The sequence below is a fragment of the Streptomyces sp. NPDC051776 genome (assembly GCF_040681345.1).
Classification (GTDB): Bacteria; Actinomycetota; Actinomycetes; order Streptomycetales; family Streptomycetaceae; genus Streptomyces.
In genome coordinates, this window is record NZ_JBFAYQ010000002.1 from 107,809 (window position 1) to 333,685 (window position 225,877).

The 225,877-nt window shown below is 69.3% G+C and carries 190 protein-coding genes, 4 tRNA genes, 6 pseudogenes and 1 riboswitch; of the genes and pseudogenes, 88 read left to right on the plus strand and 112 right to left on the minus strand.

The genetic code is table 11. The features are described 5' to 3' along the window. The 5 genes and pseudogenes from AB0M26_RS02500 to pdhA form a co-directional block, all read right to left on the minus strand. A pseudogene (locus AB0M26_RS02500) lies at window positions 1-1,204 on the minus strand (hypothetical protein); the annotation flags it as partial. Further along, window positions 1,201-2,274: a DUF6457 domain-containing protein gene (locus AB0M26_RS02505; protein WP_365253276.1), complete on the minus strand. Its 1,074-nt coding sequence runs from the start codon at window positions 2,272-2,274 to the stop codon at window positions 1,201-1,203. The pseudogene AB0M26_RS02500 and the gene AB0M26_RS02505, both read right to left, overlap by 4 nt. Before the next feature lie 110 nt (window positions 2,275-2,384). Then, window positions 2,385-3,926 carry a dihydrolipoamide acetyltransferase family protein gene (locus AB0M26_RS02510; protein ID WP_365253279.1) on the minus strand — a complete coding sequence of 514 codons (1,542 nt, stop codon included), beginning with the start codon at window positions 3,924-3,926 and terminating at the stop codon, window positions 2,385-2,387. After that, entirely contained in the window at window positions 3,926-4,921 is a 996-nt protein-coding gene (locus AB0M26_RS02515; protein ID WP_365253781.1) for an alpha-ketoacid dehydrogenase subunit beta, read from the minus strand. The genes AB0M26_RS02510 and AB0M26_RS02515 overlap by 1 nt, the downstream gene beginning before the upstream one ends. A gap of 53 nt (window positions 4,922-4,974) precedes the next feature. Beyond that, window positions 4,975-6,141, minus strand: coding sequence for a pyruvate dehydrogenase (acetyl-transferring) E1 component subunit alpha (pdhA, locus tag AB0M26_RS02520; RefSeq protein WP_365253282.1), 1,167 nt, complete (start codon window positions 6,139-6,141; stop codon window positions 4,975-4,977). 198 nt (window positions 6,142-6,339) lie between these two features. Between pdhA and AB0M26_RS02525 the strand changes: the two genes are divergently transcribed. Beyond that, window positions 6,340-6,828, plus strand: a complete 489-nt coding sequence (locus AB0M26_RS02525) for an Lrp/AsnC family transcriptional regulator (RefSeq protein ID WP_365253285.1) — start codon at window positions 6,340-6,342, stop codon at window positions 6,826-6,828. Between the two features lie 216 nt (window positions 6,829-7,044). Here AB0M26_RS02525 and AB0M26_RS02530 read toward each other — a convergent pair whose 3' ends face one another. Beyond that, window positions 7,045-7,641, minus strand: coding sequence for a TetR/AcrR family transcriptional regulator (locus AB0M26_RS02530; protein ID WP_365253288.1), 597 nt, complete (start codon window positions 7,639-7,641; stop codon window positions 7,045-7,047). Further along, window positions 7,638-9,173, minus strand: a complete 1,536-nt coding sequence (locus AB0M26_RS02535; protein ID WP_365253291.1) for a 3-hydroxyacyl-CoA dehydrogenase — start codon at window positions 9,171-9,173, stop codon at window positions 7,638-7,640. The genes AB0M26_RS02530 and AB0M26_RS02535 overlap by 4 nt, the downstream gene beginning before the upstream one ends. 123 nt (window positions 9,174-9,296) lie before the next feature. Between AB0M26_RS02535 and paaN the strand changes: the two genes are divergently transcribed. After that, a complete protein-coding gene (gene paaN / locus AB0M26_RS02540) occupies window positions 9,297-10,979 on the plus strand; it encodes a phenylacetic acid degradation protein PaaN (RefSeq protein WP_365253294.1) in 1,683 nt (560 codons plus the stop codon). Window positions 10,980-11,030: 51 nt separating this feature from the next. On the opposite strand, the gene AB0M26_RS02545 is transcribed toward paaN, so the two are convergent. The 3 genes from AB0M26_RS02545 to AB0M26_RS02555 are packed head-to-tail and all read right to left on the minus strand — an operon-like array spanning window position 11,031 to window position 13,815. Beyond that, window positions 11,031-11,912 carry a TrmH family RNA methyltransferase gene (locus AB0M26_RS02545; RefSeq protein WP_365253297.1) on the minus strand — a complete coding sequence of 294 codons (882 nt, stop codon included), beginning with the start codon at window positions 11,910-11,912 and terminating at the stop codon, window positions 11,031-11,033. Next, window positions 11,909-13,144 carry an HTTM domain-containing protein gene (locus tag AB0M26_RS02550; RefSeq protein ID WP_365253300.1) on the minus strand — a complete coding sequence of 412 codons (1,236 nt, stop codon included), beginning with the start codon at window positions 13,142-13,144 and terminating at the stop codon, window positions 11,909-11,911. Before AB0M26_RS02550 ends, AB0M26_RS02545 begins: the two co-directional genes overlap by 4 nt. Continuing rightward, window positions 13,144-13,815 (minus strand): DUF5819 family protein, encoded by a 672-nt coding sequence (locus AB0M26_RS02555; RefSeq protein WP_365253303.1) that lies wholly within the window; start codon window positions 13,813-13,815, stop codon window positions 13,144-13,146. Before AB0M26_RS02555 ends, AB0M26_RS02550 begins: the two co-directional genes overlap by 1 nt. A 191-nt stretch (window positions 13,816-14,006) precedes the next feature. Between AB0M26_RS02555 and paaA the strand changes: the two genes are divergently transcribed. The 6 genes from paaA to AB0M26_RS02585 all read left to right on the plus strand — a co-directional run bounded on the left by paaA (window position 14,007) and on the right by AB0M26_RS02585 (window position 19,001). Next, window positions 14,007-14,963 (plus strand): 1,2-phenylacetyl-CoA epoxidase subunit PaaA, encoded by a 957-nt coding sequence (paaA, locus tag AB0M26_RS02560; protein ID WP_365253306.1) that lies wholly within the window; start codon window positions 14,007-14,009, stop codon window positions 14,961-14,963. Beyond that, complete coding sequence (gene paaB / locus AB0M26_RS02565) at window positions 14,960-15,259, plus strand: 1,2-phenylacetyl-CoA epoxidase subunit PaaB (RefSeq protein WP_365253309.1); 300 nt, start codon at window positions 14,960-14,962, stop codon at window positions 15,257-15,259. The genes paaA and paaB overlap by 4 nt, the downstream gene beginning before the upstream one ends. After that, window positions 15,256-15,957 (plus strand): 1,2-phenylacetyl-CoA epoxidase subunit PaaC, encoded by a 702-nt coding sequence (gene paaC / locus AB0M26_RS02570; protein ID WP_365253312.1) that lies wholly within the window; start codon window positions 15,256-15,258, stop codon window positions 15,955-15,957. The genes paaB and paaC overlap by 4 nt, the downstream gene beginning before the upstream one ends. A 107-nt stretch (window positions 15,958-16,064) precedes the next feature. Beyond that, window positions 16,065-16,550 (plus strand): 1,2-phenylacetyl-CoA epoxidase subunit PaaD, encoded by a 486-nt coding sequence (paaD, locus tag AB0M26_RS02575; protein WP_365253784.1) that lies wholly within the window; start codon window positions 16,065-16,067, stop codon window positions 16,548-16,550. After that, window positions 16,551-17,660, plus strand: a complete 1,110-nt coding sequence (paaE, locus tag AB0M26_RS02580; RefSeq protein WP_365253315.1) for a 1,2-phenylacetyl-CoA epoxidase subunit PaaE — start codon at window positions 16,551-16,553, stop codon at window positions 17,658-17,660. A 165-nt stretch (window positions 17,661-17,825) separates the two neighbouring features. After that, entirely contained in the window at window positions 17,826-19,001 is a 1,176-nt protein-coding gene (locus AB0M26_RS02585) for an acyl-CoA dehydrogenase family protein (protein ID WP_365253318.1), read from the plus strand. A 362-nt stretch (window positions 19,002-19,363) separates the two neighbouring features. Here AB0M26_RS02585 and AB0M26_RS02590 read toward each other — a convergent pair whose 3' ends face one another. The 4 genes from AB0M26_RS02590 to AB0M26_RS02605 form a co-directional block, all read right to left on the minus strand. Then, entirely contained in the window at window positions 19,364-19,708 is a 345-nt protein-coding gene (locus tag AB0M26_RS02590; protein WP_365253321.1) for a rhodanese-like domain-containing protein, read from the minus strand. An 85-nt stretch (window positions 19,709-19,793) separates the two neighbouring features. Further along, entirely contained in the window at window positions 19,794-20,657 is an 864-nt protein-coding gene (locus AB0M26_RS02595) for a hypothetical protein (RefSeq protein ID WP_365253324.1), read from the minus strand. A 527-nt stretch (window positions 20,658-21,184) separates the two neighbouring features. Further along, a complete protein-coding gene (locus tag AB0M26_RS02600; RefSeq protein ID WP_365253327.1) occupies window positions 21,185-22,642 on the minus strand; it encodes a DUF2252 domain-containing protein in 1,458 nt (485 codons plus the stop codon). 283 nt (window positions 22,643-22,925) lie between these two features. Further along, window positions 22,926-23,309, minus strand: a complete 384-nt coding sequence (locus AB0M26_RS02605; protein ID WP_365253330.1) for a helix-turn-helix domain-containing protein — start codon at window positions 23,307-23,309, stop codon at window positions 22,926-22,928. Between the two features lie 110 nt (window positions 23,310-23,419). On the opposite strand from AB0M26_RS02605, the gene AB0M26_RS02610 reads away from it, so the two are divergent. Continuing rightward, window positions 23,420-24,070: an NAD(P)H-dependent oxidoreductase gene (locus AB0M26_RS02610; RefSeq protein WP_365253333.1), complete on the plus strand. Its 651-nt coding sequence runs from the start codon at window positions 23,420-23,422 to the stop codon at window positions 24,068-24,070. Between the two features lie 138 nt (window positions 24,071-24,208). Here AB0M26_RS02610 and AB0M26_RS02615 read toward each other — a convergent pair whose 3' ends face one another. Beyond that, window positions 24,209-24,862 (minus strand): response regulator transcription factor, encoded by a 654-nt coding sequence (locus AB0M26_RS02615; protein WP_365253336.1) that lies wholly within the window; start codon window positions 24,860-24,862, stop codon window positions 24,209-24,211. Window positions 24,863-24,948: 86 nt separating this feature from the next. Then, entirely contained in the window at window positions 24,949-26,763 is a 1,815-nt protein-coding gene (locus AB0M26_RS02620) for a histidine kinase (protein ID WP_365253339.1), read from the minus strand. A gap of 324 nt (window positions 26,764-27,087) precedes the next feature. Between AB0M26_RS02620 and AB0M26_RS02625 the strand changes: the two genes are divergently transcribed. Further along, window positions 27,088-27,468 (plus strand): STAS domain-containing protein, encoded by a 381-nt coding sequence (locus tag AB0M26_RS02625; RefSeq protein ID WP_365253342.1) that lies wholly within the window; start codon window positions 27,088-27,090, stop codon window positions 27,466-27,468. Window positions 27,469-27,698: 230 nt separating this feature from the next. Here AB0M26_RS02625 and AB0M26_RS02630 read toward each other — a convergent pair whose 3' ends face one another. Beyond that, a complete protein-coding gene (locus AB0M26_RS02630; RefSeq protein ID WP_365253345.1) occupies window positions 27,699-28,109 on the minus strand; it encodes an arsenate reductase ArsC in 411 nt (136 codons plus the stop codon). A gap of 87 nt (window positions 28,110-28,196) precedes the next feature. Here AB0M26_RS02630 and AB0M26_RS02635 point away from each other — a divergent pair, with 87 nt between their 5' ends. Then, window positions 28,197-28,508 (plus strand): metalloregulator ArsR/SmtB family transcription factor, encoded by a 312-nt coding sequence (locus AB0M26_RS02635; protein WP_365253348.1) that lies wholly within the window; start codon window positions 28,197-28,199, stop codon window positions 28,506-28,508. Further along, the gene (arsB, locus tag AB0M26_RS02640) at window positions 28,502-29,623 is read left to right on the plus strand and encodes an ACR3 family arsenite efflux transporter (protein ID WP_365253787.1); all 1,122 of its coding nucleotides are present in this window, start codon (window positions 28,502-28,504) and stop codon (window positions 29,621-29,623) included. Before AB0M26_RS02635 ends, arsB begins: the two co-directional genes overlap by 7 nt. A gap of 71 nt (window positions 29,624-29,694) precedes the next feature. On the opposite strand, the gene AB0M26_RS02645 is transcribed toward arsB, so the two are convergent. Both AB0M26_RS02645 and AB0M26_RS02650 read right to left on the minus strand, forming a co-directional pair. Further along, window positions 29,695-30,135 carry a metalloregulator ArsR/SmtB family transcription factor gene (locus AB0M26_RS02645; protein ID WP_365253350.1) on the minus strand — a complete coding sequence of 147 codons (441 nt, stop codon included), beginning with the start codon at window positions 30,133-30,135 and terminating at the stop codon, window positions 29,695-29,697. A gap of 53 nt (window positions 30,136-30,188) precedes the next feature. Further along, window positions 30,189-30,362 (minus strand): annotated as a pseudogene (locus AB0M26_RS02650) (FAD-dependent oxidoreductase); the annotation flags it as partial. A 280-nt stretch (window positions 30,363-30,642) separates the two neighbouring features. On the opposite strand from AB0M26_RS02650, the gene AB0M26_RS02655 reads away from it, so the two are divergent. Beyond that, window positions 30,643-32,046: an NAD(P)-binding domain-containing protein gene (locus tag AB0M26_RS02655; protein WP_365253353.1), complete on the plus strand. Its 1,404-nt coding sequence runs from the start codon at window positions 30,643-30,645 to the stop codon at window positions 32,044-32,046. Further along, complete coding sequence (locus AB0M26_RS02660; RefSeq protein ID WP_365253356.1) at window positions 32,043-33,260, plus strand: MFS transporter; 1,218 nt, start codon at window positions 32,043-32,045, stop codon at window positions 33,258-33,260. The genes AB0M26_RS02655 and AB0M26_RS02660 overlap by 4 nt, the downstream gene beginning before the upstream one ends. A gap of 801 nt (window positions 33,261-34,061) precedes the next feature. Here the strand turns inward: AB0M26_RS02660 and AB0M26_RS02665 are convergent. Further along, window positions 34,062-34,148, minus strand: a tRNA-Leu gene (locus AB0M26_RS02665). Between the two features lie 392 nt (window positions 34,149-34,540). Here AB0M26_RS02665 and AB0M26_RS02670 point away from each other — a divergent pair. The 6 genes from AB0M26_RS02670 (at window position 34,541) to pknB (ending at window position 42,630) form a co-directional block, all read left to right on the plus strand. Beyond that, window positions 34,541-35,368 carry an FhaA domain-containing protein gene (locus AB0M26_RS02670; RefSeq protein ID WP_365253359.1) on the plus strand — a complete coding sequence of 276 codons (828 nt, stop codon included), beginning with the start codon at window positions 34,541-34,543 and terminating at the stop codon, window positions 35,366-35,368. Window positions 35,369-35,378: 10 nt separating this feature from the next. Next, window positions 35,379-35,900 carry an FHA domain-containing protein gene (locus AB0M26_RS02675; RefSeq protein ID WP_365253362.1) on the plus strand — a complete coding sequence of 174 codons (522 nt, stop codon included), beginning with the start codon at window positions 35,379-35,381 and terminating at the stop codon, window positions 35,898-35,900. A 141-nt stretch (window positions 35,901-36,041) separates the two neighbouring features. Beyond that, window positions 36,042-37,586 carry a PP2C family serine/threonine-protein phosphatase gene (locus AB0M26_RS02680; protein ID WP_365253790.1) on the plus strand — a complete coding sequence of 515 codons (1,545 nt, stop codon included), beginning with the start codon at window positions 36,042-36,044 and terminating at the stop codon, window positions 37,584-37,586. A 22-nt stretch (window positions 37,587-37,608) separates the two neighbouring features. Further along, window positions 37,609-39,003: an FtsW/RodA/SpoVE family cell cycle protein gene (locus AB0M26_RS02685; RefSeq protein ID WP_365253365.1), complete on the plus strand. Its 1,395-nt coding sequence runs from the start codon at window positions 37,609-37,611 to the stop codon at window positions 39,001-39,003. Next, window positions 39,000-40,460, plus strand: coding sequence for a penicillin-binding transpeptidase domain-containing protein (locus tag AB0M26_RS02690; RefSeq protein WP_365253368.1), 1,461 nt, complete (start codon window positions 39,000-39,002; stop codon window positions 40,458-40,460). The genes AB0M26_RS02685 and AB0M26_RS02690 overlap by 4 nt, the downstream gene beginning before the upstream one ends. Before the next feature lie 166 nt (window positions 40,461-40,626). Next, window positions 40,627-42,630, plus strand: a complete 2,004-nt coding sequence (gene pknB / locus AB0M26_RS02695) for a Stk1 family PASTA domain-containing Ser/Thr kinase (RefSeq protein WP_365253371.1) — start codon at window positions 40,627-40,629, stop codon at window positions 42,628-42,630. A gap of 316 nt (window positions 42,631-42,946) precedes the next feature. Here pknB and AB0M26_RS02700 read toward each other — a convergent pair whose 3' ends face one another. From AB0M26_RS02700 to AB0M26_RS02725, 6 genes are all read right to left on the minus strand, one after another. Continuing rightward, a complete protein-coding gene (locus AB0M26_RS02700; RefSeq protein WP_365253374.1) occupies window positions 42,947-43,675 on the minus strand; it encodes a class E sortase in 729 nt (242 codons plus the stop codon). A gap of 72 nt (window positions 43,676-43,747) precedes the next feature. Then, a complete protein-coding gene (locus tag AB0M26_RS02705) occupies window positions 43,748-44,815 on the minus strand; it encodes a class E sortase (protein WP_365253793.1) in 1,068 nt (355 codons plus the stop codon). A gap of 593 nt (window positions 44,816-45,408) precedes the next feature. After that, on the minus strand, window positions 45,409-46,050 hold the full coding sequence (locus AB0M26_RS02710) for an aminodeoxychorismate/anthranilate synthase component II (protein WP_365253377.1): 642 nt from the start codon (window positions 46,048-46,050) through the stop codon (window positions 45,409-45,411). Continuing rightward, entirely contained in the window at window positions 46,047-46,223 is a 177-nt protein-coding gene (locus tag AB0M26_RS02715) for a hypothetical protein (RefSeq protein WP_365253380.1), read from the minus strand. Before AB0M26_RS02715 ends, AB0M26_RS02710 begins: the two co-directional genes overlap by 4 nt. Window positions 46,224-46,294: 71 nt before the next feature. Continuing rightward, window positions 46,295-47,002: a class E sortase gene (locus AB0M26_RS02720; RefSeq protein ID WP_365253383.1), complete on the minus strand. Its 708-nt coding sequence runs from the start codon at window positions 47,000-47,002 to the stop codon at window positions 46,295-46,297. A 126-nt stretch (window positions 47,003-47,128) separates the two neighbouring features. Further along, window positions 47,129-47,914 carry a DUF881 domain-containing protein gene (locus AB0M26_RS02725; RefSeq protein ID WP_365253385.1) on the minus strand — a complete coding sequence of 262 codons (786 nt, stop codon included), beginning with the start codon at window positions 47,912-47,914 and terminating at the stop codon, window positions 47,129-47,131. A gap of 147 nt (window positions 47,915-48,061) precedes the next feature. Between AB0M26_RS02725 and crgA the strand changes: the two genes are divergently transcribed. Next, window positions 48,062-48,316, plus strand: coding sequence for a cell division protein CrgA (gene crgA, locus AB0M26_RS02730; protein ID WP_365253388.1), 255 nt, complete (start codon window positions 48,062-48,064; stop codon window positions 48,314-48,316). 1,027 nt (window positions 48,317-49,343) lie between these two features. On the opposite strand, the gene AB0M26_RS02735 is transcribed toward crgA, so the two are convergent. Further along, a complete protein-coding gene (locus tag AB0M26_RS02735) occupies window positions 49,344-50,243 on the minus strand; it encodes a rhomboid family intramembrane serine protease (protein WP_365253391.1) in 900 nt (299 codons plus the stop codon). 266 nt (window positions 50,244-50,509) lie between these two features. Next, the gene (locus AB0M26_RS02740; protein ID WP_365253796.1) at window positions 50,510-51,043 is read right to left on the minus strand and encodes a peptidylprolyl isomerase; all 534 of its coding nucleotides are present in this window, start codon (window positions 51,041-51,043) and stop codon (window positions 50,510-50,512) included. Window positions 51,044-51,302: 259 nt separating this feature from the next. On the opposite strand from AB0M26_RS02740, the gene AB0M26_RS02745 reads away from it, so the two are divergent. Next, a complete protein-coding gene (locus tag AB0M26_RS02745; protein WP_365253394.1) occupies window positions 51,303-52,016 on the plus strand; it encodes a DUF5324 family protein in 714 nt (237 codons plus the stop codon). Between the two features lie 295 nt (window positions 52,017-52,311). On the opposite strand, the gene AB0M26_RS02750 is transcribed toward AB0M26_RS02745, so the two are convergent. Beyond that, window positions 52,312-52,384: transfer RNA gene (locus AB0M26_RS02750), tRNA-Ala, on the minus strand. 161 nt (window positions 52,385-52,545) lie between these two features. Here AB0M26_RS02750 and AB0M26_RS02755 point away from each other — a divergent pair. Beyond that, window positions 52,546-53,094 carry a DNA-binding protein gene (locus tag AB0M26_RS02755; RefSeq protein WP_365253397.1) on the plus strand — a complete coding sequence of 183 codons (549 nt, stop codon included), beginning with the start codon at window positions 52,546-52,548 and terminating at the stop codon, window positions 53,092-53,094. A gap of 43 nt (window positions 53,095-53,137) precedes the next feature. Then, on the plus strand, window positions 53,138-54,547 hold the full coding sequence (locus tag AB0M26_RS02760; RefSeq protein WP_365253400.1) for a protein kinase: 1,410 nt from the start codon (window positions 53,138-53,140) through the stop codon (window positions 54,545-54,547). Here AB0M26_RS02760 and AB0M26_RS02765 read toward each other — a convergent pair whose 3' ends face one another. From AB0M26_RS02765 to dnaA, 12 genes are all read right to left on the minus strand, one after another. Continuing rightward, window positions 54,548-56,041, minus strand: a complete 1,494-nt coding sequence (locus AB0M26_RS02765; protein WP_365253403.1) for a hypothetical protein — start codon at window positions 56,039-56,041, stop codon at window positions 54,548-54,550. Beyond that, entirely contained in the window at window positions 56,041-57,972 is a 1,932-nt protein-coding gene (locus AB0M26_RS02770; RefSeq protein ID WP_365253406.1) for a VWA domain-containing protein, read from the minus strand. The genes AB0M26_RS02765 and AB0M26_RS02770 overlap by 1 nt, the downstream gene beginning before the upstream one ends. 203 nt (window positions 57,973-58,175) lie before the next feature. Continuing rightward, entirely contained in the window at window positions 58,176-58,310 is a 135-nt protein-coding gene (locus AB0M26_RS02775; protein WP_003958712.1) for a DLW-39 family protein, read from the minus strand. Window positions 58,311-58,465: 155 nt separating this feature from the next. Further along, window positions 58,466-58,539: transfer RNA gene (locus AB0M26_RS02780), tRNA-Ile, on the minus strand. A 61-nt stretch (window positions 58,540-58,600) separates the two neighbouring features. Then, the gene (locus AB0M26_RS02785) at window positions 58,601-59,221 is read right to left on the minus strand and encodes a DUF3566 domain-containing protein (RefSeq protein ID WP_365253409.1); all 621 of its coding nucleotides are present in this window, start codon (window positions 59,219-59,221) and stop codon (window positions 58,601-58,603) included. Between the two features lie 3 nt (window positions 59,222-59,224). Continuing rightward, window positions 59,225-61,852, minus strand: a complete 2,628-nt coding sequence (gyrA, locus tag AB0M26_RS02790; RefSeq protein ID WP_365253412.1) for a DNA gyrase subunit A — start codon at window positions 61,850-61,852, stop codon at window positions 59,225-59,227. 68 nt (window positions 61,853-61,920) lie between these two features. Continuing rightward, complete coding sequence (gene gyrB, locus AB0M26_RS02795) at window positions 61,921-63,939, minus strand: DNA topoisomerase (ATP-hydrolyzing) subunit B (RefSeq protein ID WP_365253415.1); 2,019 nt, start codon at window positions 63,937-63,939, stop codon at window positions 61,921-61,923. A gap of 259 nt (window positions 63,940-64,198) precedes the next feature. Next, window positions 64,199-64,750 (minus strand): DciA family protein, encoded by a 552-nt coding sequence (locus tag AB0M26_RS02800; RefSeq protein WP_365253418.1) that lies wholly within the window; start codon window positions 64,748-64,750, stop codon window positions 64,199-64,201. Then, window positions 64,747-65,919, minus strand: a complete 1,173-nt coding sequence (gene recF, locus AB0M26_RS02805) for a DNA replication/repair protein RecF (RefSeq protein WP_365253421.1) — start codon at window positions 65,917-65,919, stop codon at window positions 64,747-64,749. Before recF ends, AB0M26_RS02800 begins: the two co-directional genes overlap by 4 nt. A 58-nt stretch (window positions 65,920-65,977) precedes the next feature. Next, window positions 65,978-66,853, minus strand: coding sequence for a phosphogluconate dehydrogenase (NAD(+)-dependent, decarboxylating) (gene gnd, locus AB0M26_RS02810; protein ID WP_365253423.1), 876 nt, complete (start codon window positions 66,851-66,853; stop codon window positions 65,978-65,980). A 124-nt stretch (window positions 66,854-66,977) separates the two neighbouring features. Beyond that, complete coding sequence (dnaN, locus tag AB0M26_RS02815) at window positions 66,978-68,108, minus strand: DNA polymerase III subunit beta (RefSeq protein ID WP_365253799.1); 1,131 nt, start codon at window positions 68,106-68,108, stop codon at window positions 66,978-66,980. 955 nt (window positions 68,109-69,063) lie between these two features. Continuing rightward, entirely contained in the window at window positions 69,064-71,049 is a 1,986-nt protein-coding gene (dnaA, locus tag AB0M26_RS02820) for a chromosomal replication initiator protein DnaA (RefSeq protein WP_365253426.1), read from the minus strand. 417 nt (window positions 71,050-71,466) lie between these two features. Between dnaA and rpmH the strand changes: the two genes are divergently transcribed. The 9 genes from rpmH to AB0M26_RS02865 all read left to right on the plus strand — a co-directional run bounded on the left by rpmH (window position 71,467) and on the right by AB0M26_RS02865 (window position 78,266). After that, window positions 71,467-71,604 (plus strand): 50S ribosomal protein L34, encoded by a 138-nt coding sequence (rpmH, locus tag AB0M26_RS02825; protein WP_003949374.1) that lies wholly within the window; start codon window positions 71,467-71,469, stop codon window positions 71,602-71,604. A gap of 25 nt (window positions 71,605-71,629) precedes the next feature. Beyond that, complete coding sequence (rnpA, locus tag AB0M26_RS02830) at window positions 71,630-72,046, plus strand: ribonuclease P protein component (RefSeq protein ID WP_365253429.1); 417 nt, start codon at window positions 71,630-71,632, stop codon at window positions 72,044-72,046. Beyond that, window positions 72,043-72,360 carry a membrane protein insertion efficiency factor YidD gene (gene yidD / locus AB0M26_RS02835; RefSeq protein ID WP_365253432.1) on the plus strand — a complete coding sequence of 106 codons (318 nt, stop codon included), beginning with the start codon at window positions 72,043-72,045 and terminating at the stop codon, window positions 72,358-72,360. The genes rnpA and yidD overlap by 4 nt, the downstream gene beginning before the upstream one ends. A gap of 3 nt (window positions 72,361-72,363) precedes the next feature. After that, complete coding sequence (gene yidC / locus AB0M26_RS02840; protein WP_365253435.1) at window positions 72,364-73,479, plus strand: membrane protein insertase YidC; 1,116 nt, start codon at window positions 72,364-72,366, stop codon at window positions 73,477-73,479. 12 nt (window positions 73,480-73,491) lie between these two features. Beyond that, window positions 73,492-74,001 (plus strand): R3H domain-containing nucleic acid-binding protein, encoded by a 510-nt coding sequence (locus AB0M26_RS02845; RefSeq protein WP_365253438.1) that lies wholly within the window; start codon window positions 73,492-73,494, stop codon window positions 73,999-74,001. Between the two features lie 116 nt (window positions 74,002-74,117). After that, window positions 74,118-74,834, plus strand: coding sequence for a 16S rRNA (guanine(527)-N(7))-methyltransferase RsmG (gene rsmG, locus AB0M26_RS02850; protein WP_365253441.1), 717 nt, complete (start codon window positions 74,118-74,120; stop codon window positions 74,832-74,834). Between the two features lie 273 nt (window positions 74,835-75,107). Continuing rightward, on the plus strand, window positions 75,108-76,193 hold the full coding sequence (locus tag AB0M26_RS02855) for a ParA family protein (protein WP_365253802.1): 1,086 nt from the start codon (window positions 75,108-75,110) through the stop codon (window positions 76,191-76,193). Next, a complete protein-coding gene (locus AB0M26_RS02860) occupies window positions 76,190-77,308 on the plus strand; it encodes a ParB/RepB/Spo0J family partition protein (RefSeq protein ID WP_365253444.1) in 1,119 nt (372 codons plus the stop codon). The genes AB0M26_RS02855 and AB0M26_RS02860 overlap by 4 nt, the downstream gene beginning before the upstream one ends. Window positions 77,309-77,648: 340 nt before the next feature. Beyond that, window positions 77,649-78,266: a GNAT family N-acetyltransferase gene (locus AB0M26_RS02865; RefSeq protein WP_365253447.1), complete on the plus strand. Its 618-nt coding sequence runs from the start codon at window positions 77,649-77,651 to the stop codon at window positions 78,264-78,266. A gap of 93 nt (window positions 78,267-78,359) precedes the next feature. Here AB0M26_RS02865 and trxA read toward each other — a convergent pair whose 3' ends face one another. The 7 genes from trxA to AB0M26_RS02900 form a co-directional block, all read right to left on the minus strand. Beyond that, window positions 78,360-78,689 carry a thioredoxin gene (trxA, locus tag AB0M26_RS02870; protein ID WP_365253450.1) on the minus strand — a complete coding sequence of 110 codons (330 nt, stop codon included), beginning with the start codon at window positions 78,687-78,689 and terminating at the stop codon, window positions 78,360-78,362. 40 nt (window positions 78,690-78,729) lie between these two features. Continuing rightward, window positions 78,730-79,704 (minus strand): thioredoxin-disulfide reductase, encoded by a 975-nt coding sequence (gene trxB / locus AB0M26_RS02875; protein ID WP_365253453.1) that lies wholly within the window; start codon window positions 79,702-79,704, stop codon window positions 78,730-78,732. Window positions 79,705-79,817: 113 nt separating this feature from the next. After that, window positions 79,818-80,762: an anti-sigma factor gene (locus tag AB0M26_RS02880; protein WP_365253456.1), complete on the minus strand. Its 945-nt coding sequence runs from the start codon at window positions 80,760-80,762 to the stop codon at window positions 79,818-79,820. Beyond that, window positions 80,759-81,445: an RNA polymerase sigma factor SigM gene (gene sigM, locus AB0M26_RS02885; RefSeq protein ID WP_365253459.1), complete on the minus strand. Its 687-nt coding sequence runs from the start codon at window positions 81,443-81,445 to the stop codon at window positions 80,759-80,761. Before sigM ends, AB0M26_RS02880 begins: the two co-directional genes overlap by 4 nt. A gap of 55 nt (window positions 81,446-81,500) precedes the next feature. Then, window positions 81,501-83,228: a protein kinase family protein gene (locus AB0M26_RS02890; protein ID WP_365253462.1), complete on the minus strand. Its 1,728-nt coding sequence runs from the start codon at window positions 83,226-83,228 to the stop codon at window positions 81,501-81,503. Between the two features lie 112 nt (window positions 83,229-83,340). Then, window positions 83,341-85,626 (minus strand): murein biosynthesis integral membrane protein MurJ, encoded by a 2,286-nt coding sequence (murJ, locus tag AB0M26_RS02895; protein WP_365253465.1) that lies wholly within the window; start codon window positions 85,624-85,626, stop codon window positions 83,341-83,343. A gap of 45 nt (window positions 85,627-85,671) precedes the next feature. After that, the gene (locus AB0M26_RS02900) at window positions 85,672-88,089 is read right to left on the minus strand and encodes a DUF6049 family protein (RefSeq protein WP_365253468.1); all 2,418 of its coding nucleotides are present in this window, start codon (window positions 88,087-88,089) and stop codon (window positions 85,672-85,674) included. 178 nt (window positions 88,090-88,267) lie between these two features. On the opposite strand from AB0M26_RS02900, the gene AB0M26_RS02905 reads away from it, so the two are divergent. After that, a complete protein-coding gene (locus AB0M26_RS02905) occupies window positions 88,268-89,812 on the plus strand; it encodes a CCA tRNA nucleotidyltransferase (RefSeq protein WP_365253471.1) in 1,545 nt (514 codons plus the stop codon). 194 nt (window positions 89,813-90,006) lie between these two features. Here the strand turns inward: AB0M26_RS02905 and AB0M26_RS02910 are convergent, their stop codons facing one another. The 3 genes from AB0M26_RS02910 to AB0M26_RS02920 form a co-directional block, all read right to left on the minus strand. After that, entirely contained in the window at window positions 90,007-91,323 is a 1,317-nt protein-coding gene (locus AB0M26_RS02910; RefSeq protein WP_365253474.1) for an MFS transporter, read from the minus strand. 91 nt (window positions 91,324-91,414) lie between these two features. Further along, a complete protein-coding gene (locus AB0M26_RS02915; RefSeq protein ID WP_365253477.1) occupies window positions 91,415-92,497 on the minus strand; it encodes an inositol-3-phosphate synthase in 1,083 nt (360 codons plus the stop codon). 49 nt (window positions 92,498-92,546) lie between these two features. Beyond that, the gene (locus AB0M26_RS02920) at window positions 92,547-93,218 is read right to left on the minus strand and encodes a helix-turn-helix transcriptional regulator (protein ID WP_365253480.1); all 672 of its coding nucleotides are present in this window, start codon (window positions 93,216-93,218) and stop codon (window positions 92,547-92,549) included. A 357-nt stretch (window positions 93,219-93,575) separates the two neighbouring features. Here AB0M26_RS02920 and AB0M26_RS02925 point away from each other — a divergent pair, with 357 nt between their 5' ends. Next, window positions 93,576-96,170 carry a transglycosylase domain-containing protein gene (locus AB0M26_RS02925; RefSeq protein WP_365253483.1) on the plus strand — a complete coding sequence of 865 codons (2,595 nt, stop codon included), beginning with the start codon at window positions 93,576-93,578 and terminating at the stop codon, window positions 96,168-96,170. A 96-nt stretch (window positions 96,171-96,266) separates the two neighbouring features. Then, the gene (locus AB0M26_RS02930; RefSeq protein WP_365253486.1) at window positions 96,267-97,778 is read left to right on the plus strand and encodes a glycosyltransferase 87 family protein; all 1,512 of its coding nucleotides are present in this window, start codon (window positions 96,267-96,269) and stop codon (window positions 97,776-97,778) included. Window positions 97,779-97,905: 127 nt separating this feature from the next. Here AB0M26_RS02930 and AB0M26_RS02935 read toward each other — a convergent pair whose 3' ends face one another. The 3 genes from AB0M26_RS02935 to AB0M26_RS02945 all read right to left on the minus strand — a co-directional run bounded on the left by AB0M26_RS02935 (window position 97,906) and on the right by AB0M26_RS02945 (window position 100,654). Continuing rightward, window positions 97,906-98,937, minus strand: a complete 1,032-nt coding sequence (locus tag AB0M26_RS02935) for an alanine racemase (protein WP_365253489.1) — start codon at window positions 98,935-98,937, stop codon at window positions 97,906-97,908. A gap of 109 nt (window positions 98,938-99,046) precedes the next feature. Further along, window positions 99,047-100,165: a peptidoglycan bridge formation glycyltransferase FemA/FemB family protein gene (locus AB0M26_RS02940; RefSeq protein WP_365253492.1), complete on the minus strand. Its 1,119-nt coding sequence runs from the start codon at window positions 100,163-100,165 to the stop codon at window positions 99,047-99,049. Window positions 100,166-100,336: 171 nt separating this feature from the next. After that, window positions 100,337-100,654 (minus strand): hypothetical protein, encoded by a 318-nt coding sequence (locus AB0M26_RS02945; protein WP_365253495.1) that lies wholly within the window; start codon window positions 100,652-100,654, stop codon window positions 100,337-100,339. Window positions 100,655-100,916: 262 nt separating this feature from the next. Here AB0M26_RS02945 and rpsF point away from each other — a divergent pair, with 262 nt between their 5' ends. The 4 genes from rpsF to rplI all read left to right on the plus strand — a co-directional run bounded on the left by rpsF (window position 100,917) and on the right by rplI (window position 102,629). Beyond that, window positions 100,917-101,207 (plus strand): 30S ribosomal protein S6, encoded by a 291-nt coding sequence (gene rpsF / locus AB0M26_RS02950; RefSeq protein ID WP_360848225.1) that lies wholly within the window; start codon window positions 100,917-100,919, stop codon window positions 101,205-101,207. Window positions 101,208-101,277: 70 nt separating this feature from the next. Beyond that, complete coding sequence (locus AB0M26_RS02955) at window positions 101,278-101,868, plus strand: single-stranded DNA-binding protein (protein ID WP_365253498.1); 591 nt, start codon at window positions 101,278-101,280, stop codon at window positions 101,866-101,868. A 60-nt stretch (window positions 101,869-101,928) separates the two neighbouring features. Continuing rightward, window positions 101,929-102,165 carry a 30S ribosomal protein S18 gene (gene rpsR / locus AB0M26_RS02960; protein WP_055472526.1) on the plus strand — a complete coding sequence of 79 codons (237 nt, stop codon included), beginning with the start codon at window positions 101,929-101,931 and terminating at the stop codon, window positions 102,163-102,165. A 17-nt stretch (window positions 102,166-102,182) separates the two neighbouring features. Continuing rightward, window positions 102,183-102,629: a 50S ribosomal protein L9 gene (gene rplI, locus AB0M26_RS02965; RefSeq protein WP_365253501.1), complete on the plus strand. Its 447-nt coding sequence runs from the start codon at window positions 102,183-102,185 to the stop codon at window positions 102,627-102,629. 413 nt (window positions 102,630-103,042) lie between these two features. On the opposite strand, the gene AB0M26_RS02970 is transcribed toward rplI, so the two are convergent. After that, window positions 103,043-104,383 (minus strand): MATE family efflux transporter, encoded by a 1,341-nt coding sequence (locus AB0M26_RS02970; RefSeq protein ID WP_365253503.1) that lies wholly within the window; start codon window positions 104,381-104,383, stop codon window positions 103,043-103,045. A gap of 505 nt (window positions 104,384-104,888) precedes the next feature. Here AB0M26_RS02970 and dnaB point away from each other — a divergent pair. The 16 genes from dnaB to AB0M26_RS03050 all read left to right on the plus strand — a co-directional run bounded on the left by dnaB (window position 104,889) and on the right by AB0M26_RS03050 (window position 127,370). Further along, entirely contained in the window at window positions 104,889-106,367 is a 1,479-nt protein-coding gene (gene dnaB / locus AB0M26_RS02975) for a replicative DNA helicase (RefSeq protein ID WP_365253506.1), read from the plus strand. Window positions 106,368-106,564: 197 nt separating this feature from the next. Beyond that, complete coding sequence (locus AB0M26_RS02980) at window positions 106,565-107,293, plus strand: TnsA-like heteromeric transposase endonuclease subunit (RefSeq protein WP_365253509.1); 729 nt, start codon at window positions 106,565-106,567, stop codon at window positions 107,291-107,293. After that, window positions 107,290-109,419 (plus strand): helix-turn-helix domain-containing protein, encoded by a 2,130-nt coding sequence (locus tag AB0M26_RS02985; RefSeq protein ID WP_365253512.1) that lies wholly within the window; start codon window positions 107,290-107,292, stop codon window positions 109,417-109,419. The genes AB0M26_RS02980 and AB0M26_RS02985 overlap by 4 nt, the downstream gene beginning before the upstream one ends. After that, entirely contained in the window at window positions 109,412-110,554 is a 1,143-nt protein-coding gene (locus AB0M26_RS02990; protein ID WP_365253515.1) for an AAA family ATPase, read from the plus strand. Before AB0M26_RS02985 ends, AB0M26_RS02990 begins: the two co-directional genes overlap by 8 nt. Next, a complete protein-coding gene (locus tag AB0M26_RS02995; RefSeq protein WP_365253517.1) occupies window positions 110,551-112,995 on the plus strand; it encodes a TniQ family protein in 2,445 nt (814 codons plus the stop codon). The genes AB0M26_RS02990 and AB0M26_RS02995 overlap by 4 nt, the downstream gene beginning before the upstream one ends. Before the next feature lie 67 nt (window positions 112,996-113,062). Beyond that, window positions 113,063-113,788, plus strand: coding sequence for a nucleotidyltransferase domain-containing protein (locus tag AB0M26_RS03000; protein ID WP_365253519.1), 726 nt, complete (start codon window positions 113,063-113,065; stop codon window positions 113,786-113,788). Window positions 113,789-114,157: 369 nt separating this feature from the next. After that, window positions 114,158-114,886, plus strand: a complete 729-nt coding sequence (locus tag AB0M26_RS03005; protein WP_365253509.1) for a TnsA-like heteromeric transposase endonuclease subunit — start codon at window positions 114,158-114,160, stop codon at window positions 114,884-114,886. Continuing rightward, entirely contained in the window at window positions 114,883-117,012 is a 2,130-nt protein-coding gene (locus AB0M26_RS03010) for a helix-turn-helix domain-containing protein (protein WP_365253522.1), read from the plus strand. Before AB0M26_RS03005 ends, AB0M26_RS03010 begins: the two co-directional genes overlap by 4 nt. Beyond that, window positions 117,005-118,147 (plus strand): AAA family ATPase, encoded by a 1,143-nt coding sequence (locus AB0M26_RS03015; RefSeq protein ID WP_365253515.1) that lies wholly within the window; start codon window positions 117,005-117,007, stop codon window positions 118,145-118,147. The genes AB0M26_RS03010 and AB0M26_RS03015 overlap by 8 nt, the downstream gene beginning before the upstream one ends. Further along, window positions 118,144-120,588: a TniQ family protein gene (locus AB0M26_RS03020; RefSeq protein ID WP_365253517.1), complete on the plus strand. Its 2,445-nt coding sequence runs from the start codon at window positions 118,144-118,146 to the stop codon at window positions 120,586-120,588. The genes AB0M26_RS03015 and AB0M26_RS03020 overlap by 4 nt, the downstream gene beginning before the upstream one ends. 67 nt (window positions 120,589-120,655) lie before the next feature. Continuing rightward, window positions 120,656-121,381 (plus strand): nucleotidyltransferase domain-containing protein, encoded by a 726-nt coding sequence (locus AB0M26_RS03025; RefSeq protein WP_365253519.1) that lies wholly within the window; start codon window positions 120,656-120,658, stop codon window positions 121,379-121,381. Window positions 121,382-121,804: 423 nt separating this feature from the next. Next, entirely contained in the window at window positions 121,805-122,410 is a 606-nt protein-coding gene (locus AB0M26_RS03030; protein ID WP_365253525.1) for a LysE family translocator, read from the plus strand. Window positions 122,411-122,412: 2 nt separating this feature from the next. Beyond that, window positions 122,413-123,156: a phenylalanine--tRNA ligase beta subunit-related protein gene (locus AB0M26_RS03035; protein WP_365253527.1), complete on the plus strand. Its 744-nt coding sequence runs from the start codon at window positions 122,413-122,415 to the stop codon at window positions 123,154-123,156. A gap of 140 nt (window positions 123,157-123,296) precedes the next feature. Then, the gene (locus tag AB0M26_RS03040) at window positions 123,297-124,793 is read left to right on the plus strand and encodes an aminotransferase class I/II-fold pyridoxal phosphate-dependent enzyme (protein WP_365253804.1); all 1,497 of its coding nucleotides are present in this window, start codon (window positions 123,297-123,299) and stop codon (window positions 124,791-124,793) included. A 493-nt stretch (window positions 124,794-125,286) separates the two neighbouring features. Then, window positions 125,287-126,078, plus strand: coding sequence for a hypothetical protein (locus AB0M26_RS03045; protein ID WP_365253530.1), 792 nt, complete (start codon window positions 125,287-125,289; stop codon window positions 126,076-126,078). Between the two features lie 98 nt (window positions 126,079-126,176). Continuing rightward, window positions 126,177-127,370: a hypothetical protein gene (locus AB0M26_RS03050; RefSeq protein WP_365253533.1), complete on the plus strand. Its 1,194-nt coding sequence runs from the start codon at window positions 126,177-126,179 to the stop codon at window positions 127,368-127,370. Window positions 127,371-127,518: 148 nt separating this feature from the next. Here AB0M26_RS03050 and AB0M26_RS03055 read toward each other — a convergent pair whose 3' ends face one another. Continuing rightward, window positions 127,519-128,214: a class I SAM-dependent methyltransferase gene (locus tag AB0M26_RS03055; RefSeq protein ID WP_365253536.1), complete on the minus strand. Its 696-nt coding sequence runs from the start codon at window positions 128,212-128,214 to the stop codon at window positions 127,519-127,521. 132 nt (window positions 128,215-128,346) lie between these two features. On the opposite strand from AB0M26_RS03055, the gene AB0M26_RS03060 reads away from it, so the two are divergent. Beyond that, window positions 128,347-129,801 carry a serine hydrolase domain-containing protein gene (locus AB0M26_RS03060; RefSeq protein WP_365253538.1) on the plus strand — a complete coding sequence of 485 codons (1,455 nt, stop codon included), beginning with the start codon at window positions 128,347-128,349 and terminating at the stop codon, window positions 129,799-129,801. A 112-nt stretch (window positions 129,802-129,913) separates the two neighbouring features. Here AB0M26_RS03060 and AB0M26_RS03065 read toward each other — a convergent pair whose 3' ends face one another. The 3 genes from AB0M26_RS03065 to AB0M26_RS03075 all read right to left on the minus strand — a co-directional run bounded on the left by AB0M26_RS03065 (window position 129,914) and on the right by AB0M26_RS03075 (window position 132,574). After that, window positions 129,914-131,083: a winged helix DNA-binding domain-containing protein gene (locus AB0M26_RS03065; protein WP_365253541.1), complete on the minus strand. Its 1,170-nt coding sequence runs from the start codon at window positions 131,081-131,083 to the stop codon at window positions 129,914-129,916. Between the two features lie 137 nt (window positions 131,084-131,220). Further along, a complete protein-coding gene (locus AB0M26_RS03070) occupies window positions 131,221-131,673 on the minus strand; it encodes a GNAT family N-acetyltransferase (protein ID WP_365253543.1) in 453 nt (150 codons plus the stop codon). A gap of 334 nt (window positions 131,674-132,007) precedes the next feature. Then, complete coding sequence (locus AB0M26_RS03075; protein WP_365253546.1) at window positions 132,008-132,574, minus strand: DUF2269 domain-containing protein; 567 nt, start codon at window positions 132,572-132,574, stop codon at window positions 132,008-132,010. Between the two features lie 175 nt (window positions 132,575-132,749). Here AB0M26_RS03075 and AB0M26_RS03080 point away from each other — a divergent pair, with 175 nt between their 5' ends. The 4 genes from AB0M26_RS03080 to AB0M26_RS03095 all read left to right on the plus strand — a co-directional run bounded on the left by AB0M26_RS03080 (window position 132,750) and on the right by AB0M26_RS03095 (window position 137,731). Continuing rightward, the gene (locus AB0M26_RS03080) at window positions 132,750-133,382 is read left to right on the plus strand and encodes a haloacid dehalogenase-like hydrolase (RefSeq protein WP_365253548.1); all 633 of its coding nucleotides are present in this window, start codon (window positions 132,750-132,752) and stop codon (window positions 133,380-133,382) included. An 897-nt stretch (window positions 133,383-134,279) separates the two neighbouring features. Further along, window positions 134,280-135,890 (plus strand): globin domain-containing protein, encoded by a 1,611-nt coding sequence (locus tag AB0M26_RS03085; protein WP_365253807.1) that lies wholly within the window; start codon window positions 134,280-134,282, stop codon window positions 135,888-135,890. Between the two features lie 11 nt (window positions 135,891-135,901). Beyond that, the gene (locus tag AB0M26_RS03090) at window positions 135,902-136,693 is read left to right on the plus strand and encodes a pyridoxamine 5'-phosphate oxidase family protein (protein WP_365253551.1); all 792 of its coding nucleotides are present in this window, start codon (window positions 135,902-135,904) and stop codon (window positions 136,691-136,693) included. Between the two features lie 222 nt (window positions 136,694-136,915). Beyond that, a complete protein-coding gene (locus tag AB0M26_RS03095) occupies window positions 136,916-137,731 on the plus strand; it encodes a pentapeptide repeat-containing protein (RefSeq protein ID WP_365253810.1) in 816 nt (271 codons plus the stop codon). A 91-nt stretch (window positions 137,732-137,822) separates the two neighbouring features. Here the strand turns inward: AB0M26_RS03095 and AB0M26_RS03100 are convergent, their stop codons facing one another. From AB0M26_RS03100 to AB0M26_RS03120, 5 genes are all read right to left on the minus strand, one after another. Beyond that, the gene (locus AB0M26_RS03100) at window positions 137,823-138,302 is read right to left on the minus strand and encodes an NUDIX hydrolase (protein ID WP_365253553.1); all 480 of its coding nucleotides are present in this window, start codon (window positions 138,300-138,302) and stop codon (window positions 137,823-137,825) included. 209 nt (window positions 138,303-138,511) lie between these two features. Beyond that, entirely contained in the window at window positions 138,512-139,408 is an 897-nt protein-coding gene (locus AB0M26_RS03105; RefSeq protein ID WP_365253556.1) for a LysR family transcriptional regulator, read from the minus strand. 213 nt (window positions 139,409-139,621) lie between these two features. Continuing rightward, a complete protein-coding gene (locus AB0M26_RS03110; RefSeq protein ID WP_365253559.1) occupies window positions 139,622-140,752 on the minus strand; it encodes a cystathionine gamma-lyase in 1,131 nt (376 codons plus the stop codon). Next, a complete protein-coding gene (locus AB0M26_RS03115; RefSeq protein WP_365253562.1) occupies window positions 140,742-141,266 on the minus strand; it encodes a low molecular weight protein-tyrosine-phosphatase in 525 nt (174 codons plus the stop codon). Before AB0M26_RS03115 ends, AB0M26_RS03110 begins: the two co-directional genes overlap by 11 nt. Before the next feature lie 23 nt (window positions 141,267-141,289). After that, complete coding sequence (locus AB0M26_RS03120) at window positions 141,290-141,667, minus strand: phage holin family protein (protein WP_365253564.1); 378 nt, start codon at window positions 141,665-141,667, stop codon at window positions 141,290-141,292. 49 nt (window positions 141,668-141,716) lie between these two features. Between AB0M26_RS03120 and AB0M26_RS03125 the strand changes: the two genes are divergently transcribed. After that, the gene (locus AB0M26_RS03125) at window positions 141,717-142,034 is read left to right on the plus strand and encodes a cupin domain-containing protein (protein ID WP_365253567.1); all 318 of its coding nucleotides are present in this window, start codon (window positions 141,717-141,719) and stop codon (window positions 142,032-142,034) included. Window positions 142,035-142,179: 145 nt separating this feature from the next. Beyond that, window positions 142,180-142,392: a DUF5326 family protein gene (locus tag AB0M26_RS03130; RefSeq protein ID WP_365253569.1), complete on the plus strand. Its 213-nt coding sequence runs from the start codon at window positions 142,180-142,182 to the stop codon at window positions 142,390-142,392. Here AB0M26_RS03130 and AB0M26_RS03135 read toward each other — a convergent pair. After that, window positions 142,364-143,677, minus strand: a complete 1,314-nt coding sequence (locus tag AB0M26_RS03135; protein WP_365253572.1) for a YibE/F family protein — start codon at window positions 143,675-143,677, stop codon at window positions 142,364-142,366. The two genes, AB0M26_RS03130 and AB0M26_RS03135, sit on opposite strands and share 29 nt — an antisense overlap. Window positions 143,678-143,818: 141 nt before the next feature. After that, a riboswitch (TPP riboswitch) is annotated at window positions 143,819-143,976 on the plus strand. On the opposite strand from AB0M26_RS03135, the gene thiC reads away from it, so the two are divergent. Continuing rightward, entirely contained in the window at window positions 143,969-145,747 is a 1,779-nt protein-coding gene (thiC, locus tag AB0M26_RS03140) for a phosphomethylpyrimidine synthase ThiC (protein ID WP_365253575.1), read from the plus strand. (Overlaps the previous riboswitch by 8 nt.) Window positions 145,748-145,918: 171 nt before the next feature. Here the strand turns inward: thiC and AB0M26_RS03145 are convergent, their stop codons facing one another. The 5 genes from AB0M26_RS03145 to AB0M26_RS03165 form a co-directional block, all read right to left on the minus strand. Continuing rightward, complete coding sequence (locus AB0M26_RS03145; protein ID WP_365253578.1) at window positions 145,919-146,353, minus strand: hypothetical protein; 435 nt, start codon at window positions 146,351-146,353, stop codon at window positions 145,919-145,921. A 538-nt stretch (window positions 146,354-146,891) separates the two neighbouring features. Then, complete coding sequence (locus AB0M26_RS03150) at window positions 146,892-147,497, minus strand: hypothetical protein (RefSeq protein ID WP_365253581.1); 606 nt, start codon at window positions 147,495-147,497, stop codon at window positions 146,892-146,894. Between the two features lie 159 nt (window positions 147,498-147,656). After that, window positions 147,657-148,607: a hypothetical protein gene (locus AB0M26_RS03155; RefSeq protein ID WP_365253584.1), complete on the minus strand. Its 951-nt coding sequence runs from the start codon at window positions 148,605-148,607 to the stop codon at window positions 147,657-147,659. Between the two features lie 179 nt (window positions 148,608-148,786). Beyond that, the gene (locus AB0M26_RS03160) at window positions 148,787-149,926 is read right to left on the minus strand and encodes a metallophosphoesterase (protein WP_365253587.1); all 1,140 of its coding nucleotides are present in this window, start codon (window positions 149,924-149,926) and stop codon (window positions 148,787-148,789) included. 312 nt (window positions 149,927-150,238) lie between these two features. Continuing rightward, the gene (locus AB0M26_RS03165; RefSeq protein WP_365253590.1) at window positions 150,239-151,339 is read right to left on the minus strand and encodes a LacI family DNA-binding transcriptional regulator; all 1,101 of its coding nucleotides are present in this window, start codon (window positions 151,337-151,339) and stop codon (window positions 150,239-150,241) included. A 342-nt stretch (window positions 151,340-151,681) separates the two neighbouring features. Here AB0M26_RS03165 and hisC point away from each other — a divergent pair, with 342 nt between their 5' ends. The 4 genes from hisC to cydD all read left to right on the plus strand — a co-directional run bounded on the left by hisC (window position 151,682) and on the right by cydD (window position 159,461). Continuing rightward, entirely contained in the window at window positions 151,682-152,764 is a 1,083-nt protein-coding gene (gene hisC, locus AB0M26_RS03170) for a histidinol-phosphate transaminase (RefSeq protein WP_365253593.1), read from the plus strand. 199 nt (window positions 152,765-152,963) lie between these two features. Beyond that, window positions 152,964-154,469, plus strand: coding sequence for a cytochrome ubiquinol oxidase subunit I (locus AB0M26_RS03175; RefSeq protein ID WP_365253596.1), 1,506 nt, complete (start codon window positions 152,964-152,966; stop codon window positions 154,467-154,469). Window positions 154,470-154,494: 25 nt separating this feature from the next. Next, window positions 154,495-155,499 carry a cytochrome d ubiquinol oxidase subunit II gene (gene cydB / locus AB0M26_RS03180; protein ID WP_365253599.1) on the plus strand — a complete coding sequence of 335 codons (1,005 nt, stop codon included), beginning with the start codon at window positions 154,495-154,497 and terminating at the stop codon, window positions 155,497-155,499. A 77-nt stretch (window positions 155,500-155,576) separates the two neighbouring features. After that, on the plus strand, window positions 155,577-159,461 hold the full coding sequence (gene cydD / locus AB0M26_RS03185; protein WP_365253602.1) for a thiol reductant ABC exporter subunit CydD: 3,885 nt from the start codon (window positions 155,577-155,579) through the stop codon (window positions 159,459-159,461). On the opposite strand, the gene AB0M26_RS03190 is transcribed toward cydD, so the two are convergent. After that, the gene (locus AB0M26_RS03190) at window positions 159,424-160,332 is read right to left on the minus strand and encodes a Cof-type HAD-IIB family hydrolase (RefSeq protein ID WP_365253605.1); all 909 of its coding nucleotides are present in this window, start codon (window positions 160,330-160,332) and stop codon (window positions 159,424-159,426) included. The two genes, cydD and AB0M26_RS03190, sit on opposite strands and share 38 nt — an antisense overlap. A gap of 245 nt (window positions 160,333-160,577) precedes the next feature. Here AB0M26_RS03190 and AB0M26_RS03195 point away from each other — a divergent pair, with 245 nt between their 5' ends. The 3 genes from AB0M26_RS03195 (at window position 160,578) to AB0M26_RS03205 (ending at window position 163,375) form a co-directional block, all read left to right on the plus strand. After that, window positions 160,578-161,522 carry an LLM class flavin-dependent oxidoreductase gene (locus AB0M26_RS03195; protein ID WP_365253608.1) on the plus strand — a complete coding sequence of 315 codons (945 nt, stop codon included), beginning with the start codon at window positions 160,578-160,580 and terminating at the stop codon, window positions 161,520-161,522. A 203-nt stretch (window positions 161,523-161,725) separates the two neighbouring features. Then, window positions 161,726-162,646, plus strand: coding sequence for a zinc metalloprotease HtpX (htpX, locus tag AB0M26_RS03200; protein WP_365253611.1), 921 nt, complete (start codon window positions 161,726-161,728; stop codon window positions 162,644-162,646). Window positions 162,647-162,742: 96 nt separating this feature from the next. Beyond that, window positions 162,743-163,375, plus strand: a complete 633-nt coding sequence (locus tag AB0M26_RS03205; RefSeq protein ID WP_365253614.1) for a hypothetical protein — start codon at window positions 162,743-162,745, stop codon at window positions 163,373-163,375. Here the strand turns inward: AB0M26_RS03205 and AB0M26_RS03210 are convergent. The 3 genes and pseudogenes from AB0M26_RS03210 to AB0M26_RS03220 form a co-directional block, all read right to left on the minus strand. Beyond that, a pseudogene (locus AB0M26_RS03210) lies at window positions 163,374-164,354 on the minus strand (MerR family transcriptional regulator); the annotation flags it as partial. The gene AB0M26_RS03205 and the pseudogene AB0M26_RS03210 sit on opposite strands and share 2 nt — an antisense overlap. A gap of 10 nt (window positions 164,355-164,364) precedes the next feature. Next, window positions 164,365-166,143: an SDR family oxidoreductase gene (locus AB0M26_RS03215; protein WP_365253617.1), complete on the minus strand. Its 1,779-nt coding sequence runs from the start codon at window positions 166,141-166,143 to the stop codon at window positions 164,365-164,367. Then, the gene (locus AB0M26_RS03220; RefSeq protein WP_365253620.1) at window positions 166,140-166,985 is read right to left on the minus strand and encodes a M24 family metallopeptidase; all 846 of its coding nucleotides are present in this window, start codon (window positions 166,983-166,985) and stop codon (window positions 166,140-166,142) included. The genes AB0M26_RS03215 and AB0M26_RS03220 overlap by 4 nt, the downstream gene beginning before the upstream one ends. Window positions 166,986-167,203: 218 nt before the next feature. On the opposite strand from AB0M26_RS03220, the gene AB0M26_RS03225 reads away from it, so the two are divergent. Genes AB0M26_RS03225 through AB0M26_RS03240 form a run of 4 tightly spaced genes read left to right on the plus strand, consistent with a single transcriptional unit; the run spans window position 167,204 to window position 170,727 of the window. Next, entirely contained in the window at window positions 167,204-168,166 is a 963-nt protein-coding gene (locus AB0M26_RS03225; RefSeq protein WP_365253623.1) for an ABC transporter ATP-binding protein, read from the plus strand. Further along, window positions 168,156-169,079, plus strand: a complete 924-nt coding sequence (locus AB0M26_RS03230) for an ABC transporter permease (protein ID WP_365253626.1) — start codon at window positions 168,156-168,158, stop codon at window positions 169,077-169,079. The genes AB0M26_RS03225 and AB0M26_RS03230 overlap by 11 nt, the downstream gene beginning before the upstream one ends. Then, window positions 169,076-169,993, plus strand: a complete 918-nt coding sequence (locus AB0M26_RS03235; RefSeq protein WP_365253629.1) for an ABC transporter ATP-binding protein — start codon at window positions 169,076-169,078, stop codon at window positions 169,991-169,993. The genes AB0M26_RS03230 and AB0M26_RS03235 overlap by 4 nt, the downstream gene beginning before the upstream one ends. Before the next feature lie 14 nt (window positions 169,994-170,007). Next, entirely contained in the window at window positions 170,008-170,727 is a 720-nt protein-coding gene (locus tag AB0M26_RS03240) for an ABC transporter permease subunit (RefSeq protein ID WP_365253632.1), read from the plus strand. A 116-nt stretch (window positions 170,728-170,843) separates the two neighbouring features. Here the strand turns inward: AB0M26_RS03240 and AB0M26_RS03245 are convergent, their stop codons facing one another. The 10 genes from AB0M26_RS03245 to AB0M26_RS03290 form a co-directional block, all read right to left on the minus strand. Continuing rightward, window positions 170,844-171,629 (minus strand): hypothetical protein, encoded by a 786-nt coding sequence (locus AB0M26_RS03245; RefSeq protein WP_365253635.1) that lies wholly within the window; start codon window positions 171,627-171,629, stop codon window positions 170,844-170,846. A 225-nt stretch (window positions 171,630-171,854) separates the two neighbouring features. Beyond that, window positions 171,855-172,682, minus strand: a complete 828-nt coding sequence (locus tag AB0M26_RS03250) for an HAD family hydrolase (protein WP_365253638.1) — start codon at window positions 172,680-172,682, stop codon at window positions 171,855-171,857. Further along, complete coding sequence (gene serS, locus AB0M26_RS03255; RefSeq protein ID WP_365253641.1) at window positions 172,679-173,956, minus strand: serine--tRNA ligase; 1,278 nt, start codon at window positions 173,954-173,956, stop codon at window positions 172,679-172,681. Before serS ends, AB0M26_RS03250 begins: the two co-directional genes overlap by 4 nt. 605 nt (window positions 173,957-174,561) lie before the next feature. Then, on the minus strand, window positions 174,562-175,497 hold the full coding sequence (gene pheA, locus AB0M26_RS03260; RefSeq protein WP_365253644.1) for a prephenate dehydratase: 936 nt from the start codon (window positions 175,495-175,497) through the stop codon (window positions 174,562-174,564). 43 nt (window positions 175,498-175,540) lie between these two features. Next, window positions 175,541-176,845: an iron uptake transporter deferrochelatase/peroxidase subunit gene (gene efeB / locus AB0M26_RS03265; protein WP_365253647.1), complete on the minus strand. Its 1,305-nt coding sequence runs from the start codon at window positions 176,843-176,845 to the stop codon at window positions 175,541-175,543. Beyond that, entirely contained in the window at window positions 176,845-178,950 is a 2,106-nt protein-coding gene (locus AB0M26_RS03270; RefSeq protein ID WP_365253650.1) for a copper resistance protein CopC, read from the minus strand. Before AB0M26_RS03270 ends, efeB begins: the two co-directional genes overlap by 1 nt. A 12-nt stretch (window positions 178,951-178,962) precedes the next feature. Further along, the gene (locus AB0M26_RS03275) at window positions 178,963-179,421 is read right to left on the minus strand and encodes a copper chaperone PCu(A)C (protein WP_365253653.1); all 459 of its coding nucleotides are present in this window, start codon (window positions 179,419-179,421) and stop codon (window positions 178,963-178,965) included. Beyond that, complete coding sequence (locus AB0M26_RS03280; RefSeq protein ID WP_365253656.1) at window positions 179,418-180,065, minus strand: SCO family protein; 648 nt, start codon at window positions 180,063-180,065, stop codon at window positions 179,418-179,420. Before AB0M26_RS03280 ends, AB0M26_RS03275 begins: the two co-directional genes overlap by 4 nt. 167 nt (window positions 180,066-180,232) lie before the next feature. Further along, on the minus strand, window positions 180,233-180,991 hold the full coding sequence (locus AB0M26_RS03285; RefSeq protein WP_365253659.1) for a YcnI family protein: 759 nt from the start codon (window positions 180,989-180,991) through the stop codon (window positions 180,233-180,235). A 124-nt stretch (window positions 180,992-181,115) separates the two neighbouring features. Beyond that, a complete protein-coding gene (locus tag AB0M26_RS03290) occupies window positions 181,116-182,081 on the minus strand; it encodes a hypothetical protein (RefSeq protein WP_365253662.1) in 966 nt (321 codons plus the stop codon). Window positions 182,082-182,279: 198 nt separating this feature from the next. Here AB0M26_RS03290 and AB0M26_RS03295 point away from each other — a divergent pair, with 198 nt between their 5' ends. Next, window positions 182,280-182,771: an ATP-binding protein gene (locus AB0M26_RS03295; protein WP_365253665.1), complete on the plus strand. Its 492-nt coding sequence runs from the start codon at window positions 182,280-182,282 to the stop codon at window positions 182,769-182,771. Between the two features lie 40 nt (window positions 182,772-182,811). On the opposite strand, the gene AB0M26_RS03300 is transcribed toward AB0M26_RS03295, so the two are convergent. Together AB0M26_RS03300 and AB0M26_RS03305 are read right to left on the minus strand one after the other, a co-directional pair. Beyond that, complete coding sequence (locus AB0M26_RS03300) at window positions 182,812-184,266, minus strand: aminopeptidase P family protein (protein ID WP_365253668.1); 1,455 nt, start codon at window positions 184,264-184,266, stop codon at window positions 182,812-182,814. Window positions 184,267-184,372: 106 nt separating this feature from the next. Next, complete coding sequence (locus tag AB0M26_RS03305; protein ID WP_365253671.1) at window positions 184,373-185,842, minus strand: PP2C family protein-serine/threonine phosphatase; 1,470 nt, start codon at window positions 185,840-185,842, stop codon at window positions 184,373-184,375. A gap of 770 nt (window positions 185,843-186,612) precedes the next feature. Between AB0M26_RS03305 and AB0M26_RS03310 the strand changes: the two genes are divergently transcribed. Both AB0M26_RS03310 and AB0M26_RS03315 read left to right on the plus strand, forming a co-directional pair. Next, window positions 186,613-187,371: a bifunctional DNA primase/polymerase gene (locus tag AB0M26_RS03310; protein ID WP_365253673.1), complete on the plus strand. Its 759-nt coding sequence runs from the start codon at window positions 186,613-186,615 to the stop codon at window positions 187,369-187,371. A 325-nt stretch (window positions 187,372-187,696) separates the two neighbouring features. Beyond that, window positions 187,697-188,389, plus strand: coding sequence for a hypothetical protein (locus tag AB0M26_RS03315; RefSeq protein WP_365253676.1), 693 nt, complete (start codon window positions 187,697-187,699; stop codon window positions 188,387-188,389). Between the two features lie 402 nt (window positions 188,390-188,791). Here the strand turns inward: AB0M26_RS03315 and AB0M26_RS03320 are convergent, their stop codons facing one another. The 3 genes from AB0M26_RS03320 to AB0M26_RS03330 all read right to left on the minus strand — a co-directional run bounded on the left by AB0M26_RS03320 (window position 188,792) and on the right by AB0M26_RS03330 (window position 191,585). Beyond that, entirely contained in the window at window positions 188,792-189,775 is a 984-nt protein-coding gene (locus tag AB0M26_RS03320; protein ID WP_365253679.1) for a DUF5926 family protein, read from the minus strand. Window positions 189,776-189,990: 215 nt separating this feature from the next. After that, a complete protein-coding gene (locus tag AB0M26_RS03325; protein ID WP_365253681.1) occupies window positions 189,991-190,614 on the minus strand; it encodes an ATP-binding protein in 624 nt (207 codons plus the stop codon). A gap of 119 nt (window positions 190,615-190,733) precedes the next feature. Then, window positions 190,734-191,585: a glycerophosphodiester phosphodiesterase gene (locus AB0M26_RS03330; protein ID WP_365253684.1), complete on the minus strand. Its 852-nt coding sequence runs from the start codon at window positions 191,583-191,585 to the stop codon at window positions 190,734-190,736. Window positions 191,586-191,823: 238 nt separating this feature from the next. Here AB0M26_RS03330 and AB0M26_RS03335 point away from each other — a divergent pair, with 238 nt between their 5' ends. From AB0M26_RS03335 to AB0M26_RS03345, 3 genes are all read left to right on the plus strand, one after another. Next, window positions 191,824-193,500: a trypsin-like peptidase domain-containing protein gene (locus AB0M26_RS03335; protein ID WP_365253687.1), complete on the plus strand. Its 1,677-nt coding sequence runs from the start codon at window positions 191,824-191,826 to the stop codon at window positions 193,498-193,500. A gap of 160 nt (window positions 193,501-193,660) precedes the next feature. Beyond that, window positions 193,661-194,125, plus strand: coding sequence for a DUF6233 domain-containing protein (locus AB0M26_RS03340; protein ID WP_365253690.1), 465 nt, complete (start codon window positions 193,661-193,663; stop codon window positions 194,123-194,125). A gap of 202 nt (window positions 194,126-194,327) precedes the next feature. Then, window positions 194,328-194,414, plus strand: a tRNA-Ser gene (locus tag AB0M26_RS03345). Between the two features lie 289 nt (window positions 194,415-194,703). Here the strand turns inward: AB0M26_RS03345 and AB0M26_RS03350 are convergent. The 8 genes from AB0M26_RS03350 to AB0M26_RS03385 all read right to left on the minus strand — a co-directional run bounded on the left by AB0M26_RS03350 (window position 194,704) and on the right by AB0M26_RS03385 (window position 200,541). Further along, on the minus strand, window positions 194,704-195,627 hold the full coding sequence (locus AB0M26_RS03350; protein ID WP_365253693.1) for a hypothetical protein: 924 nt from the start codon (window positions 195,625-195,627) through the stop codon (window positions 194,704-194,706). Then, window positions 195,591-196,112 carry a hypothetical protein gene (locus AB0M26_RS03355; RefSeq protein ID WP_365253696.1) on the minus strand — a complete coding sequence of 174 codons (522 nt, stop codon included), beginning with the start codon at window positions 196,110-196,112 and terminating at the stop codon, window positions 195,591-195,593. The genes AB0M26_RS03350 and AB0M26_RS03355 overlap by 37 nt, the downstream gene beginning before the upstream one ends. Next, window positions 196,091-196,294, minus strand: coding sequence for a helix-turn-helix domain-containing protein (locus AB0M26_RS03360; RefSeq protein ID WP_365253699.1), 204 nt, complete (start codon window positions 196,292-196,294; stop codon window positions 196,091-196,093). The genes AB0M26_RS03355 and AB0M26_RS03360 overlap by 22 nt, the downstream gene beginning before the upstream one ends. Continuing rightward, window positions 196,291-197,730: a replication initiator gene (locus tag AB0M26_RS03365; RefSeq protein WP_365253702.1), complete on the minus strand. Its 1,440-nt coding sequence runs from the start codon at window positions 197,728-197,730 to the stop codon at window positions 196,291-196,293. Before AB0M26_RS03365 ends, AB0M26_RS03360 begins: the two co-directional genes overlap by 4 nt. Window positions 197,731-197,844: 114 nt before the next feature. Next, window positions 197,845-198,543 (minus strand): DUF2637 domain-containing protein, encoded by a 699-nt coding sequence (locus AB0M26_RS03370; protein ID WP_365253705.1) that lies wholly within the window; start codon window positions 198,541-198,543, stop codon window positions 197,845-197,847. 44 nt (window positions 198,544-198,587) lie between these two features. Next, complete coding sequence (locus AB0M26_RS03375) at window positions 198,588-199,994, minus strand: FtsK/SpoIIIE domain-containing protein (RefSeq protein ID WP_365253708.1); 1,407 nt, start codon at window positions 199,992-199,994, stop codon at window positions 198,588-198,590. After that, window positions 199,991-200,200 carry a hypothetical protein gene (locus AB0M26_RS03380; protein ID WP_365253711.1) on the minus strand — a complete coding sequence of 70 codons (210 nt, stop codon included), beginning with the start codon at window positions 200,198-200,200 and terminating at the stop codon, window positions 199,991-199,993. Before AB0M26_RS03380 ends, AB0M26_RS03375 begins: the two co-directional genes overlap by 4 nt. Next, a complete protein-coding gene (locus AB0M26_RS03385; RefSeq protein ID WP_365253713.1) occupies window positions 200,197-200,541 on the minus strand; it encodes a hypothetical protein in 345 nt (114 codons plus the stop codon). The genes AB0M26_RS03380 and AB0M26_RS03385 overlap by 4 nt, the downstream gene beginning before the upstream one ends. 170 nt (window positions 200,542-200,711) lie before the next feature. Between AB0M26_RS03385 and AB0M26_RS03390 the strand changes: the two genes are divergently transcribed. From AB0M26_RS03390 to AB0M26_RS03405, 4 genes and pseudogenes are all read left to right on the plus strand, one after another. Continuing rightward, the gene (locus AB0M26_RS03390; protein WP_365253716.1) at window positions 200,712-201,281 is read left to right on the plus strand and encodes a GntR family transcriptional regulator; all 570 of its coding nucleotides are present in this window, start codon (window positions 200,712-200,714) and stop codon (window positions 201,279-201,281) included. 894 nt (window positions 201,282-202,175) lie between these two features. Then, window positions 202,176-202,505: pseudogene (locus tag AB0M26_RS03395) on the plus strand (hypothetical protein); the annotation flags it as partial. A gap of 304 nt (window positions 202,506-202,809) precedes the next feature. Next, a complete protein-coding gene (locus AB0M26_RS03400; protein ID WP_365253719.1) occupies window positions 202,810-204,294 on the plus strand; it encodes an AAA family ATPase in 1,485 nt (494 codons plus the stop codon). 9 nt (window positions 204,295-204,303) lie between these two features. After that, complete coding sequence (locus AB0M26_RS03405) at window positions 204,304-205,200, plus strand: hypothetical protein (protein ID WP_365253721.1); 897 nt, start codon at window positions 204,304-204,306, stop codon at window positions 205,198-205,200. 63 nt (window positions 205,201-205,263) lie between these two features. On the opposite strand, the pseudogene AB0M26_RS03410 reads toward AB0M26_RS03405, so the two are convergent. Next, window positions 205,264-205,421 (minus strand): annotated as a pseudogene (locus tag AB0M26_RS03410) (IS5/IS1182 family transposase); the annotation flags it as partial. Window positions 205,422-205,606: 185 nt separating this feature from the next. On the opposite strand from AB0M26_RS03410, the gene AB0M26_RS03415 reads away from it, so the two are divergent. After that, a complete protein-coding gene (locus tag AB0M26_RS03415) occupies window positions 205,607-206,266 on the plus strand; it encodes an HAD family hydrolase (protein WP_365253724.1) in 660 nt (219 codons plus the stop codon). A gap of 51 nt (window positions 206,267-206,317) precedes the next feature. On the opposite strand, the gene tyrS is transcribed toward AB0M26_RS03415, so the two are convergent. The 7 genes from tyrS to AB0M26_RS03450 all read right to left on the minus strand — a co-directional run bounded on the left by tyrS (window position 206,318) and on the right by AB0M26_RS03450 (window position 213,992). Then, the gene (gene tyrS / locus AB0M26_RS03420) at window positions 206,318-207,586 is read right to left on the minus strand and encodes a tyrosine--tRNA ligase (protein ID WP_365253727.1); all 1,269 of its coding nucleotides are present in this window, start codon (window positions 207,584-207,586) and stop codon (window positions 206,318-206,320) included. A gap of 137 nt (window positions 207,587-207,723) precedes the next feature. Further along, window positions 207,724-208,866: a glycosyltransferase family 4 protein gene (locus AB0M26_RS03425; protein ID WP_365253730.1), complete on the minus strand. Its 1,143-nt coding sequence runs from the start codon at window positions 208,864-208,866 to the stop codon at window positions 207,724-207,726. Next, entirely contained in the window at window positions 208,863-209,741 is an 879-nt protein-coding gene (locus AB0M26_RS03430; RefSeq protein WP_365253733.1) for an aminoglycoside phosphotransferase family protein, read from the minus strand. The genes AB0M26_RS03425 and AB0M26_RS03430 overlap by 4 nt, the downstream gene beginning before the upstream one ends. 80 nt (window positions 209,742-209,821) lie before the next feature. Further along, window positions 209,822-210,883: a glycosyltransferase family 9 protein gene (locus AB0M26_RS03435; protein WP_365253735.1), complete on the minus strand. Its 1,062-nt coding sequence runs from the start codon at window positions 210,881-210,883 to the stop codon at window positions 209,822-209,824. Continuing rightward, the gene (locus AB0M26_RS03440; protein WP_365253813.1) at window positions 210,880-212,373 is read right to left on the minus strand and encodes a pyridoxal-dependent decarboxylase; all 1,494 of its coding nucleotides are present in this window, start codon (window positions 212,371-212,373) and stop codon (window positions 210,880-210,882) included. The genes AB0M26_RS03435 and AB0M26_RS03440 overlap by 4 nt, the downstream gene beginning before the upstream one ends. A gap of 228 nt (window positions 212,374-212,601) precedes the next feature. Next, complete coding sequence (locus AB0M26_RS03445; RefSeq protein ID WP_365253815.1) at window positions 212,602-213,060, minus strand: DUF4254 domain-containing protein; 459 nt, start codon at window positions 213,058-213,060, stop codon at window positions 212,602-212,604. 701 nt (window positions 213,061-213,761) lie between these two features. Next, window positions 213,762-213,992, minus strand: coding sequence for a hypothetical protein (locus AB0M26_RS03450; RefSeq protein WP_365253737.1), 231 nt, complete (start codon window positions 213,990-213,992; stop codon window positions 213,762-213,764). 126 nt (window positions 213,993-214,118) lie between these two features. Here AB0M26_RS03450 and AB0M26_RS03455 point away from each other — a divergent pair, with 126 nt between their 5' ends. Then, the gene (locus AB0M26_RS03455) at window positions 214,119-215,462 is read left to right on the plus strand and encodes a helix-turn-helix transcriptional regulator (protein ID WP_365253739.1); all 1,344 of its coding nucleotides are present in this window, start codon (window positions 214,119-214,121) and stop codon (window positions 215,460-215,462) included. On the opposite strand, the gene AB0M26_RS03460 is transcribed toward AB0M26_RS03455, so the two are convergent. The 5 genes from AB0M26_RS03460 to AB0M26_RS03480 form a co-directional block, all read right to left on the minus strand. Continuing rightward, window positions 215,398-215,973, minus strand: coding sequence for an NUDIX hydrolase (locus AB0M26_RS03460; RefSeq protein ID WP_365253741.1), 576 nt, complete (start codon window positions 215,971-215,973; stop codon window positions 215,398-215,400). The genes AB0M26_RS03455 and AB0M26_RS03460 overlap by 65 nt on opposite strands. A gap of 122 nt (window positions 215,974-216,095) precedes the next feature. After that, window positions 216,096-216,746, minus strand: a complete 651-nt coding sequence (locus AB0M26_RS03465; RefSeq protein WP_365253744.1) for a hypothetical protein — start codon at window positions 216,744-216,746, stop codon at window positions 216,096-216,098. A 74-nt stretch (window positions 216,747-216,820) separates the two neighbouring features. Then, window positions 216,821-218,380: a class I SAM-dependent DNA methyltransferase gene (locus tag AB0M26_RS03470; RefSeq protein ID WP_365253747.1), complete on the minus strand. Its 1,560-nt coding sequence runs from the start codon at window positions 218,378-218,380 to the stop codon at window positions 216,821-216,823. Further along, the gene (locus tag AB0M26_RS03475) at window positions 218,377-219,798 is read right to left on the minus strand and encodes a restriction endonuclease subunit S (RefSeq protein ID WP_365253750.1); all 1,422 of its coding nucleotides are present in this window, start codon (window positions 219,796-219,798) and stop codon (window positions 218,377-218,379) included. The genes AB0M26_RS03470 and AB0M26_RS03475 overlap by 4 nt, the downstream gene beginning before the upstream one ends. Window positions 219,799-219,836: 38 nt before the next feature. Then, window positions 219,837-223,400: a DEAD/DEAH box helicase family protein gene (locus AB0M26_RS03480; protein WP_365253753.1), complete on the minus strand. Its 3,564-nt coding sequence runs from the start codon at window positions 223,398-223,400 to the stop codon at window positions 219,837-219,839. A 149-nt stretch (window positions 223,401-223,549) separates the two neighbouring features. Between AB0M26_RS03480 and AB0M26_RS03485 the strand changes: the two genes are divergently transcribed. Then, window positions 223,550-224,821, plus strand: coding sequence for an ATP-binding protein (locus tag AB0M26_RS03485; RefSeq protein WP_365253755.1), 1,272 nt, complete (start codon window positions 223,550-223,552; stop codon window positions 224,819-224,821). Between the two features lie 275 nt (window positions 224,822-225,096). Here AB0M26_RS03485 and AB0M26_RS03490 read toward each other — a convergent pair. Then, a pseudogene (locus AB0M26_RS03490) lies at window positions 225,097-225,201 on the minus strand (phosphohydrolase); the annotation flags it as partial. 2 nt (window positions 225,202-225,203) lie between these two features. Further along, complete coding sequence (locus AB0M26_RS03495; protein ID WP_365253758.1) at window positions 225,204-225,650, minus strand: GntR family transcriptional regulator; 447 nt, start codon at window positions 225,648-225,650, stop codon at window positions 225,204-225,206. Window positions 225,651-225,877: the final 227 nt, after the last annotated feature.

Sequence of the window (225,877 nt, forward strand, 5' to 3'; positions counted from 1 at the left end):
CAGCGCCAGGGACAGCGGGACGGGTGTCGTCGGCGCGAGGACTGCCGGAGCCGGGGCGGTTCGCGGACGCACGGTCCCGCGCGCGCACGTCGCCGTACTCGGTGCGCAGCACGGCCGTCGTACCGGCCGGGACGCGGGCGCCGGTCGCGATGCGGACGGCGTGACCGTCGGGCAGCGGGGAGGGTTCGTCGTGCCCGGCGAGGAGGCCGAACCCCATTTCCCGAGAGTGTCCGGCCTCGTTGGACCCGGCGTCCCCGGCGACCCGCCAGGGCCCCGGCCCGGCAACGGCCCATCCGTCCATCGCGGAGGTGTCGAAGGGCGGCAGATCGGTCAGGGCCACCAACGGCTCGGCCAGCACGTGGCCCAGCGCGTCCCCCAGCCGCCGTACGAGCGCGGGCAGCGGACCGCCTGCGGCCCGAGCTGCGATGGCCCTAGCCTCGTGCCAGGTCGTGGTCCGGTGGGCATGGGCGGGGCGGTCGCCGGAGGGTGCGGCGGGACCTGGATCCGCGCCGGCGAGCTGCTGCTCCACCGCAACGTGGTCGTAGACGACGGGCGCGGGCGCCTGTCCCGAAGTGCCGCTCCGATCGGGCCCGTTGGCCCCCTCCGGCGTCCGGGAGCCGCCCGCCCGGCCGTCGGCGCCGTGCGGTGACGTCGGATCCATGGCTCCGGCCCGGTGTGTTCCGGCGCGCGACGCAGGGCCCGCGTGGCGTTGTTCGTTCGCGATGGCGAGCGCGTCGTCCACTTCGAGTGCGTCCTCGGCCCGATGTGCCTCGTCGGCCCGATGTGCCTCGTCGGCCTCTTGGGCGCTGTCGGCCTCTCGGACACCGTCAGACCGATATGTCCCGCTGGTCGGACGTACATCGTTGGCCTGATGTGCCTCGTCGGCGTCTCGGGCGTCGTCGGCGTCTCGGGCGTCGTCGGCCCGATGTGTCCCATTGGCCCGATGTGCCTCGTTGGCCTCTCGGGCGGCGTCGGCGCCACCTGCGGCCGCGTCGCCGCTGTCGGGTGCGTCGCCGCTGTCGGGTGCGCGCTGGGCGCCGGGGGCGCCGCCGGTCCGGGGCTCATTCGCGACCCGGGGCTTCCCGCCGGACACGGGAAGGGCATCGTCCCGGCCTGCGGCGCGGCCGAGGCCCTCCGGGCGGCCACCGAGGGCCGGTCGTTCCACGTCCGCGGACAGGTCGCGGCTTCCGCCCGGTTCCGTCATCCCGCCGTCTTCTCCGAACCGCCGGCCGGTCCGTCCTGGGCTTCCTCGGCCCAGCGTACGGCCAGTGCCGCGGCCTTGCGCGCAGCGATCGCCACCTCGTCGGGGCTGCCGCCCGCCCGGGCCGCCGCGTAGCCGACCAGGAAGGTGGTGAGGGGCGCCGCGGGCCTGGCCACGCCGTGCGCGGCATCGCGGGCGAGATCCAGGAGGACACCGGTGTCGACGTCCAGCTCGATCCCGAGTTCGGCCTTGACTGCGGCAATCCATTCGTCCAGCACGTTCCCATGCTCCCTGATACGGGCCCTGGCCGCGGCGACGTCTTCCCAGGTGTCGCAGTCGAAGGAGGCGGCGTCGCGGCCGGGCAGGCGGTGAAGGGTCAGTTCGGAGGTGAGCAGGCGGAGGGGCAGATGGGCGAGACCGCCGTGTTCGGCGGCGAGCAGGGCGAGTTCGCGGCGCAGCGGTTCGGTGCGGTAGGCGGCGACGAGCGGCTGGTCGCGCCCGTCGGCGTCGACGAGGACGACTCCTTCGGCCGGTCCGCCACCGGCCACACCCCTCCCCGTCCCGTTCCTGGAGGCGCCCGTGCGGCCGGGGATGCCCGTACCGCCGGAGACGCCCGCGCCCGTACCACCGGAGACACCCGCGCCCGTACCACCGCGGTCGCCCGCATGACCGGGCCCTTCGCGGCGGGCGGCTGAGGACACATCTCCGGGCGCGGCACCCCCGGCGTACGCCGCCCGGTCGAGTCCCGCCACCAGCCCGCGGACCGTGGCCGCCGAGAGGAACGGCAGGTCTGCGGAGAGCACGAGCACGACCGGAGCCGTCACCTGCCGGAGTCCGGCGTCGAGCGCGGCCAGAGGTCCGGCGCCGTGCGGTTCCTCACGCGCCCAGCGCACGATCCGTACGGTCGGCCGCCGGGAGCCGACGACGACCGTGACGGCGGCGTCCGCGCATGCGCCAAGCACCCGGTCAAGGAGCGGACGCCCGCCGACCGTCAGGCCGGGTTTGTCGGCACCGCCCAGCCGTCTTGCGGCGCCACCGGCCAGCACCACGGCGTCGTACGAATGCCCAGTCATGCCCCCGAGTATGGCCGGGCCCGGCCGCGGGCGGTCCCACGGGTGCCCGGGATGACCCGGGAGACGCCGGTGGTCCCGGCGCATCCCGGGTCATCCTGGGTTAACTCGTGTCACACCGTACGCAGCAGCACCGCCGGCTGCTCGACGCAGTCGGCCACGTAGCGCAGGAAGCCCCCGGCCGTGCCACCGTCGCAGACCCGGTGATCGAAGGTGAACGAAAGCTGGACGACCTGACGGACCGCCAACTCCCCTTGGTGCACCCACGGCTTGGGCACGATCCGGCCGACACCGAGCATCGCCGCCTCGGGGTGGTTGATGATCGGTGTGGAGCCGTCCACGCCGAACACCCCGTAGTTGTTGAGCGTGAAGGTGCCGCCGGTCAGATCGGCGGGCGTGAGCGTGCCCGTCCGAGCCGCCTCGGTCAGCCGGGCGAACTCCTCCGTGAGCCCTACCGCGTTACGGGCGTGGGCGTCACGTACCACCGGTACGACCAGGCCGCGCTCGGTCTGCGCTGCGAATCCGAGGTGCACGGCGGGCAGTCGGACGATCTCGCGCGTCTCGGTGTCGACCGTGGAGTTCAGCTCGGGGTACCGCTCGAGCGCGGCCGTGCAGATACGGGCCAGCAGTGCCAGCAGCGACACCTTGGGCCCTCCGGAGGCATTCATCGCCGCGCGGGCGGCCATGAGTTCGGTGGCGTCGGCGTCGACCCAGCACGTCGCCTCGGGGATCTCCCTCCTGCTTCTCGCGAGCTTGTCGGCGACGGCGCCCCGCACCCCCCGCAGCGGGATGCGCTCCGGCCCCGCAGCCCCCGCGAGCCCGCGCGCCTGTTCAGGGGCAGGCGCAGACGCGACGGGGGCGGCACCGGTCGTCCCCTGGGCGGCGTACGGGGCGGCCGCCCCGTCGGAGGCGGTGGCGATGGCACGCGCGGCCTCCTCGACGTCGGCGCGGAGGATCAGCCCCTCGGGCCCGGACCCCCTCAGAGCCCTCAGGTCGATGCCGTGTTCGCGCGCGATCCGCCGCACCAGTGGTGAGATGACGGCGACCGGCCCCTCCACGAGCTGCGGTGCTTCTGCCGTGTCCCCACTCCGCCGGTCCTGCCCGAGGTCGGTGGAGTGCGCGGCGGAGGGGGCACGGGCCTCGGCCCGCGTGGTCGTGAGCCGGGCACTGCCCGCGGATGCGACCTGCGCGGAGCCTCTCACGGCACCGCCCTCCGGGCTCCCGGCATCGCCCCGCCCACCCGGTGCGGCGGGGCGGGAGAACCCGCCCGACGGACGGACACGGCGGCGGCGCGCGGCAGGCGCGCCCGTGCCGTAGCCGACGAGCACATTCCCCGAACCCTCGTCGGCCCGGGGGCCCTGCGCCCCGGTGGCCTCCGTGGCCGGGACCGGTGCGTCCCCGTCACTGTCCGCCCCCACTGCCACGGTCAACAGCGGGGCTCCGACGGGCAGTTCTGTCCCTTCCTCACCGAAGCGCGCCGTCACCACGCCCCCGTAGGGACACGGCACTTCCACAGCCGCCTTGGCTGTTTCGACCTCCACCACCGGCTGGTCGACGGCCACCACATCGCCCACCTGGACGAGCCAGCGCACGATCTCGGCCTCGGTCAGCCCCTCTCCGAGGTCCGGCAGTGCGAACTCCCGCACCACAGCCATCAGTGCCCGCCTCCCGGCTCGGTCCAGTCGGCCTCCCACTGCAGGCGCGCCACCGCGTCGAGAATGCGATCCACACCGGGCAGATGGTGCTTCTCCAGCATCGGCGGCGGGTACGGGATGTCGAATCCGGCGACGCGCAGCACCGGAGCCTCCAGATGGTGGAAGCACCGCTCCATCACACGCGCGGCGATCTCCCCTCCGGGACCGCCGAAGCCGGAGGACTCGTGCACCACGACCGCACGGCCGGTCCGCCGTACGGACTCGCAGACGGTGGCGTCATCGAACGGCACCAGGCTCCGCAGGTCCAGGACTTCGAGGTCCCAGCCCTCGGCCTGCGCCGCCTCCGCAGCCTCGAGGCACACGGGCACCGACGGGCCGTACGTGAGGAGCGTGGCGCTCCGGCCGGTGCGGCGGACCACGGCCCGCCCGATGGGCGCCACCTCCTCGGGCTCTTCGGGCGACCAGTCGGCCTTGGACCAGTAGAGCCGCTTGGGTTCGAGGAAGATCACCGGGTCGTCCGAGGCGATCGCGGCGCGCAGCAGCCCGTAGGCGTCGGCGACGGTCGCCGGGGCGACGACATGGAGGCCGGGCGTCGCCATGTAGTACGCCTCCGACGAGTCGCTGTGGTGCTCGACGCCGCCGATGCCGCCGCCATAGGGCACGCGGACGGTGATGGGCAGCGGCATCGCGCCCCTGGTGCGGTTGCGCATCCGCGAGACGTGGCTGATGAGCTGCTCGAACGCGGGATAGGCGAAGGCGTCGAACTGCATCTCGACGACGGGCCTCAGCCCGTACATCGCCATGCCGACAGCGGTCCCCAGGATTCCGGCCTCCGCCAGCGGGGTGTCCGTGCAGCGGTCCTCTCCGAACTCCTTGGTGAGGCCGTCGGTGATCCGGAAGACGCCGCCGAGTGCGCCGACGTCCTCACCGAGGACGTGCACGGCCGGGTCCTCGGCCATGGAGTCGCGCAGGGCCCGGCCGAGGGCCTGTGCCATGGTCGCGGGCTTGCGCACGGCGGCGTCCGGCCCCGCGGTCGCTGGTGCGGTGGTCACTGCCCGGTCTTCCCTTCGCCCTCGGCGTGCTCGTCGTGCTCGTCGTCCGCGGCCGCCAGTTCGGCCCGTAGCTGCTCCGCCTGCTCGCGGAGCTGGGCGGTCCGCTCGGCGTAGACGTGAGCGAACAGGTCCATCGGGTCCAGCACCGGGTCTTCGTTCATCCGCTCCCGCAGGTCGGCGGCCGTCTTCTCGGCGGCGTCGCGCGCGGCCTCGACCACGGCGTCGTCCAGCAGCCCCTGGTCGCGCATCTCACGCTCCAGCAGGGCTATCGGATCGTGCTCGCGCCACTCCTCCACCTCGGAGTCGGTGCGGTAGCGGGTGGCGTCGTCGGCGTTGGTGTGCGCCTCGATCCGGTAGGTGACGGCCTCGACGAGCGTCGGCCCGCCGCCGCTGCGCGCACGGCTCACCGCTTCGCCGAGCACCTGGTGGACCGCGACCGCGTCATTGCCGTCGACGAGCCGGCCGGGCATCCCGTAGCCGACCGCCTTGTGGGCGAGGGAGGGGGCGGCGGTCTGCTTGGCCAGCGGCACGGAGATCGCGAAGCCGTTGTTCTGGACGAGGAAGACGACCGGTGCCTGCCATACGGCTGCAAAGTTCAGCGCCTCGTGGAAGTCGCCCTCGCTCGTGCCGCCGTCGCCGACCATGGCGAGCGCGACGACGTCGTCCCCCTTGAGGCGGGCGGCGTGCGCGAGGCCGACGGCGTGCGGGAGCTGGGTGGCCAGCGGCGTGCTCAGCGGGGCAACCCGGTGTTCCCGGGGGTCGTAGCCGGTGTGCCAGTCGCCGCGGAGCAGCGTGAGCGCCTGCACCGGGTCCAGGCCGCGCGCCACGGCCGCGAGCGTGTCCCGGTAGCTGGGGAAGAGCCAGTCCTGGTCCTCGAGGACGAGCGCCGCGGCGACCTCGCACGCCTCCTGGCCCGTGCTGGACGGGTAGACCGCCAGCCGTCCCTGGCGGGTGAGCGCCGTCGCCTGCGTGTTGTACCTCCGGCCGCGCACCAGCTCTGCGTGGAGCCGCCTGAGCAGCGCGGGGTCGGCGTCTCGCGCGGCGGGGGTCCCCAGCATGCGGTACGGCTCCGCGTCCGGCAGCAGCGGCGCGGGGTCGACCCGGGGCCGCCAGGAGGGCGGCGGGGCGGGGTGGTACGACCCCGGCTGTTCGAGGACCGTCATATCGAGCACCTCCTGGAGATCCCATGCCGGTGGGCCGGGACGGGCAGGCTTCCGGCGGACGCGGTGTGGTGGGCGTCTCACCTACCGATTGTTCGGTCGTCGGCACATTTTGGCTACAGGCGGACCCAGCCTGTGGACAAACGGTTCTCCACAGCCTGAGATGAAGCCAGGACGTCCACTTCGGGGAGGCACAGCGGGATGGAAGCTGAACGGATGGCCGAGGAACGCAGGATTCCGCCCGCGCGCCCCCTCGATGCGATCGACCGTGCGATCCTCGCCATGCTGCGTACAGACGGGCGGGCGTCGATACGGTCCGTGGCCGAGCGCGTCCATGTCTCGCGTGCCAACGCCTACGCCCGCATCAACCGTCTGATCGAGGACGGTGTGATCCGTGGCTTCGGCGCCCGTATCGACCAGGAACGCGCAGGTCAGGGTGCGTCGGCCTATATCACTCTCAAGATCGTCCAGAACTCCTGGCGCACGGTTCGGGAGCAGCTCCAGGAACTCCCAGGAGCGGCCCACATCGCCCTGGTCAGCGGCGACTTCGACGTGCTGCTGCTGGTGCACACCGAGGACAACCGGGCCTTGCGTGAGCTGGTGCTCACCCGCATCCAGTCGATCCCGGAGGTGCTGAGCACGCGCACGCTGCTGGTGTTCGAGGAGACGGATCTCTGGCCGGAGGAGTGAACCGGCGGACGGCGATGATTCCGCCCCGCCGCCCCCGCCGCCTCGTCCGCACTTCGGGCGATGCGCACCGTCTCTCCGGGTACCTGCCTCGGTCCGGTCTCCAGGTGCTGCCTCGGTCCGGGGCCTGCTCTCGCCTGATGGGTGGGTGCCTCGGGGTGGCGGCCGGGTTCCTCGGGGTGGCGGCCGGGTGCCTACGGGCGTGGGCCGGCGCCTCGGTCAGCAGGTACGCAGGCCCGCAAAGGCCATCCGGACGACGGCCTCCGCCACCTCGTCCCCGTCCTCGTGTCCCCCGTGGCCGCCGTGCGGCCGGTACCACTCCACAATCGAGTTGATCATGCCGAAGAGCAGCCGGGTCGCGAGCCGTACATCGACGTCGCCCCGCAGGTCCCCGTCCTCGGCCGCCCGCTGGAGCAGTTCGGCCACCTGCTGGTCGAACTCGCGCCGCCGCGCCATCGCCCACCGCTCGGTGTCCGTGTTCCCGCGCACCCGCAGCAGCAGCGTCACGTAGGGCAGCTCCGCCATCAGCACTTCGGCGGTCCGGCGCGCCACGTGTTCGAGCCGGTCGATGGCCCGGCCATTCATGGCGGCGGGTTCTTCGAGGACCCTGAACAGCCCGTCCAGTGCCCGCGATATCGCGAGCCGCAGCAGCTCTTCCTTGCCGCGGACGTGGTGGTAGATGGACGACTTGGAGATCCCGGCGGCGCGGGAGAGATGCTCCATCGACGTGCCGTCGTAGCCGCGCTCGTTGAACACCTCGACGGCGACCGCGAGCAGCGATTCGGGCGTGTACGTATCACGCTTGGCCATGGTCATGATGTGAGCAGCTCCCGTTCGGCGGCCGCGCGGCGGCGGATCATCTGGGACGGCGCGTAGCGGCTGCCGGGGTACGCGTCCTGCAGGTTCCCCAGCACCGTCCGGACCCACCGGGGGCCGAGGTCGTCCCCCCACTGGAGGGGGCCACGGGGGTAGTTCACACCGAGCCGCATGGCTGTGTCGACGTCCTGCGGCCCCGCGACCCCGCGGGCCACGGCATCGGCGGCGAAGTCCACGAGCATCGCGACCGTACGGGCCACGACCATGCCCGGGACGTCGTCGATCACGCTGACCTGCTTGCCCAGGACCTGGAAGAGCCCGACGGCCGCCTGAAGGGACTCCGGCCGGGCGGTGTCGGAAGCCGCCAGGGCGATACGGCCGGCGGCGCGGTAGTCCAGCGCCAGGTCGAACCGGATACCCCCGTCAGGTCCGGTCGTGGCGAGGGATCCGTCGGTCAACGAGAGCGGGGCCCCGCCCGGCAGCTCGATGAAGCCGGAGCCGAGGGAGCCTTCGGAGGGGCGAGGCGCGGGGGCGTGGGTGACGCCGATGCCCGCCTCGGCGATCAGCTCGGGCAGAACACCTGCCGGCCCGAGGTCGCCGTGGATCACGACGGCGTCGGGGGCCTTGGCGGGCTCGGCGGTCAGCGGCGCGGGCTTCTCCTCGCCCTCGCCGTAGCCGAACCAGCCCCGGCCCGACTTGCGCCCGTGCAGGCCCGCCTGGACCAGGCGGCGCTGGGCCATGGACGGCGTGAACTTGGGGTCCCTGAAGAATGCCTCCCATACGGAGCGGGTGACGGCCTCGTTCACGTCCTGGCCGATGAGGTCCGTCAGTTCGAAGGGGCCCATCCGGAAGCCGCCGCTCTCGCGCAGCACCGCGTCCAGGGTGGCGGGGGCGGCGGCCCGTTCCTCATAGAGCCGGAAGGCCTCGGCATAGAAGGGCCGGGCGACGCGGTTGACGATGAAGCCGGGGGTGTCGGAGCACCGGACCGGGGTCTTCCCCCACGCGGCCGCGGTCTCGTACGCGCGCGTGGCCGCGGCTTCGTCGGTGGCGAACCCGCTCACCACCTCCACCAGCGGGAGGAGCGGCGCGGGGTTGAAGAAGTGAAGGCCGACGACGCGGCCCGGGCGGCGGAGCGCGCCCGCTATCTCGGTGACGGACAGGGAGGAGGTGTTGGTGGCGAGGAGGCAGTCGTCGCGGACGACCGACTCCAGCGCCGTGAAGAGCTGCTGCTTGGCCGCGACGTCCTCCAGGATCGCCTCGACGACGAGCTCGGCCTCGGCAAGGCCCGCGACGTCCCCGACCGGATCGAGCCGTCCGCGGGCGGCATCCCGCTCCCCGGGCGTGAGCCTCCCTTTCTCCACCAGCCGGTCGAGGCGGGCCATGATCGCGTCAACAGCCGTCGCCGCGAGCCCCGGCGCCACGTCGTAGAGCCGCACGGGGTGCCCGGCCACCAGCGCGACCTGGGCGATTCCCTGCCCCATCGTCCCGGTGCCGACGACGCCGACGGTTCCGGTCCGGTCGATTGCCGTCATGGCCGAGATCCTCTCGTATGCGTTGTCCACAACCCCGACAGGCCCCCTTGTCCCGACCGATCGTTCGGTTACTCTAACCCTGTTGCCCTTTTCCAGCCCAGCTCAACGAGGAGTTGGTCCGTCATGGCCGCCGATCTCACCGCTGTCACGCTGATCGAGAAGCACCGCCCGACGCTCGACCAGGCGCTCGAGGCGATCCGTACGCGTGCCTACTGGTCTCCGTATCCGGAGCACCCGAAGGCGTACGGCGCATCCGCGCCGGGTGACGGGCATGCCGCCTTCGAGGCGCTGCGCGGCAAGCGGCTCGATCTCGACCAGCCGGGCACCGACGGCTGGGCCGGGGATGAGGTCTCGCCCTACGGCCCCGAGCTGGGTGTGGAGTATCCGCACCCGGATGTCGACGTGCTGCTCCCGGCGATGCGCGCGGCGATGCCGTCGTGGCGCGACGCGGGGCCCGAGGTGCGGGCGATGGTGTGCCTGGAGATCCTGTCGCGGATCAATGCGCGCACCCACGAGTTCGCCCATGCCGTCATGCACACCAGCGGCCAGGCTTTCATGATGGCTTTCCAGGCGGGCGGGCCCCACGCGCAGGACCGCGGCCTGGAGGCCGTGGCGTACGCATACGTGGAGCAGGTCCGCACCCCGGACGCCGCGGACTGGTCCAAGCCCCAGGGCAAGCGGGACCCCTTGAACCTCAGCAAGCAGTTCACCGCCGTCCCCCGCGGCATCTCGCTGCTGATCGGCTGCAACACCTTCCCGACCTGGAACGGCTACCCGGGCCTGTTCGCCTCCCTGGCAACGGGGAACGCGGTGCTGGTCAAGCCGCACCCCCGCGCGGTGCTGCCGCTGGCGCTGACCGTCGCGGTCGCCCGCGACGTGCTCGCGGAGGCGGGTTTTGACCCCAACCTGGTCGCGCTGGCCGCTGAGCGGTCCGGTGAGGGCCTGGCCAAGACGCTGGCCGTGCGGCCGGAGGTCAGGGTCATCGACTACACCGGCTCGACCGCCTTCGGCGACTGGCTGGAGACCAACGCCCGCCAGGCGGTGGTGCACACCGAGAAGGCCGGTGTGAACACGGTCGTCATCGACTCCACCGACGACTACAAGGGCATGCTGGGCAATCTGGCCTTCTCGCTCTCGCTCTACAGCGGCCAGATGTGCACCACACCGCAGAACCTGCTGATCCCGCGCGAGGGCATCGGCACGGACGCCGGCCACAAGTCGTACGACGAGGTCGTCACCGACCTGGCGGGCGCGGTGCAGGGCCTGCTCGGCGACGACGCCCGAGCAAATGCTCTCCTGGGCGCGATCGTCAACCCGCAAGTGCGGGAGCGCATCGAGGCGGCCGGAGGGATCGGCGAGGTCGCCCTGGCGTCGCGTACCGTGCAGCACCCGGAGTTCCCGGGGGCCACCGTCCGTACGCCGGTGATCGTCAAGCTGGACGGTGCCAAGCCGGACGACGAGGCCGCCTACCTCTCGGAGTGCTTCGGGCCGGTGTCCTTCGCGGTGGCCATGGACTCGACGAGCGATGCGGTGGAGCTGCTGCGCCGTACCGTCCGGGACAAGGGCGCCATGACCGTGGGTGCCTACACGACGTCGCCCGAGGTCGAGCAGCAGATCGAGCAGGCCTGCCTGGAGGAGTGCGCCCAGCTCTCGTTGAACCTGACGGGCGGGGTCTATGTGAACCAGACCGCCGCCTTCTCGGACTTCCACGGCTCGGGTGGCAACCCGGCGGCGAACTCGGCGCTGTGCGACGGGGCGTTCGTGGCCAACCGCTTCCGCACCATCGAGGTGCGGCGCCCCGCCTAGTGCTCCCGGGGGCTCCCCGGCACCGGCGCCGGGGAGTCCTGCGGGGCGTTTCTACGGAGACTCGGGCCCGGGTTCGCCCGATGAGTCGGGCCTGGACTGGGCGGCCGGTCCCCCGGACGACTCGATGCGCGCGTGCCGGCTGACCCAGGCGTGCATCGCGATGGCGGCCGCCGCACCGGCGTTGATGGAACGGGTCGAGCCGAACTGGGCGATGGAGCACACCATCGCGGCGTGCTTCCTGGCCTCCTCGCTCAGACCCGGGCCCTCCTGCCCGAAGAGGAGCAGGCAGCGGCGCGGCAGTTGCGTGGTCTCCAGGGGGACGGCACCGGGGAGGTTGTCGATGCCGATGACCGGCAGGCCCTCAGCAGCCGCCCAGGCGGTCAGCCCCGCAGTGTCCGGGTGATGGCGTACATGCTGGTACCGGTCCGTGACCATGGCGCCCCGGCGGTTCCAGCGTCGCCGCCCCACGATGTGGACCTCTTTCGCCAGGAACGCGTTGGCGGTGCGGACGACGGAGCCGATGTTGAAGTCGTGGCCCCAGTTCTCCACGGCCACGTGGAAGTCGTGTCGGCGGGTGTCGAGGTCGCGGACGATCGCCTCGCGCCTCCAGTAGCGGTAGCGATCGACGACATTGCGGCGGTCGCCGTGCTCGAGCAGTTCGGGATCGTACTGGGCGCCCTCCGGCCACGGCAGGGGATGAGGGCCGACGCCGACCTCCGCCGCGGTGTAGCCGTCGTCGTACTGGGCGACCACGGCGACCCCGTCACCGGCACCGCTCGGACCGCTCGGCCCGCCCGGATCTTGGGGACCGCCCGAATCTTGGGGGCCGCCCGAATCTTGGGGGCCGCCCGGGCCGTTGGGACCGCCCGGAACCCCGGGATCTTTCGGACCGCCGGGACTGACGGCGCTGTTCACACGGCTCATGCTGCTCACCCGACGAGGGTACGGTCGGGCGCCGCGGTGTCGCTGCCCACTGTTGCCCGGTCGCGGGCGAGGGGCCGGATCGCGCGGAGCCGCGTTGCCAAGCCACCCAGGAGGAGCAGGAAGCCCGTCGGCAGGAAGACCGAGTCGGCGGCGATCATCGCCAGGGAGAAGAACGGCAGCCCCAGCGCGACCGCGAAGACCGCGTGTTCGAGCATCATCACGGCGAGCAGCGCGTTCTTGACGCGGCGGTTCATCAGCGTGAACGGGAAGGCCACCTGCACGATCACCGTGCCGTAGGTGATGGCCATCACCAGCACGCCGCTGCTGCTCATCAGGTCGGAGATCGCCGGCCAGGGTGAGAAGTAGTCCAGATTGACCGGATAGTAGGCCGCGGTTCCGTCCTGCCAACGAGAGCCCTGGATCTTGTACCAGCCCGCGGTCGCGTAGATCAGGCACACCTCGGCGATGATCACGAGCAGGGCGCCGTTGTGCACCAGATTGGCGATGGCGTCCAGGACCGTACGTGCCTCCCGCAGGGCGGGCGACCCGTCCGGCGCGTACCGGCGGACCGTCCACCACAGGGCATGGACGAACCAGAGCCCCCAGAAGATCAGCGCCCACCCCAGGCTCACCAGGTCCAGCACCGTGATCCCGGCGAGGACAACTCCGGTGAGGGACCACAGGAGGATGCCGGCCACGTCCCGCCCGGGGTCGTCCTCCTCCTCCGCCCTGCGCGCCCGGCGGCGCGCATCCAGGGACCACACCTGGCCGCATCGCGTGACCACGAGATAGATCGCCATGAGGTGGATGACGTTGTCGCCGCCGTCGCCCATGAAAATGCTGCGGTTCTGCAGCGACAGGACCCCGACCATGAAGAGCACCGACATGGTGCGGGTGCGCCAGCCGAGCAGAAGAAGGGCGCTCGCCGCGATGGAGAAGAGATAAACGAACTCGAACCAAAGACGCCCGTCCGACCACAGGAGCGCGGTGAACGCATGGTTCCCGCTGATCATCTGGCGGGCCAGCGTCCAGCTCCACGGCCCATCGGGCCCGTACATCTCGTGCCGGTGCGGCCACTCACGGATCAGGAAGAAAAGCCAGGTGAAGGAGAAGCCGATCCGGATCACGGCGGTCTGGTACGGGCCGAGCGCGCTCCCGGTGACCTGGGCGATGCCGCGCGCGAGCCGGCGCTCGGCGCGGCGGACGGCGGAGGCGGGGGAGACGGCGGTGGAAGTCGGCATCACGGTCTGTCGGCTCCCTCGGGCAGATCCGCCGCGGTGACCGCCCACCACGGGAGGACGCGGTGCACGGACCGGGTGTCGATCTTCTCGTCGCTCCAGGGGGGCGGTGCGACGGGGGTGGTGGCCGAGCGGACCTGCACCCGCTCGATGCGGCCATCGACCCCGGGACCGATGCGGTCCAGGACGATGCGGCGTATGTACTGCTCGGAGAGCTGGCCGCGCAACCCGTTCGGCCGGTTCTTGGCGTCGTGCGAGCCGGAGAAGAAGTCCCAGGCGCGACGCAGCTCGTTCTGCTGCGTGTGGCTCGGCAGGAGGTGATGGCGTATGGCGTCGCCATCCTGGGCGGACAGATCGGTCCAGTCGGTGGTCGCGATCCGGCCGTCCGCCGTACGGACCTCGACGCGAGCCTGAACCGCAACGTTCTGCTGGAGTGGATTGGGAGCGAACAGTTTCCAGTTCTGCTCGAACTCCGGATAGACGTACGCGTCGATCGCCGCGCCGTGCCGCTTGGTGATCGTGTTCGACGGGGCAACGTGCAGAAAGACCATCGCGATGTGCACGGCGGCGGCGACAGCGACCACGGCGAGCGCCACCGCGACCACTATTCGCGAGGGAAGCGACAGCGCCGCGACACCCCCTGGTGCCGCCGTCCCGTCCTCGTCCCGCTCCATACCGCCCTCCCACGTCCCCGGACCTCCGGGGAACGGTACTCAGCGCGGGCCACCCGGCACAGCGCTCGTGGAGTTATCCACAGCCTTGACACCCTACGATGCGCCACAGCACCATTGAACCGAACGATCGGTCGGTCGGTGGAGCGGATGTCCGGACGGATGCCGGGCTCGTCGATGGAGAGGGGCACCTGGTGACAACGGTGGTCGAGCCCGGGAGCGCGGGTGCTCATGAAGCTGCCTTCGACGCCGCGGTGGCGGCCGAGGAGCGGATCGAGCCGCGCGACTGGATGCCGGACGCGTACCGCGCGACGCTCGTGCGGCAGATGGCCCAGCACGCCCACTCCGAGATCATCGGCATGCAGCCCGAGGCCAACTGGATCACGCGCGCGCCCTCGCTGCGACGCAAGGCGATCCTCATGGCCAAGGTGCAGGACGAGGCGGGCCACGGGCTGTATCTCTACAGCGCCGCGGAGACCCTCGGAACCAGCCGGCAGGAACTGCTGGACAAGCTGCACTCCGGCCGCCAGAAGTACTCGTCGATCTTCAATTACCCGACGCTGACCTGGGCCGACGTCGGAGCCATCGGCTGGCTCGTGGACGGCGCCGCGATCACCAACCAGGTGCCGCTGTGCCGCTGCTCCTACGGGCCCTACGCCCGGGCGATGATCCGGATCTGCAAGGAGGAGTCCTTCCACCAGCGACAGGGGTACGAGCTGCTGCTCACCCTCAGCCGGGGCACGGAAGCCCAGCAGGCGATGGCGCAGGACGCGGTGAACCGGTGGTGGTGGCCGTCGCTGATGATGTTCGGCCCGCCCGACGACGAGTCGTCGCATTCCGCCCAGTCCATGTCCTGGAAGATCAAGCGGCACTCCAACGACGAACTGCGGCAGCGCTTCGTCGACATCTGCGTCCCTCAGGCCGAGATCCTCGGCCTGACACTCCCCGACCCGGACCTGACGTGGAACGAGGACCGGGGGCACTACGACTTCGGGGCGATCGACTGGGACGAGTTCCGCGAGGTGCTCAAGGGCAACGGGCCCTGCAACGAGCAGCGGATCACGCAGCGCCGCAAGGCGCACGAGGAAGGCGCATGGGTGCGCGAGGCGGCGGCGGCCTACGCCGCCAAGCACGGGGAGGGAAAGGCATGAGCGGGACCAACGGGGCGGCCGACTGGCCGCTGTGGGAGGTGTTCGTGCGCAGCCGCCGCGGTCTGTCGCACACCCACGCCGGAAGCCTCCACGCGCCGGACGCCGAGATGGCCCTGCGGAACGCCCGTGACCTCTACACGCGCAGGTCGGAGGGCGTCTCCATCTGGGTGGTCCCGTCCTCGGCGATCACCGCGTCCTCCCCCGACGAGAAGGACCCGTTCTTCGAGCCGGCGGGTGACAAGCCCTACCGGCACCCGACCTTCTACGACATTCCGGAAGGGGTGAAGCACCTGTGACGGCCGCACTCGCCCTGGGCGACGACGCCCTGGTGCTCTCCCACCGGCTGGGGGAGTGGGCCGGACACGCTCCGCAGCTCGAGGAGGACGTCGCGCTCGCAAACATTGCTCTGGACCTTCTCGGCCAGGCCCGCGTGCTGCTGTCCATGGCGGGCGACGAGGACGAACTGGCGTATCTCCGCGAGGAGCGCGAGTTCCGCAACGTCCAGTTCGTGGAACAGCCGAACGGCGACTTCGCGCACACCATCGCCCGCCAGTTGTACTTCTCGACCTACCAGGAGCTGCTGTACCGGCAACTGGCGGACGGGGACGGCCCGTTCGCGCCGCTCGCCCGCAAGGCGGTCAAGGAGGTCGCGTACCACCGGGACCACGCCGAGCACTGGACGCTGCGCCTGGGCGACGGCACCGAGGAGAGCCACGGCCGTATGCAGCGCGGCATGGACGCCCTGTGGCGGTTCACCGGCGAGCTCTTCGAGCCCGTCGAGGGCGTGGAGGCCGACCTGGAGGCGATGCTCCACACATGGCTGGCGTCCGTGACGTCCGTGGTGGAGCGCGCCACTCTCACCCTGCCCAGCGGGCCGCAGACCGGGGCGTGGACGGCGGGGGCGGGCCGGGAGGGCCTGCACACCGAACCGTTCGGACGGATGCTCGCCGAGATGCAGCACCTCCACCGCAGCCACCCGGGAGCATCGTGGTGACCGGCCGTACGGCGTTGGGCGACACCGAGGCGCGCGGGAGGGCTCCCGGTGTCACCGCCTCGCGCGCGACTGCACCCGGAGACACAGCGGGAGGGACCACCCACGAGCTGACCCCGCTCGAGGTGCAGCTCCGCGAACTGGCCGGGTCGGTACCCGACCCCGAGCTGCCCGTGGTCACCCTCGAGGAGCTGGGTGTGCTGCGCGGTCTGCAGGTCCTGGGCCCCGGCCGCGTCGAGGTCGAGTTGACCCCGACGTACACAGGCTGCCCGGCGATCGAGTCCATGTCGGCCGACATCGAGCGGGTGTTGCACGACCACGGCATCCCGGAGGTCACGGTCCGCACGGTCCTCTCCCCTCCCTGGACCACCGACGCGATCAGCGCCGAAGGGCGGCGCAAGCTCGAGGAGTCCGGCATCGCACCACCGCGCCCCACCCATGACCGCGGGCCGGTCATGGTGGATCTCTCGGTCCGCTGCCCGCACTGCGGATCCACCGACACCACGGTGCTGAGCCGCTTCTCCTCTACCGCGTGCAAGGCGCTGCGCCGCTGCGAGTCGTGCCGCGAACCGTTCGACCACTTCAAGGAGTTGTAGATGGCCCGCCCCGCGACCGAGTTGGATCCCCCCGCCCCGGCCGCACGCCACGGCGGGTTCCATCCGCTGGACGTGGCGGCGGTGGACCGGCTCACCGATGACTCGGTCACCGTCACCTTCGCGGTCCCGCCCGAGCTGCGCGAGACGTACCGCTTCACTCCGGGGCAGCATCTCGCGCTGCGCCGGGCGGGAGGCGGCGCGGAGATCCGCCGTACCTACTCCATCTGCGGACCGGCCCTGGATCCGGACGGTCCGGCAACGCTGCGGGTGGGCGTACGGCTCGTCGAGGGCGGGGAGTTCTCGACGTTCGCGCTCAAGGAACTGGCCGTGGGCGACAGCGTGGACGTCATGGCACCGGCCGGCCGCTTCGTCCTGGAGCCGCGTCCGGGGCACTACGTCGCTGTGGTCGGCGGCAGCGGCATCACGCCGGTCCTGTCGATCGCCTCGACCCTGCTGGCCCGCGAGCCCGGCGCCCGCTTCTGCCTGATCCGCAGTGACCGCACCGTTGCGTCGACGATGTTTCTCGAAGAGGTCGCGGACCTCAAGGACCGGTATCCCGACCGCCTTCAGCTTGTCCATGTGCTCTCCCGCGAGGAGCAGCAGGCGGGACTGCCGTCCGGGCGGCTGGACGAGGAGCGTCTCACCGGACTGATCCGCGCGCTGCTGCCGGTCGAGGCGGTCGACGGCTGGTTCCTGTGCGGGCCCTACGGGTTGGTGCAGGGTGCTGAGCGCGCGCTGCGCGATCTCGGGGTACCGCGCAAGAGAGTCCATCAGGAGATCTTCCATGTGGACGAGGGCGCGTCCGCCGCGCCCAGGCGCCCCGCGGCCCCCTCGCACGCCGCGGTGACGGCGACACTGGACGGCCGCTCCGGGACATGGCCCGTGGAGGACGGCGAATCCCTGCTCGAGGCGGTGCTGCGCAACCGCGCCGACGCGCCCTACGCCTGCAAGGGCGGGGTGTGCGGTACCTGCCGGGCGTTCCTGGTCTCGGGCGAGGTGCGCATGGACCGGAACTTCGCGCTGGAGGCGGAGGAGGTGGAAGCGGGCTATGTGCTGGCCTGCCAGTCCCACCCGGCCACCGAGCAGGTGGAGCTGGACTTCGACCGCTGACCCGGCTCCGCGTGTCGGCCCGGAGCCTCCGACGGTGAGGATCTCTCCGGCGCTCGTGGAGAACCTGATCCGTCCGGTGCCGGTGGCACCATTCCCTATTCCTGAAACCTGTTCTACCTTGACGCCTCGTCAGAAGCGTGTGCCGGGCGTGCGGGAGGACGGGCAGTGGACTTCACCTTCACCGAGGAGCAGCAGGCGGCCGTCGAGGCGGCAAAGGCCGTCTTCTCCGGGGTCGCTCCGGACGGCGTACCGAGCCCGGCCCTGACACCCGGCGCGGTAGCCGACGACTTCGACCGTCCGCTGTGGCAGGCCCTTGGCCGCTCCGATCTGTTGAGCCTCGTCCTCGATCCCCGCCATGGCGGGGCCGGTCTGGACCCCATCGCACTCTGTCTCGTTCTGCGCGAATCGGCACGGGTTCTGGCTCGCGTCCCGCTGCTGGAGACGGGTGCCGCAGCGCTCGCGCTGCGGAGGTACGCCCCCGCGGAGCTGTGCGACGACCTGCTCCCGCTGGTGGGCCGCGGCGAACTCGTCCTGACCGTCGCCTCCAACGGTCGCACCGGCCACGACGGGGCCGAACTCGCGGTCGACGCAGTCCCGGACGGCAGCCACGGGGAGCAAGGGGCGGACGGCGCGGGATGGACCCTGGACGGGGTGCAGACGGCTGTGCCCTGGGCCCAGTCGGCCGACCTGCTGGTGGTCCCCGCACGGATCGGCAGTGGTCGCACGGTCCTCGCGCTCGTCCCCCCTCTGCACGACGGGGTCACGCTGGCCGACCAGGTGTCCACCAGCGGCGAGCGCTACGCCGAGGTCCGGCTGGACGGCGTACGGCTTGCGGACCGCGATGTGCTCACTGCCGGGGGAGCCTGGGAGTGGCTGCACGACCTCCTCGTCACGGGGACCTGCGCCCTTGCCCTCGGCCTCGGAGAGGGCGTGCTCGGCATGACCGGCGAATACACCGGAAAGCGCGAACAGTTCGGGCATCCGGTGGCCACGTTCCAGGCGGTCGCCGTCCAAGCCGCCGACCGGTACATCGATCTGCGGGCGATGGAGGCCACGCTCTGGCAGGCCGCATGGCGGCTATCCGTGCATCAGGGCTCCACCGCGACCACGGGTGCGCTTCCGGTGGCCGCGGACGTCGCCGTCGCCAAGATCTGGGCCTCGGAAGGGGTACGCCGGGTGGTGCAGACTGCGCAACACCTGCACGGCGGCTTCGGGGCGGATGTGGACTACCCGCTGCACCGCTACCACGCATGGGCCAAGCAGCTCGAGTTGTCCCTCGGCCCGGCCGCCGCGCATGAGGAGGCGCTCGGCGATCTGCTCGCCGCCCATCCGCTCGGCTGACGCTCCGGCGGATGTTGTCACAGGGCAACTGGGCAACTGGGCAGGGACAACTCGGGCGGCCTGTCGCTCGGTTCACGGATCGCCCGGCCCGCGCTCGCCCGCCCGACGCGGCGGGCTCGGGCACGTGCCGAGAGCCGGATTGGTCACCGGCGTCGTACGGATCCGAGCAACCGAGTATCCGGGACGCACTCCGGAGAGATCCGGGACGGATCCGAGACGGCAGGGCAACCCGCCGCGGCGGCACCCGAACAGTCCGATCGGGCGGGAATCCGTCCCGGAAGCCGGGACCGGGACCGAGAAACCCCGGAGAGACCCGGCTCGGGGAGGCCGACCCGTGGAGGGACCCGACTCGGGGAGGAGGTTCAGAGGACGAACGCCTGGTCGCCACCGTCGGCGACCAACGGGCGCCCGGCGGCCTCCCAGGCGAGCATGCCGCCGTCCACATTCACCGCGTCCATGCCCTGCGCCAGCAGATACTGGGCCACCTGTGCCGACCGGCCCCCGACCCTGCACACCACATGCACCCGGCGGCCGTCGGAGGCGGCCGCCGTCAACTCGCCGAACCGTGCCACCAGCTCGCTCATCGGCAGGTGAAGTGCCCCTTCGGCATGACCGGCCGCCCACTCGTCGGCCTCCCGGACATCCAGCAGGAGACCGTCGGACGGAACCGCCACGGCGTCCACCGTCGGGAGCTGGGCGAAGTGCATGGTCAGCCTCTCAGTCTCATCGTCGAGCGGCCTCGATCCTGGGGAGCCGCCCCGGCCGGCGGCACCAGCCGCGCCGCCCCGAACGCTACCCAACGAGCGACGCCAGGTGGGCCTCACGCTCGGCGACCTGCGCCAGCAGCTGTTCGGCGATCTCTTCCAGCAGTCGGTCCGGATCGTCGGGCGCCATTTTGAGCATGGCTCCAATCGCGCTGGCCTCCAGTTCGGCGGCGACTGCGGCCAGCATTTCCTTGCGGTCGGCCAGCCACTCCAGCCGGGCGTAGAGCTCCTCGCTCCGGCTCAGCGGGCTCTCCTCGCGCGACGGGCCGGCCGCCCACTCCTCGGCCAGGTCGCGCAGCGCCGCCTCGTCCCCGAGGCCGTACGCCTCGTTGACCCGCACGATGAACGCACTGCGGCGTTCCTGCTCCGCCTCGTCCCGCGCCAGGTCCGGATGCGCCTGGCGGACCAGCTCGCGGTAGATCCGGCGGGCCTCCTCGCTCGGGCGGACACGCTGCGGCGGGCGCACCGGGCGCTCGTTGAGCATGGCGGTCGCCTCGGGTGACAAGCCCTCCGAATCGATCCAGCCGTGGAAGAGCTCCTCCACACGCGGCATCGGCAGCACCAGGCCGCGCGCCTCCTTCGCCTTCCGGATGTCCTCGGGATCCCCGGTCCGGGCAGCGACGGCCTCGGCGATCTGCGCGTCCAGCTCGTCGAGCCGCGAGTACATCGGCCCCAGGCGCTGGTGGTGGAGCCGCGAGAAGTTCTCCACCTCGACCCGGAAGGTCTCCACGGCGATCTCGAACTCGATCAGGGCCTGCTCGGCAGCGCGGACGGCTTGCTCGAGGCGGGCTTCCGGCCGCGTGCCGTCCGCCGGCTCCGTCCGCTCCGCCCCTTCCCGCTGGGTTCCGGCCTGCTCGGATCCCGGGTTCGTTTCGGCTTCCGGATTCGTCACCCGGCCAGCCTACGGGCATTGTGGCGGTGCTCCCCCGCCCGACCGCCGCATCGCCCGGAAACAGGCCCTGGTGTCCCCGGAACAAGCCCCGGGGTTCCGGAAACAAGCCCTCGTGTCCCGGGAACAGCCCGTTCTCTCCGGGGCTCGCCGTCCGTACCTCGGGTCACCTCCGCCCCCGGTCACCTCCGCTTCGCGTTCACCTCCCCCTCCGGTTCACTCCCGCCTCGGGTCCACCTCCCCCTCGGGTCCACCTCCTCGGAGCCTGTCCTTCCCGCGCCTCTCAGCAAGCTCACGCCCCCGGAACGGTCCTCCCCCTCTGGAGCGAATCTGCCCGTCACCCGGCTCCCGACCGACCCTCGCGCCGGGCGCCCGCAGGCCTGGGCGCCCTGCCCCTGTCCCGCAGTCCTGTGGCCCGCGCCCCTGTCCCCATTCCAGTGGCGCCGGGCCCTGCTCGCGGTCCCGTGGCTCCCCGGACCCCATCGGGGCCGGGGCCACGGGACAGAGGGTCCCGCCCGCAGTGGCCGGCCTCAGACGCCAAGCTCGGCCGCTGTCCTGCCGCTCCGTATCGCGGCCACGAGCTCCCGGTGGTCCGCTTCCGTACGGTCCGCATAGACCACCGCGAAATCCGCGATGGCCTCGTCAAGCTTGTCCCCCTTGCCGCAGTAGCCCGCGATCAGCCGCGGATCCGCGCTGTGCGAGTGCCCGCGCGCGAGCAGCGCGCCGGTCATGCGCCCGTAGTCGTCGACCTGGTCCGCGGTCAGCTCGGTCGGGTCGACGCTGCCCTTGCGGTTCCGGAACTGCCGCACCTGGTACGGCCGCCCGTCGACGCTCGTCCAGCCCAGCAGGATGTCACTGACCACCTGCATGACCTTCTGTCCCAGCACGACCCGGCGCCCTTCGTGAGGTGCCTCCGGCGCGTCGAAGCCCGCCTTCGCCAGATACGGCAGCAGAGCCGAGGCCCGGCTCTCCTTCACCTGCAGCACCAGCGGCTCGCCGCGGTGGTCCATCAGCAGCACCACGTAGGACCGCAGGCCCACACTGCCCGTGCCGACGACGCGAAAGGCCACGTCCTGCACCTCGTACCGCGCGAGAAGCGGCAGCAGGTCGTCCGGGATCGTCTCCAGATAGCCCGCCAGCGATGTGGCCACCGAGGCAGCCTCGGCGTCGGGCACGCTGCGGAGCACCGGCGGCGCGTCCGTGAAGCGTCGCCGCGGGATGCCGCCGCGCTCCCCGTCATCCTCGGGCACGGGCTCCGTCGCCTTCGACGCGAACCGATCGCTGGTGTTGCGCCGGGCCTTCTCCGCGACGCGCTCCAGGGTGCCGGCCAGGTCGTGCGCATCCGTGTGCGAGACGAGTTCCTCGTCCGCGATCGCGTTCCACGCCTCCATCACGGGGAGCTTCGCCAGCAGTCGCATCGTCCGCCGGTAGGCGCCCGCAGCGTCGTAGGCGGCCTTGCGGCAGGCGTCCTCGTCCGCCCCGGCCTCACGGCCAGCCAACACGAGCGAGGCCGCGAGCCGCTTCAGATCCCATTCCCAAGGACCGTGGACCGTCTCGTCGAAGTCGTTGATGTCGATGACGAGGCTGCCCAACACATCGCCGTAGAGCCCGAAGTTGGCCGCGTGGGCATCCCCGCAGATCTGCGCGCCGATACCCGTGACGGGCGTGCCCGCGAGGTCGTACGCCATCAGACCGGCCGCGCCCCTGTAGAAGGCGAAGGGCGACTCGGCCATCCGGCCCACCCGAATCGGCGTGAGCTCCGGCAGTCTGCCGGCGTTGGACTCCTCGACCGCCGTCACCGCGTCCGGACGGCCCGCGTCCTGCGGCAGTTCCGCATGCTCGGATCGGTGGACCCGGCCCCGCAGGGCCTTTCCACGCTGCTTCGGCGCGAGCGGGTCCCCGGACCAGCGTGCGAACCCCGAAACCCACGGAGCCCGCTCGCCGGCAGCAGCCTCAACAGCAGCCGATGGCCTGCCTTCCCTCACCATGCCCAGCCTCCCCCGCAACGCCCCACCACGACTGGCCATGACCGTACCCCCGGGCCCCAAACGCCGCATGCCCTGTGGATAACTCCTGTGAGGCGCCACGCAACGCACACGATCCGCACACGCGCCACGCGCGAACGGGCACAGTCCAGGCGCCGGGCCCACGCCCCGGGTCGGGCGGCGAGGCAGACACCCGCGCGCTGATCACTCCGCGCCGCACCTACGACTCCGACCGCGTGTCCTCCGGAGCCCCTCGAACGCGGGGCCGTCCTCCCCCGCCCCGGGCCTACCCCCGGAAGCTCTCCGGGCACGGACCAGCGTCCGGCAAGTACTGCTCGGCCCACCGGCCGAGCTCCTTCAGCCCGGGTTCGAGCGCCCTCCCCGCCTCGGTCAGCCGGTAGGCGACCCGCAGTGGCGGTCCCTCGTCCACTTCGCGCACCACGAGGCCCGCGGCCCCCAGCTCGCTCAGCCGGTCCGAGAGCATGCGCTCGCTGATCCCCGGGATGGCCCTCCTCAGCTCCGCGAAGTGCACGGCCCGCTGCATCAGCACGGACACGATCGGCCCGGTCCAGCGCTTTCCGAGCAGGCCGAAGACCCGGGTGATGCCGGCATCGACTTCCCTGCACTCCCGCTCGCCGCGTCCCCCGCAACCCTCCACGCCACCGTCCATACCCTCCAGGGTACTGCGCCCACCTCCGCTACTATAGAAAAGTAAGCGACTGTGCTAGTAATAGCTACTTCACGGAATCCAACCAAGATTCCCGAAGCCGGAGGCTCGCCATGCCCACGCTCCTTCACCTCGACTCGTCGGCCTTCCCGCAGGGCGGCTCCGCCTCCCGCGACGTCGCGGCCACCTTCCGCACGGCCTGGGAGGAACAGCACCCCGGGGGCAAGGTCATCTACCGCGACCTCGCCGCCGACCCGCTTCCCCATCTGGACGCCGATGGGATCTCCGCGGCCTTCTCCGATCCCTCGGAGCACACCCCTGAGCAGCGGGCGGCGTTCGCCCTGCGCACCACCCTCGCCGAGGAGCTGGAGGAGGCCGACGCCGTCCTCATCGGTGCGCCGATGTACAACTTCACGATCCCGTCGACCCTCAAGGCGTGGCTGGACCAGGTGATCGTGATGGGCCGGACTGCCGGCGCCTCCCCGTCCGCCGCGGGCACGCCCGTCACCGTGGTCGCCAGCCGGGGCGGCGCGTACGGCCCGGGAACTCCGCGCGAGGACTTCGAGTTCGTGCAGACCTACCTGGAGAAGGCGCTGAACGGCATGCTCGGCCTCGAGGTCGACTTCATCGTTCCGGAGCTGACCCTGGCCCGGTCGAACCCGGCGATGGCGGACCTGATCGACCTCTCCGACGCCTCGCGCGCCAAGGCCCACACAAATGCGGCGGAGAGGGCAAAGGCCCTCGCCGCCCGTCTGGCCGCCTGAACAGGCGAGCGCCGGGAACACCCGGGGCCCCGCGGCAGGCGCCCACGGCGCTCGCGTCGCAGACCGCTTCACGGAAGCCCCCGAGACCGGTCCTGCGGCGCCGCGCCCAAGACCGGCCTGGGGCGCCGGGCCCGGGACCTACCCCCCGAGCCCGGCGTCCCGTGCCAGCAGCGCGGCCTGCACCCGGTTCTCGCAGTCGAGCTTCGCCAGGATCCGGCTCACGTACGTCTTGACCGTCGCCTCGCTCATCCGGATCCGCTCACCCGCGTCCGCGTTGGACAACCCTTCGCCCAGCAGCGCCAGCACTTCGAGCTCCCGCGCGGTCAGCGCCTCGAGCCGCCGCCGCGCCTCCTCGCCCCGCCTCGCGGCCCGGCCCGAGGCGAGCGAGTCCACCACATGCCGCGTGGCCCCGGGCGAGAGGTACGCGTCCCCGCCCGCCGCCGCCCGTACGGCGCTGATCAGTTCGGCCGGTGCCGAGTCCTTCAGCAGGAAGCCGGCGCCGCCGCTGCTCAACGCCCGCAGTACGTTCTCCCGCTCGCCGAACGTCGTGAGTACGAGCGCCCGGACCCCTGGGGCGACCCGGCTCAGCTCCGCGAGCGCAGAGAGCCCGTCCATCACCGGCATCTGGATGTCGAGAAGGGCCACGTCGACCGTGTGGGCGCGGGCCAGCTCGAGCGCGTCCCGGCCGTTGGCCGCCTCCGCGACCACGTCGATGTCGTCGGCCGAGGTGAGGATCATCCTGATGCCCGCCCGGATGAGCGGTTCGTCATCCGCGACCAGGACGCGGATCACTGCTCTCCACCCGTGATCACTGCTCTCCACCCGTTTCCCACCCGTCGGAGCCGGCCCACTGCCGACGGGATCTGCTCACCGGCCATCTAGATCTTGGCCACATACGACCGTTTCTGGGTCAGCTTTCCGTCCCGGAAGCAGAAGCGGAAGACCGGTTCGGTGTTCGGATCGTCCGAAAGCTCGGTGGACATCAGGGTCATGCAGGTCGCGCCCTTGGGGCGGGCCGGGCCCTGGTTGCCCAGACCGCCGGTCATGAGGGCGCTGCCCTCGGGGAGCTTGTCCCGTACCTCGGCCTCCGGCTCGCCGACCTTGACCGACCGGTAGAGCTCGGGCTCGATCATGCCGGCGTCGGCCTCCTTCACAACGGCGACCGTCCCCCACAACGCGAGCCCGCCCAGGGCCACCACGATGAACGCGAGGACCCCGCATCCCATCACCACAGCCCCGTAGCTCCGGTTCCCTGGCATCGCGACCGTCCCGTCGAGGAATGTCCCAACGGGGTAGGGGTCGCCACCGGTCCGGATCGCCCCGCCCTCCGGCCAGAAGTCGACGCCACCGTCTCCGTACGGGGTGACGGCGGCCGGAGCCGTGCCCCTGTGGGCCGCCTCCCCGTCCCCGGCGGTGCCGGACTGCGGCGCTTCGACCGGCCCCGGACGCGGCGCATCACCGCGACCGCGGCCTCCGCCGTCGGGCCCGTACGGCAGCACACCGGCCACCCGGAAACCGCCGTCCGGTGTCGGCCCCGCGTGCACCATGCCGCCGATCAGCCGGGCCCGTTCGCTCAGCCCGACGAGGCCCTGACCACCGCCCACCGCCACACCGTTCCGCGCAGCGTCCGCACCGGACGCGGGGACGGGCACCGGCCCATTGGCCACCTCCACGACGAGGGAGTCCGGCTCGTACCGCAGCGCGACCGTGATGCGCGATCCCGAGGCGTACTTGTGCGCGTTGGTCAGGCCTTCCTGCGCTATGCGGTACGCCGCATGGTCGGCCGCCGGCGCCAACGGCAGTGGCTCGCCCGACACCTGCAGGCCGACTTCGGCGCCGGCCGCGCGCGAGGACTCGACGAGCCCCGCGATGCCCGAGGCAGCCCGAGAGGCGGGCTGTGCGCCCTCCACAAGAGGGGGCGCCTCCGTGCCGTCCCTGAGGATGCCGACCACCTCGCGCAGTTCGTGCATCGCGGCCACCGATGCGCTCCGCAGCACCCCAACGGCCTCGCGCTGCCGATCGGTCAGCTCCGGGTCCACCTCCAGTGCGCCCGTGTGCACGGCGATCAGGGCGAGTTGATGGCCGAGGCTGTCGTGCATGTCCTGCGCGATGCGCTGCCGCTCGCGCATCCGCGCCTGCCCGGCGATCATCGCGCGCTCGCGGAGAAGCTGGGCGTTGTGCTGCTGGAGCGTGTGGAGCAGCCTGCGGCGCTGCCTCCAGTAGCGGCTCGCCAGGCCCGGGACGATCGTCGTGGCCAGGAATATGACGGTCGAGAAGATCCCCGTCGCCAACGGCGGGAGATAGTCGGATTCGGAGTACATGCTGATCGCCACGTGCAGCACCAGGGCCGCGCTGAACGCGCCGATCGCCCTGCCCCTCGCGGCGATCCCGCGCCCCGCCGACCACCCGGACGCGATCAGCAGGGGCATGAAGCCGCTGAGCAGGCCCGAGGCCGCGCCGGTGAACACGAGCACGCTCGCCGGCAGGATGCGGCGCAGCGGCGACAGAAGCCCCACCGTCACCGCGGTCGCGGCGACCCCGAGCAGATCACTGCCCTCGAGGGCCTGCAGTGCTGCCGCGAACAGCGCCAGGACCAGGGCCAGGACGATTTCGCCGAAGATCCGCCGCGCCGGCCACTCCGCCGGTACGACCAGGCGGTTCCACACGGCGCGCACCTTCTCGCTCCCCTTCACGCGGCACACGGTAGGCAGGACCCGCCGTTCTGCACACTCCCCTTCGTCGCAGTCGGTTGCGACGAAAGTCGTACAGAGGGACAGGGAAATCCGTCGTGGCCGCCCGTGCACACGGCGGGGACCCGAGGGGCGTACGGGTACGCACGACACCGCCGCACTCTCATCCGCCTACCGGAGGCGCAACCCAGCTGCCGGACCCGGCTCTCGACGCGGGGGCGCGGGAGGCGGGGAGGCGCGGGGCCCATTGGTGAATCGTTCCGCCTGAGTGCCGTTGAAGAACCGGCCCACACAGCTTTACCCTTTGATTACCTGCAGCATCCTGGTGTGCGGTGGGAGGCGGTACGGGTGGCCCGGCCCCCTGATCTGGACATCGCCCCGCTGCCGATAGGCAAGGACGACGCGCTGACGCTTCACCTGAGCGGAGAACTCAGCGTATGGACCATGCCTACGCTGCGCGATGAGGTCGTCCACCGCTGCAGGAACGGCAACCGTCGCCTCCGCCTCGACCTGTCCGGCGTGAGCGTCTGTGAGGTGGCGACACTGTACGGCCTCATCGGCCTCATGCACGGGGTGCACGCCGCCCGGGGCTACATGTGCCTGATCGCGCTCAGCGACGCCGTGATGCAGGCCATGACACGCAGCGGACTCGACCCCAGGGTGCTCCTGTGGGACCTGTTCAGGGACAGCCGGCAGGTGCGCAGCTGACGCCCCCGAGCACCGCACGACCGATCCGCTCACCGCACTCCGTCAATTCCCGGGACGTCCCGCGGTGTTCGGCGTACGCCGAGAGCCTCGAGAGCAATCGGGCAGCCGTTGCGGCCGGTTGCTCCCCCGCCGACAGGGCGACTTCTCGTACCGCTGAGGACCAATCGACAGGCGCCGCGCTCCGCGCAGATCAGTTGCCTGTTGGACCCAGGTGGTTCGAGTCACTTCTCCTACAGCGCGTCGATCTCGGCGATCAGCGCCTCGATGCGGGCCCTGATCTCGTCACGGATCGGGCGGACGGAGTCGACGCCCTTGCCCGCGGGGTCCTCCAACTTCCAGTCCAGGTACTTCTTGCCCGGGAAGACCGGGCACGCGTCGCCACAGCCCATGGTGATGACGTAGTCCGACGCCTGAACTGCCCCGTCGGTCAGCGCCTTGGGCTTCTGGTCGCCGATGTCGATGCCGACCTCCCGCATGGCCTCGACCGCAGCGGGGTTGACCCGGTCGGCGGGAAGGGAGCCGGCGGAGCGGACCTCGACGCGATCGCCCGCCAGGCGGCTGAGGAAGCCGGCGGCCATCTGCGAGCGCCCCGCGTTGTGGACGCAGACGAAGAGCACGGACACAGAGCGGGTAAGGGGCATCAGTTCTTCCATCATCGGTGGATCTGAAATGACCGCCCGGACCGGCCGGGCTGGCATCAGCGTCAACTGATGTGACAGTATCAGTCCATGCTGACGTCAGTCGAGACTGAACTGATCCGGGTTCTGGCGGACCCTCTCAGATTGCAGATCGTGACCCTGCTTGCGCACGAGACGCTCTGCACCACGCACCTGGTGGAGGAGACCGGCGCACGGCAGACCAACCTGTCCAACCATCTGAAGGTGCTGCGTGAGGCCGGGGTGGTGGAGACCGAGCCGTGCGGCCGGTTCACCTACTACAAGCTACGGCCCGAGGTTATCGACACCCTTGCGGGCTCCTTCGCCACGCTCGCTGAGACCTCCCGCGCAACGCTGAACGCCGACAAGAAGAAGTCCTGTTAGTGACCAGCACCGAATCCACCACCACCGCGCCATCCGCTCCGGATGGCGCGGCTGTTGTCGCCAAGCTCTCCACTCTCGACCGCTTCCTGGCCGTATGGATCCTGCTGGCGATGGCGGCGGGTCTGGGGCTGGGACGCCTGGTTCCCGGCCTCGATGACGCGCTGGCCGCGGTCGAGACCGGTGGCATCTCGCTGCCGATCGCTCTCGGGCTTCTGATCATGATGTATCCGGTGCTCGCCAAGGTCCGTTACGACCGTTTCGACTCGGTGACCGGCGACCTCAAGCTGATGCTCTCCTCGCTGGTGATCAACTGGCTCGTGGGCCCTGCGGTGATGTTCGCACTGGCCTGGACCTTCCTGCCGGACGTACCGGAGTACCGCACCGGACTGATCATCGTGGGCCTGGCCCGCTGCATCGCCATGGTCATCATCTGGAACGACCTGGCCTGCGGTGACCGCGAGGCCGCCGCTGTCCTGGTGGCCCTGAACTCGGTCTTCCAGGTTCTCGCCTTCGGTGTCCTGGGCTGGTTCTACCTGGAGCTTCTGCCCGGCTGGCTCGGCCTGGGCGGAGGCGAGCACTTGGACATCTCGATGTGGAAGATCGCGCTGAACGTCGTCATCTTCCTCGGCATCCCGCTGCTGGGCGGGTTCCTGACCCGCCGCCTGGGCGAGAAGAAGGTGGGCCGTGAGGAACAGAACTTCCTGCCGAAGATCGGCCCGTTCGCCCTGTACGGCCTGCTCTTCACGATCGTCATCCTCTTCGCACTGCAGGGGAAGACGATCACCTCGCAGCCGCTGGATGTCGCCCGTATCGCACTGCCGCTGCTGGTGTACTTCGGGCTGATGTGGTTCGGCACCTTCGCCCTGGGCAAGGTCATCGGCCTGGCCTACGACCGCACCGCGACACTGGCGTTCACAGCGGCCGGCAACAACTTCGAGCTCGCCATCGCGGTGGCCATCGCCACCTTCGGCGTCACCTCCGGCCAGGCCCTCTCCGGCGTCGTCGGCCCGCTCATCGAGGTGCCCGTCCTGGTCGCACTGGTCTACGTCTCCCTGGCCTGGCGCACGAAGTTCAACAACCTCAACTCAGCTGCGGCCGTGAAGGACTCCGCGTAAACGGCCTGTGGCATCGCAAGGCCGGCGAGCGTCTCACGACCTCCGTGGCATACGTCCGCCGGCCGTCGCCGTCACGTGTGGAACTCGTTCTTCCTGTTCATACCAGCGGCCACGTGCTGCACGGTCCGACCGAGGTGCTCAGCCGCCGGGGCGGTGGCGAGGAGCCGGCCCATGGCAGCGAGCACCGACGGCTCGACCCGGTAGTAGACCCACGTGCCACGCCGCTCGGAGGTCAGCAGCCCGGCCTCTTTGAGCTTCTTCAGGTGGTGGGACACCGTGGGCTGTGAGACTCCGACGTCGGAGATGTCGCACACGCACGCCTCCCCGCCCTCGTGCGAGGCAACCGCGGAGAAGAGGCGGAGGCGGACGGGGTCGCCGAGTGCCTTGAACATCCGCGATGCCGTCTCGGCTTCTTCGGCCGTCATTGCCCGCTCGGTCAGGGGCGGGCAGCACGGTGCCACACTCTGGCCATCGGCAGGCTCGAGCAGCGGCAGCACCCTGGCGTTCGACATACATCTACGTTGACACACATCGAACCAAGCTGGGGAGGTGGAAGCCTTACTGCTCAGCGGCGGGCGATGCCGCGGCTCAGGCTCCGTGCCACGCGAGCAGCATCCCGGCCCACCCCGCGCAGGGAGTTCGACGACAGACTGCGCTGCCGTTCCAGCCCCACGAACGCCAGCCGGGGGTCGGCCAGGGAGATCCCGTTCCGGTGTCCGGGGTTTCCGGAGGCGTCCAACGGCGAGCCCGGCCTGGCCGCCACCGATCACAGCAACGTCGATGTGCTCCATCCGGCACCCCTTAGATTCGATGAATGTCTATGTTGACGCACATCGAATCAGCTGGGATGCTGAACGGGCAAGACATCGACAGATCTCGAATCAGGGAGCTCGGGTGATGTTCACGGCCCAGTGACGAGCGCATGCTGGGCGCAGGCGCTCCGCCTTCGCCCCGAGCCTTCGCTCGCATCGCCGGCATCCGCAGCCGAGCTCCCGCCCGCACAGGAAGAGGCCCACGCCATGAAGACCCGCAGCGCCCATCCCGTCGTCGTGATCGGTGCCGGCCCGGTCGGCCTGGCAGCCGCCGCCCACCTCATCGACCAGGGCATCGAGCCCCTGGTCCTGGAGGCCGGGCAGACAGCCGGCGCCACAGTGCGCGAGTGGTCGCACGTGCGGCTGTTCTCCCCCTGGGGAGAGCTGACCGACCCCGCGGCCGAGAAGCTCCTGGCTCCCAGCGGCTGGACCGCCCCAACGAAGGAGAGGTATCCGTCCGGTGGGGAGTGGGCCGAGCAGTATCTGCAGCCGCTGGCCGACGTGATGGGAAGCAAGGTGCGCTACGGCGCCCGGGTCAGCGGCGTCTCGCGCACCGGGCGTGACCGGGTCGTCGACGCCGACCGTGAAGGCCAGCCGTTCGTCGTTCACATCAGCACCGCCGACGGCGGCGAGGAGCGCGTCCTGGCCAGCGCGGTGATCGATGCCTCCGGCACCTGGACCATCCCGAGTCCCGCCGGCGGCAGCGGCCTGCCGGCCCTGGGCGAGCGCGCGGCAGCCGACCGCATCACCTACCGCGTCCCCGACCTCAAGGACCCCACCGTCCGCACCCGCCACGCCGGCAAGCGCACGGCCGTGATCGGCTCCGGCGCCTCGGCCTTCACGGCCCTGGCCTACCTCGCCGACCTTGCCACGTCCGACAACGGTGCCGGCACCAAGGCACTGTGGATTTTGCGTCGCGGCATCTCGGGCTCCACCTTCGGTGGCGGCGAAGCCGACCAGTTGCCCGCTCGCGGGGCACTGGGCCTCGCGGCGAAGGCCGCCGTCGAGGCGGGCCACGCCGATGCGGTCACCGGGTTCCGTACCGAGGCCATCGAGCGCGACGGGGAGGGCCGTCTGGTGCTGGTGGCCGATGACGGACGCCGCCTGGAGCCGGTGGACGAGGTCATCGTCCTGACCGGCTTCCGACCGGATCTCTCATTCCTGTCCGAGATCCGCCTCGGCCTCGACGAGCGTCTCCAGGCAGCGATCGATCTCGCTCCGCTGATCGACCCCAACCAGCACTCCTGCGGCACCGTCCACCCCCACGGGCATCGCGAGCTGTCCCACCCGGAGGACGGCGTCTACCTGGTCGGCATGAAGTCCTACGGCCGGGCTCCGACATTCCTGGCCATGACCGGCTACGAGCAGGTCCGCTCCGTGGCTGCCGCGATCGCCGGCGACATCGAAGCCGCCGACCGCGTCGAACTCACCCTTCCCGAGACCGGCGTGTGTGGAGGGGCCGGACTCTTCGACACCCCCGAGGCAGAGCAGGCCGGCCAGGGAGGCTGTTGCGCGGCGCCGGAGCCACAGCCGGTCCGGCTCGGCGCCGCCACGAGTGCTGCGCAGGCCCCGACCGAGGAGGCTGCTACCGGCGGCTGCTGCCGCTCGTGACCAGGCTCGACACCCGAAGCAGAAGGGCCGCGACCGGAACGGGAGACAGGTCGCGGCCCCGCACTGCTCTGCCGGCCCTGTGCGCCACCCAGATCACCAGCTGGGGCATCGTCTACTACGCCTTCCCCGTACTGAATCCGCGGATCACCGCGGCAACAGGGTGGTCCGCGGGAGCGACGACGGCCGCCTTTTCCCTCGCGCTGGCGGTCTCCGGGCTCGCGGGCATACGCGTCGGCCGTGTTCTCGATCACCGCGGCCCGCGCACCGTCATGACCGTCGGGTCGATACTGGGCAGCCTGAGCCTGCTCATGGTCGCGGCCGCCCCCAACCTCTTTGTTTTCTACGCCGGTTGGACTCTGGCCGGGCTCGCCATGGCGTCCACCTTCTACCAACCCGCCTTCGCCGCCCTCACCCGCTGGTGGGCACCGGACCACATCCGCGCACTGACCATCGTCACCCTCGCCGGCGGCCTGGCCTCCACCGTCTTCGCCCCGCTCACCGCCGCACTCGCGGACCACCTCTCCTGGCGAGCCACCTACGCGGTTCTGGCCGGGATCCTCGCCCTGGTCACCGTGCCCGCCCACGCGCTCGCGCTGAAGGCCCCCTGGCCCCAGGCTCCGCCCGCCTCCACGCCCGGCCCCCGCGGTGCGGCAGTTGTGGCGCGCAGCCACCCTTTCCTGATGCTCGCCGCGGCCTTCACCCTCTCCGCGTTCGCCCTGTACGCCGTCGTGGTCGCTCTCGTGCCCCTCCTGCTCGAACGCGGCTACTCCACGAGCCAGGCCGCCTGGGCCCTCGGACTCGGCGGCGCGGGACAGACACTGGGCCGCACCCTGTACGCCACGCTCGCCCGCCACACCGGCGTGACGACGCGGACCGTTGCCCTGATCGTCCTCGGCGGCGTCACCACGGCCGCCCTCGCGCTCATCCCCGGCCCGTACGTCCTGCTGATCGCCCTGTCCGTTGCCGCCGGGGCCGTCCGCGGCAACCTGACCCTCCTCCAGGCCACCGCCGTCACCGACCGCTGGGGCACCGCCCAGTACGGCCGTCTCTCCGGCATCCTCGCCGCCCCCGGCATGACCGCCGCAGCGCTCGCGCCGTTCGCCGGCGCAGCACTCTCCGGCCCCCTGGGCGGCTACCCGGCACTCTTCCTCACCTTGGCCGGCCTTTCAGTGGTGGCGGCAGGACTCGCCGTCGGCAGCCACACCAGGCCGTGACGCGCGACGGTTTTCCTCATCGCGCCGCACCCGCCGCCGCAGGAATGCGAGGGGTTATCGGGCAACTACTCGGCACCTCGCGGTGTGGGCTGCCATGGCCGACCCACAAGTCCCCTACCAGGCGCGAGAACTTCTCACCGCACTCTCGCAGTTGGCGCTCTTCTGCGACGGTGAGGGGCTGCACGTCAATGCCTGGGTCCGGCTGATGCGCGAAGGGATCGAACGCTTCATCGCCGCCGGCGGCCCCACCACGGGCGAGGCTCCCGGGGGTAACTATCGCTGCCGCCTGCTGAGGCTCAGCGAAATCTTGCTGGGCGAGGTGTGCGTTACCGGACGATCCACCCGCCTCTCTCCGCAACAGTGTCGAGCACTGCAACGGCTACGCGAAGAACCCTTGGCCGAAAGCATCGAGTTCGGGCTCCCGCGGCCTCCGCGGGGTCGCCCCCAGACCATCCCCCTCGCCTACCAACTCGCGCACGCCAACCGCCGCAAGATCAAAAACTGGCTGGACACGCTGGCCCTCGGCGGCGAACGACCACGCCGCCGCACCCACCACCGCCGCAGGACCAAGCCCCTGGGCACCTGGACCCCCACCGGCCATCTGACACCAGCCGCCCAACCACGCCCCAGCTGTCACAGAACATCAACTACACAGCAGGGCCGGGACGGTGAGATGCCTCACCGTCCCGGCCCTGCTGCACTCGGCCCCTGGCTTCGCGTCGAGACAGGACTCAGAACAACGAGAAACGGGTCCCACCAGGACCGCCGTCCTTGGTGAGGACCCGTTTCGTCGGTACCTCATGGTGCGCGAGGGGGGAGTTGAACCCCCACGCCCTTTCGGGCACTGGAACCTGAATCCAGCGCGTCTGCCTATTCCGCCACCCGCGCATGGGTGTTGCCGTCAGGCTTTCCCACATTCCCTGGAGCAATTCGCCCGCGGCGCGTGGGCGCGCCTTCCGACATCCAGAAGGTTAGCACGCTGGCAGGGGTGGATTCACACGCCTATTCCCAGGCCTCATGGGGCGCGTAACTGCAGGCCCCGCGGGGCGCGCGCCCGTGGTGCCGCGCGCCCCGAGGGCCCGGGCACCGTCACGGTTGCGGGACACTGTTCCGGGGATGGCCTCTACCATCCGGTGTGGCCCACCAGGATCGGACCTGTGAGGGGCGACACTCGACGGCGGGGGCAGGAAGTGGAACCACTCGTGTTTGCCGCTCGTGGATACGATCAGTAAGCAGTACCAGGACGATTTCGACGAGCCCAGCAGGGAAGGAGGTGCCCGGTGGGAGTACTGAAGCGCTTCGAGCAGCGTCTCGAGGGTCTCGTGAACGGCACCTTCGCCAAGGTGTTCAAGTCCGAGGTGCAGCCCGTCGAGATCGCGGGAGCACTCCAGCGGGAGTGCGACAACAACGCGACCATCTGGAACCGCGACCGGACCGTGGTTCCCAACGACTTCATCGTCGAGCTGAGCGCGCCCGATCACGAGCGCCTGAGCCCGTACTCGGGCCAGCTCGGCGACGAGCTCGCCGGCATGGTGCGTGACTACGCGAAACAGCAGCGCTACACCTTCATGGGCCCGATCAAGGTGCACCTGGAGAAGGCGGACGACCTCGACACCGGCCTGTACCGCGTTCGCAGCCGCACGCTCGCCTCCAGCGAGTCCCAGAGCCACCAACAGGGCCGGCGACCCGCCGCCGCCCCCTACGGCGGCCGCTCCGTGCAGCCCGCCGGAGCCCCGCCGATGCCCTCCGCGCCGCCGCAGGGGACACGGACCGGCGGACCCGCACCCGTGACCCGGCTGCCCGGCGCGGGCCCCATGCCGGGTTCGCAGACCCGCCGCTGGATCGAGATCAACGGCACCCGCCACCAGATTTCCCGTCCGACCATGGTGCTCGGCCGCAGCACCGAGGCCGATGTGCGGATCGACGACCCGGGCGTCTCCCGCCGACACTGCGAGATCCGGACCGGTACGCCCTCCACGATCCAGGATCTGGGTTCCACCAACGGCATCGTGGTGGACGGACAGCACACGACCCGCGCTACGCTCCGCGACGGCTCGCGGATCGTCGTGGGCAGCACCACCATCGTTTTCCGGCAAGCCGAAGGGTGAAGCGGGGGCAATGTCAGAGCTGACCCTGACGGTCATGCGGCTGGGCTTTCTCGCCGTACTGTGGCTGTTCGTCATCGTGGCCGTACAGGTCATCCGCAGCGATCTGTTCGGCACGCGCGTGACCCAGCGCGCGGCCCGGCGTGCCGAGGGGCAGGCCCGGCCGTCCGGCGGGCGGCAGCAGCCGCCACAGCAGCGCGCCCCGTCCGGCGGTCGCAGCAGCGGCCGCCAGCGCCGCGGGGCGCCGACCAAGCTCGTGGTGTCCGAGGGCAGCCTCACCGGCACCACGGTGGCCCTCCAGGGCCAGACCATCACCCTCGGCCGGGCACACGACTCGACGATCGTGCTGGACGACGACTACGCCTCCAGCAGGCATGCCAGGATCTACCCGGATCGTGACGGCCAATGGATCGTGGAGGATCTCGGGTCCACCAATGGCACGTATCTCGACCGGACCCGACTCACCACCCCGACCCCGATTCCGCTGGACGCGCCGATTCGTATCGGCAAGACCGTTATCGAGCTGCGGAAGTAGTACGAGAATGAGCGAGCGGAGCGAGCGAGCCCCGGCCGCGTCGGCATCTCTGCCGACGGGCGGCGCGGCAGACGTGAGCGCGCTCCCGACCGGAGGGTGGGCACCGTGCGGATGTACCCCGAGCCGACCGGCGAGGTGCGCATGAGTCTGTCACTGCGCTTCGCCGCCGGATCGCACAAAGGCATGATCCGCGAGGGCAATGAGGACTCCGGCTACGCCGGCCCGCGCCTTCTCGCCATCGCCGACGGCATGGGCGGCCAGGCCGCCGGTGAGGTCGCCAGCTCCGAGGTGATCTCCACCCTCGTCCAGCTCGACGACGACGTTCCCGGCTCCGACATCCTCACCTCCCTCGGTACGGCCGTGCAGCGCGCCAACGACCAGTTGCGCGTCATGGTCGACGAGGACCCCCAGCTCGAGGGCATGGGCACCACGCTCACCGCCCTGCTGTGGACAGGTCAGCGCCTGGGCCTGGTCCACGTCGGCGACTCCCGCGCGTACCTCCTGCGCGACGGCGTCCTCACCCAGATCACCCAGGACCACACCTGGGTGCAGCGGCTCGTGGACGAGGGGCGGATCACCGAGGAGGAGGCCACCACCCATCCGCAGCGGTCCCTGCTGATGCGGGCGCTCGGCAGCGGCGAACACGTGGAGCCCGATCTCTCCATCCGCGAGGTCCGGGCCGGGGACCGCTACCTCATCTGCTCCGACGGCCTCTCGGGCGTCGTGAGCCACCAGACCCTCGAGGACACCCTGGCCGGCTACCAGGGCCCGCACGAGACGGTGCAGGAGCTCATCCAACTCGCGCTGCGCGGCGGCGGCCCCGACAACATCACGTGCATCGTCGCGGACGTCCTCGACGTCGACGACAGCGACACCCTCGCCGGGCAGCTCAACGACACTCCGGTCGTCGTCGGCGCGGTGGCGGAGAATCCGCACCACCTCAACGACAACGGCGCCATGCAGACCCCGGCCGGCCGCGCTGCGGGCCTCGGCCGCGGCGTACCGCAGCAGGGCCCCGGTGCTGCCGCGGGCGGCTTCGGCCCGCCCGGCAGCGGCGACCCCGGGATCGCGGGCCTCGGCGACGGCGGGTACGGGGCGTACACCGACGAGGACTTCATCAAACCCGGCCGTCGCGGCAAGTGGCTCAAGCGGTCCATGATCATCACGCTTGCCCTGGGCCTCCTCGTCGCGGCCGGATACGGCGGCTACCGCTGGACGCAGACCCAGTACTACGTCGGCGCCAAGGGCCGGCACCTCGCGCTCTACCAGGGCATCAGCCAGGATCTGGCCTGGATCAGCCTCAACGAGGTGCACAAGGACCACCCCGAGATCGAACTCAAGTACCTCCCCGCCTACCAGCGGAAGCAGGTCGAGGAGACGATCGCGGTGGGCAGCCTCGGCCAGGCCGAGGACAAGGTCGCCGACCTCGGCAAGCAGGCCGGTGCCTGCAAGAAGCGCGCCGAACAGGCCCGGGCGGCCAAGGAGCAGGCCGAGCAGCGCGAGAAGGCCGAGGACCAGCAGTCCAAGCCCGGCCAGCAGCAGGGCGAGGCCGGCGGTGCCCAGGGCGGTGCCCCCGCCACCCGCGCCGAGACCCCGAGCACGAACGCCGGCCCGACTCCGACACCCGGCCCCACGCTGTCGGAGGAAGAGAAGCAGCTGGCCAAGCAGTGCGACAGCACGCAGTAGGAGCAGGGGGGCCATCCGAGCCATGAGCAGCAGCAACACCACGACAATCAGCTCCGTGGGAGCGCCGAGCAGGCGGAACACCGAACTCGCCCTGCTCGTCTTCGCCGTGCTGATCCCGGTCTTCGCCTACGCCAACGTCGGCCTGGCGAAGGGCGGCAGCATCCCCACGGGCATGCTCGGCTACGGGCTCGGCCTCGGTCTCCTCGCGGGCGTCGCGCACCTGATGGTGCGCAAGTTCGCCCCGTACGCGGACCCGCTGATGCTCCCCGTCGCGACGCTGCTCAACGGCCTCGGGCTGGTGCTGATCTGGCGCCTGGACCAGGAGCCGTCGATCACCACCCCGCAGCTCGGCGGCGCGATGGCGCCCGGGCAGCTGATGTGGTCGACGCTGGGTGTGGCGCTGTTCCTCGGTGTGCTCGTGTTCCTCAAGGACCACCGGATCCTGCAGCGCTACACCTACATCTCGATGGTGGTCGCGCTGATCCTGCTGATCTCGCCGATGTTCTTCCCGGCCCGATTCGGCGCGCGCATCTGGATCACCATCCCGGGCGTCGGCTCTCTCCAGCCCGGCGAGTTCGCGAAGATCATCATCGCGGTGTTCTTCGCCGGGTACCTGATGGTGAAGCGGGACGCGCTCGCGCTCGCCAGCCGCCGCTTCATGGGCATGTACCTTCCCCGCGGCCGCGACCTCGGCCCGATCCTCGTGATCTGGGCGATCAGCCTGATGATCCTGGTCTTCGAGACCGACCTGGGCACCTCGCTGCTCTTCTTCGGCCTCTTCGTGATCATGCTGTACGTGGCCACGGAGCGCACCAGCTGGATCGTCTTCGGTCTGCTCCTCAGCGCCGCAGGCGCCTTCGCGGTCGCGTCCTTCGAAAGCCACGTCCAGAGCCGTGTGCACAACTGGCTCAACCCGCTGGAGCTGCAGGACGGCGGTGTGACCGAGACGGCCCAGGCCATGTACTCGTTCGGTTCCGGCGGCATCCTCGGTTCCGGGCTCGGCCAGGGGTATTCGCGCCTCATCGGCGGTATCGCCCCCAAGAGCGACTACATCCTGGCCACCGTGGGCGAGGAACTCGGTCTCACGGGTGTCATGGCCATCGTGGTGCTCTACGGACTCCTCATCGAGCGGGGCATCCGCACCGCCCTCGCCGCTCGCGACCCGTTCGGCAAGCTGCTGGCCGTCGGGCTCTCCGGCGCGTTCGCCCTCCAGGTCTTCGTGGTCGCGGGCGGTGTCACCGGCCTGATCCCGCTCACCGGCATGACCCTCCCCTTCCTGGCGCAGGGTGGTTCGTCGGTGATCGCCAACTGGGCGCTCATCGCGATCCTGTTGCGCATCAGCGACACCGCGCGGCGCCCGGCCCCGGCCCCGGCCCCGTCCACCGACGCCGAGATGACCCAGGTGGTCCGACCGTGAACAAGCCACTCCGCCGGGTCGCGATCTTCTGCGGCCTGCTCGTCCTCGCCCTGCTGATCCGCGTCAACTGGGTTCAGTTCGTCCAGGCCGACGAGCTCAAGAACGACCAGCACAACCGCCGGGTCGACATCGCCCGGTACAGCCAGCCGCGGGGCAACATCATCGTCGACGGCGACCCGATCACCGGTTCCAAGGAGACGGACGCCGGTGACTTCAAGTACAAGCGCACGTACAAGGACGGCCCCATGTGGGCCCCGGTCACCGGCTACGCCTCCCAGGTCTACGACGCCAACTTCCTGGAGAAGCTGAACGACGGCATACTCACCGGCGACGACGACCGCCTCTTCTTCAACCGCACCATCGACATGCTCACCGGCAAGGAGAAGACGGGCGGCGACGTCGTCACCACGCTCAACTCCAAGGCACAGAAGGCCGCTTACTCAGGTCTGAAGGGCCGTAAGGGAGCCGTCGCCGCGATCAACCCGGAGACCGGCGCGATCCTCGCCCTGGCCAGCGCGCCCAGCTACGACCCGTCGAAGATCGCCGGCATGACCGCGAAGGACGGGGAGAACTACAAGGCTCTCCTCGCCGACAAGGACAAGCCGATGACCAACCGGGCGCTGCGCGAGACCTACCCGCCCGGCTCGACCTTCAAGGTCGTCACCGCGGCCGCGGCCCTGGAGAACGGGCTCTACACGGACATCGACGAGCCGACCAAGTCGCCGCTGCCGTACAAGCTGCCGCTCAGCTCCACCATCCTGAAGAACGAGGGCAACATCCCCTGCGAGGACGCCACCCTGCGGAACGCGCTCAAGGTGTCCTGCAACACCGTGTTCGCCAAGATCGGTGACAACGTGGGCCGGGACAAGATGGTCGAGCAGGCCGAGAAGTTCGGCTTCAACAAGGAGATCTTCACCCCGACCCGTTCCAACGCCAGCGTCTACGACACCAAAATGGACCGCCCGGGCAACGCGCTCTCCTCCATCGGGCAGTTCAACACCGCGACCACCCCGCTCCAGATGGCCATGGTCGCCTCGGCCGTCGCCAACGACGGCAAGCTGATGAAGCCGTACATGGTCGACCAGCTCCGGGCGCCGAACCTCAACGTGGTCGAGCAGCACAAGCCCGAGGCGATGAGCCAGCCGCTCCAGCCGGAGAACGCCCAGAAGCTCCAGGAAATGATGGAGACCGTCGTCGAGGACGGAACCGGCACGCGGGCCCAGATCCCCGGTGTCACGGTGGGTGGCAAGACGGGTACGGCCCAGCACGGTGTGGACAACAGTGAGCTGCCTTACGCGTGGTTCATCTCATACGCGAAGACCGACAGCGGAACCCCGGTCGCCGTCGCCGTCGTGGTGGAGGACGGAAGCGCCAACCGCGACGACATCTCCGGTGGCGGCCTGGCTGCCCCGATCGCCAAGAACGTCATGGAGGCTGTCATCAACAGCGAGAAGTGAGCCCGGTCACACTCCGGGCCGGAACTGCCCATGTGACAGTACCGGTCTCGTATCAGGTGATAGGAGCTGACCGGGTCCACTACGGCGTGCCGGGTACGGTATGCCGAGCAGCACACCGCCGGACCCCACCGGTGCGTGGGAATGACGGAAGAGGGCTGGAGAAGCTATGGAAGAGCCGCGTCGCCTCGGCGGCCGGTACGAGCTGGGCTCGGTGCTCGGCCGCGGTGGCATGGCCGAGGTCTATCTCGCGCATGACACGCGTCTGGGTCGCACCGTCGCTGTGAAGACGCTCCGGGCGGACCTCGCCCGCGACCCGTCGTTCCAGGCCCGGTTCCGCCGGGAGGCCCAGTCGGCCGCCTCGCTCAACCACCCGTCGATCGTCGCTGTCTACGACACCGGCGAGGACTACGTCGACAATGTCTCCATCCCGTACATCGTGATGGAGTACGTGGACGGCTCCACCCTGCGTGAGCTGCTGCACTCCGGGAGAAAGCTGCTGCCCGAGCGGTCCCTGGAGATGACCATCGGCATCCTCCAGGCCCTGGAGTACTCCCACCGGGCCGGGATCGTGCACCGCGACATCAAGCCGGCCAACGTCATGCTGACGCGCACCGGTCAAGTCAAGGTGATGGACTTCGGCATCGCCCGCGCCATGGGCGACTCCGGCATGACAATGACGCAGACCGCGGCGGTCATCGGCACGGCCCAGTACCTCTCGCCGGAGCAGGCCAAGGGCGAGACCGTCGACGCCCGCTCCGACCTCTACTCCACGGGCTGTCTGCTGTACGAACTGCTGACGGTCCGGCCGCCCTTCGTGGGCGACTCACCCGTCGCCGTGGCGTACCAGCACGTGCGTGAGGACCCGCAGCCGCCGAGCGCATACGACCCCGAGGTCTCCCCGGCGATGGACGCGATCGTCCTCAAGGCACTGGTGAAGGACCCGGAGTACCGCTACCAGTCCGCCGACGAGATGCGCGCCGACATCGAGGCCGCGCTCGACGGACGGCAGCCGGTGGCGGCCACGGCCGCGCTGGGCGCCGTGGGCTACGGCGGCTACGGCGAGGACCAGCCGACGACGGCCCTGCGCGCGCAGGACCCGGCCGGCCAGACCTCGATGCTCCCGCCCATGCGTGAGGACGACGGCGGCTTCGGCTACGACGAGCGGCCGAACGGGCGCCGCGGCCCCCAGAAGAAGAGCAGCACGTCGACGGTCCTCCTGGTCGTCGCGGGCATACTGGTCCTGGTCGGCGCGATCTTCATCGGCAAGGAGCTGTTCGGCGGCGCCGGCGGCGCCGGTGACGTCCCTGTCCCGAACTTCATCGGTGACACACTGCAGGACGCCAAGCAGCAGGGCGACAGTGGAGGCTTCGTCGTCAAGGACGACGGCAACCCCATCCCCTGCGAGGACCAGAAGAAGAACCAGATCACCAAGCAGGACCCGGCCGCGGGCACGAAGATCTCCAAGGACGACACGGTCACGGTCACGCTGTGCTCGGGTCCCCAGCAGATCACCGTGCCGAACGTCGAGGGCGCGACCCTCGACGAGGCCACGGACGAGCTGGTCAGCAAGGGCTTCGACAGCAGCAGGATCCGTACCAAGGAAGTCGAGTCCGAGCGCACGCCCGGCATCGTGATCGAGCAGACGCCGAACGCGGGCACCAAGAAGCCCAAGACCGCGACGATCACCCTCACCGTCGCCAAGGAGAAGGAGACGGCCCTCGTCCCGGACGTCACCAACAAGCCGTTCGAGCAGGCGAAGGCACAGCTGGAGCAGCTCGACTTCAAGGTCGAGAAGGACGAGACGGAGCGCGGTGACGTCGCCGCAGGCACGGTCGTCGCACAGGATCCGGCGGGCAACACGCAGGCCGACGCGGGTTCGACCGTCACGCTGACCGTGGCCAAGGCGGCCGAGCAGTCGCAGGTGCCGCAGCTCCAGGGCCAGAAGCTCAAGGACGCCCGCAAGCTGATCGAGGAGGCCGGTCTCACGGTCGGCCAGATCTCCGGTCCGCAGGACGACAAGGCAACGGTTCTGGTGTCCACTCCCGGTGCCGGCCAGCAGGTCCCCCCGGGCACCGCCGTGAATCTCACCACCGTGGGAGGAGCAGGCGACAACGGCGGTGACAACGGCGGCTTCTTCGGCGGCCAGCAGGGCGCGGCCACCAAGGACTGACGTCCGGCGTACCCGTCCCCCTCTCCCCGTCCCCGTACGACGAAGGCCCAGGTCCCACTGGAGAGTGGGACCTGGGCCTTCCCCGTTGCTGGGCCTTCCCCCTGCCGGGCTTCCCCCGTCGCCGGGGCTTCGGGTCGCCTCCCGGGGGGCGCGTGAGCAGGGGCCTCCGTCGCTGGGATCCTTGTGGAGTCTCCCGGGCTCTTCGCGGTGACCGGGGTTCCGCCTTCCCCAGTACGTCTGGCCGGGCCTGTGCCGACTGTCCGCACGCCCGGTGTGGGGGCGGACCGCGGGATCCCGCCGCAGGGCGCACGGCCCGCTAGCGCAGCTCCTCCGGCGGGGTACGGTCCGCGTCGACCTTCTCCGTACGCTCCAGCTCCGCCCAGACGATGTACCGGTACCTCGAGGTGTAGACCGGTGTGCAGGTGGTCAGCGTGAGGTAGCGGCCCGGCTTCTTCCTGCCCGATTCCTTCGGGGTGGCGTCGAGCACATCGACGTTGTACTTCGAGGTCTCGGGCAGTGTCTCGTAGACCTTGTAGACGTACCAGGTGTCCCGCGTCTCGAAGACGACCGCGTCGCCCTTCTCGATCTTGTCGATGTTGTGGAACTTCGCGCCGTGCCCGTCGCGGTGCGCGGCGAGTGTGAAATTTCCCTTCTTCGCCCAGGGCATGGCCGCCTTCACGGGCTTGGTGTAATACCCGGCCACGCCATGGTTGAGCTCCTCGGCGTCCGTGCCCTTGGTGACCAGCACCTCGCCGTTCTTCATTGCGGGCACGTGCAGGAAGCCGATGCCGTCCTTGGTGTCCAGCTTGCCCGGCCCGCGTGCCGCCCAGCGGTCGCGCACCTCGTCGCTCTTCGCCTTGGAGTCACGGTCCGCGAGGACGTTCGTCCACCACAGCGAGTAGATGACGAAGAGGCCGAGCACCAGGCCCGTCGTGATGAGGAACTCGCCGAAGACGCTGACGGCGGCGGCGATCCGGCGTCCTGTGCGGGGGCGGCGCTGCGGTGGATGCGCCTCGGTGTCCTGTGCGTGCTGGGTCGCTGCCACCGCGTCGTGCTCCATTTCGAAGTTTCGATGTCTCTGTGCAGGTGTCGGGCCGATGGTGGGTGTCGACTCGGGCTAGCCGCCGACCAGTTCGGCGGGCTTGCCCTCGCTGCGCGGTCGCTGGTCGACCATCTTCGCCCACACGATCATCCGGTACGTGCTGGTGAACTCGGGAGTGCAGGTCGTCAGTGTGAGGTAGCGGCCGGGCTTGGTGAATCCGGACCCCTGGGGAACCGCATCGAGGACGGACACGTTCGACGGCGGGGTCTGGGGGAGGATGCTCGCCATCTCATAGGTGTAGAAGGCGTTCTTGACCTCGACGATGATCTCGTCGCCCGGCTCGAGCTTGTTGATGTAGCGGAACGGCTCGCCGTGGGTGTTGCGGTGTCCGGCGACCGCGAAGTTGCCCTTCTTCTCCCAGGGCAGCGAGGTCTTGGCGTAGTGTCCGGCCATGCCGCGGTCCAGGACCTTGTGCTTGTCGATGCCTTCGGCGATCGGGACCTTCACATCGAGCTTGGGGATGTAGAGGATCGCGAAACCCTGGCCGGGTTCGAAGGCGCCCGCGCTCTGCGCGCCCCCGGCTCCGTTGTCCCATCCCCGCTGCAGATTGTCCGCCGCCCCGCCGGCCTGCGCGTGGGCGAGCACATTCGTGTACCAGAGCTGGTACGCCACGAACAGCAGCATCAGCACGCCGATCGAGATGAACAGCTCACCGACCAGACGGCTCGCGACCACGCTGGGCGGGTCCTTGCGTGCCTTCGCCTGGCGCCTGGCCTCCATACGGGAGGTGGGGGCCGGGGTGCCCTCGACGGAGGTGCCCTCGGGGCGACTGCGGCCACGGGCCCGGTGCCCGCCGCTCCGCTTCCCCTTGGCCGCGGTCGCCTTGCGGCGTGCCGCGCGTCCCTCGCCCGGCGGTGTTCCGCCCGTCCCGCCGCTCCCGAGGCCCTCGGGGACGCGCAGCGCGACGGTTTCCTCGTCCATGCGCGGCTGGGGCAATGTGGCTCCGACGCCGCGCGTAGTGGATCCCGGGGCGGACACGGTCGGCATCGCGGCCGTGGCACCGCCGTCGTCCTGGTGTGCCGAGGCGGACTGCTGGGCGGCTTCCCGGATGGCCTGGCGCGCCGCCTGCCGGATGGCCGCGATCCGCTGGGCAGTTGCGGTTGCGTCGAGCTGCGAAGTCGCCTCGAAGGCCTGGGAGTTCGCGTACGCCTGGGAGGCCCCGTGCGCCTGGGAGGCCCCGTGCGTCCGGGAAGTCCCGTGCGTCCGGCGGGACGTGTCGGGCTCCCGCGGCCGGCGGGGCTCCTGGGCACCACTGGTCTCCCGGCCCCTGCCTCCCGCCCCGTACGAGCCACCGCTCCCGTACGCGTACGAGTCCTGCCCGGAGGCTCGGCGGGCGTCGTGCGCGGAACCGTCCCCCTCGCCGTACCCCTGTGCGGTGCCGTGCTCCTGCGAGGCGGCGTCGTCGCCCAGATACGCGTGCTCACCGCCGTAGGGCTCGTATCCGTCCTCGTAGCTGTACCCGGACGGGGGGCCGGACTCGCCGCGGTCCTGCGGGGGAATCCACGAAAAGCTCCCCTGCCCGTTCTCCATGCCCGGTATGACCCCGCCCGGCCGCTGCCCGGGCAGCGGGTCGTTCAGCGGGTCGTCGAGCCGATCGACAGCCGCCTCGAACGCGCCTGCTTCGCCGTACGGCTCTCCGTACGGCGACGCGGAGTCACGCTCGGGGCGGAGCGCGGTCACGCGCCGACCCTGCCGACCACCGGCGCGAGCCCCGCGGACCGCTCCACCGCGCCCCTGTCCCCGCACGCCACAAGCCAGTTGGCGAGCATCCGGTGGCCCCACTCCGTGAGGACCGACTCGGGATGGAACTGCACGCCCTCGACCGGAAGATCACGGTGGCGCAGGCCCATCGCGACGCCGCTCCCCGTCCATGCCGTGATCTCCAACTCGTGCGGGACGGTGTCCCGCTCGAGGGCGAGGGAGTGGTAGCGGGTCGCGGTGAAGGGCGACGGCAGCCCCTGGAAGACGCCCGCTCCTTCGTGCGTCACCTCGGAGGTCTTGCCGTGCAGCAGCTCCGGCGCCCGGTCGACCACCCCGCCGTACGCGACCGCCATCGACTGCATGCCCAGGCAGACCCCGAAGACCGGCACCCCGGTCTCCGCGCAGTGGCGCACCATGTCGATGCAGACCCCGGCCTGCTCGGGCGTCCCCGGCCCGGGGGAGAGCAGCACGCCGTCGAACCCGTCCTGTGCGTGGGCGGGTTCGACCTCGTCATTGCGCCGGACCTCGCACTCGGCCCCGAGCTGGTACAGGTACTGGACGAGGTTGAAGACAAAGCTGTCGTAGTTGTCGACGACCAGGATGCGTGCGGTGCTCATCGTGCTGCCCGGCCTCCGTTGTCGACCGTCACGTCATTGAACGGCAGCAGCGGTTCCGCCCACGGGAAGATGTACTGGAACAGCACATAGACGATCGCCAGCACGAGCACGAGCGAGATCAGCGCCCGCACCCACGTGTTCCCCGGCAGATGCCGCCAGATCCACCCGTACATGCTGTCCCTACTTGCCGATGACGGACTCGATTCCAGCACCAGAGTAAGGGGCTGCGGGGGTGCCCGGTGGCTCAGCTGCGCAATGCGTCCGGCTTGCCCTGATCGACGGGCCGGGTCGAGTCGAGGTGGGCCCAGACGATGAGGCGGTGGCTGTGGCCCCACTCGGGCTCGCAGGTGGTCAGGGTGAGATACCGGCCCGGCCCGCTGTAGGGCCCCTTCTCCGGTACGGGGTCGATGACCGCGGTGTCGGTCGGCAGCGTGCGGTACGGCTTGCGGTCGATGCGGTACGTGAACCAGGTCGTGCCGTCGTTCAGCACCACCGCGTCGCCGGGGCGCAGCTCGGGGACGTCCTTGAACGGGTCGCCATAGGTGCGGCGATGCCCGGCGACCGCGAAATTACCGCGCTCGCCGGGCCGGGCGGTCCGGGCGTAGTGGCCGAGGCCCTTCTTGAGGGTGCCGGTGGCGGTGCCTTCGAGCACGGGCTTCTTCCAGCCCGAACCGAAGCGAGGTATGTGCATGACGGCGAACGGCTCCCCGTCCTCGTACGGCTCCGGTGCGGGTGCACCGTCGTCCCCGGCCGGTTCCCGGTCGGACGCGGGGGCCGCCGACCACTGCTCCTGGAGGCGGTCGATCTCGCCCTCCATGGCGCGGTCGGCCTGGATGCCGGTCCAGAAGAGGATGTGGACGACGAAGAGCACGATCACGGTGCCCACGGTGACGCAGAGTTCGCTGAACGTCCTGATGACCAGTCGTACCGCACGTGCTGTCCGCACCGACACCGGCCGCCCCCTCGGGTCCCCTTCGGTCGCGCCTGATTCACGTAATCACGGTCCGTTGTGCTGCTGCGCGGGCCTGTCGTGCCGCGGTGACCGGTCAAGGGCTCACCGGTTCACGGGGTCACCGGTTCACGGGGTCACGGGGTTTACGGGCCTTGCGTAGCGAAGATCCACTGTGCCGGAGTAGCCGCGAAGAGTCACCGCCCTGTGCGTATCGACTTTCCAGCCGAGGCCGTACGCGTTGACGTACTGCATGTAGTTCTGGATCGTCGGCGAGTCCGAGAGGGCCTGCTCGAGGCGGTTGACGTTGCCGACGGCGGTGACCTTGTACGGCGGCGAGTAGACACGGCCCTGAAGGATCAGGGTGTTGCCGACGCAGCGGACCGCGCTGGTGGAGATCAGCCGCTGGTCCATGACCCTGATGCCCTCGGCACCGCCCTGCCACAGGGCGTTGACCACCGCTTGGAGGTCCTGCTGGTGGATGACCAGGTCGTTGGGCTGCGGCTCGGGAACACCGGGGATACGGGCGGTGGCGCCGGGGGGTGCGTCGGTGAGGGTGACCGTGACGCCTGGGCCCCGGAGCCTGGTGGTTCCCGCCTTCTCCTCCAACGCCTTCAGCCTGGCCTCCTCGGCCGCGCTGGTGCCGCTGTCGCGCTGGGCGAAACGGTCGACCTGGCCGCGGATGGCGGCGGCTTCCCGCTCGAGTTCGTGATTCTTTCTGCTGCGCTCCTGAATCAGATCGGAAAGCTTCAACATCGAGGCGTCGGTGCGCAGATTGGTGCCTTGCGCGGCATGGAAACTCATCCAGAAGATGAGCCCGGCGAGGGCGAAAACACCGACCGTCAGCAGCCGCACCGGGCGGAACCGACGAGGCCGTGCGGGCCGGTCGGCGGGGGTGTCCGCAGAATTGCTCACCGTACCCTTATCTCCTTCGACGCCGCGGAAGCACTACGCTAACTGACGCCCGTGGGGGGCACGCGCCCCCCGTCGCATACCGTCCTCCGGGACGGAAAACCAAGCATCTCTGCGCGGTCACGCAGCGCATCGACAGGAGAACCCCTCGTGCCGAAGTCACGGATCCGCAAGAAGGACGATTACACGCCCCCGCCCGCGAAACAGCAGAGCATCGACCTCGGCGGCGGCCGCCGCTGGGTGGCTCCACTGATGCTGGCCATGTTCCTGATCGGGCTGGCCTGGATCGTCGTCTTCTACGTGACCACCGGCCAACTGCCGATCGAATTCCTGGGCAACTGGAACATCGTGGTCGGCTTCGGCTTCATCGCGGCGGGGTTCGTGGTTTCCACGCAGTGGAAGTAGGGCCCTGCGACGGGACGGGGAGCCTCAGGTGAGGCGACCGGGAGCGGCGGGTGACTCGCCGGCTCCCGGTTCGTCTCTCCGCCTTGTTGTCCCCATTGCCCCCGGCCCCTTGCCTCCGTCCTTCTTTTCCCCGGCCTCTTGTCTCCGGCCTGTTGTCCCTGGCTCCTTGCCTCCGGCCTGTTGTCCACTCCCTCTTGTCCCCGTCCTCTTGTCTCGGCAGTCCGCGCCGGGGCGCGTTCTCCACGCCCTCCCCGGGGTTTGGGTCGGGCCTTCTCAGTGAACGCCGTGCCGGCGGCCGCCGGCACTGTCTGGGGACCTCATGCCCGGGCTGCCCAGGGGGTGTGGCCGGCGGGCCTGACGGGCGGGCCCCGTAGGCGCGCCCCCCGCAACTCCTCATGAACCCGTCACCAGCTCCTCCTGTGGCCCCTGCCCGGCTCCGCCGCCGACGCCGGTCAGGGGCCTCGGCACAAGCCTTGCCCCAAGGTTGCCCACAGAGTTATCCACAGGAGTTTCCACATGGGGAAAAGGTCAGACGATCTGTGGATAACCTCCGGGCCGTTGACACCGGTGTGACAGGTGGTACGTCCTACGAGGGATACGCAGCCCTCGATTTTGCAGGGAAAACGCAGGTCAGTGCGATGGCGGACACCCGTTCCCCACAGCATGCACAAGATCGGACACCCACTGTGGACAACTGAGGGTGAGGTTCCGCCTTGGGATCACTTTTCCCGCCCCGGCGTGGTTCCTGTGCGCGAACCGTGCGGACCGTGTGACGCCCGTACTCGGGTTGCCGGGCTCCGGCGCGCGTCCGGCACCGGGCTCGCGAGAGCGCGCGAGACGAGGCAAGGCTCCGGCGCCGCGGGCCGGCCTCGTACGGCATGCGTATCGGAACCCGGCCGAGGCGTCACCGGCCGCCGGCGAGGGCGGGACGCGACGATGCCGACCCGCTGCCGGACGCTGCCGAAGGGGAAGCCGGACCCTGCGACGCCGCGATGCGTTCAGGCCCGGAAACGCCGCCCGGCAGGCTTCAGCCGGTGAGCTGGAGCGTCCGCACCCACACCACGGCCACGATGGCCAGCAGCGCCGCCGCACACGTCGCCCTCTGGACCAGCGCCCGGTGCTCACGGGGCGCGTGCACCATCCCGTACGCCACCGCCGCTCCCACGACCAGGCCGCCGATATGGGCCTGCCAGGCGATGTTGGCCCAGGTGAAGGTGAAGACGAGGTTGAGCGCCAGCAGGATGATCACCGGGCGCATGTCGTAGTTCATCCGCCGCATCAGGACGGCGGTCGCCCCGAGCAGGCCGAAGACCGCGCCGGAGGCGCCCAGCGAGGGCTGGTTCTGGGCGGCCAGAAGGAACGAGAGCGCGCTGCCTCCCAGGCCGGAGAGCAGATAGAGCGCCAGGAACCGGACGCGGCCGAGAGCCGCCTCCAGCGGCGGGCCCAGCCACCACAGCGACAACATGTTGAAGGCGATGTGCATGACCTGCTGGTGCAGGAACATCGCCGTCAGCAGCCGGTACCACTGCCCCTCGGCAACGCCCACCAGCTCGACCGTCCCCGGGTCGAAGGCCCGCCCGACGAGGTCGAGCTGGTCGACGAGCCGGTCCCCCGCCGCGAGCACCGCGATCCAGACGGCGGCATTGATGCCGATAAGGATCTTGGTCACCAGGTTCGGGTTCTGCGTGACGGTCCCGCCTGCGATGGTGCGTGGACGCGTGGCGCGCACCGAGGGGCCCGTACCGGAACCGCCGCGTACGCACTCCGGGCACTGGAAGCCGACCGACGCGCTGACCATGCACTCCGGGCAGATGGGCCGCTCGCAGCGCGTGCACGTGATGCCGGTCGGGCGGTCGGGGTGGCGGTAGCAGCCCGGCGTGCCGCCCGCGGCGGCGGGGGTCTCCGGGCTTCCTGGCGCCTGATCCATCGGTTCTCGTCTCCGTCCGGGCTCATGCGGCGGTGTCCGCGCCATGCTCTTACGGCGGGCGGTGCGCGCGCGACCCCGTCACCGCGGTCCGCGCGGTACCGGGCGGGCATCCACGATGCCGGCGCGGCGGTCCGCGCACCGCACCGGCGGTACGCCCGGCGCCGCCGGTGCGGCACCCGTCGCCGGGGCCCCGCAATACGCCGCCCCGCCCGTCATACGGACGGGCGGGGCGGGAGGTTCCCGTTCCGGGTCGGCCTGCTTCCCGGTCAGCCTTCGCGGGTCTCGACGACGACCGCCTCGATGACCACGTCCTGGACCGGCCGGTCGGTGCGCGGGTTGGTGGAGGACGCCGCGATGGCGTCCACGACCTGCTGGCTCTTCGGGTCCGTGACCTCACCGAAGATGGTGTGCTTACCGGTCAGCCAGGCCGTGGGGGCGACGGTGATGAAGAACTGCGAGCCGTTGGTGCCCGGGCCGGCGTTGGCCATGGCGAGCAGGTACGGCTTGTTGAACGCGAGGTCCGGGTGGAACTCGTCGGCGAACTCGTAACCGGGACCGCCGGTGCCGTTCCCCAGCGGGTCACCGCCCTGGATCATGAAGCCGCTGATCACCCGGTGGAAGACCGTGCCGTCGTACAGCCTGTCCTGGGACCGCTTGCCGGTCGCGGGGTGCGTCCACTCGCGAGTGCCCTCGGCGAGCTCGACGAAGTTCTTGACCGTCTTGGGCGCATGGTTCGGCAGCAGCCGGATCTCGATGTCGCCTTGGTTGGTCTTCAGGGTGGCGTAGAGCTGCTCAGCCACGATCTGCCTTCCGTAGTTTTCACTGACGTTCACCGATCCTCGCACGGACCGAGTCACGACGAGTACCCGACGAACCGGCGCGCCCGTCCCGGGGGGCGTGGCGTCGTCCACGGATGCTCCCCAGCGGCGGTAGTTGATCTCCTTTCGGGGAACTTGACCCGGATGCCCCTCCGCGCATGCCGAACCAACGACAACGGGGCATGATCTCTTATCGGGTGGAAAGGCGAAAAACGTACGCCACCGAGGAGGAGGAAATTCCGTGACCCGCAATCACAGCGTGCGCGCCGCGACCGGCACCGCAAAGGAAAGCGTGCTGCACGCCGCGGAGGTGGTGGCGCCATACGCCGGTACGGCGAGGGACCAGGCCGCGCACTACGCGCACGAGGCCCGTGTACGGCTGGCGCCCAAGGTGGCCCAGGCGGCGCAGCAAGCCCGCAGCACCGCACTGGAGCAGTACGACGCCCGCCTCCAGCCGCGGCTGCAGCAAGGCGTGAAGCAGGCGCGAGGAGCGTTGCCCCCCAAGGTTGACGCCGCCGCGATCCGCACCGCCAAGCGAGCCCGCAAGGCCGCGCGTCAGGCGGCGGACTACACCGCGCCCCGTATCGGGCAGGCGATGGCAGCCACTGAGCCCGTGCGCGAGGAGGCGGTGACGCGGAGCGCCGCGGCACTGGCCGCCCTGCGCAACCATGTGACCGCCGCGGATATCGAGAGGCTGGCGCGCAAGCGCCGCCGCCGCGCCCAGGGCGGACGGGTGGCCAAGCGCTTCCTGGTCCTCGGTGCTCTGGCGGGTGGAGCCATCGCCGTGTGGAAGTGGTGGGACAAGCAGGCCAACCCCGACTGGCTGGTTGAGCCTCCGGCCGCAACCGAGCTCGGGGACCGGCAGCTCCAGTCCGTCGACGGTAGTGACGCTCTGGACCCCGAGGTGCAGGCGAAACAGGCCGAGGCGGAGGGCAAGCGCCGCGACCAGCGCTGAGGTCGGCCGTACGCGCGGTCGAGCGGGCCCTCGGCCGCACGGGCGCTTGAGCCGACCTCGACCGCACGAGTCCTTGGGCCGCCCCCCGGCCGCACGAGTCCTTGGGCCGACGCCCGCCCCCGAGCCGTCGGCGCGGGGACCACGGAACTCGTACACGGCAAGGACCCGTACGCACGGGGCTGCCCCCGGTGCACGGAACGGCCTCCGAGCGCGGACCGAAACTCATAGCGGCGAGCCAGGGAAGAAGAGCGCCCCCTCACCAGCGTTTCCACTGGTGAGGGGGCGCTCTGCGCTGTGGAGCCTAGGGGAGTCGAACCCCTGACATCTGCCATGCAAAGACAGCGCTCTACCAACTGAGCTAAGGCCCCGCGGGTGGTGGATACAGCCGTCCCGAACCGCGTCCGTCCGACTGCCGCAGACAAGAGTACCGGGTCTCCCGGAAGATCTCGCAAAGGATAAGGGGCTCCCCGTCTGCAATCACGCTCCGTAGGATGTCGCGCGAGGTTCGCAGCAGCGAAGGGGAGTCGCCATGGACGCCGCACAGCAAGAAGCCACCGCCAGAGCCCGTGAGCTGCAACGCAGCTGGTACGGCGAGCCCCTGGGGGCACTCTTCCGCAGGCTCATCGACGACCTCGGGCTCAACCAGGCACGGCTCGCCGCTGTGCTGGGGCTCTCCGCCCCGATGCTCTCGCAGCTCATGAGCGGCCAGCGCGCGAAAATCGGAAACCCCGCTGTGGTGCAGCGCGTTCAGGCCCTCCAGGAACTGGCGAGCCAGGTCGCCGACGGCAGTGTGAGCGCCGCGGAGGCGGCCAACCGGATGGACGAGATCAAGAAGACCTCCGGCGGTTCCGTGCTGAGCACCGGGTCGCAGCACACACCGAGCTCCGGGGCGCCCACCGTGCGCCGAGTCGTCCGCGAGATCCAGTCGCTGTTGCGGTCCGTCGCCGCCGCCGGCGACATCATCGAAGCCGCCGACACCCTCGCCGCCGCGCAGCCGGAACTGGCAGAGTTCCTCCGGGTGTACGGGGCCGGGCGAACCGCGGAGGCGATCGCCCACTACGAAGCGCATCAAGGCTGAGCAACGAGGGTGATACAGGCAACAAAGGGGCGGGCACGGGGCAATGGGTGAGATCTTCGCTGGCCGGTACGAGCTGATCGACCCGATCGGGCGGGGTGGTGTGGGGGCCGTCTGGCGCTCTTGGGACCACCGGCGGCGGCGCTACGTTGCGGCCAAGGTCCTGCAGCAGAGCGACGCGCACACTTTGCTCCGCTTCGTCCGCGAGCAGGCGCTGCGGATCGACCACCCCCATGTGCTGGCTCCGGCGAGCTGGGCGGCGGACGACGACAAAGTCCTGTTCACCATGGACCTGGTGAGAGGCGGCTCCCTCGCCCATCTCATCGGGGACTACGGCCCGCTGCCTCCCCGCTTCGTCTGCACCCTGCTCGATCAGCTCCTCTCCGGCCTCACGGCCGTGCACGCCCAAGGCGTGGTCCACCGGGACATCAAGCCCGCCAACATCCTTCTCGAAGCAACAGGGACGGGCCGTCCGCATCTGCGGCTCTCCGACTTCGGTATCTCCATGCGCAAGGGCGAGCCGCGACTCACCGAGACCAACTACGTGGTGGGCACGCCCGGTTACTTCGCACCCGAGCAAATGATGGGCGCCGAACCGGACTTCCCGGCCGATCTCTTCGCGGTCGGCCTCGTCACGCTGTATCTGCTCACGGGCAACAAGCCGGACTCCCAGGCCCTTGTCGAGCACTTCGTCTCGCACGGCGTGCCAGGCGCGCCCGAGGGCGTCCCCGAGCCGCTGTGGCAGGTGCTGGCGGGGCTGCTGCAGCCCGATCCGCAGGCCCGCTTCCGTACGGCCACGGGTGCGCGCAAGGCGATCACCGCGGCGGCCGAGATGCTGCCGGACAGCACGCTCGAGGAGGAAGTGGTCGAGGTATTTGACCACTTGGGCCCGCTGCCCGCCGGTTTCGGCGCCGAGGGCCCCGAGACGGGTGGTCCGGGCCATCCCGGAGCTACGGGTCCCAGTGGCGCGCACGCTGGCGGCCGAGCCGGTGCCGACGGAGCACGAGGGACCGGCGCACCGTCGATGTCCGACACCGGCAGCTTCCACCTTCCTCCGCCTGCGCGACAGCGGAACGAATACCCCGAGCAGCCGCACACCCCGCCGACGCCCACACCGACCCCGATGCCCGCTTCGGGGCCCATGGGCGCCCAGCCCCCCGCACAGGTTCCTTCTTCCGCGCATCCGTCCGTCCCCTTCCCCTCAGCGCCGCCGGACATGGCGCAGGCTCCGACCGCTGCGGTGCGCCACGATCACGCTCCTACTCGTCCATACACCGCTCACGGCTCGCAGGTTCCCGTCGCCGCGTCGCCCGCGCCGGCCGCTTCCGCAGTCACCACGCCGCGCACGGCCACCCCTCAACGCAGGCCGGGACCGCCCCCGAAGGTGGCGATCCCGGTGCTGGTCCTCGCGCTGATGTGCTTCGCGGTCGGCATCTGGGCCATGACCGCGATGTGACTACCGGCCGGGCGGCTGCCCGTACCGGGGGTCCTGCGGCGGGCCGGCCGACTGCTGCCCCGCGTGGGGCTGGCCGGGCTGCGGCTGCCCGGCCTGGTGCCACGGCGGCACAGGTGACTGCTGGTGCGGCAGAGCGGCCCCGGGCGGAAAGCCGGTCCGCTGCGCCGGCGCGCCCTCGTACGGCGAACCCCCGGCCGCAGCAGCCCCGCCGGCGCGTCGGCGCGCGACGAGCATCCACATGCCGAGGCCCACCAGCAGCACCGTGCCGGCGCCGATTCCCGCCGCCGCAATGAGGGTCAGGGTGTCGCTCTTCGCTCTCTCCGCCGCGGTCTGACCCTTCTCCGCGGCCTCCCGGTCCTCGTCCGTGAGGCCGAATCCGGCCGCTGCGGCGTCCCCGTCGTACTGCGGCCCGGGCTTCGCCTCACCGTCGATGTTCAGCCGCAGGATCAGCGGGATGCCGCCCTTGGTGAATTTCCCGACGTCCTGGTGGAGACTCACCGCCAGGTAGTACCAGCCCGCGACCTGCATCCCGTTCACCGCGGTCGTCGTGCTGAAGCGGTTGGCGTACGCGACAGGCGCCGTCGGACCGGTCGTGACGGACTTCTGCTCGCCGTTGTAGGCCATGGAGTCGTCGTCCACCCGGCCTCGCGCCGTGTTGTAGAGCTCGTACGTCAGCCCGGCGCTCGCGTAGCCGCTGTCCTGCGTCATCGCGCCGTTGGCGAGTTCCAGGCGTCCCGCGAGCTGCTGCCCCCAGTCGAGGGGGATCCGGTAGAAGCGGGTCTCGCCCGGCTGCAACCGGTCCTTCCACACGCCCTCGTCGAGCGCCGGTGCGTCGTTGAAGCCTGTGCCGCCCTCGCGGTTCCGCGCCTGCTTCAAGGGCAGGGTCGGGGAGGCTGAGGGCCAACTCGTGGGCGCGGCTGTGGAACCGGGGCTCTTCAGGCCCGGCTCCGACATGTAGCGGATCTCCAGGGGCCATTTCCCGGGGTCGGAGGTGGGATCGCTGGTCCGCTCGACGACGAAGTAGTACGCCCCTGGCTCTTGGCAGTTGCCCCCTTCCTTGATCGTTCGGGTCGCGTAGGCGGCGATCGGCCGGGGCTGCTCACCCGAGCCGAAGTTCGCGTCGCCGCTGCCGCATTCGGCGTTGTCGGTGGACTGGAGACTGGCCTTGATCCCGTCGCCGTACTTCACCGAGCCACCGGGTTTCGGCACGGCCACGGCCGAGACGAACGCGCCGGACCCCTCATCCAACGTGACGCTGTAGTAGAGCTTTTCGCCCGGCCCGATGCTGTCCTCGTAGAATCCCGGCCTGATCGGCGGCGCGTCCGCGCTGCTCTCCGTGCCGGCGACCTTCTGCGCCCCGTCCGCGTTTCGGTAGGGGGCCGGATCACCCGAACCGTCGCCCGGTGCGGCCATGGCCGGCCCTGGCACCAGCCCCACCACGCACAGCGCCGCCATCGCGGCGAGGCCCGTCCGGGCCCTGCAGCGCTGCCTCATCACGCGCCACCCCTCGTCATCGGATCAACCGGACCGCGCCTGCGTCGTACGAGCAGAAGCACCGCGACCGACACGACCGCGGCACCACCCGCCCCTGCGGCGATCACGGCGCCGGACCATCCTGCCCCGGCCGGTGCCGCGCTGTCTCCGTGCGCTGCTCCTTCGCCCTTTTCCGCCCCGCGCTTGTGGAGGACCGGTGCCTTCTGCTGGGGCCCGGTGAGTTCGTCACCGACGACGTCGACGCGGAGGACGACGCCGATCGCTGCGTTCTTGGCGATCTTCGACGCCTCGGGGCCGAGGGAGACGGCGATGTAGTAGTCGCCCGCCGAACGGACCGGGACGGCCGCCGGGGCCGATTCCCAGCGGTTCGTCCAGGCGACGGGGACGGTTCCGAGCTCGACGGACATGGGCTCGCCGTAGTAGGGATTCTGCGCCGTGAACTCTCCGCCGGGCGTGATCGGTGTCCGGCCGGGCGCGAAGGCCGCGGTATCGACGAAGGAGCGCGCGCCGCGGGTGTCCGTAAGGGTGGGCTCGTTGGCGAAGTCCGCGGAGTAGCGCAGCTGTTGGCCCCAGCCGACGTGAACCTTGTAGAAGCGGGTCTGGGCGGGGAGCACCCTGTCGCGCCAGACACCGCGTTCAAGGCGGCGGGCATCGTTGAAGCCGGTGCCGCCGCTGATGTTCTTGGGCGTCCCCGTGGGCGGGGCGGCGTCCTTGCCGGCCCTTCCGTACTCGGTCGCGGACTGTGCGGGGACGATGCCCTTCTTCAAGGCTCGTTCGCTTCCGTAGCGAAGTTCGAGGGGCCAGCGTGCCTGATCGGAACCGGAGTTGCTCGAGCGGTGTACAGAAAGCAGATAGCGGCCGGGCTCGTCGCAGCGCTGCTCGCCTTCGGCGGAGGGGACGCGGCTCACGGCCGTGGTGAGCGTCATCGCTCCTTCGTCCTGGGCGAAGCGTGCGTTCTCGCTGTCGCAGGAGGAGTTGTACTCGTTGCCGGAGGTGAGCTTGAGCTCGATCCCGTCGCCGTACGCGACCTTGACGCCGGGCTGGGGGACGGCTGTCACCGCCATGTCGGCAGTCGACGTGTCATCCAGATCGGCCGTGTACCACCGGGTCTCGCCGGGCCCGATGGTGTCCATGTACTGCCCGGGCGCGATGTCCGGCGCGTCGCTCGCCCGTGAACCGCCCGTGATCCGCTCGCCCTTGAAGCGGTAGCCGTCGGCGGAGAGCCGTGAGGCTCGCTCGAGCTGACGGGCGAGGGCATCGGCGTCGTGCGCGTCGTAGTACGAGCCGTGGCCGGCGTCGGCCATGCACTCCAGTTCGTCGCGGGCCTTGCCGCGGACCTGGAAGCCGATGGTGTCGATCCTCAGATCGACGCCCTTGCCGCCCAACTGCTCGGCGACGTCGCAGGGCCGGGGTGCGCCGCAGTTGTCCTCACCGTCCGAGATCAGCATGATCGTGCGGCGCCCGAGGGACCCGCCCGAGGGCTCCGGCAGATCGGCCTCCGCCTTTCGGAGGGACAGGCCGATCGGGGTGTCTCCCTTGGGTGTCACGTCCGCGACGGCCTGTTTGATACCGGCGCGGTCCAGCGGCTCGACGGGCCTGGCAAGCCGTGTGTCGTCACACCCCTTGGGCTTGTCTGCCCCGTATACCCGCAGCCCGGTGGGATATCGGTCGGGCAGAGAGTCCACGACCGTTCCAACCGCCTTGCGGGCGGAGGCGATACGGGTGCTGCCCGAGCCGTCCTCCTCCTTCATCGACCCCGAGGAGTCGAGCACCATGACCAAGCTGTTCCGCCCGTCCGCCGGTGCCTGCGCGCTGTCCAGGACGCCGTGCGCCACCGTCGGGGACGCTGCTGCCAGCAGCGGACTCTGGGCCAGGGCCAGCAGTGCGCCCCCCGCCAACGCCCGAGCCGTCCGGCAATGCCGTCGTGCCATGTCCTGCGTCCCCCTCACACACAACCCTGATCGCATTTGCTCATGCAAGGTATTCATTTGCTCAGGCAAACTCAAGGGGGATGGGCGTCACGGTCCGGCAACAGCGCCCGCCGCGAACCCCGCATGTTTCCGACCAGCAAGAAGCCGAACAGCACGAAGCCCCGGCCGCACCGCAGCCGGGGCCCGTCAGGACTGTTGGTGGGTCACACACCCGAACCTGCGGGCACGGAGTCGGTCGCCTCCGTCCACAGGTCCTGCTCGGCGCGATCCGCCTGGATCTGGCGGTACACGAGGAGCCCGCCGATGGCGGCCAGTGCGACCAGGAGAAGCTTCTTCACCGCGCGACCTCGTCTTTCTTTGACGTAGGGGACCTCTGCCGCCCGACTATACACACCGGCCGATACCGATCGGTGACCTGTGCCGGGCTCAACTTCCTCACGCCGCACACGAAAACGGACCCGGGGGAGATCTCCATCCGGGTCCGATCACACAGTGGGGCTAACAGGACTTGAACCTGTGGCCTCTTCCTTATCAGGGAAGCGCTCTAACCGTCTGAGCTATAGCCCCGCGCTGCACCGAAAGATTAGCGCACGTCGGGCGCAGTCCCAAAATCGGTTCCGGGGCTGCGCTACTCGTCCTCGGCGAGCGTCAGCTCGACGCCGCCGACGAATCCCGCTGAGAGGTTGTAGATAAATGCGCCGAGCGTCGCGAGCGCGGTCGCCAGCACCACATCGATCACCGCGATGATGGACGTGAACATGAGCACGCGCGGCAGCGAGAGGAACGACTGCAGGTCAAAACCGCCGCCCTCGTCGGATCCCGTCGCGTCGCTGATCGTCCCGCCCACCGTGCTGAAGACACCCATCGCGTCCATCACCAGCCACAGCACGCCCACGGCGACGATGGTGCAGATCCCCAGCGCGATGGAGAGCAGAAAGCTCACCTTCATCACCGACCACGGATCCGCCTTCGCCACCCGCAGCCGTGCCTTACGGGTCCGCGGCGTCGTGCGCACCCCAGTGCGCGGGCGGCGTACCGCCTGTCCCGGCGCGGCGCCCGGGGGCGACGGGTACGCCTGCGGCGGATGGTACGGCTGCGCACCGGCCTGGGGGTGCTGGACATGGTGAGGCTGCGGCTGGCCGGGACCGGCGGCCGTGCCACGGGCACCCTCCGTCACGGTCGCGGATCCCAAGGGCGGCTGGCCCTCAGGTCTCCGACCGCCCGCCCCGGCGCCCGTGGCTCCACTCACGATCTACTCCTCGTGCTCGTCGGCCGGGGACTCCGCGTCCTCGGCCGCCTCCGACGCGGCGCTCTCGGCTGCATCGGCCAGTTCCTCGACCTCTTCAGCCTCACGACCCGCCTCGGCGTTCCTGGCGATCCCGACGACGGCATCGCGCTTGCCCAGGTTGATCAGTTGGACACCCATCGTGTCACGGCCGGTCTCCCTGACCTCGTTGACCCGCGTACGGATCACGCCACCGCTCAGCGTGATGGCGAGGATCTCGTCGTTCTCCTCGACCACCAGAGCGCCCACCAGCGAGCCCCGGTCCTCCACGATCTTGGCGGCCTTGATACCGAGGCCACCGCGGCCCTGGACGCGGTACTCATCGACATTCGTCCGCTTCGCGTACCCGCCGTCGGTGGCGGTGAACACGAACGTACCCGGCCGGACGACATTCATCGAGAGGAGTTCGTCACCCTCGCGGAAACTCATACCCTTCACGCCCGAGGTCGCCCGCCCCATCGGGCGCAGCGCCTCGTCCGACGCCGTGAACCTGATGGACTGTGCCTTCCTGCTGATCAGGAGCAGGTCGTCGTCCGACGACACCAGTTCGGCGCCGATCAGCTCGTCCTCGCGCCCATCCTCCATCTCCCGGAGGTTGATGGCGATGACGCCGCCGGAGCGCGGGGAGTCGTAGTCCTTGAGCGGTGTCTTCTTCACCAGGCCGGACTTGGTGGCCAGCACCAGATAGGGGGCCGCCTCGTAGTCGCGGACGGCCAGGATCTCGGCGATCTGCTCGTCCGGCTGGAAGGCCAGCAGGTTGGCCACGTGCTGGCCCCGCGCATCCCGCCCCGCGTCGGGGAGTTCGTACGCCTTGGCCCGGTAGACGCGGCCCTTGTTGGTGAAGAACAGCAGCCAGTGGTGGGTGGTCGAGACGAAGAAGTGGTCGACGATGTCGTCCTGCTTGAGCTTCGTACCGCGAACGCCCTTGCCGCCGCGCTTCTGCGAACGGTAGTCCTCGGTCTTGGTCCGCTTCACATAGCCGCCGCGCGTGATGGTGACGACGATGTCCTCCTCGGCGATCAGGTCCTCGATGGACATGTCGCCCTCGAAGGGCACCAACTTGCTGCGCCGGTCGTCACCGAACTTCTCGACGATCGCAGCCAGCTCCGCGCTGACGATGCCGCGCTGGCGCTCGGGCGAAGCGAGGATCGCGTTGTACTCGTCGATCTTCGTCTGCAGCTCGTCGTGCTCCTGCACGATCTTCTGGCGCTCCAGGGCGGCCAGCCGTCGAAGCTGCATCTCGAGGATGGCGTTCGCCTGGATCTCGTCGATCTCCAGGAGGTCCATCAGGCCGCCGCGCGCCACCTCGACCGTCTCACTGCGCCGGATCAGCGCGATGACCTCGTCGATGGCGTCCAGTGCCTTGAGCAGACCGCGCAGAATGTGGGCCCGCTCCTCGGCCTTCCGCAGGCGGAACTTGGTGCGGCGGACGATGACCTCGATCTGGTGCGTCACCCAGTGGCGGATGAACGCGTCGAGCGACAGCGTGCGTGGCACACCGTCCACCAGCGCGAGCATGTTCGCGCCGAAATTGGTCTGCAGATCCGTGTGCTTGTAGAGGTTGTTGAGGACGACCTTGGCGACGGCGTCCCGCTTCAGCACGATGACGAGGCGCTGGCCCGTACGCGAGGACGTCTCGTCACGGACGTCCGCGATCCCGCCGATCTTGCCGTCCTTCACCAGGTCGGCGATCTTCTGAGCGAGGTTGTCGGGGTTCACCTGGTACGGAAGCTCGGTGACGACCAGGCACTGCCGGCCCTGGATCTCCTCGACCTCCACCACGGCGCGCATGGTGATGGAGCCGCGGCCGGTGCGGTACGCCTCTTCGATGCCCTTGCGGCCCACGACCAGGGCCCCGGTCGGGAAGTCCGGGCCCTTGATCCGCTCGACGAGCGCGTCCAGCAGCTCCTCGTGGGTGGCCTCCGGGTGCTCCAGCGCCCACTGCGCGCCGGCCGCCACCTCCCGCAGGTTGTGCGGCGGGATATTGGTGGCCATACCGACCGCGATACCGGCGGAGCCGTTGATCAGCAGGTTCGGGAAGCGGGCCGGCAGGACGGTCGGCTCCTGGTTCCGGCCGTCGTAGTTGTCCTGGAAGTCGACGGTCCCCTCATCGATGTCCCGGAGCATCTCCATGGACAGCGGAGCCATCTTGCACTCGGTGTACCGCATGGCGGCCGCCGGGTCGTTGCCCGGGGAGCCGAAGTTGCCGTTGGAGTCGACCAGCGGCATCCGCATCGACCACGACTGGGCCAGGCGCACCAAGGCGTCGTAGATGGAGGAGTCGCCGTGCGGGTGGTACGTCCCCATGACGTCGCCGACGACGCGGGCGCACTTGTAGAAGCCGCGGTCGGGGCGGTAGCCGCCGTCGTACATCGCGTAGAGCACGCGGCGGTGAACCGGCTTGAGACCGTCACGGACGTCGGGCAGCGCACGCGAGACGATGACGGACATCGCGTAGTCGAGATAGCTGCGCTGCATCTCCGTCTCGAGCCCGACGGGCTCGACGCGCATGCCCACACCCTCGACGGCGGCGGGGGTGCCTTCGGGGGTGACGGTGGTCTCGGGGATGTCAGGAGTAGGGGTGTCGTCGGCCATTGCTGGTCAACGTCCTTTCGCAGTTCGGTCCCTGGCGGCGGGCGGCGGGCCGGGGAGGAGCAGGCCGACTAGATGTCGAGGAAGCGGACGTCCTTCGCGTTGCGCTGGATGAACGAGCGCCGTGCCTCTACGTCCTCACCCATGAGCACCGAGAAGAGGTCATCGGCCTGAGCGGCGTCGTCCAGGGAGACCTGGCCGAGCACGCGGTGGTCGATGTCCATCGTGGTCACGCGCAGCTCCTCGGCGTTCATCTCACCGAGACCCTTGAAGCGCTGGATCGAGTCGTCCCTGACGCGCTTGCCGTTCTGCCGGCCGAGTTCGAGGAGCGCGTCCCGCTCGCGGTCCGAGTACGCGTACTCGAAGTCGTCACGCCCCCACTTGATTTTGTACAGCGGGGGGCGGGAGAGGAAGACGTGGCCGGCCTCCACCAGCGGTCGCATGAACCGGAAGAGGAAGGTCAGCAGCAGGGTGTTGATGTGCTGGCCGTCGACGTCGGCGTCAGCCATCAGGATGATCTTGTGGTACCGGAGCTTGTCGATGTCGAAGTCCTCGTGGACTCCGGTACCGAAGGCCGAGATGAGGGCCTGGACCTCCTGGTTCTGGAGGATCTTGTCGACGCGTGCCTTCTCGACGTTGAGGATCTTTCCGCGGATCGGGAGGATCGCCTGGTACTCGGGGTCGCGGCCGGACTTGGCGGAGCCGCCGGCGGAGTCACCCTCGACGATGAAGATCTCGCACTTCGCGGGGTCGTTGGACTGGCAGTCACTGAGCTTGCCGGGGAGCGAAGCGCTCTCCAGCAGGCCCTTGCGGCGGGTCAGGTCCCGGGCCTTGCGGGCCGCGACGCGGGCCGTGGCGGCCTGGATGCCCTTGCGGACGATGTCCGCGGCCTCGTTGGGGTTGCGGTCCAGCCAGTCCGTCAGGTGCTCGTGGACGATCTTCTGGACGAAAGTCTTCGCCTCGGTGTTGCCCAGCTTCGTCTTCGTCTGACCCTCGAACTGCGGCTCGCCCAGCTTGATCGAGATGATCGCGGTGAGGCCCTCGCGGATGTCCTCACCCGTGAGGTTGTCGTCCTTCTCCCGCAGCAGCTTCTTGTCACGCGCGTAGCGGTTGATGAGGCTGGTGAGCGCGGCGCGGAACCCCTCTTCGTGGGTACCGCCCTCATGGGTGTGGATGGTGTTGGCGAAGCTGTAGACACCCTCGCTGTACTGCGAGTTCCACTGCATCGCGACCTCGACCGAGAGCATCCGCTCCTTGTCCTCGGCCTCGATCGAGATCACCGAGGGGTGGACGAGGTCGCCCTTGCGGGAGTTGAGGTACTTCACGAAGTCGACGATGCCGCCCTCGTAGTAGTACCGGACCGAGAGCGGCTTGCCGTCCTCGTCGACGTGGTCGGGGCGCTCGTCGGTCAGCGAGATGGTGAGGCCCTTGTTGAGAAACGCCATCTCCTGGAACCGCCGGGACAGCGTCTCGAAGGAGTACTCAGTGGTTTCGAAAATGTCCGCATCGGCCCAGAAAGTAACGGAAGTTCCGGTAATCTCCACCGTTTCGTTCTTCGCCAGCGGAGCGGTCGGCACACCGAGCTTGTAGTCCTGCGTCCACCGGTGGCCGTCACGGCAGACCTCGACCGACACCTTGCTGGACAGGGCGTTGACCACCGAGACGCCCACACCGTGCAGACCGCCGGAGACGGCATAACCGCCGCCGCCGAACTTGCCGCCGGCGTGAAGCACGGTCAGCACGACCTCGACCGCCGGCTTCCCCTCGGAGGGGACGATGTCCACGGGGATACCGCGCCCGTTGTCCACGACCCGCACCCCGCCGTCGGGGAGGATCGTGACGTCGATGGTGTCGGCATGCCCAGCCAGAGCCTCGTCGACGGAGTTGTCGACGACCTCGTACACAAGGTGGTGCAAGCCCCGCTCACCCGTCGACCCGATGTACATGCCAGGTCGCTTGCGAACCGCGTCCAGGCCTTCGAGGACCGTGATCGCGCTCGCGTCGTACGACGGCTTGCCGGGGGTGGATGCGGTGTTGTTCTCGTTGAGATCGCCGGACTCGGCCACGAAGCGCCCTTTCTGGCACAGCACGAGCCGTCTCCAGGGCATACGGGAGCGGCTGCGTCGTTCGGTATGTTCCGCGATTGGGCGGGATTGCTTCCTAGTCTACCGGTAGCGTGGACATGAATGGGGGTTTGCGGGCGCCTGAGTCCGCATGTGCCGCCCTGAACCGCCATCGACCGACTCCCCATATGCGCCCCCGGGGGCCAAGAGGCTCACAGCGGCGCTCAGCGCTTCCGACTGTCAACCCTCCACTACCGTGAGGGACCCCCCGCTTCTGTGTGCTCGGTCACCCGTAGGTGTCGCCCGGCCCCTTGCTGCCGGGAGCACGCAGCCGGCCGTGGCGCTGCTGTGGTCCGCCGGGCCCCAGCACCTTGATCAACTTGACCGTGCCCTGCCCGAGATCCCCGTTCAGACGGGCGACGAGCTGCGGCGCGAGGAGGCGGAGCTGAGTCGCCCACGCCGTCGAATCGCACTGCACGGTCAGCACCCGTGCGTCCTCGTCGTACTTGATCGGCTCGCAGTGCTGCGCCACCTCGGCCCCCACGATCTGCGGCCAGCGGCCCATCACCCCGCCGACCGCGGCCGGAGTCTCCCAGCCGCGCTCGGTGATGAGGCGGTTGATCGCCGCGCCCAGAGGCAGCGGATCGCGGCCGTCGGCCCGTGCACCGGAGCGCAGCCCTCCGCGGCGGGCCTGCTTCTTCTGCTGCGCGGCGGCACCGCGAGCGCGCGCCTGTTCCTTGGCGGCCCGCAGCGCGACCCGGGCCAGATCCACACCCGACGCCTCCGGCTGTGGACGCGGCTGCGGCCTGCCGGGGTCAGCCTCTGCGTGCTCGCTCATGCGCGCTCCACCCTGCCGTCGGCGACCGTGAAGCGGGCGCCACGCAGCAGACCGGGCACGTCGTCGTCCACCGCGGCGGTGACCAGCACCTGCTCGCCAGGCGCGACGAGCTCGGCCAGCCGCTCGCGGCGCCGCTCGTCCAGCTCGGCGAAGACATCGTCCAGGACGAGAACCGGCTCACCCACCCGCCGCCCGTCCCCGGAGGAGGGCCCGTGCGCCATCGGGCTCTCGGCCCGCAACAGGTCGTACGAGGCCAGGCGCAGCGCCAGCGCGTACGACCAGGACTCACCGTGGCTCGCGTACCCCTTCGCGGGAAGCCGCCCGAGTCCCAGCAGCAGCTCGTCCCGGTGCGGCCCGACCAGGGTCACCCCGCGCTCGATCTCCTGCTTACGGGCGTCACCGAGGGCGGTGAGCAGCAGCGTGCAGAGGTCCTCGCGGTTGTTCGCGGCGGCGAGGCCCTCGCCCGCCGAACTCCGGTAATCGAGCGCCACCGGGCCCCCGCCGGGCGCCAACTGGTCGTACGCCTTGTCGGTCAGCGGCTGCAGTGCCGCGATGAGGTCCAGACGCTGGGCGAGCAGCTCTGCCCCCGCCCGCGCCAGGTGCTGGTCCCAGACGTCCAGGGTGGACAGGTCCATGGAACGGCCGCCGTGGCGGCGTGCCATGGCCGCGCTCTTGAGCAGTGTGTTGCGCTGCTTGAGGACACGCTCGTAGTCGGACCGGACCCCCGCCATCCGCGGCGAACGCGCGGTGATCAGCTCGTCGAGGAAGCGCCGGCGCTCGCCCGGATCCCCCTTGACCAGGGCGAGGTCCTCCGGGGCGAACAGGACGGCGCGGACGATGCCGAGGACGTCGCGCGGCCGGCCCGGCGACGAGCGGTTGATGCGGGCGCGGTTGGCCTTGCCCGGATTCAGCTCCAGCTCGATGAGCTGCTGCCGCTCGCCCTGCACCACCGCGGCCCTGATGACCGCGCGGTCGGCACCCATCCGCACCAGCGGGGCGTCGGAGGAGACCCGGTGACTGCTCAGGGTGGCCAGATAGCCGACCGCCTCGACGAGGTTGGTCTTGCCCTGGCCGTTGGGACCCACGAAGGCCGAAACCCCTGGCTCCAGCGGGACTTCGGTGCGGGCGTACGAGCGGAAGTCGGCGAGCGAGAGATGCGATACGTGCATGGCGTGCTGCGGCCTGCGCCGCCGGCCTCCCCTCGCTGCTCGTAGCGGCTGTTGCGTCCTACGCCTGTTCGACCGCGTGACCGCCGAACTGGTTCCGGAGCGCGGCGATCATCTTCATCTGCGGCGAGTCGTCCTGGCGGGACGAGAAGCGGGCGAACAGCGACGCGGTGATCGCGGGCAGCGGCACCGCGTGGTCGATCGCCGCCTCGACCGTCCAGCGCCCCTCGCCGGAGTCCTGGGCGAATCCGCGGAGCTTCTCGAGATGCTCGTCGTCGTCCAGGGCCTTGACGGCCAGGTCGAGCAGCCAGGAGCGGATGACCGTGCCCTCCTGCCAGCTACGGAAGACCTCGCGGACGTCGGTGACGGAACCCGCGGCCTCCAACAGCTCCCAGCCTTCGGCGAAGGCCTGCATCATGGCGTACTCGATACCGTTGTGGACCATCTTCGCGAAGTGGCCGGCACCGGCCTTGCCGGCGTGGACGGCGCCGCGGTCGCCCTCGGGCTTGAGGGCATCGAAGATCGGCTGGACCTCGGCTATGTGCTCGGGCTCACCGCCGTACATCAGCGCGTAGCCGTACTCCAGGCCCCAGACGCCGCCGGAGACTCCGCAGTCGACGAAGCCGATGCCCTTGGCGCCGAGCTGTTCGGCGTGCTTCTCGTCGTCAGTCCACCGGGAGTTGCCGCCGTCGACGACGACGTCGCCGGGCGAGAGGTGCTCGGCCAGCTCGTCGATCGTGGACTGGGTCGGCTCCCCTGCGGGGACCATGATCCAGACGACCCGCGGTGCCTCGAGCGCGTCCACAAGTTCCTTGAGGCTGTGGACATCGGCGAGGTCGGGGTTGCGGTCGTATCCGACGACGGTGTGGCCCGCGCGGCAGATCCGCTCGCGCATATTGCCGCCCATCTTGCCGAGACCGACGAGGCCGAGCTGCATCAGTGATCCTTTGTGACGTAGTGCTGGCGTTTCGTACCTTCGGTCGAGCCTACGCCCGGCCCCCGACGCTCAGCTGTGGGCTCCCCACGCTCATCCGGCGGGGAGCCCGGGGCACCCGGCCTGCTCAGCCGCTCAGCCGGACCGGCATGATCAGGTACTTGTACGCCTCGTCCGCCTCGGCATCCATCGCCGGCTTGCCGTTCAGCAGAGCGGGCTTGGTGGACGTGGTGAAGGAGAGCTGGGCGACGGGGGAGTCGATGGCGCTCAGACCCTCCAGCAGGAAGCCGGGGTTGAACGCGATCGAGATGTCGTCGCCCTCGAGTTGGGCGTCGACCCGCTCCACGGCCTGTGCATCGTCGCTCGACCCGGCCTCCAGGATGAGGACGCCCTGCTCGAAGCTCAGCCGGACCGGGGTGTTCCGCTCGGCGACCAGCGCGACGCGCTTCACGGCATCGACGAAGGGCGCGGTCTCGATCACGGCGACGGAGTTGAACTCGGTCGGGAAGAGCGTGCGGTACTTGGGCAGGTCGCCCTCGAGCAGACGGGTGGTCGTGCGGCGCCCTGCGCCCTCGAAGCCGATCAGGCCCTCGCCCGCGCCCGAGCCCGCCAGCGCGATGCTGACCGTGTCACCGCTGGTCAGCGACTTGGCAGTGTCCAGGAGCGTCTTGGCGGGCACCAGGGCGACGGCGGAGATGTCCGGCGTCTCCGGCTTCCACAGGAACTCGCGGACGGCGAAGCGGTAGCGGTCGGTCGCGGCAAGCGTGACGGTGTCGCCCTCGATCTCGATCCGTACACCCGTGAGCACCGGCAGGGTGTCGTCACGGCCGGCGGCGATGGCCACCTGGGAGGCAGCTGCGGCGAAGACCTCGCCGGGAACGGTGCCGGTGGCGGTTGGCATCTGCGGCAGCGCCGGGTACTCCTCCACAGGCAGGGTGTGGAGTGTGAATCGCGAGGAGCCGCAGACCACGGTGACCCGGACTCCCTCGGTCGAGATCTCCACAGGCCTGTTGGGAAGTGCACGGCAGATGTCTGCGAGGAGACGGCCGGAGACTAGGACGGTGCCGTCCTCCTCCACCTCCGCCTCGACGGAGACGCGGGCCGAGACCTCGTAGTCGAAGCCGGACAGGCTGAGGCTGCTGTCCTCGGCCTTCAGCAGCAGGCCCGCGAGGACGGGCACCGGCGGACGGGCCGGGAGACTGCGGGCTGCCCAGGCCACCGCCTCCGCGAGTACATCGCGCTCCACCCGGATCTTCACCGGAACCGCCTCCTGCTGTGTCTGGCTCGCCCTGCTGGCCTTCTTCGTTTTCGTCGGCACGGAGTCTCCCAGCCGAAGGCAGGGCCGATGCCGGAGACCAGTCTGACGTACGCCGCCGACAGCCGTTGCCCGTCGGGGTCAAGTCAGCGGGCCGGGTGTCGGGCGGCCCGGAGGCGAGTTGTGCACAGGCCCCGTTTCCGGACGAGTTTCCCGGTAGATCTACGTGGTCGTAGTAGTAGGCCCTGTGGATACCGTGGATAACCGCGTCGACGCAGGTCAGGGCTGATTTTTTGTCCACGGGTCCTGTGGGCGCCGCTCGTGGAAAAGTGGCTCGCGCTGTGGACGCGCGAAAGTTCTGCACACGCGGTGCACAGCCCGCGGCAGGTTCTCCCCAGTGCCATCCCCAGGAATACCCACCTTCTCCCCAGCCCAACCGACCACCTTGGTGTGACGCCTTTCACTCGCCTCGGTGAGCACGGGTGTTGAGTTGCCGAACAGTGGACAAGGGTGTGGAGAAGCTGTGGGCAACCGGTCCGACCCTGTGGGTGGGCAGTGGACAACCGGATGTGGACTCCGAGTGGTAGCCCGCCGTCCACAGTCTGTGGAACGCGGTTGACCACATTTCCACACGCGGCTGACCTCCTGTGACGGCCTACGGCGACTGTCGACTGTGGACGCGATCTGGACAAGTCGGCAGTCCCCAGGGTGTGGACGGTCGATGTGCCCGAGTGCTGTGGAGAAGGCACGTGAGCGCCGGTGGATTCGAACGGTAGGTGGTCCGGAAGCCGCGGAGACGTGACTCGGGGCGGTGCACACACGGCTCGGCCAGGGGCGAGCGGTCTCGCTCGGGAGCCGTCGCACGTACTCCAGGCAGGCCCGCTGGAACGCCGATGGGCGCTCCGCGGACATCCACGGAGCGCCCATCGGACGCGTCGTACGGCGCTCGCCGCTCGGCTCAGCCGTTCTTGATGCGGTTCGTCAGCTCGGTGACCTGGTTGTAGATGGAGCGCCGCTCCGCCATGAGCGCACGGATCTTGCGGTCCGCGTGCATGACGGTCGTGTGGTCGCGGCCGCCGAACTGCGCGCCGATCTTCGGCAGCGACAGATCGGTCAGCTCGCGGCACAGGTACATGGCGATCTGCCGTGCCGTCACCAATACGCGGCTGCGCGAGGAGCCGCACAGGTCGTCCACCGTCAGGCCGAAGTACTGAGCCGTCTCGGCCATGATCGCGGTCGCCGTGATCTCCGGAGCCGCGTCCTCGCCGCCCGGGATCAGATCCTTGAGCACGATCTCGGTGAGACCGAGGTCCACCGGCTGCCGGTTCAGACTGGCGAACGCCGTGACCCGGATCAGCGCGCCCTCGAGCTCGCGGATGTTCCGCGAGATCCGGGAGGCGATGAACTCCAGTACTTCCGGAGGGGCGTTGAGCTGCTCCTGTACGGCCTTCTTGCGGAGGATCGCGATACGGGTCTCCAGCTCCGGCGGCTGGACGTCGGTGATGAGGCCCCACTCGAAGCGGTTCCGCAGCCGGTCCTCGAGGGTCACCAGCTGCTTGGGCGGCCGGTCCGAGGACAGCACGATCTGCTTGTTTGCGTTGTGGAGCGTATTGAAGGTGTGGAAGAACTCCTCCTGCGTCGACTCCTTGCTCGCCAGGAACTGGACGTCGTCGACGAGGAGGATGTCCATGTCGCGGTAGCGCTTGCGGAACGCGTCCGCCTTGCCGTCGCGGATGGAGTTGATGAACTCGTTGGTGAACTCCTCGGAGCTCACATAGCGCACGCGCGTGCCGGGGTAGAGGCTGCGCGCGTAGTGCCCGATCGCGTGCAGCAGGTGCGTTTTGCCCAGGCCCGACTCCCCGTAGATGAAGAGGGGGTTGTATGCCTTGGCCGGTGCCTCCGCGACGGCGACCGCCGCGGCGTGCGCGAAGCGGTTGGACGCTCCGATGACGAAGGTGTCGAAGAGGTACTTCGGGTTCAGGCGGGCGGTCGGCTCCCCCGGGCCCGTGGCGGGCGCCGGTTGCGCGGCGAGCGGGCCCGGAGCACCGCTGGGTGCCGGCGGTCCGCCGTGGGCGGGGTGCCCATGACTCGGCGTGCCGTGGGCCGGGGTGCCGTGTGCCGGGGCGCCCGTGTGCGGTCGCGCGCCGGGTCCGCTCTGCTCGGGCAGGTCCCGGTGCTGGCCGTCGTACGGTGGCCGGTCGCCGCTCGGCGGACGGTAGTCGGTCTGCGGGGACCGGGGGCGCGCTTGCTGGTACAGCTGCGGCCGGTCCTGCTGCGGTCCGGGGCGCGGCGAGGCGTACGGATCGTGCTCGGGGAAGCCGCCGAGGCGCTGCTGCTGCCAGCCGTAGTCGTCCCTGGGACCGGGCATGCCGCCGGGCCCGGGCGTGCGCGGCCATGCTCCGGGCTCGGGGCGGCTCTGCTGGTACTCGGGATAGGCGGGCCGGGCGTTGGGAAGCTGGTCGGCTCCGCGCCTGTAGGCGTCGTAGCGGTCGTAGCCGTCGTACGCGTCCCGCTCGGGCTCGCGGTCCCTGTCGCGGCCGCGATCGCGATCGCGGTCCCTGTCGCGGTCCTCGCCTCGGTCGAGCTCGAGGTCGTGCGGCGGTCCCTGGCGGGGCTCCTCGTACCGCTGCGGTTGCTGCGGCTGCTGCGGCGGAGCGGGCGGCGTCGGGGCGCTCTCGGCGGCGCTGACGGTGATCGCCAGACGGATGGGCTGGCCGCACTCGCGGCTGAGCGCATCACTGATCAGAGGGGAGAGACGGCCTTCCAGAACGCCCTTCGCGTACTCATTGGGTACGGCGAGGACGGCGGTGCCGGCGACGAGGACCAGGGGCTGGCAGTCCTTGAGCCAGCGTTGGTCCTTCGGTTCGATGCCCTGCCCCTCGCCGAGGAGCTGCTCGAGTACGCGTGGCCACACTGCGGCAAGATCGGCGGGTACGTCAGCCACAAGGCACGCTCTCTCACTCGCTGGGTGGGGTGGCGCCGGCAGGTCCCACCAATGTGTGGTTCTCGGGACGGGCGGGAAAGAATCGGAGTTCAGCAACGGTAGTCAGGGCGGTGCGCACGGTTCAAGTCGTTGTCCACAGGGTGTGTACAAATGTGCCATGGTGCTGGACCCGGGCTGTGCCGAGGTGTCCTGAGAGCGCGTGTCGCCAGGGCACTGCTGGTTTGACCGGATGGCGTAGCCGCGCGTACCGTAACCAGGTCGAGTTGTCGATGGCTGCTGCCGCCTGCCTCCGATGGGCATGGATCACATTTCGTGATCAAGAAGCGGTGCACTCGGGCGTATTGCGAGCTACTCGTGGGCGCACGGTGACAGCCAGGCGATGTCCCGCCACCAACGATTCATTTCTGGAGCCCCCGAGTGAGCAAGCGCACCTTCCAGCCGAACAACCGTCGCCGCGCGAAGACCCACGGCTTCCGGCTGCGCATGCGCACCCGTGCCGGTCGCGCGATTCTTGCGTCCCGCCGTGGCAAGGGTCGCGCGCGCCTGTCGGCCTGAGCGGCCTGACCTCAAGGTCCATGCAGTGCTGCCTACCGAGAATCGGCTGAGGCGGCGCGAGGACTTTGCGGCCGCGGTACGCCGAGGACGCAGGGCCGGGCGCCCTCTCCTCGTCGTCCACCTTCGCAGCGCCCCTTCCTCGGAAACGAGGGGTACGGACCCGCATGCGTCTGGGGAGAACGCTCCCCCGGCACGTGCGGGTTTCGTCGTGAGCAGGGCCGTCGGTGGTGCTGTCGTCCGTAACCTGGTGAAGCGGCGGCTCAGGCACCTCATGCGCGATCGGCTGTCCCTGCTGCCCGCGGGTAGCCTGGTTGTCGTACGGGCGCTGCCCGGTGCCGGCGAGGCGGACCACGACGCGCTGGCCCGCGATCTGGACGCCGCGCTGCGGCGGCTGCTCGGTGGGGCCACCCATGGCGAAGCCCAGGGGAGGGTGCAGCGATGAAGTACCCGCTGCTGTGGTTGATCAAGCTGTACCAGTGGACCATCAGCCCGCTCCTCGGGCCGGTCTGCAAGTACTACCCGTCGTGCTCGCACTACGGGTACAAAGCGATAGACGTGCACGGCGCGGTCAAGGGCACTGCCTTGACCGTCTGGCGCATCCTGCGCTGCAACCCGTGGTCGCTCGGTGGCGTCGACCACGTCCCACCCCGGAAGCATCCGGTCTGGCACCAACGGCTGCGGAGCCGGTGGAGCGGTAGCTCCGCGGAAGCGCCGACGGGACAGCCCGAGACTCAGCCCAACGCCCAAGGAGCCTGATTCGTGGACACGATCCTCGGTCCTCTCTATACCGCAGTTTCCTGGATCATCGTCCAGTTCCACTCGCTGTACAGCCTCGTCTTCAACGAGGACAGCGGTTGGGCCTGGGGTCTGTCCATCGTTTCCCTGGTGGTGCTGATCCGTATCTGCCTGATCCCGCTCTTCGTGAAGCAGATCAAGGCGACGCGGAACATGCAGGCGCTCCAGCCGAAGATGAAGGCGATCCAGGAGCGCTACAAGAACGACAAGCAGCGCCAGTCCGAGGAGATGATGAAGCTCTATCGGGAGTCGGGTACCAACCCGCTCTCGAGCTGCCTCCCGATTCTGGCCCAGTCGCCGTTCTTCATCGCCCTCTACCAGGTGCTGAACAAGATCGCCGGTGACCATGCCGTCGGCGTCATGGACCAGCAGCTGGTGGACAGCGCGCGGAGCGCTCACATCTTCGGTGCCCCGATCGCGTCGAAGTTCCTGGACAGTGCCAGCAAGGTCGAGTCGCTGGGCGCGACGCTGACGGACGTGCGCGTGGTCACGGTCATCATGATCGTGATGATGTCGGCGTCGCAGTTCTACACGCAGCGCCAGCTGATGACCAAGAACGTTGACCTCACGGTGAAGACGCCGTTCATGCAGCAGCAGAGGATGCTGATGTACGTCTTCCCGATCATGTTTGCCGTCTTCGGCATCAACTTCCCGGTCGGTGTCCTCGTCTACTGGCTCACCACCAACGTGTGGACCATGGGCCAGCAGATGTACGTCATCCACAGGAACCCCACTCCCGGCAGTCTCGCCTACAAGCAGCGTCAGGAGCGCCTGCGTGCCCAGGGCAAGCTCAAGGAGGACGCGGCGGAGATCGAGGCCAAGAAGGCCGCGGACGCCGCCCGTGCCTCGCGGCAGCAGCCGAAGCGCCAGAGCAAGGCCAAGCGTCAGCAGGCAGGGTCCGGCCAGGCGGCCAAGAGCACGCAGTCGTCCACGGGCCAGTCGGACTCGTCCGGAAAGCAGTCGCTGGAGAAGCAGGACCATCCGCAGGACGCCAAGCCAAAGCCGGCCAGTGGCTCGTCCCGTTCCAAGGCCGGTCAGCGCAAGGGGTCGCAGCGGCCCAAGCACCCGTCCAAGAAGTAAGGAGGCCCTCCAGTGACGGAAGGCACGACCTCTGCCACCGAGGGTGGCGACACCCTCACCCGCCTCGAGCAGGAGGGGGAGATCGCGGCCGACTACCTCGAGGGCCTGTTGGACATCGCGGACCTCGACGGCGACATCGACATGGATGTCGAGGCCGACCGGGCCTCGGTCTCGATCATCAGCGACTCGACCAGCCGTGATCTGCAGAAGTTGGTTGGCCGCGACGGCGAGGTGCTGGAGGCGCTCCAGGAGCTGACCCGGCTCGCGGTGCACCGGGAGACCGGCGACCGCAGCCGCCTGATGCTGGACATCGCCGGCTTCAGGGCCCGTAAGCGCGAGGAGCTCACCGCGCTGGGCATCAAGGCGGTCGACGAGGCGAAGGGCACCGGAGAACCGGTGAAGCTGAAGCCGATGACGCCGTTCGAACGCAAGGTGGTCCACGACGCGGTTGCGGGTGCGGGCCTGCGCAGCGAGTCCGAGGGCGAGGAGCCCGAGCGCTGCGTTGTCGTACTTCCTGCCTGACCGGACCCACCCGGTCCCGCAGTGGTCGCGGCCCCGCCTGATCGCCAGGCGGGGCCGCGTTTTGTCAGCCTGGATATCCACGATGCACGACAAGCTGGTACGGAAGGACGGTCACCGTGACGGAGGCAGCGGAGCTCCCCCCGGCGCCCAAAGCGGCAGAGGTGATTTTCGGTGGACGCCTCCCCGAGGCGGTGCGGTACGCCGAGTTGCTCGCAGACGCGGGGGTCAGGCGCGGACTGATCGGGCCGCGCGAGGTTCCGCGGCTGTGGGAGCGGCACCTGCTGAACTGTGCGGTGCTGTCCGAGGCCGTGCCCGAAGGCGTCTCCGTCTGCGATGTGGGCTCGGGTGCCGGCCTGCCCGGGATTCCGCTCGCGCTGGTGCGGCCCGATCTGCGGATCACACTGCTCGAACCGCTACTTCGGCGTACGACGTTCCTCGAGGAAGTCGTCGAACTGCTGGGCCTCGAGCACGTCACGGTGGTACGCGGCCGGGCTGAAGAGGTGTTGGGGACGCTTCCGCCCGTTCATGTCGTGACCGCACGAGCGGTGGCACCACTGGACCGGCTCGCAGGCTGGGGTGTTCCGCTGCTGCGCCCCTACGGCGAAATGCTGGCGCTCAAGGGAGACACCGCCGAGGAGGAGCTGAGGGGAGCGCGAGCGGCTCTCAGTAAGCTCGGTGTGGTCGAGTCGTCGATTCTCCACGTCGGGGAGGGTGCGGTGGACCCTCCGTCAACTGTCGTCCGCGTTGAGGTGGGTGAGAGTCCGGGCGGTGTGCGCTTTGCGGCCAAGAGGGCCAAAGCGGCCCGTGCCGGCCGGGCACGACGGCGTCGCTAGACGCGGCAACGATCGCGACGAATGCTCCATACAAGCTGCCAAGACTACCCAAATCGGAGTGTCGCGACGATCCAGGGTGCCCACCCATGCATCGTGTTTCACGTGAAACGCCGCTCACTGCTGCAGGGAATCATCAGCCGTGGTCGCGCGGCTGCCGCGACTCGCGACCAAACTCTGTCGTCCCGGAAACCGGATTCTGCGCCGTCAGATGGTGCTGCCGATGTGGATTCATCCACAGGTGAACGGACTGCGCTGGTTCACAACCCCGAAAGCATGGCAGGCTCTGTTCATTGCGAGCCTGATGTCGAGGAGAGTGAATCCTTGCGGTCCGACGCCAACATCGCGGGACCGATGACCGATCCGGTCCCCGGTCCCCGTACCGAATCGGTGGGGGACGGCGTTTCACGTGAAACGCCACCCCCGATGGACGACACCCCCATCGGCCGCGCCGCCCAGCTTGCGGTGGAAGCGCTGGGCCGCGCGGGCGAAGGTCTGCCACGCCCGGAGCAGACACGCGTGATTGTGGTCGCCAACCAGAAGGGCGGCGTGGGGAAGACCACCACCACGGTCAATCTGGCTGCCTCGCTGGCGCTGCACGGTGCCCGGGTGCTGGTGATCGATCTCGACCCGCAGGGGAACGCGTCTACTGCTCTGGGGATCGATCACCATGCCGAGGTGCCCTCGATCTATGACGTTCTCGTCGAGAGCAAGCCGCTCTCGGAGGTCGTGCAGCCCGTGCCGGACGTGGAGGGGCTGTTCTGCGCGCCCGCCACGATCGATCTGGCCGGAGCCGAGATCGAGCTGGTTTCGCTCGTAGCGAGGGAGAGCCGGCTGCAACGCGCGATCCAGGGCTACGAGCAGCCGCTGGACTACATCCTTATCGACTGTCCCCCGTCCCTGGGGCTCCTCACGGTGAACGCACTGGTGGCCGGCGCCGAGGTGCTGATCCCGATTCAGTGCGAGTACTACGCGCTGGAAGGCCTCGGGCAGTTGCTGCGGAACGTCGATCTGGTGCGAGGTCATCTGAACCCCCAGCTCCATGTATCGACGATCCTGCTCACCATGTACGACGGCCGGACCCGCCTTGCTTCGCAGGTCGCGGAAGAAGTGCGGAGCCACTTCGGGAATGAGGTGCTGAGGACGAGCATTCCGCGGTCGGTGAGGATCTCGGAGGCCCCCAGCTACGGCCAGACCGTGCTCACCTATGATCCGGGCTCGAGCGGCTCGCTCTCGTATCTCGAGGCGGCGCGCGAGATCGCGTTGCGGGGCGTCGGTGTGAACTACGACCCGCAGTACGCGCATGCGGCGGGCCAGAACGCTCAGCAGGACCAGCACAGCATGTCGGAGGGGACGCAGTGAGTGATCGACGTAGAGGACTGGGCCGGGGTCTCGGCGCGCTGATCCCTGCGGCTCCGCAGGGTTCGGGTGCGGTCGCGCCTGCGGTCGGGGTGGGTGCCACGTCGCCGACGGCGGTACCGACCATCGCACCGGACCGTGGGGTGGCGGCGGCCAAGGTCGCCGCGCTTCCGCCGAACAGGGTTTCACGTGAAACGGAAGCTCCCGCCACGGAAGAGGTATCCGCAGACCCCACCGCAGTACAGTCGGATCGTGCCCACTTCGCCGAGTTGCCGCTCGACGCGATCACTCCGAACCCTCGGCAGCCCCGTGAGGTTTTCGACGAGGACGCGCTGGCGGAACTCGTCACTTCCATCCAGGAGGTCGGTCTTCTTCAGCCGGTTGTCGTCCGGCAGCTCGGGCCGGAGCGGTACGAACTCATCATGGGCGAGCGCCGCTGGCGGGCTTGCCGTGAGGCCGGCCTGGAGCAGATCCCCGCGATCGTCCGGGCGACCGAGGACGAGAAGCTCCTCCTCGACGCCCTCCTGGAGAACCTCCACAGGGCTCAGCTCAACCCGCTCGAAGAGGCGGCGGCCTACGACCAGCTCCTCAAGGACTTCAACTGCACCCACGATCAGCTTGCTGATCGCATCGGACGCTCCCGTCCGCAGGTGTCCAACACCCTGCGGCTGCTGAAGCTGTCTCCGTCGGTGCAGCGCCGGGTGGCTGCCGGTGTGCTCTCGGCAGGGCACGCTCGTGCGCTGCTGTCGGTCGAGGACTCCGAGGAGCAGGACCGCCTGGCGCACAGAATCGTGGCCGAAGGGCTGTCGGTCCGGGCGGTCGAGGAAATCGTCACCCTGATGGGGACACGGCCGACCAGTTCCCCGAAGGCCAAGGGGCCGCGGGCGGGCACACGGGTCTCGCCGGCGCTTACCGACTTGGCCTCTCGGCTGTCCGACCGCTTTGAGACACGGGTGAAGGTCGACCTGGGCCAGAAGAAGGGAAAGATCGTCGTTGAGTTCGCGTCAATAGACGATCTTGAGCGGATCCTGGGCACGCTGGCGCCCGGTGAGGGCCGGGTGCTTGAGCAGGGGCTGGCGGAGGAAGCCAAGAAGGACGACGAGGACGACGAGAACTGATTATCCGGTTCCCAGTGAACCGAGAGGGCGGGCCATGGAGCCGACAGTGACAACCGGGACTCTTTGAGAGACCCGCATCACCGGGACAAGGCCCGCCCTTTCCTTTTCGCAGTATCGGTGCAATCGCGACATGGGTACGATGCGTTCTGGTATGGCGCATCCACGTGGAGATACCTCATTTGGAGGACCGGGCGATGCGATCGATGAGCCGTGCAGGACTCCTGGCAGCAGGATTGAGCCTGGGGGCGGTCGGCGGATTCGTCGGCAGTTTCATCAGAGAGCGTGGAGCGCTTGCGGCCGCTCGTGGAGCGGCCGTCGATGGAAGTGAGGGACAGGCTTCATGGGGCGTCGGCTCGTACCGCTCACACTCGACAACCTTCCGGACATCCCCAAGCGTTGCCGGTCCTGTGTCTTCTGGGAACTCGACCCGGTCAGCGGGGAAGCCGCAGTAAAGGCGGGACGACCGGAGCTGGAGAAGGAAGCCTGGATTTCTGCGGTTCTGCTCGAATGGGGCTCCTGCGGCCGCGTGGTCTACGTCGATGAGGTGCCGGTGGGGTTCGTTCTGTACGCTCCCCCGGCCTACGTTCCGCGGTCCACGGCTTTCCCCACCAGTCCGGTGTCGGCTGACGCCGTTCAACTGATGACGGGCTGGATCATGCCGGGATATCAGGGGCAGGGACTTGGACGGGTGATTGTGCAGACAGTCGCCAAGGATCTTCTGCGGCGAGGGTTCAAAGCGATCGAGGCGTTCGGTGACGCCCGCTGGAAGGAGCCGGTGTGTGTGCTCCCCGCGGAGCACCTACTGGCGGTCGGGTTCAAGACCGTACGGCCGCACCACCGCTTCCCGCGCCTTCGACTGGAGCTGCGTACGACGATCTCCTGGAAGGAAGACGTCGAGCTGGCACTGGACCGGCTGCTGGGCGCCGTACAGAAGGAGCCGGCGCTCAGGCCCCTCTAGTCTCGCGGGGTACCGCAGAGGCTCTGAAGGGCACCAAAGACGAACAGGCCCGCCCCCTCGCTGGGGGCGGGCCTGTTTCACGTGAAACGGCGGTCAGCCGATGAAGTCCTCGAGGTCGCGCTCGATCGCAGCCTTCGGCTTGGCACCGACGATGGTCTTGGCCACTTCGCCGTTCTGGTAGACGTTCAGCGTCGGGATGGACATGACGCCGTACTTGGCGGCCGTCGCCGGATTCTCGTCGATGTTGAGCTTGACGATCTCGATCTTGTCGCCGTGCTCAGCGGCGATGGCCTCCAGCGACGGGGCGATCTGGCGGCAAGGACCGCACCAGGCTGCCCAGAAGTCAACCAGCACCGGCTTGTCGCTCTTCAGGACATCCTCGTCGAAGGATGAGTCGGTCACGTTTTTGAGGGCGCCGGCCATGGCGGTCTCCTTGTTCGTTGTTGCGTGAGAGAAGTGAGGTTCAGAGAGCGGCGGCGGCCTTCTCCGGCTCCGCGGGCTGCGAGTCCGAGAGAGCCGCCAGGTACCGCTCGGCGTCGAGCGCCGCAGCACACCCCGTGCCCGCCGCGGTGATGGCCTGGCGGTAGGTGTGGTCCACGACGTCGCCCGCCGCGAACACCCCGGTGAGGTTCGTGCGGGTCGAGGGCGCGTCGACGTTGAGGTAGCCATCGGCGTCGAGTTCGAGCTGACCCTTGAAAAGCTCGGTCCGGGGGTCGTGCCCGACCGCGATGAAGAGCCCAGTTACGGGAAGCTCGGACCGCTCGCCGGTCTTGGTGTTCCGCAGGGTCAAACCGGTGAGCTTCGGGTCCCCGTGAATCTCGGCGACCTCGCTGTGCCAGGCAAAGGAGATCTTCGGATCGGCGAACGCACGCTCCTGCATGGCCTTGGAGGCACGCAGGGCATCCCTGCGGTGGACCACGGTGACTGACTTGGCGAAGCGCGACAGGAAGGTCGCCTCCTCCATCGCCGTGTCACCACCGCCGACCACGGCGATGTCATGGTCCTTGAAGAAGAAGCCGTCACAGGTGGCGCACCAGGAGACACCGCGTCCGGAGAGCTCGTCCTCCCGCGGAAGTCCCAGCTTGCGGTGCTGCGAACCAGTGGCGACGATCACGGCACGAGCGCGGTGGACAGTACCCGCCGAGTCGGTGACGGTCTTGATCTCGCCGGTCAGATCCACGGCGACGACGTCGTCCGGCACGAGATCCGCTCCGAATCGCTCCGACTGGGCTCGCATGTTGTCCATCAGGTCCGGACCCATGATGCCGTCGCGGAAGCCGGGGAAGTTCTCCACATCAGTGGTGTTCATCAGCGCGCCGCCGGCCGTGACGGAACCCTCGAAAACAAGGGGCTTCAGGGAGGCACGTGCGGTGTACAGCGCCGCGGTGTAGCCCGCCGGCCCGGACCCGATGATGATCACGTTACGGACGTCGCTCACGGGTGTCTTCCTCGTCTCTGCAGACTGCTGGCTGATCCAAGCGGGACTCTTATCCACCCAACGGATCCTACGGGGCCAGCATTCCCGGAGCTGTACGGCACACTCGGCACGGCTCAGCGGCGCTGATACACGTCCTTGAGAAGGACTTCGCCGGGGCCCTGCGGAGACCTTCCGCTGCACGCGGCATCCACGACATAGACGTCGACGCGTGAGGAGTCCGAGGGACGAGGCATGAGCACGAGGTAGGAATCGGTGCCGCGGTAAGTGACTTCCTGGGACGCGATGGGGTCATCGGTGCGTCCCATGCCCGCCCGTACGCATGACGGCACGATCGTGTCGCCGCCCCGCATCGTGTGGTTGGGGGTGGATTCGGAGCCGAGGTCCTTGTTGCTTGGGGGCGGAGAGGAAGCGGAGTCGGCGCTCTCGAGCAAGCGCTGAACCTTTGGGCTCAGGCCGCTGGAGGCAAGGTCGCTCTTCTCCTTCGTCTTGGAGCGCTCCGCCATGGCGGAGCCGGACGTGGTGGAGTCACCGCCAGAATCATTGATGGAGTTCACCACGACCCCGCCGAGCCCGATCGCCGCGAGGGCACATGCCGCACCGAACACAGCCGTACGCCAGGTGCGGCGGTGGCGGGCCTTGCGGCCCGGCCCGGTCGAGGCACCCGGTCGCCCTTCGGGGCGGTCCGAGGAGCGGTGCGGGCGTGTGGCTGGGGCGGTTTCACGTGAAACGGCGCCGGGCTCCTCTGGGCGCTCGACGTCTGCGGTCGCAGCGGCGCCGGTTTCACGTGAAACAGCGGGAGCCGTTGCGTCCAGAAGAGCCTCCGCCGCGAGTGCCGCGTCAATGCGCCGGGCGACATTGGCAGGCATGGTCGCCGGACCGGGGAGGGTGCCGAGAAGCCCGCGGATCTCCTCAAGGGAGTCGCGGATCTCCGCACACAGTTCGCAGCCGGCCAGATGCTCACGCACGTCGGTCGTGCGGTCGGGCGGAAGGACGCCCTCGGCCAGAGCGGAGATGTCCGCGACATCAGGGTGCTGGTCCGTGCCGGTCGAGGAAGTCACGCTCGTCCACCTCCGCCCTTCACGGCATCTGTGTCCCTCGGTCCTGCCGTTGGGACGGACGTCCCCTGCGTCCGGTTCCCTCCCCCGTCCGACCCCGGATTACCCCCATCGTCGGGACGAAGGTGCGTGAGCATCGGGAGGAGTCTGGCCCGGCCTCGGGCACAGCGGCTCTTGACGGTGCCGGTCGGGACCCCGAGGACGTCCGCGGCCTCGGCCACGGGGTAGCCCTGCATATCGACCAGAACCAGGGCCGCGCGCTGCTCGGTGGGCAGCGTCGCAAGGGCCTCGATCAGCTGGCGGTGCAGATCGTCGCGCTCCGCCGGTGCCGCAGCGGATTCATGAGGCTCGAGGAGTTGCTCGAGCCGCTCGGTCTCCGCTACCGGCGACGTACGGCGGGAGGACGCCTTGCGGGCCCGGTCGAGGCAGGCATTCACAGTGATCCGGTGCAGCCAGGTGGTGACGGCCGACTGGCCGCGGAAGGTGTGGGCGGCCCTGTAGGCCGACACGAGGGCGTCCTGGACGGCGTCCGCGGCCTCCTCCCGGTCTCCCAGGGTCCGCAGAGCGACCGCCCAGAGCCTGTCGCGGTGGCGTCGGACTATTTCCCCGAAGGCCTCTGGATCGCCCGCCACGTGGCGAGCGAGGAGGTCCTGGTCGCTCGCGGCGCCGCGTATGGCGTCGTCCAACGTCGAGCCCTCCCCTTCGCCTCGGTCCGGACGGTCAGCCGGTGGTTCCGGTCGGTCAGCCGGTGATCTTGATCTCCGAGATCCCGCCACGGAACCCGCCCGATCCGTCCGAGGGGAGCTCGGTGATGTGGATCAGTACGTATCGCGTTCGCACCGACTTGTCGAGAGTAGTCCGGAGACTTTCGCCGATGCTCTCCCGCTTCGTCAGTCGCTGGGAGAAGTCGTCGAGCGAGCTCGGTGCCGCTGCCGAGCCGTCCGCAGCGAGGACCTCCACCGTGTGCCCCGGGCGGTACATGCGGAGGACGAGCCCGGAGACGTTCTTGACCCCGCCCAGGTCGAGGATCAGACCACCGCCCTGCTTGCGCTGGGGGAGGTTGCCGAAGTTGGCATAGCCCTCGTACCGGGGCGTTACCCACGCCGTGCCGGCGTCGTCGTCCACGGCGTTTTCGACCTTCTCCGGTGCCGTCGGGGCGGCTAGCGGGGAGAACTCGGTGGCGTCCTGGATGCGCAGCGGGCTCCCGGCCGCCTTCTTGTTGCCGTCGTCACCCGCGGACTGGGAAGGACCGGAGTCGTCGCTCCTGTGCTCGCGATCCATCAGTGTGTCGGCGAGCTGCCAGCTTCCGAGCCCGAGCGCCGCGATGAGCAGTGCCGCGACTGTCCACTTGAGTACCTGTCCGGTACGGGTCTGGAGAGGCGGGGGCGGCACCGGGACGGGACGGGAGGGGGCCGCAGGCCCGGCGTGATTCGCCGACTGCCGGTAGGCGCCCTGCTGGTACGCCGTTGGCTGGTACGCGGGCGTGGCGAAGGATGGCTCCGGCGGGCGGATGCGCGGCATCGCCGCGACCGCTTTGGCCAGCTCTTCGGGTGTGGTGCAGGGCTGTTCCTGGCGGGAAGCGGTGGCACCGTCGTTCACCAGGGCCCGCATGGCAAGGTCCGCGAGGCCGCGATGGACACCGGCGCGCACCTGGTCGGGACGGATGAGTCCGACGCCCTTCGGCAGTCCGGAGAGACCGTAGGCGTCCTCCTCGTACGGCCAGCGCTGGGTGAGCGCGGAGTACAGCAGCGCGCCGATCGCCTCGGTGTCGCTGCGCTGTGGGTGGTCGGAGCGGATGCCGCGCAGCGCGGCCATCACGGCGAGGCCGCGGATGCGGTACTGACCGGAATCGGTGCGCAGTACGGTGCTGGGCGTGAGCCGGAGGTGCGCGAGCCCTTCCCGGTGCGCGGCAGCCATCGCTTGGGACACCTGGCTGACGAGCTGGTACGCCTCGTGGGCCTCAAAGGGCCCGGAGGCGAGGACGGCGGTGAGCTCGGTCGCGTCGGGGAGCCATTCGTGGACGACGTAGACCAGGTCGTTGTCCTCGACGGCGTCGAGGACTTGCACGAATCGGGGGTCGCCGAGGAGTGCGGCGGAGCGGGCTGCCGCGAGAACCGGGCGGGCCCGCGGGTGTTCGGCGGGAAGGATGTGCACGCCGACGGCGCGGCGGAGTTTTTCGTCCACGGCACGCCAGCTGCTGAATCCGTCCAGCCGGGTGACGCACTCCTCGAGCCGGTAGCGTCTTGCGAGTTTGTGGCCGCTGTGCAGTTCCGGGGGTTCCACCTCGGGCGCGGGGCCCGGTGATTCGCCCGTGCCTCCAGCCGTCTCGGCGGTAGCGGTCTCCGCGTCCGCGCCGGTCTTTTCCTGGGCGTCCGCCCCGTCGGCCGTGGCCTTGCCCTTCTGGGCGGTCAGCGGCTCGTCGCCGCTGCTGGCTGCCACGTCGACGGCAGCCGTGCTCCGTTCCGCCACCGTCGTTCCTGCCTCCCCATCCGTTGCACGCTCTCGCACCACAGCAAAGACAATTGTGCCCACAGTCCGCCGCTATGCACGACACACGATGGCGGCCAATGGTTGTGCTCGGTCAGCGGCCGAGTCGGCCGCGGACCATTCCGACCATGGCGGTCAGCTCTTCGATGCGCATACGCCTGGCAGCCGCGTAGAAAACCCCGATGAGGAGAATTCCGCCGGCGAACAGGGACGCAAGCGATCCCAGTGCACCGCTGCCGAGTGCCTGGGTGATGCCGTAGGCGGCGCCTCCGGCCGCGAGGGCGGCGGGTACGCACGCGCCGGCCAGGCGGGCGTAGGTGCGCAGCACGTGCGCCCCGTCCAGGTCGCCGCCCAGACGCTTGCGGAGTCGGTTCCAGGCAACCCCAACACCGATCCCGTACGCCAGCCCGTAGGAGGCGGCCATGCCCGCAACCGCCCACCGCGAGGGCAGAAGGACGAAGCACAGGCCGGACGCCGCCGCGTTGACCGCAGCCACGATGACCGTGTTGTAGAAGGGCGTCCTGGTGTCCTCGTAGGCATAGAAGCCGCGCAGCACGACGTACTGGACCGAGTACGGGATCAGCCCGAGGCCGAAGGCCATCAGCACGAAGCCGATGTTGCGGGCGCCTTCCGCGCCCGAACCCGCGTACAGCAGCGTTGTGATGGGGACGCCGAGCGCGAGGAAGGCGAACGCGCACGGCACGATCGCGACGGCCGACGTGCGGAGCCCGTACGAGATGTCGTCGCGCACCGCCGCGGCGTCCTGGTCGTGCGCGGCGCGCGAAATGCGGGGCAGCACCGCGGTCATGACGGAGACGGTGATGATGGCCTGCGGCATCTGCCAGAGCAGCAGGGCGTAGTTGTACGCCGTGATGCCGGTGCCGGTGTAGCCCTCTCCCTCGGCGACCGATCCAGCCCAGGTGGCGAGCTGGGTCACGACGACCATGCCGAGCTGGTTGGCAAGGACGAAGAAGAACGTCCACTTGGCGAGCGCGAGAGTCTTGCCGAGCCCGTGGCCGCGCCAGTCGAAGCGGGGCCGGATGCGGAAGCCGGCCTCGCGCAGGTACGGGATCATCGCCAGGGCCTGCACGGTGAGGCCGAGCAGGGTGCCGATCCCCAGCAGGCGGATGCCTTCCGGGGTGACCGTGGCCGCGCTGACACCGGTCGATGTGTAGCCGCCGAAGGCCCAGATGAAGGCGCCGAAGGTGGCGATGACGACGACGTTGTTCAGCACCGGGGTCCACATCATGGCCCCGAAGCGCTCCCGGGCGTTGAGGATCTGGCCGAGCACCACATGGACGCCCATGAAGAACATGGTCGGCAGGCAGTAGCGGGCGAAGGCGACCGCCACCTCCATCTGCGCCGGATCGGAAGCGATCTTCTGGGACATCAGGCGGATGAAGACCGGGGCGGCCAGCACACAGACCGTGGTGACACCTGCGAGAAGGACCACGACGAGCGTCAGCAGGCGATTGGCATAGGCCTCGCCCCCGTCGTCGTCGTTTTTCATCGCCCGGACCAGCTGGGGGATGAAGACCGCGTTCAGGGCACCGCCGCCGACGAGGATGTAGATCATCGTCGGCAGGGTGTTGGCGACCTGGTACGTGTCGTTGAGCGTGCCCACGCCGATCGCGGCCGCGATGACCAGGGTGCGCAGAAACCCCGTGATGCGGGAGACGATCGTCCCGGCCGCCATCAGGGCGCTCGACTTGAGGATGCTCGAAGCCCGTCCGCTCGCGCGCTGGGGAGCCGGTGCGGGAGCGGGGCTCGGGGCGGGGCCGGGCTGTGGTGCCTCAGCGGCTGCCTGTACGGCCGGCTGGGACGGCGGCGGGGTCATGGGTGGCTGCTGGGCTGCGGGAGGCGGTGGGACCGCGGGAGGCTGCGACGCCCGGTAGGGCTGCTGCTGATCGCGGTAGAGGTGCGCGAAGGCGTCCTGCGGAGCCGCCGGGGGCTGCCCCGGAGGAGCCCCCGGGACCGCCGGGGGCTCCTCCGGGGGCGCGGAACGGCCCACCAGGTCGTCCACACCCACGTACTGGGTCGCCGCGTTGTTGTCACCGTAGGGCAGGCGGCGGGACGGGCCGTCCGGCTCCGGCGGAGGGGTCGGGGCCCAGAGTCGCGGATCCGGGGCGTTCGGGGGCGCCGGAGGCTGCTGGTAGAGGGGCTGCTGGTCCGGAACCGTACCCGGAGGCGGCGGCGGGTGCGCCGAGCGGTCGTAGAGCGCCTCCGTCACCGGATCCTGCACCGCGGGGTCCTGTCCGCTGTACGGGTCGTGCACGTAGGCGTCCCGCACGTACGGGTCGGCGGGAGGGGGCGGCGAGGCGTGGCCCGCCGGGTCATTGCCCGGGCGCTGGCCGCGCTCACCGTCGTACGGCGCGTTCATCGCTACCCCACCTCATCGTCCCCGGCCGACCGGCCCTGACATCGCTCAACGGTCCACTTTCTCACCCATGCCGGATGCCTCGCCGCTTTCCGGATCGGTGTCCGGCGTCACGTCACCCTGCTGCTCCGGGCCGGAGCCCGGCGCATGGTGCTCTGCGGCATGAGACGCCGGCGCCACGGACGCGGGTTCTCCCGACGCGGATGCCGGCGAGATCTCCTCGGCCCGCCGGGCACGCTCGGCCTGCGGGGATGCGCTGGAAGCCGGGGCTTCGGGGGAATCCGGGCCGCCCGTGGCCTCGCGGGTGGCGGCCCGCTTGCGCTGGGTGTACATCCTGATGCCCGCGAGCACGAGAAGCAGCACGCCACCGGCGATGACGAGCATCACCGTGGATGTGATTTCGGTGACCTTCACGCGGAATGTCATCGGGGCACCGTAGGGCGTGCCGTCCTCCGTGTAGAGGCGGGCGGTCACCCAGGCCGTGCCATTGGCGTGGGCCGTGGTGTCGAACTTCACCGACTGGCTGTGTCCGCCCTCGACCTGGATCGCCTGCTCCTGCTCGACCTCGAGGCGGTTCGGCTGGCCGGAGGTGAGGACCAGCTTCATGCCCTCGATCCCCTGGACCAGATTGTTCTGGACGGTCACCGGGATCGTGGCGCTGCGGCCGGAGAGGGTCTGCGTGGACTTCTGGACCAGCTGGATGCTCTGGCTGAGATCGGTGAGGTAGTCCTGCACCGACTGCCGGTAATCGGCGGCGTCACGACCGTTCCCGCGCCAGGACGTGGACATCTCGCGCATGATCGCGTTGCCGACGGGCGTCACCACGCGGTCCGGCTGGGAGAGGATCACCTGGAAGCGGTCGAGGGAGTTCTGCGTCGTCCGGGCGTCGCGGAAGGCTTCGGTGGGGAGCTCCTGCTTGCGCAGCGAACCGGGGTAGGCGCCCCGGCCCGGCACCTGCGTGGTCGCGTCGGGGTCGGGCTTCGCCTTCGCGGCGTCGCTCAGATCCTGTGGCTGCGCCCACCGCTCCTCTTCGAGCCCCGTGATCGCATCGGCCATCGCCCGCGCCTGGCTCGCGGTGGGCATGCGCTGCGGTGCGACGACGATGCTGCGCTGCCTCCCGGGCGCCTGCATCGTGACCATGAGGGTCTGGGCGACGAACTGCTGGACGGCGAGCGTGGAGTCCTCGGCGCGCGAGAGGTCGCCCCTGAAAGCCGTGGAGAGGCGGGCGTCGGCGACCACCGCCGTATTGCCGCGGCCGATGGGACGGGCAGCAGTGGGGCTGTACGGGAGGCCGCCCCGCTCGCGGAGGCTGTCGCTACGGGTGATCACGTTGTGCGCGCCCGCGGACGTGGCCACGTCCACCACCGAGGAGTCGATGGCGCCCTCGGCGGGCCAGGCGAAGTCGGTACGGGGCTTCCTGCCGAGAATCGTCTCCACGGTCCTGGAGGCGAGGTCGGTGGCGGACTTGAGCTGGCCCAGAGCGCCCCCGACGTCCTTGCCACGGTGGGCCAGGGAGGCGAGGTCGGGGTCGGCGAAGGGGAGTGCCACGACCTCACGTTCCTGGGTTGCCTCCTGGAAGTCCTTGAGCCACTGCTTGGCGACCGCCTGGTGCTTGCCCGTGGTGGTGGTGCCGTCAGGGTTGGCGATCTTGTAGTTCTTCGTCATGGCATCGACCGTCGCCAGCAGGTCCGGGTCCACCACCCATGTCACAGGGAGGTTCTTTCCGAGGGTGACCATTTGCTGGAGCCGCCCACCCGGGGCGATCTCGGCGGCGAGGGAGTCGTCGCGCAGCGCCCGCGTCTGCTCCGCGTCGGAATCGGTACGAGCGGTGAGGCGGGAAGTGGAGATCAGCGGCCAGAGGTAGCTGACGTCGGTCTTCCGGTCGGCGGCGGTGGGCTGCCAGGGGAGGAAGGTCCGCTCGATGCCGAGCACCTGGTCGTAGGACTTGCCGGGGGTCCGTCCGGCGAGGGAGACGCCGAGCTGGTAGACCCCGTTGCCGCGGATGTCGAGATCCTCGACCGGGATGCTGAGGCTGAAGTTCTCCGTGATGCCGGACGGGAGTTTGTCGATCTCGGCCTGGTACTTGCCGGGAACTTCCTCGCCGTCCGAGCCGGGAGCGAATCCGGTGCGCTTGGAGGCGGTGTCGATGGCGCTGCGGCTGTCGAGCGTCCGGCCGAGGCGCAGACCGACGTGGGCATCCGAGATCGTGGACTTGCCTTTGTTGGTGACCGTGCCCTTGACGGTGAGCGTGTCGTCCTCGGTCGGGGACGTGGGCGTCATCGAATTGATCGAGACGTCCACGCTGCTCGAGCCGACGGCGTCCGGTGCGGCCTGCGCCGGGGAAGCGGAGGGAATCTGCACGAGGCCGGCGAGGAGGGAAGCCCCGAGCAGCCCGGCGGCCGTCCGCCGCAGCCATTTGCGGGCGGGAGCGGATCGCGTTCCCTGGAACTGTGCCGCTTCGGCCACGCGTTTGCCGTCCCTCGCTGTCGTCAGTGGTAGTCGTCGGATGTGCGTCCACGCATGGTAACGAGACCCGCTGGGGCGAAGTGCTGGGGAGTGCTCCACATGATCTTTCATCGCCCCGATGCGGTCCCTGGGGAATCGGGGACGCTCCGGGAAGCCGGGCCACGTACCCTGTTCTGTTGTGCCGAACGCCAACCATGACAGCCAGACCCCGCAGACCCCGCAGACCCCGCAGAACTCGCGGACCCCGCAGAACTCGCGGACCCCGCAGACCGCTCCGCCTGTGAGCCCCCTCAGCCAAGCGCAGCGCCGGGCCGTGAGTGAACTGCTACGAGTGTCGCCCGTCGCCGACGATCTCGCCCGCCGTTTCCGGGACGCCGGGCACACGCTTGCTCTGGTCGGCGGTTCCGTGCGGGACGCGCTGCTCGGGAGGCTCGGCAACGATCTCGACTTTACGACGGATGCCCGCCCCGAGGACGTGCTGAAGATCGTCCGGCCCTGGGCCGACACTGTGTGGGAGGTCGGCATCGCCTTCGGCACGGTCGGCTGCATGCGCAGGAGCCGCAGCGGCGGCGAGGACCGCGAGTACCAGATCGAGGTGACCACGTACCGGTCGGAGGCCTACGACAGGACGTCGCGCAAGCCCGAGGTGTCGTACGGCGAATCGATCGAGGAGGACCTCGTCCGCCGTGACTTCACCGTCAACGCGATGGCGGTCGCGCTGCCCGAGAAGGAGTTCATCGACCCCCACGGCGGCCTCCAGGACCTCGCGGCTCGCGTCCTGCGGACGCCCGGCGCACCCGAGGATTCGTTCTCGGACGATCCGCTGCGGATGATGCGTGCCGCCCGGTTCGCGGCCCAGTTGGATTTCGATGTCGCGCCTGAGGTTGTGAGAGCGATGACGGCAATGGCGGACCGTATCGGGATCGTCTCCGCGGAGCGCGTACGGGATGAGTTCAACAAGCTGATCCTCTCGGCCCACCCGCGCAAGGGGCTGAAGCTGCTCGTCGACACAGGTCTGGCGGACCACTTCCTGCCGGAGCTTCCGGCGCTGAAGCTGGAGCGGGACGAGCACCACCGGCACAAGGACGTCTACGAGCACTCCCTCATCGTCCTCGAACAGGCCATTGGCCTCGAGGACGGCGAGCCGGACCTCGTCCTGAGGTTGGCGGCGCTGCTGCACGACATCGGCAAGCCGAAGACACGGCGCTTCGAGAGCGACGGCCGCGTCTCCTTCCACCACCACGAAGTGGTTGGCGCGAAGTTGGCGAGGTCGCGGCTGACCAAGCTGAAGTATCCGAACGAGACCGTGAAGGACGTCTCCCGGCTGGTGGAGCTGCATCTGCGGTTCCACGGCTACGGGACGGGCGAGTGGACCGACTCCGCGGTCCGCCGGTACGTACGCGATGCCGGGCCTCTGCTCGACCGGCTGCACAAGCTGACCCGCTCGGACTGCACGACACGGAACAAGCGGAAGGCCGCGGGGCTCTCCCGGGGGTACGACGGTCTGGAGGAACGCATCGCGCAGCTCCAGGAGCAAGAGGAGCTGGACGCGATCCGGCCGGACCTGGACGGGAACGAGATCATGGAAATCCTCGGGGTGAAGCCGGGGCCGGTCGTGGGCAAGGCCTACAAGCACCTTCTGGAGCTTCGGCTGGAGCACGGCCCCATGCAGCGGGACGACGCCGTGGCGGCCCTCAAGGAGTGGTGGACCGTCCAGAGGTGACGGCGGCCGAGGTTGCATGTTTCACGTGAAACAGGGGCGCCGCCGTTCCACGCGGCGCCCCTTCGTGTCTGGTGCCCCGGAGAGCCCGTCCCCGGACCCGGCGATCCGTCGCAGCTCTTCGCCATGTCTGGTGCACAGGGGCTCGTTTCACGTGAAACAACGGACGCACGGCGTGGGTAGAAGTGCCACGCGGCTCACGCGTCGTGTTTCACGTGAAACACGACCTCCCGATTAGGCCGAATGGGTCTACCGACAGAGACGACGGCGGCGTAGATCACGGCGATGAGGATGACCAGAACCGCCGACCGCCCATCCGGGGGCAGCATGAGCGCCGCCACCCCCGCCGCCGCGACGAAGGCGACATTGAAGAGCATGTCGTAGAGGGAGAAGATGCGGCCGCGGAAGGCGTCATCGACGGATGACTGAATGATGGTGTCCGTTGCGATCTTCGCTCCCTGGGTCGCGAGGGCCAGGACGAAGGCGGCGGCCAGCATCGGCTCCGGCTCGAAGAGGAGACTCAGCCCGGGCTCGAGAACGGCCGCGACGGCGGAGCATGTGATGATCCAGCGCACATGTGCGTCGGGCCCCAGCCAGTTGATGGCGACGAGCCGGTCGATCGCCCATGGGGTGACCACCGCCGAGGCGAAGAATCCCGCTCCGGTGACAACCACGGCGAGGCCCAGGAGTGCGAGCCCTTCCGACTCGGTCTCCGACCACGCGTAGCGGCACAGCATCAGCACCATCACCGTCAGTGCGCCGTAGCAGAAGCGCATCAGGCTCATCGCGGTGAGCGCCCGTGCGGCCAGACGCCGTTGGTTGAGGTGTCGCAGTCCGAGCGCCAGGCCCTCGACCGTGCTCCTCAGCGCCTTTCGGAGCCCGGGTTGGACCAACTCCGGGTCAGGGCCGAGCAGTTCGCGGCCCATCCTCAGCGCGGCGAGTCCGGCGCACAAATACAGCCCCGCTCCCAGCAGCACCGTTACGGCGTCCGACTCCGCGCCCGCAAGACGTACGGCGAAGGCGAGCCCGCCGCCGGCCGTAGCCGCCAGCGTCCCGGCAGTAGGGGACACGGAGTTGGCCATGACGAGCCGCTCTCGGTCGACGACGCGGGGCAGCGCGGCGGAGAGTCCCGCGAGAACGAAGCGGTTGACGGCAGTCACCGACAGCGCCGAGGCGTAGAAGAGCCAGTCGGGTACCGCGGCGACGATCAGCACCGCGGTGCCGCACGCCAGAACGGCTCGGAGGAGATTGCCGTAGAGCAGGACCTGGCGGCGCCGCCATCGGTCGAGCAGAACGCCCGCGAACGGGCCGATGAGGGAGTACGGCAACAGCAGGACGGCCATGGCCGAGGCGATGGCCGCCGGGGACGTCTCCCTCTCCGGGGAGAAGACGACGTATGTGGCGAGCGCGACCTGGTACACGCCGTCGGCGAGCTGCGACAGGATGCGGACGGCCAGCAGTTGCCGGAAGCCGCGCAGTCCCAGCAGTACGCGCAGATCACGCAGAACAGCCATGCCGCACAGCCTCACACAGCACGCGGACCCCCGGGCGTATTGCCCGAGGGTCCGCGATCACGAGCCAGAGGCGGTGCGCCGGAGCAGACTCCTAGCGCTCGACCTCGCCCTTGATGAACTTCTCGACGTTCTCTCGGGCCTCGTCGTCGAAGTACTGCACGGGCGGCGACTTCATGAAGTACGAGGACGCCGAGAGGATCGGACCGCCGATACCGCGGTCCTTGGCGATCTTCGCGGCACGCAGGGCGTCGATGATGACACCGGCCGAGTTGGGGGAGTCCCAAACCTCGAGCTTGTACTCCAGGTTCAGCGGCACGTCTCCGAAAGCCCGCCCCTCGAGACGGACGTAGGCCCACTTTCGGTCGTCCAGCCAGGCCACGTAGTCGGACGGGCCGATGTGGACGTTGTTCTCGCCGAGGTCGCGGTCCGGGATCTGCGACGTGACGGCCTGGGTCTTGGAAATCTTCTTGGACTCAAGGCGCTCGCGCTCGAGCATGTTCTTGAAGTCCATGTTGCCGCCGACATTGAGCTGCATCGTGCGGTCCAGGATGACGCCCCGGTCCTCGAACAGCTTGGCCATCACGCGGTGCGTGATCGTCGCGCCCACCTGCGACTTGATGTCGTCACCGACGATCGGCACACCGGCCTCGGCGAACTTGTCCGCCCACTCCTTGGTGCCGGCGATGAAGACCGGCAGAGCGTTGACGAAGGCCACCTTGGCGTCGATCGCGCACTGGGCGTAGTACTTGGCGGCGTCCTCGGAGCCGACCGGCAGGTAGCAGACCAGCACGTCGACCTGCTTGTCCTTGAGGACCTGGACGACGTCGACCGGCTCCTCGTCGGACTGCTCGATGGTTTGGAGGTAGTACTTGCCCAAGCCGTCGAGGGTGTGGCCGCGCTGCACCGTGACACCGGTGGAGGGCACGTCGCAGATCTTGATGGTGTTGTTCTCGCTGGCACCGATGGCGTCCGCGAGGTCGAGGCCGACCTTCTTCGCGTCCACGTCGAAGGCGGCCACGAACTCGACGTCACGCACGTGGTAGTCGCCGAACTGCACGTGCATCAGACCGGGCACGCGGCTGTCCGGGTCGGCGTCCTTGTAGTACTCGACGCCCTGCACCAGCGAGGCGGCGCAGTTGCCCACGCCGACGATGGCTACGCGAACCGAACCCATTCCGGTTGCTCCCTGTGTGTACTCGAAGAAGCCCTGCGGGGTGCAGGACTCAATTTGCGGTGTCGTCGGACGGATCCGGCCGGGCGCTACCCCGGTTCCGGGGCAGGCCGCCCGTGCTCTCTGACTGGTCCGGGGATTCCGGGGCGGACCGCTGCTGATCACGCCCCGCCCGCTCGCTCTCGATCAGCTCGTTGAGCCAGCGGACCTCGCGCTCCACCGACTCCATCCCGTGCCGCTGCAGCTCAAGGGTGTAGTCGTCCAAGCGCTCGCGGGTACGGGCCAGGGACGCGCGCATCTTCTCGAGGCGCTCCTCGAGCCTGCTGCGCCGCCCTTCCAGCACCCGCATCCGTACGTCGCGCGACGTCTGTCCGAAGAACGCGAAGCGGACGCCGAAGTGCTCGTCCTCCCACGCGTCGGGACCGGTGTGGGCGAGCAGCTCCTCGAAGCGTTCCTTTCCCTCCGCCGTCAACCGGTAGACGATCTTCGCCCGGCGGCCGGCGAGGGAAGCGGCGAGCGCGTCCTCCGGTGCACTGCCCGGCTCCTCGATCAACCATCCCTGTCCGACCAAGGTCTTCAGGCAGGGGTAGAGGCTGCCGTAGCTGAACGCCCGGAAGACGCCCAGCGAGGTGTTGAGCCGCTTGCGCAGCTCGTAGCCGTGCATAGGGGACTCCCGGAGCAGGCCCAGAACGGCGAATTCGAGGATGCCGGAGCGCCTGCTCATCCCTCGCCTCCTGTGGTTCTGCCGTTCCCTATGACGCTGTGATGTATCGACTCGATACATCCAGACGATAGAACGCTCCTCCGGCTGCGACAAGAGGGGAAGCCGTGAACGGCGTCACATCACTGATTCGTGGGAATCAACTTGCCTGATTTGGGGTGAACATGGGCCCTGGGTGGGTTTTGGACGTGCGTAGTCTGTGCGCCATGCAGACCACCGGGAACCACGGAACACCGTGGAGCGTCCTCGTCCTTGGTGCAGTGCGGTCACCGGCCGGATTGCCGGCGTCCGCATGTCGGGGGGACCGGAAGTCATCTGTCGCTTTCAGGCGATAGCGCCTGCCCGAGGAGTAACAGTTCCATGAGCGAGCACCGTCGCAAGCCACCGCAGTCGCATGGCGGTGGACGCGCTGCGGCCCGGCGCGGGGCAGGGCAGCCTCCGTCCGGCCGCCGAGCCGCACCTCAGCGCGGCGCCAACCGGTCCGCCGCGGCCGGCGACACGCGTCCCTACGGCGGGCGAGCGGAGGCCCGGCGTGCTGCCCAGAGAGCCGGCGGTGGCAGCAGGCGGCGTGCGGCGGCCGCCGAGGCGGGTGGGAGGGCGGCCTCGCGCCGTGCAATGGCCCGTGAGCCGCAGCCGAAGCGTTTCATCGACTACCCGCGCGCCGGTGAGGCCGGGATGCGGCGCTGGGTGCCGTCCTGGAAGCTCATCACCGGATCGATCTTCGGGTTCTTCGCGCTGATCATCGGCGCGGCCGGCCTGGCGCTCGCCTTCGTGGTGGAGGTGCCCGACCCCAGCCAGGCGGCGCAGTCGGAGAGCAACGTCTTCTACTGGTCCGACGGTTCGCAGATGGCCGCGACCGGTGGCGACGTCAACCGGCAGATCGTCCCGATCACCTCGATTCCCAGGTCGATGCAGAACGCGGTGATCTCTGCTGAGAACGCCACCTTCTACGAGGACTCCGGCGTCAGCCCCGTCGGTATCGCGCGCGCCGTGTTCAACATGGCCCGGGGAGGCGACACCCAGAGTGGTTCCACAATCACTCAGCAGTACGTGAAGAACGCCATGCTCAGCCAGGACCAGACGCTCACGCGCAAGGTCAAGGAACTCTTCATCTCCATCAAGGCGGACTCGAAGCTCAGCAAGAACGAGATCCTGCAGGGCTACCTGAACACCGCCTACTACGGCCGCGGCGCCTACGGCATTCAGGCGGCCGCCCAGGCGTACTACAACAAGGACTGCGACGAGCTGACCGCCACCGAGAGCGCCTTCCTCTCGGCCGTCCTGAACGGCCCGAACTTCTACGACCCGGCCGGCGGCATCGGCGACGACGCCACCAAGCTCCTCAACACCCAGCGGGCCAAGGAGCGTTGGGCCTGGACGCTCGGCCGTGAGGTCCAGGTCAACAAGATGAGCGCCGCCGAGCGCAGCCGCATCCTCGCCGACGGCTTCCCGACGCCCAAGGACCCGAAGCTCGCCAAGGGGCTGTCCGGCCAGAACGGATATCTGGTCGAGACGGCCCAGAAGTACGTCATCAAGCAGACGAACCTCAGCCCGGACGACCTGTCCAAGGGCGGCTACCAGATCCACACGACCTTCGACAAGAAGAAGACCGCACTGCTCGAGAAGGCGGTCAACGCGTCGCGCAAGGCATACCTCGACAAGAAGAGGCGCGAGCGGGACAAGTACGTGCAGTTCGGTGGCGCGTCGGTCGACCCCAATACCGGCAAGATCATCGCGCTCTACGGCGGCGAGGGGTACGACCAGAACCACTTCAGCAACAACGCTGACACCTCCGGTGTCCCGGTGGGTTCGACCTGGAAGCCGTACGTGCTGGCCGCGGCGATGAAGTACGGCACGTACCGAAGCGATGGCCAGGGCATCCCGCCCACGAGCAAGTACAACGGCAACGACCGGCTGGTGATCAAGGACCGCGAGGGCCAGCCCATCCCCGGCCCGGACGGCCAGCCGTTCCGCCAGAAGAACGAGAGCGACCGGCCCTGGGGCTTCATCTCGCTCAAGAAGGCGATGGAGCAGTCCGTGAACGCGCCGTTCGCACAGCTCGGCGTCGACGTCGGCCTGGGCAACGTCAAGCAGGTCGCCATGGACACCGGCATCCTCGAGGCGAGCATGGACAAGCTGAACGTGTCCTACTCCCTCGGTACGTCCACCCCCAGCGCGATCCGCATGGCCGACTCGTACGGCACCTTCGCCACCTCCGGTCAGCACTACGAGCCGTACTCGGTGACCAAGGTGGAGAAGGAGGGGCAGGAGCTCGAGGGCTTCGATGCGCCCAAGCCGAAGCAGGCGCTCGAGAACAACGTCGCGAACAACGTGACGAAGGTTCTGGAGAACGTGATCGAGAACGGCACGGCGCAGAAGGCCAAGGCGCTCGGGCGGTTCGCGGCGGGCAAGACCGGTACCACCGACGAGAACAAGTCGGCGTGGTTCGTGGGCTACACCAAGCAGCTCTCGACCTCGGTCGCCATGTTCCGCAACGACCCGGAGAGCAAGAAGCTGCTCTCCATGAACGGCACCGGTGGCTTTGATTCGATCCACGGTGGTGCCATTCCGACCGAGATCTGGACCGACTACATGAAGGGGGCGCTCAAGGGGCAGGAGAACCGCCCGTTCCCGGAGCCGGAGCCCATTGGCGAGCCGGTCGACCAGGCGGGCGCTCCGTCGCCGACTCCGACGCCGTCGGACACGCCCACGGCCTCGCCCTCCGACCAACCCACCCAGTCGCCCAGCGGGACGCCGTCCACGTCGCCGAGCCCCTCGGACACGTGCAGCGTCTTCGACCCGCAGTGCCAGTCGGGTGGTGGCGCCAACGGCAACGGCGGGAATGGCAACAACGGAGGCAACGACGGCGGGTCCACAGGCTCGCCGACACCACCGACCGGTGGAAACGACAGCGGCGGAATTTTCGGCGGCCCGACCGGCACACGCCGGGAATGACTGCCGCGGGCACCGCCCCGCCGTACGACACAGCCCCCGCCCGGTCCGACCGGGCGGGGGCTTCGTCGTCGACGCGCGTGCGGCAGTATGTGGCCCATGACGAGCGTGCACGAGGACCGGCGCCGGCAGCCCGCACGGCCCACAGCGGAGGACCCGGTGGCAACGGCCGCGAGCGAGCTGATCGGCGGACCGGCCGGGCGGCGGGTGCTGCCCGGCGCCGGCTGGTGGACGCCGGTGCGGGTGATCGCGGTCGTCGCGATCGGCATGTTCGCGCTGGGCATGGTGCAGAAGCTGCCCTGCTACAACGGCGGCTGGTTCTTCGGGGCCACCAGCCAGTACACGCACGCCTGCTACTCCGACATCCCGCATCTCTACAACGCGCGCGGCTTCGCATCCGGCCTGACCCCGTACCTCGACCGGCTGCCCGGTGACATGGAGTACCTGGAGTATCCGGTCCTGACCGGGTTCTTCATGCAGGTCGCGGCTTGGTTGACCCCCGGCAGCGGGTCCATCGTGGCCCGCGAGCAGATCTACTGGCTGGTCAATGCGGGCATGCTGATGGCCTGCACCGCGGTGATCGCTGTCTGTGTGGCCCGTACGCACCGCCGCCGCCCCTGGGACGCCCTGCTCGTCGCCCTGGCACCCGCCTTCGCGCTGACCGCCACCATCAACTGGGATCTGTTCGCGGTCGCCCTCACCGCCGCGGGCATGCTCTTGTGGTCCCGCAGCCGGCCGATGGCCGCCGGGATCCTCATCGGGCTGGCCACTGCCGCCAAGTTGTACCCGATTCTGCTGCTCGGGCCGCTGCTCGTACTGTGCCTGCGCGCGGGGCGGCTCCGCGCGTGGGGTTGGGCGGCGGGCGGCGCGGTCGCGGCGTGGCTGGTCGTCAACCTGCCGGTGATGGCGCTCGCGCCCGAGGGATGGCAGAAGTTCTACACGTTCAGCCAGGAGCGGCCGGTCGACTTCGGCTCGTTCTGGCTGATCATCTCCCAGCGCACGGGGAACCCGCTCGCCGGCGCGAACACCTGGGCCACGGCGCTCACCCTGCTGCTGTGCGCCGGAATCGCCGTCCTCGCGCTGTACGCACCGCGCCGTCCGCGCTTCGCGCAGCTCGCCTTCCTCGTTGTCGCGATCTTCATCCTCTTCAACAAGGTCTACTCGCCGCAGTACGTGCTGTGGCTCATCCCGCTGGCGGCGCTCGCCCGGCCCCGGTGGCGCGACTTTCTGATCTGGCAGACCTGCGAGGTGCTCTACTTCACCGGAATCTGGATGTATCTCGCGTACACCTCCAGCGGTGACAAGCACCATGGACTGCCCCTGGAGGGCTACCAGTTCGCGATCCTGCTGCACCTGCTGGGGACGCTGTACCTGTGCGCCGTCGTGATCCGGGACGTGCTGATGCCCGAGCGGGACCCCGTACGCCGTGACGGCTCCGACGACCCCTCGGGCGGTGTGCTGGACGGGGCGCCGGACGCCGTGGTCCTCGGGCATCGGCGGCATGCGCGGCACGCGGCGCACTACGAGGGCGGCACGCACGTGCAGTGGGGCGCGACGCAGCGGAGCCGGGCGCGGTACGGCGGGGTGGCTCGGCCTGAGGGCGGGCGCTGACAGCTCCCGAGGCTCCTGAGGCGGGGCGGGGCCGCCGTAGGGCCTCAGCGGTCGACGACGCGGACGCGCGTGGTCGACGCACCGGTCTCAGCGTCGACGCACCTGCCTCAGCGGTCGACGACGCGCCTCAGCGGTCGACGACCCGGTCGACCTGCGTCGTGGTGTGTCGCAGGTGCGCCACCAGTTCCTCGCCGACCTTCGGCTCCGGCGCGTCGAGCGGGATGAACAGCAGCGAGACCTGCATGTGCGGCGGCTCGGCGAACCAGCGCTGCTTGCCCGCCCACATGAACGGCGAGAGGTTGCGGTTGACGGTCGCCAGACCGGCCCGGGCCACGCCCTTGGCGCGCGGCATCACACCGTGCAGCGCCTTGGGGGCCTCGAGCCCCACGCCATGGGACGTCCCACCGGCGACGACGACGAGGTAGCCGTCGGCGGCTGCCTTCTGCTGGCGGTAGCCGAAGCGGTCGCCCTTGACGACCCGCGTGACGTCCAGGACTGCGCCGCGGTACTCCGTGGCCTCGTGGTCGCCCAGCCAGAAGCGGGTGCCGATACGGGCGCGGAAGCGGGTCTGCGGGAACTGCTGCTGGAGGCGGGCGAGTTCATCGGCGGCCAGATGGCTCACGTACATGGTGTGCAGCGGCAGCCGGGCCGTGCGCAGCCGGTCCATCCAGCCGATGACCTCCTCGACCGCGTCGGAGCCGTCGGTGCGGTCGAGCGGCAGGTGGATCGCGAAGCCCTCGAGCCGTACGTCCTCGATCGCGGCGTGCAGCATCGGGAGGTCCTGCTCGCTGACGCCGTGTCGCTTCATGCTGCTCATGACCTCGATGACGACGCGCGCCCCGACGAGGCCGTGAACGCCCTCGACGGAGGAGACCGAGCGGATGACGCGGTCGGGCAGCGGGACGGGCTCCTCGCCGCGGCGGAAGGGCGTGAGGACGACGACGTCGCCGCTGAAGTAGTCCTTCATACGGGCGGCTTCGTAGGTGGTGCCGACGGCGATCATGTCGGAGCCGAAGCGGCCCACCTCGTCGGCCAGCCGCTCGGGGCCGAAGCCGTAGCCGTTGCCCTTGCAGACCGGGACGATGCCGGGGAACTGCTGGATCACCTTCTGCTGATGCGCCCGCCAGCGTGCGGTGTCGACGTAGAGGGTGAGCGCCATGGCCGGTACGGAACCTCTCTCGTGGCTGCGGTGTATAGAAGATATGAAGCGGAGAACGTGGGGGACGGTTGCGTCGGCGGCGGAGCTGCCGGGAGTTCCGGCAGCGGGGTCAGCGGCGCGACATGTAGATGTCGAGAGCCTTGTGCAGCAGCTTATTCAGCGGGAAGTCCCACTCGCCGAGGTATTCGGCGGCTTGGCCGCCTGTGCCGACCTTGAACTGGATCAAGCCGAAGAGGTGGTCGCTCTCGTCGAGGGAGTCGCTGATGCCGCGCAGGTCGTAGACGGTCGCGCCGAGCGCGTAGGCGTCGCGCAGCATCCGCCACTGCATGGCGTTGGAGGGCCGGACCTCCCGCTTGTGGTTGGCGGAGGCGCCGTAGGAGTACCAGACGTGGCCGCCTACGATCAGCATGGTCGCGGCGGCGACCGCCTCGCCCTCGTGCGTGGCGAAGTAGAGGCGCATCCGGTTGGGGTCCTCGGCGTTGAGGGCCGTCCACATCCGCTGGAAGTAGCCGAGGGGGCGTGGGCGGAAGTGGTCGCGATCAGCGGTGATTTCGTAGAGACGCTGCCACTCGGGGAGGTCGTCGTAGCTGCCCTGGACGACCTCGACGCCGGCCTTCTCGGCCTTCTTGATGTTGCGGCGCCAGAGTTGGTTGAAGCTCTTGAGGACGTCCTCGAGGGAGCGGTTCTCCAGCGGGACCTGGAAGACGTACCGGGGCTGGACGTCACCGAAGCCCGCGCCTCCGTCCTCGCCCTGCTGCCAGCCCATGCGTCGCAGCCGGTCGGCGACCTCGAAGGCTCGCGGCTCGATGAAGGTCGCCTCGACGTCGCGCAGCCGCTTCACATCCGGGTTCTGGATCCCCGACTTGACCGCCGCGGCGTCCCAGCGGCGGATGACGACCGGGGGGCCCATCTTCACGGAGAAGGCACCCTGTTGCTTCAGGTGCGAGAGCATCGGCTGCAGCCAGTCCTCGAGGTTCGGCGAGAACCAGTTGATCACCGGGCCCTCGGGCAGATAGGCGAGATACCGCTTGATCTTGGGGAGCTGCCGGTAGAGGACCAGTCCGGCACCGACGAGCTGGCCGGACTGGTCGAACCACCCGAGGTTCTCCGCGCGCCATTCGGCCTTCACATCGGCCCATGCCGGGACCTGCATGTGGCTGGCCGAGGGCAGGCTCTGGATGTACGCCAGATGCTGCTCGCGGCTGATCGTCCTCAGGGTCAGGCTCATGCGGGGCGCTCCTCGGCAGGTGTGTCCCCAGGGTCGGGGCTCCGGCTCTCGCCGGGAAGCCTACTGCGCCAAGACCCGCGCCCTCCTGGGGACGGTGCGGCAGTCCGGGTGCCATCCCCCGACGGATCGGACTGCTCCCCGCTGTTCCTGCGCCCCGTACTCCAGGCCGTACTAGCCGAACAGCCCGCCGCGGGACATGCCGAGGTAGAAGCCGACCGCGGCTGCGCCGAGGCCGACGATGAGAAGGAAGCGCTCGCTCGTGGTCGCCGAGATCATCTGGCCCCACGCACCCGTCAGCACCCCGACCAGACCGGTCCAGGACGCGATCAGGTGGAGGCTGCTGAACTGCGCGGTGATGAAGGCCACGACACCCAGCACCACCGTGGCGGCGACGAGGCTGTTCTCGACGGGATGGGCCTTGCCGTCGCTGTTGAGCACCGAGCTGAGGGCGGATAGGGGGCCGTTGTGTTGACGAACTGGCTGCGCCATGGGGCACCTCCTGGCGAAGGGCGGCGCACTGTAGCGCCGCACACACCCGATGTGTACAGATTGCGGCCACCCGAGGCCGGATTTCAACCGGAAGGCTCGGTCCAGGTACTGTGTACCGTCTGCACAGGTGTCTGCCCTGGCCGGCGGAGGTCCCCCACACGGGACGGACCGCGCTGTCAGTGGCAGCCGATACCGTGCTACGCATCGACCCTCCTGCCACGGAAAGACCGTGGCCGCTGAGTCCAGAGGAGGTGGGTTCCACATGCGTCACTACGAGGTGATGGTCATCCTCGACCCCGATCTCGAGGAGCGCGCTGTCTCCCCGCTGATCGAGAACTTCCTGTCCGTGGTCCGCGAGGCCAACGGAAAGGTGGAGAAGGTCGACACCTGGGGCCGTCGTCGTCTCTCGTACGAGATCAACAAGAAGCCCGAGGGCATCTACTCGGTCATCGATCTGCAGGCCGAGCCTGCAGCCGTCAAGGAGCTCGACCGTCAGATGAACCTGAACGAGTCGGTCCTCCGGACGAAGGTCCTCCGCCCCGACACCCACTGAGCCAAGGCTCAGTGTCAGTCGGGTTCGAGTAGCAAGCAGCCAAGCAGCACACCCGCCGAGAGGTTCACCCATGGCAGGCGAGACCGTCATCACGGTCGTCGGCAATCTCGTCGACGACCCCGAGCTGCGCTTCACCCCGTCCGGTGCGGCGGTCGCGAAGTTCCGCGTCGCGTCCACTCCCCGCACCTTCGACCGCCAGACCAACGAGTGGAGGGACGGCGAGAGCCTCTTCCTCACGTGCTCGGTGTGGCGTCAGGCGGCGGAGAACGTCGCCGAGTCCCTCACGCGAGGCACTCGCGTGATCGTGCAGGGCCGCCTCAAGCAGCGGTCGTACGAGGACCGCGAGGGCGTCAAGCGCACGGTCTACGAGCTCGATGTCGACGAGGTCGGCGCCAGCCTGCGCAATGCCACGGCCAAGGTCACCAAGACCACCGGCCGCGGCGGACAGGGCGGCTTCGGCGGCGGTGGCGGCCAGGGTGGCGGCGGCTGGGGCGGTGGCTCCGGTGGCGGCCAGCAGGGCGGCGGGGCTCCCGCCGACGACCCCTGGGCGACCAGCGCACCGGCCGGCGGCCAGCAGGGCAGCGGCGGTGGCGGCTGGGGCGGTGGCTCCGGTGGCTCCGGCGGCTCCGGTGGCGGCTACTCGGACGAGCCGCCCTTCTAGGCCCGCGGGGCCTGGTCAGGGCGACCAGCACAAACTTCTTGATCACACTGGAGAGAGACAATGGCGAAGCCGCCTGCTCGCAAGCCGAAGAAGAAGGTTTGCGTGTTCTGCAAGGAGAAGATCTCCTACGTCGACTACAAGGACACGAATCTGCTGCGGAAGTTCATTTCCGACCGCGGCAAGATCCGTGCCCGCCGCGTGACCGGCAACTGCACCCAGCACCAGCGTGACGTCGCCACGGCCGTGAAGAACAGCCGTGAGATGGCGCTGCTGCCCTACACCTCGACGGTTCGCTAAGGGAGGGTGGCAGACTCATGAAGATCATCCTCACTCACGAGGTCTCCGGCCTCGGTACCGCCGGCGACGTCGTGGACGTCAAGGACGGATACGCTCGCAACTACCTGGTCCCGCGCGGCTTTGCGATCCGCTGGACCAAGGGCGGTGAGAAGGACGTCGAGCAGATCCGCCGGGGCCGCAAGATCCGCGAGATCGCCACGATCGAGCAGGCCAATGCGGTCAAGGCGCAGCTCGAGGCCGTGAAGGTCCGTCTGGCCACCCGCTCGGGGGAGGCCGGCCGCCTCTTCGGCTCCGTCACCCCGGCCGACATCGCCTCGGCGATCAAGGACGCCGGTGGACCGGACGTGGACAAGCGTCGCATCGAGGTCGGTTCGCCGATCAAGACCCTGGGCGCGCACCAGGTGTCCGTGCGTCTGCACGCCGATGTCTCCGCGACGATTCCCGTCGAGGTCGTCCCGGCGTAACTGCCGCGCTCGGTACAACGCGACGAAGGGCCGCACCTGTCGGTGCGGCCCTTCGCTTGTGGAGCGGTGACGGGCGGCGGTGCCGGGCCGATCCGGGAGTGGTGCCGGGCCCGGGAGAGTGCGGGGTCCAGTGCGAGAGTGTTGCGAGCACCGCGGGAAGCTCGGTACCGCGACCCTCGTTGCTCGGGCCCACCGACATGGTGGCCGTCACTGGGCAAAGTGCCGTGGGATGCGCCGTGTTGAGGCGGCGAGTCGCGGTCACGGGTGGTGACCACCCCGTCGACGGTTGCGGGTGGTGGCCACCGGGTCGATAGTGCGGCGATGCGGCGATGCGGCGATGCGGCGATGCGGCGATGCGGCGATGCGGCGATGCGGCGGGACGGGCGTTGGCGGACATCCTGGGGCCCGGTGTCTCAGCCCCGGGCGGCGCCCGTGACCAACCAGCGGCCCGACCGGGTGCGGATGGCCAGCGTAAGCATCCGAACGAGCATCATCAGGCCCATCACCCACCACAGCGCCGTCAGACCGCCCCCCAGACTCGGTACGGCGAGGGCCACCGGAGCGAAGACGGCCAGGGTCACGATCATCGCCCCGGCGAGATACGGTCCGTCGCCGGCACCCATGAGCACCCCGTCGAGGACGAAGACCACACCGGCGATGGGCTGGGTTAGGGCCACGACCAGCAGGGCGGGCAGCAGCAGTTCGTGCACGGCGTGGTCGCTGGTGAACATCGGCAGCAGCAACGGCCTGCCCGCCGCGACCAGGAGGCCGAGCACGACGCCCGACCAGATGCCCCACTGCACCATGCGGCGGCAGACCGCCTTCGCCCCGGCCGTGTCCTCCGCGCCCAAGTACCGCCCGATGATGGCCTGTCCTGCGATGGCGATGGCGTCGAGGGCGAAGGCGAGCAGTGACCAGAGGGTGAGGACGATCTGGTGCGCGGCGATATCGGCGTCACCGAGCCGGGTCGCGACCGCCGTGGCGATCATCAGGATCGCGCGCAGCGAGAGCGTACGAACCAGGAGCGGAGCTCCGGCCTGTGCCGAGGCCCGGATGCCCGCGACGTCGGGGCGCAGCGAAGCACCGTGCCGCCGGGCACCGCGTACGACGACGGTGAGATAGGTCGCGGCCATGGCGCACTGGGCGATGACCGTGCCCCACGCGGAGCCCGCGATGCCCAGTCCGGCGCCGTAGACCAGAAGGGCGTTGAGGGCGGCGTTCGCGGTGAAGCCGCCGATGGCGACGTACAGCGGGGTGCGGGTGTCCTGCAGGCCGCGCAGGACTCCGGTGGCCGCGAGCACCACGAGCATCGCGGGGATACCGAACGCGCTGATGCGCAGATACATGACGGCGTGTGGTGCCGCGGTGTCGGATGCTCCGAAGAGGTCGACCAGGCCCGGCGCGGTGGGCATAGCCACGGTGACCAAGAGGGCACCGAGTAGCAAGGCGAGCCAGATGCCGTCCATGCCCTGCCGGATCGCGGAGGGGAGGTCGCCCGCGCCGACCCGCCGCGCCACGGCAGCCGTTGTGGCGTAGGCGAGGAAGACGAAGACGTTCACGGAGGTCAGCAGCAGGGCCGCGGCGATGCCCAGACCTGCGAGCTGCGGGGTGCCCAGGTGTCCGACGATGGCGCTGTCGACCATGACGAAGAGCGGTTCCGCGACCAGGGCCCCGAAGGCGGGCAGAGCGAGGGAGACGATCTCGCGGTCGTGACGGCGGGGGCTGCGCTTCTCGGTCGAGGGGGCCAGGGTCATGGGCGCCAATGTAATCTTCCACAGGTAAGAGATGCAATCCCGTTCTGGTCCTTACCTGAGATCATCTGTGCCGATCTTGTGTGCGCCGTTTGTCGCGATCTTGCCCCGCTCGGGAAAGTTTTTCTTCTGCACAGCCGGTGGACGGTAAACGTGCAGGTCAGAGTAGTAGACGTGGGGTGGCCGTGGGTTTGTCCACAGCGTCGTCCCCCGTGCTGTGCACAGGTTCGACGGCCTTCTCCACAGGATGTGCCGCGTCGTCCACATGGCCTGTGGATAACCATCTTGGCTGACGGTGGCGGCAGCCCTACCGTAGGGCGGCGCCCGCCGCCTGTTCCGGCCCTCATCGTGCCCGTCCGGGGCTTTCTCCGGACCCTCGGACCGTCGAGCCGTAACCGGAGCCGGGCCATCTTGTTTGTCAGAGGCGTGCCCTAAGAAAAGAGGCACGACGTATCAGGGGTGCACGGGGGCGGAACGACCCGCGTCGCGTACGGGAGGAGGTGTCGCGGTGAGCCAGCAGGAGACGGAAGACCCGTGGGCGGCGGACGTGGGCCCCAGCGACCGCCTCCCCGCGTCCCGTTCCCGCGGAGACGAGCGAGGGCGTTACGGGGACCGGCACGACCGCGGTTCCGACAACTGGTCAGGCGGAGGCGGGGGGACGCCATTCGAGCGCGTGCCGCCCCAGGACCTCGACGCCGAACAGTCGGTCCTCGGCGGCATGCTCCTCTCCAAGGACGCCATCGCCGATGTGGTGGAGGTCCTGAAGGGCACCGACTTCTACCGTCCCGCCCACGAGACGATCTATCAGGCGATCCTCGACCTCTACGCCAAGGGCGAGCCCGCCGACCCGATCACCCTCGCCGCCGAGCTGACCAAACGCGGCGAGATCGCCCGCGTCGGCGGCGCCTCGTATCTGCACACGCTGGTCCAGTCGGTCCCGACCGCCGCCAACGCGGAGTACTACGCCGAGATCGTCCACGAGCGTGCCGTGCTGCGCCGCCTCGTCGAGGCCGGCACCCGCATTACGCAGATGGGCTATGCGGCCGACGGCGATGTCGACGAGATCGTCAACACCGCGCAGGCCGAGATCTACGCCGTCACCGAGCAGCGCACCAGCGAGGACTACCTTCCGCTCGGCGACATCATGGAAGGCGCCCTCGACGAGATCGAGGCCATCGGCTCGCGCAGCGGCCAGATGTCCGGTGTGCCGACGGGCTTCACCGACCTGGACTCCCTGACCAACGGCCTGCACCCCGGCCAGATGATCGTCATCGCGGCCCGTCCCGCGATGGGTAAGTCGACGCTGGCGCTGGACTTCGCGCGGTCGTGCTCGATCAAGAGCAATCTGCCCAGCGTGATCTTCTCGCTCGAAATGGGGCGCAACGAGATCGCGATGCGTCTGCTGTCCGCCGAGGCGCGCGTGGCGCTGCACCACATGAGGTCGGGGAGCATGACCGACGAGGACTGGACGCGGCTCGCCCGCCGCATGCCGGACGTGTCGCAGGCGCCGCTCTACATCGACGATTCGCCGAACCTCTCGATGATGGAGATCCGCGCCAAGTGCCGCCGCCTGAAGCAGCGGAACGATCTGCAACTGGTGATCATCGACTACCTCCAGCTCATGCAGTCGGGCAACTCCCGCCGGCCCGAGAGCCGCCAGCAGGAGGTCTCGGACATGTCCCGTAACCTCAAGCTGCTCGCCAAGGAGCTCGAGATCCCGGTCATCGCGCTCTCGCAGCTCAACCGTGGCCCGGAGCAGCGGACGGACAAGAAGCCGATGGTGTCGGACCTGCGTGAGTCCGGTTCGATCGAGCAGGACGCCGACATGGTCATCCTGCTGCACCGCGAGGACGCGTACGAGAAGGAGTCGCCGCGCGCGGGCGAGGCGGATCTCATCGTCGCCAAGCACCGCAACGGCCCGACGGCCACGATCACCGTCGCCTTCCAGGGCCACTACTCGCGCTTCGTCGACATGGCCCAGACCTGAGCGGTCCGGTGTAGGTTCTCTGTCTCCGTGTCATTTTCTCCGCTGTCGTGTCATGGCGATGGCAGTCCTGACAGCATCTGGAGACACACAGTTCAGGGGCATCGCTCGATCAGGTGGTGCCCCTGAATTGCGCCTCCTGCGGTACGTGCCGGGTGCGACTCTCGTCGTGCCGAGCTGAGTGGCCGACAGGGGGGATCATGGATATCGGACCGGCTGACGACGTGATGGTGAGCCGCCGTCGTGTCGATGGGGGCATTGAGGAGAACCGCCCCTGGGAGGCTGTGGATATCTCCCGGCTGTCGCAGGTGTCGCCGTGGCGTACGTTCCGCTGGTACAGCGGGCAGCGGCACTACTCGGGTACGTACTGGTCGGCGACGGTACGCGACCACGTGATCTACGAGTCGAGGCTGGAGCTTTCGCGGCTGCTGCTCGCCGACTTCGATCCGTCGGTACAGCACATCGTGGCCCAGCCGTTCCTACTGAAGGCGCGGGTGCAGGGCAAAGTCCGCAAGCACATCCCTGACTACCTGTTGCTGACGCGGGAGGGGCCGCTGGTCGTCGATGTGAAGCCGAGTCGCCGGCTGGAGATTCCGGAGGTGGCGTTCACCTTCGCCTGGACACACCAGGTCGTGCAGGACCGCGGGTGGGGGTATCAGGTGCTGAGCGAACCGGAGTCGGCGTTGTTGGAGAACGTGCGGTTCCTCGCCGGATACCGCCGTGACTGGCTTTTCCCCGCTGACCTGCTGGAAGCGGCCGATGGGGCCGTCGTGGACGGGATGGCCCTTGAGGAGGCCCTCGGTGCGGTGGGCGGGTTCGCCTCGGAGCTTGTTCGGGCCGGGGTCTTCCACCTGCTGTGGTCCGGCCGGTTCACGACGGACCTTCGTCAACCGCTGGGCCTTGCACATGTGTTGCGGAGGCCGGCGTGAGTGGGGCCGGCACACGGGTGGGCATCGGCACTCACTTCCGCTACGACGGCGAGACCGTCGAGGTGGTGGAGATGGCCGCGACCGGGGCAGGCAACGAAGTGGTCCTCAAGAACGCCTGCGGAGGACTGCTGCGGGTCAGCCTCAAGGAACTGCTCTTCTCCGATCGGGCAGCAATCATTCCTGCTCAGGATGGCCCCGGGGCCACCGACGAGGAGGAACTCGCAGGGGTCGTGCTGGGGCAGCTGTCAGAGCCGCAACGACGGCAGGTGATTGAGCAGGCAGAGCATGTCAGGGAGATGCTGACGGGCTTCCGCTCTGGGAGCCGCGAGCTGGCCCGCGACGGGGAGCCACACCCGCAGTTCGCACCGGACCTTCCCCTGGACGCCCGTTACGCCGCCAAGGCGGCCGAACTCGGCGTCGCGGACCGCACGGTGCGACGGTGGGCGGCGGCCTACCAGCGCGGCGGCGAAGCAGGGCTGGCGCCGCGGACGCGGCCGGTGAAGTCCGCTGCTGACCGGGTCGACGAGCGGTGGGTCGAGACCGCGCTGGAGGTGATGGTCGAGCACGCCGATGCCTCGAAGCCGTCGCGCAAGATGGTGATCGATCGCACCAGGGCCCGCGTCATCGCCCGCTATGGGCCCGAGGTGGTGCGGCTGCCGAGCCAAGCAGTCGCCTACCGGGTGCTGGCAGAGCTGGAGCGTCGGCATCCGCTGTTCCGGCTGAGTACGAAGCGGAACCGGGACATTGCCGACCGGCCGGAGGGGCCTTACGGGAAGTTGCGGCCGACCAGGCCGGGTGAGTACCTGCTGATGGATTCCACACGGCTGGATGTGTTCGCGTTCGATCCGCTCACGCTGCGATGGGTGCGGGCCGAGCTATCGGTGGGGATGGATTGGTACACCCGCTGCATCACCGGGCTCAGGGTGACGCCGGTCTCAACGAAGGCCGTGGATGTGGCAGCGGTCCTCTTCGAATCCTTCCGCCCCCGGCCCTTCGGGAAGGACTGGCCGCGCGGGGCGGTCTGGCCCGAGCACGGCATCCCGCGCACCGCGCTGGTGGATGTTGCCGTCGAAGGGGTGGGTCTGGCCTCGCCACCGATCGCGCCGGAGACGCTGGTGGTCGACCACGGCAAGGTCTACGTCTCGGACCACCTCAGCAGTGTCTGCCGCCGGATGGGGGTCTCGATCCAGCCTGCTCGGCTCCGCACAGGGCGGGACAAGGGGCCGGTGGAGCGGTTCTTCCGCACCCTGCGGGAGGACCTGCTGCAAGCCCTGCCCGGCTACAAGGGGCCTGACATCCACTCCCGCGGCGAGGACCCGGAAGGTGAGGCGTTCTTCTTCCTCGATGAGCTGGAGGAGATCATCCGGGAGTGGACCGCGACCACGTTTCACTGCCGACCGCACTCCGGTCTTGTCGACCCGGGGTTGCCGGGGCTGCGGATGTCCCCGGCGCAGATGTTCGAGCACGGCATGGCCAGGGCCGGGCACATCGAGGTTCCCCGCGATCGCGACCTCGCCTTCGAGTTCCTGCCCACGAAGTGGCGCACGATCCAGCACTACGGTGTTGAGATCGACGGCCGCCGCTACCGCGGTCCCGGTCTGCCTCCGGCGGGGACGAAGAGCCCTTACACCTACCACGGCAAGCACAACCACTGGCCGTTCCAGGTCAACCCCGACGACATCACGAAGATCTACTTCCGGGACCGGGACCGGACCTGGCATGCGTTGAAGTGGGAGCACGCCCCCGAGATACAGATGCCGTTGAGCGAGGAGGCCCTAACCTTTGCCCGGAATCTCGCGGCGAAGAAGTACACCCACGTCGACGACCGCCTCGCTGTCGCGGATCTGCTGGAGCGCTGGAACGCGGGGCTGGGGGCCACACCTGCCGAGCGGCGCATGGCGCTTCGGCTCTCGCGTGAGCAGGCCATCGGCCTGCCCGACGCCGATCCGAGCAACGCGGTGTTCCTGCCTTCGGTCCGTCGGGCTTTGGACGATGCGGACGAAGCCGAGCAGGTAGTGCCAGGCGAGGTCGATGCGGCAGAGGGCGACGATGACGCCGCCGACTTCGAGGACTCGGTGGACGAGGACGATTTCTACGCGACCGCGCTGAAGGACGTCGATGACTGAGCGCCGCGACGACGGGCCCGCGCAGGACCTGCGGGCGAAACTGGACCACCTCACGCTCTCCCGCAAGGAGGGTCTCAAGCGGCTGGCCGAGGCTCCTTCGCGGCCCCAGCCCGAGGCGCTGTCGCGCCGCCAGCTCAAGGCCCTGAACGAGTCGGCACGGACTGAATACGACCGCCATCGCCGCAAGTGGCATGCGAACCTCGGACCTCTTCAGACGCCGCAAATGGCCGCGCTGCACGAGGACTTGTGGGACATCATCGACAGCAACGACCAGGACGGCGACAAGGCCAAGGGCGGCGTCGCTCTGGACGCTTTCCCCGGACTGGGCAAGACCACGGCGGTCTTAGCGTTCGCCAAGAAGTTCCACCGCCGGGAGATCGCCGAGGCGGGCGAGTTCACCAACGCTGGCTTCGAGCGCTGGCCGGTCTGCCGGGTCGGGCTCACGGCGAACACCGGGATGCGCGACCTCAACCGCGCGATCCTGGAGTTCTACGGGCACCCGGGCCGCTTCCGCGGCACCGCCTCCGACTTCGGCTACCGAGCCCTGGACTGCATCCTGTCCTGCGAGGCGAAACTCCTGATCGTCGATGACCTGCACTTCCTGCGTTGGCGGAACCGGTCCGGCGTCGAGATCAGCAACCATTTCAAATACATCGCGAACGAGTTCCCCGTCACCTTGCTGATGATCGGCGTCGGGTTGAAGATGCGCGGGCTGTTCGACGAGGGCGAGGACTTCGAGGATGCCGTCCTGGCCCAGACCGGACGTCGCACCACCCGGCTGGACATGGAGCCGTTCACCATCAAGACCGAGAAGGGACGCCGCGACTGGCGGGACATGCTGCTGGCCATCGAGCAACGCGTCGTGCTGACGGACAAGTACCCCGGCATGATCGCCGATGAGCTATCCGACTATCTCTTCGCCCGCAGCACCGGACACATCGGCTCCCTCATGACCGTGATCAACCGCGGCTGCCAGAAAGCCGTACGCACGGGCGTCGAGCGACTGGATGAGGACCTGCTGAGCACCGTGAAGACCGACGCCGCTTCTGAGGAAGCCCGGCGGGAACTTCAACTGGCCTTCGAGACCGGCAAGCTGAAGAGCCGCCCCAAGCCGAAGCGTCGCAAGGCCGCATGAACGGGGGTCTGCGGACGCTGCCGATCCGCGTCGCCCCGCTGCCAGGGGAGGCCCTGGACTCCTGGCTGGAGGCCCTCGCCCAGCGTTTGCACACGCCCTTGGGCGAGGTGACGCGGAACATCGGTCTCCCGTCCAAGGAGAGGACCGGCAACCAGATGCGGGGCATCCCGCCGGACTGGACCATTCTGATGGGACCGCAGCAGGCCGCCGCCCTTGCTGCCACGACCGGGCTGGACGAGGACCGCATCCACGCGATGACACTGCGGCACTACGACCAGCGGGCCCTGGAGATCAATATCGAGCGTCGGTACGTCAACCGACGGGTCCTCTGGGGCCGCGGCGCTGGCTCCCGCTTCTGCCCGGACTGCCTGGAGCGGAACGGAGGCCGCTGGATGCTGTCCTGGCGGCTGGGCTGGTCCTTCGCCTGCCTGCACCATCAACGACTGCTGGCGGACTGCTGCCCACACTGCGGGCGCATGCCTCGCCAGCGCTCCCGGAGTCTGCGGGCCATCCCCGACCCCCGCCGCTGCGGCAACTCACCCACCGGCCCGGAACGGTCCTTCACCAACGGCTGCGGCTTCGATCTTGCGGAAGCGGACACCCTACGGCTGGAGGCCGGCCATCCCGCGATGACGGCTCAGGCCCTCGTCAGGGAGATGATCGAGAAGGGCACCGCCGACTTCGGCGCCTACACACTCGAGCCGCAGCCGTCCGCTGCGGCGCTGTCCGACGTCCGGGCCGTCTGCGGGCGGGTGCTGTCCACCCTAATTGAGGAGGACCTTGTCCAGTGGACGGCTCATGACATCGCCGAGGCCCATCTCCGTCCCCGCCCCGGCTGCACACTCGCGGCCCGGGCTGGTGACCGGCCCGGCTTCATGGCGCCGCCCCGGGCTGTCAGTGCCGCAACCGCTGTTACCGCCGCCCTCCACGTCCTGGGCCAACCGGACATCCACCAGGCTGGGGCTGCCGTGCGTCCGTTGCTGGAAACGATCCGCGGTGAGGGAGAGGTACAGGTCAGCCCTACCTCGATCGGGCAGTGGAGCCGCAGGACCAGCCCCGTCCTGGCAGCCGTCCACCTCGCGGCGCTCGCACCTTCATGCCGTCCCATTGATCATCTACGGCACCGCTTGCCTACCCCGGTCCCCCGCCTCCCCAGAGCCACAGGCAAGGACATCGAACACCGGCGCCGGAAGATCTCCAGCGTGTTCTGGGGTTCCTGGGCTGTCCGGCTGGCCCCGCCGGATGCCATCGCCGCACGCATCCTGGCCCCGGCCCTGGCCGCCTGCCTGCTGATCGTTGACAGCCGCATCGACTACGACGCTGCCACACGACACGTCGGCAACGTGATCGACGGATCCGACATTTCCCGAGTCCTTCAGCTGCTGGACGATCAGCCCTGCTGGCCCGGCATCGTCACTGCTCTTGTCCGTCTCGCCGACCACCTGGACTCCGCCGACGTCCCCATCGACTACGCACGCCGCCGCAGCCTGGACTACACCCGTCTGCTGCCCACCGAGCGCTGGGCAGCGATCTGCCGCCGCACCGGAACCCCACGCGGCGCCGGCCGCCGTGAGCAGATGATGCGCTGCCACCTGTTCCAGCGCATCAGCAGCCTTCCCATCGAGGCCGCCCCGGGGCATCCAGGCGTCGACGACGCCGGGTTCCGCGCGGAACACGCCCACGCCGCCGCCCTGCAAACCCCAGAACTGGCCCAGGCCCTCGACGACGAGGCACGGGCCTTCCTCGCTGACCACCAGATCGACGACGAGCCGGTCAACTGGCATCCGCCCACCACGCTCCTGGACGGGCTTGCCCTTCCCGGAGCGGACCCCGACCGCGTCGATATCCAGCTTCTGCACGGGCTCGTCCGTCAGCGCAGCCGGCCTGTCCGGCACGCTGCCGAGACGCTCGGCACCAGCGTCGAGGCAGTCCGCCACCTCCTCGAGGAACACCCGGCCCCCATGCCCCCGCCGTCCGGCTCACAGGCCAGAGCCACGGGACAGATTTTCAAGAAGGCGATGGATGCCCTGCCGAAGCAGATGTTCGCCCGCCTCTACCTCGATGAGCAGCGCTCATTGCAGAAAATCGCCGACCTGACCGGGTTCTCACGCCAGACGCTGACCCGTCTCGCCCGCGAGTACGGCATCGCCCTTCGCGACGGCCCGAAGGATTACAAGCGCCGCGGGACCATCGACCGCGACTGGCTCATCGAGCAGTACGTTCACTGCCGGCGGACCCTCCCTGATCTCGCTCGCGAGAAGGGCATGAGCGTCGCGAACATGAACAGGTGGGCCCACCACCACCGCATCCCACTGAGGCCACGCGGCGGCGCGAGCCACGACACCGCATTGCGAGAACCTCGGACAACACACGGCAAGCGCGATCGAGGAAGTGACGCGGTTATCAACGGCAGCCGCCAAGACGCCGAGAGAGATGCCTGAAGTCCGGAGTGCACAGCACGGGGCATCCTCTGGTCCGCTTCCCTGAACGCTGACACGATGATCGCCTATGAACGATGCCGATGCCCTGGTCTCGCAAGCCCTGGACCTAGTCAAGAGCCGCTTCCCGCACGCTTTGGGCGCCATGCTCGGCGGCTCAGCCGCGCAGGGCCGTGCTGCCGCAACCAGCGATCTGGACGTGGCTGTTCTCCTACCGGATGGGGATACCAGCCGTCGCGAGGTGATACGCCACGATGGCCGCTTGGCTGAGCTCTTTCTGCACACTCGCGCGGACGTTCCCCAGCACTTCGAGAGGGATCGCAGCCTTCGCCGAGGCACTGTCCTGTTCATCTACGATCGGGGACTGGTCCTTGCCGATCCCCATGGCCATTTGGCACGAGTGCGTGAACAGGCGCGAGCTGTTCTCGCAGCAGGCCCTCCGCCGCTCACGCCCGCGGAGTGGGAGAGAGGACGCTACGTCCTCACCAGCTTCATGGACGATTTGGCAGGCACTCCGTCGACCGAGCGCTATGAACAACTCGCCCTTGCCGACTTCACCCTGCGTGAGGCGGCCCACCTTCTCACCGCCCACCACGGCGCCTGGACAGGCATCGGCAAGTGGCTGCCTCGTCGGCTGCTGAATGCGGACCCGACACGAGGGAGGGCTCTCCTGGAAGGACATCGGGCCGTTGCCGAACATGCGGACCCCACTCGGTTGACGGCAGCGGCTGAGCAGGTGCTCCACCTCCTGGGCGGACCACTGCGGGAGGGCTACACCCAACGCTGGCACGTCTGACCTGCGGCAGCGGACGGACGGGCTGGGAACGGGGCAGCTCCACTGAAATGCCAAGAATGCCCTTCTGAGGAAGTGACACCTTCCTTGAGACAGATGCTGAGCGACGCCCACTGAGACAACCAGAAGATCCCCAGGTCACAGCGTCAGCACCTGACAGCGAAGCTGAGAACCTACATCCGGCTGTAGGTTCTCTGTCTCCGTGTCATTTTCTCCGCTGTCGTGTCATGGCGATGGCAGTCCTGACAGCATCTGGAGACACACAGTTCAGGGGCATCGCTCGATCAGGTGGTGCCCCTGAATTGCGCCTCCTGCGGTACGTGCCGGGTGCGACTCTCGTCGTGCCGAGCTGAGTGGCCGACAGGGGGGATCATGGATATCGGACCGGCTGACGACGTGATGGTGAGCCGCCGTCGTGTCGATGGGGGCATTGAGGAGAACCGCCCCTGGGAGGCTGTGGATATCTCCCGGCTGTCGCAGGTGTCGCCGTGGCGTACGTTCCGCTGGTACAGCGGGCAGCGGCACTACTCGGGTACGTACTGGTCGGCGACGGTACGCGACCACGTGATCTACGAGTCGAGGCTGGAGCTTTCGCGGCTGCTGCTCGCCGACTTCGATCCGTCGGTACAGCACATCGTGGCCCAGCCGTTCCTACTGAAGGCGCGGGTGCAGGGCAAAGTCCGCAAGCACATCCCTGACTACCTGTTGCTGACGCGGGAGGGGCCGCTGGTCGTCGATGTGAAGCCGAGTCGCCGGCTGGAGATTCCGGAGGTGGCGTTCACCTTCGCCTGGACACACCAGGTCGTGCAGGACCGCGGGTGGGGGTATCAGGTGCTGAGCGAACCGGAGTCGGCGTTGTTGGAGAACGTGCGGTTCCTCGCCGGATACCGCCGTGACTGGCTTTTCCCCGCTGACCTGCTGGAAGCGGCCGATGGGGCCGTCGTGGACGGGATGGCCCTTGAGGAGGCCCTCGGTGCGGTGGGCGGGTTCGCCTCGGAGCTTGTTCGGGCCGGGGTCTTCCACCTGCTGTGGTCCGGCCGGTTCACGACGGACCTTCGTCAACCGCTGGGCCTTGCACATGTGTTGCGGAGGCCGGCGTGAGTGGGGCCGGCACACGGGTGGGCATCGGCACTCACTTCCGCTACGACGGCGAGACCGTCGAGGTGGTGGAGATGGCCGCGACCGGGGCAGGCAACGAAGTGGTCCTCAAGAACGCCTGCGGAGGACTGCTGCGGGTCAGCCTCAAGGAACTGCTCTTCTCCGATCGGGCAGCAATCATTCCTGCTCAGGATGGCCCCGGGGCCACCGACGAGGAGGAACTCGCAGGGGTCGTGCTGGGGCAGCTGTCAGAGCCGCAACGACGGCAGGTGATTGAGCAGGCAGAGCATGTCAGGGAGATGCTGACGGGCTTCCGCTCTGGGAGCCGCGAGCTGGCCCGCGACGGGGAGCCACACCCGCAGTTCGCACCGGACCTTCCCCTGGACGCCCGTTACGCCGCCAAGGCGGCCGAACTCGGCGTCGCGGACCGCACGGTGCGACGGTGGGCGGCGGCCTACCAGCGCGGCGGCGAAGCAGGGCTGGCGCCGCGGACGCGGCCGGTGAAGTCCGCTGCTGACCGGGTCGACGAGCGGTGGGTCGAGACCGCGCTGGAGGTGATGGTCGAGCACGCCGATGCCTCGAAGCCGTCGCGCAAGATGGTGATCGATCGCACCAGGGCCCGCGTCATCGCCCGCTATGGGCCCGAGGTGGTGCGGCTGCCGTGCCTAGCTGTCGGCTTCCGGGTGCTGGCAGTGGTGGAGCGTCGTCTTCCGCTGTTCCGGCTGAGTACGAAGCGGATCCGGGACATTGCCGACCGGCCGGAGGGGCCTTTCGGGAAGTTGCGGCCGACCAGGCCGGGTGAGTACCTGCTGATGGATTCCACACGGCTGGATGTGTTCGCGTTCGATCCGCTCACGCTGCGATGGGTGCGGGCCGAGCTATCGGTGGGGATGGATTGGTACACCCGCTGCATCACCGGGCTCAGGGTGACGCCGGTCTCAACGAAGGCCGTGGATGTGGCAGCGGTCCTCTTCGAATCCTTCCGCCCCCGGCCCTTCGGGAAGGACTGGCCGCGCGGGGCGGTCTGGCCCGAGCACGGCATCCCGCGCACCGCGCTGGTGGATGTTGCCGTCGAAGGGGTGGGTCTGGCCTCGCCACCGATCGCGCCGGAGACGCTGGTGGTCGACCACGGCAAGGTCTACGTCTCGGACCACCTCAGCAGTGTCTGCCGCCGGATGGGGGTCTCGATCCAGCCTGCTCGGCTCCGCACAGGGCGGGACAAGGGGCCGGTGGAGCGGTTCTTCCGCACCCTGCGGGAGGACCTGCTGCAAGCCCTGCCCGGCTACAAGGGGCCTGACATCCACTCCCGCGGCGAGGACCCGGAAGGTGAGGCGTTCTTCTTCCTCGATGAGCTGGAGGAGATCATCCGGGAGTGGACCGCGACCACGTTTCACTGCCGACCGCACTCCGGTCTTGTCGACCCGGGGTTGCCGGGGCTGCGGATGTCCCCGGCGCAGATGTTCGAGCACGGCATGGCCAGGGCCGGGCACATCGAGGTTCCCCGCGATCGCGACCTCGCCTTCGAGTTCCTGCCCACGAAGTGGCGCACGATCCAGCACTACGGTGTTGAGATCGACGGCCGCCGCTACCGCGGTCCCGGTCTGCCTCCGGCGGGGACGAAGAGCCCTTACACCTACCACGGCAAGCACAACCACTGGCCGTTCCAGGTCAACCCCGACGACATCACGAAGATCTACTTCCGGGACCGGGACCGGACCTGGCATGCGTTGAAGTGGGAGCACGCCCCCGAGATACAGATGCCGTTGAGCGAGGAGGCCCTAACCTTTGCCCGGAATCTCGCGGCGAAGAAGTACACCCACGTCGACGACCGCCTCGCTGTCGCGGATCTGCTGGAGCGCTGGAACGCGGGGCTGGGGGCCACACCTGCCGAGCGGCGCATGGCGCTTCGGCTCTCGCGTGAGCAGGCCATCGGCCTGCCCGACGCCGATCCGAGCAACGCGGTGTTCCTGCCTTCGGTCCGTCGGGCTTTGGACGATGCGGACGAAGCCGAGCAGGTAGTGCCAGGCGAGGTCGATGCGGCAGAGGGCGACGATGACGCCGCCGACTTCGAGGACTCGGTGGACGAGGACGATTTCTACGCGACCGCGCTGAAGGACGTCGATGACTGAGCGCCGCGACGACGGGCCCGCGCAGGACCTGCGGGCGAAACTGGACCACCTCACGCTCTCCCGCAAGGAGGGTCTCAAGCGGCTGGCCGAGGCTCCTTCGCGGCCCCAGCCCGAGGCGCTGTCGCGCCGCCAGCTCAAGGCCCTGAACGAGTCGGCACGGACTGAATACGACCGCCATCGCCGCAAGTGGCATGCGAACCTCGGACCTCTTCAGACGCCGCAAATGGCCGCGCTGCACGAGGACTTGTGGGACATCATCGACAGCAACGACCAGGACGGCGACAAGGCCAAGGGCGGCGTCGCTCTGGACGCTTTCCCCGGACTGGGCAAGACCACGGCGGTCTTAGCGTTCGCCAAGAAGTTCCACCGCCGGGAGATCGCCGAGGCGGGCGAGTTCACCAACGCTGGCTTCGAGCGCTGGCCGGTCTGCCGGGTCGGGCTCACGGCGAACACCGGGATGCGCGACCTCAACCGCGCGATCCTGGAGTTCTACGGGCACCCGGGCCGCTTCCGCGGCACCGCCTCCGACTTCGGCTACCGAGCCCTGGACTGCATCCTGTCCTGCGAGGCGAAACTCCTGATCGTCGATGACCTGCACTTCCTGCGTTGGCGGAACCGGTCCGGCGTCGAGATCAGCAACCATTTCAAATACATCGCGAACGAGTTCCCCGTCACCTTGCTGATGATCGGCGTCGGGTTGAAGATGCGCGGGCTGTTCGACGAGGGCGAGGACTTCGAGGATGCCGTCCTGGCCCAGACCGGACGTCGCACCACCCGGCTGGACATGGAGCCGTTCACCATCAAGACCGAGAAGGGACGCCGCGACTGGCGGGACATGCTGCTGGCCATCGAGCAACGCGTCGTGCTGACGGACAAGTACCCCGGCATGATCGCCGATGAGCTATCCGACTATCTCTTCGCCCGCAGCACCGGACACATCGGCTCCCTCATGACCGTGATCAACCGCGGCTGCCAGAAAGCCGTACGCACGGGCGTCGAGCGACTGGATGAGGACCTGCTGAGCACCGTGAAGACCGACGCCGCTTCTGAGGAAGCCCGGCGGGAACTTCAACTGGCCTTCGAGACCGGCAAGCTGAAGAGCCGCCCCAAGCCGAAGCGTCGCAAGGCCGCATGAACGGGGGTCTGCGGACGCTGCCGATCCGCGTCGCCCCGCTGCCAGGGGAGGCCCTGGACTCCTGGCTGGAGGCCCTCGCCCAGCGTTTGCACACGCCCTTGGGCGAGGTGACGCGGAACATCGGTCTCCCGTCCAAGGAGAGGACCGGCAACCAGATGCGGGGCATCCCGCCGGACTGGACCATTCTGATGGGACCGCAGCAGGCCGCCGCCCTTGCTGCCACGACCGGGCTGGACGAGGACCGCATCCACGCGATGACACTGCGGCACTACGACCAGCGGGCCCTGGAGATCAATATCGAGCGTCGGTACGTCAACCGACGGGTCCTCTGGGGCCGCGGCGCTGGCTCCCGCTTCTGCCCGGACTGCCTGGAGCGGAACGGAGGCCGCTGGATGCTGTCCTGGCGGCTGGGCTGGTCCTTCGCCTGCCTGCACCATCAACGACTGCTGGCGGACTGCTGCCCACACTGCGGGCGCATGCCTCGCCAGCGCTCCCGGAGTCTGCGGGCCATCCCCGACCCCCGCCGCTGCGGCAACTCACCCACCGGCCCGGAACGGTCCTTCACCAACGGCTGCGGCTTCGATCTTGCGGAAGCGGACACCCTACGGCTGGAGGCCGGCCATCCCGCGATGACGGCTCAGGCCCTCGTCAGGGAGATGATCGAGAAGGGCACCGCCGACTTCGGCGCCTACACACTCGAGCCGCAGCCGTCCGCTGCGGCGCTGTCCGACGTCCGGGCCGTCTGCGGGCGGGTGCTGTCCACCCTAATTGAGGAGGACCTTGTCCAGTGGACGGCTCATGACATCGCCGAGGCCCATCTCCGTCCCCGCCCCGGCTGCACACTCGCGGCCCGGGCTGGTGACCGGCCCGGCTTCATGGCGCCGCCCCGGGCTGTCAGTGCCGCAACCGCTGTTACCGCCGCCCTCCACGTCCTGGGCCAACCGGACATCCACCAGGCTGGGGCTGCCGTGCGTCCGTTGCTGGAAACGATCCGCGGTGAGGGAGAGGTACAGGTCAGCCCTACCTCGATCGGGCAGTGGAGCCGCAGGACCAGCCCCGTCCTGGCAGCCGTCCACCTCGCGGCGCTCGCACCTTCATGCCGTCCCATTGATCATCTACGGCACCGCTTGCCTACCCCGGTCCCCCGCCTCCCCAGAGCCACAGGCAAGGACATCGAACACCGGCGCCGGAAGATCTCCAGCGTGTTCTGGGGTTCCTGGGCTGTCCGGCTGGCCCCGCCGGATGCCATCGCCGCACGCATCCTGGCCCCGGCCCTGGCCGCCTGCCTGCTGATCGTTGACAGCCGCATCGACTACGACGCTGCCACACGACACGTCGGCAACGTGATCGACGGATCCGACATTTCCCGAGTCCTTCAGCTGCTGGACGATCAGCCCTGCTGGCCCGGCATCGTCACTGCTCTTGTCCGTCTCGCCGACCACCTGGACTCCGCCGACGTCCCCATCGACTACGCACGCCGCCGCAGCCTGGACTACACCCGTCTGCTGCCCACCGAGCGCTGGGCAGCGATCTGCCGCCGCACCGGAACCCCACGCGGCGCCGGCCGCCGTGAGCAGATGATGCGCTGCCACCTGTTCCAGCGCATCAGCAGCCTTCCCATCGAGGCCGCCCCGGGGCATCCAGGCGTCGACGACGCCGGGTTCCGCGCGGAACACGCCCACGCCGCCGCCCTGCAAACCCCAGAACTGGCCCAGGCCCTCGACGACGAGGCACGGGCCTTCCTCGCTGACCACCAGATCGACGACGAGCCGGTCAACTGGCATCCGCCCACCACGCTCCTGGACGGGCTTGCCCTTCCCGGAGCGGACCCCGACCGCGTCGATATCCAGCTTCTGCACGGGCTCGTCCGTCAGCGCAGCCGGCCTGTCCGGCACGCTGCCGAGACGCTCGGCACCAGCGTCGAGGCAGTCCGCCACCTCCTCGAGGAACACCCGGCCCCCATGCCCCCGCCGTCCGGCTCACAGGCCAGAGCCACGGGACAGATTTTCAAGAAGGCGATGGATGCCCTGCCGAAGCAGATGTTCGCCCGCCTCTACCTCGATGAGCAGCGCTCATTGCAGAAAATCGCCGACCTGACCGGGTTCTCACGCCAGACGCTGACCCGTCTCGCCCGCGAGTACGGCATCGCCCTTCGCGACGGCCCGAAGGATTACAAGCGCCGCGGGACCATCGACCGCGACTGGCTCATCGAGCAGTACGTTCACTGCCGGCGGACCCTCCCTGATCTCGCTCGCGAGAAGGGCATGAGCGTCGCGAACATGAACAGGTGGGCCCACCACCACCGCATCCCACTGAGGCCACGCGGCGGCGCGAGCCACGACACCGCATTGCGAGAACCTCGGACAACACACGGCAAGCGCGATCGAGGAAGTGACGCGGTTATCAACGGCAGCCGCCAAGACGCCGAGAGAGATGCCTGAAGTCCGGAGTGCACAGCACGGGGCATCCTCTGGTCCGCTTCCCTGAACGCTGACACGATGATCGCCTATGAACGATGCCGATGCCCTGGTCTCGCAAGCCCTGGACCTAGTCAAGAGCCGCTTCCCGCACGCTTTGGGCGCCATGCTCGGCGGCTCAGCCGCGCAGGGCCGTGCTGCCGCAACCAGCGATCTGGACGTGGCTGTTCTCCTACCGGATGGGGATACCAGCCGTCGCGAGGTGATACGCCACGATGGCCGCTTGGCTGAGCTCTTTCTGCACACTCGCGCGGACGTTCCCCAGCACTTCGAGAGGGATCGCAGCCTTCGCCGAGGCACTGTCCTGTTCATCTACGATCGGGGACTGGTCCTTGCCGATCCCCATGGCCATTTGGCACGAGTGCGTGAACAGGCGCGAGCTGTTCTCGCAGCAGGCCCTCCGCCGCTCACGCCCGCGGAGTGGGAGAGAGGACGCTACGTCCTCACCAGCTTCATGGACGATTTGGCAGGCACTCCGTCGACCGAGCGCTATGAACAACTCGCCCTTGCCGACTTCACCCTGCGTGAGGCGGCCCACCTTCTCACCGCCCACCACGGCGCCTGGACAGGCATCGGCAAGTGGCTGCCTCGTCGGCTGCTGAATGCGGACCCGACACGAGGGAGGGCTCTCCTGGAAGGACATCGGGCCGTTGCCGAACATGCGGACCCCACTCGGTTGACGGCAGCGGCTGAGCAGGTGCTCCACCTCCTGGGCGGACCACTGCGGGAGGGCTACACCCAACGCTGGCACGTCTGACCTGCGGCAGCGGACGGACGGGCTGGGAACGGGGCAGCTCCACTGAAATGCCAAGAATGCCCTTCTGAGGAAGTGACACCTTCCTTGAGACAGATGCTGAGCGACGCCCACTGAGACAACCAGAAGATCCCCAGGTCACAGCGTCAGCACCTGACAGCGAAGCTGAGAACCTACACCGGCTACGGGGCTCGCATCGGGTCGTGCTCTCCGCTCCGGTTTTCGCATGACGGCCGCGAGGAGAGACTCGGGAACCAGGTGGCCGGGCGGGGCCGGCCAGGGTTCAGCCACCGACCGGAGGCGGACCCGTCGTGACCTCCCGCTGCTCCGAGCCTCCTTTGGACCAGTGAACTCGGGTCACTTTGGTTCTGTGGGCGGGGCCATAACCGCGGCAGGGTGAGAGGACCCGAAACCTGCGGAGGTCCCGTGAGTACCGCGTTTCTGCTGACCACCCTGGTCGTGGTCGTCACCCCGGGCACCGGCGTCGTGTTCACGCTCGCCGCCGGGCTGTCCCACGGCCGGCGCGCGAGTGCGGTCGCCGCGCTCGGCTGCACCCTCGGCATCGTGCCGCACCTCGCCGCGGCGGTCACAGGCCTCTCCGCGCTCCTGCGCACCAGCGACCTCGCCTACGACATCGTGAAGTACCTCGGTGCCGGCTATCTGCTGTACATGGCGTGGACGACGCTGCGCGACAAGGAGGCGCTGACGGTCGCGGCCGGGGCGGAACCGCGGTCACCGGTCCGCACGATCACCTGCGGAGTCCTGGTCAACCTCCTCAACCCGAAGCTCACGCTGTTCTTCGTCGCGTTCCTGCCGCAGTTCGTCCCCACCGGCGACTCCGGCTCCCCCGGCGCCATGCTCCGGCTCGGCGCGGTATTCATGGCGCTGACCTTCGTCTTCTTCGCCGCGTACGGATGGTGCGCCGCCGCCGTGCGCGACCGCGTGCTGGCACGGCCGCGGGTGATGACGGCCATCCGCCGGGTGTGTGCCGCCGGGTTCGTCGGCCTGGGCGTGCGACTGGCGGTGGCGTGAGGATGCGGTTCCGTCACACGGACGCCCTCTGGTCCGGCTTCCCCGAACTGTCCGCCGGCGCGCTCTGCGCCGAGGGCGGCGCGGCCTGCGACGCGGAGGCGGCGGACACGCTCGCCGCGCGCGTTGCCGCTCACACCGCACGCGCCACGGCACGGCTGGACGGCGCTCCCGAGAGCGAGTTCCCCGAAGTGCGGGCGTGGCGGCGGGCCTTCGCCCGGATGGGGCTGAGGCCGACGCAGTACCGGTGTGCCTCGGAGGCGCTGCTGCGGCGACTCCGCAAGGAAGCGTCCCTGCCGCGCATTGATCCGGTGGTCGACCTGTGCAACGCGATCTCGGCCGCGTACGGGATCCCGGTCGCGGTCCTCGACGTCGAGCGCGTCGCCGGTCCGTCGCTCGTGGTCCGCCACGCCCGCGGCGACGAGCACTACACGCCCTTCGGCGGTGGCACGGAGCACCCCGCACCCGGCGAGGTGATCTTCGCCGACTCCGCGGCACGGGCGCATGCGCGTCGCTGGACCAACCGGCAGAGCGCCCACTCCGCCGTTTCCGGTCGCACGGGCCGGGTCCTCGTGGTGGCCGAGGCCATGCACGACGGCGGCGCGGACGCGGTACCGGAGTTGCTGGCGACGGTCGCGCACGAACTGGGCGCGCACGGGTGGACCGCATCCGAGCCGTCGGTCCTCACCTCGGCCGCACCGGCATGCGTCCTCACCACCCCGTCTGTTTCCGGAGCACCGGCGCCGTAGCCTCGCGTGACACCATGGGAACGGTGAGCACGGGAGCGCAGGGCGCGGGCGGCGGACCCCCGGCGTACGGCTCCGACTTCCTGCAACTCGACGCCGCCGACGTGCCTGCCGCCGGCAAGCCGGACTGGCTGGCCGCGCGCATGCGCGCGGCCATGGCCGACGGTCGCCTGGCAGTGGGCAGCAGGCTTCCGCCCACCCGCGTACTCGCCGACGAACTCCGCGTGTCCCGCGGGGTGATCACCGAGGCGTACCGGAGGTTGACCGAGGACGGTCACGTCGAGGGGCGCGGACGCGGCGGCACGGTGGTGGTCGCGGTGCCTCTCGTGACTCCCCCGGCTCCCTCCGGGCCGCCGTCACGCGGATCGGCTGCGGCTCCCACGGGTCCGACCCCAGTTGCCGGCGCCCCACCCGGCCTCGCCGGCCCCGGAACCGCCACGCCCGCCGAGCCCCGCCCTGCCGGCCCCCGAGGCGGCGGGCAGCGCGAACGGGGCGCTCCGGACGGGCTGTTCACACGCGAACCCGATGACGCCGTCTTCGATGCGCTCCGCTCCGCTCCGGGACGCGTCGACTTCGTCCCCGGCCAGCCCGACCTCGCCGCCTTCCCCCGCGCGGCGTGGCTCCGTGCCGAACGAGCCGTCCTCACCGAGGTGTCCGCCGGGCACCTGGGCTACGGGGACTCGCGCGGTGCCGCACCCCTGCGCCGTGCCGTCGCCGACTGGCTGGCCCGCAGCCGGGGTGTCCGGATCGAGGCGGACGAGGTACTGGTCGTCGCCGGGACCACACAGGCCCTCACCCTGCTCCATCCTGCCCTGCGATCGGACGGCATCGACGCGGTCGCGGTCGAGGACCCAGGCTCGTTCGGGACCCGCCGCCACCTGCAGTACGGCGGCCTGGAGACTCCGCCGGTGCCGGTCGACGACGACGGCGTGCGGGTCGGAGCACTGCGCGTCACCGGCGCTCGGGCGGTCCTGCTCACGCCCGCGCACCAGTTCCCCACGGGCGTGGTGACGAGCGGCGAGCGCCGCCGCGAACTGCTGCACTGGGCGGCGGACGGCGGGTTGATCCTGGAGGACGACTACGACGCCGAGCACCGCTACGACCGGCCGCCCGTTCCCGCTCTGCGTGCGCTGCTCGCCGACCGGGTCTGCTACATGGGCAGCGTGTCCAAACTGCTCGCGCCCGCCCTGCGCATCGGCTGGATGGTGCCGCCGCCCCGATATCGCGAGGCACTGAGCGAGGCCAAGCGATTCACCGATCTGGGCAATGCCGTGCTGCCGCAGTTGGTCCTCGCCCGGCTGATGGAGTCCGGCGATCTGGAGCGGCATCTGCGGATGGTGCGTGCCCGTCATCGCCGCCGCCGTGACGCGATGATCACGTCGATCGCCGTGCATCTGCCGGGCGCGGTCGTGCATGGTGCGGCGGCCGGTCTGCATCTGACGGTCACGTACCGGCGGGACGTGACCGACACCGACCTCGCCGCGGCGGCGCTCGCGGCCGGCGTCAAGTGCCAGCCGTTGTCGTGGCACCGGCAACTGCCCGGCCGTCCCGGCCTCGTGCTCGGGTACGCGGCCTGCCCGCCCGGCGTCGTGGCCGAAGGGGTGGCGGTGCTCGGCGAGGTGTTGCGCGAGCTGGCCTGAGGTTCGGGGACCGAACGGGCCCTCTGCACCACCGGGATCCGTCCGTTTCGTGGAGGTGGCGGGCTCATGCCGGTCCGCGCACCTCGCGATGTCCCCTGCGGAGGGCCTCCGGCAACACGGCGTGCGGGCGTGGTCCCAGGAGGCGGCCATGGCTCCGTAGGGCCTTTCGACCACATCGCCGACCCGGCTCACACGGCGCGTCCAGCACCTCGCAACGGAGGCGATCCGGAATGAGTTGAGAGACCTGTCCATGCGACGTACAGATACGTTTCACCCCTGTGCCACCAGGGTGTCAGCTCTGCAGACCGCAGAGCGGAGCGGAAGCGGAATCTGAAGTGGGATCAGAGGACCTGCCGTCGCCCCCGATTCCCCCCTCAGATACCGGACATGACGACCTATCGGTAACAGGGGGCTTGCGCCGACCCCCGCCGATCGTGCAAGGATCCTCCCGTCATCCGGAACGAGTCGTTTCCGTAACGGAAGGTCCCACCCCTTGTCTGCATCGTTCGCCCTGCCTGGAGCTGTGCGCCTGCCGCGCGCGGCGACGGTCCGGCGTGCGCTGCTCGTGACCCTCTTCCTCGGGGGTCTGATGGGGCTGGCCTTCCTCTTCGGAGGCAGCGCGCAGGCCGCGGAGGCCGACGGTTCGCCGGGTGCCAAGAAGCTGCTCGCGCCCGCCGCCGAGATGCACCAGAAGGCGGGGAAGCACTTCTCCGAGGCCGCCGAGAGCGAAGCGGAGAAGTCCCCCGAGCGCCGCGAGGCCGTGAAGGACGCAGTCGCCGAGACGGTGCGCCCGATCACCGAGCGGACGGAGCGTGTCTCCCGCCCCGTCCGCGACCTCGTCGAGGACACCACCGATGCGGCCGGTCTTCCGGTCGACCTTTCCGAGAACGACCGGGGCGGCGACACCGGGCAGCGCACCGGTGGCCGGACCGGGCACGCCCCGGCCGGTACGGACGACATCGGCGCCGGAACGCACTCCCGCACCGAGCCGGCCGCCGTGCCGACCGCATCGTCGGCGCAGGGCGCCGGTGCGACGGAGCAGGCCGCCATGGCCGATGGCAAGAACCAGGGCGGGCTGCCGACGCCGCTCCCCTCCGTGCCCGCTCCCGTCGGCGGGCCGACGTCCCAGCACGCCGGTCACGGCAGCGGTCCCCGTGGTGGGGACGCGAACGGCGCCACCGCGGCCGGCGCCCCGCGCTTCGGCCTCGTGGCCGGCGCGATCCGCGCGGCGAGCACGACGCCGACGGGCGACCGATCCTCCGAAATTCTCGAATTCCCGGGCTAGGGCAGGCCGTTCCCCCGCCATAGGACCTGCCGCGCGGGGGCGGAACAGGTCTGCCCATTCCGAAGCCCGTGAGTTCGAGTTCGAAGGATTCCCCCCTCATGCGTAAGAACATCCGCCGTTCCATCCTCGTCGCCGCTGCCGCCTCCGGTCTGTGGGCCCTCGGTACCGCCGCTGCCTCCGCGGCCGAGCTGCCCGAGGTGCCCGACGCCGGCTCCGTCACCGACACCGTGAAGAGCACCGCGTCGGGCGTGACCGGCGACGCCACCGGCAGCGTGACGAAGAAGCTGCCCACGGGTGACGCGGCCGGAACCGCTCAGGAGACCGTGAAGGGCACCGCCGACAAGGTCACCGGCACGCTGCGTGGCGGCCTGCCCTCCGCCGGCGGCGTGACCGGCACCGTCAAGGACAGGCTCGGCAACGTCACCGGTGGTGGCCTCAGCGACGTGGCGGACCACCACAAGGTCACGAACAAGGTCACCAAGGAGGCGCGCAAGGCGACCAAGGGCAAGGTGCCCTCCGCCGGTGACGTGACCGGCAAGCTGCCCGCCGCCCCGGCCGTCCCCGCGGCTCCCAGGGTTCCGGCTGTCCCGGGCGTTCCGGCGACCCCGGAGGTGCCCGAGGGTCTGCCCACCACCCCGGCCCTGCCCTCCGCCCCCAACACCGATGACCTGCTGAGCGGTCTCGCCGCCGCGGGCGTGCGCCCCGAGCAGCTCACCGCCACCGCGCAGGGTGCCCTGGCCACTGCCCGCCCGGCTGTTGACCAGGTCGCCACAGACGTACTGCCCCCCGTCGCCCACAAGATCGTCCTCAAGGTCGTTCCGATCGCCCAGCAGGCCGTCGGCGGAGTGGGCGAGCTGGCTGGCAACGCCACCGGCCGCACGGTGCCGTTCGCGCAGGGTGTCGCCGGTGACGTGACTCCGCTGGCGCAGGGCATCGCGGGCGACGCGACCCCCTTCGCCCAGGGCGTCGCGGCCGACGTGACGCCGTTCGCGCAGGGTGTCGTGGCCGACGCGACCCCGTACGCGCAGGGCCTTGTCATCACCATCGCCACCGACGCGCAGGGTGTGGCGGGCAACACCGTCTCCGGTGTTCAGAGCCTGGCCCCGACCGCCGTTCCGGCCGACCTGACCGACGCCGCCAACATCCCGGCCCTGCCTGCGTTCGGTGCGGTCCCGGCGGTCCCGGCGGTCCCGGCGGCCCCGGCCGTTCCCGCCGCCCCCGGTGTTCCGGCGAACCTGCCCTCCTTCGCCGCCGTTCCGGCCGCGCCCTCGCTCGGCGGCTTCACCGCCTGAGAGCGGCTGACGCCTCAGAGGTTCCTTCCGGCGGAGGACCGCGCACAGCACTGACCGTACGGGCGACCCCCTTTGGGGAGGGGGCCGCCCGTCGGCGTGTGCGGGGCGGTTCGCGGGTCCGTCGCGGCCGACGACCTGGTGGCCCGAACTACGCAGCGGGGCGCGGACGGTGGAATTCGGCCCGCCAGCGGCGCTCCCCGGGCTCGCCGGACCGGCGGACGTCCTCGATCCGTACCGCTTCCAGATCCCCGGCGGCGAAGGCGTCGATCTCACGGCGCGTGAGCGGCCACGGAGGATCGCCGTGCGGGGCGTCGTCCTCGCCGCGTGCGGCAGCGACGACGAGAAGGGTCCCGCCGGGACAGGGCATCTCCGCGACCCGTGCGATGGCCACGCGCCTGACCGGGTCCGGAAGGGCCTGCACCGTGAGGCTCTCGACGACGAGGTCGAAGGCGCCCCGCCACTCGGCGGGCGGATCCAGCAGATCGGCGGTCCGGTAGTCGACGGACGAGCCGGGGAACCGGCGGTGGGCAGCGGCGATCGCGGACTCCGAGATGTCGAACGCCACCGTGCCGAACCCGTGCCCCGCCACCAGTTCGGCATCGAAGCCCGGCCCGCAACCTACGACGAGCGCGCGCTCCCCGGCGGCGGCGCGCGGCCGGAGGTTCAGCCACTCCACGAGCATCGGATGAGGTCCGCCACGGTCCCACGGCACGATCGCCTCGCCCCCTTCGGCCGCGGCATACAGGTGTTCGAACCAGCCGGTGGGATCGTCCTCGGCGAGCGATTGAGCCGACAGCCGCCTCGCGTCCTCCTCCGGGTCGCGTCCGGCGTCCGTTCCGTTCATGGCACCTCCGCCTCGATCGCGCTCAGCCCTTGTCCGGCAGCGTATTCGAGTGCGTACGACGCCGACCACGGCATCACCGGGCACCGGGAACTGAGGTGCGCCGGCCACGGCGTGACGGTAGAAGTGGGCTCCATGAGCGAGACCTTCGAAGAGCTGCTGCCGTCCACCCGCCGGGCCCTGGAGCATCGGATCGCCACCGCCCAGACCGAGGGGCGCGCCCCGTCCGTGGTCGGCGCCGTCGTCCGGGACGGGCGGACGGTCTGGACGGGAGCCCGCGGTTCGACCGATGGCAGCGCGGCGCCCCGCGGTTCGACTGACGGCAGCGAGGTGGCCCGCGAGCCGCACGCCGATACCCAATACCGCATCGGCTCGATCACCAAGACGTTCACGGCAGCCCTCGTTCTGCGGCTCCGCGACGAGGGGCTGCTCGAACTCGCCGATCCGCTGGAGAAACACCTCCCCGATGCCGCCATCACAACCGGAGTGGGCGAGGTGACGATCGCTCAGCTCCTTGCGCACACCTCCGGTCTGGCCGCCGAGACACCTGCTCCCTGGTGGGAACGGACTCCTGGCTCGCTGCGCCCCACCCTCGCCGAGGTCCTCGGCGAGGCACCGCTCCGGCACCCCTCCGGCCGGGTCCACCACTACTCCAACCCCGGCTACACGATGCTCGGTTCGATCGTCGAGAAGCTGCGCGGCGAGGGATGGGAGACGGTGCTCCGGAACGAGGTGCTCGAACCGCTCGGCATGACCCGTACGTCCGCGCAGCCCCTGTCCCCGTACGCCAAGGGCTGGGCCGTGCATCCATGGGCCGATGTCCTGATGCCCGAACCGGCCGAAGACCTCGGACTGATGGCCCCTGCCGGGCAGTTGTGGTCCACCGCCGCGGATCTCGCTCGCTGGGCTCGCTTCCTCACCGAGGGCGACACGCGGGTGCTGAGCCCGGAATCCGTGGCCGAGATGCGGAGGCCCGCGGCGGTACCGGACGCGGCCAGCCCGGACGCAGGGTACGGACTGGGGCTTCAGCTCCTACGGCGGGACGGCCGGACGCTCGTCGGGCACACCGGTTCGCTTCCCGGCTTCCTCGCCACCCTGTGGGTGAGCGTCGAGGACGGACTGGCCGGAATCGCGATGGCCAACGCCACCTCCGGCCCGCTCATCGGGGGGCTGGCCTCCGATCTCGTACGGATCACCGCCGAGCGCGAGCCCCGGATTCCCGCGCCGTGGACGGCGCTGCCCGACGCCGATCCCGCGCTGCTGGAACTCACCGGACCCTGGTACTGGGGACCGGCTCCCTTTCTGGTGCGGCTGACAGCAGGGCGCGGGCTGGAGTTGGTGCCGCTGTCGGGCGCGGGCCGCGGGTCCCGCTTCCGGGCCGAGGAGGACGGGACCTGGACAGGGCTGGACGGCTACTACGCGGGAGAGACCCTGCGCACGGTGCACGGCCCGGACGGCCGGGAGACAGACTCTGTGACCCATCTCGACCTGGGATCCTTCGTGTTCACACGTCGGCCGTACGATCCGGGGGACGCGGTGCCGGGGGGTGTCGACCCGCAGGGGTGGCGGCCTGTCCCGCCGGCGTCGTAGGGCGAGTGCGGTCCCGCAGATCGTGCGGTCCGGCAGATGATGCGGCCGCCGAGCGGATCGGCCCGTGATCGTCGCACCATGTTTCACGTGAAACAGCGCGTCTTGCGGAGCGTCACGACGAGAGCTCCCGCTCCAGCGGAGTGCGGAATCGCGGGGTGATCCGGGCGGTGCCGGTCCAGTCGGTCAGGCGCGCGGCCTCCCGCTCCACCGCCTCGGCCGGTTCTCGCCCCCGGTCGTCGAACAGCCGCCAAACGATCTCGCCGTCCCAGCGCTGTGCCCAGCCGCCGACGATCTCGCCGTTCCACCACACCGTTGGCCCGATGTTGCCGCTGCGGTCGAAGAGGAGAGCCCGGTGCTCTTCGGCGAGGAACCAGTCGCGGTGGCGCCGGCCCATTGCCGTCGGGTCCAGTCCCGGGAGCAGTGCGGCCCACGGCTCGACGTCCGGTGCGGGCGCGGAATCACCTGTCAGGACCAGACCGGTCCCCTCGTCGATACGGACCTCCTCGGTGTCCACCGCGGCGAGCGCGGTGCGCGTCTCGCCGAGCGTCCAGCCGGTCCACCACATGAGGTCGCCCTCGGTCGCCGGACCGTACGAGGCGAGCCACCGGCGGGCCAGTTCGGCCCTGGCCGCGTCCGCGGGCAGCGCGGGCAGGGGCTCGGCGACGACCCAGCGGAACTGGCTCGACGTCCACGCCCCACGCGGGCGCGAGCGGCGGATCCGGCCGTCGGCGGCGAGGCAGCGCAGAATGCGCGTGGCGACTCCCTGCACCGTCTCGGAGGACGTGCCGGGAAAGACGGTGATCCGCCGGCGAAGGTCGGGCAGGGCCGAGGACAGTTCACTGCCGGTCGCCTCACCGAGTACGGAGAGGACGTTGAGGGTGGCCCGCTCCGCGCCATCGAGCCACGCCTCGTCCAGGGAGGGGCTCTCCTCCATCAAGTGCCGTACGAGAGTGGCCCGTTCCTTCGCGGCGATGACGCGTCCATGGGTTGCTTCGACCACGGGGGCCAGGCCGGTGCTGACGACGAACATGGTGCGGCGCATGCACAGCAGCCGCACCAGGGTCACGTCGTCGTAGAGGGCGCGCTCCACCTCCGCCACGGAGGGCGAGGACAGCCGGGCACCGGCGGAGAGGAAGACCGTCGCTGCATCGGTGGCGTGCAGACCGACCACCGCGTCCGCGGTCTCCTCGGCGGTGGCGGCACGGTGGGACCGGGCGAGGCGGTGCCGGGCGCCGAGTCCGGCGCGGCGCTCCTCGGCACCGATCCACCGCCCACCGCTCATCACGTACCTCCGTGTGGTCACCCCGGGCCGCACCTGCTGCTCACGGTACGCCGGAGCGCCAGCGCACCGGGTGGCCGGGCCCGTCGGAGCCGGCAAGGCGGACCGGAACCTCGGAGCCGGGAGAGCCGGGAGTGCCGTCAGAGCACGAGCTTGAAGCCGACGTGCGAGGCCGTGAAGCCGAGGCGCTCGTAGAAACGGTGCGCGTCGATCCGGCTCGCGTCGGACGTGAGTTGCACCAACTGGCAGTCCTCGCGCCGTGATTCGGCGAGGGCCCACTCGATGAGCCGCGTTCCGAGACCGCTCCCGCGCTCGTCGGCGTGGATGCGTACGGCTTCGATGACGCATCGGGTGGCGCCTCGCCGGGACAGGCCGTGGATCAGGGTGAGCTGGAGGGTGCCGACTGTACGGCCCTCGCGGGTCGCGACCACCAGCCGCTGGTTCGGGTCGTCCGCAAGCCGCTCGAAAGCCCGCTGGTACGGGGCCAGTTCGTCCGGGGACTCCCGCTGTGCGCCGAGCGGGTCGTCGGCAAGCATCGCGACGATCGCGGGCACGTCGGCCGTGACCGCCGGGCGGATGATGAGGTCGCTCATGCAGGGCAGGCTACGCGGCGGCGCCCGGCCGGCTCCCAGCGGTCCTGCACGGGGGCGGGCTCGACCCGGACGGACGGCTCATCCGCCGATGGCTGCGTCTCCGGTTCGGATCCGGCTCCTTCTCCCGGCCCGGCGCGTGCTGCCCGCCCGGGACCGGCCTGGAGCGGGTTGCCTGCCCGGGACCGGCCCGGACGGTCACTTCCAGCGCTGCGACGAGCGGAGTCGGCTCGGGCTGCGCTTTCTCGCCCGCCCGACCGCAGTCGGTGGAGAGGGCGAGGCAGCGGGGGAGATCGGCGCGGGAACAGACGCCGGATCGGTGCGGTCATCCGCAGCGTCATGACACCAGGCCGTCCGACGCGGCCTTCGTCCGTCGACCGGCTGTGCCGGCGCCGGAGGAACGGCCGGTGCCGCGTGCACGACGCCCTCGCCGGGTGAGCCCCCAGGGCTTGAGCACCGAGATCGCGGTGACGAAGACGTACAGCGCCGTGGCGACGGAGGGCGCGACCACCAGATCGGTCGCAGCGGCACCGACGGGTTCCGCGGACGCCACGGCTCGGGCCGCGTCGTCGATCGCCGGGCGGAGGGCGAAGGCCGTCGCGGCGGTCGCTGCGAGCGTGAGCCAGAACTTGGTGAGCACCCAGCGGTGCCTGGCCAGGCCCCATCGTGTGCCCAGCGACAGTACGAGCCCGCTGACCAGCGACAGCAGGGCAATCGGCAGGATCAGCAAGTCACCGAAGATCTGCATCGAGCGGTACGCGGCCTCGGCGGTCGCGGCCGATCCCGTGACGGCGGCGGCGATACCCAGGGCGAGCAGGCCCACGGTCAGGCCGAGCCAGCCGACGGACACGCTGACGTGGACGACGAGAAGGGCCCGGCGGGCGGGGCGGGAGAGCTGCTTCATGGCTCCCACGGTCCCGGCCGGGGCGCCCGTGGTCGTCGCACGGCGGGAGTATCCGCGGGGCCTCCGACCGTAGGACACCGCTGCTTCGGGGCGGAGCCGCGAGGGCTCCGCCGCCCCGCCCGTGGAGGCGATGGCCGCCGTCATCTGGGCCCGGTCGCTCCCCTAGGCTCACCCCATGCCCCGACTCCACCTCTTCGACCTCGACGGCACCTTGCTGTACGGATCCGCCGCGCCTGTCGAGATCTCCCGGCAGCTCGGGCTGGCCGAGGAGATCACGGTGCTGGAGCGCGACTTCGCGACCCGGCGGATCGACCCGCCGGAGTTCGCCGTGCGCGTCCGTGAGCTGTGGGCCGACCTCACCGAGGCGCATGTGGAGGCGGCCTTCGAGGGTGCGCCGTGGCTGTCCGGCATACGTGAGGTGTGGGCGGACATCCGCGCGGGCGGGGACTACTGCGCCGTGATCTCGCTGTCGCCCGGGTTCTTCGTGGACCGGCTGAGGGACTGGGGCGCGCACGCGACGCACGGGTCGCGCTTTCCGGCGGTGCCGTTCCGCGAGTCGGTCGATCCAGCGGGGATTCTGTCCGCGACCGCAAAAGTGACCATCGCGGATGCGCTCTGCGAGCGGTTCGGTGTGAAGCGGGCGGACTGTGCGGCCTACGGCGACTCGATGTCGGACGCCGAGCTGTTCGCGGCCGTGCCGGTGTCCGTCGCTGTGAATGCGGACCACCACGTCAGCGGGCTTGCCTCTTGCGCGTACACGGGGCGGGATCTGTTCGCGGCGTACGATCTGTTGCGTAACCACGGGTAATTTACTAGTCGTCAGAGGACAACAGAATTCCGTGCAATGCGGGCGACGCACGCGGTACGAACCGCTTCGCGGTGAACAAGTTCGGGGCTTGTGGATTCAACCTGGCCCGGTATGGTCAAGTCCGGTTCGGCCGTTACGGCCGCACAACAACAAGTCGTGGGGACGTGACAGCCTACGGGAGCAGGACCGGTGTTGCCCGGACTTCCGGCTATTTGTCCAGCGGAGGGGGCGTACGTGGAACGCTGCACGGGAGGGACGTCGCGGCCGATGTCACCGAACGAGGCATATGTCTGTTTCATGCGGTCTTGCTGAGTCTGGCGTATGTCGTTAAGCACCTTGATCCCAGCGATCCCGAAGGAGCAGTGATTACGGGCACATTCCGTGTTCGGCAGTGCGATGACCGGCCAAGACCGACCGAATGACGACCGAAAAACGTTCGAGGCGAGGCAGACCATGGATGCTCCGACCACGACGCCGGCCGACAACAATGGCTCCGGCGGCGACAGCGGGGGATGGGGCTGGTTCACCCCGACTCCGGGCCGGAAGCGGAGCGCTCCCGATGGCGGGGACCGGGAGCAGGGCGAGGACCGGATACCCAGCCGCGCGGTGAGCACGATACGGCCGGTGGGCACGCCCGGCACGGACCGGCGCCCGGAGCCCGACCCCGACTCCGCTTCCGCGCAGGCGGCTCACCCCGGGCAGCAGTCGTACCCCGGCCGGCAGCGGACGGACGAGCATCAACGGGTGTCCGACGGAGCCCCCGGGCAGAGCAACGATGGACTCGGACAGAGCCGCGGCGCTCCCGTCCGGAACGGTGCCGCTCCGGATCGGAACGGTGGTCAGGCTCCCGGGGAGCCGCCGCAGAGTGCGTACTTCGCCACCCCTCCGCCGTATCCCGTGCCCCAGCGCCCTGCCCATGACGGGCCGCCCCCGGAGGGTGCCCCTCCCGGCTCCTCGTTCGACGGGCCGAGACCCGGAACCTGGTACGGACCGGGCGCCGCGTCCGCGGGCGGCGGTGCGGGCGAGTCCAGGCGGAACGATTCCGCGCATACGGACAGCGGTTCCGGCGGCTTCTCCTTCTTCGGTGACGCGCCCGCGCACCAGGCACCCCCGCGAGCGACAGTGCCGCCGCAGGCCCCCGCCGAGCAGTCAGCACCCGTCCAGGCGCCGAGCGGCGATCAGCGGCCGGCACCGCCTGGTGCAAACCCGAGCCCGGCTACTGGCCCCGCCGAGAACCCCGGGCCCGCCGCGAGCCCCGGCCCCGAGAACCCCGGGCCCGCCGCGAATCCCGGGCCCGGCCCGAGCGCCGCCGCCGACGACGATGCCACCGCGGGAAAGACCGCAGGCCCGGGCGCTGAGAACCCCTCGCCCGACGCGATTCTCATCCGCCGCACCATGGCCGAGATCCGGCCCATCGCGGACAAGGTCACCTCGTACTTCTACGCGATGCTCTTCGTCCGCCACCCGGATCTGCGCGGGCTCTTCCCCGCCGCCATGGACACGCAGCGCGACCGTCTCTTCCGCGCGCTGCTCACCGCCGCCGAGCACGTCGACGACGCGGGAACGCTCACCGAATACCTCGTGGGCCTCGGCCGCGGCCACCGCAAGTACGGCACCAAGCCCGAGCACTACCCGGCCGTCGGCGAGTGCCTGCTCCTCGCGCTCGGGCGCTACGCCACATCGAGCTGGGACACGGAGACCGAGGCCGCCTGGGTGCGCGCCTACACCGCGATCTCCCAGATCATGATCGACTCCGCGGCGGCGGACGAGCGCACCGCTCCCGCCTGGTGGGAGGCCGAGGTCGTCTCCCACGACCTGCGCACCTCCGACATCGCGGTCGTCACGCTGCGCCCGAGCCAGCCCTACCCCTTCCGCGCCGGCCAGTACGCGACGCTCGAGACCCCGTGGTGGCCGCGCGTCTGGCGCCACTACTCCTTCTCCTCCGCGCCACGATCGGACGGTCTGCTCACCTTCCACATCAAGGCGCTCCCGGCCGGCTGGGTCTCCAACGCCCTTGTCCACCGCGCCCGTCCGGGCGACGTCATCCGCCTCGGGCCTCCGGCGGGATCGATGACCGTCGACCACACGACCGACAACGGCCTGCTCTGCCTGGGCGGCGGCACCGGAATCGCGCCCATCAAGGCGATCGTCGAGGACGTCGCGGAGCACGGACGCAAGCGCGCGGTGGACGTCTTCTACGGCGCCCGCAGGGATTACGACCTCTACGACATCGACACGATGCTGCGGCTCGAGCAGACTCACCCGTGGCTCCGTGTCCGGACCGTCGTCGCCGACGGTCACGCCCCGGCGGGAGCCATGACCGGCCTACTGCCTGAAGCAGTGAGCCAGTTCGGCCCCTGGGACACCTACGACGCCTATCTCTCCGGACCACCCGGACTGGTCAGCAACGGCGTCGACACCTTGGTCGGGATCGGTATTCCGCCCCACCGGATCCGTCACGACTCCATCGAAGAACTGCTCGCATCCGCACCCCGTGAGGGTGCTTGAGGAGGATTCACGTGGGGGCGGAACCAGTCAGCGACGGTTCTACTCCGGTCACGGTGCGTTCCGCCGTACGACCGGGCAGCGACGGAGAACACGCGCTTCAGGAGCGCATGGGCACCACGGAGAGGGCGGACCGCTTCTACGCGGATCAGGTGCTCGACCGGCTCAACGACCGGATGCAGGAGTTCGTCGGGCGTCAGGAGATGTTCTTCCTCGCCACGGCCGACCGGCACGGCGAGTGCGACTCCACGTTCCGGGCCGGTCCTCCCGGGTTCCTCCAGGTTGTCGACGACAAGACGCTCGTCTACCCCGAGTACCGGGGCAACGGCGTGCTCGCCAGCCTCGGCAACATCGAGGAGAACCCGCACCTGGGCATTCTCATGGTCGACTTCCTCCGCGACCGGATCGGTCTGCACGTCAACGGTCGCGCCCGCATCGTGCCCGACGCCGACATGCGGGCGGCGTATCCGGACCTGCCGACGGACCCGGCGCCGGGCCGCCGCGCCCAGCTCTGGGTCGAGGTCTCGGTCGAGGAGGCGTACATCCACTGCGCCAAGCACATCCCGCACCTGCAGGAGGTCCCGCCGCAGGAGCACGGTCGCCGGGCCTGGGGTGCGGACGACGTCAAGCGCAAGGGCGGCGACTTCTTCGGCGCCGCGGCCGAAGCGAAGGAACGGGAACCCCACCGTCGTCAGGCACCGCCGGCCCGTGCCTTCCGCGCGGCGGCCGAGCAGGTACTCGCCGATGCGCGGAAGCGACGGACCCCCGAGCCCGAGCACCAGCCCTTCACGGGCTGGTTCGTCTAGACGCCCGTCACCGGTCGCCGTAGAGGACAGGGCACGCGTGGCGGCCGGTGATCCGTCCGTCTCCCTCGGGGACCGGGAACACGTCGCGGTCGGGGACAATGGGGTGACGTCCCGCGCTTTCGCACGGGCACCCCACGCGGCAGGAGGACACGTCCGTTGGCCTCGAAGCACCAGGTCGCTCCCACCCCGGGAGACGGCCAGGACGCCGCAGCCTCCGCTGCACTGCGGGCGGACTGCGCCAGCTGCTTCGGACTGTGCTGCGTGGCCCTTCCCTTCGCCCGTTCCCCGGATTTCGCCGCCGACAAGGCCGCGGGCGAGCCCTGTACGAACCTTGGCACGGACTTCCGCTGCGGCATCCACGGCGACCTGCGGGAGCAGGGTTTCCCCGGCTGCACGGTCTTCGACTGCTTCGGCGCGGGGCAGAAGGTCTCGCAGATCACCTTCGGCGGGAAGGACTGGCGGAAGGCGCCAGGCACGACGGGGCGGATGTTCGCCGTGTTCCCGGTGATGCGGCAGCTCCACGAACTGCTCCGGTACCTCACCGAAGCACTGTCCATGCCACAGGCCCGCCCTCTCCACGGCGATCTCCGCCGCGCGCTCGACGCGACCGAACGCCTCACCCACCAAAGCCCCGAGGCCCTGGCGGACCTCGATGTCGCCGCCGTCCGGCACGATGTGGGCGCTCTGCTGCAGCGGGCCAGCGAACTGGTGCGGGCCACCGTCCCCGGTCCTCGCGGGAAGCGTGGAAACCGTGGGAACCGCGGAGACCGCAGGGGAGCCGACCTCATCGGTGCCCGCCTCGACGGGGCGGACCTGCGGGGCGCAGACCTCCGCGGCACGCTCCTGATCGCCGCCCGTCTCCGAAGGGCCGATCTGCGGGGTGCCGACCTCCTCGGGGCGGACCTCCGGGACACCGATCTGCGCGGTGCCGACCTGACCGGGAGCCTCTTCCTCACTCAGCCCCAGGTCACTGCGGCACGCGGGGACGCGGCCACGCGCCTGCCCGCGGGACTCGACCGCCCCGCTCACTGGCGCTGACAACGGCGCCGCGGACGACGGGCCGGCTGCCGTCCCGGGTATCGCCCAGGTTCGATATCGGCACAGGTCCGGCATCGGCCCCGAGTCGGTCTCAGCCCAGGTCCGGCGCGTGCATTGCGCGCACGCCCTCGATGTTGCCGTCCAGGTAGTGGCGCAGCGACAGCGGGACCACCTCAACCGAAGCGATCCCCACGCGGGTGAACGGGATGCGCACGATCTCGTACTGCCCACACGGTTCGTCCACTTCCGGCCCGTGGCGTCGCGAGGGGTCCATCGACTCAAGCCGGCAGACGAAGAAGTGCTGCACCTTCACGCCCGTCACGCCGCCGTCGCTGATGTGCTCGACGGTGTCGACGAAGACCGGTACGACATCGGTGACTTTCGCGCCCAGCTCCTCGTCGACCTCGCGGTGCAGGGCGTCCACGACGGTCGCGTCGCCCGGCTCGACGCCGCCGCCCGGTGTGATCCAGTACGGCGCGTGGCCCGGCTTGGTCCGCTTGATCAGGATCATCTGGTCGCTGTCGAGCAGGATGGCGCGAGCGGTGCGCTTGACCACGGGGCGAACGGTCATGGAGAAGGTGTGGCCCAGGTCCGGCCCGCCGAAACCGCCGCGGAGCAAAGTCGTGTCCCCTGCCGCCCACCGCCCACCGCCCACGGCACACGGCCCACGGCCCACCGCCTACCGCCCACGGCCCACCGCCTACCGCCTACCGCCCACGGCCCACGGCCCACCGCCCACGGCGTCACCAGTCCGCGGCCGCCCGCCCACCGCCTACGGCGTCACCAGTCCGCGGCCGCCCGCAGCAGCCACTCGTGCGCGCGTGCCAGATGCGGCAGCGCGAGCGTCCCGGCCCGTACGGCCAGGAAGTAGGTGCGCAGCGGCGGAACCGCCGGATCGAGGAGCGCGACGATCTCCCCGGTGTCCAGCGCGTCCTCGCACAGATAGCGGGGCAGTACGGCGAGTCCCGCACCGGAGACGGCGCAGCCGAGGACGGCCCGCAGATCGGGTGCGACGACCGTGGCCGTGGCTGCCGGTTTGGCGTCGAAGACCGCGGCCCAGTAGCGGGAGACCAGCGGCATGCTCTCGTGGACCTCCACCACGGGGAGCTGATCCAGCGCGTGCGCTCCGTGCACCTGGACTCCGCCCGTAGCGCCGATACGCGCCGCCCACCGGGGCGAGGCCACCAGGACGTGTTCCTCGTCGCACAGCGGTGTGGCCGTGAGCAGCCCTCCCCGCGGACGGGCCGTGGTGATCACGAGGTCGTGGTGACCCGCGGCCAGTCCGTCGAGTGTGTCCTCGGCGCTGCCGAACGCGGTGCGCAGGGCCAGACCCTGGCCGATGAGCGGGGTGAGCGCGGGGAGCGCGCGCAGAGCGGTGAACTCCGGTGGGCCCGCCAGATGGAGCGTGCGCTCGGCGGAGCCCTCGTCGAGGCCGGCCTCGGTGATCTCCAGCAGTGCGTCGAGGTGCGGGGCGACCTTGTGCGCCAGTTCGTCACCGGTGGTGGTGGGGGTGACGCCGCGCGCCTGCCGGAGGAAGAGCGGGCGGCCCAACTGCCGCTCCAGCGACCGGATCTGGCTGGTGACGGCGGGCTGGGAGAGGCCGAGGAGGGCGGCGGCACGGGTGAAGGACCCGGCCCGGTGCACGGCGACGAAGGTACGGAGCAGGGCCAGATCCATGCCCACCCCTCATGATCGACGGCGCTCGAACCGCTGCCAACTATAAATTTGTCGATAGGCTTGTGTCGCTACTGTGATTGGACACTGACGCAGAGTCAATTAGCCTTGAATCAACGGTTCGTTGTGCGTTGAACCGGGGCGGTTCGAGCCACGAGGGGGGAGGCTCGAGCCGCCCGCAACGGGACCACCGTCCGTATTCCGTACGGTCCTTCGCTACGCGCCCGCCGCCTCCTCCAGCGCGCCCAGCACATCCGCGACCAGGTCCTCCACGTCCTCGACGCCCACCGAGAAGCGGATGAAGCCCTCGGGCACCGCGTCCCCGCCCCACCGTCCGCGCCGCTCGGCCGTGGACCGCACGCCGCCGAAGCTCGTCGCGTCGTCGGTCAGGCGCAGCCCGGCCAGAAACCGCTCCGCGTGCGCCCGGTCGGGCAGGGTGAAGGAGACCACGCAGCCGAAACGGCCGCTGCGCATCTGGCGCGCCGCCAGGGAGTGCGCGGGATCGGAGGGCAGGCCGGGGTGGCGCAGACCCGTGATCTCCGGGCGGTCGCGCAGCGCCCCGGCGAGGGCCAGGGCGTTCGCCGCCTGCCGGTCGACCCGCAGGTGGAGGGTGGCCAGCGAGCGGTGGGCGAGCCAGGCCTCCATCGGGCCGGGGATGGCGCCGGCGGTCTTGCGCCAGAGGCGGACGGCGGCGGCGAGTTCGGGGTCGCGGCAGGAGACGTGGCCGAGGAGCAGGTCGCCGTGGCCGGTCAGCGCCTTGGTGCCGCTGGCCACCGAGAAGTCGGCGCCCAGGTCGAGGGGCCGCTGGCCGAGCGGAGTGGCGAGCGTGTTGTCGACGGCGACGAGCGCACCCGCCGCGTGCGCGGCGTCCGCCAGCCGCCGGATGTCGCACACGTCCAGGCCGGGATTGGACGGCGTCTCGATCCACAGCAGCCTGGCGCCCTGCACCTGCTCGATCTGGGCGTCGCCCGCGGTGGGCGCGGTCCGCACCTCGACCCCGTACGCCTCCAGGCGTTCGCGCACGAGCGGCAGGGCTTGGTAGCCGTCGGCCGGGAGCACGACCGCGTCGCCCGACCGCACCTGGGAGAGCAGTACGGCGGAGATCGCACCCATTCCGGAGGAGAACGTCATGGTCTGCACGTCGTCGGCGCCCGGAGCCTCCAGTTCGCCGATGGCCCGCTCCAGGCCGGTCCAGGTCGGGTTGTCGTCGCGGCCGTAGGTGTAGGGGCCGACGGCGTCGCCGGGCAAGTGGTAGTGGGCGGCGAAGACCGGACCGGGCAGCGCCGGTTCGTACGCCGCGGGCTCGGGCAGCCCGGCCCGTACGACCCGGGTTCCGTCACCGGTCATGTGCAGCCTCCTGGCGGTTGTCGAGTGCGGGGCGCACCGCCTCGAGCAGCGCCGCCGCGGCCGGCTCGATGAGGGCGAGAGCGTGCTCGAAGCCCTCGCGGTCGCCGTAGTAGGGGTCCGGGACGTCGAGGCCGTCGCCGGTGTCGTCGGCATGGGACAGCAGCAGGCGCACCTTGGCCCGGTCCTCGGGGGTGGGGGCCAGGGCACGCAGCTCCCGCAGGTGCCCGCGGTCGAGCGCGATGACCAGATCGCGCTCGGCGAACCACTCCTGGCGGAACCGGCGGGCCGTGTGCCCGGAGGTGTAGCCGGAGGTCAGCAGGGTCTCGACGGCCCTGCCGTCCGCCTCCTCGCCCTCGAACCAGCCACCGGTCCCGGCGCTGTCCACCTCGATGAGCGCGCCGAGACCGGCCTCCTCGACGCGGGCGCGGAAGACGGCCGCGGCCATGGGCGAGCGGCAGATGTTGCCGGTGCACACGAAGCACACCCGGTACGGGTGGCGGGAGGACGGGCTCATGCGCCCATCATCCGTCACCGGGTTCAGTCGTCGTCCGGGAGGACGACGTGCATCGCCCAGGAGACGATCGCGACGATCAGACCGCCGAGTACCGCGGTCCAGAAGCCGTCGACATGGAAGGAGAGATCGAACTCACCCGCAAGCCAGGAGGTGAGCAGCAGCATCAGGGCGTTGATCACCAGCGCGATCAGGCCGAGGGTGAAGATGTAGAGCGGGAGCGCCAGGAGCTTGACGACCGGCTTGACGAAGAAGTTCACGAGCCCGAAGAGCAGGGCCACGAGTATCAGGGTGAGGATCTGGCGGCCGGTGTTGTCGCCCGTCAGCGTGATGTCCTTGAGCAGCCAGATGGCCACGGCCAGGGCCGCCGCGTTCGCGATCGTCTTGACGAGGAATTGCTTCATGGTGAGATCGTGACAGACCCGAACGGCAATGCTTAGGGGTGGGACAGGGATGAAGGCGTTCCGGCTGGATGAACTCGAGGCGGAACGCGCCGCCAATGACGGTGCATACCTTCAGTTTCTGCGCGAAAGCAACATGTCGGTCGGCCTGTACGCACTGGACGCCGGGACCGCCGACAGCCAGCAGCCGCACCGCCAGGACGAGGTCTACTTCGTGGTCAGCGGCCGTGCCTCGATCACGGTAGGAATGGAGACCACGCAGGTAGCGCGAGGCAGCGTCGTCTATGTGCCGGCCGGTGTCGCCCACAAGTTCCACCACATCAGCGAGGACCTGCGCGTCCTGGTCGTCTTCTCTCCTCCTGAGAGCTGAGTCACGGGCCCGGTTCCCTAGGGGGCCGGTCAGGGAAGGACCGGGGGCCCGCGGCCGCCCGTACGCGACCCGGCCCACCTAGCATCGAAGACAGCAACCAGTTCCCGGACGGACCGGGAGCGAAGAAGCGGAAGCAGGGACGGACGTGGCGGTCAAGGAGATCTACGCGGGTCTGCCGTGGTGGGTGAAGTGGGTGGCGGTGCCCTTGCTCGCGCTCCTCGTCTTCGGCGGCCTGATACTCAAGGTGCTCGGTGTCGTCATCGCGCTGCTCTTCAAGCTGCTGGTGTTCGTCGCCCTCGTCGCCGGACTCATCTACGTGGTGCGGAGGTTCACCTCGTCCTCCTCCGGCGGCCGCTAGCGGCCCGGGGGCGGACCTTCGCACCCGGTGCCGGCCGGTCGGCGGAGACGACCAGTGCGGCGAGGACAGTGGTCACCGGCACCGACGCGACCAGCCCGATGCTGCCGACCAGGGTCCGTACGATCTCCTCCGCGACGATCTCGCTGTTGGCCACGGTCGACACATCGCTCCGGGCGACCGAGAACAGGAGCAGCAGCGGCAGCGCCGCGCCCGCGTAGGCCAGGACGAGGGTGTTGACCACCGACGCGATGTGGTCCCGGCCGATGCGCAGGCCCGCGCGGTAGAGCTGACGCACGGTCATCGTCTCGTCGGCCTGCTTGAGTTCCCACACCACCGACGTCTGCGTGACCGTCACGTCGTCCAGGACTCCCAGCGAGCCGATGACGACACCGGCCAGCAGCAGGCCGCTCAGGTCGATCTCCGGATAGAGGCCGTGGATCAGCCCGGTCTCGTCCGAGGTGTTGCCGGTGAGCTGTGCCCAGCCGATGAAGAGCGACCCCAGCAGCCCGATCAGCAACAGGGAGACCAGTGTGCCGAGGGCGGCCACCGACGTCCGCGCGCTGAGGCCGTGGCAGGAGTAGAGGGCGATCAGCATGATCGTGCTGCTCCCGACGATCGCCACGATCAGGGGGTTCGAACCGTGCAGGATCGCCGGGAGGATGAAGAACGACAGCACGGCGAAGCTGACGGCGAGGGCGATCAGCGCCATGAGTCCCCGCATCCGGCCCACCACCACGACGGCGAGTGCGAAGATCCCCGCGAGCAGTGCCATGGGGAACCCGCGGTCCACATCGGTGACCGAGTACTGCAGCTCTGGCGGGGCGTCAGGCGCGTACGCGACGACGACCCCTTGGCCGGTGGTGAGTTGGCGCGGTGCGCCGGGCTCCACGATCTCCTGGAACCTCCGGCCCGCGTCCCTGCCCGAAGTCACCTCGACCGTCGCGCGCTTGCAGGTGCCGCGCGCCGTCTGCCCGCCGCCGGGCTGCCGCTGCGAACCATCGGCCGGCGGGGGCTGCTGCGGCCGGGCGTTGACCTCCCTGCAGTCGACCTCCTCGACCTTTACGACCCGACCGGACTCGGTCTGCCGGTCGAAGCCGAGTCCGGACCGCTCGTGCTCGGGGACACCGCCCGGCCACAGCACGATCAAACCGGCCAGGACAGCCGCGGCGAACGGGATCAACACCGCGGCGATGACCTTGCGGAGGTGCTGGGAGACGGGCGCGGCGGGCCCGTGGCTGTGGCTGTGGCTGTGGCTGTGATGGTGGGGCTCGGGCTCGGGTGTCACAGCCCGCATCATCGCAAAGACGGCTGACCGCGCGATGCCCCGCCGTCCGCTTCGCATCCGCAGCCTCTCCGACCGGCCCTCGGCTCCGCCGTGGGAGTCCCCCTTTTCCCGTCCCGGAACCACCCGTTACGGTGGTGGCGCCTTTGCACACGCGGGAGCTCGGAGCACCGGGCTGAGAGGGCGCTGACCTCCGTACGGGGTGTCCGGCCGATGCCGGGGACCGTCCGCGGAAGCCGCTGCGTCGACCGCCGAACCTGTTACCGGGTAATGCCGGCGTAGGGAGTAGGTCTCATGACCATTCACGATGCACGCACGTCTGCCAGCAGCGACTCGTCCGAGATCGGCTGGCACAAGGACTACGTGACCGGCTCGCGCCCGGACTTGAGGGTCCCCGTGCGGCGAGTGCACCTCACCAACGGGCAGGACGTCACGCTCTACGACACCTCGGGCCCGTACACCGACCCCACCCTGGAAACCGATGTCCGGCGCGGCCTCGCGCCGGTGCGGGAGAACTGGATCATCGCCCGGGGCGACACGGAGGAGTACGCCGGCCGGCCGGTGCGTCCCGAGGACGACGGCATCAAGCACACCTCGCCGCGCGGCGGACTGCGCAATCTGGACGCGGTCTTCCCCGGCCGCCCGCGCCTTCCCCGGCGCGGGCGCGACGGCAGGGCCGTGACCCAGCTCGCGTACGCGCGCCGTGGCGAGATCACGGCGGAGATGGAGTACGTGGCGCTCCGCGAGAAGGTCTCGCCCGAGGTCGTCCGTGAGGAGATCGCCGCCGGCCGCGCCGTCCTCCCGGCGAACGTGAACCACCCGGAGATCGAGCCGATGATCATCGGCAAGCGGTTTCTGGTGAAGGTCAACGCCAACATCGGTAATTCCGCGGTCACTTCGTCCATCGAGGAGGAGGTGGAGAAGATGACCTGGGCGACCCGCTGGGGTGCCGACACGGTCATGGACCTCTCCACCGGCCGCAACATCCACACCACCCGCGAGTGGGTGCTGCGCAATTCCCCCGTCCCCATCGGCACCGTGCCCCTCTACCAGGCGCTGGAGAAGGTCGACGGCAAGGCTGAGGAACTGACCTGGGAGATCTACAAGGACACCGTCATCGAGCAGGCCGAGCAGGGCGTCGACTACATGACGGTCCACGCCGGCGTCCGTCTGCCGTACGTCCCGCTGACGGCGCGCCGCAAGACCGGCATCGTCTCGCGCGGCGGCTCGATCATGGCGGCCTGGTGCCTGGCCCACCACAAGGAGTCGTTCCTCTACGAGCACTTCGAGGATCTCTGCGACATCCTTGCCTCCTACGACGTCACGTACTCGCTCGGCGACGGCCTGCGGCCCGGCTCGATCGCCGACGCCAACGACGAGGCGCAGTTCGCCGAGCTGAAGACGCTCGGCGAACTGAACCGGATCGCCAAGGCCCGCGGCGTGCAGACGATGATCGAGGGCCCGGGCCACGTCCCGATGCACAAGATCAAGGAGAACGTCGACCTCCAGCAGGAGATCTGCGAGGAGGCCCCGTTCTACACGCTGGGCCCGCTGACCACCGACGTCGCGCCCGCTTACGACCACATCACCTCGGGCATCGGCGCGGCGATGATCGCCTGGTGGGGCACGGCGATGCTCTGCTACGTCACGCCCAAGGAGCACCTTGGACTTCCGGACCGGGACGATGTGAAGACCGGCGTCATCACGTACAAGATCGCCGCCCACGCGGCGGACCTGGCGAAGGGGCACCCGGGGGCGCAGGAGTGGGACGACGCGCTGTCGGACGCGCGTTTCGAGTTCCGCTGGGAGGATCAGTTCAACCTGGCCCTCGACCCGGACACGGCCCGCGCCTTCCACGACGAGACGCTCCCGGCGGAGCCGGCGAAGACCGCGCATTTCTGCTCGATGTGCGGCCCGAAATTCTGCTCGATGAAGATCAGTAGAAGCATCACCGAGCAGTTCGGCGGAGACGCGGCCGGGGCGACGGCGGAGGAGGTCGCCGAGGGGATGCTCCAGAAGTCGAGGGAGTTCGCGGCGAGCGGGAACCGGGTGTACCTGCCGCTTGCCGACTAGGAGGGCAGTCCGGTTGAGGCCCTTCCCCCTGGGCGGGCCTCAACCAGGTCCGGGTCCGCGCTCCGTGCCCGTAGTCACGAGCTGTGCCCGCGTCGTCGACTTTCTGAGCGCCGCCGTCGTCCACCGCTTCCTGACCTGCTCACCTCGGCCGGACCTGAAGGTCGATGACCTTCACAGGATCATTCGTGAAGGTTCGCACTCCGCGTTCCCGCGCGAAAGCGCTCCCCGAGTCCTGAGCATTGCCCTGGAAGTCTCGGCAACGTAGGCGAGGACGAAGACGCCTTCGGCGATCAGACTGAGGATCCCGTAGGGCGGTTCCCAGTCCTCTTCATGGAAGCCGGGCAATCCGACGGTGCGGGACAGGAGGAAGCCGACGAACATGCCGGCCGTGACCAGCGTGCCGATCAGCCATGCGGGAGTCGAATTCCGCCGGGCCAGGCCTCCGGCGGTGTAGAGCAGCGCGAGGCCGCCGACCAGGAAGAGGATTCCGACGTAAGGCATTTCCTCCAGATATTCCGGGGTGAGCAGGAGATGGATTACCGCGGTTGTGAGAGCGCACAAGGCGGCTGTTCCTCGCAGCGCAATGCTGATCGCAGAGGAAGTCATTCGCACTCCTCGGGGAATCTTTGGCGGCGAGCACGCCGTCGATCTGTGGATCTGGTGGGATAGGCGACCAAAGGGCAGTGGGCGGGCAGCGCCTGCGCAGCGCCGCTGCACGGTTTGCCGCGGCGACGGGGGCCCACCCGGTCAGGCGGGGGCCACCGGAGAGCGCAATCTCGTGCGGGTAGTGAATCTGCCGCGGGGGAGGGAGGGCTCGAAGCTGTAATGCGAAGGGGGCCATGGCAGCGTGCTCCTGATGAATCGGCGGCCCGAACGGCCGCGTCCACTTCCAGGTTGGACGTGCGCTGCACCAGGACTCGCTCACGTTCTCTTCAGAACCGGTAAAGATCTACCGGCGAGGGCCCGATGGTGCGCGCGGCAGGGGCTCACCGGGCCGATTCCGTGTCCGATCGTGGAGCCTGAGGAAAGGGCCGCGGCTTCGAGGCCAACCTCTCCACCACTCAACCCGGTTGCAGTGATCCGCATGGGCACGAAAGGGGAGGAGCCCCTGGCCGTACGGCGATCGCAGGACCTGGCCGGCGGGTCAGGACGTCAGAGCGGAGAGCGCCGCCTTCGCCGCGGTGATGGCGCCCTTCTCCATCTCCGCGGCTCCCGGCGCCTTCTCGTTGTCGAAGTCGGCCCCGTTGTAGGTCACGGTGACCAATGCGTTCGCCTTCCGGACGACGACCGTGACCTCGCGGGTCTCCTGGCCGTCGTCCTCGGTGAGTTTCGAGCCGACCGACGCCTCGTCGCCGAGGCCGCCGGTGTCGCTGGCCAGCTCGCGGTTGTCGTAGATCGTGCGAGCGGATTTGTCGTCGGTGACCTCGAACGTCACATCGAGCCAGCGGTAGTCGAACCCTTTCAGCTTGTTCCAGGCGCAGCCCGTACGGCGCTTGGGGTCGCTCGTGTCGAGTTCCTTGCCCTCCGCCTTCGCGCCGGGGACCAGCTCCTTCACCGTCGCCGCGGGAATGGCCGCACACGCGGAGGGGGCCTCGTCGATCGCAGGCGCGGCTGTCGCGGTCCGCTCGGGGCCGGACGCGGGCGCGTCGGAGCGGGCCTCCTCGGCGGGGCGGGCCATGGCCCAACCTGCCGTGGCGAGCACGGCGACCGGCAGGAGCCGGGCGGTCAGCGTCAGATGCAGAGACGGCACAGCGGCGTTCTCTTCGGTCGTGGGGGTGCGACCCCATGAGATTGCCATACGAATCCGGCCACGAACAGACGTGCCGGGCACCCGGTACGACGCGGCCGGTTGGAGGCCTCGGAACGGCCGGGGGCGCGCGGACTCCGCGTCGCCACCGAAACCCGTCCTCTACGTCGGCTCGTGCTCCGGCCCGCCGTACTCCGGGCTCGTGTAGCCGGGACTCTCGAACGAGGGGCGGGTCGAGGTCTCCTCCGGACCGCCCTCCGTGCTGAACGCCGGCCGCGAATAGCCCAGATGGGGCGTACGGTGCTGCGCCTCCGCGCCGCCGTGCGCGCTGCCCTGTCCGCCGTGCGCGCTGTCCTCCGCGCCGCCGTACTCGCTGCCCTTTCCGCCGCCCTGCGCGCCCTCCCCGCTCCTGCGGGCCGGGGCCGCCGGGTCGGCCAGCGCCTCGCGGAAGAACGGCAGGACGCCGCGTTCCAGCAGGGCCTGCCGCCATGCCTCTCTCGCACGGCCGAGCTCCAACGCTCGTTCGTCCTGCGCCGAGGCGCGCAGCGAGCTGGAGCCGTTGCGCAGCGCGGTGAGCAGAAGGCCGGCCATGGCCAGGACGACGCCGCCGGCGGTCAGGGCCACGAACACCCAGCCCGTATTGATCAGCGGGGCGGCGGCGGGCTCGTCCGCGTCGACGGCGCGCAGCACGTAGCCGACGAGTAGGAAGATCACGGCTGCGATGGCGGCCAGCAGGGGAGCGAGGACGCAGACGATGGCGACGAGACCCGCGCCCGTGGCCTCGGCCGGACCGGTCATGGCCGCGGCGAGCCCGATCGCGCCGCCGCCGTCCTGCCCGGTGGCGGTCCCGGACTCCGTGCCGTGGACCGCATCGGACGACGGCGAGCGCAGCTGATCGCGCAGTTTGACGTAGTCCTGGTACTCGGCCGCTGCGCAGGAGGATATGGCGGCGGAGGCGGCGAGCGCCATGGTGCGCAACTGCTCGGTGTTGAGCCGGCGGCCCACTTCGGCCAGATCCGGCCGGCTGCTCGCCGTGCGCAGCGCCTCGCCGAGGATCCGCTCGAACTCCGGGCGGTCCTCGGGAAGCAGATGCGGAGCGCTGTTCATGTGCATCCCCCGGTGCTCCGTAGGCCTGCGTGCCGGCTCTCACCGGGCAGTTGGGCGGAAACGGAGGAGAGCCTGCTACGGATAAGCCGATGGTAGAGCGGTTACGGCGCAGGGTGACAGGGGGTTTCCGGAAAATGCCCGCTTCGCGGAGGCGACCTGTGCCCGTATGTCCCCGTCCGTAATCCTCAATCGCTCAACGGCAGTTGAACGACGAGCAGCTTTCCGGCCATTGTGACCCCGCCGTCCATGGCGATGGCGAGCCCGTCGGCGTAGACGTGCGGTCCCTGGACGTCCGGCCCCGCGCCGTCCTCGGCGTCCTCCGAACCCACCTCGCCGAGCAGGTACGGAATGGGGCTGTGGCCGTGGACGATGCGCCGGCCGCCGTACCGCGACAGCAGCTCGTGGACGGCCTGCGGCCCGGATTCGTCGCGGAAGGCGAAACGCTTGGTGAACTTGCGGAAGAGATCCCAGCATTCGTCCGCGTCGTTGCGCTGAAGGATCTCGGTGACCCGGTCGTTGACCGCCTCGATCGAGTCACCGAACTCCAGGTAGGCGGTCGTGTCGGAGTGGACGAGCAGGTGCGCGTCCTCCTCGGCGATGGCGTCCAGCCGGGACATCCACTGCAGGTGGTGGTCCTCCAGGCGCTCCATGTCGCTGCGCTGGCCGCCGTTGAGGAGCCAGGCGGCCTGGAAAGAGGCCGTGCCCGCACCGGAGTTGACTGGTGTGTCGGCGAACCGCTTGGCCCCGATGAGCAGCAGTTCGTGATTGCCCATCAGGGCCTTGCAGTAGCCGCCCGCCGCGGCGGCTTCCGCCGAGAGCCGCATGACGAGGTCGATGACGCCGATGCCGTCCGGGCCGCGGTCGGTGAAGTCGCCGAGGAACCACAGCCGGGCGGTGCCGGCGGCCCAGTGGTCCTCGTCGTCGATCAGGCCCTGGGCGTGCAGCGCCGTGCGCAGTTCGTCGAGGTAGCCGTGGACGTCGCCCACCACGTACAGCGGCCCGGGGCCCGCGTCGGGGGCCCCGGCGCCGCCTGCCTCGGGTTCCGTGTCCCCGCTGAGCGGAAGCGTCGCCCCGTCCTGCGCGCCGCGGCCGATGACCGGCAGGTCGCGCTCGGTCGGGGTGTACTCCGACGGAAGGTCCGTCGAGGCGGCGGTGTTCGTCGGGGCGTGCGCGCCCGCCGCAGCGGGCGCGTCAATCCGGGCGGCCGCGTCAATCCGGGCGGGCGTCGGGGGGGCCGCGTACGGGGCAGGCGCTGTCGGGTGCGGACACCCGGGAGCCGGGCGTGGAGCCGCGGGATGTGTGCCCTGCGCCGGTGGGGGCGTCATCCCCTCCGTGGCACCTGCTGCGGGTCCCTGACCGGCCCCCTGAGTCATCGACCCCTCCACCTTCGCGCCGCCGTGCACCGGTCGGACCCTTCCCCTGTCCCGTGCCGGGGGAACCCGGCGAAGCGAGCGGGAGAACCCCTGGTCGGCGGGCGGTCCACGGTGTCGTGCGCCCATCATAGGAATGCCGCTCGCGGCTTGTGACGCACCAGGGGGCTGTCAATCAGGACGGCTTCCGCAGACGTCGGCCATTTCTCCCGAAATTGCCTGGTAGCGACGCGTGGAGACTACGCCAGGGAGCGCATGTCGGCCGAATCAGCTCTGCGGGGCCGATCGTGGCGCGCTCACCGTCGTGCGCGGCGGGCGGCGCTGCGAGGAGGTGCGCACGATCAGTTCGGTCGGTATGACCTGCTCGATGGGGCCCCCGCCGCCCAGACCCTCGATGGCGTCGATGAGCAGTTGCACGACGGCGGTGCCGATCCGGCGGGGTTTGAGGGAGAGCGTGGTGATGGGCGGTTCGGTCGTCGCGTAGACGGTGGATTCGCTGCAGCAGACGAGCAGCAGGTCGTCGGGGACGCGCAGGCCGTAGTGGCGCGCGGCGGCCAGGAGATCCGTGCCGTTGGGATCGAACAGCCCGTAGACGGCGTCGGGACGGTCCGGCCGCGCGAGTAACCGGTCGGCGGCGACGGCCCCTGCGCATGGATCGTGGGCCGGGTACTCCTCGTACACCGGGTCCTGGCCCACACGCTCGCACCAGGAGAGATACGCGGACGTGGAGAGCCGCGTATAGGTGTCGGTGCTCGTCCCGGTGAGCAGTCCGATGCGCCGGGCGCCGGCCTCGGCGAGATGGTCGAGCAGACCGATCACTGCGGCTTCATGGTCGTTGTCGACCCAGGCGGTGACCGGGAGCGAGCCGGCGGGGCGGCCGTCGGAGACGACGGGGAGTCCCTGGCGTACGAGTTCGGTCACCACGGGGTCGTGGTCGGACGGGTCGATGACGACCGTGCCGTCGAGGGCGACGTTCGACCAGACGTCGTGGCGCGAGGTCGCCGGCAGGATGACGAGCGCGTAGCCGCGGGCGAGCGCGGCTGACGTCGCGGCGCGCGCCATCTCGGCGAAGTACGCGAACTCGGTGAAGGTGAAAGGTTCTTCCCCGTACGTGGTGACGGTGAGACCGATGAGACCGGAACGACCGGTCCTGAGGGTGCGGGCCGCGGCCGACGGGCGGTAGCCCAGCCGGTCGGCGACCTCGCGAACATGGCGACGTGTGGCGTCCGGGAGCCGGCCCTTGCCGTTGAGCGCGTCGGAGACCGTGGTGATCGAGACGCCGGCGGCTGCGGCCACGTCCCGGATCCCTGCACGCCCCAGTCGACGGCCGGACGACCGGCTCACCTGGTGCTTCCCTGCTGCTGTCATGGCGAGCCGATAGTAGGGCTCGGGTGGTCCATTAGCGGGACCCCCGGAATCACTGATCACAGGCACGTTTCTGCATGGCTATTCTCCCCCAACTACCTTGAAATGCAAGAGAGTTGAGGTCCAGCTAGGCAATATGGCGGGTCCCTTCGGGCGTTCACCTGCACATGGGCCTATGTCTCGAAGAGGTCTCAAGTCACCTGCACGGGTGACGCGCGCCAAGGCGCGCGCCAGGGGCGCGTGCGGTGACAGGGGGCGCCCCCTTGGCCCTGTACGCCGGTGGACTCAATCCTCATAAGGTGTGCAGTATTGCTGCTGTGCCGGACGGTCGAGGAGGACCCCGCGGTGACTGACAAGACCCCGAAGCTGCGCGATGCGCTGGACGGCATCCCGACGTACAAGCCGGGCCGGCCCGCCGCCGCCGACGGCGGGCGCGTGACGTACAAGCTGTCCTCCAACGAGAACCCCTACCCGCCGTTGCCGGGTGTCATGGAGCAGACGCTGACCGCCGCGGGCAACTTCAACCGCTACCCGGACATGGCCTGCACGGCGCTGGTGGCGGAGCTGTCCGAGCGCTTCGGCGTGCCGCTGGACCATGTGGCGACGGGCACGGGCTCGGTCGGCATCGCCCAGTCGCTCGTCCAGTCCACCGCGGGTGAGGGCGACGAGGTGCTCTACGCCTGGCGGTCCTTCGAGGCGTACCCGATCATTACGCGGATCGCGGGCGCGCGGCCGGTGCAGGTGCCGCTCACCGAGGGCGATGTGCACGATCTGGACGCGATGGCGGACGCGATCACCGACAGGACCCGGCTGATCTTCGTCTGCAACCCCAACAACCCCACCGGCACCGCCGTTCACCGTGCCGAGCTGGAGCGCTTCCTCGACCGGGTGCCGTCCGAAGTGCTGGTGGTGCTGGACGAGGCGTACAAGGAGTTCGTCCGCGACCCCGAGGTGCCCGACGGCCTCGACCTCTACCGCCAGCGCCCGAACGTCTGCGTACTGCGCACCTTCTCCAAGGCGTACGGCCTGGCCGGGCTGCGCGTCGGCTTCGCCGTGGCGCACACTCCGGTTGCGTCGGCGCTGCGCAAGACCGCGGTGCCCTTCGGGGTGAGCCAGCTGGCGCAGGATGCGGCGGTCGCCTCGCTGCGCAGTGAGGACGAGTTGCTGGGTCGGGTCGGCTCGCTGGTCTGCGAGCGCAGGCGTGTGCTCGAGGGCCTTGCCGGGCAGGGCTGGACGGTCCCGGACTCGCAGGCCAACTTCGTCTGGCTGAGACTCGGGGAGCGGACCATGGACTTCGCCGAGGCGTGCGAGAAAGCCGGCGTGATCGTGCGGCCGTTCCCGGGTGAGGGCGTCCGGGCCACGATCGGTGAGACGGAGGCCAATGACCTCCTACTGCGTGTGGCCCGCGAGTTTCGCTCAGGGCGTTAGGCCTCTGGGGCCTTCCGCCACGTCCTGACCCGGGGCCCCCGCGATCCGTCGCGGGGGCCCTGTTTCCGCTGGTAGGGGACCCCCCTCATGGACGTCGGACGCGTGTGCGCCATAATGGCTTGTGAATGTGAACGCTTTCACAAACTCGCTCCCTGAGCACCGTGCGAGCGTGACCGCAACGACGTAAGGAGAGGGCGTCATGGACCTGGCGTTGGCGCCGGAGACGCTGGCCCGTTGGCAGTTCGGGATCACCACCGTCTACCACTTCCTCTTCGTTCCCCTGACGATCTCGCTCGCGGCCCTGACCGCCGGGCTGGAGACGGCGTGGGTGCGGACGGGCAAGGAGAAGTACCTCCGGGCGACCAAGTTCTGGGGCAAGCTCTTCCTGATCAACATCGCCATGGGGGTCGTCACCGGCATCGTCCAGGAGTTCCAGTTCGGCATGAACTGGTCCGACTACTCGCGCTTCGTGGGCGACGTCTTCGGCGCCCCCCTCGCCTTCGAGGCGCTGATCGCCTTCTTCTTCGAGTCCACCTTCATCGGTCTGTGGATCTTCGGCTGGGACCGGCTGCCGAAGAAGATCCACTGCGCCTGCATCTGGACCGTGGCGGTCGGCAGCATGCTCTCGGCTTACTTCATCCTCGCCGCCAACTCCTGGATGCAGCACCCCGTCGGCTGGCGCTTCAACAAGGAGACCGGCCGCGCGGAACTGATCGACTTCTGGCATGTGATCAGCCAGAACACCACGATGGTCGTCGTCTTCCACACCCTCACCGCCGCCTTCCTCGCGGGGGGCGCCTTCATGGTCGGCATCGCCGCGTACCACCTGATGCGCGGTCGGCACATCCCGGTGATGCGCACCTCGCTCCGGCTTGGCCTGATGACCCTGATCGTCGCCGGCCTGCTCACCGCGATCAGCGGCGACCGGCTGGGCAAGGTCATGTTCGAGCAGCAGCCGATGAAGATGGCGGCGGCCGAGGCTCTGTGGGACAGCGAGGCGCCGGCCCCGTTCTCCGTCTTCGCCTACGGCGACGTCGACAAGGGCCACAACGACGTGGCCCTGGAGATCCCCGCCCTGCTGTCCTTCCTCGCCTATGACGACTTCCACTCCGAGGTCCCGGGCATCAACGACGTCAACCGCTTGGAGCAGGAGCGGTACGGACCCGGCGACTACCGGCCCAACATCCCGGTCGCGTACTGGAGTTTCCGGTGGATGATCGGCTTCGGCATGGCGTCCTTCGCCATCGGAATGGTCGGGCTCTGGCTGACCCGCAGGAAGCGCTGGCTGGCCCCGGACTTGCGGACCGGAGAGGACGAGGTGCCCAAGCTCGCCCTCACCCGCAGCCGGACGCTCGGCCCAGAACTCACCACCTGGTACTGGCGGATCGCGCTGCTCACGATCGTCTTCCCGCTGATCGCCAGTTCCTGGGGCTGGATCTTCACCGAGATGGGACGCCAGCCCTGGGTGGTCTACGGCGTGCTGCGCACCGCCGATGCCGTATCCCCCGGTGTCTCGCAGGGCGAGGTCATCACCTCCATGACCGTCTTCACCCTCCTCTACGCGATCCTCGCCGTCGTCGAGGTCCGGCTGCTGGTGAAGTACGTCAAGGCCGGCCCGCCGGAGCTCACCGACTCCGATCTCAATCCGCCCACGAAGATCGGCGGCGACGCGGACGCCGACCGGCCGATGGCCTTCTCGTACTGAGGCCGGAGAGCGCAAGGAGCGAGGCATGGAACTCCACGACGTCTGGTTCGTCGCCATCGCCGTCCTGTGGGTCGGCTACTTCTTCCTCGAGGGCTTCGACTTCGGAGTCGGGGTCCTCACCAAGCTGCTGGCCCGCGACCGCAAGGAACGGCGGGTCCTCATCAACGCCATCGGTCCGGTCTGGGACGGCAACGAGGTCTGGCTGATCAGCGCGGGCGCGGCCACCTTCGCGGCCTTCCCCGAGTGGTACGCCACCCTCTTCTCCGGCTTCTACCTCCCCCTGCTGCTCATCCTGGTCTGCCTGATCGTCCGCGGCGTGGCCTTCGAGTACCGGGCGAAGCGCACCGATGAGCGCTGGCAGACCAACTGGGAGCACGCCATCTTCTGGGCCTCCCTGCTGCCCGCGCTCCTCTGGGGCGTCGCCTTCGGCAACATCGTGCACGGGGTGAAGATCGATGCGAGCAAGGAGTACGTCGGCACCCTGGCCGATCTGTTCACCCCGTACGCCGTGCTCGGCGGACTGGTGACGCTGACGCTCTTCACCTTCCACGGGGCCGTGTTCACCGCGCTCAAGACGATCGGGGACATCCGGCTGCGGGCCCGGAGGCTGGCGACGGGACTCGGAGGTGTGACTGCGGTGCTTGCCCCCGGCTTCATGGTCTGGACCCAGATCGACGGTGGTGACCGCAGCAGCCTCATCGCGATGATCATCGCGGCCGTGGCCCTGCTCGGGGCGATCGGGCTCAATATCGCAGGCCGGGAGGGCTGGTCGTTCGCCCTGTCCGGGGTGGCGATCGCCGCCGCCGTCAGCATGCTCTTCCTGACGCTCTTCCCCGACGTCATGCCGTCGTCGCTGGATCCCAGGTGGAGCCTGACCGTCGAGAACGCCTCGTCCACGCCGTACACGCTGAAGATCATGACCTGGTGCGCGGGCATCGCGGTCCCCCTGGTGCTCCTCTACCAGGGCTGGACGTACTGGGTCTTCCGCAAGCGCATCGGTACGCAGCACATCGCCGACTCCACCCAATGAGCCGCGGCGCCCCGCCGCGGCGCACCCGCCACGGGAAGCCGCCACGGAGAAGCCACCATGGACCTGGGACGTTTCACGTGAAACCTGTTGACCCGCGCCTGCTCCGGCATGCCCGTACCACCCGTGTCTTCCTTGCCGCGGCCGTGTTGCTGGGGCTCGCCGGGGCGGGGCTCGTGGTGGCACAGGCGATGCTCATCGCGGAGGTGGTCGTCGGCGCCTTCCAACGGGACCTGGCGGTCGGTGCGTTGCACACCCCGCTGCTGCTGCTCGCCGCCGTGTCCGGTGGTCGTGGGCTCGTCTCGTGGCTGACGGAGCTGGCCGCACACCGTGCGGCCGCGTCGGTGAAGTCCGAGCTGAGACTGCGACTGCTGGACCATGCCGTACGGCTCGGGCCCGGGTGGCTGGACACGCAGCGCACCGGTGAGCTGACGGCGCTCGCCACGCGCGGCATCGACGCGCTGGACGGCTACTTCGCCCGCTATCTGCCGCAGTTGGGGCTCGCGGTGGTGGTCCCGGTCGCGGTGCTCGTCCGGATCGTGACGGTGGACTGGGTGTCGGCGGCGGTGGTCGTCGTCACGCTCCCGTTGATCCCTCTCTTCATGGCACTGATCGGCTGGGCCACCCAGGCCCGGATGGACCGTCAGTGGCGGTTGCTGTCGCGGTTGTCCGGCCACTTCCTGGATGTGGTGGCCGGACTGCCGACCCTCAAGGTGTTCGGGCGGGCGCGCGTCCAGGCCGAGTCGATCCGGGCGATCACCGGTGAATACCGCCGGGCCACCCTCCGTACCCTGCGGCTCTCCTTCCTGTCGTCCTTTGCGCTGGAACTTTTGTCGACCCTGTCGGTGGCGCTCGTGGCGGTCGGCATCGGAATGCGCCTGGTCGACGGCGAACTGGACCTCTACACGGGTCTGGTCGTTCTCGTCCTCGCGCCCGAGGCATATCTGCCGTTGCGTCAGGTAGGCGCGCAGTACCACGCGGCGGCGGAGGGGCTGGCGGCTGCGGACGAGGTGTTCGCGGTGCTGCAGACCCCGCCGCGACAGGAACCGTCCGCGGTGGTACCGGACGCGCAGGGCGCCGTGATCCGCGTCGAGGACTTGGTCGTACGCCACCCCGGACGCCCTCAACCCTCGCTCGCCGCCACATCGTTCACCGTGTCCCGCGGTGAGACGGTCGCGCTCGTCGGCCCGAGCGGTGCGGGCAAGTCGACGCTGCTCGGCGCGGTGCTCGGATTCTCCGAACCCGCGTCGGGGCGCGTCCTCGTCGGCGACACCGACCTCGCGTCCGTCTCACGGGAGAGCTGGTGGCGTCAGGTCGCCTGGCTTCCGCAGCGGCCGTACCTCTTCGCGGGGACGATCGCGGAGAACGTCCGCCTGGCCCGGTCGGACGCGGATGACTCGGCGGTCCTGGACGCCCTGCGGGAAGCGGACGCCCTGGACTTCACCGCCGCTCTGCCGGACGGAATGCACACCGTGCTCGGCGAGTGCGGGGCGGGGCTCTCGGCCGGCCAGCGTCAACGGATCGCTCTGGCACGCGTGTTCCTCGCCGACCGTCCCGTGCTGCTTCTCGACGAGCCCACCGCGAACCTCGACGGCGAGACGGAGGCGTCGGTCCTGAACGCGATCGACCGTCTCACGGAGGGCCGTACGGTCCTGCTGGTGGCCCACCGGCCGGCTCTGCTGCCGCTGGCGGACCGCGTGATCACGCTGCGAAGCGCCGGAGGGATGGCGATCCCGGAGGCGGGCGAAGCCGTGGCGCCGGAGATGGTCGCCACAGAGCAGGGCGAGCGGGACGACCTTCGCTCGGGCAGCGGGGGGCCCGGCTCGGGGACCGTCGTCGAGGCTGCCGGTCGGGCGGAGCGGCCGCGGGTTGTCGCGGCGCGGGCGGGTACGACGGAAGCCCGGGCGGGTACGACGGAACCCCGGGCGGGGACGATGGAAGCCCGGCCGGGTACGACGGAACCCCGGCCGGGTACGACGGAACCCCGGGCGGGTACGACGGAAGCCCGGGCGGGTACGACGGAACCCCGGGCGGGTACGACGGAACCCCGGGCAAGGACGATGGAAGCCCGGCCGGGTACGACGGAACCCCGGGCGGGGACGATGGAAGCCCGGGCGGAGTCAGCCGACGTCAGGGGTGCGGAAGAGCGCGGCCGGGACGCGCTGGCGTGGGTGCGGTCGACGGCCGGCGCCCGCCGCGGCCGGTTCGCGCTCGCCCTGCTGCTCGGTGCCCTCGCGCTCGGGAGTGCCGTGGGCCTCATGGCGACCTCCGGCTGGCTGATCTCGCGCGCCTCCCAACAGCCGCCCGTGCTCTATCTGATGGTCGCGGTGACCGCCACCCGTGCCTTCGGCATCGGCCGTTCCGTCTTCCGCTACGCCGAGCGCCTCGTCGCGCATGATGCGGTCTTCCGCATGCTCGCGGACCTGCGCATGGCCGTGTACCGGCGACTTGAGCGCCTTGCCCCCGCCGGGCTCCGGACGACCCGGCGCGGCGACCTCCTCTCCCGGCTCGTCGCCGATGTCGACGCGCTGCAGGACCACGTACTCCGCTGGCTGCTCCCCGCCGGGGCGGCCGTCCTCGTCGGTGCCGGATCGGTCGGGTTCACGACCTGGCTCCTGCCCGAGGCCGGTGCCGTTCTCGCTCTCGGCCTGCTGGCCGCGGGAGTCGGCGTGCCCCTGCTCTCAGGGGCTGTCGCGCGCCGCGCCGAGCGCCGCCTCGCCCCCGCCCGCGGCGCCCTCGCGACCCGGATCGTCGACCTGCTGACCGGCGCCGCCGAGCTGACCGTCGCGGGCGCGCTCCCTGCCCGTACGGGCGAGGCGCGGGCGGCGGACCGCGAGCTGACCGGGGCGGCGGCGCGGTCGGCGGCCGCTGCCGGGGCGGGCGCCGGACTGTCCGCGCTGGTCTGCGGTCTGACCGTGGCGGCCGCCGCGTGGACCGGGGTGCAGGCCGTGCACGACGGGCGATTGGCGGGAGTGGCGCTGGCCGTCGTCGTGCTGACACCGCTCGCCGCGTTCGAGGCGGTGGCGGGCCTCCCGCTCGCGGTCCAGTACCGGCACCGCAGCCGCCGCGCCGCCGAACGCGTACGGGCCGTCCTGGACGCGCCCACGCTCGTACGGGAGCCCGCGCGGCCGGCCGGGCCGCCGGTCGCGCCCTTTCCGTTGGTCGTGCGGAACCTGACCGCCCGGCACCCCGGGCAGCGGATCCCCGCGCTCCGAGGGCTGGACCTGGAGCTCGTACGGGGCCGCCGGGTCGCCGTCGTGGGCCCGTCGGGATCGGGCAAGACGACGCTGGCGCAGGTGCTTCTGCGGTTCCTGGACGCCGAGTCCGGCACGTACTCCCTGGCGGGCTCGGAGGCCTCGGCGCTCGACGGCGACGCCGTACGACGCCTGGTCGGGCTCTGCGCCCAGGACGCTCACATCTTCGACAGCTCCGTCCGCGAGAACCTCCGGCTCGCCCGGCCCTCGGCGACCGTGCCCGAACTGCGCGACGCCCTGGGCCGGGCGCGCCTGCTCGACTGGGTCGACGCGCTGCCCGACGGCCTCGACACCCTCGTCGGCGAGCACGGGGGCCGGATGTCCGGCGGTCAGCGGCAGCGGCTCGCCCTCGCCCGCGCACTGCTCGCCGACTTCCCGGTCCTCGTCCTGGACGAGCCCGCCGAGCATCTGGACCTCGCCACCGCCGACGCGCTCACCGCGGATCTGCTCGCCGCCACGGCGGGCCGGACGACGCTGCTGATCACCCACCGGCTCACCGGCCTCCGCGCGGTGGACGAGGTCGTGGTACTGGACCGGGGCCGGGCGGTGCAGCGCGGGATGTACGACGAACTGGCCGTTGCGGACGGACCGTTCCGGCGAATGCTGGACCGGGAGGAGGCGTCGGACGCCCATCAGCCGTCCCCGCACGTCGCGGTGGGCGCGGGCGGTGCCCTCAGTGACCGGCCTGGGCCGCCACGATCCGCTCGATGACGACCGCGACGCCGTCCTCGTTGTTGGCGACGGTACGGGCCGAGGTGGCGGCCAGCACGTCGGGATGCGCGTTGGCCATGGCGTACGACGTACCGGCCCAGGTCAGCATCTCCACGTCGTTGGGCATGTCCCCGAAGGCCACGACCTCCTCGCGGGTGATCCCGCGCTGGGCGCAACAGTGCTCAAGGGTGGACGCCTTGCTCACGCCCGGACCGCTGATCTCCAGGAGGGCGGTCGGGCTGGAGCGGGTGAAGGAGGCGTGCGCGCCCGCGACCGAGCGGGACAGAGTGAGGAACTCGTCCGGGCCCAGGCCCGGATGGTGCGCGAGCAGCTTGATCACGGGCTGGTCGGTGACCTCGCGCTCCAGCGAGAGCAGCTTCTCGGCGGCTGCGACGTCCGCACCGGGGTCGAGGTGGAATGGGGGGTACTCGGGCTCGTAGTGGATGCCGTTGACCGTTTCGACGGCGAAAGAGACGCCGGGCGCGGCGGTGCGCAGAGCGAGGACGACGGCGAGTGCGGCGGCCCGTTCCAGGGGCCGTACCTCAAGCACGTGCCCGTCGCGGTGCAAGTCGACGACGACCGCGCCGTTGGCGCAGATGGCCAGGCCGTGCCCGTGCACGTGGTCGCTGACGACATCCATCCAGCGCGCGGGGCGGCCGGTCACGAAGAAGACCTCGATCCCGGCGCGCTCGGCGGCGACCATGGCCGCGACCGTTCGGTCCGAGACCGATTTGTCGTCGCGGAGAAGCGTTCCGTCGAGGTCGGTGGCGATCAGCCGTACGCGCCGTGAGGGGGGCGCCGAGCGGTCGGAGTCCGGCGTCTGCGGCTCGGGCCGCTCGGTAGCTGAGGTCACGCGCCCATCTTCGCGCATGTCCGCGCACAGGCGTGCGATGGGGTGCGCAGAAGAGCTCACGCGGCGGGGCCGGACGGCGACAGCGGGTGAGCGACGGCGGGCGGAATTCCCGCATCCGCGCGGGGACCCCGTGCGTGGACCCGGGGGGCCTGTGGGACGAACTTGGGCAGTCATCCGTACGAAGCGGGGGTACGAGGTGGGCCGGGGCACGGAGGCCGCTGTCCGGTCCCGGCTTGTCGGAGGCCCCGCCTAGGCTCTTCGCCATGGAGTCTTCTCTGCGACTGAGTACCGTGATCCTGCCGATCCACCGCTGGCACGAGGGCGGGCGGCAGGTATGGCGGCGAGCCGAGGAACTGGGCTTCCGGACCGCGTTCACCTACGACCACCTCTCCTGGCGCGTCCCCTTCCGCGACGGCCCGTGGTTCGGCGCGCTGCCGACGCTGATGGCTGCCGCCTGCGCCACCGACCGCATACGGCTCGGCACACTCGTCACCTCCCCGAACTTCCGCCATCCCGTCACGCTCGCCAAGGAGCTGATCACCCTCGACGACGTCAGTGCGGGCCGCGTCACCGTGGGCATCGGGGCAGGGGGCAATGGCTTCGACGCGACGGCGCTGGGGCAGGAGGCGTGGTCGCCGCGCGAGCGCGCCGACCGGTTCGGCGAGTTCGTACCGCTGCTCGACCGCCTTCTCAGCGAGGACGTCGTCAGCCACGACGGCGCGTTCTACTCCGCGGACGAGGTCCGCAATATCCCGGGCTGCGTGCAGCGCCCCCGCCTCCCTCTCGCTATCGCGGCGACCGGGCCGCGCGGGCTCGAGCTCGCGGCCCGCCACGGCCAGGCCTGGGTCACGACGGGCGATCCGAAGCGACGCGAGACCCCGGATCAGTCGTTCGAGGCGATCGGCCACCAGGTGAAGCGGCTGTCGGCCGCGTGCGAGCAGATCGGCCGCGATCCGGGCGAAGTGGAGAAGATCCTGCTCACGGGGTTCACGCCGGACCGCGTACTGGACTCCGTGGACGCGTTCGCCGACTTCGCGGGCACGTACGCACAGCTCGGCTTCACGGAAATCGTGCTGCACTGGCCCGTGCAGGACTCGATCTTCGCGGCGGACGAGTCGGTCTTCGAGCGCATCGCGACGGAGAGCCTGGTCCAGCTGAGCCGATCCGAGCCGATCCGAGCCGAGCCGATCCGAGCCGAGCCGATCTGAGCCGATCCGAGCCGAGCCGATCTGAGCCGAGCCGTCCGGGGAGGGGGTGAGTCGTCCGGGGAGGGGGTGAGTCGGGCTTAGGCGTACGGACGCATCGCGGCGACGGGGCGCTCCCATACGGGCACCTGAACTTATCCCGCACAAACGCAGGAAGGAGCACAATCTAGACATAGGTGCAGGTAAGTCCGACGGGAGGGTGTCAGATGCCAGGGACCCGGACGCGTTCCCGATACGTCGCGGATCATGGACTGACCACACGCATGGTGACGACCATGTTCCTGATCGGGCTGCTCTATGTCGTCTTCGTCGGCGTGCTGCTTGCCGTCCTCCGGGGCGCGTGGCCGATCATCCTCGCCATCGCCGGCGGGCTGTTCATCGTGCAGTTCTGGTTCAGCGACCGGATCGCCGCCTACAGCATGGGCGCCCGTGAGGTGACGCCCGAGCAGGCACCCGAACTGCACGGGGCGGTCGACCGTATCTGCGCGCTCGCGGACATGCCCAAGCCGCGGGTCGCCATCGCGCGGAGTGACGTACCGAATGCGTTCGCCACCGGCCGGAGCAAGCGAACCGCTCTGGTCTGCGCCACCACCGGCCTCCTCAGACGGCTGGAACCGGAGGAGCTCGAGGGCGTCCTGGCGCATGAGCTGTCGCACGTCGCGCACCGCGATGTCGCGGTGATGACCATCGCGTCATTCCTCGGTGTGCTGGCGGGCGTGATGACCCGCGTCGCGCTCTGGGGCGGCCTCAGCCGCGCCAGCAGCAACCGCGACAGCACTACCGCCATTGCGATGCTGCTGATACCAGTGGTCAGCGCGATCGTCTACGTGATCAGCTTCCTGCTCACCCGGCTGCTCTCCCGCTACCGCGAGCTGTCCGCGGACCGCGCCGCCGCGTTGCTGACCGGGCGCCCGTCCGCACTCGCCTCCGCCCTCACGAAGGTGACGGGCCAGATGGCCCGGATCCCCACCGAGGACCTGCGGAAGGCGGAGCCGTACAACGCCTTCTGGTTCGCGCCGGCCTTCTCCTCCAAGGAGAGCCTCGGCCGGCTGCTCTCCTCGCACCCGACGCTGGAGCAGCGGCTGGACCAACTGGGCCGTATCTCCGCCGAGCTGAGCCGCCCGTGAGGCCGCCGGATGCCCCCGTCCGGGTCGCGTCGCCGTGGACGGCCCGGGTGGTGAGGCCGTCATGAGGGACACCGACGAGACAGGGAGCTGACGTCCATGGGGCTTCTCGACACGATCCTCGGCCGCAGCAAGCCGGTACGGCCGGACCTCGACCAGCTCTTCGGTCTGCCCGCCGCGGCGATCACGCTCCAGGCCGGGGCCGGGTTCACACCGACCGGTCTGGGGTCCGTGTGCTTCGCCAGCGTCGAAGGCGGCGCTTTCGCCCAACTCCAGCGGGACGTACGGGATCTGCTGGACGCAGATACGGACCGTGGCGGCGTACCGGTGGAATTCAGCCAGGACACGTACGGATACACCTGGCTGCTGGTGCGGCAGCCGGCCGATGACACCGCCTCCCTCGTCAACGACCTGCATGCCGTCAACACGCTCCTCGAGGACGGGGGCTTCGGGCCCCAGCTCCTCTGTTCGCTCGTCGGCTTCGGTGAGGCGGTGGGCGATCGCCGATTGGCCCTCGTCTACCTCTACAAGCGGGGCACCTTCTATCCCTTCGCGCCGCTTCCCGGTGTGGCGGAGAAGCGGGACAACGCCCTGGAGCTGCAGGTCAGGGGGTTGCTCGGGAACGATCTGCGGGTTGAGGAGGACCTGGCTCGCTGGTTCCCGGTGTGGGGCGCGCCGGGTCTGGGCGGGGATGCGCCGGGCCTGGGTGGGGACGAGCGGCCCGCCGTGTGAGGGCGTCCATGGTGCGGGCGGCCAGCTCGCGCTCGGTGGCCGCCGCGACGAACGCCGGGACGTGCAGCGCACCGACCAGGTCCTGGACTGCGCGCACCGTTGCGGCGGGAAGCGCCACCGGGTGCGGCACCGCCTCCCCGGCGTCCGCAGGCCGCGCCGACGGGTCACCGAGGTGCCGCCGCAGCGATGCGGTGGCCAACTCCCGCATCGCCCGGGCGAGTTCGGCCTCGACCGTCTGCCGGGCGAGCGGCCGCAACCGCCGTACCAGCTCCGCCGCCTCCGTCGCCGACGCATCCGATGGCGGGTGGCCGAGGTAGCGGATGAAGACGTGCTCATTCGTGAACTCCAGGAACCGGGCGGCGATGTGCTCCATCTGCCCGCGCAGTTCGCGCAGGTGCCCGGAGAGCGCGTGCAGCGGTACTCCCGCCGCGTGCAGCTCGGCCGCGACCGCAAGCTCCTGCGGGCTGGGCACGCGGAACTCGTCGTCCCGCCCCGGGACGCGCTCCAGCACACCGAGTTCGACCGCCTCCGCCACCGCCGCGTCGTCCTGCGTGCCGCCGAACCGCGCGTACAGCTCGGCACGGGTGATCCGGGCCGGCTCCTCGTCCGTCCACGGCCCGTCCACCTCCGCCACCAGGCCCAGCACCCCGGCCAGCCCGCGTCCCGCGTCCCACGCCTCGAGCAGCTCCTTGATGCTGGCAAGCGTGTAACCGCGGTCGAGGAGGGCGGCGACCTGCCGCAGCCGGGCGAGGTGCTCCTCGCCGTACACGTTCGCCCGGCCGCGCCGCTCCGGTTTCGGGAGCAGCCCGCGGTCCTGGTAGGCCCGAATCGTCCGGACCGACGCACCGCTGTGGTGCGCCAGATCCTCGATCCGGTACGCGGGCCCCGACGGCGGCGCCGCGTCCGCGGTTCCTTCGGAGGGGTGCGGCGGCTGGGGCGGTTGGACGGGCCGCGGCGGACGGGGCGAAGGACGGCGCATCACCAGGACCTCACCGGAGCCGCGGTTCCACGCGGGCGATCGCGCGCAGCGCCCCCGGCATGAAGCGTGAGAGGAGCCGTGCGCCGCGTGCCTCGGGCGTCACGGGAACGACGGCCTGGTTCGTGGCGACCGCGCGCAGCACCGCGTCCGCGACCTTCTCCGGCGGGTAGTTGCGCATCCCGTACAGCCGGGAGGTCCGGTCCTGGCGGCGCTTCTGTTCCTCCTCACTGGCGCCGACGAAGCGGGCGGTGGAGGTGATGGAGGTGTTGACGATGCCCGGGCATATCGCGGACACCCCGATGCCCTGCCCCGCGAGCTCGGCGCGCAGGCACTCGCTGAGCATCAGGACGGCCGCCTTCGAGGTGCTGTACGCGGGCAGCATCCTGGAGGGCTGGTACGCCGCGGCGGACGCGATGTTGACGATGTGGCCGCCCTGCCCGCGCTCGGACATCTGCCTGCCGAAGAGGCGGCAGCCATGGATGACGCCCCACAGGTTGACGTCGAGAACGGAGCGCCAGTCCTCGGTCGTGGTGTCGAAGAAGGACCCGGCCAGGCCTATGCCGGCGTTGTTGACCAGCACGTCCACCACGCCGTACTCCGCGGCGGCCTTTGCCGCCAGCTTCTCCATGGCCTGCTCGTCACAGACGTCGACCGCCTCGGCCCACGCCTTTGGAGATCCGATGAGACGCGCCATCTCGGCCGTCCTGGCCGCCCCTTCCCCGTCCCGGTCCACGGCCACGACCCGGGCGCCCGACTCGGCGAAGGCGAAGGCCGTGGCCCGCCCGATCCCCCTCGCCGCGCCGGTGACCAGCACGAGCTGTCCCGCGAACCGGTCCGCGTATGGGCCCTTGGCGGGATCCTCGCGGGCCGGATCGCCCTCCTCCTGAGCGGTGACGAACTCCCCTATCCACGCCGCGACCCGGTCCGGCCGGGTGCGCGGCACCCAGTGCTTGGCGGAAAGGGTGCGCCGGACCAGCTTCGGCGCCCACCGCTCCAGATCGTCGTAGAGCCGCTCGGACAGGAAGACGTCCCCGGTGGGGGTGATGAGCTGTACTGGCACATGCGCATAGGCGTCCGTACGGGGACGGCGCATCCGGGTGCGGACGTTGTCCCGGTAGAGCCACGCGCCGTGCGCCGCGTCGCTCGGCAGGGAGGCGGTCGGGTAGCTGTCGCCCGGCACCTTCTCGAACCGCTCGAGCAGCTTCGGCCACTGCTTGCCGAGCGGTCCCCGCCAAGCCAGCTCGGGCAGCAGGGGCGTATGCAGCAGGTACACATACCAGGACTTGGCCGTCTGGCCGAGCACTTGGGCGACCCGGCGCGGACTGGGCCGGGTCATACGCTTGCTCAGCCAGTGCGCGAGGTGGTCGAGGGACGGGCCGGACATCGAGGTGAAGGAGGCGATACGGCCCTCGGTGCGCGGGACCGTGACGAACTCCCAGCCTTGCACCGACCCCCAGTCGTGGCCGACCAGATGCACCGGGCGGTCCGGGCTCACCGCGTCCGCCACCGCCAGGAAGTCGTCCGTCAGCTTCTCCAGGGTGAAGCCACCGCGCAGGGGCTTCGGGGCCGTCGACCGTCCATGGCCCCGCACGTCGTAGAGCACCACATGGAAGCGGTCCGCGAGGCGGTGGGCGACCTCGGTCCACACCTCCTTGCTGTCCGGGTAGCCGTGCACCAGCACCACCGTCGGAGCCCCCGCGTCGCCCAGCTCGGCCACGCTCAGCTCCACCCCGCCCGAACGGACCCGGCGCTCCCGTGCCTCGCGCGGCCCCCTCGCAACCCCGGTCATGCGGCTCCCTCCAGTCGGCGCCGCACATGCGGCAGATCGTCGTCCAGCCAGAACGCGCTCTCCTCCGGATCCCGCGAGTCCGTGACCACGAGCAACTCTTCGAACTTCGCTCCCGTGCCCCGGAAGCCGAGGTGCGGTTCGACCGCCCAGATACCCGGATGCGGCGGATGGTCGGAGAAGCGGTACGGGCTCCACAGCGGCGACCAGCCCTCGCGGTGCCCGTGGAGCGCGTCCGAGACCAGGCCCTTCAGACTCTGTGTGCCGAACCCCAGGACATGCGGGGACCAGCGGCGTTCCTTGACCCGGTCGACCTTGTGCGCGATCACGCCGAACGGATAGGCACGATGGCGGTTGGCATACCCCTGCCTCACCATCAGCCGGTCCACGTCCGCGTAGATCTCCCGCAGAGACCGGCGCTCGCGCACCTCGCGCAGGATCAGCTCGCGATGCTCCAGCAGATCGGCGAGCAGCCGGTCGTGGAGCGGATTGAGCCCCAGGCAGCCGGAGTAGCCGATGTCCGCGGTGTAGCCCGCGTGGACCGGCGCGAGATCGAGGATGAAGGGCATACCGGGCTCCAGCCGCCGGTCCGTCGGGAAGAACTGCAGCGGTATCCGGAAGCCCGCGAAGGCGGTGCGGTCACCGAACCAGGCGAACGGCAGGTGGAACCAGTCCCGCACTCCGCGCCCGCGCAGCCAATCCCGCTGCATCCGCGCGGCCTCCCGCTCGGTGACACCGGATCTGAGCTGCGCGGCCACCGCTTCCGCGCAGTCGTACGCGAGGCGCTGAACCGCCTTGAACCCCCGGAGCTCCGCTTCCCGTCCACGCGCGACTGCTGAGGTCATCGGTCAACCGTCCGTCCCTGAGCGCCCGTTCGCCGAATGTGACACCGATGAATGTGACAATGCGGCGCGGCTGCGTCAAGGGTCGTACACCATCTGTGGATACCGGCGGTAACGACGAAGGTTGACGAACCCCTACGGGCGCGTCCCCCTCCAGGCGGATACCGATCCAGCCTCCCAGGCTGACGAGACCCGTGGTGTCCGCCACTACCGTCGAGGGCGTGACTGTGATCGCGACCGAAAGCCTCAGCAAGCGGTTCCCACGGGTGACCGCCCTCGACCGGCTCACCGTGGACATCACGCCGGGTGTCACCGGCCTGGTGGGTGCCAACGGGGCCGGCAAGTCGACCTTGATCAAGATCCTGCTCGGCCTCTCTCCCGCCAGCGAGGGCCGTGCCGCCGTGCTCGGCCTCGACGTCGCCACCGAGGGCGGCGCCATTCGCGAGCGCGTGGGCTACATGCCCGAGCACGACTGCCTCCCGCCCGACGTCTCGGCCACCGAGTTCGTCGTCCACATGGCGCGCATGTCGGGGCTCCCCCCGACCGCCGCCCGGGAGCGCACCGCGGACACCCTGCGCCACGTCGGGCTCTACGAAGAGCGATACCGCCCCATGGGTGGCTACTCCACCGGCATGAAGCAGCGCGTCAAGCTCGCCCAGGCGCTCGTCCACGACCCGCAGCTCGTCCTCCTCGACGAGCCCACCAACGGCCTGGACCCCGTCGGCCGCGACGAGATGCTGGGCCTGATCCGCCGCGTCCACACCGACTTCGGCATCTCGGTCCTGGTCACCTCGCACCTGCTCGGCGAGCTGGAGCGCACCTGCGACCACGTCGTCGTCATCGACGGCGGCACGCTGCTCCGCTCCAGCTCCACCAAGGACTTCACCCAGACCACCGCGACCATCGCGGTCGAGGTCACCGACACCGACAAGCACACGGACGGCACAAAGGCCCTGCGCGACGCCCTCGCCGCCCTGGGCCTCGAGACCCAAGCGGGCGGGCGCGCGCCAGGGGCGGGCCACGTCCTGATGCTCGACGTGACCGATGACAGCACCTACGACACGGTCCGGGACACCGTCGCGGATCTCGGACTCGGACTGGTGCGCATGGAGCAGCGCCGCCACCACATCGCCGAAGTCTTCCGTCCGGAGGACGAGATTGGAGGAGGCCGCCGTGGCGCATGAGACCACCACCCCGGCCACCGTTCCGGCCCAGGCCGGGGACCCCACGCGTATCCACAACATCGGGTACCGCTCCTACGACGGGCCGCGCCTCGGCCGCGCCTACGGGCGCCGCTCGCTGTTCGTCCAGAGCCTGCGCGGCGCGTACGGCCTCGGCCGCTCGGCGAAGTCCAAAGTCCTGCCGATGCTGCTGTTCGCCGTCATGTGCCTGCCCGCGGCGATCATCGTCGCGGTCGCCATCTTCATCAAGGCCAAGGAACTGGCCGTCGGTTACACCGAGTACGCGCTCTACCTCCAACCGGTCATCGGTCTCTACATCGCCTCCCAGGCACCCCAGTCCGTCTCGCGCGACCTGCGCTTCCGGACCGTGACGCTCTACTTCTCCCGCCCCATCGAGCGCAGCGACTACGTCCTCGCGAAGCTCGGCGCGATGGCATCGGCCATGTTCGTGCTGACCGCGGCGCCGCTCCTCGTCCTGTATGCCGGGTCGCTGCTCGCCAAGCTCGACTTCATCGATCAGACCAAGGGATTCGCACAGGGACTGGTCTCCGTGGCTCTGCTCTCCCTGCTCTTCGCCGGCATCGGCCTGGTCATCGCCGCGCTCACCCCGCGCCGCGGTTTCGGCGTCGCCGCCGTCATCGGCGTACTGACCATCTCCTACGCAGCGGTGTCCACCATCCAGGCCATCGCCTACGAACAGGGCAACCGCGACATGGTGGGCTGGTTCGGCCTGTTCTCGCCCATCACCCTCATCGACGGGGTGCAGACGAAGTTCCTCGGCGCGAACTCCGGCTTCGTCGGCGGCTACGGTCCGCCCGGCACGCTCGCCGGGCTCGTCTACCTGGCGGTCGTCCTCGGGCTGATCGCCGGCTCGTACGCGCTGCTGATGCGCCGTTACCGAAAGGTCGGACTGTGACAACCCTGAGCATCGATCACACGTCCCGCTGGTTCGGGAACGTCGTCGCCGTCAACGACATCACCATGACGATCGGCCCCGGCGTCACCGGGCTGCTCGGCCCCAACGGCGCAGGAAAGTCCACCCTCATCAACATGATGGCCGGCTTCCTGGCCCCCTCCACCGGCTCCGTCACCCTCGACGGCGCCACGGTCTGGCGCAACGAGCAGGCCTACCGGCAGATCGGCATCGTCCCCGAGCGGGAGGCGATGTACGACTTCCTCACGGGCCACGAGTTCGTCCTCGCCAACGCCGAACTGCACGGTCTGCCCAACCCGGGCGCTGCCGCGCGCAAGGCGCTGGCCACGGTCGAGATGGAGTACGCCGAGAAGCGCAAGATCGCCACATACAGCAAGGGCATGCGGCAACGCGTGAAGATGGCCTCCGCGCTGGTCCACGAGCCGTCCGTGCTGCTGCTCGACGAGCCGTTCAACGGCATGGACCCGCGGCAGCGCATGCAGCTCATGGACCTGCTGCGCAGGACGGGCGAGGAGGGCCGTACGGTCCTGTTCTCCTCCCACATCCTGGAGGAGGTCGAGCAACTCGCCTCCCACATCGAGGTCGTGGTCGCCGGGCGGCACGCGGCCTCCGGCGACTTCCGCAAGATCCGCCGCCTGATGACCGACCGCCCGCACCGCTACCTCGTACGCTCCAGCGACGACCGCGCGCTCGCCGCCGCGCTGATCGCCGACCCGTCCACGGCGGGCATCGAGGTCGACGTCACCGAGCAGGCGCTGCGCATTCAGGCCGTCGACTTCCCGCGCTTCACCGAGCTGCTCCCGCGGGTCGCCCGTGAGCACGGCATCCGGCTCTTGACGGTCTCGCCCTCCGACGAGTCCCTCGAGAGCGTCTTCTCCTACCTCGTCGCGGCCTGAAGGAGCCTGAACCGATGTACAACCCCACGGTCGCCCGGCTCACGTACCGGGCCGTGCTCGGACGCCGCCGGGCGCTGATCCTCTTCCTGCTCCCCGGCCTCCTGCTCGCCATCTCCCTGCTCGTCCGCATGCTCAGCGGCGCGGACGACCAGATCGCGACCAGTGTGCTCGGCGGTTTCGCGCTGGCAGCGATGGTGCCCCTGATCGGCGTCATCGCGGGAACGGGCGCCATCGGTCCCGAGATCGACGACGGATCGATCGTCTACCTCCTCGCCAAGCCGGTGAAACGGCCGGCGATCATCTTCACCAAGCTGATCGTCGCCATCGGGATCACCATCGCCTTCTCGGCGGTCCCCACCCTCATCGCCGGCTTCCTGCTCAACGGCAACAGCCAGCAGATCGCCCTCGCGTACACGGTCGCGGCCATGGCGGCCTCCGTGGCGTACGCCGCGCTGTTCCTGCTGCTCGGCACGCTGACCCGGCACGCCGTGGTCGTCGGACTCGTCTACGCCCTGGTGTGGGAGACGCTCTTCGGCAACCTGGTCCCGGGCGCCCGCACCCTCAGCGTCCAGCAGTGGGCCCTCGCCCTGGCCGAGAAGACGGCGGGCGGATCGCTGGTCACCTCGGACGTCGCACTGCCGCTGGCCGGGACGCTGCTGGCGTCGGTGACGGTGGTGGCGACGCTGTACGCGGGCCAGAAGCTCCGCGCCCTGACACTGGCGGGCGAGGAGTAGCCGTCCCGCTGTTCCAGGGAAACGAAGGGCGCTGCCCGGGCCCCGCACTCGTACGAGGGCCCGGGCAGCGCCGTCGGTGACGGGAGGAGGAGCCGCGAGGGCTTCCGTCCCTCAGGTCACCTGCCCTTGCCGCGCCCGTGGCCGGGACGGCGGGAGCGCTGCTTCAACTCGGCCACGTCCCGGCCGAGGACGGAAATATCCTCCCGCACCGTTCCCATGTCCTCGCCGAGACCGGCCAGCCGCTCGCTCATGGCGCACACGACGCGGTTCGCGTCGTCGAGTCGCTGATCGATCCGCTCCAGACGGACGGAGATCCCGGCGATCACCGGCCCCAGCTCGCGCAGCGCCGACCCGACCTCGCCGAGGCCCGTCTCGACGGCGGTGAGCCGGTCGCCGATCGGCCCCCGCAGGACGCGCTCAGCGGCCTTCGACGCCGCATCGCCGACGAGCGCCTCCAGCGACACGAATCCGGCGGGAGGATGTGCGGACGTACGCGCCCCCTCCTCGGCATCGAGGAGGTAAGTACGCACACGCCGGGCGACCTCGCTGTCGCGCAGCAGCATCGCGACGTTGAGAACGGCCCGGCGGGTGAACACGGTGAGGTGTGCACGCCCCTGTGGATAACTCTCATTTGAAAGGGTCAAGTTGACCCTTTCAAAGAACTGCAGGTCAGAGCCCCGGAGGATACTCATCCCATGTCCTTGGAGCTCCTGACGGTGGCGCCTGCCCACAGTCTTGACGGCTTCCTCCGAGACCTCGAAGTAGGCCGCCACCATGCGCGTCGTCACATGCAGCCCGTCGGGCAGCATCGCCAGCGCCTTGACCTTGTCGAGGACGCCGGTGCGTTCGGTGAGGCTGTCGCGCAGTGCACGCGACTCGATCAATGCGGATTCGGGTGGCACGGAAATGCCCTCCACTCATGCCGGAAACGATTGAGGAACGCCCGTATCCAGGGACCAGGAGCGGAAGCTGCTCACGTGTGCCACGTACTCCATGACCGGTTCTGCCGCCCGGCAATCCGCCACTTCACATGCTCTACGACGCCTCGAACTCCAGTTGCCTCCACGCGTCATGGACAACGATCGGACGGGCGTACGAGTAACGTTGCGCGATGCGCGAGATGCCCCTCAGGCCGCCTCGGCGAGGAAGCGTTCCAGGACCGCCGCGATGCCGTCGTCCTCGTTCGAGGCGGTGACCTCGTCGGCGACGGCCTTGAGGTCGGGGTGGGCGTTGGCCATGGCGACGCCGTACGCCGCCCATCTGAACATCGGGACGTCGTTGGGCACGTCGCCGAACGCGACGGTGTCCGCGGCCTTCATGCCGAGGCGGCGGGCCGCGAGGGAGAGGCCCCTGGCCTTGGTCAGCCCGAGCGGCAGGAGTTCGACGATGCCCCGGCCCGACACCGTCACACCCACCAGGTGTCCTGCCGAACTGGCCGCCGCACCGGCCAATTCGTCGTCGTCCAGGCCCGGGTGCTGGATGTAGATCTTGTTCAGCGGCGCGGACCAGAGCGCGGCGCGGTCCTCGAACCGCGTCACCGGCAGCGGCCCCTCGTGCAGACGGTATCCGGGTCCCGTCAGCAACTCGCCCCGCAGGCCGTCGCGGCTCGCGGCCAGGGAGAGCGGGCCCGTCTCCGCCTCGATCTTGGCGAGCGCCACCTCCGCGAGCCGGCGGTCGAGCGTCACCGACGTCAGAAGCCGGTGCTCGCCCGCGTGGTAGACCTGCCCGCCCTGACCGCAAACCGCCAGGCCCCGGTAGCCGAGGTCGTCCAGGATGTGCCGGGCCCACGGCACGGCCCGCCCCGTGACGACGATGTGCGCCGCGCCGGCGGTCGTGACCTTGGCCAGCGCGTCGCGCGAGCGCGGCGAGATCGTGCCGTCGCCGCGCAGCAGGGTGCCGTCGAGGTCGGTGGCTATGAGGCGGTACGGGAGCGGGGCGGTGCCGTCGGCGCTCACCTGCCCGCCGGCTCCAGCACCTCACGGCCGCCCAGGTACGGGCGCAGCACCTCGGGGACGCGAACGGACCCATCGGCCTGCTGGTGGTTCTCCAGCAGCGCGACGATGGTCCGCGGCACCGCGCAGAGCGTGCCGTTGAGGGTCGCCAGCGGGCGTACATGCTTGCCGTCGCGCATCCGTACGGAGAGGCGGCGCGCCTGGAACTCGGTGCAGTTCGAGGCCGACGTCAGCTCGCGGTACTTCCCCTGGGTCGGGATCCACGCCTCGCAGTCGAACTTGCGGGCGGCCGACGCACCCAGGTCGCCCGTGGCCACATCGATGACCTGGAAGGGCAGCTCCAGGCCGGTCAGCCACTGCTTCTCCCATTCCAGCAACCGCTGGTGCTCGGCCTCCGAGTCCTCCGGAGTGACGTACGAGAACATCTCGACCTTGTCGAACTGGTGCACCCGGAAGATGCCCCGGGTGTCCTTGCCGTACGAGCCGGCCTCCCGGCGGAAGCAGGGCGAGAAGCCCGCGTACCGCAGCGGCAGCCGGCCGGCCTCGATGATCTCGTCCATGTGGTACGCGGCGAGCGGGACCTCGGAGGTGCCGACCAGGTAGAAGTCGTCCTTCTCCAAGTGGTAGACGTTCTCGGCGGCCTGGCCGAGGAAGCCCGTGCCCTCCATCGCGTGCGGCTTGACCAGCGCCGGGGTGAGCATCGGGATGAAGCCCGCCTCCGTCGCCTGCGCGATGGCGGCGTTGACGAGGGCGAGCTCGAGCAGCGCGCCGACACCCGTCAGGTAGTAGAAGCGCGAGCCCGAGACCTTGGCGGCGCGCTCGACGTCGATGGCGCCGAGGAGCTGTCCCAGCTCGAGGTGGTCTTTCGGCTCGAAGCCCTCGGCCGCGAAGTCGCGCGGGGTGCCGATGGTCTCCAGAACGGTGAAGTCCTCCTCGCCGCCCACCGGGACCTCCGGGTGCACGAGGTTGCCGAGCTGGAGCAGCAGGCGCTGGGTCTCCGCGGCGGCCTCGTCCTGCTCGGCGTCGGCGGTCTTCACCGCGGCCGACAGCTCGCCAGCTTTCTTCAGAAGCTCCGACTTCTCGTCGCCGGATGCCTTGGGGATCATTTTGCCGAGGGCCTTCTGCTCGGCTCGGAGCTCGTCGAAGCGGACGCTCGACGACCTGCGCCGCTCGTCGGCGGAGAGCAGTACGTCGACGAGTGCGACGTCCTCTCCACGGGCGCGCTGGGAAGCGCGGACACGGTCGGGGTCCTCACGGAGCAGACGAAGGTCAATCACCCCACCAGGCTACCGGTGGGCACTGCCGCCCCTCGACCCGCAATTCCCATGCGTACCCTTTGCCCGTTTTCGAAGTATTTGTGAAGTTTCAGGGTCAGGGTCAATATTTCGGTCGGCATTCGCTGAATAGGGGCATGTGTATCGCGCCGGGATGACCTACTTCCCTTGCATGGAGCGGGAGTTGGGGGCGGTCTGCGGCCAAGTTGTCCACAGGGGACTCGATGGTCGCGCGGTTTATCCACAGGCTGTGAGGAAGATCTGTGGAAGTTGGAATTGATCATTCCGTCCGTTGTGGTGCAGGGCGAAGAATTCCCCTCCCAAACCTTGGTCACACCCTCGTTCGGGTGGCAATTGCGCCGAAGGGCTCACCCGCAGGGATGGGTCAGGGGAATTGGGATGACGAGGGGTGGTCCGAGGACCCGTGGGGGGCCATGTGGGGTCTAGGGAGATTTGTCGACGATGTCGGCTCGCCATGTCGACTTGTCCCCAGCCTCGGAATCCAGCCTGTGGATAACTTTCGTGGATAACTCCACCCTTCCCACAGGGTGTGAACCACCGCGCGGTCACCCGTGCATCAGAGCCGCGCAACGCACCGCGGACGCGCGTCAGGCCCGCCCGTCGATGCAGCGGTTCAGCCAGTCCGAAGCCGCCGTGAACTCACTGTCCGACGTCCCGTGCCGCAGCGGCTGCACCTCCGACGGACTCACCCCCGCACGCGGGTACGAGCCGAGGAAGCGGACATTCGGGCAGATCCGCTTCAGGCCCATCAGCGCCTCGCCCACCCGCCGGTCCGCGATGTGCCCCTCGCAGTCCACAGAGAAGCAGTAACGCCCGATGCCCTCGCCCGTGGGCCGCGACTCGATGCGCATCAGGTTCACCCCGCGCGCCGCGTACTCCTGGAGCAGTTCCAGCAGCGCGCCCGGGTGGTCGTCGCCGAGCCAGATCACCACGGAGGTCTTGTCAGCACCGGTGCGCGCCGCGGGCCGGGCGGGGCGCCCGACGAGTACGAAGCGGGTCGCCGCGTTGTGCGCGTCATGGATGTCGGTGACCAGCGGCTCCAGGCCGTACCGCGGGGCCGCGAACTCACCCGCGAACGCTGCGTCGTAGCGTCCTTCCTGCACCAACCGCGCCCCGTCCGCGTTCGACGCCGCGGACTCCCACTGCGCGCGCGGCAAGTTCCCCGCCAGCCAGTTGCGCACCTGCGGCTGCGCGACCGGGTGCCCGGTCACCGTCTTCACGTCCGTGAGCGCCGTTCCGGGGCGTACGAGCAGGGCGAAGGCGATCGGCAGCAACACCTCGCGGTAGATCATCAGCGGTTCGCCGGTGGCCAGTTCGTCGAGGGTCGCGGTGACCCCGCCCTCCACCGAGTTCTCGATCGGCACCAGCGCCGCAGCCGAGTCCCCGGACCGTACGGCGTCCAGCGCGGCCGGCACCGAGACCATCGGCATCAGCTCGCGGGTGGCCGCCTCGGGCAGCGTGCGGAGGGCGGCCTCCGTGAAGGTGCCTTCGGGTCCGAGATAGGTGTAGCGGCTCGCTGACATGCCGCCCAGCGTAGCCGCGCGGATCAGCACCCCGTGCCGCGTCTCACCCCTCGAACAGCCGCTGACCCACGTACTCGCCCGGCTCACAGCCGCCCGGTACCGCGTACAGGCCGCTCGCCTCGTGCCGGATGAACCGCGACAGCGCGTCCCCGCGGTCCAGCTTCCGCTGCACCGGAATGAAGCCCTTCAGGGGATCCGCCTGCCAGCAGACGAACAGCAGTCCGGCGTCCGGGGAGCCGTCCTCCCGGAAGCCGTCGTGGTACGAGAAGGGCCGGCGCAGCATCGCGGCTCCGCCGTTCGTCTCGGGCGAGGCGATCCGCGCGTGCGCATTCGCCGGGATCACCGGCCGGCCGCCGGCATCCCTCTTCTCCAGGTCCATCGGGGTCGTCTCGGTTCCGCCGGACAGCGGGGCGCCGTCGGACTTCCGCCGCCCGATGACCTGTTCCTGACGCTCGACCGGCACCTCCTCCCAGTCGTCCAGAAGCATCCGGATCCGCCGGACCACCGCGTACGAACCGCCCGCCATCCACGCCGGCTCCCCGCCCGGGCGCACGAAGATCCGCTCGTCGAAGTCCTTCTCCTCGGGCCTCGGGTTCCGTGTGCCGTCGATCTGGCCCATCAGGTTCCGGGCCGTCATCGGCCGGGAGGTCGCTCCGGGCGAGCGGTTGAATCCGGTCATCTGCCAGCGCAGCCGGGCCGTGCCGCCCGCGTCCTTCTGCAGTGCGCGCAGGGCGTGGAAGGCGACCAGGGCGTCGTTCGCCCCGATCTGCACCCACAGGTCTCCGTCGCCGCGAGCCCGGTCGAGCTCGTCGGAGGAGAAGTCCGGCAGCGGCTCCAGAGCAGCCGGTCGCCGATCCTCCAGACCCGTGCGATCGAAGAAGGTGCGGCCGAAACCGAAGGTCACCGTCAGGGAGGAGGGGCCCGCATCGAGGGCGACCCCGGTGTCGTCCCCCGGGGCGCGGCCCGCCATCAGCTCCTCGGCCGTCCTCGACCAGCGGCGCAGCAGGGCGGCCGCCTGCTTCCGGCCCGCGCCCGGGGCCAGGTCGAAGGCGATGAGGTGCCCGCGGGCCTGCAGCGGTGTGGTGATGCCCGACTGGTGCCTGCCGTGAAAGGCGGCGGCCGTCGAGCCCACGGTCGCAAGCGCGGCCCGGGCCTCGCCGCCGGCCATCGTCATGCCGAGGACGCCGCCCGAGGCACCCACGGCCAGCCCCGCCGCGCCGGCTGCGCCCGCGGTGCCGAGCAGCCGCCGCCGGGAGAGCGCCGGTGCTGCGGAGCCCTCTCCGGAGACGCCGTTGCGAGGGCCGCTGCCTGCCGCCCTGGCCGAGGTGTCGTTGCCGTGGTCCGCCATCAGCCGATCTTCAGTTCCTTCGTCACGGTCACCTGGTCGATGTCCGTGGTGCGTACGGTCAGCGCGATCTCCCACGTGCCCGGCATCGGGATCTGGACGCCTCTGGCAGCCCAGTGCCCTGTCTCGGCTCGCGGAGGCAGGACGGGTAGGGGCCCGAGCTTCTTGGACGCCAGCGTGAATGCGACCTTCACCTCGGGAGCGTCGAGCGGCCTGCCGTTGGGCCGCTTCAGCCGGACGTCGAGGAGGGCGTTGGCCCGGTCGACCTCGATCTCGGCGGTCCCCTTGCCGTCCTCGCCGCCGGTGTCGAACGGCATCCGCAGCGAGACGGGGCCCGCGGGCCGGGCCGACTCCGCGCCACTCGCCGCCCGTACCGCCTCCTCCGTGCGCGCGGGCTCGGTGCTGGTCAGCGCGGTGGTCACGGCCAGCAGCACCACGGCGACCGCTGCCTCGATGAGGACGGAGCGGCGCAGTCCGGAGCGTTCGGGGTCCGCGTCCCGTGCGCGCTTGCGGAGCGCTGCGGCGCGGGCGGCGCGCTGGCGTTCGAGCTGGGCGGTGCGGTGGGGGTCGGCGGGTACGGGGACGGGCTCGCGGCCACCGGCGCCGACCCGCTCGCCGTCGCTGCCGCCGGCCTGTCCGCCGTCCCGCTCGCCGTCGCTGCCGCCGCTCCGTCCGCCGCCCCCTCCGCTGTCGCGGTCCGCGCTGTCGTCCCCGGTGCCGGACGCCTCGGCCCGGTCCGCGCCCCCCGAGTCATCGGCGCTATCGCCGGAGCCCTCGCCGCCCGGGTCCGTCGCCTCGCCGTCCCGCTCAGCAGCAGCCTCCGGCAGCCGCGAGGTCCAGCGCCGCGAGATCGCGGCGACGCCGACCAGCACCACCACCAGGCCGATCTTGATCAGCAGCGTGCGCCCGTACGACGTCGACGTCAGGGCGGACCACGAGCCGACCTGTCGCCATGACTGGTACACCCCGGTCGCCGCCAGCACCAGCACGCTGCCGAACGCCAGCCGAGAGAAGCGCCGCACCGCGGACCGCTCAACCGAGGGTTCCGTCCGGAGCGTGACGAACAGAGCGGCCAGTCCGCCGAGCCAGGCCGCGACCGCCAGCAGGTGCACGATGTCGACGGGGATGGCCAGTCCCGACTGGATGCCGGTCGAAGCGTGTTCCGACATCGCCCAGGTCGCGGCCGTACCGGTCGCCACGACCGCTCCGCCAATGGCGAGGCCGAAGGCGAGGTCCTTGCGTTCCTTCGCGTTCGTGCGCTGTGCATAGGAACCGAAGAGCACGGCGACGAAGAGGGCGGCGACCCCGAGCAGCATCAGCCGCGACGCCAGCGCCGCACCCGGCTTGCTCTCCAGGACCGCCCGCAGCACACCCAGATCCGCGATGTCGGCAAGCCTGCCCGAGCCGGTGTACGGGCCGCGGAGCAGGAGCAGCACGATGGTGGAACCGGTGAGCAGTGCCCAGCCCCGGACGACCAGCCGCTGCACGGGCCGTTCGGCCGCCGCCCGCGGACGGCAGGCCAGCACGAACGCCGCGCCGCCCGCCAGCAGGACGAACCCCGCGTATGCCGCGTACCGCGCGGTCCCGTAGAGGATCCCGACCACGCCTCCGCCCTGCTCCTGCGGGAGGGCGACCGAGGTCTTCGAGGGGGCGCCGACGGAGAAGGTGAACGCGCCCGCCACCGGATGGCTGTCAGCGGAGACCACCTTCCAGGCCACAGTGAACGTGCCGTCGGAAACCCCGGACTCCACCCCGACGCCGTACTTGACGACAGTCCCGCTGCTCAGATCTCGCACCTCGCCGGTGTCGACGCGCTTGCCCTCCGGGTCGAGCACGCGGATCGCGTCGTCGGAGAGCGCGACGCCTTCGGAGAAGGTGAGCGTGACCTCCTCGGGCGCCGTGTCGACCACGGCCCCCTGCCTCGGGTCGCTGGTGATCAGCGCGGCATGCGCCGAGGCGGTGGAGGCCCCGGCGAGCAGCGAGCAGAACAGGGCGGCGACCAGGAGCAGCAGGGTCACGGCCGCGGAACGCCTGGCGGATCGCCCGCCCGGCCGGCGGTGCGGCGCGGCCGGGGACGGGAGGACGGAGGAGGGGGCAGCGGCTGGCATGGCGTCAGTCCCTCATTTCCGTGGTGCGAAGCCGGCCGCCTCGACGGGGACGTCCAGTTCGATCGGATCTGACTTCGCGAAGTGGAGCCGGACGGACACCTTTTCGCCCTTCCGCGGCTTGTGCTTCAGCTTCATGAACATCAGGTGGCTGCCGCCGCGTGCGAGCTTCAGCGCTCCGCCCGCCGGGATCCTGAGGGAGTCGACCCGCTCCATCGTCCCGCCGGTGGTCCGGTGCATCGTCACGTCGTCGGAGAGGTCGCTGGTGACGGAGGTGAGCCGGTCCTCGGCGTCCCCGGTGTTCCGTACGACCAGATAGCCGCTGGCCATGTCGGCCATGACCGGCTGGGGCACGTACGCGCCCTCGGCCTTGAGATCGGCTCCGGCGCCGGAGCCGGACTCCGAGCATCCGGACAGGGCGAAGGCGACCGTGACCGCGAGCGCCCCGGCGAGGCCGGTGGTCCGGCGGCTCACGGCGTCCGTCCCTCGACGATCTTCGGCAGGTCCTTGCCGTAGTCCTCGGCCGTGGCGTCCTTGCTGTAGAGCACGTGGGCCTTGTCGTCCTTGGGGAGATAGGCCAGGAGCTGGGTGCCGTGCGAGGAGGACCAGGTGCCGTCCTTCTGCTTCTTCGGCTTGTCCAGATAGATGCCGACGCTGCGGGCGCCCGCCTGGATGGTGTCGAAGTCGCCGGTGAGCCCGATGAAGGAAGGGTTCTGCTGCTTGAGCCACTCCCCGAGCCGCTTCGGGGTGTCGTGCTGCGGATCGGAGCTGACGAAGACGACCCGCAGCTTCTTCCGCTCGGCGGGCGACAGCTTCCGCATGGCGATGTCGACGTTGCTCATCGTGAACGGGCAGGCGTCGGGGCAGTTGGTGTAGCCGAAGTAGAGCAGGGTCGGGTGGCCCTTGGTCTCCTCGATCAGGTCGTACTTCCTGCCCTTGGTGTCCGTCAGGACGAGGTCGGGCTTGTTGAACGGCTGGTCGAGGACGGTCGCGGCCTTGGGGGCGGGCGCGGAGTCGCGGATGGCGGGACCGCCGCCGTCGTCACCGCTGCTGCAGGCGGTCAGGGTCAGTGCCGCCGCCGCGGCGAGCGCGGCGGCGAGCACGCTGGAATTGCGCATGTGTCAGAAATCCCGGAGGAAAGTGGTCGGTACGTAGGTCGGGTCGGTACGTCGGTCGATCGGTACGTCGGTCGGGTCGGTACGTAGGTCGGGTCGGTACGTCGGTCGATCGGTACGTAGGTCGGGTCGGGACGTCGGATGGGTCGGTACGGGCCGCAGGCGCCGGGTCAGGCGGAGCGGCGGCGACCGGCGAGGACGCCGAACGCGACACCCGCCACGCCCACGACGATGCCGGCGATGCCGAGCACACGGGCGGTGGTGTCGCTGCTGTCGCCCTCAGCGGCCTCGGCCGCCGCGGAATCGTGGTCGCCGCCGTGCTCGCCACCGGCCTGCTCCTGCCCGGACTTGGCGTCGTCCGAGCCGCCGTGGCTGTGGCCTCCCTCGCCCTCGGCGGGCGCGGTGAGCTTGAGGACGGGCGCCGGGTTCTCCGGCTCCTCGCCTCCCGCCGCGGGCGCCTCGATCCAGCGCACGACCTCCTTGTTGTCGTACGTCTGGAGGGCCTTGAACACCAACTGGTCGGCGTCCTCGGGGAGTTGGCCGACCGAGAGTGGGAACTGCTGGAACTGGCCCGGCTTGATCCTGCCGTCGCCCTTCGCGGTCCACGTGACCTTGGTGACGGCCTCGGTGATCTTCTCGCCGTGCATCTCGAGCGGCTTGTCGAGCTTGGACTTGGTGACCTTCACGTCCCAGCCCGGAACAGGCTGCGGCATGACCGAGGCCAGCGGGTGGTCGGCCGGAAGGCTGACCTCGAGCTTCGTGGTCGAGGCGTTGTCGCGCTCGTTCGGGACCTTGAAGGCGATCGTGCTGTAGCCGCCCTTCTCGGCCTCGCCGGGCTGCACGCTGACGTGGGCGAAGCAGGGTCCCGCGGCGAGCAGGACGGTACCGGCGGCGACGGCGCCGGCGACGGGGATACGCGAGATCTTCATGGTTGCGGACACTCCACAGGCAGATGAGTCGGACGAGATGGCGCGCGTGCGGCGGAGACGCGACAGCATCCGACGTACCTACCGGATTCATCCGGTTTTGCCGGTATTGGGTGTCGTCATGCGTCTACGTCGCGGGGACGCGGCGCGGCGGCCCTCTCCGGCCCACGGAGTGCGCGAGCGCGGGACACCGCGGACCGTTCCTGTCGGCCGCGGGGGCGATGCCGGGGGACAGCGGCAACCCGCCGGGTGCCCCGGGCAGTCCGGTCCGCAGGGCGCGTACGAGCGTGAGAGCGGCGCGCAGCGACCGTACGAGCGCCCCTTCGGCGACGCCCTCGGCCACGCCGTCCGCCACCCCGCGCGCCGACAGCCGGACCAGTCGGAAGAGCGCCTGCTCGCCGCGGCGCAGCAGCAGGCCCAGAGCGACCGCGGCGAGCAGATGCGCCAGCAGCATCGGAAGGGATGGCAGCGGAACGTCCCCGAGGGGCGGCAGGGGCGAGGCGGCTGCGGACGGGGCCAGCGCATCGGAGGCCTGGTGGACCGCGGTGTGTCGACCCATCCCATGGGCGGAGTGCCCGCCCGCGCCCGACCCGTGCGGCAGCGTGCCCGACGGGGCGATGCCGGACGCGGTGACGATCCACCGGGCCTGCTCGGCGGTCAGCCGGGGCGGTACCCCGTCGCCGCCGCACACGACCCGTACCGCGAGGGCGAACAGCGCTCCGTCCGAGAGCCGGCGGGGGCGGGCCTGGGCGGCCGTGAGGTGCTGCGTGGCCGCGAGGTGCTGCGCGAGCCGGAAGAGGGCGTGCAACGCGAGCTGTGCGACGGCGAGTCCGCCCGCGATCCCCGGGAGCGTCCGCTCGCGCCCGGCCAGGGCCACGGCAGCGGCGAACACCGCGAGGAATCCGGTGACCAGTGCCCACAACGGCACCCCGGCGCACGACGCCAGAACGTGCCCCGACGCGGACAACACCACGCAGACCGCGGCGAACACCGCGGCCCGCAGCAGTCGCAGATCGGCGCCGGCCGGCGCGGCCGCAGTGCGGGGCGTGCTGCCCCCTGCGGGGAGCCGACCGCCTGGGGGATGGGCGGACATGGCTGCGCCATCATCGCACCGAGGTCACCCGTTTCACATGGCAGGGGTGAATTCCCGGGCAACTTCCCATCGCCTTACACCGGCGGCATGACGCCGCACATCCGCCGAATGAGCGTAGTCACATCAATCCCGGGCTTATGTACCGGCTTGGACGGCAATACGTAACCGTATGTCGAGCCGCAGCCTGGAGGCTGAAGCATGAGCATCTGGTGGTCGCTCCATCTGCGGCGAGAGGCTGCGAGTGTCCCGCTCGCCCGGCGGCTTCTGCTCGGCACGATGGAGGCAGCCGGGGTCGATCCCGACATTTCCTACGATCTCTCTCTTGCTCTCACCGAAGCGTGTGCGAACGCGGTGGAGCACGGAGGGGACTCGTCGTCGGACGGTTCGTCCGGGGCGTATCGCGTGATCGCCTATCTCGACGGCGACAAATGCCGTATCGAGGTGACCGATTCGGGTCCCGGCTTCCCCATCGGGCGCGTACTCCAGGGCACGTCCCTGCGATCGGCGGTCCCTCCCCCGCCGCCCGTACCCGTCCCGGTGGACGCGGACCGCGAACACGGGCGCGGACTCTGGCTGATCGAGGCCCTCGCCGACCACGTCGACTTCCGCAACCGCCCCGGCCAGGGCGCGGTGGTGAGCTTCGACAAGATCCTCAAGTGGCGTGAGGACGCACTGCTGAAGGCGTCCTGAGTCCGGAAGGACTTCAGGGCGCCCCCAGCCCGCGCACGCGTCAGCCCTTGAGGCGGGCCATCCACGACTCGACCTCGCCGGCGGCGCGCGGCAGCCCGGCCGAGAGGTTCCGGTTGCCGTCCGCGGTGACGAGGATGTCGTCCTCGATCCGGATGCCGATGCCGCGGTACTCCTCCGGCACCGTCAGATCGTCCGCCTGGAAGTAGAGGCCCGGCTCGACGGTGAGCACCATGCCCGGCTCCAGCACGCCGTCCACGTATGTCTCGGTCCGTGCGGCGGCACAGTCGTGCACGTCCAGGCCGAGCATGTGGCCGGTGCCGTGCAGGGTCCAGCGGCGCTGCAGCCCGAGTTCGAGCACCCGCTCCACAGGACCCTCGACCAGGCCCCACTCCACGAGCCGGGTGGCGAGCACGCGCTGCGCCGCGTCGTGGAAGTCGCGGTACTTCGCTCCCGGCTTGACCGCCGCGATACCGGCCTCCTGCGCCTCGTACACCGCGTCGTAGATCTTGCGCTGGCTCGCGCTGAAGCGCCCGTTGACGGGCAGGGTGCGGGTGACGTCCGCGGTGTAGAGGGTGTGGGTCTCCACGCCGGCGTCCAGGAGGAGCAGGTCGCCGGAGCGGACCGGGCCGTCGTTGCGCACCCAGTGGAGGGTGGTGGCGTGCGGGCCGGACGCGCAGATGGAGCCGTAGCCGACGTCGTTGCCCTCCACGCGGGCGCGCAGGAAGAAGGTCCCCTCGATGTAGCGCTCGGACGTGGCCTCGGCCTTGTCCAGGACCTTCACGACGTCCTCGAAGCCGCGGACGGTGGAGTCGACGGCCGCCTGGAGCTGGCCGATCTCGTACTCGTCCTTGACGGCGCGCAGCTCGCTGAGGAAGACCCGAAGTTCCTCGTCACGCTTGTCGTCCAGCTTCTCCGCGAGGGCGGCTTCGAGACCGGCGTCGTGGCCGCGGACGATGCGGACCCGACCGTCGAGGGCGGTCAGCTCCTCGGCCGCCTTGCGCACGTCCCGGGCGGGCAGACCGAGGAGCGCTTCCGCCTCGGAAAGGCTGTTCCGCCGGCCGACCCACAGTTCGCCCTGGCCGTCGAGCCAGAACTCGCCGTTCTCGCGGTTGGAGCGGGGGAGCAGGTAGAGCATCGCGTCGTGGCCGTCGTCGGACGGCTCCAGAACGAGGACGCCGTCCTGGGTCCGGTCACCGGTCAGGTGCACGTACTCGGTCGCGGCGCGGAAGGGGTACTCGGTGTCGTTCGACCGCGTCCTGAGGTTGCCCGCGGGGATGACCAGGCGCTCGCCGGGGAACCGCGCGGAGAGCGCGGCGCGGCGGCGGGCGCAGTGCGGGGCCTGCTCGATCGGCTGCAGGTCGCGCAGCTCGGTGTCGGCCCAGCCGCCCTTCATGTTCTCGGCAAGCTCGTCGGAGACGCCCGGGTACAGGCCGTTCTTCCGCTGCTTGATCGGCTCGTCGCCTTCGGGGTTCTCGGGCGCGGGCTGGTCGGTCACGGCATCCTCCTCGAGTGGGATCCCCCTCATGGTATGGGCGGAGGGAAGACCACCGGAGAGTGCCTGACCAGCCATGCCCGGCCCGGCGGCGGTGGGCGGGGCCGGTTCAGACCACGTCGAAGCGGGCGGCGAGCAGGACCACGTCCTCGGGGTCGTCCACCGCGTCCCGGCCGTCCGGCAGCACGGAGTGCAGCACGTGGTCGGCGACGGCATCCGGATCGTCGCGCAGAGTGGCGGGCACGCTCGCCGCGGCCGCGTGCAGGCGCGCGAAGGCCCGGTCCATGGGTTCGCCGGTGCGGTGCAGCAGCCCGTCGCTGTAGACGAGCACGGTCTCGCCGGGCTCGACGTCGAACTCGACGCTGGGCGCCTCCCAGCAGGAGAGCATCCCGAGCGGCGCCGACAGCGAGGTCTCCACGAACTCGGCGCGGTGGTCGCCGATGACCAGGGGCGGGCAGTGGCCTGCTCCGGCGAGCACCACGTGCCGGGCGTTGCCCGCGTCGGGGGTGAGCCCGGACGGCTCGCAGTAGGCGAAGAGCGCGGTGGCCGACCGGGCGGGCTCGGTCAGCCGCAGCAGCAGTTCGAGATCGGAGAGCACGGCCACCGGGTCCTCGCCCTCCATGACCGCGTACGCCCGGAGCGAGGCGCGCAGCCGGCCCATGGCGGCGACGGCGCTGGGCCCGGAGCCCGTGACGCTGCCGACGGCCAGCCCGAGCGCGCCCTCGGGCAGCGGCAGCGCGTCGTACCAGTCGCCGCCTCCGCGCGGGCCCGTCCGGTGCCGTACGGCCAGGCGCACACCGGGGATGCGGGGCAGCCGGCTCGGCAGCAGTTCCTCGCGGATGGTGTCGGCGGTCGCGCGGGCACGGGCCAGCTCCAGCTCGCGGGCGAGGTGCTCGGTGGCGTAGTCGGTGTAGAGACCGACGAGGTGGCGCTGCCGCTCGACCGGCTCGGTCGGCTCGTCGTAGAGCCACACCGCGGCGCCGAGGCGGCCCGCGCTCTCGGTGGCGAGCGGGATGGCGTAGCTGGCGGCGTAGCCGAGGCGGGCGGCGACCTCGCGCTGGCGGGGGTCGAGATCCGGCTCGTTGCGCAGGTCGGGGTGGGCGACCTCGGTGCGGGCGCCGCCGTCGTGCTCGGGCAGGCCGTCGAGGATCCGGCCGTACGAGGCGGCGCTGCGGGGGATGGTTTCGATCGTGCCGAGTTCGGCGGGGCCGAGTCCGAGGCCGACGGTGGTCTCCGGGCCGCGGCCGTCGGCGGGCCGGAGCACGATCAGGCCGCGCTGGGCGCCGACGAGTGCGGCACCGGCGCGCAGCAGTTCGTGCAGTGCGGCGTCGAGGGAGCCGATACGGGCGAGGCGCTCGGTCAGCTCGTGCAGCGTCGTGAGATCGGAGATCCAGCCTGCGAGACGGTCCTGGATCGCGGCGAGCTGGTCGACCGGGCTGATCTCCTGCACGGCGGGGGGTACGTCCTCGGCGGGGTCGGCCCGGTGCGGGGCGGAGGGGCCGGCGGGTGACGCATTATGCGAGGGGGCGGGAAGTACCGGATCGATTCCAGCCACTTTCGGCGGATGGTGGGAGTTCATGGCCTGCAACTTCCCGAACGGGTGCGCCGCGCCGCCGGACCTGAGGCGTTGACCACCTCTTTGTCTGTCCTATTTGTTCTGAATAGCAGCGTTTCTTCGTGTGTTGTCGCGGGACGGTCCAGGCGTTGCATTCTTCGCAATAGCATCACAAACCCCCATGTCATGCTGCGCCGCTACCAATGCCTCCACATCTACACGCAGGCCTGGGGTGTGTCCAGCACTGTGCCGACGGGCTCGTTGGTGTCTGCGAGGTTCTTAACTTGGCTGAAAAACCGCCTCACTCCCGCCGATTTGCGCTCGACTGAAGGCAATCCACAACGCGTCACCTCCATCGTGCTGGGTACGTACTCGGAGAAGGGCAGGGGCAGTTGGGGGCCGCCCCGGAACCTCGCGGCGACCTCGAACGTCCTAGTCGGCAACGGCGCCCGTCCCCGATTGGCGTGGGGTCCCTGCCGCGAGCAGGGGGAGCAGTTCAGGACGGCAAGCGCCATGCATGCGCCACCCCCCGCCATGTCCCACGCCCGGCCCGCGACGTGATGCGCTGCTCGAGAACGCGCAGTGACGAATGATCCACACGGCGTGAACGATCTGAACGGCTTCGTGGAGCGCCACGTACTGCCCTGCAGTTCGACGGCACAGAGATCGGTGCACTAGGTAAATCCGTACCTCCGGTGGCGGTACACCGGTACAGCGTGTTGTGAGGACGCGTTGGTTCTCCCTGCTCCGGCGGGGCCCCACCCTCGGCGTTTAGCGGAAAGGAACGAGCGCTCATGCGCGAGATCCTCGGAAGGCGACGCAGGCTCCTGCCCAGGCGTAGGCGCGGCGGGAAGCCGGACATGCTCACGGCGGCGCTCACCTGCGCCACCGCGTGGCAGTGGCCGGTCCTCCCGGGCGTGGGGCTCCAGCCCGGCGGCAGCGGCGCGTACGACTGCGCCTGTCCGCACCCGGACTGTGTGGTGCCCGGTGCCCACCCGTTCGACCCCGGACTGCTCGCCGCCACGACCGACGAGCGGATGGTGCGGTGGTGGTGGGAGAACCGCCCGGCTGCCCCCGTCGTGCTGGCCACTGGGGGGCGCGCGCCGTGTGCCGTGAGCCTGCCGGCGGTTGCCGCATCGCATGCGCTCACCGAACTCGACGCCATGGGCGTCCGGATCGGGCCGGTCGTGGCGACCCCGACACGGTGGTCGATCCTCGTGGCGCCCTACTCCTTGGAGGTGCTGGGCGAATTGCTGCACCAGCAGGAGTGGGTGCCCGGTTCGCTGCGCTTCCACGGCGACGGCGGCTATGTGGTCCTGCCGCCCTCCCAGACCGGACTCGGCCTGGTCCGCTGGGAGCGCGCTCCGCGGCCCGCGTCGGAGGCACCCGGCGACGCACCTGCGACCGGGCGGCGCACGGGCAGGGCCCGGGCGCGGAAAGAGCCGGGCGACGGCGGGGACACGCCGTGGCTGCCCGATGTCGCCACGGTCGTGGACGCGCTGGTCGAGGCGAGCACACGCGCGCCCGGCGGCGGAAGCCGCCTCGCCTACTGAGGGCGGAAGTCGCCTCGCCTACTGTCGCCTCGCCTACTGAGGGGCGCGACGTTGCGGGACCGGAGGTCGCCGGGTGGAGCCGGTGGGGTGCACCGAACCGCCCGTTGACCCCCCGTGGGGGGCCGCACGTGACGAGCGACCCGAACTGCCGCCCCGCCACGGCTTCGACGCGTGCTGCTGCCCGTCTCGGGTGTGCGTTCACTCGTACGGGTACGAGCCGGGCGGAGTTGCACGGGAAACGACCTCTGCCATCCGGAGAACCCCGCTCTGACCGATATGTTCGGCCTGCCGTCAAGCGTTCTCAGCGAGTTGCAGGTAGGTCCTCATGGAGCAGGCGCCGAATCCGCGCGGGTCGAACCTCCGGGCTGCCGCTCTCGTCGGCGCCGTGGTCCTCGCCGCCGTACTCCCCCTGGCCGCGGCGTCGGCCGGCCCGGTGGGCCTGGGCGACCGCAGCGCCCGGCCCGAAGCCCCGCCCGCCGCACCGTCCTTCTCGCTCTCGGCCGCTCCGGCGCCGAAGGGCGACGAGAAGGCCCGCGGGGCCGGCGACGCCGGGAGCGCTGAAGGCGGCTCCCCTCTCACGGCCGGCGGCACGGCAGGGCTGCTGTCCGGGCTGCAGCTCGCCGGCACCTCTCGCTGCGGCCCCGAACTCTCCTCTCCCGAAGGGCTGGAGGCGCAGACCTGCGTCCAGAGCGAGGGCAGCGAGACCTGGGGGCGCACGTACTACCGCAACACCACGGGGCGTACGCTGCGCGCCGTCCTCAGCCTGATGGGCCCGGACGGCCGGACCCTGCAGGTGCATTGCACGCTGGAGGCCGGGGGCGATCCGGGAACGTGCGAGACGCCGCGCAGGTCCGGCAGCGCCTCCCTCGCAACACCCGCACGGGAGGAGGCGGGTGGCGCCAAGCGTGAGCTGTCGCAAAGCGAGGTGTACGCGGCGGTGGCGGAGATCGCGTCGGCGGGCTCGGACCGGCTGCTGTTGCGCACCGGGAGCAACGCCCCTGAAACCGAGGCGGGTTGAGGGGGACGACCGCATCCGGGCATGGAAACGCCCGGTCGCTGGCGACGGGGGATGCACCAGCGACCGGGCTTCCAGAACCGTAACAAGAGATCCGCCATTCGCAAATTCAATCGCGGATATCAGGGTCCCGATTTACCGCTCAGTAGGGGGAGTTGTGACGAGAGTCACGTCCGGATGCGGAAGTGGGCCGGGAGATTCCGTTCCTGGCCCACCCGATTCACCCCCGGATTCGGCTCGGTCTCCGGTTCGCTTCACCCCGGAACCGGCTCTCCCCGGAACCGGCTCTCCCCGGAACCGGCTCTCCCCGGAACCGGTTCTCCCCGGAACCGGCTCTCCCGGAACCGGCTCTCCCGGAACCGGCTCTCCCGGAACCGGCTCCCCCCGAACCGGCTCAACCCGGGTTCAGCTCAGCGTCACCTGACGGTTGGTGAGTCCACCGCGCGCCCGCCGCTCCTCGGGGGTCAGCGGCGCGTCCGAAGCCAGGGCCTCGGTGAGCCGCTCGGCGAACTCCTGCGCGGGCTTCTCGACGTCGTCGGCCTCCATCGCACCCGGCAGGTCCCACACCGGCACCACGAGGCCGTGGGCCCGGAACGAGCCGACGAGACGGGTGTGTTCGCCCAAGCCCGACGTCCCGGCGGCATGCAGCCGCGCGAGGGCGTCGATCAGCTTCTCCTCGGGGTGCGGCATGACCCAGCGCAGATGGTTCTTCTCCGGCGTCCGGCACCAGTACGCCGCCTCCACTCCGGAGAGCCGGGCCGTCGGGATCGCGGCCTCGTTCGCCCGCTCCAGCGAAGCGGTCACCTCCGGCGAGGAGTTCGCCGAGTCCTCGAGCCAGAACTCGAAGCCGCTGTGCACGACCGGTGTGAACGGAGCCTCGGGGTCGATCAGATCCTGCAGACGCGGACTGTCGGCCGGCACGCGCTCCGCGGCAACCGGGCTGCCGGGCTTCGCCTCCAGGGCGCGCCGCAGCACGTCGGCGATGTCGCGGCTGATGTCCCCGGACGCGGTGTCGTTCTGCAGGCCGAGCAGCACGGAGCCGTTCTCGCGGCGCAGCGCGGGCCAGGCCATCGGCAGGACGGTGGCGAGCGTGACGGCCGGGACACCTTCGGGCAGCCCGCTCTTCAGGTTGAGCTCCACGGTCGCGGCGGGGACGAGTTCGCGCAGGGCGACCCAGTCGCATTCGCCCGGCAGCCCTTCGAAGGGGCGCTGTACGAGCTCGGCCACGGCGTGGGCCGCGGCCCGGCCGTGGCACGCCTTGTAGCGGCGGCCGGAACCGCAGGGGCAGGGCTCGCGCGCGCCGACGACCGGAATGTCTCCATCGGAGACCTGGGGGGCAGCGGTCCTGCCGGAGGTCTTGGCCTTCGTCTGAGGGCGCTTCTTGGCCATGGCGTCGGTTTCTCCGTTACGGCGTCGATTCTTGGCCGCCGAGCCTAGTCCTTCGCCGTGCCGGGTGCGGCGTTCCGCAGGCCGGCCGCCCTGTCGTACGGCGCCGGGACAGGCGTACCGAGGTGCGTACCCGCGTGGCGTCCACCGCGTGCGCAAGGTTCGTCGCGCGTGCCGTCGCACCGTTCCGTCGTGCGCGGATCGGTGCCGGGGACAGGTCAGTCGAGACCGCTCGACTGGTCGAAGCCGTCGAAGAGTTCGGCGACTTCCAGCACCGGGACCCCCACGCGCGTAGACATACCGGCGCGCCGCGGCGATGCGATGAGAACGGCCCACACGGTGACCTCGCCCGCAGCGTTGTCACGCACGCCCCAGTCCTGCGCGAGTGCGGTGATGATGTTCAGGCCGCGGCCGCCGCGGGCGGTGACCGATGGAGTGGCCGGAAGCGGACGGGTCGGACCGCCGCCGTCCGTCACCTCGACCGTGAGCCGGCCGAATTCGTCCACGCCCCAGGCGGCGCGGACCGCGCCAGGCCCGTCCCCGTTCATCCCGTCGTGCAGCGGGCGGGCGTACCGGTACGCATTGCTGAGCAACTCGGAGAGTACGAGGACGGCATCGTCGACGACACACTCGGGAACTCCGCTGATCCGGAGTCCCTCGCGCATTCTGCGCCGCGCTTCACCCACGCCCGCTGGACCATGGGGTACGGCCATGATCGACGACGTCGGCACATCCTGTGCCACCACCAACGCCACCCCCGAGACCTCCTTTGCCCCACGCCACGGGATGGATGCCCCCCTGGACTGGACCGGAAACCGGCCAACTGCGATCCCGTGGCGCACTTGTAATGATCGGATACGTACCGAACGCGCCGGTGCACTCCTTGTGAGGAACGGGCCGGTTTCTGGGGTTCGTCAGGGGATTCGCGGGAGATTCGGCGGGTCGTGCCGGAAGACCCGGCCTAAGCCCGGCCGAGCTGGGTGAGCACCTGCCGCGGGCGGTTGGTGATCACGGCGTCGACCCCGAGGTCCCGGCAGAGGGCCACGTCGGCCGGAGCGTCGACCGTCCACACATGGACGCGGTTCCCCGCCCGGTGCGCGCGCTCGACGTAGCCGGGGTTGTTGCGCAGGATTCGCATGCTCGGCCCGGCGATGCGGGTGCCCCCCGGAAGCCGCCCGTCGCGGTAGCGCGGCGAGAGGAACTGCATCAGGTAGACGGTGGGGACGTCCGGCGCTCCGAAGTTCACGCGGTGCAGCGAGCGGGCCGAGAAGCTCATGACCCGTACGGCCGAGCGCTCCCCGGGCGGCGCGCTGTCGAGGCCGAAGCGGCGCAGGAGCTGCAGCAGTCTCTCCTCCACCTGGCCCGCCCAGCGGGTGGGGTGCTTGGTCTCGATGGCGAGCTCGACGCGGCGGCCGGCGCCCGAGACGAGTTCGAGAAGGCGTTCCAGGGTGAGGACGGAGGTGCGGTCCATCAGCCCGTGCTCGTCCCAGTCCGGGGACTCGCCGGTCTCGCGGACAGCGTCGCCCTGCTTCCAGGAGCCGAAGTCGAGGGCCGCGAGGTCGGAGAGCTCCAGGGCGGAGACTGCGCCGCGGCCGTTGGAGGTCCGGTTGACCCGCCAGTCGTGCACGCAGACGAGATGGCCGTCCGCGGTGAGCCGAACGTCGCACTCGAGGGCGTCGGCACCGTCCTCGATCGCTTTGCGGTACGCGGCCAGGGTGTGCTCAGGGGCATCCTCGGACGCGCCGCGGTGGGCTACCACGGAAATCGTGTGCGGCCCCGGACGGAGGCCGCGGGCCGGATGCGCAGAGGTCACCGCGTTATGGTGCCACCGCCCGGCGGGATACCGCTCGCACGGCCTCCGCCCCGGAAGTCAGCGGATGCGTCCGAATCGTCCGGGATAAAAGATGGCGGTCCAAGCGCTGTCACTGCTTACGGCGCTCTGACGCCCTGTGGGAAATGCTGGCAGGGAGACTGGGTTACGTGGGCCGTGACCGATGAATACTGACGTAGCGTCGCGACCGAGCGACTGACGTGTACCTGAGGAGAAAGCTGTGAGCACCGAGAACGAGGGCGCTGCCGTTCCGCGTGATGCGGAGCCGGCGCCCGAGACGCCGGGCAACGGGCCCGCGTCCGCGTCCGGCGCACCGACCGCAGACTCCGCCCACCGTGCGGAGCACGCGCCGCCCACGCCGCCCGTACCGCCCGTGCCGCCGACCGTCCCGCCGGCCGGTGCGGCCGAGCAGGGCCGTACGCACGGCGCGACGGACTCGGACTACCCGCTGCCCGCGCCGGAGGAGCGGACCGCGCAGCTTCCTCCGGTGGGTGCAGGGCAGGGCGAAACCGTCGCCCGGACGGCCCAGTACCCCGCCGCGATGTCGTCGGCCGAGAGCGGACCGGGCGGTCAGCAGCCGCCGGGTGCCCATGGGGGGCAGCCCGGCGGGCCCGGAGCTCACGCGACTCCGGGCGGCGCACACCCGGCCGGTGGCGCGGGCTGGCCTCCGCCGCCTCCGCCCGGCTCGGGCGGATCCGGCGGGCCCGGCGGTGGCTGGGGCGGATGGGCCGGCCCGCCCGAGTCCGTACCCCCGGACGGTGTCTCGCCGCGCCGGCGTCACCGTGAGTTCATCGCGACCGTGCTCGCCGCCGCGCTGCTCTCGGGCGGTCTCGGCGCGGGCATCGCCATCCTCGCCACGGGAGGGGACGGCGGCTCCGACTCGACCACCGTCTCAGCCCCCGGCGACCCCGAGGTGCTCAACCGCTCGCCCAAGTCCGTCTCGGGCATAGCGCAGCGGGCGCTTCCGAGCGTCGTGACCCTGGAGGCGCAGGGCAACCAGGGTGAGGGCGGCACCGGCACCGGCTTCGTCTACGACAAGCAGGGCCACATCCTCACCAACAATCACGTCGTGGCCTCGGCGGCCGACGGCGGCAAGCTGACCGCGACGTTCTCCAACGGCAAGAAGTACGACGCCGCGGTCGTCGGCAAGGCCCAGGGGTACGACGTCGCCGTCCTCAAGCTCAAGAACGCCGGGGACGCGAAGCTCAGCCCGCTGCCGCTCGGCGACTCCGACAAGAAGGTCGCTGTCGGGGACTCGACCATCGCGATCGGCGCGCCCTTCGGCCTGGCCGGCACGGTCACCACGGGCATCATCAGCGCCAAGAACCGCCCGGTCGCCTCCAGCGACGGCGCCAGCAGCAACGCCTCGTACATGAGCGCCCTGCAGACGGACGCCTCGATCAACCCGGGCAATTCCGGCGGCCCCCTCCTCAACGCGCAGGGTGCCGTGATCGGCATCAACTCCGCGATCCAGGCGGCGGGCAACGGCCTCGGCGGCGACGGCGCCCAGCAGTCCGGCAGCATCGGCCTCGGCTTCGCCATCCCGATCAACCAGGCGAAGCGCGTCGCAGAGACCCTGATCAAGACGGGCAAGCCGGTTTACCCGGTGATCGGGGTCCAGGTGGACATCCGGGACCAGGGCGAGGGTGCCCGAATCCCGGACGGCGGCAACAGCGGCGCGGAGGCGATCACGCCCAACGGTCCGGCGGAGAAGGCGGGCCTGAAGCCCGGCGACGTCATCACGAAGCTGGACGACACTGTGATCGACAGCGGTCCGACGCTGATCAGCACGATCTGGACCCACAAGCCGGGCGACCAGGTCAAGCTCACGTACAAGCGCGACGGCAAGACGTCGACGGTGAACGTGACGTTGGGATCCCGCGAGGGCGACAGCTGACCGCACACTGCCGAGCGGCATGAGGTGGGGCGCCGGACCCGGTCCGGCGCCCCACCGCTGTGTGCGCTGTGCCTGCCCGTGTGTCTGCCGTCTGTCCGCCCGGCGTCTGTGCCCGCCCGCCGTCCCGCCGGAACAGGTATTCGAACTAGAATCGAACATCGTGAACGACCGGTACGCAGCGGCGGGCCCCTGGGCCCGGGCCACCCTGCCCGACGGGCAGCAGCTCGACGTGATCGTCACCGGTCGCACGCGCACCAGGGACGGGCACTGGTGGTACGAGCTCGAGGCCGTCCTCGTGGCCCGCACCAGGCTGCCCGACGGCCGCACCATCGCCGAACCCACACCCGTCGCCTTCAGCATGCCCGCGGACCGCGTCGCCCCGATCCCGGGCGAGCGCTACGACGCGGTGCCCACGGACGGGGCGGTCGCGGGGCGCCAGTTCCTCGTCGAGAACCTCTGGCGCACCATCGACGGACCCAGCCGCCGCCTCCACCGACGGGACTGCTGGCAACCGGGCCCTGCCCATCGCCGTATCACCACCGCCGAGGCGGTCGCCCTGCTCCATGACCCGGATGTGGCCCCCTGCGACATCTGCCACCCGGAACGTGCCCTGCGCCGCCACTGAGGGCAAGGCGGCGCCTTGCCGCCGCCCTGCGCGCGGCGATCCGCAAGCCCGATTCCGGCGTGGACGTGACCGCCCGGCGCAGGGGCGTTCCATCTAGGAGGGGCCGATTTACGGGCGTACGGTTCGGTGACGGGCCAACGCCCTCTTCGGGGCGCTCCGCCGGGTAGGCTGTAGGCCGCTCCGCCGCAGGTGGGCGGGCGAGGGAGGGTTGCCCGAGCGGCCTAAGGGAACGGTCTTGAAAACCGTCGTGGCAGCGATGTCACCGTGGGTTCAAATCCCACACCCTCCGCCCAGGCCGGCGAACGAGCTGGTCAGATGGGGCGCTCCGCATCCGGGGTGCCCCATCTTCATAGGGCCTGTCTCACCTTGATCCGCCTCTGTCACGTCGTTGACCAGTATCTGTGGACCAGGCGTGGACCAAGGTCGGATCGGCCAGAACCGGGAAATCGCAGGTCACGCCCGGGACTGTGAGGCGGCGCGTGGACCAGGTCCATGGGCCGGGCAACGCGAAAGGCGCCACCCTCCCCAGATGTGGGGCGCGGGTGGCGCCTTCCTGCCCCACGACAGGAGCGGCAGGGCTACTCGTCGTCGGCCGCTTCCAAGGCCCGCTCGATCTGCTGGTTCGAACGATCCTGGTTGCGGTGGATGGCCTTGGCGTAGAAGCGGAAAAGGACCGCGATGCTGTGGCCGGCACGACGGGCAACCTCAGCGGGGGAGATACCCGAGTCGAGCCAGAGCGAGACGCCAGCGTGCCGCAGCGAGTACGGAACGTCTGCCAAGGGTGAGGCTGCTTCGGATTCCGTGAGCACGCCTTCTCGCGCGGCCTGCCAGACCTCTCCGTACTCCTTCGACAGGAGATAACCTCCTTGGACCGCGCGGAAGAGGCGACCGTCCTCGGCGACGCCGAATTCCTTTATGTGCTCCCGGAGCATGCGGACCAGGACGGGCGGGATCGGCACCGACCGGGTCGCCTTCCGAGCCCGCTTCTTAAGGCCGCGCGTGTCGAAAGACTCGCCGGTGTCCGTCCAGCCGGAGCCCACACGGGGCGTGCTGGTGGACAACAGGACTTCCCCCCAGCCCTGCTCCGGCAGGGTGAAGCTGTTCTCGCACAGGTTGGCCGCTTCCCCCGGACGGTTGGCCCCGTAGTAGAGGCAGCCGAAGAACGCCTTCAGGTGTCGGCCGCGCACGCCTTGATTGCCAACGGCAGTGATCAACTGCTTGGAGAGCTTGGGGCCAGGAACGAAGCGGAAGTCGATCTCGTCGTCCGTCGCTGGCGGCGTCCAGTCCACCTTGTTCAAGGGGAGCGTCGCCAGCAGTCCGCGCTCTATGGCGTACCGCAAGCAGTTGCTGAACACAGGCACTTTCCGCTTCACCGTGTTCTCGGCAGCGGGCTTGCCATCCATCTTCAGCTTGAGCGCGTCGAGCGCGGTCCGAAGGACGCTGGGAGTATCGAGGTCGGCGATGTTCACTGACTTGCGACTGATCCAGTCGAGCGCGGCCACGATTTCGGCAGGGGCGCTTCCACCTCGGTCCGGGGCCGGGTTACTCCGTCGTCGCCCCGGACGAACCGGAAGACCCAGGAGTAGAGCGCGGCCCGCAGCACCTTTGGGGTCGGGGCACCTCGGTTGTCGGTCACCAGCCTAGGCGTGACAGTGGCCAGCGCATCCGCAATGCTCGCGCGGTGCTTGGCGGAGGCATCTGGCCACTTCATCTCGGCGTACGCGCGTGCGTGGGAGTACCAAGTGGGGGACTCCAACGCACGGACCTCTGATTCGGGCAGGCCCAAATCCGTGTCGAACCGCTCACGGTTGCGTAGTGCGGCCAGCAGCTCTGCGCGCCTTCCGTCCGCCTGAGCTTTGATCTTGAAACTCTTGGAGAAGGGCTGTGGGCCTACGCGCCAACGGAGTTGGTACGACGCCGCGCGATTGGTGCGCTTGCGGATGCCCCAGATCTGCACGTCGTACGTCAGCATGCGGGTACCTCGCATGAGGTCCACCAGGCATCCAAGTCCGAACGGCGTATGCGGATTTGGCCGTTGGGGAGCTTCAGGCACCGCGGCGCAGTGCCTCGAGCTCGCATCCGATAGAACGCAGCCCGCGACACTCCGATTTCGTCGAGTGCTTCGGTCAGGGTGAGCTTCTCGTTCTGGGCGGCATACCTGGTCGTCACAGCCAGACCTCTTCTGTCCGGGCGCAATTCTTGTGATCGCGCGCGACGACGTTTTCGCGGCGGACCTGTGCGGCGAGGAGTTCTTCGCCAGGGCTATAGCCGGTGCCGATGAAGGTCCAGGCGGACTCGAGGACGAGGGTGGTGTCATCGAGGAGGCCGAGGGCGGCACGGGACTGATGGGTGCGCCACGCCCTGCGTACGTCGCGGAGGGCGCCGAGGGTTGTGGAGTAGCGGCGGGACTTGGTGGAAAAGTGGCCAGGGAAGCCGACCATGTGGGCCCACTTGCGCAGCAGGAGGTGCCCGTATTCGGGGCGTCCACCGAGGTTGAAGCAGGCCCGGAAAAGGTTCCTGGCATGGTCGGCGACGACGAGGTGGGCGATGGGTTGACCCTCGCCCGTTCCGTCGCAGCGGGTACAGCGGTAGCGGTCGGAGTAGCCCGTTCCCTGGCAGGTGGGGCAGTACAAGGGGTGGTCGATGGCGTCTGTGGCTGCCTCGGCGCCCTTGGTGGCGTACTTGGCGATGTACGCGGCGACGGTCTGGTCCGTGAACGGAGTGTCGCCATCGAAGTCGTGGGTGCGGATGGGCTGGACGTTGAAGACCTTGCCGAAGGCGTAAAGGTGGCGGTTGCCGTCAATCCCTAGGCCTGGAACCGCCGTGCTCTTAATTGCAGCCTTCGTCGCCTTGGTGAGGAGCTTGCTGGTGGCCCAGGCCGGCGGGGAGTCGCTGGAGCCTTCGGGACCGTCGATGCGAACTACGGCGTGGAAGTGGACCGCGCCTCTCGCCTGGTACTCGGCGACCTTGGCGTATGACAGTCGTGCATGGTCGCGGAACTCGCGCTGGCTGAGGCCCGCAGCCTTAGCGACTTCGCGGCGTAGGCGGGTTGTGAAGCGAGCCCAGATCTTGGCGGCATGTGCGTTCCAGAGCACCGCGGATTCGTAGTCGTAGGTGTCGAGGTTGAGGGGGCTGCCGATCAGCGGGTCTCCGGCGGCATGAGTGTGGCCGCAGCGGCATGGCTTAAGAACGCCGCTCCTAGTAGAGATCTTGTGGTGGACAGGGCCGAAGGAGGGAGCGGTGAGGGTGACGAAGGCCCGGGGGTGGGTGGCGATGCTCTTGGGGGTCCCCTTACCGCCGCTCAGGCCGGTGGCGATCAGGTGGAAGGTGTCGCGGCGGTAGGTCTCGGCGCAAGTGGGGCAGCGGGAGGTACGACGGTTTCCGCAGGCGACCAGGAGGCGGCCGGTTGGTTCGTCGTCTGTGTTGAAGACATGCAGGACCTCGCTGGTTTCTTTGTTGATCGTGGCGCTGAAGCCGGTGATCTGGATTGGACGGGCGCACCCGCCCAGGCGTTCGATCTGGGCTTGGAGCCGGTCGAAGTCGTGCATGGCAGCCAGATCGATGAGGTTGGCCAAGGGCGCGCTGATGCTGTGGGTTTGAGTCATGAGGGGGCCTTTCTCGGGGCAGCGGGGCAGGAGCAGGGGGTCCGTGCTCCTGCCCCGGGGCATGGCGGACTGGGCCCCATGGGGGGCCAGCTGTGAAGAGGGGAAGTGCCGGGCTCAGGCGGTGAGCTGGGCGTGCGCGGCCGTAGCGAGGGGCAGGGCGACGCCGAGACGGGCTTGGAGCTGGGCCGGAGTGATGTGCCGACCGTGCCGTTCGCGGTGGTCGGTAGCCACGGACCGTGCAGCTTCCAGTAGCGGCGCGGGAACCGCAGCCGCGGCAGGTGCCGGAGTGCCGAGCGCCTTTGTGGGCGGCGCCTCAACCGGGTTCGGCTCCAAGGGGATTGACGTGATCGGTCTGGGATCGGCCGCAGGCTGCATGACCGGCGCCGGTCCAGTCGGGGCGGAGGTGGGGGCGGTGACGGTGTGGAAGTGGCGCAGCAGGGTAGGGCCGACGCTGCCCCAGCCGAGCAGGAGGAGCGGGGCGACCGCATCCACTGCGGCACGGCCATAGTGCCCGGCCAAGATCGGCTCAACGACGTTGAGGCTGAGGGTCAGCAGGCCGGACAGGTGCATGAGCCGGGTTGCAGATTTCAGCTTGTCGGCGGGGACGCCACGCAGGGACAGGTAGCGCAGGGCGACCAGGAGTCCGACCACGGAGAGGTCCACCATCGGGGCGATAAGCGGGGCGACCGGCTGGGGGACGCCGAGCCGGACGGCCAGGGCCCAGACGTTGCCGAAGGAGAACACGAATGCCAGAGCGGCAATGACGACCATCACGATAGTGACCGTTCGCTGAGTGATCCGGTCTTCCGCCATATGGAATTCACCTCCTTTCAGGGGCGGTTGGCGTTGGGCAGAGGTCAGGCTGCGGGCGGTTCGCTGTGCTGGGGTGGCTCGGGCTTGCGCAGGCTGAGAGCGGTGAGACTGGCGAGCAGCTCGGCAGGGTCCTGGGTGAGGTGGGCGGTGGCGTTCGCTATGGCGGCAACATCGTGGGGGTCCATGCGGGGGGTGCGGACCCGTACGAAGCCGGGGCGTCCTTCGGCGGCCATGGAGGCCACGCCGACGTAGTGGGATCCCTGGAGGTTGATCGGATCAGCGTCCGGCCAGTTGCGGATGTCCTCGCCCAGGGCTGCCACAGAGGCATCTGTGGTGCGCTGTCCGAAGGAGAGGGCGGCACTGCACACGTCACGGATGGAGGTGGGGATGGCATCGCCGGTTGCCTTCTGGGTGGCCAGGACGGTGAAGATGCCGACCGAGCGGCCCATCTTGACCAGCGTCTCAACCAGCCGTGTGTTTTCTGCCGCCAGGGCTGCGAGCTTCTTCGTCTTCGGGTCGCTGCCCTTGTGGTCACGGAAGAACGTGTGGGACTCGTCGATCACGAAGATCACGAGAGGCCAATCGACGCTGGGGCCGACGTGCCACATGTTCGGGGTGCCCAGCACCTTCCTGGCCGACACAGTGCGCTCCCTTAGGAGCTTGACCAGCCGCGTGAACAGCGCGTTCGCTTCTTCCAGGTCGTGACCGGCATGGGCGAACAAGCGCGGTATTGCGTCCGCGTAATCGCCGTACGGCGCATCGTCCACCTTTCCATCGAGGAGCGCGAACTGGACCGCCGGCGACGGGGCGAAGCGGGTGATGAGGGTGGTGAGCAGGTTGGACTTGCCGCCTCCGACACCGCCAGCCACGGTCGAACCGGACTTCTCCTTGATTTCGACGGACACGGCCCCGCCGTACTCGTCCGTGCCCACCGGCCACACCGACAGCGCATCAGGGGGTCGTCCGGTCGGCTTGTACACGGTGCGATCGGTCAGTGGGTCCCAGCGCACCGCGCGCATGACGGCATAGCCCGGCCTGCCGGGCTCGACCGCAACACGGGCGCAGCCCCACGCGTCGGCCAGGAACCGAGCCTTGTCTTGGAGTTCCTTGATGCCGACTCTAGGCAGCAGCTTGATCCCGATGATCACACCGAACGGGTCCGGCGTGGTCCGAATCGTGGGGACCAGCTCACGCGGCTTGGGCTCGGACCCGTCCCTCGTCGTATTGAGAAAGGCCAGAGGGGGCGGAGTGCGGTCGATGACCGACAGCCCCGCCATCTTGGCCAGCCGATGCCAGGTCGCGCGGATACGAACCGCCTGCCGGATGCTGCGGCGCGTCCCCTCGTCCGCCCGCAGATACCGAACTAGCTTGATAGCGGCCCATACGAGTAGCACCGCGCCGATGACCGTGGCCACTACCGGCGCATGGCCGGTGATCTCTTCGGGACTCATTCCTGTGTACCCCCTTTTGTCGTGTCGCCGTAGATGAATCCGAAGAGCGCCGACCTCGACTTCAACAGGTCTCGCTGGCTCGTGATCGGCGGGTAGCCGTGCTTCACCAGCACTGCTTCCACGTCCAGGACCGGCCCGAGGGTGAAGCGGGAATCGCCATCCCCCTCGGGCCACGCCGGATGCGCGCACGGAAGAACCAGCGTCACTGCGCCAGCTCCAGGGCCTTGGCCCGATAGGAAAGGCCCGAGTTGACCTGGTCGCCGAACCCCTTGTTCGCCCAGACCGAGGCGATCATCTCCACCGGCCGCACCTGCATCCCCGGCGTGATCGCCTCGGGGATCTGCGACTCGGGCACAGTCACCTTGATGACCTGGGCCCGGTCCTTGAATGTCTCGGCCAGGGTGATCACCGACAGCACCTCGGCGGTCTCCCGGTCGAAGGCGCGGACCTTCGGCGCGTCGTCGGCGCCCTGCATCTTGTCGACCGGCGGCATCACGACCATGTACGTCGACAGGTCGGTGTTCACCAGCACGCTGGCCTTGGCCATACAAATCACTCCCTAGTTGGCAGACCGTGTGTTCGGTCTGGCGTGGGTCAAGTTGTAGCTGAACTGCCCTAGGGCGGTCAAGGGCGATCAAGGTCGCCCTAGGTGATCGTTCCAAGGGGTCACCCGGGCGGGATGTCCAGGGCGGCCTAGGGCGAACTATCCTCCGAGGTATGAGCCTGCCTTCCGACGATCCGCGCCCGCCCTATCTGCTGGCTGCGGACAAGCTGCGAGACGAGATCGCCTCGGGTCGGCTCAAGCCCGGCGACCGGCTTCCCTCGTCGCGCGCGCTGCGGGACAAACTCGGCATCGCCAACAACACCGTGTACCGGGCGTTGGACGTGCTGCGCGAGGAAGGGCTCATTTACTCCGTGCACGGCCGCGGCAGCTACGTCAGCGACCCCGACGCCAAGCCGGAGACAGACGCCCTGGCCGAGCTTGCCGGGGAATTCACCTTCGACCTCACGCCCCCGGCCTGGTACACCGCCAATGTGTCCGAGGCGGCTGTCTCCGAGAGTCAAGCGCCAGCCGACAAGGCGTCGAGCACGACCGCCGCGAAGGGCGGTGAGCCCAGCGTTAAGCGGGCTAGGCCAACCGGAGAGACCAGTCTGCTGACAGAAATCCTCACCACCGTCCGCGATCAACTCCGCGACATGTCCGCGTACATCGGTGAACTCAGCCAGCACGTTGCGACTCTTGAGGCCAAGGTCGAGCGACTGGAAAGCCGGGAGTACGACCGCTGATCGCGGCGACCCGGGCGTCCAGGTCTGCAACGGTCCGGCGCATGCCGTCCAGTAGTTCCACGATCTCCGTGAGCAACGCGCGATCCGTATCGTTCACCGTGGTCCTCCCCGTGTCTGAGCTGCTTCCTACCGCAGCTCGGTAGCAATTCCCCGCGTAGACGCTGTGATTTCGCGACCCCTGCGGCCACGGGTCCCAATCTGAACGGCGTTTCCGATGGGCGCATCCGGCATCCCGTCCTGCGGCAAGCAGGGACCTGAGATCCCGCCCTGCGGGCAACCGATTCGGCCGCATCCCATCTGATGCACCGCCATCTCCTTTCCCACCCTTGTCCCTTCCGGGTTGTGTCGGCCCCGCGAACTAACGGTCAGCATCGGATGGACGCCGGGAGATGCGCGAGGCAGGCTGATGAGCCGCGTACGCGGCTTGACAGCACCGGCGCGGCAGTGGGCCCAGGAAGGCGCGTTCAAACTTTCCATACTGGATCAAGGCGGCCCGCCAGAGGCGGGCCGCGCGGCGCGGCGGCTGTGCCGCCGCTGCGTTCATGTCTGCCGCCCCACTTCGCGACGGCTCCGCCGCTCGCGCCGCAGAACCGAACAGGCGAGCCGTCCAGGCCCCGTCAGGAAGTCCAACGTGACCATTCCTGCACCGCTTCCCGGCAGCGGCCACGCCCACTCCCCGGCCAGACGCGCAGCCCAGCCAAATCCGCAGACCTCCGAGCGGAGACGCACGGAGACCGGCGCCAATTACGCGAGCTGTCAGGCTGAGAGATAGGGGGAATCACGTGGCTGAGGCCGAAGATGACTGACCGAACCGGAACAACCAGCCCCTGTCGTTGAGCGTCTTCCAACCTGCGATGTAGGTTGGCCAGTTGGGCTGATAGACACGTGAAACCCTTGGTAGACGGGTTTTCGACCAAGAAATCCGTCTCTGCTTGCTTCCCGTCCGGCGTCGACGTGTCCAGCTCTGCCCTGCGCTTCCTGTCCGCCAAGCTCCGCCAGCACCGCCGGGAGCTCGGCACTCGCTGGCGGCGTCTGAGCGCCGTTCGGCAGGCTCTGCTCACCCTCGCCGCGCATCTCCGCAAACGGGCACCCGTATGCCCAGCTCGCAGCAGGGTCGGCATCGGAACCACGACCGCATACCGGTACATCACCGAGGCCGTGGAGGTCTTGGCCGCCCTCACTCCGACCCTTGCGGAGGCGGTCCGGACGGCATCGACGAAGGCGCAGTCTTCTGAATGGCTGACGCATTCCGCAACCGCCGTGCGGAGTGCGGATCCGGCTCCTGGCCGACCGGGCGCCGGCTCTGCTCGAGAGCCTGCGCGAGCGAGACCCGACAGAGCGCCCGCTCGTGATCGTGTTACGAGCTTAGGATTGGGATGTCGCCCACTTAGCCGGGCGGAGCAGCGGAGAGTGTTCAGGGGGCGGCGTGCGGTTCGTTGTACATGACCGGGGGGACCGTATCCCGCTTGATCCCCGGCCGCTCGCCGTACTGGTCAGAGACTCCTGGGACGACTTCGGATGGCGCACCATGTTCCGCCTTCAAGTCGTCGACAACCGGGGACGTCACGACATCGGCCATGTGAAGATCGCATCGTTCGACATGGAGCCGGGCGCCGAGACCGTCGTGCAGCTCCCGTCGTCTTTCACGATGCTGTCAGACGAATACTTCTCCGTCGGGCAGGACGATACCTACTACGAGAGGCTCAACGAACTGGCCGGCGGTACGTCCGAGGCTGTGCTGCGCGGGCTGCAGGACATGGCTCTGGACGAACGGGTGTTCGCCTCGGCGCAGGGTCAGGAAGTCACGCGCGTTTCGTTGATGCGCTCACTCAGGACTCACACGGTCGAAGGTCAATTCCGGCGCGTAGCCCGAGGGGGAGTGCGCCGCACCTCCTTCAACATCGGCTACGTCTCCCCCACGCAAGATGGTGGTGATCGTCTGACTCTCGGCTTCCGGGTCATTCCTGGTCAGCAGCCGCCGTCCAACATCCATGTTCTCACCGGTCGCAACGGGGCGGGCAAGTCAGTCTTGCTGCAGCGACTCTCGCGGGCAGTCGCCGATCTTCAAGCCGACCCCGAGGAGGTGGGTTGGATCTTCGAAGTAGAGGCGGCTAGGGAGCCGGCAATTCCCCGCACTGCCTATGACGTCACGGCAGGGCGTTCCTTCGCCAACCTCGTCCGGGTCTCCTTCAGCGCCTTCGACACCCCACCTCTGCTGCCTGAGGACGTGGAGGACTTTCCCACGGTTTACGTAGGTTTGTGCCAGCCGTCGGTCCAGGGGCAGACCCCGCAAATGAAGTCACCAGCCCGGCTCAAGAAAGAGTTCGCCCAGAGCCTGGACGTCTGCCTCGGTACCGCCGAGTTGCATGAACGGTGGACGGCCGCCCTACAGACCCTGTCGTACTCCGGCAGTGGTCTGTTGCCCCAGGGATGGCTGAGCTCGTACACCAGAATTAATCCCACCGCACGCCGACGCACCGTGGCCCGCAGCCTGTTCAACTCGCTCAGTTCCGGCCACAAGGTCGTCCTGCTGACTATGACGAGGCTCGTAGAGAACGTCGGTGAGCGCACTCTGGTCCTCATCGATGAGCCGGAAACGCACCTGCATCCCCCTATGCTTGCGGCGTTCGTCCGAGCTCTGTCGGATCTCCTGACCGACCGCAACGGACTCGCGATTGTCGCCACGCACTCCCCGGTAGTCCTCCAAGAGGTCCCCTCCGAGTGCGTTTGGAAGCTGCTGCGTCACGGCGATCAGTTCACTGCACTCCGGCCGACCATCGAAACCTTCGGGGAGAACGTCGGCGTCCTCACTCACGAGGTCTTCGGCCTGGAGGTCACTGACACTGGGTTCCACCGCGATCTCAGCCGCACGGTCAACGACGGGCTCTCCTATCAGGAGATCCTCGAACGTTTCCGGGGCCGACTGGGCGGCGAGGCCCGCATCATTGCCCGCTCGTTGATTGCCGAGCGTGACACCCGTTCCGCTGACGGCAGCCTGCGGGGTGACGACTGAATGATCCCAATGGACAAGCCCACCCTGGACAGCGGAGCCGTCTACGACATCTGCACAGCCACAGCCCGCCCTTCTGGCGTTTGTAAGGCCCTGCAAGGGCTGAAGGAAATTGTTGTTAAAGCGGCGGCCGCATATGAGGTTGCCGCAGCCCAGCAGGCCCAGCACACCCTCAGTCACCTCAAACATCAACCCGATGGTGAGCCGGCCGCCAAGCCCGCCGAGGCCGCCAAGGTCGCCAAGGCCGCCAAGGCCGCCAAGGGCAGTCTCAACGAGCAACTGAAGAAGACCTATGTCAACCGCATGGTTGGCGGGGCCGGACGCGCTGTTTACGACAAGCTTCGCGGCAGCTGCCACGGGCTGTGCGCCCTATGCGGGCACGGTGCCGCGGACACCCTCGATCATCAGATGCCGAAGGACTCCTTTCCGCTGCTGTCCGTTGTACCCGTCAACCTCGTCCCGGCCTGCTCCAGGTGCAACCATCAAAAGAGGGAGCAGGCTCCGACGTATGCGGGTGACCAGACGCTTCACCCCTACTTCGACGGGGATGTCCACGATCATCTGTGGTTGTTTGCCCGGATCACCGGGCCCCCTAAGCCCTCGGTAATCTTCTATGTCGACCCTCCAGCGGACATGCCGCCCACCTTTGCCGCACGTGCCCGCCACCACTTCGCCGCGCTGGATCTGTCGGGACTCTACAACTCGCAGATCGGCAACGAGCTGCGCTCCCTCGGCATGAGCCTGGCCAAACACCCCTTGCTGCCTGCAGAGCTGCGTGGGCACCTGCAGGAGACCGCAGAGATTAAGGCCGCTGTCGAAGGGCGTAACTCCTGGAAAGCGGCGCTGTACCGAGGGCTAGTCGACAGCACCTGGTATGTGGACGGCGGTTGGGAGGAGCCCTGGAAGTGATACCGAACCCGTCGCTTGCCAACAAATGGACCCCAGTCGGCGGACACAGTGAGGGTTTTCCACTCAGTCCGAGCTCGCCAAATGCAGGCAGCGACTGTTTGGACGCGGCTCGTGATGCGGGTGGTCGGGCATCGCAGTTTGCGGAGCAGGAGTCGCCAGGACTTGCAGGTGGCGACGGCCTGTTCGGCAAGGGCTCAGATCTTCGCGTGGGAGCGGTTGACCTCTGGCGGAGACGGATTTCTTGGTCGAAACCCGCCTACCAGGGGTTTCACGTGTCTATCAGCCCAACTGGCCAACCCGCATTGCAGGTTGGAAAACGCTCTCATTGTTCGTTGAACGACAGCAATGCGGGACGGACAGCCACACAGTGCACGGGGTTAGACACGTCATGCCTACACTGCCGACCATGATGCGGAGCCCTGCTGAGCTGGTGATCTTCGATTGTGACGGCGTGCTAGTGGACAGCGAGCGAGTATGCGTCAAAGTGGACGCGATGATCATGGCGGACCTTGGGTGCGTGTTCACCGAGGAGGAGATCATCGAGAAGTTCGTCGGCTCGTCCACCGAGGTCTACACGGCTGTCGTGGAGGAACAGCTCGGACGGCGTCTGGAGAAGGACTGGCTGCAGCAGTACGAGCATCTGTATCAGGCGGCTTTCGAAGCGGAACTCACTGCTGTCGACGGCGTCACAGAAGCCCTGAATGACCTCATCACACCCATCTGCGTCGCGTCGAACACTGACCACGCCAGCCTCAGGAGAAACCTGGAGCTCGTTGCGCTGAGCGACTACTTCGAGGGGCGAATCTTCAGCGCAGCCGACGTCCCCCGAGGCAAGCCTGCCCCCGACCTCTTCCTGCATGCTGCTCGATCCATGGGCGTGGAGCCCCGCGCGTGCGCGGTGATCGAGGACAGCGCATACGGAGTTGAGGCGGCCCGTGCCGCCGGCATGCGGGCCTTCGGTTACTGCGGCGGTCTCACACCAGCCTCGCGGCTGGAAGGACCAGGCACAACCCTGTTCGACGATATGCGCGATCTGCCCAAGCTGCTGGCAGCCGCTACCCCTTGAACTATCGCAGTGCCCTGCCCGCTACCCCTCGGAAGACACCTCCGGTCGGCTTCAGACCCCGGTGACCTCGATCGCAGCTAGGTTCTTCTTGCCCCTGCGCAGCACCAGCCAGCGCCCGTGCAGCAGCTCGTCGGCCGTGGCTACCGCGTCCTCGGCGGTCACTTTTACGTTGTTCACGTAGGCGCCACCCTCCTTCACGGTGCGGCGGGCGGCCGACTTGCTTGCCACCAGGCCGACCTCCGCGAACAGATCGGTGACCTGGCCGAGATCGCTCACCTTGGCGTTCGGGAGCTCGGAGATCGCGGCGGCCAGAGTCGCCTCGTCGAGTTCGACGAGCTCGCCCTGTCCGAACAGCGCCTTCGACGCGGCAATCACGGCGGCGCACTGGTCGGCGCCGTGCACCAGCGTGGTCAGCTCCTCGGCGAGCGCACGCTGCGCGGTACGGGCTTGCGGCCGCTCCTCGGTCAACTTCTCCAACTCCTCCAACTCCTCGCGGGACTTGAAAGAGAGGATGCGCATGTACCGCGAGATATCCCGGTCGTCCGTGTTCAGCCAGAACTGGTAGAACGCGTACGGCGTGGTCATCTCGGGGTCGAGCCAGAGGGTGCCAGTCTCAGTCTTGCCGAACTTGGTGCCGTCCGCCTTCGTCATAAGCGGCGTCGCGAGCGCGTGCACGTTGGCGTGCGGCTCCAGGCGGTGGATCAGATCCAGACCGGCCGTGAGGTTGCCCCACTGGTCGCTGCCGCCCGTCTGGAGGGTGCAGCCGTACCGTCGGTACAGCTGAAGGAAGTCCATGGCCTGGAGCAATTGGTAACTGAACTCCGTGTAGCTGATGCCTTGTTCGGAGGCCAGGCGCTGGGCGACGGAGTCCTTGGTGAGCATCTTGTTCACCCGGAAGTGCTTGCCGATGTCCCGCAGGAACTCGATTACGGAAAGGCCCGCGGTCCAGTCAAGGTTGTTGACCATGGTCGCCGCATTGTCGCCCTCAAAGGAGAGGTACGGCTCGATCTGTGCGCGCAGCCGGGTCACCCACTGGGCGATGGTCTCCGGGTCGTTCAGTGTGCGCTCGGCGGTCGGCCGAGGGTCGCCGATGTGGCCGGTCGCGCCGCCCACAAGCGCCAGCGGCCGGTGCCCGGCTTGCTGGAGCCGGCGGAGGGTGAGTACCTGCACCAGGTGGCCGACGTGCAGGCTGGCCGCGGTCGGGTCGAAGCCGCAATAGAACGTGACGGGTCCATCCGCGAGAGCCTTGCGCAATGCATCCTCGTCAGTGGCGTGGGCGATCAGCCCGCGCCACGTGAGCTCGTCGACGATGGCCGTCACAGTCCTGTGTCTCCTTGAGTCGTGTAGCGAGTGTGGCGGCTAGTTTAGAGCTCCGCCCGGGCTTCTGTGTTTGCCCTGGTCAAGGGCCGAGTGCGGGGAGGAGCAGCCAAGATCACCCTGCGCCTGGGTGTTCTGCATCACACAGTTCCGAACCATGCGTCGAGCAGCTGGTTGGCGACAGTTTCGCTGTGATTGCGGTAGTCACGCACGAGTGCTCTGCCATTGGCCACGAATCGGGTCCTGAGTGCCGGATCGTGATCGATTACGTCGATCGCTTGACCGAGATCCCGCGCGGTCCGCTTGATGTCCTTCGGGGCAACCACGGGATGTAGAACGCCGCCCTCGAGCTCGTAGCCGGCTATCGGTGGCGGGTCGACGAACATCGCGGCGTTTCCGAGTTCAGGCAGGCTGCCTATCCGGTGAGCTACGACGGGGACGCCTGCCTCCATTGCCTCAAGCGTGACCCGCGCGAGCCCTTCCGGGCCCAGGGAGGGCACCAGCAGAATCCTGGTGCGGCTGTAGATCGTGGTGGGATCCAGGGCAAACGGGGCCACTTGGACGTTTGGTGAGGGTGGTGCGTACGCCGGGACGTCGGGCCAGGTCTCCACGACAAGGTAGGCGTCGCTGGGGCGCTGGCGAATGAGCGCGTCCCAAACGCACCGGCCCTTGATGGGGTGGTGATTGATCAACGTCACGAACCGGTCCTCCGTGCCTGTGGGGACCGGGCTGACTCGGCGCTCGGGCAGGAGATTGGGGAGCACCTGCGCAGGCACACCGGTCTGGCTATGGAAGGCGTCGGCGATGGTCTGGCTGACCGCGTGCACGCTGGCCCGCCGCATCAGGTCGTAGTAGCACCGGACCTCGTCGGCTGGGTGATCAGTGCTCGTGGGGTAGAGCTGGTCGGTCACGAGCATGGCTACCTGCCGACCGCTCGCGAGGCATTCGTCCAGAACGGCATGATGCGCTTCACTGAGGCGGACCGCGCACGAGTTGAGCAGGATCACGTCGGGGTCCAGGTCGTTCAGAACATCGTGAAGAGCCCGCCGGTAGGCGCTCGCTGACCCCGGGGCACTGATGAAGGTTTCGTGGACGGTGCAACCCTGGACTACTCGGGTTCTGCGTTCGACTCCAGGACTCTCGTGTTGGGCAATACAGGCGAGGCTGGCTGGGTGCCCTCGAGTGACGACGCGTCGCAGCAGTTCGCGAACCTGGAGGAACAGGCCATTGGTGAAGCCCTCGCGGGTGAAGTCGTCGATACTCACGAAGACGGCACCGGTCATGGCGTGCGCTCCTTGTGGGCCGCTGCGGCGGCGAAGGCGTCGAGCAGAGTCCAGAGCCGGGCGGCGATCTGGCTGTCAGCCGAGGGCGGGCCGGTGACGCTGAGGGGACTGGGGGCGAGCATTTTGAGGCAGGCGATCGCTGAGTACAGGTCGAATACGCGCCTTCGAATTGGGCCGACGCAGAGCGGCGCGGCAACATGTTCGATGCAGTCTGCCTCCGGTCCACGAGCCAGAAGGCCGGCGCGAGCGACGCCGAGCGGGTATAGGGCGTCACCGAATCCGACCTCGTCCAGATCGACGATCGCCGTGACTCTCCCGCTATCCACCAACACGTTCTGGTGAGTGGCATCGATCAGATAGGGCAACGGGTCGATGCGATCGAACGCAGGGCGTAGCTCGCAGATGGTGTTGCGGATTTCTCCGATGGCTGGTCTCTGCTGCTGTGAGGGCGGTAGTTGATCGAACGCGCCGGTGAAGTACTCCCAGAGCACGTCCGACCAGCGGGAGTGGCAACGAATGTCGTCGTAGCTGGCGATGCCGCCGTATCCAGGACCTGGCGGAAGGTCGTTCATGCGGTCTTGGATATCGAGCAGATCGTTGGCGACCGTGCACTTCTCGGTGGCAGAAAGGCCGGCATAGACATTGCAGAGGTCATCCCCGGGGACTCGCTCAAGGAGCATGATCGGCCAGGGCGCTACCGTTCCGGTCAGGTCCATGGACAGCACGCGGGGAACGGGCACTCCCACGCGCGCGAGCTGGCGCCGCCAGTACGCGAATCCTGTGAAGCACTCGGAGCGGTCGTGTCGTGTGATCCGCACTATCACGGACTCACCGGACATCAACTCAACCGTGAACACGAAGTGACTGCGGCCCATCGGGATTCGGTGCGCGGTCACGGCCTCTTGGCGCAGGAATCGACTGGCTGCCTGGAGGACTGCCTGTTCTGTCGGAGGCTTCACGGCAGGAGCAACTCTGTTGCCGCGAGCGGGATAACGCTCAGGCTTGCGTACCCTCGAAAGAACGACCAGGTCGTCTCGAAGTCGTCGGTGCTGACGATCAGTCCAGGGACTCCGAGGCAACCCGCGAGGTGGCCCAGGCCACTGTCGCACCCCACAAAGAGACGGCATGACAGTAGGCGGTCGACCATCTCGGGAAGATCCGCGCGTACGTAGGCGAGGTCCTGGCCGAGGTACTCCTCGGTGTCTGGGCCGCCAAGGACCCGCACTTCGCCGTGTTCTGCCACCTGGCTCAGAAGACGCTGGGCGAAGTGTCGGGGCGGTGGGGTGCCAGAACGCGCGTCAAGCTGGCAATAGACCACGTCCTCTTGGCTGCCAGGCATTGGTGCGTGCCGGAGGGGAAGTGGTGGTGCTTGTTGGCGGGCTCGCCCCCCGAACGCGTCGGTGAGGGCGTGGTTGAATCGGTCAAGCCATGGGAGGCTCCATGAAGATCGGGCAAAGATCGCGTCGCCACTGATCGCTTCGCTGGGCGCAGGGACATAGTTCACCCGCTCGCACGCGAACACTTCGACAACTTCGGCGAGGGCAGGCGAACCGGTGATGGCAATTGACGCCACGCCGTTGTCGCGGCAGTAGTGCTCCAGGCCAGTTGCGATGCCCAGCGCATCGCCGAGACGATTGTGCCGGGTGAACCGCATCACGGATCCCTCAGGAAGCGTCGACGGTGGGGTGTCCGCCTCTGAAGGAACTCCTGCCGCGTGGGTGAGTTGCTCGCTTAGGCAGCGCAGCCCGCGTTGGCCGCAGCGCCACGTCCGGGGAACCGCCGCGATGTCCACTGCGGGATCCCGGTGGGCATCAACAAAGCGCACTTCATCGAAGCCGAATTCCTCGATGAGTTCACCGATCGCGGGTGCCCCGGTCACCTCGACTTGAGCCAGCCCATGCCTTCGGGCGTAGGAGGCCAGCCCAGCCGTCAACTCGACGCAGTCACGGACAGGTAGGTCGGGGGCGGCGAAGCGCGTCGGCAGCTCCGCTGGTCCCCTTATTGATTGTCGGTTCACCGGGCCCCCTCGTACGCATCTGTATCCGGATGCATGGCGTCGAACTGTCGCTTGCCCTTGAGGAGGCGCACGACCAGCTCTCTGGCGTGAGAATCGGAGAAGTACGGATTGAGGGAGTACACCCGCAGAGCCACAACCGGCTCTCCAGTCGGTGTGTAGAACGCCGCGGAGGTCTTGCTCACCGCGAACTGTTCGGCGTCCGGTAGGCGTTGACGCGACAGCCACGTGAACAGGTCAGAGGTGTACTGGTTTATCCGGCGTACCGAGTTGGTGTCGCCGAAGTCCTCTTCCTCAGCGGCCGGGTCATCCGGCGGGTAACAGCGCAAGAACACATCCGGACCGTACGAACGGCTGTTGACGGCTTTCGCGTCTCGAGCTGCCAAGGCATCGACGTGGCCCCGGAGCGCCTCGGCTGTCTCAAGCGCGTGACCCAGTAGTCGCCGCAACCCCTGCTTGCCTAGGGTCTGCAGGCCAATCCAGGTTGCGACCATGTTCGCCGCTGACCTCGACGTTTCCAATGTGAAGGTCCCGGGGTTGTAGGCGTCCTTGTCGTGAAACAGCGGCGTCATCACCCCACCGTCGCGGCGTAGCCGCGAGAAATCCCTCCCGTCTCGCATCACGATCATGCTGGACGTATACGGCGCGAAACCGGTTTTGTGGAAGTCGGTGCCGAACGAGTCCGCGTGCCGCACAGTTCTCAGGCGCTCCACGAGCCGCGACAGCTTGGCCACCACAGGCGGACTGAATCCGAGGGGATTGCGATGCAGGTCGTAGTCGATGAAGCAGAGGTATGCCCACCCGACGACGGTGTCCGCATGCACATGGGGCGTGTAATCCAACAGGTATTCCGCGGTCAACCGGTCCCGCATGGTAACGATCTCGGCGAAGTCATCAACAGCCATATTGGATGTCGTCCCGCCTGCACCGATGATGCACGCCAGTTTGTGCCCGCGTTCCAGTACGTCGCGGCAGGCCGCTTCCATCGACGTCAGGTCTGTGGTCTGGTCGGGCAGCGACGCAGCGGATATGTAGTTTTGGGTGCCGATTCCAAGCCAGGCACAAGCGGACTTATGCGAATAGTGTGCCGGCCAGGAACCGACCACCGAGGTCCCGGGCTCGATCCCACGCTCGGCGTGGTCGGGCTGCGCCTTGGAGATGCCGACGTTGATCGCGTAAAGGTTGGTCGCAGTGCCGCCGAAAGTGAACAGGCCGCCTGCCTGATCCGGGTCGTACCCCGCCAGCCGCGCTAGTGCCCGGGCGCAGGACAGCTCGGCAGATAGGGTCTCCGCGGCGTCCTCTCCGGTGACGCCGTTTGGCATAAACAACGACACCGCGCACAGCGCCGCCAGGTTGACGAACGACGGTGGCGGAACGATGTTCTTGGCGAACATTTGGTGATGCACTTTTACCGATCCAGCCAGCCACCGACGCAGTTGGCCAAGAGTTTCCTCTGATGCGATAGGACTCTCCAACAAACGGCTCTCATCCATCTGTGAGCGCTCGCCTTCTTGGCCCCATCGTGGATATGTGGGCCCCACTCCTTGATGGCTCAGTGCCTCATCGAGAGCGCAGCGGATGAGTTCAACAAGTGCATCGGCGTTGCTGCCGTCAGGGCGTAGGAACAGGCTGTCGCGCCAGTACGCGAAACCGGCCCCATCGCCGGAAAGATCACCTGTCACGGGTGACACCAGCGCCTTGTAGGAGCACCACGACCGCACTCATCGCCCGGGCTTTCCGTAGAGCTTCATGCGTTCGGGTCGGGGCGTGCGCCGTCGCCCGGATACAAGATCCTCGCACGCGACGGCGATAGACCACACAAGGTCGTCACGCTGACGGCGCAGAATCGCGACGCGTTCCACCGCGCTGCCGTCATCCTCGACAAGTCCGGTATGCACGATGCGAAGCGTGAGCACCGACAGGCGGTCAAGCGCCGAGCCGATTGACTCCGTAAGAGGAGGCACGTCTTGGTTCGCAGCCCATGCCGCGCCCAGTATTCGATCGACCTGTTCGATGAGTTTGTGGCGCAGGCTGTTGAGCTTGTCGATCTCCCGTTTGATGGCCGGAATATCTCCGTCTCCCGCTCGCCGCACACGATCCTCGGCGTCCCACTGCCGGCTGTTGACCGCATGTAGCCGGTTCAGCGCCTTCAGCAACTCCGGTGAGGAAGGAAGCGGCATCACGGCGAGAGCGTCCTGGCACCACGCACGACGTTCATCTGACACGTCACGCCGCGATGCACTCTCGATCAGGCACGTGCGCGGATCATGCACTAGACCCAGCCCAGTTGGCGTCCTGGTCATCAGCGGCGATCCCCCTTCGGCTTCTCGTACTGACAGCCTCCGCCGACAGTCATGGGTGACGGCTGTGAGCGCCGGAACGTGGCCGAGCGGGACGCGCACGTAACTCCACGGCCGCTGGTCCGTGAGGCGCGCGACTCGGCGGCCAGACTGACTGCTACGACACCCATACAGGTCTGCTCCCTGTCTCAAGTTGATCTCATGGAACGCTAACAGTTCAGCTAGAACGCTTAGTTGGACTAGCTCGCGATGTTCGAACCTCGATCTACGTGGCGGTGCGGTGGGTCGTCTGGGCGCTGTCACTACGTGCTCCTCACTTGGACCGGCGCCGTGCTGCAACGCTGTCGATGGGAGCTCGGAGAGCAGCCCAAGAACCAGTCAGCCACGGGCGAAGGTGTGCGCCGACGCGGTGGGAAGTCGTTCGGTAGGTTCGCTCAAATGCGAGTGGGGGCCGTGTTGGCCGCCACCCAAGCGGGACGTTTCCCGCTATCTGGTGCCGAGGGTCATTCCGATGACCAGGCCGCACGAGCCGCTGATGCAGATGATGAAGAGCACGCCGGCGTACTGGCCGATGGTGCGCATCACAGCCCGGTCCGACTGTTGCCATTGCGCACGGCCAGGCGGGCGCTCAGTTCTTCACGAGCCCTGAGTGCTGTGACCTTGTCTGGCATGGCGTCCCACTCGATGCCGCCGTCGACCGGCCGCAACTGAACCCGCCCGCCGAGCGCGCCCATGACGACGCCGATCCGGCCACTGTCCCGATCCTTGGCCAGTTCTCCGATGCGTGGTCTGTTCTGCTGGTTGCTCGCCATGCGCAGAAGGATCGCGATTCGCGAGCCCAGGCAGAAAGGTCCGGCTGATTACCCAACTTGGGTAGCATCACGGGAGGTAGAGAATCAGCGACGATGCGTAGCCCTCGCTAGTGGGAGCTTGCCCCGATGCCCGAGACCTCTCGTCCGCAGGAGTTGCCTGCCAGGCTTCTCGCGAATCCCGAGATGATCAAGGCCTGTCAGATCAGGGACTTCGGGACAGTCTTCAGGCTGGTCAAGACCCAAGCGGGCATCTACCCGTCGATGATCGCCCGGCGTTGTGAGCTGACCCCCAGCCGTGTCGGCGAGGTCATGGCCGGACGGCGACAGCTACAGCACATGGACGTGATCGAGCGCATTGCGGACGGCCTGCGCATCCCGGGCCACATGCTCGGACTCGCCCAGAGGACGTGGGAGACACCGGTAGCCCTTTCGGCAGTTGAGCGAAAGCCGTCCGTGGCAGCAGCACTAGATCGTTCCTCACCCACCGCCGTGCCTGGCTCCGACGTCGACAGCATCCTTGCTCTTACCGCGCGGACCGACCCCAGGCCGTCCACGCTTCAGGCGCTCCGCTCCTCGATCGAGGACTACTGGCGCCGAGATGACCAGCACGGCGGCGAAGCCTTGAGGCCCGCGGTTATCGGTCAGCTTCGCTATGTCCTCGGCCTCCTGAAGGAAAACCAGTCGGCGCCCATCCGGCACGGCCTGTACGGAGTAGCGGCCGAACTCGCCCGCCTCACGGGATGGACGCACTTCGACGCGCGCCAGTACAGCCAGGCACGTTCGTACTTCAGGGAAGCTCTGCAACTTGCCAAGGAGATTGACGATCGGCACTTCATGGCCAACGTCTTGGCCTGCATGAGCTTGCAGGCGACGTACCAGGACAAGCCCACAGACGCACTGGCATTCGTAAGTGCCGCCCAAGATGAGGCCCGAGGTGCCCAAGGCACCACCCCGCGCGTCCTGTCGATGCTGTCCCTACGGGAAGCGTTCGCCCATGCGACCCTCGGCAATAGGGCCGCCACGCATGGTGCCATCGCCGACTCTCATTCCCAGTTCGAGCGGATCCGCTCGAGCGACCCAGATCCGCCGTGGGTGACCTACTTCGACGAGCCGAAGCTGATCGTTGATACCGGCATTGCTCACGGCCGACTGGGTGAGGCGGCGATTGCCCAGCCGATGATCGCTGACGCCTTGCGTAGAGAGGACAGCGCGAACCAGCGAGGGCGCGCGTTTCATGCGCTGTGGCTCGCACGCACTCAACTGAGTCTGGGCAACCTGGACCAGGCGTGTCAGACAGCGACGGGTGCACTGGAACCCGCATCGTCGGTTGCTTCCGAGCGGGTTGCCGGGCACCTGCGGGAGTTCTACGACGATCTGGCCCCACACCGACGTGCACCTGTCGCCGTCACTTTCGAGGCACGTCTCCGGGAGATACTCCCTGCGCAGGTTGGCGGAATGCCTCGTCCATGAGGACATACAGGAGGCCAACGAGAGACCCACTGCTGACGATCTCGCGGCGGTCGATCATGCTCCGGACCTCTGCTAGCGGGATCCACTCGATCCGGTCGGACTCGTTCTTCTCCGTCGGCGGGCCCACGTAGGTGGCACCGTCGGCGCGGAATACATGGTGCTGCGAGTCCGTGATGCCATTCGCCGGCTCGGCGTAGATGAGCGGCGTCATCGGCCCCGGACGCCAGCCGGTCTCTTCGAGCACCTCGCGCGCAGCAGCCTCGCCGGGAGTCTCGTCGGCCTCGACAAGCCCCATGGGGAGCTCCCAAGCCCACGTGTCCGTGATGAAGCGGTGGCGCCACATCATCAGGATCTCTTGCTGGTTGTTGATCACAGTGGCCACGGCCAAGTGGCGAAGCTTTACGACGTGGTATTCCCAACGGCGGCCATCCGGCTGCTCCACGTCGGTCAGCCACACGTTCACCCAGGGGTTCTCGTAGATCGGACGTTCCCCGTGGATCTTCCACTGCATCGCTGCGGCCTCTCTCGCTGGGCTCCTAGCATCCCAGAGCGAGGCAGTCCCCCGGCCACGTTCTCGGCAAATTCGCGTCATGCTGACGAATACTCGCGGACGAGGAAGTGTGTGAGGTCCGCTCACCCCAGCACTTTGGCGATGGCGAGGGCGATCCGTTCGATCCAGTCGATCGCATCGGTCACCTCCGCGTCGGAGATCGGGCGACGGCGCTTCAGGTCGCCGTCCAGCAGGTCCGCGTCGTGGGCGATCCTGTTGCGGCGATCGGTGATCGAGTTGTACTTCTGCTTCAGGGTTTGTGCGTTCATGGACGTACGGCCGTGATTCCACTCGTTGAGCTGCACCGCGGCTTTGGTCCAGATGTCCTCTTCAGTTACCAGCTTGAGCGCCTCGCTGATCTTGCGGGGGTTCTGCAGTGCCGCGTTGCCCCACTTCGCTTTGACGTGCTCTGAGACGGCATCGGCGAGCGTGGTGGTACCGCGACGAACTTCCTCCACCTTGACCAGTGGCAGCTCGAACTTCGTGAGCTGGTAGGGCATGCCGGGGCTGTCCTCCGCGGCCAGCTCGGCGACTTGCCGGTACAGCTCCTCGTGGAACCAGTGGTCGATGGCACTGACGGCCTGTACCCAGGCGGCGCGGTAGAAGTCGCCGATGTCTATGACCGGGGACTGGAAAGCAGCCAGGCTCTGACCGGCGACGATCATTTTCCGGGCGTACTCGAGGTTGGTCAGGAACGCCCGGAACTCGCGCGTCTGCGGCTGTACGGCCGGCATGCAACTCCCCCGTCTCGCTGGTCTGGGAACTCAGGATTCCGGCGAGATCGGGGGAGGGGCAACCCACTTGTGGATCAACCGCTCTCAGTTGGCTCAATCACGTCGGTGTCGGCCGAGACCTCACCACCGAGCGCCTCCACGATGGCGGCGAACTCGGTCAGCGCGGCCTGCAGGTCCTCGACGATCTCCTGAGCGATCACCTCGGGGGGCAGCAGACTGTCGGCGTCGTCGAGCGCCGGGTCCTTCATCCACGTGATGTCGAGATTGACCTTGTCGCGGGTGATGAGCTCGTCGTAGTCGAAGACCTTGAAGCGCTCGGACTCCACCCGCTCGTTGCGTGACTTGCCGGGCAGGTACGCCTCGACGAACTCGTCCAACGCGGCGCGGGTCAGCGGGTGTTGCTTCAGGGTGAAATGCTTCGCTGTACGGAAGTCGTAGACCCAGAGTTTCGAGGTGTTGTGGGCGCCCCCGCTTCGGGGCGGCTTCTTCTCGAAGAACAGGACGTTGGCCTTGACGCCGCCCGCATAGAAGATCCCCGTGGGCAGACGCAGGATGGTGTGCAGGTCGAACTCGTCGAGCAAGCGGCGGCGCACCTTCTCGCCCGCGCCGCCTTCGAAGAGCACGTTGTCCGGGAGGACGACGGCCGCTCGGCCGTTCATCTCCAGCTGCGACATGATGTGCTGGAGGAAGTTGAGCTGCTTGTTGGTGGTGGTGGCGCGGAAGTCGTCCCGCTCGTACGAGATGTCCTCCCTCTCGGCCTTGCCGTCCGTGCCGACGATCGTGATCGCGGACTTCTTGCCGAAGGGCGGGTTGGCGAGGATGAGCGACGCGTGGCGGTCGGGCTTGTCGGCGAGGGCGTCCCCCACAGTGATGAGGGATTCGCCGTCCGCGTCACCGATGCCGTGCAGCAGCATGTTCATCGCGGCCAGGCGGGCCGTGCCGGTGACCAGCTCATTGCCCCAGATCTTGCCGGACCCGAGCGCGAGACGCTGCTCTCGTGACAGGTGCTCCATGTGGTGATTGCGGATGTAGCTGTGTGCTGCGATCAGGAAGCCGCCGGTACCGCAGGCAGGGTCGGTAATCCTGTCCTCGGGCCTCGGCTGCATCACGTCGACCATGGCGTCGATCAGCGCGCGGGGCGTGAAGTACTGGCCAGCGCCCGTCTTGGTGTCCTCCGCGCCCTTGGCGAGCAGGCCCTCGTAGGCGTCGCCCTTGAGGTCCGTCCCCTGGATCGTCCAGTCCTCCTTGCCGATCAGGTCGATGACCAGCTTTTCGAGGAGAGCGGGCTCGGTGATCCGGTTCTGGGACTTGGCGAAGATCGTCCCGAGGGTGGTGCCGGGGTTCTTCGCGAGCTCTTCGAGGGTCTTGCGGTAGTGGACTTCGAGATCGATGCCCTTGAGGCGGGCGAGCGACTGCCAGTCGTACTCGGCTGGTACGACGGACTCGGCCTCCTGTTCCGTGAACGGGTCGGAGGCGATCTCGTCGGCCATCTTGAGGAACAGCAGGTAAGAGAGCTGTTCGACGTACTCGATGGTCGACAGGCCGTTGTCCCGGAGGACATTGCAGTAGTTCCAGAGCTTTGCGACCAGGGTGTTGGTCTGCGCGTGTGCCAGGGCGAGGGATGCGGGGGTCACAGCGGAAGCTCCTGCTGAACGGCGTTCGTGGGGGAGGGAATTGAAGATCTGGGGGGTGGGGGAGGGGCGTCTGCGGCGGCTGTCTTGCGAGGGCGGCGTGTCGCCCGCCTGGACTTGTCGCAGTGGGCTTCGCGCTCGGTGCGGATGCGGTCGAGCAGGACGGAAGCGGGCTCGTCTGCGGGGTCTTGGGGGATTAGCTTGCCACTGAAGGCGCGGCCGAGGAGCGCATGGCGGAGGAGCTTTTCCCTTGTCTGAGCGATGCTCAGGCCCGTCTCCAGTTTGTCCACGCGTTGCATTTCGGTTTCGAGTGTCTCGCCAATGAGCTCTTGATCTCTAGCAGGTGGGATGGGGACCCGGATCCTGGACAACTCGCGCTGAGAAATGTTTCGCATTGAGTCCTTCGTGCCTGTTGCTTTGGCTGAGATCTGAGTACGCACGTAGGGAGACGACAGGACTTGAATTAGCCATGCTTTATCAATTCCTGGGTTAGGTACCAGGCGCAGGCTCTTGTCGCTGAGTAGAAGCTGGGGGCGGCATTGTCCGACGAGAACAGGGGCGCCCACGTATGCAGGAGTATTTGCTCGGCTCACGAGAATATCGCCGGGCTTGATTTCGTGGCGCGGGTCGAAACCCTTCCCAACCGGGACTGCCTTTTGCTCTTCGGCTCGGAACTGGCCCCAGGTCATAGCGCTGACCTTGATGACGCCCCACTCGTCCATGGTCGCGGGTCGGGGGTCACAACGGAAAGATTTCCCTGCCTCGATACGCGTGAGCACATCGTCAAGAGTTCCCCAGGACCAGCCATTCGGCAACGTCGCCTCTGGTTTGTGGCCGCGTGTCACGATATTGCGCAAGCCGCCCCGAAGCGCAGTGAGGCGCGCGATACTCTTGCGCAGGTAGGCTTGCGCTGCGTCGAGACGGGAGAGGTGGTCTTCGAGGGTCTCGACGATGCGGTACTGTTCCGCAAGTGGCGGCACTGGCATTCTGACGCCAGCGATCGCCGACTGGTCGATCTTGGGCATCGAACCTGCCAGCCCCTTTGCATTCGCCTTGAAGTAGTCGCGAACACTTCTGCTGTGCAGCATGAGGGCAGCAAACTCGGGGGTGATGCAGGAATTGACTCTCACGCGAATTAGAAGGTCAGGGAAGATCGCCCAATTTTGAGGCCCCTTGTACAAGGCTGAGATCCCCACGAGTTCAGGTGTGTTCGATCTCTGAATGAGGATGTCTCCGGGCTCCAGCCATAGACCTTCAATACGGCCAGGATCCGCTGAGGTGATCTTCGTATTCTTTTCGCTGAAGTCGTTCAGGGTGACAGCAGTCAGGCTCAGTGTTCGAATCCCATTGGCTTCTTTTGTGGCGCGTGCCGAGTGGCCGTTTCGCAGTGGTTCACGGAGCAACTCTCCGAGTTCTGCCACTGCCCACCCCGCCGGAAGCTCCACGTCACTCAACCCGCTCAAGCCAACTCTCGATTCAGCTCACTCAACAACGACCGAACATCCCGCCCCGGAAACGCGTGCTGGAATCCCCGCCCACCGCCCTTCCCCTTGAAGGGCTCCGCATTGAACTCCGACGGGCTGATCCCGACGTCGCTCGCCACCACATCCCGTACGGACCGTAGCCACCACAGCTGCTCCTCCGAGAAGGCCGCCCCCGCCTGCCGCTGCTTGAGCAGCCACCCCTCAAAGCGCTCCTCCACCGTCTCACGATACGGCCGCAGCTCATCGTCGACGCCCAGCTCGTACCGGATCAGCGAGATCAAGTCGGGCACCCCGGCCTCCCGGCCATTGTCGGAGTGCACTGCCGCGCCGAGGTCCTCGTAATACGTCCAGAGGGCCTGCGGGGTCCACGCGTACTGTGGGCGGCGGATCTCCAGTGCCAGTTCCTTCAGTGCCGCGTACGTCTCCGCAGGGGAAACCGACCGTGGGCTCGTCAGCGCGATGTTGACGGCCGCGATGCGGTCGCGCTCGTCCTTCAGGAGACGGCTCCAGCGGTCGACCTGTTCCCGGGCCCGCTCCTCGCGGGGGATCTCGTCAACGGCCGTCAGCTCGACAGCTGTGAACTCGTCGAAGAGGTAGTCCTTGTCGCGCCGGATCTCGATGATGTGCCGTCGGAGTTCGGGATGTTCCGTCAGGGGCGTGATCGCGTCCTCCACGAGCTGTCGGGCCGCTGCCTGACCGCCCTCCTCCAACGCCCGCTCCTGCCGGTCTGGGTCCACCGCTTTGACGATGGCACCCGCGATCTGTGACAGGGTCTGCCCGCCCGAGGTCCGGGTCAGCTGGTCACGCTCCTCGTCCGTCAGCTGTTGGTTGAGCCGCGCCAGCCGCCCTGCAAGGATCTCGGCCTCATTCGCACTGATCGACTTCGTACCGGCCTTGTCCAGCAGCTTGGCCAGTGAGACCTGCCGCTCGCCCGCTGGGACCAGAGGCTTGGCATCCACCAGTGGGGAGTCCGTCACCCCGACAGCGTCGACGAGTACGAAGCGGTCCTTGCGCACTGTCGCGTCCGAGTCCGGCGTGACCTCCTGGAGCTCGGTCACATCGATGGTTCGGGCGCCGCGACCCTTCATCTGCTCGAACAGCACTGCACTGCGCACCTCGCGCAGGAAGATCACGCACTCCAGGGCCTTCACATCTGTACCGGTTGCGATCATGTCGACGGTGACGGCTACCCGCATCCGCGGCGAGGTCCGCAGGGCGCGGATCAGTTCGTCCGGGTCTTCGCCGGCCTGGCGGCTCTTGTAGGTGATCTTCTTCGCGAAGTCGTCCCCGCGACCGAACACCTCCTTTACCTGGGCGAGGACGTCCTCGGCGTGGTCCTCTCCGACTGCGAAGATTAGTGTCTTCGGCAGTTCGGTCCGGCCAGGAAACCAGCGTCGCCAGTTGTCCCGGTACGCGGTGAGCACCGCCCGGATCTCATCGACCGTAACTACCGAGCGGCCTATCTGTGCGGTGGTGTATGTGAAGTCGTCGTCCAGTTCCTGGTAGCGCTGCCGCCGCGTCTTGCGGTCCTTGACCCTTACCGTCGTGCCCGACTCGATGGTCGCGGCGCCCTTCTCCCGCAGGTCGGTCCGTATCCGTACGACGTCGAAGTCCACGTTCACCCCGTCCGCTACCGCCTGCGGATAGGTGTATTCGGAGACGAGGTTACGGCCGAAAAAGCCGAGGGTCTGGAGCGTGGGCGTGGCGGTCAGGCCGACGAGGTGTGCGTCGAAGTACTCGAGTACGCCCCGCCACAGGCCGTAGATCGAGCGGTGGCACTCGTCCACGATGATCAGGTCGAAGGACTCGATCGGGACCTTCGGGTTGTAGGAGACCTCGACGGGCAGATCCGTCGCGTAGGTGTCTTCGTACGCCGCGCTGTCCGAGGCCTCTTCCGCCTGCTCGTCGTCGACGAGGGTCTCCCCGCGCAATAGCGAGTACATCCTCTGGATCGTGCAGATGACCACTGACGAAGTGTCCTGGAGCCCGGTCGCCCCTAGCCGGTCGACGTTGTAGATGTCGGACAGCTTGCGGCCGTCGTCCGGAGTCGTGAACTTCCGGAACTCGTCGTATGCCTGCCTGCCAAGGTTGTTGCGGTCGACTAGGAACAGGATCCGGCGTGCCTTGGCATGCTTGAGCAGACGGTAGGTGTGAGCCACGGCGGTGAAGGTCTTGCCCGCGCCAGTCGCCATCTGGATCAATGCCCGCGCGCGGTCCTCACCTAGGGACTCCTCCAGGCCACTGACGGCGTCTATCTGGGCGAGACGTAGTCCGTTCGGCTCCAGCACCGGCAGTCGACGCAGGGCGGCCCGGAACGTCGGGGCGGTCGGCGTCTCGTCGGCGCGACGCATCCACGCGGCCACCGTCTCGGGGCGGTGGAAGGAGAACACCTCGCGGGAGCGGGCGTCGGGGTCGAGACGATTGATGAAATAGGTCTCAGTGCCGGTCGTCGCATACCGGAACGCGAAGGGCTCCGTCTCCCGCCAGACGGCGAGAAGGTGTTCCTTGAGGACACCGGCCGCGTATCGGTCATTCTGCTCGACCGCGCTGGAAAGGTGGTCGCCCTCGCGCTTGGCCTCGATCACACCGACGATCCTGCTGTTGACGTACAGGACGTAGTCCGCGCGGCCTGTGGCGAGCGTGAATTCCCGTACTGCCACTCCCTGGCCCGCCCGCGGGTCGACCTGGTCCCGGTCTTGGACGATCCATCCCGCCGCGTACAGCATCTCGTCGATGACCTCGCGGGCCTGAACCTCGTTGAGCGCGGCGGGTCGCTGGGCGCGGTGGATGATTGCGTCTCGCCGCTTGGCGTCGACTTGGCGCGGCTGCCTCCGGGCGGCCTCGTACTTCGCCTGCTGGGCGTCGCGCAGCTCTTCGATCTGGATACTCAATTGATCGACCCGTGCGAGCAACGCGGTCTTGTTGGCGTTGGCACTGGCGATGAGGTTTTCGGCCTCGGCCCGTGCTCTGCGCTCGGCTTCCAAGGCGCCGCCGGCCTCAGCGAGCCTCGTGCGGGCCTGCGTGAGCGCTTGACGATGGCCGTCCAGGGCCTCGCGCAGCTCCGCCAGTTCGGCCGGGTTCGTGATCTGGTCTTCGTTGCCGGGGTCTGTGGGCGGCACGAACTCGGCGACAGTCCGACGACCGTCGATGGCGTCGTGGAACCAAAGGCCCAGCTTGTAGCAGACCCGTACGGCGGCCAGGGCCCGCGCCGTGTCGAAGAGATGGCTGTGCGCGGCCTGGTTCCGGTCGCGGCGCAGCTGGTCGAAGTCGTTGCGGATCTCAGGGACGAGGACTCCAGCGCGAGTCAGAGCCTTCAGCCGATCGATCTGCCGGTCGCCCTCGATCCGCATCCCGATACGAGCGACCAGTTCCTCGGCGAGGACCTCGCCGAACTGGCCCGCCTGCACCAATGAGGAGTTGGGATTCGAGAATACGGTCGCCTCGGCGGAAGCGCCGTACAAGGAGAGCAGCGGCTGGTGCTGATACAGAACCCCGAAGTTCGGCGAGCCCTTCGCGAAGTCGCGAAGCCGGTCGTCCATACGGCCTATTCCCCCCGCAGCTATGCCAGTTGGTGGCGATCCAGCTTACGCAGCGAAGGGTGGGCGAATCTCGATCTCGTCGGTTCTGCCGCTGCATCGTACCGACAGCCTGCGAATTAAGCTGAGGCATGCCTCGACTCTGGACGCGCTTGCACGAGCACCTGGGCAATCCTGCTGGCCCCGTCACCTTCGCGATGGTGCAAGCTGCCGTGGACTCCGGCCTCGAGGAGACCGACGATCTGGACTGGAAGGAACACCTTCCGCAGCCGCCCCGTGAGGGCCGGTGGAACGAGTTCGCCAAGGACGTGGCCGCCATGGCCAATGCTCGTGGTGGCCTCCTGATCTTTGGGGTGAGCGACGACCAATGCCTAGTAGGCATCGACCCGGCTGATGTCAATGAGCAACAGCTCGCTCAGTGGGTGCGCAACCATGTCCAGCCCTACCTCGCTGACCTACACATGGAGGTACTGCAGTCCGAGGACGGGCAGACCTCGGTCCTGGTGGTGGACGTGCCAGCCAGCCAGACGGCCCCGCACCTGGTCTACGGCACGGCCCAGCGGGACAAGGAGCAGCACGCGGCCGTCGCGCCCTTCCGTGACGGCTCCCACACCGGCTGGATGCCAGAGCACCAGCTAGCTCGTGCCTACCAGGAGCGGTTCGCACGGCAGCAGCGCGCCGGCGAAGAGCTCAACGAGATTCTGGCCTTCGCGGCCGACATTGTTCTGGCCCAGTTCGCTGGCCCTGAGGCATGGCTGGTAATCGCGGCCCGCCCGCAGCGTCCCCTCCCCCGGACTGTGCCGGCACCCACCCACGATGACGCGGTGCGCGTTCTGCGGGGAGCCTTGAACCTCTCGATCACGCTCCGCGGCTCGAGCACGGTGAGTCCCGAGGTGCTGCGGGCGCTGGAATCTTCGGCGGACAACCCGCGTACAGGGCTGCGCCGCTGGGTGGTGAGCAATGCCTTGAGTGTGGCGGACCGGCGCTCCGCGCGACCGGTCATGGTCGAGCTCCACCACGATGGCACGCTTGTCCTGGCCGCCAATCTCTCTTGGAAGTGGCAAGGGCAAGAGCGGGACATCGAAGTGCCGCTGCCGGTCCATACGGACGTAGTCGAGCAGGCCGTCCTCGATGCGGTGACCCTGACGGAATGCCTCGGCCGCGCCGTACGCAGAGACGGCGGAGTCGACCTCACAGCAACCGTCGTCACCCAGCGGGATACTAGGCACCCATTCACGCCGCTCGGCCCGGACGCCTACGGGGACATCGAGGCCCCGACCTACGCTCGCCAGCCACACAAGCTTCAGCTGGCGACGGCCGAGCTGCCCGCCCGCACGGATGACGACATCCTCCGCCAGGCCGCGCGCGAGCTCGCCGCCGGCGTGCTCAACCAGTTCGGCCTGAATCCCACACGACTGGCCTGACCAGCACATATACAGCCCCGCGGGTGCCGGGCATGGGCGAGAGCCTCTTCTACTGCCGCTGCGGTTTGATGACCCAGGTCGTCGACTCAAGCAGAGCGTTGTCGTACGCGTCGCCGACCGAGCCGATCGAGGCCGCTATCCGAGCCGTTCATCGGAGCGGGCTTGGGTTCCCTGCGTCCGGGTGCAGCGCGCCCCTGTAGAGAACGTGGACGGCAGCGGCCGCGTCTGTGGGCTATGTCTGGGGTGATGGCACTTCTTCAGCATGTCTCGAGTCCACGCTCGGCCACGCCGAGGGAGTGCGACCAGCGACGCGGCATCGGCTCGGATAGCAACGATTCGGCGAGGCCGTAGGCCCGCTCTGCGAGGTCCATGGTTGCCAAGGCTACGAGGCCCCCCGTCCAGCCGGGAGGGCGCGAATGCGCCTCCTGCGGTTCTCGCCCATCTCGATGAGGCCTCGTCCCTCCATCTGTGCGATCGCGGACCGCACAGCCGTGCGGGATACGCCGAAGCGCTCGCATAGCTCGCTCTCGGATGGAAAGACGTCGCCCACCTTCACACCTTCGGCCCGAAAGAGGTCCAATACCTTCTCGGAGAGCGGGCGCCGGTCGCCGCTCCCGGTTACGTACCAGCCGGCGCCTTGAACGGGCTCGATGATGCCCTCGGCCTTGAGCGCCTTGAGCGCCCGGCCGACCGTGCTCCGGCCGACACCGTAGATTCGCATCAGCTCCGCCTCGGACGGTAGAGCCTCGCTGATCTTGCCGCCCTCGATCTTCTGGCGCAGAGATTCCGAGATCTGCAAGTACGTACCTCGCGGACTGGCCTGTGGCACGTGACCTCCTCTTCCTTGATCTCGCTGACGCGTACCCGGGCGGTGCCTCAACGCTCTCCAGCTTCGCACGCCCGGCACGGGCCGACCCAGCTCGTTCGCAGGGGCTAGGGTCTGTCGTCAAATGATCTTGACTGGTGGATCATGGTCGGGTGATACGTCGCCATGAACTGTCCGATGCCGAATGGGAGTTCGTCCGGCCGTTGCTGCCCGTGTCGTCGCGTGGGCGC

Excerpts from the sequence above, each read along its gene's own strand:
- AB0M26_RS02505 (WP_365253276.1), bottom strand. The coding sequence starts at position 2,274 with ATGACTGGGCATTCGTACGACGCCGTGGTGCTGGCCGGTGGCGCCGCA.
- AB0M26_RS02510 (WP_365253279.1), bottom strand. The coding sequence starts at position 3,926 with ATGGCTGTGGTGCGGGAGTTCGCACTGCCGGACCTCGGAGAGGGGCTG.
- AB0M26_RS02515 (WP_365253781.1), bottom strand. The coding sequence starts at position 4,921 with ATGGCACAGGCCCTCGGCCGGGCCCTGCGCGACTCCATGGCCGAGGAC.
- pdhA (WP_365253282.1), bottom strand. The coding sequence starts at position 6,141 with ATGACGGTCCTCGAACAGCCGGGGTCGTACCACCCCGCCCCGCCGCCC.
- AB0M26_RS02525 (WP_365253285.1), top strand. The coding sequence starts at position 6,340 with ATGGAAGCTGAACGGATGGCCGAGGAACGCAGGATTCCGCCCGCGCGC.
- AB0M26_RS02530 (WP_365253288.1), bottom strand. The coding sequence starts at position 7,641 with ATGACCATGGCCAAGCGTGATACGTACACGCCCGAATCGCTGCTCGCG.
- AB0M26_RS02535 (WP_365253291.1), bottom strand. The coding sequence starts at position 9,173 with ATGACGGCAATCGACCGGACCGGAACCGTCGGCGTCGTCGGCACCGGG.
- paaN (WP_365253294.1), top strand. The coding sequence starts at position 9,297 with ATGGCCGCCGATCTCACCGCTGTCACGCTGATCGAGAAGCACCGCCCG.
- AB0M26_RS02550 (WP_365253300.1), bottom strand. The coding sequence starts at position 13,144 with ATGCCGACTTCCACCGCCGTCTCCCCCGCCTCCGCCGTCCGCCGCGCC.
- AB0M26_RS02555 (WP_365253303.1), bottom strand. The coding sequence starts at position 13,815 with ATGGAGCGGGACGAGGACGGGACGGCGGCACCAGGGGGTGTCGCGGCG.
- paaB (WP_365253309.1), top strand. The coding sequence starts at position 14,960 with ATGAGCGGGACCAACGGGGCGGCCGACTGGCCGCTGTGGGAGGTGTTC.
- paaE (WP_365253315.1), top strand. The coding sequence starts at position 16,551 with ATGGCCCGCCCCGCGACCGAGTTGGATCCCCCCGCCCCGGCCGCACGC.
- AB0M26_RS02590 (WP_365253321.1), bottom strand. The coding sequence starts at position 19,708 with ATGCACTTCGCCCAGCTCCCGACGGTGGACGCCGTGGCGGTTCCGTCC.
- AB0M26_RS02600 (WP_365253327.1), bottom strand. The coding sequence starts at position 22,642 with ATGGTGAGGGAAGGCAGGCCATCGGCTGCTGTTGAGGCTGCTGCCGGC.
- AB0M26_RS02605 (WP_365253330.1), bottom strand. The coding sequence starts at position 23,309 with ATGGACGGTGGCGTGGAGGGTTGCGGGGGACGCGGCGAGCGGGAGTGC.
- AB0M26_RS02610 (WP_365253333.1), top strand. The coding sequence starts at position 23,420 with ATGCCCACGCTCCTTCACCTCGACTCGTCGGCCTTCCCGCAGGGCGGC.
- AB0M26_RS02630 (WP_365253345.1), bottom strand. The coding sequence starts at position 28,109 with ATGCCCCTTACCCGCTCTGTGTCCGTGCTCTTCGTCTGCGTCCACAAC.
- AB0M26_RS02635 (WP_365253348.1), top strand. The coding sequence starts at position 28,197 with ATGCTGACGTCAGTCGAGACTGAACTGATCCGGGTTCTGGCGGACCCT.
- AB0M26_RS02645 (WP_365253350.1), bottom strand. The coding sequence starts at position 30,135 with ATGTCGAACGCCAGGGTGCTGCCGCTGCTCGAGCCTGCCGATGGCCAG.
- AB0M26_RS02655 (WP_365253353.1), top strand. The coding sequence starts at position 30,643 with ATGAAGACCCGCAGCGCCCATCCCGTCGTCGTGATCGGTGCCGGCCCG.
- AB0M26_RS02675 (WP_365253362.1), top strand. The coding sequence starts at position 35,379 with ATGTCAGAGCTGACCCTGACGGTCATGCGGCTGGGCTTTCTCGCCGTA.
- AB0M26_RS02680 (WP_365253790.1), top strand. The coding sequence starts at position 36,042 with ATGAGTCTGTCACTGCGCTTCGCCGCCGGATCGCACAAAGGCATGATC.
- AB0M26_RS02685 (WP_365253365.1), top strand. The coding sequence starts at position 37,609 with ATGAGCAGCAGCAACACCACGACAATCAGCTCCGTGGGAGCGCCGAGC.
- pknB (WP_365253371.1), top strand. The coding sequence starts at position 40,627 with ATGGAAGAGCCGCGTCGCCTCGGCGGCCGGTACGAGCTGGGCTCGGTG.
- AB0M26_RS02710 (WP_365253377.1), bottom strand. The coding sequence starts at position 46,050 with ATGAGCACCGCACGCATCCTGGTCGTCGACAACTACGACAGCTTTGTC.
- AB0M26_RS02715 (WP_365253380.1), bottom strand. The coding sequence starts at position 46,223 with ATGTACGGGTGGATCTGGCGGCATCTGCCGGGGAACACGTGGGTGCGG.
- AB0M26_RS02735 (WP_365253391.1), bottom strand. The coding sequence starts at position 50,243 with ATGGATCAGGCGCCAGGAAGCCCGGAGACCCCCGCCGCCGCGGGCGGC.
- AB0M26_RS02755 (WP_365253397.1), top strand. The coding sequence starts at position 52,546 with ATGGACGCCGCACAGCAAGAAGCCACCGCCAGAGCCCGTGAGCTGCAA.
- AB0M26_RS02760 (WP_365253400.1), top strand. The coding sequence starts at position 53,138 with ATGGGTGAGATCTTCGCTGGCCGGTACGAGCTGATCGACCCGATCGGG.
- AB0M26_RS02765 (WP_365253403.1), bottom strand. The coding sequence starts at position 56,041 with ATGAGGCAGCGCTGCAGGGCCCGGACGGGCCTCGCCGCGATGGCGGCG.
- AB0M26_RS02770 (WP_365253406.1), bottom strand. The coding sequence starts at position 57,972 with ATGGCACGACGGCATTGCCGGACGGCTCGGGCGTTGGCGGGGGGCGCA.
- gyrA (WP_365253412.1), bottom strand. The coding sequence starts at position 61,852 with ATGGCCGACGACACCCCTACTCCTGACATCCCCGAGACCACCGTCACC.
- AB0M26_RS02800 (WP_365253418.1), bottom strand. The coding sequence starts at position 64,750 with ATGAGCGAGCACGCAGAGGCTGACCCCGGCAGGCCGCAGCCGCGTCCA.
- recF (WP_365253421.1), bottom strand. The coding sequence starts at position 65,919 with ATGCACGTATCGCATCTCTCGCTCGCCGACTTCCGCTCGTACGCCCGC.
- gnd (WP_365253423.1), bottom strand. The coding sequence starts at position 66,853 with ATGCAGCTCGGCCTCGTCGGTCTCGGCAAGATGGGCGGCAATATGCGC.
- yidD (WP_365253432.1), top strand. The coding sequence starts at position 72,043 with ATGAAGTACCCGCTGCTGTGGTTGATCAAGCTGTACCAGTGGACCATC.
- AB0M26_RS02855 (WP_365253802.1), top strand. The coding sequence starts at position 75,108 with ATGGCAGGCTCTGTTCATTGCGAGCCTGATGTCGAGGAGAGTGAATCC.
- AB0M26_RS02865 (WP_365253447.1), top strand. The coding sequence starts at position 77,649 with ATGGGGCGTCGGCTCGTACCGCTCACACTCGACAACCTTCCGGACATC.
- trxA (WP_365253450.1), bottom strand. The coding sequence starts at position 78,689 with ATGGCCGGCGCCCTCAAAAACGTGACCGACTCATCCTTCGACGAGGAT.
- murJ (WP_365253465.1), bottom strand. The coding sequence starts at position 85,626 with ATGAACGCGCCGTACGACGGTGAGCGCGGCCAGCGCCCGGGCAATGAC.
- AB0M26_RS02910 (WP_365253474.1), bottom strand. The coding sequence starts at position 91,323 with ATGGCTGTTCTGCGTGATCTGCGCGTACTGCTGGGACTGCGCGGCTTC.
- AB0M26_RS02915 (WP_365253477.1), bottom strand. The coding sequence starts at position 92,497 with ATGGGTTCGGTTCGCGTAGCCATCGTCGGCGTGGGCAACTGCGCCGCC.
- AB0M26_RS02920 (WP_365253480.1), bottom strand. The coding sequence starts at position 93,218 with ATGAGCAGGCGCTCCGGCATCCTCGAATTCGCCGTTCTGGGCCTGCTC.
- AB0M26_RS02925 (WP_365253483.1), top strand. The coding sequence starts at position 93,576 with ATGAGCGAGCACCGTCGCAAGCCACCGCAGTCGCATGGCGGTGGACGC.
- AB0M26_RS02930 (WP_365253486.1), top strand. The coding sequence starts at position 96,267 with ATGACGAGCGTGCACGAGGACCGGCGCCGGCAGCCCGCACGGCCCACA.
- AB0M26_RS02935 (WP_365253489.1), bottom strand. The coding sequence starts at position 98,937 with ATGGCGCTCACCCTCTACGTCGACACCGCACGCTGGCGGGCGCATCAG.
- AB0M26_RS02940 (WP_365253492.1), bottom strand. The coding sequence starts at position 100,165 with ATGAGCCTGACCCTGAGGACGATCAGCCGCGAGCAGCATCTGGCGTAC.
- AB0M26_RS02945 (WP_365253495.1), bottom strand. The coding sequence starts at position 100,654 with ATGGCGCAGCCAGTTCGTCAACACAACGGCCCCCTATCCGCCCTCAGC.
- rpsF (WP_360848225.1), top strand. The coding sequence starts at position 100,917 with ATGCGTCACTACGAGGTGATGGTCATCCTCGACCCCGATCTCGAGGAG.
- AB0M26_RS02955 (WP_365253498.1), top strand. The coding sequence starts at position 101,278 with ATGGCAGGCGAGACCGTCATCACGGTCGTCGGCAATCTCGTCGACGAC.
- rpsR (WP_055472526.1), top strand. The coding sequence starts at position 101,929 with ATGGCGAAGCCGCCTGCTCGCAAGCCGAAGAAGAAGGTTTGCGTGTTC.
- rplI (WP_365253501.1), top strand. The coding sequence starts at position 102,183 with ATGAAGATCATCCTCACTCACGAGGTCTCCGGCCTCGGTACCGCCGGC.
- AB0M26_RS02970 (WP_365253503.1), bottom strand. The coding sequence starts at position 104,383 with ATGACCCTGGCCCCCTCGACCGAGAAGCGCAGCCCCCGCCGTCACGAC.
- AB0M26_RS02980 (WP_365253509.1), top strand. The coding sequence starts at position 106,565 with ATGGATATCGGACCGGCTGACGACGTGATGGTGAGCCGCCGTCGTGTC.
- AB0M26_RS02990 (WP_365253515.1), top strand. The coding sequence starts at position 109,412 with ATGACTGAGCGCCGCGACGACGGGCCCGCGCAGGACCTGCGGGCGAAA.
- AB0M26_RS02995 (WP_365253517.1), top strand. The coding sequence starts at position 110,551 with ATGAACGGGGGTCTGCGGACGCTGCCGATCCGCGTCGCCCCGCTGCCA.
- AB0M26_RS03000 (WP_365253519.1), top strand. The coding sequence starts at position 113,063 with ATGAACGATGCCGATGCCCTGGTCTCGCAAGCCCTGGACCTAGTCAAG.
- AB0M26_RS03005 (WP_365253509.1), top strand. The coding sequence starts at position 114,158 with ATGGATATCGGACCGGCTGACGACGTGATGGTGAGCCGCCGTCGTGTC.
- AB0M26_RS03015 (WP_365253515.1), top strand. The coding sequence starts at position 117,005 with ATGACTGAGCGCCGCGACGACGGGCCCGCGCAGGACCTGCGGGCGAAA.
- AB0M26_RS03020 (WP_365253517.1), top strand. The coding sequence starts at position 118,144 with ATGAACGGGGGTCTGCGGACGCTGCCGATCCGCGTCGCCCCGCTGCCA.
- AB0M26_RS03025 (WP_365253519.1), top strand. The coding sequence starts at position 120,656 with ATGAACGATGCCGATGCCCTGGTCTCGCAAGCCCTGGACCTAGTCAAG.
- AB0M26_RS03035 (WP_365253527.1), top strand. The coding sequence starts at position 122,413 with ATGCGGTTCCGTCACACGGACGCCCTCTGGTCCGGCTTCCCCGAACTG.
- AB0M26_RS03040 (WP_365253804.1), top strand. The coding sequence starts at position 123,297 with ATGCGCGCGGCCATGGCCGACGGTCGCCTGGCAGTGGGCAGCAGGCTT.
- AB0M26_RS03050 (WP_365253533.1), top strand. The coding sequence starts at position 126,177 with ATGCGTAAGAACATCCGCCGTTCCATCCTCGTCGCCGCTGCCGCCTCC.
- AB0M26_RS03055 (WP_365253536.1), bottom strand. The coding sequence starts at position 128,214 with ATGAACGGAACGGACGCCGGACGCGACCCGGAGGAGGACGCGAGGCGG.
- AB0M26_RS03060 (WP_365253538.1), top strand. The coding sequence starts at position 128,347 with ATGAGCGAGACCTTCGAAGAGCTGCTGCCGTCCACCCGCCGGGCCCTG.
- AB0M26_RS03065 (WP_365253541.1), bottom strand. The coding sequence starts at position 131,083 with ATGAGCGGTGGGCGGTGGATCGGTGCCGAGGAGCGCCGCGCCGGACTC.
- AB0M26_RS03070 (WP_365253543.1), bottom strand. The coding sequence starts at position 131,673 with ATGAGCGACCTCATCATCCGCCCGGCGGTCACGGCCGACGTGCCCGCG.
- AB0M26_RS03075 (WP_365253546.1), bottom strand. The coding sequence starts at position 132,574 with ATGAAGCAGCTCTCCCGCCCCGCCCGCCGGGCCCTTCTCGTCGTCCAC.
- AB0M26_RS03080 (WP_365253548.1), top strand. The coding sequence starts at position 132,750 with ATGCCCCGACTCCACCTCTTCGACCTCGACGGCACCTTGCTGTACGGA.
- AB0M26_RS03100 (WP_365253553.1), bottom strand. The coding sequence starts at position 138,302 with ATGACCGTTCGCCCCGTGGTCAAGCGCACCGCTCGCGCCATCCTGCTC.
- AB0M26_RS03105 (WP_365253556.1), bottom strand. The coding sequence starts at position 139,408 with ATGGATCTGGCCCTGCTCCGTACCTTCGTCGCCGTGCACCGGGCCGGG.
- AB0M26_RS03110 (WP_365253559.1), bottom strand. The coding sequence starts at position 140,752 with ATGACCGGTGACGGAACCCGGGTCGTACGGGCCGGGCTGCCCGAGCCC.
- AB0M26_RS03115 (WP_365253562.1), bottom strand. The coding sequence starts at position 141,266 with ATGAGCCCGTCCTCCCGCCACCCGTACCGGGTGTGCTTCGTGTGCACC.
- AB0M26_RS03120 (WP_365253564.1), bottom strand. The coding sequence starts at position 141,667 with ATGAAGCAATTCCTCGTCAAGACGATCGCGAACGCGGCGGCCCTGGCC.
- AB0M26_RS03125 (WP_365253567.1), top strand. The coding sequence starts at position 141,717 with ATGAAGGCGTTCCGGCTGGATGAACTCGAGGCGGAACGCGCCGCCAAT.
- thiC (WP_365253575.1), top strand. The coding sequence starts at position 143,969 with ATGACCATTCACGATGCACGCACGTCTGCCAGCAGCGACTCGTCCGAG.
- AB0M26_RS03145 (WP_365253578.1), bottom strand. The coding sequence starts at position 146,353 with ATGACTTCCTCTGCGATCAGCATTGCGCTGCGAGGAACAGCCGCCTTG.
- AB0M26_RS03155 (WP_365253584.1), bottom strand. The coding sequence starts at position 148,607 with ATGCACATGAACAGCGCTCCGCATCTGCTTCCCGAGGACCGCCCGGAG.
- AB0M26_RS03160 (WP_365253587.1), bottom strand. The coding sequence starts at position 149,926 with ATGACGCCCCCACCGGCGCAGGGCACACATCCCGCGGCTCCACGCCCG.
- AB0M26_RS03165 (WP_365253590.1), bottom strand. The coding sequence starts at position 151,339 with ATGACAGCAGCAGGGAAGCACCAGGTGAGCCGGTCGTCCGGCCGTCGA.
- AB0M26_RS03175 (WP_365253596.1), top strand. The coding sequence starts at position 152,964 with ATGGACCTGGCGTTGGCGCCGGAGACGCTGGCCCGTTGGCAGTTCGGG.
- cydB (WP_365253599.1), top strand. The coding sequence starts at position 154,495 with ATGGAACTCCACGACGTCTGGTTCGTCGCCATCGCCGTCCTGTGGGTC.
- AB0M26_RS03190 (WP_365253605.1), bottom strand. The coding sequence starts at position 160,332 with ATGCGCGAAGATGGGCGCGTGACCTCAGCTACCGAGCGGCCCGAGCCG.
- AB0M26_RS03195 (WP_365253608.1), top strand. The coding sequence starts at position 160,578 with ATGGAGTCTTCTCTGCGACTGAGTACCGTGATCCTGCCGATCCACCGC.
- htpX (WP_365253611.1), top strand. The coding sequence starts at position 161,726 with ATGCCAGGGACCCGGACGCGTTCCCGATACGTCGCGGATCATGGACTG.
- AB0M26_RS03205 (WP_365253614.1), top strand. The coding sequence starts at position 162,743 with ATGGGGCTTCTCGACACGATCCTCGGCCGCAGCAAGCCGGTACGGCCG.
- AB0M26_RS03215 (WP_365253617.1), bottom strand. The coding sequence starts at position 166,143 with ATGACCGGGGTTGCGAGGGGGCCGCGCGAGGCACGGGAGCGCCGGGTC.
- AB0M26_RS03220 (WP_365253620.1), bottom strand. The coding sequence starts at position 166,985 with ATGACCTCAGCAGTCGCGCGTGGACGGGAAGCGGAGCTCCGGGGGTTC.
- AB0M26_RS03240 (WP_365253632.1), top strand. The coding sequence starts at position 170,008 with ATGTACAACCCCACGGTCGCCCGGCTCACGTACCGGGCCGTGCTCGGA.
- pheA (WP_365253644.1), bottom strand. The coding sequence starts at position 175,497 with ATGTCAGCGAGCCGCTACACCTATCTCGGACCCGAAGGCACCTTCACG.
- efeB (WP_365253647.1), bottom strand. The coding sequence starts at position 176,845 with ATGGCGGACCACGGCAACGACACCTCGGCCAGGGCGGCAGGCAGCGGC.
- AB0M26_RS03270 (WP_365253650.1), bottom strand. The coding sequence starts at position 178,950 with ATGCCAGCCGCTGCCCCCTCCTCCGTCCTCCCGTCCCCGGCCGCGCCG.
- AB0M26_RS03280 (WP_365253656.1), bottom strand. The coding sequence starts at position 180,065 with ATGCGCAATTCCAGCGTGCTCGCCGCCGCGCTCGCCGCGGCGGCGGCA.
- AB0M26_RS03285 (WP_365253659.1), bottom strand. The coding sequence starts at position 180,991 with ATGAAGATCTCGCGTATCCCCGTCGCCGGCGCCGTCGCCGCCGGTACC.
- AB0M26_RS03290 (WP_365253662.1), bottom strand. The coding sequence starts at position 182,081 with ATGTCCGCCCATCCCCCAGGCGGTCGGCTCCCCGCAGGGGGCAGCACG.
- AB0M26_RS03295 (WP_365253665.1), top strand. The coding sequence starts at position 182,280 with ATGAGCATCTGGTGGTCGCTCCATCTGCGGCGAGAGGCTGCGAGTGTC.
- AB0M26_RS03305 (WP_365253671.1), bottom strand. The coding sequence starts at position 185,842 with ATGAACTCCCACCATCCGCCGAAAGTGGCTGGAATCGATCCGGTACTT.
- AB0M26_RS03310 (WP_365253673.1), top strand. The coding sequence starts at position 186,613 with ATGCGCGAGATCCTCGGAAGGCGACGCAGGCTCCTGCCCAGGCGTAGG.
- AB0M26_RS03315 (WP_365253676.1), top strand. The coding sequence starts at position 187,697 with ATGGAGCAGGCGCCGAATCCGCGCGGGTCGAACCTCCGGGCTGCCGCT.
- AB0M26_RS03320 (WP_365253679.1), bottom strand. The coding sequence starts at position 189,775 with ATGGCCAAGAAGCGCCCTCAGACGAAGGCCAAGACCTCCGGCAGGACC.
- AB0M26_RS03355 (WP_365253696.1), bottom strand. The coding sequence starts at position 196,112 with ATGCGAGGTACCCGCATGCTGACGTACGACGTGCAGATCTGGGGCATC.
- AB0M26_RS03365 (WP_365253702.1), bottom strand. The coding sequence starts at position 197,730 with ATGACTCAAACCCACAGCATCAGCGCGCCCTTGGCCAACCTCATCGAT.
- AB0M26_RS03370 (WP_365253705.1), bottom strand. The coding sequence starts at position 198,543 with ATGGCGGAAGACCGGATCACTCAGCGAACGGTCACTATCGTGATGGTC.
- AB0M26_RS03375 (WP_365253708.1), bottom strand. The coding sequence starts at position 199,994 with ATGAGTCCCGAAGAGATCACCGGCCATGCGCCGGTAGTGGCCACGGTC.
- AB0M26_RS03385 (WP_365253713.1), bottom strand. The coding sequence starts at position 200,541 with ATGGCCAAGGCCAGCGTGCTGGTGAACACCGACCTGTCGACGTACATG.
- AB0M26_RS03390 (WP_365253716.1), top strand. The coding sequence starts at position 200,712 with ATGAGCCTGCCTTCCGACGATCCGCGCCCGCCCTATCTGCTGGCTGCG.
- AB0M26_RS03400 (WP_365253719.1), top strand. The coding sequence starts at position 202,810 with ATGTTCCGCCTTCAAGTCGTCGACAACCGGGGACGTCACGACATCGGC.
- AB0M26_RS03405 (WP_365253721.1), top strand. The coding sequence starts at position 204,304 with ATGGACAAGCCCACCCTGGACAGCGGAGCCGTCTACGACATCTGCACA.
- AB0M26_RS03415 (WP_365253724.1), top strand. The coding sequence starts at position 205,607 with ATGATGCGGAGCCCTGCTGAGCTGGTGATCTTCGATTGTGACGGCGTG.
- AB0M26_RS03425 (WP_365253730.1), bottom strand. The coding sequence starts at position 208,866 with ATGACCGGTGCCGTCTTCGTGAGTATCGACGACTTCACCCGCGAGGGC.
- AB0M26_RS03430 (WP_365253733.1), bottom strand. The coding sequence starts at position 209,741 with ATGGGCCGCAGTCACTTCGTGTTCACGGTTGAGTTGATGTCCGGTGAG.
- AB0M26_RS03440 (WP_365253813.1), bottom strand. The coding sequence starts at position 212,373 with ATGGATGAGAGCCGTTTGTTGGAGAGTCCTATCGCATCAGAGGAAACT.
- AB0M26_RS03445 (WP_365253815.1), bottom strand. The coding sequence starts at position 213,060 with ATGCCGCTTCCTTCCTCACCGGAGTTGCTGAAGGCGCTGAACCGGCTA.
- AB0M26_RS03450 (WP_365253737.1), bottom strand. The coding sequence starts at position 213,992 with ATGGCGAGCAACCAGCAGAACAGACCACGCATCGGAGAACTGGCCAAG.
- AB0M26_RS03455 (WP_365253739.1), top strand. The coding sequence starts at position 214,119 with ATGCCCGAGACCTCTCGTCCGCAGGAGTTGCCTGCCAGGCTTCTCGCG.
- AB0M26_RS03460 (WP_365253741.1), bottom strand. The coding sequence starts at position 215,973 with ATGCAGTGGAAGATCCACGGGGAACGTCCGATCTACGAGAACCCCTGG.
- AB0M26_RS03465 (WP_365253744.1), bottom strand. The coding sequence starts at position 216,746 with ATGCCGGCCGTACAGCCGCAGACGCGCGAGTTCCGGGCGTTCCTGACC.
- AB0M26_RS03480 (WP_365253753.1), bottom strand. The coding sequence starts at position 223,400 with ATGGACGACCGGCTTCGCGACTTCGCGAAGGGCTCGCCGAACTTCGGG.